This is a genomic window from Allobosea sp. GW822-FHT05A11, from assembly GCF_058800455.1.
Window position 1 is genome coordinate 1 of sequence record NZ_JBXAMI010000002.1, and the last position, 226,719, is coordinate 226,719.

Annotated in this window: 208 protein-coding genes, 2 tRNA genes and 2 pseudogenes (1 of these 212 only partly in view); 112 read left to right on the forward strand and 100 right to left on the reverse strand. The window is 65.7% G+C overall.

Annotated features, from left to right (window positions below; all coding sequences use genetic code 11):
* The first annotated feature begins 36 nt into the window (after window positions 1–36).
* The gene (locus AC1RLU_RS05410; RefSeq protein ID WP_142115562.1) at window positions 37–225 is read left to right on the forward strand and encodes a hypothetical protein; all 189 of its coding nucleotides are present in this window, start codon (window positions 37–39) and stop codon (window positions 223–225) included.
* 15 nt (window positions 226–240) lie between these two features.
* On the opposite strand, the gene mfd is transcribed toward AC1RLU_RS05410, so the two are convergent.
* Window positions 241–3,789 carry a transcription-repair coupling factor gene (gene mfd, locus AC1RLU_RS05415; protein WP_492794340.1) on the reverse strand — a complete coding sequence of 1,183 codons (3,549 nt, stop codon included), beginning with the start codon at window positions 3,787–3,789 and terminating at the stop codon, window positions 241–243.
* Between the two features lie 161 nt (window positions 3,790–3,950).
* The gene (locus AC1RLU_RS05420; RefSeq protein ID WP_492794341.1) at window positions 3,951–4,247 is read right to left on the reverse strand and encodes an FAD assembly factor SdhE; all 297 of its coding nucleotides are present in this window, start codon (window positions 4,245–4,247) and stop codon (window positions 3,951–3,953) included.
* A gap of 156 nt (window positions 4,248–4,403) precedes the next feature.
* Between AC1RLU_RS05420 and recG the strand changes: the two genes are divergently transcribed.
* Both recG and AC1RLU_RS05430 read left to right on the forward strand, forming a co-directional pair.
* Window positions 4,404–6,503, forward strand: a complete 2,100-nt coding sequence (recG, locus tag AC1RLU_RS05425; protein ID WP_492794342.1) for an ATP-dependent DNA helicase RecG — start codon at window positions 4,404–4,406, stop codon at window positions 6,501–6,503.
* A 123-nt stretch (window positions 6,504–6,626) separates the two neighbouring features.
* Window positions 6,627–7,460 carry an AraC family transcriptional regulator gene (locus AC1RLU_RS05430; RefSeq protein ID WP_492794343.1) on the forward strand — a complete coding sequence of 278 codons (834 nt, stop codon included), beginning with the start codon at window positions 6,627–6,629 and terminating at the stop codon, window positions 7,458–7,460.
* On the opposite strand, the gene AC1RLU_RS05435 is transcribed toward AC1RLU_RS05430, so the two are convergent.
* Window positions 7,450–8,175, reverse strand: coding sequence for a DUF502 domain-containing protein (locus AC1RLU_RS05435; RefSeq protein ID WP_061967898.1), 726 nt, complete (start codon window positions 8,173–8,175; stop codon window positions 7,450–7,452). The two genes, AC1RLU_RS05430 and AC1RLU_RS05435, sit on opposite strands and share 11 nt — an antisense overlap.
* A 186-nt stretch (window positions 8,176–8,361) precedes the next feature.
* Between AC1RLU_RS05435 and AC1RLU_RS05440 the strand changes: the two genes are divergently transcribed.
* Window positions 8,362–8,748, forward strand: a complete 387-nt coding sequence (locus AC1RLU_RS05440; protein ID WP_091859373.1) for a YbaN family protein — start codon at window positions 8,362–8,364, stop codon at window positions 8,746–8,748.
* A 7-nt stretch (window positions 8,749–8,755) separates the two neighbouring features.
* Here the strand turns inward: AC1RLU_RS05440 and glmS are convergent, their stop codons facing one another.
* A complete protein-coding gene (gene glmS / locus AC1RLU_RS05445; protein WP_492794344.1) occupies window positions 8,756–10,582 on the reverse strand; it encodes a glutamine--fructose-6-phosphate transaminase (isomerizing) in 1,827 nt (608 codons plus the stop codon).
* Between the two features lie 120 nt (window positions 10,583–10,702).
* Window positions 10,703–12,070 carry a bifunctional UDP-N-acetylglucosamine diphosphorylase/glucosamine-1-phosphate N-acetyltransferase GlmU gene (glmU, locus tag AC1RLU_RS05450; protein WP_492795225.1) on the reverse strand — a complete coding sequence of 456 codons (1,368 nt, stop codon included), beginning with the start codon at window positions 12,068–12,070 and terminating at the stop codon, window positions 10,703–10,705.
* 308 nt (window positions 12,071–12,378) lie between these two features.
* On the opposite strand from glmU, the gene AC1RLU_RS05455 reads away from it, so the two are divergent.
* Together AC1RLU_RS05455 and mdoH are read left to right on the forward strand one after the other, a co-directional pair.
* On the forward strand, window positions 12,379–13,938 hold the full coding sequence (locus AC1RLU_RS05455) for an OpgD/OpgG family glucan biosynthesis protein (protein ID WP_082617430.1): 1,560 nt from the start codon (window positions 12,379–12,381) through the stop codon (window positions 13,936–13,938).
* A complete protein-coding gene (gene mdoH / locus AC1RLU_RS05460; protein ID WP_492794345.1) occupies window positions 13,926–16,109 on the forward strand; it encodes a glucans biosynthesis glucosyltransferase MdoH in 2,184 nt (727 codons plus the stop codon). Before AC1RLU_RS05455 ends, mdoH begins: the two co-directional genes overlap by 13 nt.
* A 56-nt stretch (window positions 16,110–16,165) precedes the next feature.
* Here the strand turns inward: mdoH and AC1RLU_RS05465 are convergent, their stop codons facing one another.
* The 4 genes from AC1RLU_RS05465 to AC1RLU_RS05480 form a co-directional block, all read right to left on the reverse strand.
* The gene (locus AC1RLU_RS05465) at window positions 16,166–17,047 is read right to left on the reverse strand and encodes a VOC family protein (protein WP_492794346.1); all 882 of its coding nucleotides are present in this window, start codon (window positions 17,045–17,047) and stop codon (window positions 16,166–16,168) included.
* Window positions 17,048–17,117: 70 nt separating this feature from the next.
* Window positions 17,118–18,287, reverse strand: a complete 1,170-nt coding sequence (locus AC1RLU_RS05470) for a glutathionylspermidine synthase family protein (protein WP_492794347.1) — start codon at window positions 18,285–18,287, stop codon at window positions 17,118–17,120.
* A 1-nt stretch (window position 18,288) separates the two neighbouring features.
* Window positions 18,289–18,909: a DUF1190 domain-containing protein gene (locus AC1RLU_RS05475; protein ID WP_091859357.1), complete on the reverse strand. Its 621-nt coding sequence runs from the start codon at window positions 18,907–18,909 to the stop codon at window positions 18,289–18,291.
* A gap of 7 nt (window positions 18,910–18,916) precedes the next feature.
* Entirely contained in the window at window positions 18,917–19,357 is a 441-nt protein-coding gene (locus AC1RLU_RS05480; protein ID WP_492794349.1) for a DUF350 domain-containing protein, read from the reverse strand.
* Between the two features lie 66 nt (window positions 19,358–19,423).
* Between AC1RLU_RS05480 and AC1RLU_RS05485 the strand changes: the two genes are divergently transcribed.
* Complete coding sequence (locus AC1RLU_RS05485) at window positions 19,424–19,810, forward strand: GFA family protein (protein ID WP_492794351.1); 387 nt, start codon at window positions 19,424–19,426, stop codon at window positions 19,808–19,810.
* Window position 19,811: 1 nt separating this feature from the next.
* Here the strand turns inward: AC1RLU_RS05485 and pyrG are convergent, their stop codons facing one another.
* The 3 genes from pyrG to tpiA form a co-directional block, all read right to left on the reverse strand.
* On the reverse strand, window positions 19,812–21,440 hold the full coding sequence (gene pyrG / locus AC1RLU_RS05490; RefSeq protein WP_061967911.1) for a CTP synthase: 1,629 nt from the start codon (window positions 21,438–21,440) through the stop codon (window positions 19,812–19,814).
* Window positions 21,441–21,602: 162 nt separating this feature from the next.
* Window positions 21,603–22,016 (reverse strand): preprotein translocase subunit SecG, encoded by a 414-nt coding sequence (secG, locus tag AC1RLU_RS05495; RefSeq protein WP_061967913.1) that lies wholly within the window; start codon window positions 22,014–22,016, stop codon window positions 21,603–21,605.
* A gap of 141 nt (window positions 22,017–22,157) precedes the next feature.
* Window positions 22,158–22,922: a triose-phosphate isomerase gene (gene tpiA / locus AC1RLU_RS05500; RefSeq protein ID WP_492794353.1), complete on the reverse strand. Its 765-nt coding sequence runs from the start codon at window positions 22,920–22,922 to the stop codon at window positions 22,158–22,160.
* Between the two features lie 177 nt (window positions 22,923–23,099).
* Here tpiA and AC1RLU_RS05505 point away from each other — a divergent pair, with 177 nt between their 5' ends.
* On the forward strand, window positions 23,100–25,013 hold the full coding sequence (locus AC1RLU_RS05505) for a peptidylprolyl isomerase (RefSeq protein ID WP_492794354.1): 1,914 nt from the start codon (window positions 23,100–23,102) through the stop codon (window positions 25,011–25,013).
* A 2-nt stretch (window positions 25,014–25,015) separates the two neighbouring features.
* Entirely contained in the window at window positions 25,016–26,530 is a 1,515-nt protein-coding gene (trpE, locus tag AC1RLU_RS05510; protein ID WP_492794356.1) for an anthranilate synthase component I, read from the forward strand.
* Between the two features lie 75 nt (window positions 26,531–26,605).
* Here trpE and AC1RLU_RS05515 read toward each other — a convergent pair whose 3' ends face one another.
* The gene (locus AC1RLU_RS05515) at window positions 26,606–27,181 is read right to left on the reverse strand and encodes a TIGR00645 family protein (protein WP_091859352.1); all 576 of its coding nucleotides are present in this window, start codon (window positions 27,179–27,181) and stop codon (window positions 26,606–26,608) included.
* Between the two features lie 240 nt (window positions 27,182–27,421).
* Here AC1RLU_RS05515 and AC1RLU_RS05520 point away from each other — a divergent pair, with 240 nt between their 5' ends.
* Together AC1RLU_RS05520 and xth are read left to right on the forward strand one after the other, a co-directional pair.
* Complete coding sequence (locus AC1RLU_RS05520; protein ID WP_061967920.1) at window positions 27,422–27,883, forward strand: BA14K family protein; 462 nt, start codon at window positions 27,422–27,424, stop codon at window positions 27,881–27,883.
* Window positions 27,884–28,019: 136 nt separating this feature from the next.
* Window positions 28,020–28,799 carry an exodeoxyribonuclease III gene (gene xth, locus AC1RLU_RS05525; RefSeq protein ID WP_492794358.1) on the forward strand — a complete coding sequence of 260 codons (780 nt, stop codon included), beginning with the start codon at window positions 28,020–28,022 and terminating at the stop codon, window positions 28,797–28,799.
* Between the two features lie 124 nt (window positions 28,800–28,923).
* Here xth and AC1RLU_RS05530 read toward each other — a convergent pair whose 3' ends face one another.
* The 5 genes from AC1RLU_RS05530 to dps all read right to left on the reverse strand — a co-directional run bounded on the left by AC1RLU_RS05530 (window position 28,924) and on the right by dps (window position 36,229).
* The gene (locus AC1RLU_RS05530; RefSeq protein ID WP_244512070.1) at window positions 28,924–29,838 is read right to left on the reverse strand and encodes a tetratricopeptide repeat protein; all 915 of its coding nucleotides are present in this window, start codon (window positions 29,836–29,838) and stop codon (window positions 28,924–28,926) included.
* Between the two features lie 25 nt (window positions 29,839–29,863).
* The gene (gene ilvD, locus AC1RLU_RS05535) at window positions 29,864–31,594 is read right to left on the reverse strand and encodes a dihydroxy-acid dehydratase (protein ID WP_492794360.1); all 1,731 of its coding nucleotides are present in this window, start codon (window positions 31,592–31,594) and stop codon (window positions 29,864–29,866) included.
* A gap of 289 nt (window positions 31,595–31,883) precedes the next feature.
* A complete protein-coding gene (locus AC1RLU_RS05540; RefSeq protein ID WP_061967927.1) occupies window positions 31,884–32,465 on the reverse strand; it encodes a YqaA family protein in 582 nt (193 codons plus the stop codon).
* Window positions 32,466–32,730: 265 nt separating this feature from the next.
* Window positions 32,731–35,550 carry a valine--tRNA ligase gene (locus tag AC1RLU_RS05545; RefSeq protein ID WP_492794362.1) on the reverse strand — a complete coding sequence of 940 codons (2,820 nt, stop codon included), beginning with the start codon at window positions 35,548–35,550 and terminating at the stop codon, window positions 32,731–32,733.
* Window positions 35,551–35,689: 139 nt separating this feature from the next.
* Window positions 35,690–36,229 carry a DNA starvation/stationary phase protection protein Dps gene (gene dps, locus AC1RLU_RS05550; RefSeq protein ID WP_061967928.1) on the reverse strand — a complete coding sequence of 180 codons (540 nt, stop codon included), beginning with the start codon at window positions 36,227–36,229 and terminating at the stop codon, window positions 35,690–35,692.
* Window positions 36,230–36,424: 195 nt separating this feature from the next.
* Here dps and AC1RLU_RS05555 point away from each other — a divergent pair, with 195 nt between their 5' ends.
* Both AC1RLU_RS05555 and AC1RLU_RS05560 read left to right on the forward strand, forming a co-directional pair.
* The gene (locus AC1RLU_RS05555; RefSeq protein ID WP_061967930.1) at window positions 36,425–36,910 is read left to right on the forward strand and encodes a pyridoxamine 5'-phosphate oxidase family protein; all 486 of its coding nucleotides are present in this window, start codon (window positions 36,425–36,427) and stop codon (window positions 36,908–36,910) included.
* A 28-nt stretch (window positions 36,911–36,938) separates the two neighbouring features.
* On the forward strand, window positions 36,939–37,166 hold the full coding sequence (locus AC1RLU_RS05560) for a hypothetical protein (RefSeq protein WP_492794363.1): 228 nt from the start codon (window positions 36,939–36,941) through the stop codon (window positions 37,164–37,166).
* A gap of 45 nt (window positions 37,167–37,211) precedes the next feature.
* On the opposite strand, the gene AC1RLU_RS05565 is transcribed toward AC1RLU_RS05560, so the two are convergent.
* The 4 genes from AC1RLU_RS05565 to AC1RLU_RS05580 form a co-directional block, all read right to left on the reverse strand.
* Window positions 37,212–37,802, reverse strand: a complete 591-nt coding sequence (locus AC1RLU_RS05565; RefSeq protein WP_492794364.1) for a PopZ family protein — start codon at window positions 37,800–37,802, stop codon at window positions 37,212–37,214.
* Window positions 37,803–37,965: 163 nt separating this feature from the next.
* Window positions 37,966–39,381, reverse strand: coding sequence for a TolC family outer membrane protein (locus tag AC1RLU_RS05570; protein WP_061967935.1), 1,416 nt, complete (start codon window positions 39,379–39,381; stop codon window positions 37,966–37,968).
* A 159-nt stretch (window positions 39,382–39,540) separates the two neighbouring features.
* Entirely contained in the window at window positions 39,541–40,182 is a 642-nt protein-coding gene (locus AC1RLU_RS05575) for a protein-L-isoaspartate O-methyltransferase family protein (RefSeq protein ID WP_061967937.1), read from the reverse strand.
* Between the two features lie 193 nt (window positions 40,183–40,375).
* Window positions 40,376–40,450, reverse strand: a tRNA-Asn gene (locus AC1RLU_RS05580).
* 169 nt (window positions 40,451–40,619) lie between these two features.
* Here AC1RLU_RS05580 and AC1RLU_RS05585 point away from each other — a divergent pair.
* Window positions 40,620–40,693, forward strand: a tRNA-Cys gene (locus AC1RLU_RS05585).
* Window positions 40,694–40,916: 223 nt separating this feature from the next.
* Here the strand turns inward: AC1RLU_RS05585 and AC1RLU_RS05590 are convergent.
* Window positions 40,917–41,063: a hypothetical protein gene (locus tag AC1RLU_RS05590; protein WP_156407100.1), complete on the reverse strand. Its 147-nt coding sequence runs from the start codon at window positions 41,061–41,063 to the stop codon at window positions 40,917–40,919.
* 154 nt (window positions 41,064–41,217) lie between these two features.
* Here AC1RLU_RS05590 and AC1RLU_RS05595 point away from each other — a divergent pair, with 154 nt between their 5' ends.
* On the forward strand, window positions 41,218–41,658 hold the full coding sequence (locus tag AC1RLU_RS05595) for a hypothetical protein (protein WP_492794366.1): 441 nt from the start codon (window positions 41,218–41,220) through the stop codon (window positions 41,656–41,658).
* 152 nt (window positions 41,659–41,810) lie between these two features.
* Window positions 41,811–43,265, forward strand: a complete 1,455-nt coding sequence (locus AC1RLU_RS05600; protein WP_492794367.1) for a cryptochrome/photolyase family protein — start codon at window positions 41,811–41,813, stop codon at window positions 43,263–43,265.
* 5 nt (window positions 43,266–43,270) lie between these two features.
* Here the strand turns inward: AC1RLU_RS05600 and AC1RLU_RS05605 are convergent, their stop codons facing one another.
* Window positions 43,271–44,053 carry an SDR family NAD(P)-dependent oxidoreductase gene (locus AC1RLU_RS05605; RefSeq protein ID WP_061967941.1) on the reverse strand — a complete coding sequence of 261 codons (783 nt, stop codon included), beginning with the start codon at window positions 44,051–44,053 and terminating at the stop codon, window positions 43,271–43,273.
* Between the two features lie 167 nt (window positions 44,054–44,220).
* Here AC1RLU_RS05605 and AC1RLU_RS05610 point away from each other — a divergent pair, with 167 nt between their 5' ends.
* The 5 genes from AC1RLU_RS05610 to AC1RLU_RS05630 all read left to right on the forward strand — a co-directional run bounded on the left by AC1RLU_RS05610 (window position 44,221) and on the right by AC1RLU_RS05630 (window position 47,290).
* Window positions 44,221–44,937 (forward strand): alanyl-tRNA editing protein, encoded by a 717-nt coding sequence (locus AC1RLU_RS05610; protein ID WP_142115544.1) that lies wholly within the window; start codon window positions 44,221–44,223, stop codon window positions 44,935–44,937.
* Between the two features lie 33 nt (window positions 44,938–44,970).
* Window positions 44,971–45,828 (forward strand): 3-mercaptopyruvate sulfurtransferase, encoded by an 858-nt coding sequence (gene sseA, locus AC1RLU_RS05615; RefSeq protein ID WP_492794369.1) that lies wholly within the window; start codon window positions 44,971–44,973, stop codon window positions 45,826–45,828.
* Between the two features lie 13 nt (window positions 45,829–45,841).
* Window positions 45,842–46,363, forward strand: a complete 522-nt coding sequence (locus tag AC1RLU_RS05620) for a cupin domain-containing protein (protein ID WP_492794370.1) — start codon at window positions 45,842–45,844, stop codon at window positions 46,361–46,363.
* A 178-nt stretch (window positions 46,364–46,541) separates the two neighbouring features.
* Window positions 46,542–46,856 carry a hypothetical protein gene (locus AC1RLU_RS05625; protein WP_492794371.1) on the forward strand — a complete coding sequence of 105 codons (315 nt, stop codon included), beginning with the start codon at window positions 46,542–46,544 and terminating at the stop codon, window positions 46,854–46,856.
* A complete protein-coding gene (locus AC1RLU_RS05630; protein WP_492794373.1) occupies window positions 46,853–47,290 on the forward strand; it encodes a GNAT family N-acetyltransferase in 438 nt (145 codons plus the stop codon). Before AC1RLU_RS05625 ends, AC1RLU_RS05630 begins: the two co-directional genes overlap by 4 nt.
* A 16-nt stretch (window positions 47,291–47,306) precedes the next feature.
* On the opposite strand, the gene tsaA is transcribed toward AC1RLU_RS05630, so the two are convergent.
* Both tsaA and AC1RLU_RS05640 read right to left on the reverse strand, forming a co-directional pair.
* Entirely contained in the window at window positions 47,307–47,798 is a 492-nt protein-coding gene (gene tsaA / locus AC1RLU_RS05635) for a tRNA (N6-threonylcarbamoyladenosine(37)-N6)-methyltransferase TrmO (protein ID WP_492794374.1), read from the reverse strand.
* A gap of 14 nt (window positions 47,799–47,812) precedes the next feature.
* A complete protein-coding gene (locus tag AC1RLU_RS05640; protein ID WP_061967953.1) occupies window positions 47,813–48,019 on the reverse strand; it encodes a TOBE domain-containing protein in 207 nt (68 codons plus the stop codon).
* Between the two features lie 117 nt (window positions 48,020–48,136).
* Between AC1RLU_RS05640 and modA the strand changes: the two genes are divergently transcribed.
* The 7 genes from modA to AC1RLU_RS05675 all read left to right on the forward strand — a co-directional run bounded on the left by modA (window position 48,137) and on the right by AC1RLU_RS05675 (window position 56,183).
* Window positions 48,137–48,940, forward strand: a complete 804-nt coding sequence (modA, locus tag AC1RLU_RS05645; RefSeq protein ID WP_492794376.1) for a molybdate ABC transporter substrate-binding protein — start codon at window positions 48,137–48,139, stop codon at window positions 48,938–48,940.
* 10 nt (window positions 48,941–48,950) lie between these two features.
* Window positions 48,951–49,655, forward strand: coding sequence for a molybdate ABC transporter permease subunit (gene modB / locus AC1RLU_RS05650; protein ID WP_492794378.1), 705 nt, complete (start codon window positions 48,951–48,953; stop codon window positions 49,653–49,655).
* Entirely contained in the window at window positions 49,652–50,746 is a 1,095-nt protein-coding gene (modC, locus tag AC1RLU_RS05655; RefSeq protein WP_492794379.1) for a molybdenum ABC transporter ATP-binding protein, read from the forward strand. The genes modB and modC overlap by 4 nt, the downstream gene beginning before the upstream one ends.
* Before the next feature lie 186 nt (window positions 50,747–50,932).
* On the forward strand, window positions 50,933–53,419 hold the full coding sequence (locus tag AC1RLU_RS05660; protein ID WP_492794380.1) for a heavy metal translocating P-type ATPase: 2,487 nt from the start codon (window positions 50,933–50,935) through the stop codon (window positions 53,417–53,419).
* 1 nt (window position 53,420) lies between these two features.
* On the forward strand, window positions 53,421–53,831 hold the full coding sequence (cueR, locus tag AC1RLU_RS05665) for a Cu(I)-responsive transcriptional regulator (protein ID WP_142115534.1): 411 nt from the start codon (window positions 53,421–53,423) through the stop codon (window positions 53,829–53,831).
* 166 nt (window positions 53,832–53,997) lie between these two features.
* Window positions 53,998–55,416, forward strand: coding sequence for a M20 family metallopeptidase (locus tag AC1RLU_RS05670; protein ID WP_492794381.1), 1,419 nt, complete (start codon window positions 53,998–54,000; stop codon window positions 55,414–55,416).
* A gap of 209 nt (window positions 55,417–55,625) precedes the next feature.
* Entirely contained in the window at window positions 55,626–56,183 is a 558-nt protein-coding gene (locus AC1RLU_RS05675; protein ID WP_492794383.1) for a MarR family winged helix-turn-helix transcriptional regulator, read from the forward strand.
* On the opposite strand, the gene AC1RLU_RS05680 is transcribed toward AC1RLU_RS05675, so the two are convergent.
* From AC1RLU_RS05680 to AC1RLU_RS05725, 10 genes are all read right to left on the reverse strand, one after another.
* A complete protein-coding gene (locus tag AC1RLU_RS05680) occupies window positions 56,140–56,850 on the reverse strand; it encodes an ABC transporter ATP-binding protein (RefSeq protein ID WP_492794385.1) in 711 nt (236 codons plus the stop codon). The genes AC1RLU_RS05675 and AC1RLU_RS05680 overlap by 44 nt on opposite strands.
* Window positions 56,850–57,611: an ABC transporter ATP-binding protein gene (locus AC1RLU_RS05685; RefSeq protein WP_492794386.1), complete on the reverse strand. Its 762-nt coding sequence runs from the start codon at window positions 57,609–57,611 to the stop codon at window positions 56,850–56,852. Before AC1RLU_RS05685 ends, AC1RLU_RS05680 begins: the two co-directional genes overlap by 1 nt.
* Window positions 57,612–57,619: 8 nt before the next feature.
* The gene (locus AC1RLU_RS05690) at window positions 57,620–59,488 is read right to left on the reverse strand and encodes an ABC transporter permease (RefSeq protein WP_492794388.1); all 1,869 of its coding nucleotides are present in this window, start codon (window positions 59,486–59,488) and stop codon (window positions 57,620–57,622) included.
* A gap of 62 nt (window positions 59,489–59,550) precedes the next feature.
* Window positions 59,551–60,756, reverse strand: a complete 1,206-nt coding sequence (locus tag AC1RLU_RS05695; RefSeq protein WP_492794389.1) for an ABC transporter substrate-binding protein — start codon at window positions 60,754–60,756, stop codon at window positions 59,551–59,553.
* Window positions 60,757–61,149: 393 nt separating this feature from the next.
* Window positions 61,150–61,398, reverse strand: coding sequence for a hypothetical protein (locus AC1RLU_RS05700; protein ID WP_061967968.1), 249 nt, complete (start codon window positions 61,396–61,398; stop codon window positions 61,150–61,152).
* A 64-nt stretch (window positions 61,399–61,462) separates the two neighbouring features.
* A complete protein-coding gene (locus AC1RLU_RS05705; RefSeq protein WP_492794390.1) occupies window positions 61,463–62,320 on the reverse strand; it encodes an energy transducer TonB family protein in 858 nt (285 codons plus the stop codon).
* Complete coding sequence (exbD, locus tag AC1RLU_RS05710; RefSeq protein ID WP_091859281.1) at window positions 62,317–62,766, reverse strand: TonB system transport protein ExbD; 450 nt, start codon at window positions 62,764–62,766, stop codon at window positions 62,317–62,319. The genes AC1RLU_RS05705 and exbD overlap by 4 nt, the downstream gene beginning before the upstream one ends.
* 3 nt (window positions 62,767–62,769) lie before the next feature.
* Entirely contained in the window at window positions 62,770–63,813 is a 1,044-nt protein-coding gene (gene exbB / locus AC1RLU_RS05715) for a tonB-system energizer ExbB (protein WP_492794392.1), read from the reverse strand.
* A 311-nt stretch (window positions 63,814–64,124) separates the two neighbouring features.
* A complete protein-coding gene (locus tag AC1RLU_RS05720; protein WP_061967973.1) occupies window positions 64,125–64,475 on the reverse strand; it encodes a winged helix-turn-helix domain-containing protein in 351 nt (116 codons plus the stop codon).
* A gap of 7 nt (window positions 64,476–64,482) precedes the next feature.
* On the reverse strand, window positions 64,483–65,001 hold the full coding sequence (locus tag AC1RLU_RS05725) for a GAF domain-containing protein (protein WP_492794393.1): 519 nt from the start codon (window positions 64,999–65,001) through the stop codon (window positions 64,483–64,485).
* Window positions 65,002–65,148: 147 nt separating this feature from the next.
* Between AC1RLU_RS05725 and AC1RLU_RS05730 the strand changes: the two genes are divergently transcribed.
* Together AC1RLU_RS05730 and AC1RLU_RS05735 are read left to right on the forward strand one after the other, a co-directional pair.
* Window positions 65,149–65,574: an NUDIX hydrolase gene (locus AC1RLU_RS05730; protein ID WP_492794394.1), complete on the forward strand. Its 426-nt coding sequence runs from the start codon at window positions 65,149–65,151 to the stop codon at window positions 65,572–65,574.
* Complete coding sequence (locus tag AC1RLU_RS05735; protein ID WP_492794396.1) at window positions 65,571–66,362, forward strand: class I SAM-dependent methyltransferase; 792 nt, start codon at window positions 65,571–65,573, stop codon at window positions 66,360–66,362. The genes AC1RLU_RS05730 and AC1RLU_RS05735 overlap by 4 nt, the downstream gene beginning before the upstream one ends.
* An 87-nt stretch (window positions 66,363–66,449) precedes the next feature.
* On the opposite strand, the gene ssb is transcribed toward AC1RLU_RS05735, so the two are convergent.
* The 3 genes from ssb to AC1RLU_RS05750 form a co-directional block, all read right to left on the reverse strand.
* A complete protein-coding gene (gene ssb / locus AC1RLU_RS05740; protein WP_091859269.1) occupies window positions 66,450–67,007 on the reverse strand; it encodes a single-stranded DNA-binding protein in 558 nt (185 codons plus the stop codon).
* A 146-nt stretch (window positions 67,008–67,153) separates the two neighbouring features.
* The gene (locus AC1RLU_RS05745) at window positions 67,154–68,011 is read right to left on the reverse strand and encodes an ABC transporter permease (RefSeq protein ID WP_492794398.1); all 858 of its coding nucleotides are present in this window, start codon (window positions 68,009–68,011) and stop codon (window positions 67,154–67,156) included.
* Window positions 68,008–69,003 (reverse strand): ABC transporter substrate-binding protein, encoded by a 996-nt coding sequence (locus AC1RLU_RS05750; RefSeq protein ID WP_492794399.1) that lies wholly within the window; start codon window positions 69,001–69,003, stop codon window positions 68,008–68,010. Before AC1RLU_RS05750 ends, AC1RLU_RS05745 begins: the two co-directional genes overlap by 4 nt.
* Window positions 69,004–69,303: 300 nt before the next feature.
* Here AC1RLU_RS05750 and rpiB point away from each other — a divergent pair, with 300 nt between their 5' ends.
* The 4 genes from rpiB to AC1RLU_RS05770 all read left to right on the forward strand — a co-directional run bounded on the left by rpiB (window position 69,304) and on the right by AC1RLU_RS05770 (window position 71,562).
* The gene (gene rpiB / locus AC1RLU_RS05755) at window positions 69,304–69,753 is read left to right on the forward strand and encodes a ribose 5-phosphate isomerase B (RefSeq protein ID WP_061968338.1); all 450 of its coding nucleotides are present in this window, start codon (window positions 69,304–69,306) and stop codon (window positions 69,751–69,753) included.
* 82 nt (window positions 69,754–69,835) lie between these two features.
* Window positions 69,836–70,282, forward strand: coding sequence for a PaaI family thioesterase (locus tag AC1RLU_RS05760; RefSeq protein WP_091859263.1), 447 nt, complete (start codon window positions 69,836–69,838; stop codon window positions 70,280–70,282).
* A 155-nt stretch (window positions 70,283–70,437) separates the two neighbouring features.
* Window positions 70,438–71,148, forward strand: coding sequence for a L,D-transpeptidase (locus AC1RLU_RS05765; protein ID WP_061967983.1), 711 nt, complete (start codon window positions 70,438–70,440; stop codon window positions 71,146–71,148).
* Between the two features lie 87 nt (window positions 71,149–71,235).
* Complete coding sequence (locus AC1RLU_RS05770) at window positions 71,236–71,562, forward strand: hypothetical protein (RefSeq protein ID WP_492794401.1); 327 nt, start codon at window positions 71,236–71,238, stop codon at window positions 71,560–71,562.
* A 575-nt stretch (window positions 71,563–72,137) separates the two neighbouring features.
* On the opposite strand, the gene AC1RLU_RS05775 is transcribed toward AC1RLU_RS05770, so the two are convergent.
* Window positions 72,138–72,704, reverse strand: coding sequence for a biotin transporter BioY (locus tag AC1RLU_RS05775; RefSeq protein ID WP_091859257.1), 567 nt, complete (start codon window positions 72,702–72,704; stop codon window positions 72,138–72,140).
* Window positions 72,705–72,833: 129 nt separating this feature from the next.
* Window positions 72,834–73,502, reverse strand: a complete 669-nt coding sequence (locus AC1RLU_RS05780) for a GntR family transcriptional regulator (protein ID WP_492794403.1) — start codon at window positions 73,500–73,502, stop codon at window positions 72,834–72,836.
* A gap of 210 nt (window positions 73,503–73,712) precedes the next feature.
* Here AC1RLU_RS05780 and uvrA point away from each other — a divergent pair, with 210 nt between their 5' ends.
* The 4 genes from uvrA to AC1RLU_RS05800 all read left to right on the forward strand — a co-directional run bounded on the left by uvrA (window position 73,713) and on the right by AC1RLU_RS05800 (window position 79,703).
* Entirely contained in the window at window positions 73,713–76,682 is a 2,970-nt protein-coding gene (gene uvrA / locus AC1RLU_RS05785) for an excinuclease ABC subunit UvrA (RefSeq protein WP_492794404.1), read from the forward strand.
* A 227-nt stretch (window positions 76,683–76,909) separates the two neighbouring features.
* Window positions 76,910–78,283, forward strand: a complete 1,374-nt coding sequence (locus AC1RLU_RS05790; protein WP_492794405.1) for an HD domain-containing protein — start codon at window positions 76,910–76,912, stop codon at window positions 78,281–78,283.
* The gene (locus AC1RLU_RS05795; protein WP_492794407.1) at window positions 78,270–78,776 is read left to right on the forward strand and encodes a hypothetical protein; all 507 of its coding nucleotides are present in this window, start codon (window positions 78,270–78,272) and stop codon (window positions 78,774–78,776) included. Before AC1RLU_RS05790 ends, AC1RLU_RS05795 begins: the two co-directional genes overlap by 14 nt.
* 600 nt (window positions 78,777–79,376) lie before the next feature.
* Entirely contained in the window at window positions 79,377–79,703 is a 327-nt protein-coding gene (locus AC1RLU_RS05800; RefSeq protein ID WP_492794408.1) for a hypothetical protein, read from the forward strand.
* A 145-nt stretch (window positions 79,704–79,848) separates the two neighbouring features.
* Here AC1RLU_RS05800 and AC1RLU_RS05805 read toward each other — a convergent pair whose 3' ends face one another.
* The gene (locus AC1RLU_RS05805; RefSeq protein WP_492794410.1) at window positions 79,849–80,889 is read right to left on the reverse strand and encodes a zinc-dependent alcohol dehydrogenase family protein; all 1,041 of its coding nucleotides are present in this window, start codon (window positions 80,887–80,889) and stop codon (window positions 79,849–79,851) included.
* Between the two features lie 266 nt (window positions 80,890–81,155).
* Here AC1RLU_RS05805 and AC1RLU_RS05810 point away from each other — a divergent pair, with 266 nt between their 5' ends.
* From AC1RLU_RS05810 to AC1RLU_RS05885, 16 genes are all read left to right on the forward strand, one after another.
* Window positions 81,156–82,475 (forward strand): O-antigen ligase family protein, encoded by a 1,320-nt coding sequence (locus AC1RLU_RS05810; protein WP_492794412.1) that lies wholly within the window; start codon window positions 81,156–81,158, stop codon window positions 82,473–82,475.
* 80 nt (window positions 82,476–82,555) lie between these two features.
* On the forward strand, window positions 82,556–83,530 hold the full coding sequence (locus AC1RLU_RS05815; protein WP_492794413.1) for a Gfo/Idh/MocA family protein: 975 nt from the start codon (window positions 82,556–82,558) through the stop codon (window positions 83,528–83,530).
* Window positions 83,531–83,747: 217 nt separating this feature from the next.
* Complete coding sequence (locus AC1RLU_RS05820) at window positions 83,748–84,062, forward strand: 2Fe-2S iron-sulfur cluster-binding protein (RefSeq protein ID WP_244492842.1); 315 nt, start codon at window positions 83,748–83,750, stop codon at window positions 84,060–84,062.
* Complete coding sequence (locus AC1RLU_RS05825) at window positions 84,062–84,418, forward strand: DUF2849 domain-containing protein (RefSeq protein WP_492794415.1); 357 nt, start codon at window positions 84,062–84,064, stop codon at window positions 84,416–84,418. Before AC1RLU_RS05820 ends, AC1RLU_RS05825 begins: the two co-directional genes overlap by 1 nt.
* A 2-nt stretch (window positions 84,419–84,420) precedes the next feature.
* The gene (locus AC1RLU_RS05830) at window positions 84,421–86,091 is read left to right on the forward strand and encodes a nitrite/sulfite reductase (protein ID WP_492794417.1); all 1,671 of its coding nucleotides are present in this window, start codon (window positions 84,421–84,423) and stop codon (window positions 86,089–86,091) included.
* Window positions 86,078–86,602: a DUF934 domain-containing protein gene (locus AC1RLU_RS05835; protein WP_492794418.1), complete on the forward strand. Its 525-nt coding sequence runs from the start codon at window positions 86,078–86,080 to the stop codon at window positions 86,600–86,602. The genes AC1RLU_RS05830 and AC1RLU_RS05835 overlap by 14 nt, the downstream gene beginning before the upstream one ends.
* 3 nt (window positions 86,603–86,605) lie before the next feature.
* Window positions 86,606–86,857 carry a hypothetical protein gene (locus tag AC1RLU_RS05840; RefSeq protein WP_061968004.1) on the forward strand — a complete coding sequence of 84 codons (252 nt, stop codon included), beginning with the start codon at window positions 86,606–86,608 and terminating at the stop codon, window positions 86,855–86,857.
* Window positions 86,854–88,311 carry a siroheme synthase CysG gene (gene cysG / locus AC1RLU_RS05845; RefSeq protein ID WP_492794420.1) on the forward strand — a complete coding sequence of 486 codons (1,458 nt, stop codon included), beginning with the start codon at window positions 86,854–86,856 and terminating at the stop codon, window positions 88,309–88,311. Before AC1RLU_RS05840 ends, cysG begins: the two co-directional genes overlap by 4 nt.
* Before the next feature lie 191 nt (window positions 88,312–88,502).
* Window positions 88,503–89,543 carry a sulfate ABC transporter substrate-binding protein gene (locus tag AC1RLU_RS05850; protein ID WP_061968007.1) on the forward strand — a complete coding sequence of 347 codons (1,041 nt, stop codon included), beginning with the start codon at window positions 88,503–88,505 and terminating at the stop codon, window positions 89,541–89,543.
* 10 nt (window positions 89,544–89,553) lie between these two features.
* Window positions 89,554–90,450 (forward strand): sulfate ABC transporter permease subunit CysT, encoded by an 897-nt coding sequence (gene cysT / locus AC1RLU_RS05855; protein ID WP_061968009.1) that lies wholly within the window; start codon window positions 89,554–89,556, stop codon window positions 90,448–90,450.
* Window positions 90,443–91,330 (forward strand): sulfate ABC transporter permease subunit CysW, encoded by an 888-nt coding sequence (cysW, locus tag AC1RLU_RS05860; RefSeq protein ID WP_492794422.1) that lies wholly within the window; start codon window positions 90,443–90,445, stop codon window positions 91,328–91,330. Before cysT ends, cysW begins: the two co-directional genes overlap by 8 nt.
* Window positions 91,331–91,354: 24 nt before the next feature.
* On the forward strand, window positions 91,355–92,401 hold the full coding sequence (locus AC1RLU_RS05865; RefSeq protein ID WP_492794424.1) for a sulfate/molybdate ABC transporter ATP-binding protein: 1,047 nt from the start codon (window positions 91,355–91,357) through the stop codon (window positions 92,399–92,401).
* A gap of 122 nt (window positions 92,402–92,523) precedes the next feature.
* A complete protein-coding gene (locus tag AC1RLU_RS05870) occupies window positions 92,524–92,961 on the forward strand; it encodes an OsmC family protein (RefSeq protein WP_061968013.1) in 438 nt (145 codons plus the stop codon).
* Entirely contained in the window at window positions 92,958–93,818 is an 861-nt protein-coding gene (locus tag AC1RLU_RS05875; RefSeq protein WP_492794426.1) for a sulfurtransferase, read from the forward strand. The genes AC1RLU_RS05870 and AC1RLU_RS05875 overlap by 4 nt, the downstream gene beginning before the upstream one ends.
* Before the next feature lie 104 nt (window positions 93,819–93,922).
* Window positions 93,923–95,242: a 30S ribosomal protein S12 methylthiotransferase RimO gene (rimO, locus tag AC1RLU_RS05880; RefSeq protein ID WP_061968017.1), complete on the forward strand. Its 1,320-nt coding sequence runs from the start codon at window positions 93,923–93,925 to the stop codon at window positions 95,240–95,242.
* 205 nt (window positions 95,243–95,447) lie between these two features.
* Window positions 95,448–95,684 carry a hypothetical protein gene (locus tag AC1RLU_RS05885; RefSeq protein WP_492794428.1) on the forward strand — a complete coding sequence of 79 codons (237 nt, stop codon included), beginning with the start codon at window positions 95,448–95,450 and terminating at the stop codon, window positions 95,682–95,684.
* Between the two features lie 100 nt (window positions 95,685–95,784).
* Here AC1RLU_RS05885 and AC1RLU_RS05890 read toward each other — a convergent pair whose 3' ends face one another.
* Complete coding sequence (locus AC1RLU_RS05890; protein WP_492794429.1) at window positions 95,785–96,759, reverse strand: quinone oxidoreductase family protein; 975 nt, start codon at window positions 96,757–96,759, stop codon at window positions 95,785–95,787.
* 134 nt (window positions 96,760–96,893) lie between these two features.
* On the opposite strand from AC1RLU_RS05890, the gene AC1RLU_RS05895 reads away from it, so the two are divergent.
* Entirely contained in the window at window positions 96,894–98,069 is a 1,176-nt protein-coding gene (locus AC1RLU_RS05895) for a UbiH/UbiF family hydroxylase (protein WP_492794431.1), read from the forward strand.
* A 117-nt stretch (window positions 98,070–98,186) separates the two neighbouring features.
* On the opposite strand, the gene AC1RLU_RS05900 is transcribed toward AC1RLU_RS05895, so the two are convergent.
* The 3 genes from AC1RLU_RS05900 to AC1RLU_RS05910 all read right to left on the reverse strand — a co-directional run bounded on the left by AC1RLU_RS05900 (window position 98,187) and on the right by AC1RLU_RS05910 (window position 101,588).
* Window positions 98,187–99,308 (reverse strand): CaiB/BaiF CoA transferase family protein, encoded by a 1,122-nt coding sequence (locus AC1RLU_RS05900; RefSeq protein ID WP_492794432.1) that lies wholly within the window; start codon window positions 99,306–99,308, stop codon window positions 98,187–98,189.
* A 71-nt stretch (window positions 99,309–99,379) separates the two neighbouring features.
* Window positions 99,380–100,351: an AEC family transporter gene (locus AC1RLU_RS05905; protein ID WP_492794433.1), complete on the reverse strand. Its 972-nt coding sequence runs from the start codon at window positions 100,349–100,351 to the stop codon at window positions 99,380–99,382.
* 118 nt (window positions 100,352–100,469) lie between these two features.
* Complete coding sequence (locus tag AC1RLU_RS05910) at window positions 100,470–101,588, reverse strand: acyltransferase family protein (protein WP_492794435.1); 1,119 nt, start codon at window positions 101,586–101,588, stop codon at window positions 100,470–100,472.
* Between the two features lie 304 nt (window positions 101,589–101,892).
* Between AC1RLU_RS05910 and AC1RLU_RS05915 the strand changes: the two genes are divergently transcribed.
* A complete protein-coding gene (locus AC1RLU_RS05915; RefSeq protein ID WP_492794437.1) occupies window positions 101,893–102,942 on the forward strand; it encodes an HpcH/HpaI aldolase/citrate lyase family protein in 1,050 nt (349 codons plus the stop codon).
* 374 nt (window positions 102,943–103,316) lie between these two features.
* A complete protein-coding gene (gene hspQ, locus AC1RLU_RS05920; RefSeq protein WP_061968025.1) occupies window positions 103,317–103,646 on the forward strand; it encodes a heat shock protein HspQ in 330 nt (109 codons plus the stop codon).
* Between the two features lie 179 nt (window positions 103,647–103,825).
* Here the strand turns inward: hspQ and AC1RLU_RS05925 are convergent, their stop codons facing one another.
* Window positions 103,826–104,611, reverse strand: a complete 786-nt coding sequence (locus AC1RLU_RS05925) for an invasion associated locus B family protein (RefSeq protein WP_492794438.1) — start codon at window positions 104,609–104,611, stop codon at window positions 103,826–103,828.
* A 293-nt stretch (window positions 104,612–104,904) separates the two neighbouring features.
* Between AC1RLU_RS05925 and AC1RLU_RS05930 the strand changes: the two genes are divergently transcribed.
* From AC1RLU_RS05930 to lexA, 11 genes are all read left to right on the forward strand, one after another.
* Window positions 104,905–106,707 carry an extracellular solute-binding protein gene (locus tag AC1RLU_RS05930; RefSeq protein WP_492794439.1) on the forward strand — a complete coding sequence of 601 codons (1,803 nt, stop codon included), beginning with the start codon at window positions 104,905–104,907 and terminating at the stop codon, window positions 106,705–106,707.
* Window positions 106,708–106,716: 9 nt separating this feature from the next.
* Window positions 106,717–107,754 carry an AMP-binding protein gene (locus AC1RLU_RS05935; protein WP_492794440.1) on the forward strand — a complete coding sequence of 346 codons (1,038 nt, stop codon included), beginning with the start codon at window positions 106,717–106,719 and terminating at the stop codon, window positions 107,752–107,754.
* 69 nt (window positions 107,755–107,823) lie between these two features.
* A complete protein-coding gene (locus tag AC1RLU_RS05940) occupies window positions 107,824–108,129 on the forward strand; it encodes a hypothetical protein (RefSeq protein WP_492794441.1) in 306 nt (101 codons plus the stop codon).
* Window positions 108,130–108,228: 99 nt separating this feature from the next.
* Window positions 108,229–108,507, forward strand: a complete 279-nt coding sequence (locus AC1RLU_RS05945) for a YARHG domain-containing protein (protein WP_492794442.1) — start codon at window positions 108,229–108,231, stop codon at window positions 108,505–108,507.
* Window positions 108,508–108,619: 112 nt separating this feature from the next.
* Complete coding sequence (locus AC1RLU_RS05950) at window positions 108,620–110,131, forward strand: helicase HerA domain-containing protein (protein WP_492794444.1); 1,512 nt, start codon at window positions 108,620–108,622, stop codon at window positions 110,129–110,131.
* A gap of 90 nt (window positions 110,132–110,221) precedes the next feature.
* Window positions 110,222–110,839 carry an anthranilate synthase component II gene (locus AC1RLU_RS05955; protein WP_492794445.1) on the forward strand — a complete coding sequence of 206 codons (618 nt, stop codon included), beginning with the start codon at window positions 110,222–110,224 and terminating at the stop codon, window positions 110,837–110,839.
* A 15-nt stretch (window positions 110,840–110,854) separates the two neighbouring features.
* The gene (trpD, locus tag AC1RLU_RS05960; protein ID WP_492794446.1) at window positions 110,855–111,868 is read left to right on the forward strand and encodes an anthranilate phosphoribosyltransferase; all 1,014 of its coding nucleotides are present in this window, start codon (window positions 110,855–110,857) and stop codon (window positions 111,866–111,868) included.
* Between the two features lie 7 nt (window positions 111,869–111,875).
* A complete protein-coding gene (trpC, locus tag AC1RLU_RS05965; RefSeq protein WP_492794447.1) occupies window positions 111,876–112,682 on the forward strand; it encodes an indole-3-glycerol phosphate synthase TrpC in 807 nt (268 codons plus the stop codon).
* On the forward strand, window positions 112,679–113,161 hold the full coding sequence (gene moaC, locus AC1RLU_RS05970; RefSeq protein WP_492794449.1) for a cyclic pyranopterin monophosphate synthase MoaC: 483 nt from the start codon (window positions 112,679–112,681) through the stop codon (window positions 113,159–113,161). Before trpC ends, moaC begins: the two co-directional genes overlap by 4 nt.
* Window positions 113,161–114,372, forward strand: a complete 1,212-nt coding sequence (locus AC1RLU_RS05975; protein WP_492794450.1) for a molybdopterin molybdotransferase MoeA — start codon at window positions 113,161–113,163, stop codon at window positions 114,370–114,372. Before moaC ends, AC1RLU_RS05975 begins: the two co-directional genes overlap by 1 nt.
* Window positions 114,373–114,452: 80 nt before the next feature.
* Window positions 114,453–115,160, forward strand: coding sequence for a transcriptional repressor LexA (gene lexA, locus AC1RLU_RS05980; RefSeq protein WP_142115492.1), 708 nt, complete (start codon window positions 114,453–114,455; stop codon window positions 115,158–115,160).
* Here lexA and AC1RLU_RS05985 read toward each other — a convergent pair.
* Window positions 115,154–116,542, reverse strand: coding sequence for a ComEC/Rec2 family competence protein (locus tag AC1RLU_RS05985; protein WP_492795226.1), 1,389 nt, complete (start codon window positions 116,540–116,542; stop codon window positions 115,154–115,156). The two genes, lexA and AC1RLU_RS05985, sit on opposite strands and share 7 nt — an antisense overlap.
* Before the next feature lie 237 nt (window positions 116,543–116,779).
* On the opposite strand from AC1RLU_RS05985, the gene AC1RLU_RS05990 reads away from it, so the two are divergent.
* The 5 genes from AC1RLU_RS05990 to AC1RLU_RS06010 all read left to right on the forward strand — a co-directional run bounded on the left by AC1RLU_RS05990 (window position 116,780) and on the right by AC1RLU_RS06010 (window position 133,552).
* On the forward strand, window positions 116,780–122,368 hold the full coding sequence (locus AC1RLU_RS05990; RefSeq protein ID WP_492794452.1) for a protein NO VEIN domain-containing protein: 5,589 nt from the start codon (window positions 116,780–116,782) through the stop codon (window positions 122,366–122,368).
* Window positions 122,369–122,812: 444 nt separating this feature from the next.
* Complete coding sequence (locus AC1RLU_RS05995) at window positions 122,813–125,470, forward strand: PD-(D/E)XK nuclease family protein (protein WP_492794453.1); 2,658 nt, start codon at window positions 122,813–122,815, stop codon at window positions 125,468–125,470.
* Window positions 125,470–128,826, forward strand: coding sequence for a UvrD-helicase domain-containing protein (locus AC1RLU_RS06000; RefSeq protein WP_492794454.1), 3,357 nt, complete (start codon window positions 125,470–125,472; stop codon window positions 128,824–128,826). Before AC1RLU_RS05995 ends, AC1RLU_RS06000 begins: the two co-directional genes overlap by 1 nt.
* A 428-nt stretch (window positions 128,827–129,254) precedes the next feature.
* Entirely contained in the window at window positions 129,255–131,222 is a 1,968-nt protein-coding gene (locus AC1RLU_RS06005) for a site-specific DNA-methyltransferase (protein ID WP_492794456.1), read from the forward strand.
* On the forward strand, window positions 131,222–133,552 hold the full coding sequence (locus tag AC1RLU_RS06010) for a DEAD/DEAH box helicase (protein ID WP_492794457.1): 2,331 nt from the start codon (window positions 131,222–131,224) through the stop codon (window positions 133,550–133,552). Before AC1RLU_RS06005 ends, AC1RLU_RS06010 begins: the two co-directional genes overlap by 1 nt.
* 152 nt (window positions 133,553–133,704) lie before the next feature.
* Here the strand turns inward: AC1RLU_RS06010 and AC1RLU_RS06015 are convergent, their stop codons facing one another.
* Complete coding sequence (locus tag AC1RLU_RS06015) at window positions 133,705–135,150, reverse strand: hypothetical protein (RefSeq protein WP_492794458.1); 1,446 nt, start codon at window positions 135,148–135,150, stop codon at window positions 133,705–133,707.
* Window positions 135,151–135,638: 488 nt separating this feature from the next.
* Window positions 135,639–136,205: a recombinase family protein gene (locus AC1RLU_RS06020; protein WP_492794459.1), complete on the reverse strand. Its 567-nt coding sequence runs from the start codon at window positions 136,203–136,205 to the stop codon at window positions 135,639–135,641.
* A 182-nt stretch (window positions 136,206–136,387) separates the two neighbouring features.
* On the opposite strand from AC1RLU_RS06020, the pseudogene AC1RLU_RS06025 reads away from it, so the two are divergent.
* Window positions 136,388–136,685 (forward strand): annotated as a pseudogene (locus AC1RLU_RS06025) (IS30 family transposase); the annotation flags it as partial.
* A gap of 43 nt (window positions 136,686–136,728) precedes the next feature.
* On the opposite strand, the gene AC1RLU_RS06030 reads toward AC1RLU_RS06025, so the two are convergent.
* Window positions 136,729–137,391: a helix-turn-helix domain-containing protein gene (locus tag AC1RLU_RS06030; RefSeq protein WP_492794461.1), complete on the reverse strand. Its 663-nt coding sequence runs from the start codon at window positions 137,389–137,391 to the stop codon at window positions 136,729–136,731.
* Between the two features lie 215 nt (window positions 137,392–137,606).
* Between AC1RLU_RS06030 and AC1RLU_RS06035 the strand changes: the two genes are divergently transcribed.
* The 7 genes from AC1RLU_RS06035 to AC1RLU_RS06065 all read left to right on the forward strand — a co-directional run bounded on the left by AC1RLU_RS06035 (window position 137,607) and on the right by AC1RLU_RS06065 (window position 145,882).
* A complete protein-coding gene (locus tag AC1RLU_RS06035) occupies window positions 137,607–139,169 on the forward strand; it encodes an ABC transporter substrate-binding protein (protein WP_492794463.1) in 1,563 nt (520 codons plus the stop codon).
* Between the two features lie 22 nt (window positions 139,170–139,191).
* Window positions 139,192–140,145 carry an ABC transporter permease gene (locus AC1RLU_RS06040; protein WP_492794464.1) on the forward strand — a complete coding sequence of 318 codons (954 nt, stop codon included), beginning with the start codon at window positions 139,192–139,194 and terminating at the stop codon, window positions 140,143–140,145.
* Between the two features lie 63 nt (window positions 140,146–140,208).
* Window positions 140,209–141,033 (forward strand): ABC transporter permease, encoded by an 825-nt coding sequence (locus tag AC1RLU_RS06045; RefSeq protein WP_492794465.1) that lies wholly within the window; start codon window positions 140,209–140,211, stop codon window positions 141,031–141,033.
* Complete coding sequence (locus AC1RLU_RS06050) at window positions 141,030–142,691, forward strand: ABC transporter ATP-binding protein (protein WP_492794467.1); 1,662 nt, start codon at window positions 141,030–141,032, stop codon at window positions 142,689–142,691. Before AC1RLU_RS06045 ends, AC1RLU_RS06050 begins: the two co-directional genes overlap by 4 nt.
* Before the next feature lie 26 nt (window positions 142,692–142,717).
* Complete coding sequence (locus tag AC1RLU_RS06055) at window positions 142,718–144,310, forward strand: FAD-dependent oxidoreductase (protein ID WP_492794468.1); 1,593 nt, start codon at window positions 142,718–142,720, stop codon at window positions 144,308–144,310.
* A 3-nt stretch (window positions 144,311–144,313) separates the two neighbouring features.
* Window positions 144,314–145,570 carry an NAD(P)/FAD-dependent oxidoreductase gene (locus AC1RLU_RS06060; protein ID WP_492794470.1) on the forward strand — a complete coding sequence of 419 codons (1,257 nt, stop codon included), beginning with the start codon at window positions 144,314–144,316 and terminating at the stop codon, window positions 145,568–145,570.
* A 186-nt stretch (window positions 145,571–145,756) separates the two neighbouring features.
* The gene (locus tag AC1RLU_RS06065) at window positions 145,757–145,882 is read left to right on the forward strand and encodes a hypothetical protein (protein WP_492794471.1); all 126 of its coding nucleotides are present in this window, start codon (window positions 145,757–145,759) and stop codon (window positions 145,880–145,882) included.
* Between the two features lie 256 nt (window positions 145,883–146,138).
* Here AC1RLU_RS06065 and AC1RLU_RS06070 read toward each other — a convergent pair whose 3' ends face one another.
* The 7 genes from AC1RLU_RS06070 to AC1RLU_RS06100 are packed head-to-tail and all read right to left on the reverse strand — an operon-like array spanning window position 146,139 to window position 151,525.
* Window positions 146,139–146,282 (reverse strand): hypothetical protein, encoded by a 144-nt coding sequence (locus AC1RLU_RS06070; RefSeq protein WP_492795228.1) that lies wholly within the window; start codon window positions 146,280–146,282, stop codon window positions 146,139–146,141.
* Window positions 146,283–146,335: 53 nt separating this feature from the next.
* Entirely contained in the window at window positions 146,336–146,734 is a 399-nt protein-coding gene (locus tag AC1RLU_RS06075) for a hypothetical protein (protein WP_492794472.1), read from the reverse strand.
* Window positions 146,735–146,775: 41 nt separating this feature from the next.
* The gene (locus AC1RLU_RS06080; RefSeq protein ID WP_492794473.1) at window positions 146,776–147,915 is read right to left on the reverse strand and encodes an NAD(P)/FAD-dependent oxidoreductase; all 1,140 of its coding nucleotides are present in this window, start codon (window positions 147,913–147,915) and stop codon (window positions 146,776–146,778) included.
* Window positions 147,912–149,372 carry an FAD-dependent oxidoreductase gene (locus AC1RLU_RS06085; protein WP_492794474.1) on the reverse strand — a complete coding sequence of 487 codons (1,461 nt, stop codon included), beginning with the start codon at window positions 149,370–149,372 and terminating at the stop codon, window positions 147,912–147,914. The genes AC1RLU_RS06080 and AC1RLU_RS06085 overlap by 4 nt, the downstream gene beginning before the upstream one ends.
* Window positions 149,365–149,649 (reverse strand): (2Fe-2S)-binding protein, encoded by a 285-nt coding sequence (locus AC1RLU_RS06090; protein ID WP_492794475.1) that lies wholly within the window; start codon window positions 149,647–149,649, stop codon window positions 149,365–149,367. Before AC1RLU_RS06090 ends, AC1RLU_RS06085 begins: the two co-directional genes overlap by 8 nt.
* 20 nt (window positions 149,650–149,669) lie before the next feature.
* The gene (locus AC1RLU_RS06095; RefSeq protein ID WP_492794476.1) at window positions 149,670–150,512 is read right to left on the reverse strand and encodes an ABC transporter permease; all 843 of its coding nucleotides are present in this window, start codon (window positions 150,510–150,512) and stop codon (window positions 149,670–149,672) included.
* The gene (locus AC1RLU_RS06100) at window positions 150,512–151,525 is read right to left on the reverse strand and encodes an ABC transporter permease (protein ID WP_492794478.1); all 1,014 of its coding nucleotides are present in this window, start codon (window positions 151,523–151,525) and stop codon (window positions 150,512–150,514) included. The genes AC1RLU_RS06095 and AC1RLU_RS06100 overlap by 1 nt, the downstream gene beginning before the upstream one ends.
* Window positions 151,526–151,719: 194 nt before the next feature.
* Between AC1RLU_RS06100 and AC1RLU_RS06105 the strand changes: the two genes are divergently transcribed.
* From AC1RLU_RS06105 to AC1RLU_RS06155, 11 genes are all read left to right on the forward strand, one after another.
* On the forward strand, window positions 151,720–153,309 hold the full coding sequence (locus AC1RLU_RS06105; protein WP_492794480.1) for an ABC transporter substrate-binding protein: 1,590 nt from the start codon (window positions 151,720–151,722) through the stop codon (window positions 153,307–153,309).
* A 74-nt stretch (window positions 153,310–153,383) separates the two neighbouring features.
* Window positions 153,384–154,736, forward strand: a complete 1,353-nt coding sequence (locus tag AC1RLU_RS06110; RefSeq protein ID WP_492794482.1) for an NAD(P)/FAD-dependent oxidoreductase — start codon at window positions 153,384–153,386, stop codon at window positions 154,734–154,736.
* A 76-nt stretch (window positions 154,737–154,812) separates the two neighbouring features.
* Window positions 154,813–155,157, forward strand: a complete 345-nt coding sequence (locus AC1RLU_RS06115) for a RidA family protein (RefSeq protein WP_492794483.1) — start codon at window positions 154,813–154,815, stop codon at window positions 155,155–155,157.
* Between the two features lie 47 nt (window positions 155,158–155,204).
* A complete protein-coding gene (locus tag AC1RLU_RS06120) occupies window positions 155,205–156,482 on the forward strand; it encodes an NAD(P)/FAD-dependent oxidoreductase (protein WP_492794485.1) in 1,278 nt (425 codons plus the stop codon).
* A 161-nt stretch (window positions 156,483–156,643) separates the two neighbouring features.
* Window positions 156,644–157,864 carry an aminotransferase class III-fold pyridoxal phosphate-dependent enzyme gene (locus AC1RLU_RS06125; protein ID WP_492795229.1) on the forward strand — a complete coding sequence of 407 codons (1,221 nt, stop codon included), beginning with the start codon at window positions 156,644–156,646 and terminating at the stop codon, window positions 157,862–157,864.
* Window positions 157,865–158,209: 345 nt separating this feature from the next.
* Window positions 158,210–159,379: a TauD/TfdA family dioxygenase gene (locus AC1RLU_RS06130; protein WP_492794486.1), complete on the forward strand. Its 1,170-nt coding sequence runs from the start codon at window positions 158,210–158,212 to the stop codon at window positions 159,377–159,379.
* A gap of 94 nt (window positions 159,380–159,473) precedes the next feature.
* Window positions 159,474–160,529 (forward strand): ABC transporter substrate-binding protein, encoded by a 1,056-nt coding sequence (locus AC1RLU_RS06135; RefSeq protein WP_492794487.1) that lies wholly within the window; start codon window positions 159,474–159,476, stop codon window positions 160,527–160,529.
* Window positions 160,530–160,598: 69 nt separating this feature from the next.
* A complete protein-coding gene (locus tag AC1RLU_RS06140; RefSeq protein WP_492794488.1) occupies window positions 160,599–161,699 on the forward strand; it encodes an ABC transporter ATP-binding protein in 1,101 nt (366 codons plus the stop codon).
* Entirely contained in the window at window positions 161,686–162,609 is a 924-nt protein-coding gene (locus AC1RLU_RS06145) for an ABC transporter permease (protein ID WP_492794489.1), read from the forward strand. Before AC1RLU_RS06140 ends, AC1RLU_RS06145 begins: the two co-directional genes overlap by 14 nt.
* On the forward strand, window positions 162,606–163,394 hold the full coding sequence (locus AC1RLU_RS06150) for an ABC transporter permease (protein ID WP_492794491.1): 789 nt from the start codon (window positions 162,606–162,608) through the stop codon (window positions 163,392–163,394). The genes AC1RLU_RS06145 and AC1RLU_RS06150 overlap by 4 nt, the downstream gene beginning before the upstream one ends.
* A gap of 109 nt (window positions 163,395–163,503) precedes the next feature.
* Window positions 163,504–165,105, forward strand: a complete 1,602-nt coding sequence (locus tag AC1RLU_RS06155) for an FAD-dependent oxidoreductase (RefSeq protein WP_492794492.1) — start codon at window positions 163,504–163,506, stop codon at window positions 165,103–165,105.
* A gap of 150 nt (window positions 165,106–165,255) precedes the next feature.
* Here the strand turns inward: AC1RLU_RS06155 and AC1RLU_RS06160 are convergent, their stop codons facing one another.
* Window positions 165,256–165,897, reverse strand: coding sequence for a VOC family protein (locus tag AC1RLU_RS06160; RefSeq protein ID WP_492794494.1), 642 nt, complete (start codon window positions 165,895–165,897; stop codon window positions 165,256–165,258).
* Between the two features lie 177 nt (window positions 165,898–166,074).
* Window positions 166,075–167,748, reverse strand: a complete 1,674-nt coding sequence (locus tag AC1RLU_RS06165) for an FAD-dependent oxidoreductase (protein WP_492794495.1) — start codon at window positions 167,746–167,748, stop codon at window positions 166,075–166,077.
* A 657-nt stretch (window positions 167,749–168,405) separates the two neighbouring features.
* Between AC1RLU_RS06165 and AC1RLU_RS06170 the strand changes: the two genes are divergently transcribed.
* Entirely contained in the window at window positions 168,406–169,161 is a 756-nt protein-coding gene (locus AC1RLU_RS06170) for a GntR family transcriptional regulator (protein WP_492794497.1), read from the forward strand.
* On the opposite strand, the gene AC1RLU_RS06175 is transcribed toward AC1RLU_RS06170, so the two are convergent.
* Complete coding sequence (locus tag AC1RLU_RS06175; RefSeq protein WP_492794499.1) at window positions 169,134–170,126, reverse strand: transketolase family protein; 993 nt, start codon at window positions 170,124–170,126, stop codon at window positions 169,134–169,136. The genes AC1RLU_RS06170 and AC1RLU_RS06175 overlap by 28 nt on opposite strands.
* Window positions 170,123–170,989 carry a transketolase gene (locus AC1RLU_RS06180; RefSeq protein WP_492794500.1) on the reverse strand — a complete coding sequence of 289 codons (867 nt, stop codon included), beginning with the start codon at window positions 170,987–170,989 and terminating at the stop codon, window positions 170,123–170,125. Before AC1RLU_RS06180 ends, AC1RLU_RS06175 begins: the two co-directional genes overlap by 4 nt.
* An 89-nt stretch (window positions 170,990–171,078) precedes the next feature.
* On the opposite strand from AC1RLU_RS06180, the gene otnK reads away from it, so the two are divergent.
* The 5 genes and pseudogenes from otnK to AC1RLU_RS06205 all read left to right on the forward strand — a co-directional run bounded on the left by otnK (window position 171,079) and on the right by AC1RLU_RS06205 (window position 174,195).
* Window positions 171,079–172,347 carry a 3-oxo-tetronate kinase gene (otnK, locus tag AC1RLU_RS06185; RefSeq protein ID WP_492794502.1) on the forward strand — a complete coding sequence of 423 codons (1,269 nt, stop codon included), beginning with the start codon at window positions 171,079–171,081 and terminating at the stop codon, window positions 172,345–172,347.
* Entirely contained in the window at window positions 172,344–173,006 is a 663-nt protein-coding gene (locus tag AC1RLU_RS06190; protein ID WP_492794504.1) for a class II aldolase/adducin family protein, read from the forward strand. Before otnK ends, AC1RLU_RS06190 begins: the two co-directional genes overlap by 4 nt.
* Window positions 173,007–173,090: 84 nt before the next feature.
* Complete coding sequence (locus AC1RLU_RS06195) at window positions 173,091–173,354, forward strand: hypothetical protein (protein ID WP_492794505.1); 264 nt, start codon at window positions 173,091–173,093, stop codon at window positions 173,352–173,354.
* Window positions 173,355–173,462: 108 nt separating this feature from the next.
* A pseudogene (locus AC1RLU_RS06200) lies at window positions 173,463–173,877 on the forward strand (transposase); the annotation flags it as partial.
* On the forward strand, window positions 173,851–174,195 hold the full coding sequence (locus tag AC1RLU_RS06205; RefSeq protein ID WP_492795230.1) for an ureidoglycolate lyase: 345 nt from the start codon (window positions 173,851–173,853) through the stop codon (window positions 174,193–174,195). The pseudogene AC1RLU_RS06200 and the gene AC1RLU_RS06205, both read left to right, overlap by 27 nt.
* 32 nt (window positions 174,196–174,227) lie before the next feature.
* Here AC1RLU_RS06205 and AC1RLU_RS06210 read toward each other — a convergent pair whose 3' ends face one another.
* Window positions 174,228–174,686, reverse strand: a complete 459-nt coding sequence (locus tag AC1RLU_RS06210; RefSeq protein ID WP_492794507.1) for a hypothetical protein — start codon at window positions 174,684–174,686, stop codon at window positions 174,228–174,230.
* Window positions 174,687–174,802: 116 nt separating this feature from the next.
* Between AC1RLU_RS06210 and AC1RLU_RS06215 the strand changes: the two genes are divergently transcribed.
* Window positions 174,803–175,081, forward strand: coding sequence for a hypothetical protein (locus AC1RLU_RS06215; RefSeq protein WP_492794508.1), 279 nt, complete (start codon window positions 174,803–174,805; stop codon window positions 175,079–175,081).
* A gap of 33 nt (window positions 175,082–175,114) precedes the next feature.
* On the opposite strand, the gene AC1RLU_RS06220 is transcribed toward AC1RLU_RS06215, so the two are convergent.
* The 8 genes from AC1RLU_RS06220 to AC1RLU_RS06255 all read right to left on the reverse strand — a co-directional run bounded on the left by AC1RLU_RS06220 (window position 175,115) and on the right by AC1RLU_RS06255 (window position 179,382).
* Window positions 175,115–175,591 (reverse strand): hypothetical protein, encoded by a 477-nt coding sequence (locus AC1RLU_RS06220; protein WP_492794510.1) that lies wholly within the window; start codon window positions 175,589–175,591, stop codon window positions 175,115–175,117.
* Window positions 175,592–175,593: 2 nt separating this feature from the next.
* Window positions 175,594–175,830: a hypothetical protein gene (locus AC1RLU_RS06225; protein ID WP_492794512.1), complete on the reverse strand. Its 237-nt coding sequence runs from the start codon at window positions 175,828–175,830 to the stop codon at window positions 175,594–175,596.
* Complete coding sequence (locus tag AC1RLU_RS06230; RefSeq protein WP_492794514.1) at window positions 175,830–177,011, reverse strand: hypothetical protein; 1,182 nt, start codon at window positions 177,009–177,011, stop codon at window positions 175,830–175,832. Before AC1RLU_RS06230 ends, AC1RLU_RS06225 begins: the two co-directional genes overlap by 1 nt.
* Window positions 177,012–177,115: 104 nt before the next feature.
* Complete coding sequence (locus AC1RLU_RS06235) at window positions 177,116–177,502, reverse strand: hypothetical protein (protein WP_492794516.1); 387 nt, start codon at window positions 177,500–177,502, stop codon at window positions 177,116–177,118.
* 1 nt (window position 177,503) lies between these two features.
* On the reverse strand, window positions 177,504–177,821 hold the full coding sequence (locus tag AC1RLU_RS06240; RefSeq protein WP_492794518.1) for a hypothetical protein: 318 nt from the start codon (window positions 177,819–177,821) through the stop codon (window positions 177,504–177,506).
* Window positions 177,814–178,032 (reverse strand): hypothetical protein, encoded by a 219-nt coding sequence (locus AC1RLU_RS06245; RefSeq protein WP_492794520.1) that lies wholly within the window; start codon window positions 178,030–178,032, stop codon window positions 177,814–177,816. Before AC1RLU_RS06245 ends, AC1RLU_RS06240 begins: the two co-directional genes overlap by 8 nt.
* Window positions 178,033–178,300: 268 nt before the next feature.
* Entirely contained in the window at window positions 178,301–178,645 is a 345-nt protein-coding gene (locus AC1RLU_RS06250) for a DUF6915 family protein (protein ID WP_492794521.1), read from the reverse strand.
* Window positions 178,646–178,647: 2 nt separating this feature from the next.
* Window positions 178,648–179,382, reverse strand: coding sequence for a DUF6878 family protein (locus AC1RLU_RS06255; protein WP_492794522.1), 735 nt, complete (start codon window positions 179,380–179,382; stop codon window positions 178,648–178,650).
* 311 nt (window positions 179,383–179,693) lie between these two features.
* On the opposite strand from AC1RLU_RS06255, the gene AC1RLU_RS06260 reads away from it, so the two are divergent.
* Window positions 179,694–180,422, forward strand: coding sequence for a hypothetical protein (locus tag AC1RLU_RS06260; RefSeq protein WP_492794523.1), 729 nt, complete (start codon window positions 179,694–179,696; stop codon window positions 180,420–180,422).
* Window positions 180,423–180,650: 228 nt separating this feature from the next.
* Here AC1RLU_RS06260 and AC1RLU_RS06265 read toward each other — a convergent pair whose 3' ends face one another.
* The gene (locus tag AC1RLU_RS06265) at window positions 180,651–182,333 is read right to left on the reverse strand and encodes a recombinase family protein (protein ID WP_492794525.1); all 1,683 of its coding nucleotides are present in this window, start codon (window positions 182,331–182,333) and stop codon (window positions 180,651–180,653) included.
* A 52-nt stretch (window positions 182,334–182,385) separates the two neighbouring features.
* Complete coding sequence (locus AC1RLU_RS06270; protein WP_492794527.1) at window positions 182,386–183,300, reverse strand: DUF4131 domain-containing protein; 915 nt, start codon at window positions 183,298–183,300, stop codon at window positions 182,386–182,388.
* Window positions 183,301–183,451: 151 nt separating this feature from the next.
* Between AC1RLU_RS06270 and gltX the strand changes: the two genes are divergently transcribed.
* Complete coding sequence (gene gltX / locus AC1RLU_RS06275; RefSeq protein WP_492794529.1) at window positions 183,452–184,873, forward strand: glutamate--tRNA ligase; 1,422 nt, start codon at window positions 183,452–183,454, stop codon at window positions 184,871–184,873.
* Between the two features lie 361 nt (window positions 184,874–185,234).
* A complete protein-coding gene (gltA, locus tag AC1RLU_RS06280; protein WP_061968050.1) occupies window positions 185,235–186,524 on the forward strand; it encodes a citrate synthase in 1,290 nt (429 codons plus the stop codon).
* Between the two features lie 239 nt (window positions 186,525–186,763).
* Here the strand turns inward: gltA and lpxB are convergent, their stop codons facing one another.
* From lpxB to frr, 11 genes are all read right to left on the reverse strand, one after another.
* Window positions 186,764–187,936 carry a lipid-A-disaccharide synthase gene (lpxB, locus tag AC1RLU_RS06285; RefSeq protein ID WP_492794531.1) on the reverse strand — a complete coding sequence of 391 codons (1,173 nt, stop codon included), beginning with the start codon at window positions 187,934–187,936 and terminating at the stop codon, window positions 186,764–186,766.
* Window positions 187,936–188,805 (reverse strand): LpxI family protein, encoded by an 870-nt coding sequence (locus AC1RLU_RS06290; protein ID WP_492794533.1) that lies wholly within the window; start codon window positions 188,803–188,805, stop codon window positions 187,936–187,938. Before AC1RLU_RS06290 ends, lpxB begins: the two co-directional genes overlap by 1 nt.
* Window positions 188,802–189,611: an acyl-ACP--UDP-N-acetylglucosamine O-acyltransferase gene (gene lpxA, locus AC1RLU_RS06295; protein WP_113585069.1), complete on the reverse strand. Its 810-nt coding sequence runs from the start codon at window positions 189,609–189,611 to the stop codon at window positions 188,802–188,804. Before lpxA ends, AC1RLU_RS06290 begins: the two co-directional genes overlap by 4 nt.
* Before the next feature lie 35 nt (window positions 189,612–189,646).
* The gene (fabZ, locus tag AC1RLU_RS06300) at window positions 189,647–190,105 is read right to left on the reverse strand and encodes a 3-hydroxyacyl-ACP dehydratase FabZ (protein WP_061968054.1); all 459 of its coding nucleotides are present in this window, start codon (window positions 190,103–190,105) and stop codon (window positions 189,647–189,649) included.
* 193 nt (window positions 190,106–190,298) lie between these two features.
* Window positions 190,299–191,360 carry a UDP-3-O-(3-hydroxymyristoyl)glucosamine N-acyltransferase gene (lpxD, locus tag AC1RLU_RS06305; protein ID WP_492794535.1) on the reverse strand — a complete coding sequence of 354 codons (1,062 nt, stop codon included), beginning with the start codon at window positions 191,358–191,360 and terminating at the stop codon, window positions 190,299–190,301.
* 130 nt (window positions 191,361–191,490) lie between these two features.
* The gene (gene bamA / locus AC1RLU_RS06310) at window positions 191,491–193,989 is read right to left on the reverse strand and encodes an outer membrane protein assembly factor BamA (RefSeq protein ID WP_091859144.1); all 2,499 of its coding nucleotides are present in this window, start codon (window positions 193,987–193,989) and stop codon (window positions 191,491–191,493) included.
* 216 nt (window positions 193,990–194,205) lie between these two features.
* Complete coding sequence (gene rseP / locus AC1RLU_RS06315; protein WP_091859141.1) at window positions 194,206–195,354, reverse strand: RIP metalloprotease RseP; 1,149 nt, start codon at window positions 195,352–195,354, stop codon at window positions 194,206–194,208.
* 125 nt (window positions 195,355–195,479) lie between these two features.
* Window positions 195,480–196,661 (reverse strand): 1-deoxy-D-xylulose-5-phosphate reductoisomerase, encoded by a 1,182-nt coding sequence (gene dxr / locus AC1RLU_RS06320; RefSeq protein WP_492794537.1) that lies wholly within the window; start codon window positions 196,659–196,661, stop codon window positions 195,480–195,482.
* Between the two features lie 5 nt (window positions 196,662–196,666).
* Window positions 196,667–197,494 carry a phosphatidate cytidylyltransferase gene (locus AC1RLU_RS06325; protein WP_061968061.1) on the reverse strand — a complete coding sequence of 276 codons (828 nt, stop codon included), beginning with the start codon at window positions 197,492–197,494 and terminating at the stop codon, window positions 196,667–196,669.
* Window positions 197,491–198,249, reverse strand: a complete 759-nt coding sequence (locus AC1RLU_RS06330; RefSeq protein ID WP_061968063.1) for an isoprenyl transferase — start codon at window positions 198,247–198,249, stop codon at window positions 197,491–197,493. Before AC1RLU_RS06330 ends, AC1RLU_RS06325 begins: the two co-directional genes overlap by 4 nt.
* 75 nt (window positions 198,250–198,324) lie before the next feature.
* Window positions 198,325–198,888, reverse strand: a complete 564-nt coding sequence (gene frr, locus AC1RLU_RS06335) for a ribosome recycling factor (protein ID WP_061968065.1) — start codon at window positions 198,886–198,888, stop codon at window positions 198,325–198,327.
* Between the two features lie 247 nt (window positions 198,889–199,135).
* Between frr and AC1RLU_RS06340 the strand changes: the two genes are divergently transcribed.
* Complete coding sequence (locus tag AC1RLU_RS06340; protein ID WP_492794540.1) at window positions 199,136–199,549, forward strand: VOC family protein; 414 nt, start codon at window positions 199,136–199,138, stop codon at window positions 199,547–199,549.
* A gap of 10 nt (window positions 199,550–199,559) precedes the next feature.
* Here the strand turns inward: AC1RLU_RS06340 and pyrH are convergent, their stop codons facing one another.
* The 4 genes from pyrH to AC1RLU_RS06360 form a co-directional block, all read right to left on the reverse strand.
* Window positions 199,560–200,267 (reverse strand): UMP kinase, encoded by a 708-nt coding sequence (gene pyrH, locus AC1RLU_RS06345; RefSeq protein ID WP_061968066.1) that lies wholly within the window; start codon window positions 200,265–200,267, stop codon window positions 199,560–199,562.
* 108 nt (window positions 200,268–200,375) lie between these two features.
* Complete coding sequence (gene tsf / locus AC1RLU_RS06350) at window positions 200,376–201,299, reverse strand: translation elongation factor Ts (RefSeq protein ID WP_492794542.1); 924 nt, start codon at window positions 201,297–201,299, stop codon at window positions 200,376–200,378.
* 194 nt (window positions 201,300–201,493) lie between these two features.
* Window positions 201,494–202,486 (reverse strand): 30S ribosomal protein S2, encoded by a 993-nt coding sequence (locus AC1RLU_RS06355; RefSeq protein ID WP_492794544.1) that lies wholly within the window; start codon window positions 202,484–202,486, stop codon window positions 201,494–201,496.
* Between the two features lie 251 nt (window positions 202,487–202,737).
* Window positions 202,738–203,127, reverse strand: a complete 390-nt coding sequence (locus AC1RLU_RS06360) for a pore-forming ESAT-6 family protein (RefSeq protein ID WP_061968071.1) — start codon at window positions 203,125–203,127, stop codon at window positions 202,738–202,740.
* A gap of 215 nt (window positions 203,128–203,342) precedes the next feature.
* Here AC1RLU_RS06360 and AC1RLU_RS06365 point away from each other — a divergent pair, with 215 nt between their 5' ends.
* Window positions 203,343–204,497 (forward strand): GGDEF domain-containing protein, encoded by a 1,155-nt coding sequence (locus AC1RLU_RS06365; protein WP_492794546.1) that lies wholly within the window; start codon window positions 203,343–203,345, stop codon window positions 204,495–204,497.
* Window positions 204,498–204,511: 14 nt separating this feature from the next.
* On the opposite strand, the gene pncA is transcribed toward AC1RLU_RS06365, so the two are convergent.
* From pncA to AC1RLU_RS06400, 7 genes are all read right to left on the reverse strand, one after another.
* The gene (gene pncA / locus AC1RLU_RS06370; protein WP_492794548.1) at window positions 204,512–205,138 is read right to left on the reverse strand and encodes a bifunctional nicotinamidase/pyrazinamidase; all 627 of its coding nucleotides are present in this window, start codon (window positions 205,136–205,138) and stop codon (window positions 204,512–204,514) included.
* Between the two features lie 11 nt (window positions 205,139–205,149).
* Window positions 205,150–208,623, reverse strand: coding sequence for a DNA polymerase III subunit alpha (gene dnaE / locus AC1RLU_RS06375; protein WP_492794549.1), 3,474 nt, complete (start codon window positions 208,621–208,623; stop codon window positions 205,150–205,152).
* A gap of 701 nt (window positions 208,624–209,324) precedes the next feature.
* A complete protein-coding gene (locus AC1RLU_RS06380; RefSeq protein WP_061968079.1) occupies window positions 209,325–210,011 on the reverse strand; it encodes an ABC transporter ATP-binding protein in 687 nt (228 codons plus the stop codon).
* A gap of 4 nt (window positions 210,012–210,015) precedes the next feature.
* A complete protein-coding gene (locus tag AC1RLU_RS06385; protein ID WP_061968081.1) occupies window positions 210,016–211,308 on the reverse strand; it encodes a lipoprotein-releasing ABC transporter permease subunit in 1,293 nt (430 codons plus the stop codon).
* 43 nt (window positions 211,309–211,351) lie between these two features.
* A complete protein-coding gene (proS, locus tag AC1RLU_RS06390; protein ID WP_142115478.1) occupies window positions 211,352–212,683 on the reverse strand; it encodes a proline--tRNA ligase in 1,332 nt (443 codons plus the stop codon).
* Between the two features lie 152 nt (window positions 212,684–212,835).
* Window positions 212,836–213,336, reverse strand: a complete 501-nt coding sequence (coaD, locus tag AC1RLU_RS06395) for a pantetheine-phosphate adenylyltransferase (RefSeq protein ID WP_492794551.1) — start codon at window positions 213,334–213,336, stop codon at window positions 212,836–212,838.
* A 60-nt stretch (window positions 213,337–213,396) separates the two neighbouring features.
* Window positions 213,397–213,678: a hypothetical protein gene (locus AC1RLU_RS06400; protein ID WP_061968086.1), complete on the reverse strand. Its 282-nt coding sequence runs from the start codon at window positions 213,676–213,678 to the stop codon at window positions 213,397–213,399.
* Here AC1RLU_RS06400 and AC1RLU_RS06405 point away from each other — a divergent pair.
* Window positions 213,677–215,548, forward strand: a complete 1,872-nt coding sequence (locus tag AC1RLU_RS06405; RefSeq protein WP_061968088.1) for an ABC-F family ATP-binding cassette domain-containing protein — start codon at window positions 213,677–213,679, stop codon at window positions 215,546–215,548. The two genes, AC1RLU_RS06400 and AC1RLU_RS06405, sit on opposite strands and share 2 nt — an antisense overlap.
* A 44-nt stretch (window positions 215,549–215,592) precedes the next feature.
* Here AC1RLU_RS06405 and AC1RLU_RS06410 read toward each other — a convergent pair whose 3' ends face one another.
* Together AC1RLU_RS06410 and AC1RLU_RS06415 are read right to left on the reverse strand one after the other, a co-directional pair.
* Window positions 215,593–215,847 carry a hypothetical protein gene (locus AC1RLU_RS06410; RefSeq protein ID WP_492794553.1) on the reverse strand — a complete coding sequence of 85 codons (255 nt, stop codon included), beginning with the start codon at window positions 215,845–215,847 and terminating at the stop codon, window positions 215,593–215,595.
* A 69-nt stretch (window positions 215,848–215,916) separates the two neighbouring features.
* On the reverse strand, window positions 215,917–216,255 hold the full coding sequence (locus AC1RLU_RS06415) for a YciI family protein (protein ID WP_492794554.1): 339 nt from the start codon (window positions 216,253–216,255) through the stop codon (window positions 215,917–215,919).
* A 133-nt stretch (window positions 216,256–216,388) separates the two neighbouring features.
* Between AC1RLU_RS06415 and AC1RLU_RS06420 the strand changes: the two genes are divergently transcribed.
* The gene (locus AC1RLU_RS06420) at window positions 216,389–217,522 is read left to right on the forward strand and encodes an MlaD family protein (RefSeq protein ID WP_492794556.1); all 1,134 of its coding nucleotides are present in this window, start codon (window positions 216,389–216,391) and stop codon (window positions 217,520–217,522) included.
* Window positions 217,523–217,548: 26 nt separating this feature from the next.
* Window positions 217,549–217,740: a hypothetical protein gene (locus AC1RLU_RS06425; protein ID WP_492794558.1), complete on the forward strand. Its 192-nt coding sequence runs from the start codon at window positions 217,549–217,551 to the stop codon at window positions 217,738–217,740.
* On the opposite strand, the gene AC1RLU_RS06430 is transcribed toward AC1RLU_RS06425, so the two are convergent.
* The 3 genes from AC1RLU_RS06430 to AC1RLU_RS06440 are packed head-to-tail and all read right to left on the reverse strand — an operon-like array spanning window position 217,737 to window position 220,165.
* On the reverse strand, window positions 217,737–218,174 hold the full coding sequence (locus AC1RLU_RS06430) for a hypothetical protein (protein ID WP_091859094.1): 438 nt from the start codon (window positions 218,172–218,174) through the stop codon (window positions 217,737–217,739). The two genes, AC1RLU_RS06425 and AC1RLU_RS06430, sit on opposite strands and share 4 nt — an antisense overlap.
* Window positions 218,171–218,623: a DNA polymerase III subunit chi gene (locus tag AC1RLU_RS06435; RefSeq protein ID WP_492794559.1), complete on the reverse strand. Its 453-nt coding sequence runs from the start codon at window positions 218,621–218,623 to the stop codon at window positions 218,171–218,173. The genes AC1RLU_RS06430 and AC1RLU_RS06435 overlap by 4 nt, the downstream gene beginning before the upstream one ends.
* Before the next feature lie 48 nt (window positions 218,624–218,671).
* Window positions 218,672–220,165, reverse strand: a complete 1,494-nt coding sequence (locus AC1RLU_RS06440; protein WP_492794561.1) for a leucyl aminopeptidase — start codon at window positions 220,163–220,165, stop codon at window positions 218,672–218,674.
* 155 nt (window positions 220,166–220,320) lie between these two features.
* Here AC1RLU_RS06440 and lptF point away from each other — a divergent pair, with 155 nt between their 5' ends.
* The 5 genes in view from lptF to rsmA are tightly spaced (at most 54 nt apart) and all read left to right on the forward strand, a layout consistent with a single transcriptional unit that may run on beyond the window.
* A complete protein-coding gene (gene lptF, locus AC1RLU_RS06445; RefSeq protein ID WP_061968101.1) occupies window positions 220,321–221,514 on the forward strand; it encodes an LPS export ABC transporter permease LptF in 1,194 nt (397 codons plus the stop codon).
* Complete coding sequence (gene lptG / locus AC1RLU_RS06450; protein WP_061968103.1) at window positions 221,514–222,605, forward strand: LPS export ABC transporter permease LptG; 1,092 nt, start codon at window positions 221,514–221,516, stop codon at window positions 222,603–222,605. Before lptF ends, lptG begins: the two co-directional genes overlap by 1 nt.
* 49 nt (window positions 222,606–222,654) lie before the next feature.
* Complete coding sequence (locus tag AC1RLU_RS06455) at window positions 222,655–225,213, forward strand: LPS-assembly protein LptD (protein WP_492794563.1); 2,559 nt, start codon at window positions 222,655–222,657, stop codon at window positions 225,211–225,213.
* 54 nt (window positions 225,214–225,267) lie between these two features.
* On the forward strand, window positions 225,268–226,290 hold the full coding sequence (gene pdxA / locus AC1RLU_RS06460) for a 4-hydroxythreonine-4-phosphate dehydrogenase PdxA (RefSeq protein WP_492794564.1): 1,023 nt from the start codon (window positions 225,268–225,270) through the stop codon (window positions 226,288–226,290).
* Window positions 226,287–226,719: the 5' portion of a 16S rRNA (adenine(1518)-N(6)/adenine(1519)-N(6))-dimethyltransferase RsmA gene (gene rsmA / locus AC1RLU_RS06465; RefSeq protein WP_492794566.1), read on the forward strand. 416 nt of this gene lie beyond the right edge of the window; 433 of the gene's 849 nt are visible here — the first part of the coding sequence; it begins with the start codon at window positions 226,287–226,289; its stop codon lies off the right edge, out of view. Before pdxA ends, rsmA begins: the two co-directional genes overlap by 4 nt.

Sequence of the window (226,719 nt, forward strand, 5' to 3'; positions counted from 1 at the left end):
CCCGCGCCGAGCCATGGCTGAGGAGAGAGAAGCCGCATGAGCAGCCTGATCCTTCCCTATGCGGGGCTCGATGCCGGACAGCCGGCCTCGCTCTCGCCGGATTACCGCTCGACCGTGGCACGCAGCCCGCGCCACGCCCCGATCGCCCAGCGCAAGCCGGACGGGACCTGGTGGCTCGACATCAACCTCTCCGGCGAAAACGAGACGGTGTTCTTCGATCTGTAGGTGAAAGGCGGCCGCTCAGGCCGCCTTTTTCCGTTCGGCGATCCGCGCGAGATCGGTCAGCAGCCGGCGCGTCGCCTTGAGCCGCTGCTCGACAGTGTCGAAATCGTCGATGAAGACGACGCGCATATCCGGGCGCACCTTCGCCAGCGTGCCGATCTTCGCGACATAAGAGACCAGCCCTTCCGGATTGGCGAATTCGTTGTTGCGGAAGGCGACGATGATGCCCTTCGGCCCGGCCTCGACCTTCTCGACATTGGCGCGCTTGCAGAGCGCCTTGATCGCGACGATCTCCAGCAGCTGGTTGACCTCCTCCGGCAGCGGGCCGAAGCGGTCGACCAGTTCGGCGCCGAAGGATTGCAATTCGGCATCGTCGTCCATGGTCGAGAGGCGCTTGTAGAGCGTCAGCCTTAGCGTCAGGTCCGCGACATAGTGCTCGGGGATCATGACGGGCGCGCCGACCTGGATCGCCGGCGACCATTGCGTCTCCGTCTCGAACTCGATGCCGGCCTTGAGCGCCGCCACCGCCTCCTCCAGCATCTGCTGGTAGAGCTCGTAGCCGACCTCCTTGATATGGCCGGACTGCTCGTCGCCGAGCAGGTTGCCGGCGCCGCGGATGTCGAGGTCGTGGCTGGCGAGCTGGAAGCCGGCGCCGAGCGTATCGAGCGATTGCAGAACCTTGAGCCGCTTGTCGGCCTGCTCGGTCAGCTTGCGGTTGGCCGGCACGGTGAAGAGCGCATAGGCGCGCGTCTTCGAGCGGCCGACGCGGCCACGGAGCTGATAGAGCTGGGCAAGGCCGAACATGTCGGCGCGGTGGACGATCAGCGTGTTTGCGGTCGGGATATCGAGGCCCGATTCGACGATCGTGGTCGAGAGCAGGATGTCGTACTGGCCGTCATAGAAGGCCGTCATCACGTCTTCCAGCGTGCCGGCCGCCATCTGGCCATGGGCGATGCCGACCTTGCACTCCGGCACCTGCTTGTCGAGGAAGTCCTTGACGTCGGCGATGTCCTCGATGCGCGGCACGACATAGAAGCTGCGCCCACCCCGGTAACGCTCGCGCAGCAGCGCCTCGCGCACGATCAGCGGGTCGAACGGCGTGACGAAGGTGCGCACGGCGAGACGATCGACCGGCGGCGTCGCGATGATCGAAAGTTCGCGCACCCCGGTCATGGCGAGCTGGAGCGTGCGCGGGATCGGCGTCGCCGACAGGGTCAGCATATGCACCTCGGCACGCAGTTCCTTCAGCTTCTCCTTATGGGCGACGCCGAAATGCTGCTCCTCGTCGACGATGACGAGGCCGAGATCCTTGAAGTCGACGCCCTTGCCGAGCAGCGCATGCGTGCCGACGACGATATCCATCGTGCCGTCGCGGGCGCCCTGCTTCACCGCCTTGAGATCGGCCGAGCCGACGAAGCGCGAGGCCTGCCCGACATGGACCGGCAAGCCGGCAAAGCGATCCGCGAAGTTGCGGTAGTGCTGGCGCGCGAGCAGCGTCGTCGGCACGACGACCGCGACCTGCTTGCCGTTGAGCGCGGCGGCGAAGGCGGCGCGCAGCGCCACTTCCGTCTTGCCGAAACCGACATCGCCGCAGACGAGCCGGTCCATCGGCCGCCCGGCGGCGAGATCGTCCAGCACCGCGTCGATGGTGTTCTGCTGGTCCTCGGTCTCCTCGTAGGGGAAGCGGGCGCAGAACTCGTCATAGACGCCATCGGGCGGGATGAGACGCGGCGCATCCTTGAGCGCGCGGGCCGCCGCGATCTGGATGAGCTTGCCGGCCATCTCGCGGATGCGCTGCTTGAGCTTGGCCTTGCGCGCCTGCCAGCCGCCGCCACCGAGCCGGTCGAGCTGGACTTCCGTATCCTCGGAGCCGTAGCGGGACAGAAGCTCGATATTCTCGACCGGCAGGAACAGCTTGGAATCGCCGGCATAATGGATTTCGAGGCAATCATGCGGCGCGCCGGCCGCCGTGATCGTCTGCAGGCCGATGAAGCGGCCGATGCCGTGATCGACATGGACGACGAGATCGCCCGGCGCGAGCGAGGACAATTCGGCGATGAAGTCCTGCGGGCGCCTGGTCTTGCGGCGCGGCCGGACGAGGCGGTCGCCCAGGATGTCCTGTTCGCCGATGACCGCGAGGCGCCCGGCCTCGAAGCCGGTCTCGAAGCCCCAGACGGCGAGCGCGATCGTGCCGGGCTTGAGATCGAAGGCGGCGCGCAAGGAACCGGTCAGTTGCGTGCTCTTCAGGCCATGATCGGCCAGCACATGGGCGAGGCGCTCGCGCGAGCCTTCCGACCAGGCGGCGAGAATGACGCGCTTGCCGTCGGCTTCCAGCGCCTTCACATGCGCGACGGCGGCATCGAACACGCCGCCGGCATCGGCCGTGCGCTCGGCCGCGAAGCTGCGACCCTGCTTGCCGCCGAGATCGAGGATGAGCTTGCCTTCGCTCTCCGGTAGCTGGAACGGCGTCATGCTGGCGACGCCGGAAGCATCGATCACCGCGCGCCAGTCGGTCGGCGAGAGATAGAGCGCATCCGGCGGCAGTGGCTTGTAGGGAATGCCGCCGGCCCCGCCCTGCTCCAGCGCCGCCTTGCGGGCGTCGTAATAATCCTTGATCAGGCTGATGCGCTCGCCGATCGCGTCCTCGGCCTGATGGTCGAGCACCAGCGGAACGTCCGGCAGATAGGTGAAGAGCGTGTCGAGCTTCTCCGCCAGCAATGGCAGCCAGTGCTCAAGACCGGCCGGGCGGCGGCCTTCGCTGACCGCTTCATAGAGCGTGTCGTCGCGGCCGGGCGTGCCGAAGGTCGAGATATAGGACTGGCGGAAGCGGCGGATGCTCTCGCTCGTCATCTGCGCCTCGGACATCGGCACGAGGTCGAGCCCACGGAGCTGCCCGGTGGTGCGCTGCGTCTCCGGATCGAAGGTGCGGATCGATTCCAGCGTGTCGCCGAAGAAGTCGAGCCGGATCGGTGCCGGCATGCCCGGCGGGAACAAGTCGACGATGCCGCCGCGGACGGCGAATTCGCCGGTCTCGCGCACGGTCGAGGTTCTGAGATAGCCGTTGATGTCGAGCCAGCGCGCCAGCTGCTCGATATCGACCATGTTGCCGGGCGCCGCCGAGAAGCTCTCCGACGCCACCTTGCCGAAGGCGGGCACGCGCTGGAGCGCGGCATTGACGGTGGTCAGCAGCAGGCGTGGCCGGTCGCCCGACCTGGTCTTGGCGAGGCGAGACAGCGTCGTCATCCGGTGAGCGACGATGGCCGGCGCCGGCGAGACACGGTCATAAGGCTGGCAGTCCCAGGCCGGGAAGCTCATCACCTCGAGATCGGGTGCTACGAATTGCAGCGCGTTCTCAAGCACCTGCAGGCGCTGGCCGTCACGGGCAATGAAGACGAGCAGCGCCGGGCCTTCCGCCTTCTTGGCGCGTGCGCGGGTCAGGTCCGCCAGGACGACGGCGTCGAAGCCATCGGGCACGCCGGCCAGCGTCGGCTTGTCGCCGCGGTTCAGCGCATCGAGCAGGCGGTCGAGCTGCGGCTTTGCGATCTGGGACGGGGGAGGAATGCTCATCGAAGTCGTCGTTTTCTCAATTACCTGAGGTCATCCCGGACAAGCCGCGAAGCGGCGCCGATCCGGGATCCATGCCTGAACCTCCATCGGCGGCGTTCCGGAATGGGTCCCGGGTCTGCGCTTCGCTACGCCCGGGATGACAGCGGGCACTTCATCAGTGCTCACACATGAATCGGCTTGTCGTGATGGTGGAAAGCCCGAAGCTTGCGGAACAGTTCCGTGTTGTAATTCTCCGGCACGGGAGCCTCCCCGGTCACCCAGCTCAGCAGATCGCGGTCCAGCACCTCGATCAGGCGCTCGAACTCGTCGAGCTCGGCATCGCTGAAGCCGGCGATCGCGTCGTCGGCGAAACGGCCCATGATCAGGTCCATCTCGCGCATGCCGCGATGCCAGGCGCGGAACAGGATCTTGCGGCGGCGCGGGTCGAGATCGGCGCTGGTGCGGGTCGAGCCGGACATGGGAACCTCGGGCGTAAAACCTGGGGGATGGCGCAATGACGATGGGGCCGGCACCGTCGCGGAGCCTGCCTGGGCAGGCTATATAGCGATGCAACCCGGCGGAGTCAGCGGCGAAGCGGCTGCGATCTTCGCGCTCCTGACAATTGCCGAGACGCCTTGCGCCCTTCGATCCTCGATCCGCTCTTCGCTTCCGCCACGACGCTCAACGGCGTCGGGCCCAAGCTCGGCAAGGTGCTGGACCGCTTCCTCGGCGACGAGATTCAGGCAGCGCGCGTCGTCGACCTGATGTTCCACCTGCCGACCGGCGCCGTCGACCGGCGGCCGAGCCCCTCGATCGCGGATACGCCGATCGGCGATGTCGCGACCTTCACCGCCCGCGTCAGCGAGCACCGCGCCGCGCCTGCTGGCAAGAAGGCGCCCTATCGCATCATCGTCGAGGACGAGACCGGCGACGTGACGCTCGTCTTCTTCCACGCCGATTCCCGGCATCTGGCGCAGATCCTGCCGATCGGCGCCTATCGCCTGATCTCGGGCAAGCTCGAACTCTGGGAAGGCATGCGCCAGATGGTGCATCCCGAGCGCATTCTCGATCCCAAGCTCGCAGCGACCCTGCCCGCCTTCGAGCCGGTCTACCCGCTGACTGAAGGCATCGGCCAGCGCATGATGATGCGGACCGTGCAGGTGGCGGCCGAGCGCTGCCCGGAGATGCCGGAATGGCAGGACCCGGCCTTCCTCGCCAGGAGCGACTTTCCAACCTTCCATGCGGCGATCGAGGTCCTGCACCATCCGGTCGATCGCAAGGCGGCCGAGGGCGACACGGTCGCGCGCCGGCGCATCGGCTATGACGAATTGCTGGCGAGCCAGATCGCGCTCGCGCTGGTGCGCCGCCAGCAGAAGAAGATCGCCGGGCGCGCCACCACCGGCGATGGCGGCGTGCGCTTCCGGATCCAGTCCGCCCTGCCCTTCGAATTGACCGAGGGCCAGCGCAAGGCGATCGCCGATATTCATTCCGATATGGCTAAGCCCGAGAAGATGCTGCGCCTCCTGCAGGGCGATGTCGGCTCGGGCAAGACGGTCGTTGCATTGATGTCCATGGCCGCCGCCGCCGAGGCCGGCCGGCAATCTGTGCTGATGGCGCCGACAGAAATCCTCGCCCGCCAGCATGCCGAGCGCTTGGCGCCGCTGGCCGAGAAGGCCGGCCTGAAGCTCGCTCTGCTGACCGGGCGCGAGAAGGGCGCCGGCCGCAAGCAGGTGCTGGCGGGGCTGGCCGATGGCTCGATCGATATCGCGGTCGGGACCCATGCGCTGTTCCAGGAGGGTGTCGCCTTCCATGATCTCGCGCTCGCCGTCGTCGACGAGCAGCACCGTTTCGGCGTGCATCAGCGTCTGCTGCTCGGCTCCAAGGGCGAGGCGGTCGACGTGCTGGTGATGACCGCGACGCCGATCCCGCGCACGCTCTCGCTGACCTGGTTCGGCGACATGGATATCTCGATCCTCTCGGAGAAGCCGGCCGGCCGGAAGCCGATCGTCACCCGCGCCGTCTCCTCGGAACGGTATGACGAGGTCGTCGGCGCCATCGGCCGGGCGGTCGAGAGCGGGGCGCAGGCCTATTGGGTCTGCCCGCTCGTGCAGGAATCCGATACGCTCGATGTAGCTGCTGCGCAGGAGCGCTATGACGCCCTGCGCGAAACCTTCGGCGGCAAGGTTGGGCTGCTCCATGGCCAGATGCCCGGCCGCGAGAAGGACGCCGCCATGGCCGCCTTCGTCGCGGGAGAAACCCGCATCCTCGTCTCAACCACCGTGATCGAGGTCGGCGTCGACGTGCCCAATGCCAACGTCATGGTGATCGAGCATGCCGAGCGCTTCGGCCTTGCGCAGTTGCATCAGCTGCGCGGGCGCATCGGGCGCGGTTCGGCCGCCTCGACCTGCCTCCTGCTCTACAAGGGGCCGCTCGGTCCGGTCGCCGAAGCGCGGCTGACGATCATGCGCGAGACCGAGGACGGCTTCCGGATCGCCGAGGAGGATCTGCGCCTGCGTGGCGAGGGCGAAGTGCTCGGCACCAAGCAGTCGGGCTCGCCGGACTGGCGCATCGCCCGGCCGGAGATCGATGGCGACCTGCTGGCAGCCGCACGCGACGATGCGCGGCTCCTGATCGAGCGCGATCCGCATCTGGAAACGCCGCGCGGCCAGGCGATCCGGGTGCTGCTCTATCTGTTCGAGCGCGACGTCGCGATCAGGTTGCTGCGGGCAGGCTGATCACTGCTGTCACGGCTTCGTCGTCTGGCGCCTAGCAATGGCGCTTTGGCGCTGGCAGGAGCAATCCCGATCAAGCGGCCCCTCGTCTGGTCGTCCAATGTCGCGCCACTTCGTGGAGAGAACATGGACCCGGTCAAGACAGCCATCTGGTGCATCGAGAGCCGCTTCACCGCCGAGCTGACGCTCGAGGAGATCGCGGAGGTCAGTGGCGTCTCGCGCTTCCATCTCAGCCGGGCCTTCGGCGCGGCGGCCGGTCGCTCGGTGATGCGCTATGTGCGCGAGCGCCGGCTCTCGGAAGCGGCGCGCCAGCTCGCGAACGGTGCACCCGATATCCTCTCGGTCGCGCTCGATTGGGGCTATGGCTCCCACGAAGCCTTCACCCGCGCCTTTCGCGAGCAGTTCGGCATCACGCCGGAAGAATTGCGCGCCCGGCGCGACCTCTCATCGCTCGCCCTCGTGGAGTCGCTCAACATGCATGACATCACCCCCGCCCCCATCGCCGAGCCGCGCATCGTCACCGGAAAGCCGCTGCTGATCGCCGGTTTCAGCGGCCATTTCTCGATGGACAACACCCAGGGCATCCCGCTGCTCTGGCAGAAGATCGCCCCGCATTTCGGACATATCCCCGGCCAGCGCGGACATGTCGTCTACGGCGCGAGCTATAATTGCGACGAGCTCGGCTCCTTCGACTACATCGCCGGTGCCGAGGTCTCCTCCTTCGGCGGGCTTTCGGAGGAGTTCGCACGGCTCAGCGTGCCGGAGCAGCTCTGCGCCGTGTTCGAGCATCGCGGCCATATCACCGGCATCGCCCAGACCTTCAAGGCGATCTGGCAGGACTGGCTGCCGAAATCGGGGCGCGAACCGGCGATGGGCGTCAAGCTGGAGCGCGTGGACGAGCGCTTCGACGGCGCGACCGGCAACGGCATCGTCGAGATCTGGGTGCCGCTCAAGCGCTGAGCGGCGGCTTCCCCTCGAGCTTCGGCTTGCCGTTTTCGCCGGGCTGGATCAGCCCGGCTGACATGATCAGCTTGGCGCCGTCCTCGACCGAGATCGAGAGCTCGACGACCTCGCGCCGCGGCAGGTAGAAGAAGAAGCCCGTGGTCGGGTTCGGCGTGCAGGGCAGGAAGACGCCGATCTGCTCGTCGCCCGGTTCCTGGCCATTCGGCAGGCGTTCGGCGATCTCGGGTGCCGCCTCCTGCGCGATGAAGACGATCGACCACATGCCCGGCTGCGGGAACTGCACCATCCCGACCTTCCGGAACGAGGTGCCCGACTGCGAGAAGATCGTCTCGAAGACCTGCTTCACGCCCTTGTAGAGGCTGCGTACCACCGGCATGCGGTCGAGGATCGCCTCGCCGGCGCGGATCAGCGATCGGCCGACGAGATTGGCTGTCAGGAAACCCAGCAGGGTCAGTCCGATCAGCGCGATGACCAGCCCGAAACCCGGGATCGGATAGGGCAAATAGGAATCAGGCAGGTAGGAATTCGGAATGAGCGGCTTCACCAGCCCGTCGACGAAATTGACGAACCACCAGGTCACCGAGGCCGTAATGGCGAGCGGCGCGGCGATGACGAGCCCGGTCAGGAAATAGCGGCGCAAGCGAGCGCCCCAGGTCGGGCGCAGGATTTCCGCGGGCAGGATGAGGCGGGGATCGGGCGGGCCGGCTGTCATCGTCTCTCCCAGAACACCGGCGCGACCTCCCGCCTGCTTGCGGCGGTTCGCATGGGCCGCGATATGACACGATAAGCGAGGCGGCGCCATCCGCCAGCCCCCCGAGCATTTTCGAGCGAAGTGGGTACCGGTTCGCGTGAAGAAAATGCGACAATACAAAGAGATAGCGCAAGCAAGGGTGAGGCCGTGAGCGAGGACGATCAGCCGCGACGCCGATGGTCACGGCCGCTGCTCTTCGCTGCGGGCTGGGTATTCACGGCGCTCGGCGTCGTCGGGCTCATCCTGCCGCTGATGCCCGGCACGATCTTCCTGATCGCGGCGGCCTGGTGCTTCTCGCAGTCCTCGCCGCGATTCGAGGCCTGGCTGATCGGGCATCCGAGGCTCGGGCCGCATGTCCTGCGCTGGCGGAAGACCGGCGCCATCGCCCGGCGAGCGAAAGTCCTGGCCTGCGGTTCGATGGCGCTGAGTTTCGCCTTACTGACGCAAACGAGTGCGCCGCCGATCGCTCTTGCGACGGCGGCGCTGTGTCTGATCGGCGCGGGCCTCTACGTTTCGACCCGGCCCGAAGCCTGAGCCGCCGTCACTCCACCGTGACGGATTTCGCCAGGTTGCGGGGCTGGTCGACGTCCTTGCCCATGAAAACCGCCGTCTGATAGGCGATCATCTGGATCGGCAGGGCATAGACGATCGGCGCGAAGGTCGGGTCCATGTCCGGCATGACGATCGTCGCTTCCGGCTCGATGCCGCATTCGGCGGCACCCTTCGCATCGGTGACGAGGATGATCCGGCCGCCGCGCGCAGCGACCTCCTGCATGTTGGAGGCGGTCTTCTCGAACAGCGCGTCATGGGGCGCGACGACGATGACCGGCATGTCCTCGTCGATCAGAGCGATCGGCCCGTGCTTGAGTTCGCCTGCCGGATAACCTTCGGCGTGGATGTAGCTGATTTCCTTCAGCTTCAGGGCGCCTTCGAGCGCGAGCGGGAAGCTCGTGCCGCGGCCGAGATAGAGCACGTCCTTGGCCTTGGAGAGCTCGCGCGCGAGCTTTTCGATCTCGGGCTCCAGCTCCAGCGCCCGGGCCATCAGCCCCGGCAGCGAGATCAGGTTCTGCACATGGCTGGCCTCGTCCTGCGCCGAGAGCGTGCCGCGGGCGCGGGCCGCGGCGAGCGCGAGCGAAGCGAAGACGGCGAGCTGGCAGACGAAGGCCTTGGTCGAGGCGACGCCGATCTCGGGGCCGGCGAGCGTCTGCGCCACCGCATCGCTCTCGCGCGCGATCGTCGAGGTCGGCACGTTGACGACCGACAGGATGACCTGCCCGTTCTGGCGGGCGTAGCGCAAACCGGCCAGCGTGTCGGCGGTTTCGCCGGACTGCGAGACGAAGAGCGCCAGGCCCTGGCCCGGCAGCGGTGCCTCGCGGTAGCGGAACTCCGAGGCGACATCGATCTCGACCGGCAGGCGCGCCAGCTTCTCGAACCAGTATTTCGCGATGAGGCCGGCATAATAGGATGTGCCGCAGGCGCTGATCGTCAGGCGCGACAGGTTCTTCCAGTTGATCTGGTCGCCGAAGGGCAGGCGCACCTTGCCGTTGGCCATGTCGAGATACTGCGTCAGCGTATGGCCGACGACCTCGGGTTGCTCGTAGATCTCCTTGGCCATGAAGTGGCGGTGATTGCCCTTCTCGACCAGGAAGGCGCCGGCGGCGACGCGCTGGGCGCGGCGTTCCACCTGCTTGTTGGTCTTGTCGTAGAAGGTCGCGCCGCGGCGATGCAGCACGACCCAGTCGCCCTCTTCGAGATAGGCGATGAGATTGGTGAAGGGCGCGAGCGCCAGCGCGTCCGAGCCGAGATACATCTCGCCCTCGCCGACCCCGACGGCCAACGGCGAGCCCTTGCGAGCGCCGATCAGCAGGTCTTCCTCGCCCTGGAACAGGAAGGCGAGCGCGAAGGCGCCGTGCAAGCGCGGCAGGCTCGCGGCAACCGCATCGACCGGGCTCTTGCCGCGGTCGAGCTCACGGGTGACGAGATGGGCGACGATCTCGGTGTCGGTCTCCGTCTCGAAGACGTAGCCGTCGGCCTGGAGCTCGGCGCGCAGGTCCCGGAAATTCTCGATGATGCCGTTATGGACCACTGCGAGCTTCGGTGTCGCATGCGGATGGGCATTGGTCTCGTTGGGCTTGCCATGGGTCGCCCAGCGGGTGTGGCCGATGCCGACCAGGCCTTCGAGCGGCTCGTTCGAGAGGCGGGTCTCGAGATTCTTGAGCTTGCCCTCGGCGCGGCGGCGGGTGAGCCGGCCACCTTCCAGCGTCGCCACGCCAGCGGAATCGTAGCCACGATATTCAAGCCGTCGCAGCGCCTCGACGACCTGCGTCGCAACCGCTTCCTTGCCCAGAATCCCGACGATGCCGCACATGGGCGAACCCCTCCAGCGATTGATGTCGGCAAAGCGCATAGCCGCGATCGGCGCGCATGCCCAATCAATCTACATGACGAACTGTGAACGGCGGATGGCCCGATCCGCCGCGATTCCGCGCTATTCGGCTGCCTTCTTGGCGGCTTTCCGGGCCGCAGCGGCAGCACGGAAGGTCACCGCCCAGCCCTCCTTCGCGACCTGCCGGCCGCGGCCGATGGCGAGCGCATCGGGCGCGACGTCCTCGGTGATGACCGAGCCGGAGCCGATATAGGCGCCCTCGCCGATCGTCACCGGGGCGACCAGCGACGAATTCGAGCCGACGAAGGCATTGGCGCCGATCGTCGTCCTCGATTTGTTGAAACCGTCATAGTTGCAGGTGATCGTGCCGGCGCCGATATTCGCGGCCGCCCCCACCGAGGCATCGCCGATATAGGTGAGGTGATTGACCTTGGCGCCGGGGCCGATATCGGCCGCCTTCACCTCGACGAAATTGCCGACCTTGGCCTTCTCCGCGAGCTTCGCGCCCGGCCGCAGGCGGCCATAGGGGCCGACGCTGGCATCGACACCGACCGTGGCGCCCTCCAGATGCGAGAAGGCGTGGATCACCGCGCCGTCATCGACACGCACGCCCGGCCCGAAGACCACGTTCGGCTCGATCACGACATCGCGGCCGATCTGCGTGTCATAGCTGAAGAAGACCGTCTCCGGGGCGATCAGAGTCGCGCCGCCGAGCATCACGGCGAGGCGCTTGCGCCGCTGGAATTCCGCTTCCACCGCAGCGAGCTGCGTGCGGTCGTTGATGCCCTGGACCTCGCTTTCGGGCGCCCGCAGCGCGACGGCGTCGAGCCCGCGCTTGCGCGCCACCTCGACCGCGTCGGTGAGATAGAATTCGCCCTGGGCGTTGTGGCTGCCGATCGCTTCCAGGATCGAGAGGGCGTGCTCGCCGGAGAGCGCCATCAGTCCGGCATTGCAGAGCGTGATGGCGCGCTGCTCCGGGGTGGCATCCTTGTGTTCGACAATAGCCTCGAGATGGCCGTCCTTCTCGACGAAGCGGCCATAGCCCGTCGGGTCCTTGGCCACGAAGCCGAGCGCAACGACGGCGGCTCCCTCTCTCAAGCCGCGGCGGAGGGCCGCAAAGGTCTCGGGACGCACGAGCGGCGTATCGCCAAAGGCGATGATGACGTCGTCATGGCCGGCCGCGATGGCGGCCTTCGCGGCGAGCGCGGCATGGGCGGTGCCCCGGCGCTCGTGCTGGATCGCGATCTGCGCATGCGGAAGCTGCTTGCGCGCCGCTTCGCCGACTTCGGGGCGTTCCGAGGAAATCACGACGGCGACGGCATCCGCGCCAGCCTTCGAAACCGCCGCCAGCGCATGGCCGAGCAGTGACCGGCCGGCCACGGCGTGGAGCACCTTCGGCCCCCGCGATTTCATGCGGGTGCCCTCCCCGGCGGCCAGGACGATCGCGAGGCAGGATCGGGCCGACTGCATTTCGGTCATGTTTCTCGTTTCCCCTGCAGGCATGTCTGAACCACGGCCCGCCCATCACAATCGACTTCACGCATGCCAGCGTCGCAGGCGCCGTGGATAGCCGATCCGCTCGCCTTTTGCCAAAGTTCAATCGCGGCGAAAAGGCACCATCCGAGGACGGCCGCCGCCGCGGGCCGGCTCCGGCCTGAATTCGCAGGATCGCACCATCCAAAAGACGTGCATCTTCCCGATCGGAAAGGCTTTTCAGGCGAACTGGAAATGCTCTAGAAGCGCGAGGGGCGAGGGCGTCGCCGCGTAGTTTGGATCCCATGTCGACACCGTTGAATCGTAGGCAGTTTCTGGAAGGCGCCGCCGGCGGCGCCGCGCTGCTCTCGCTGGCCGGCCCGGCCGCAGCGCAGGCGCCGACCGGCGCAGCTTCCTTCAACATCCCCTCCCTCGTGGACGGGCAGCGTTTCGACCCCGCGCTGGTGGTCGACGCCGCCAGGGCCCTGGCCCAGCGCCCACTGATCCCGCTTGCCGCGAACGACCTGCCGGAGGGCTATGCCGCCCTGCCCGCCGATCAGTATGCGGGCATCCGGATGCAGCCGGGCGCCACGGTCTGGGCCGGCGAGAATCGCGGCTTCACCGTCGAGCCTCTGCATCGCGGCTATGTCTTCTCCAATCCGGTGAGCCTGTTCACAATCGAAGAGGGAACGGTGCGCCGCATCGGCTTCGATCGCAGCAAGTTCGATTACGGACGGGTCGCGCCGCCGACGGGCAATGCCGACCTGCAGTTCTCCGGCATGCGGATCGCCGCCGGGCTGGAACGCCCCTTCGAGGTCGCGGTCTTCCAGGGCGGCACGTTCTTCCGCGCCCTCGCCCGCGGCCAGAATTTCGGCGCGATGGCGCGCGCGCTGATCCTGCGCCCCGGCGAGACGCGCGGCGAGGAACTGCCGTTCTTCCGGGCGTTCTGGATCGAACGGCCGAGCCCGGCGGTGGGCTCGCTGGTGATTCACGGCCTGCTCGATTCGGAAAGCGTCGCCGGCGCGGTGCGGATGACGCTGCGGCCGGGCGACGTCACCTTCGTCGATGTCGAGATGACGCTGTTCGCGCGCCAGGCGCTCGACCATGTCGGCTTCGGCTGCACCAGCGCGACCTTCCTGTCCGGCCCGCAGAGCCGGCGCGTCTTCGACGATATCCGCCCCTCGATCGGCGAGGTCTCGGGCGTCCAGATGCAGTCGGGCGGCGGCGAATGGATCTACCGGCCGGTCAACAATCCTGCGACCTTGCAGGTCTCCTCCTTCGTCGACGAGAATCCCAAGGGCTTCGGCCTGGTCCAGCGCGAGCGCGACCCCGCCGCCTTCCAGGACGACGACCAGCGCTTCGAGCTCCGGCCGAGCGTCTGGATGGAGCCGCTCGGCGACTGGGGCGCGGGTTCGGTGCAGCTCATCGAGATCCCCAGCGATTCCGAGCCGAACAAGAACATCATCATGTACTGGCGGCCGAAGCAGCCGCTTGCCGCCGGCAGCGAGACCTCGCTGAGCTATCGCCAGGCCTGGTGCTGGCAGCCGCCGGAGCGTCCGCCATTGGCGCTCGCCACCCGCTCGCGGCAGGGCAAGGGCTCGCAGGGGCGCCGGCGGCGCTTCATCGTCGAGTTCACCGGCGACAAGCTGGCCGATGCGGCGCTGATCGCCTCGACGCGGGCGACGATCACGGCCCAGCCCGGCGCCGTGCACAACGTTCGCCTCTGGCCCTATCCGGAGCGCAAGCTGATGCGCGTCGGCTTCGAGGTCGATCCCGGCAACGACAATCTCTCCGAGCTCCGGCTCGTCCTGCAATCGGGCGGCCAGCCCGTCTCTGAGACCTGGTTGAATAGATGGACCTGGTAACGGCAACCCGCCGCGACGCCATGGAAACGGAACAGCGCGGCTACAGCGCGGCTCGCGAGCCGGCCACGCCTCCGGAAGAGCCGCTGGTCATGCCGGTGCAGTCGTTCCGGAGCTGGGCGGATTCGGATCGCCGTGCCCCGGCGGCACCGCGCGACTGGAAGACGCCGTGGCTGAAGCGCCTCTTCGTCTTCGGCGGCGGGCTCGTGCTCACCGGCTTCGGCGCCTGGGAAATGTACAATGTCGTGTCGGTCAGCCGTACGACCTCGCTGCAGTACGCCCTGCTCGTGCTGTTCACGATCAACTTCTCGTGGATCGCGCTCGCCTTCACCAGCGCGCTGCTCGGCTTCTTCGGCGTCATGTTCGGCGCCGGCCGGGCGGACCGGGCCGAAACGCTGAAGCACCGCACCGTCGTGGTGATGCCGATCTACAACGAGTCTTCGGCCCGCATCTTCGCCGCGGTGGCGGCGATCCGCGAATCGGTCGAGGCCACGGGTCTGGGCGATCATTTCGACTATTTCATCGTCTCCGACACGACCAACCCGGATGTCTGGGTGGCGGAGGAGCGAGCCTTCCTGGCGCTGCGCGAGCGCCTCGGCCCGAACGCTCGGGTCTATTACCGGCACAGGCCGAAGAACCACCACCGCAAGGCCGGCAACATCGCGGATTTCGTCACGCGCTGGGGCGGGCTCTACGAGCACATGGTCGTGCTCGATGCCGACAGCCTGATGACCGGCACCTGCATCGTGCGCCTCGCCGCCGCGATGGAGAACGACCCCGATGCCGGCATCATCCAGTCGCTGCCGCTGATCATCAACCGCAACACCTTCTTCGCCCGGCTGCAGCAATTCGCGGCGCGGGTCTATGGCCCGGTCATCGCGACCGGGCTCGCGATGTGGTCCGGCCGCGACGGCAACTACTGGGGCCATAACGCGATCATCCGGACCAAGGCCTTCGCCGATCATTGCGGCCTGCCGGACCTGAAGGGCAAGCCGCCCTTCGGCGGGCATGTGCTGAGCCACGATTTCGTCGAGGCGGCGCTGATCCGCCGCGCCGGCTGGTCGGTCTACATGCTGCCGGACCTGACGGGCTCTTACGAGGAAAGCCCACCCTCGCTGATCGACATCTCGGTGCGCGACCGGCGCTGGTGCCAGGGCAATCTCCAGCATTCGCGGATCATGGGCGGCAAGGGCTTCGTCATGCCGACGCGCCAGCACTTCGCCACCGGCATCATGGGCTATCTCGCCTCGCCGCTCTGGCTGATGCAGCTCGTGGTCGGCATCCTGATCGTGCTGCAGGTCAACTACGCGCGGCCTGAGTATTTCACGCAGGAATTCACGCTCTTCCCGGTCTGGCCGCGGTTCGATCCAGAGCGCGCCTTGCGCCTGTTCGCAATCACCATGGGAATCCTGCTGGCGCCGAAGCTGTTCGGCCTGCTGCTGACCCTGTTCAACGACAAGCTCAGGCAGGCCGGCGGCGGCGCGATCCGCCTGATCGTCTCGGCGCTGATCGAGGTTCTGTTCTCGGCCTTCTTCGCGCCGATCATGATGCTGATCCAGTCCGGCTCGGTCTTCCAGATCCTGCTCGGCCGCGACACCGGCTGGAACCCGCAGCGGCGCGACGACGGCTCGATCCCGCTGAAGGACATCATCCGCCGACACCGGACCCATACCGTACTCGGCGTCGTCACCGGCCTCTCGGCCTTCATGATCGCGACCTCGCTCTTCGCCTGGATGTCGCCGACGATCGTCGGCCTTGTGCTGGCGATCCCGCTGTCATGGGCTTCGGGCCAGCTTGCGATCGGCCTCTGGCTCAAGCGCCACAAGCTCCTGATGACGCCGGAGGAAGGCGCCCCGCCCGCGATCGCGACGCGCGCCAACGAATTGCAGGCCGAGTTCGAGAAGGCCGGCTACGACGATGCGGACGGCATCAAGGCGCTCCACGCCGATGCGGAACTGCGCCACGCCCATGAACTGATGCTGCCTTATGGCCAGTCACGCCGGCGCGGCGAGATCGAGCCCGATCGCGCGGTGGCCCAGGCCAAGCTCGTCGATGCCGAGACGATCGACGACGCCGCGATCTGGCTGAAGCCGAAGGAGCGCATGGTGGTGCTGCACGACCGGGCGCTGATCGGCCTCCTGGCCTCGCTGCCGCCGGTCGAGGCGAAGGGCTGAGAACTTCGTCACTCCGGGCAAGCCCGGAATGACTTCTTGCGGCTTGAGGGCGGCCTTCAACCCTGCTCGAACGCGACCATGCAGCCGAAGGCTTCCTCGGCCGAGACGAAGAGCCGCTCGTCGCCGCGCTGGAACGAGACCTCGTTCTCGGTCAGCCGCTCCGCCACGGCTTCCAGATCGGGCACCGAGACGCAGAAGCCGAGGAAGCGTGCCGGCGTCGTATCGGGCTCGACGAGATAGGCGCCCTGCGCGGCTTCGGGATCGAGCACGTCGATGCGTCCACGCGGCAGGGCGAGCACGTAATCCTCATTGCCCTCCAGCACTTCGGCGCCCCCGCTGAAGGCCGAGAGGAAGGCGCGGTGGAAGGCGGGTTCCTCCGCCAGCATCACGACGGCCGAGAGCGCGGTGGCACCGTTGGGGTGATGCTGGAATTCCGGGTTCCAGAAATTCTGCGGCTCGAATTGCTGGCAGACGAAGAAGCCGCATTCCGGCGCGCGCGAATCGGCGGCAAAGGCCAGTTCGAAAGCGACGCGGACATCGCTGCCATCCGGCCGCCTCGCCCGGCGTTCGAAGAAGAAGGGCTGGAAATCACCGATGCCCTGCGCCTTGAACGCGGCAGCATCGGCCTTGGCGTTAGTGCTCTCCAGCACCAGCATGGAAAGCCCTTCTCCCTGCTCCGCCAGAGCCTGGCGTACGAAGGCACCGAAGGAAAAGCTCCGCTCGCCATGGGGCGGGATGGCGGCGTCGTCGGCGATCGTCACCAGCTCCAGGAAGGAGCCGGGAAACTGCACGATCCGGTTCTCGGTGCCCCAGGGATGGCGATTGCGGGCGCCGACGCGGAAGCCGAGCTTCTCGTAGAAATGCCAGGCGGCATCGAGATCGCGGACGCCAATGACGAGATGGTCGAGACCGCGGGGCGTTGAGGCTGTTGCAGGCATGGTAGGCTCCGTCGACAGGCGTATCGGAGCCCAAGGCTAGCACAGATCAGGGCGCGGTGATGTCGTGCGTTCAGGGCTCGATATAGTGCGGCAGGAAGCGCGAGGTGTTCTTGGTGATCGGCGAGGCATCCTCGCGCAGGCACAGGCCGCACGCCTGCGAGGCGACGAGCCAGGAGCCGAGCACGGCGTATTTGCCATCGGCAGAGAACAGGTTGGTCGCCGCATCCTGCAGGACATGGCCTTCGGCGCCATAGGGGCCGTCATCGCTGTCGAGCACGCGGCCGCGCTCCAGCAACGTGACATTGGCGCCCTCGCGCGAATAGAGCGGCTTGCGGACATGCCGGGCGGAAAGCGTCGCGCAGCGCGGATCCCCCTCGAAGAAGGCCGGCAGGAGGTTCGGATGGCCGGGCTCCATCTCCCAGAGGCAGGCGAGCAGGCCCTTGTTGGAGAGGACGGCCTTCCAGGGCGGCTCGATGAACTGGCAGCGTGAACCGGCGAGCGCGCTGCCGTAGCTCTCGCGGAACATCCATTCCCACGGATAGAGCTTGAACATCGTCTCGATCGGCTGGTTGGCGCCGTCGCAGAAGCGCCCGTCCGTGAGCAGCCCGAGCTCCTCGATATAGGTGAAGCGCGCGTCGAGCCCGGCCTGCACCGCGCAATCGGCGAGATAGTCGACCGTGCCCTTGTCCTCGGGACTATCCTGCACGCAGGTGAGATGCAGGCGGTAGGGCGACGGCTCGCGCAGTCCCTGGAAGGCCGCGATCAGGCGCTCGTGCAAAGAGTTGAACTGGTCGGAGCCCTTGGGGATCGCGCCGCGCGCCATGGCCTGCTCCAGCCAGTCCCATTGGACGACGCTCGATTCGAACAGGGCGGTCGGCGTATCGGCGTTGTATTCGAGAAGCTTGGCCGGCCCGTGCCCATCATAGGCGAGATCGAGCCGGCCATAGAGGTTGCGCTCGCCGCGCCGCCAGCTTTCGCGAACATAGTCCCAGTGCTCGGCGGGAATCGCGAGCCTGGTCAGCGTTTCCTCGCTGTCGAGCGCCTTTTCGATGAAGGCGAAGCAGAGCTGCTCGAGCGCTTCCGTCGGCCCTTCGATGTCGCGCTCGATCTCCTCCAGCGTGAAGGCGAAGGCAGCGCTCTCGTCCCAGTAGGTCTCGCCGTCGATGGTGTGGAAGGCAAAGCCGAGCCGCTCGACCTGCTCGGTCCAGTCCGGGCGCGGGGAGAGCGCGACGCGGCGCATCTCAGGACGAGGAATGCGAGGAGAAGGAGCGCGCGATCGAGCCGAAGCCGCCGCGCGAGGAGGTGCTGGTCGTCGAGGCGCTGCCGCCGCGGGAGCCGGACGAGAAGGCCGCCGTGATGCTGCGGCCGGATGTGGTCGAATAGGCGCGCGAACGGCTGCTGCCGCCATAGTAGCCGCTGCCACCGGACGAGCCCGAGGACGAAGAGCGCGCCTGCTGGCATTCCGGCAGCGTCGAGCCCGGCGGGCAAGTGGCGGCGGTTGGCGGCATCAGGGGCTGCGCCTGCGCCTGCGCGCCGGAGAGGCCGCGCGCCAGCATGAAGCCGGCCAGCGCCGGGATGAAGTATTGGGCGCCACCGATGCTGGCGGAGCTGCAGCCGCTGGCGCCGTATTGCGTTTCGCAGGCGCTCTGGCTCTGGAATTTCGGTGCATCCTTGAGCCGCGCGGCGGTCGCCTCGGCAAAGGCGGTCTCGCATTGCTGCGCCGTGAGCTGTCCGGCAGCCCGGCAATCGCTCAAGCTGTTGTAGACGAGGTTCTCCTCCTTATCGTCTGATGTCATCGACCAGACGGTGGCGACGAGGATGACGCCGACGGCAGCGAGACCGATCTGCGAGGAGCGCTTCATGGCCGCCTCACGCCGTCATGCTGGCCGCGGCCAGCGTGCCCGAAATCACCGCGATCACCGCCAGCATCGCGGCGGCCGGCAGACGGTCCTCCTCGATCTTGCGCGACAAATCGGGGATCGCAACCCGCGCAACGCCGTAGGCGGCGAACTGGATGATCATCGCCGCCACCGCCCAGAGCACGCAGTCGGGAATGCTGCTGGCCTGGGAGATCGCCTTCTCCAGCGGCACGGCGAAGCCGACGAGGTTGCCGCCGAAGGCGATCGCGGCCGAGAGGTTGCCGGCCCGGATCAGCGCGATTTCGTCATGCGCGGTCATGCGAAGGTAGACCGCGGCGAAAGCGGCGATCAGCGCGGCACCGACGACGAAATAGAGGAGGAATGCAGGCAGGCCCGCCATCGAGATCGCCATGCGCCCTGCCCCCGTGCCGATGCGAAGACTCTCTGTCAACGATGCCACATAGTCAGGCTAACGTGAAAACCGCACAAGCCGTCATCTAAAAGGAGGATGCGCCGCATGACGACCCGGGAGGCCCGCTGCAGCTGCGGGCAATTGCGCATCGCCTGCACCGGTGAGCCCGTGAGCGTCTCGCTCTGCCATTGTCGCGACTGCCAGCGGCGGACCGGCAGCGCCTATGGCGTCGCGGCCTTCTTCGCGCGCGGCGACATCACCGTGACCGGGCAGTTCAGCGATTACGATCGCCCGGCCGATAGCGGATATCGCGTGCTGCATCATTTCTGCCCGGCCTGCGGCAGCACGGTGTTCTGGGAGCCGTCGCGCAAGCCCGAGGTGGTCGCGGTCGCGATCGGCGCCTTCGCCGACCCGGATTTTCCCGGGCCGGGCAAGGCGGTGTTCGAGCAGCACCGCCTGCCCTGGGCGACGGTGCAGCTCGCAGAGTCCTAAATCAGACCAGGCGGCTCTGGGCCTTTGCCGCCTCGATGAAGCTGGCGAAGAGCGGATGCGGCTCGAAGGGGCGCGACTTAAGCTCGGGATGGTACTGCACGCCGATGAACCAGGGATGGTCGGGATACTCGACCGTCTCGGGCAACAGGCCGTCGGGCGACAGGCCGGCGAAGCGCATGCCCTTCGCCTCGAGCTGCTCGCGATAGCCCATGTTGACTTCGTAGCGGTGGCGGTGGCGCTCGGAGATTTCGGTCGAGCCGTAGATCTCGGCGATCTTCGAGCCGGCTGCCAGCGTCGAGGCATAGGCGCCGAGCCGCATGGTGCCGCCGAGATTGCCATTGGCCGCACGCTGCTCCAGCTCGTTGCCGCGCATCCACTCGGTCATCAGGCCAACGACGGGCTGCTCGGTCGGGCCGAACTCGGTCGAATTGGCATCCGTGATGCCGGCTAGCGAACGCGCCGCCTCGATCACCGCCATCTGCATGCCGAAGCAGATGCCGAAATAGGGCACCTTGCGGTTGCGCGCGAAGGTCGCCGCCTTGATCTTGCCCTCGGCGCCGCGATGGCCGAAGCCGCCGGGCACGAGGATGCCGTGGACATGTTCGAGGAAGGGCGCCGGGTCCTCCTTCTCGAAGACCTCCGACTCGATCCAGTCGAGATTGACCTTCACATTGTTGGCGATGCCGCCATGGGTCAGCGCCTCGATGAGGGACTTATAGGCGTCCTTCATGCCGGTGTATTTGCCGACGACGGCGATGGTGACCTCGCCCTCGGGGTTCTTCACGCGCTCGGAGATGCGCTTCCAGTTGGTGACGTCTGGCTCGGGCTTGGCATCCATGCCGAAGGCGGCGAGGACTTCGTTATCGAGCCCCTCGGCATGGTAGGAGAGCGGCACGTCATAGATCGAGGCGACGTCGCGGGCCTCGATGACCGCGGTCTCCCTGACATTGCAGAACAGCGCGAGCTTGCGGCGCTCCTCGCGCGGGATCTCGCGGTCGGTGCGGCAGAGCAGGATGTCGGGCTGGATGCCGATCGAGCGCAATTCGGCGACCGAATGCTGGGTCGGCTTGGTCTTCAATTCGCCGGCGGTCGGGATATAGGGCAGCAGCGTCAGGTGCACGAAGATGCACTGGCCGCGCGGGAGCTGCTGGTTGGTCTGGCGGATGGCTTCCAGGAACGGCAGGCTCTCGATGTCGCCGACGGTGCCGCCGATCTCGACCAGCGTGAAGTCGTAGCCCTCGTTGCCAGTCAGGATGAATTCCTTGATGGCGTTGGTGACGTGCGGCACGACCTGGATCGTGGCGCCGAGATAGTCGCCGCGGCGCTCCTTGGTCAGGATGTCCATGTAGATGCGGCCGGTGGTGATGTTGTCACCCCGGTTGCAGGGCCGGCCGGTGAAGCGCTCGTAATGGCCGAGGTCGAGATCGGTCTCGGCGCCGTCGTCGGTGACGAAGACCTCACCATGCTGATACGGGCTCATCGTGCCCGGATCGACATTGAGGTAGGGGTCGAGCTTGCGCAGGCGAACCGTGTGGCCGCGTGCCTGGAGAAGGGCTGCGAGAGCCGCCGCCGCCAAGCCTTTGCCAAGCGAAGACACCACGCCGCCGGTGATGAAAACATACCGCGTCATGGGAGGACACCTCTATCGCCACGGGTTCGATTCGCTAAGCGCCAGCAGAGCAGTCCCGCCTTGCTCTGCGCGCTTGTCCACAAAAAGAGAAGGCCGGTCACCCGGCCTTGAGCCTTCTGCATCACACAAAAGAGAAGGGCCGGTTTCCCGGCCCTGCCCTGGTTACTGCTGCGGCGCCGCTGGCGGCGTCGGCGGCTGTGCGCCGCCCTGATTCTGGTTCTGCATCTGGCGGAGCTGGTCGAGCACGCCGCCGGCGTTCGGGGCGCTCGGGCCGGCCGGCGCGCCGGGCGTTGCCGGAGCGGAGGTTGCAGGCGCGCCGTCGATGATCGAGCGCTGGACGCGGCCGCGCGTGGCCATCACGGCCAGAACGACCGAGGTCAGGAAGAACAGGCCGGCGAGGATCGCGGTCGCGCGGGTCAGGGCATTGGCCTGGCCGCGGCCGGTCATGAAGCCGCCGACGCCGCCCCCGCCGCCCGAGCCCATGCCGAGGCCGCCGCCTTCGGAGCGCTGCAGCAGCACGACGCCGACGAGCGCGACGACGATGATCAGGTGGATGACGATGAGAACGTTCTGCATGGTCTCACGAAATGGGCATGGCGCGGGCCGCCGCCAAGGGCCACCCGCTCCTCCTCGAAAATCGAGGCGAATTCGGCGCGGCACATAACATGCGCCAGCCGGCAGCGCCACCCCTGCGCGCTGGCCGATTTACAGGAATGCTCAACCGGCACAGGCCCGGGCGATCGCCAGGAACTCCTCGGCCTTGAGACTGGCGCCGCCGACGAGGGCGCCATCGACATGCGGGACGCCCATCAATTCGGCGGCATTCGAGGGCTTGACCGAGCCGCCATAGAGCAGGCGGACGCCCGCAGCCGCCTGCTTGCCGAGCAGCCGGCCGAGCTCGATGCGGATCGCTTCATGCATCTCGGCAACATCGGCCGCCGTCGGCGTGAGACCGGTGCCGATCGCCCAGACCGGCTCATAGGCGACGACGAGCGTCGCAGGCGTCGCGCCGTCCGGCACGGAGCCGCGCAATTGCTTCTTCACGATGGCGAGCGCCTTGCCGGCCTCGCGCTCGTCCTTGGTCTCGCCGACGCAGACGATCGGCACCAGCAGCGCCTTCTGCGCGGCTTCGGCCTTGGCCTTGACCGTCGCATTGGTTTCACCATGCAGCGTGCGGCGCTCGGAATGGCCGGTGATGCAGAAGCTCGCGCCGGCGTCGGCCAGCATCGCCGCGGAGACTTCGCCGGTGAAAGCGCCGGAGCCTTGCATGCTGCAATCCTGGCCGCCGGTCGCGATGCGCGAACCGATCAGGGCGGCGGTCGCGGCGAAGAGAAGGCTGGCCGGCGGGCAGATCGCGAGGTCGACGGCCGGCTTCAACGCCGCGTCGTAGCCCCTGGCCACCTCGGCCGCGATGGCGAGGTCGGCCTTCAGCCCGTTCATCTTCCAGTTGCCTGCCACCAACGGCTTGATGCTGCGCGTCACGTCCATCCTCCTGAAATCAGCTCTTTCGGCTCTAGCAACGCCCGGCCGGCGCCGCAATCGCGTGCAAAGCCGCAGGACGATTGCGGCTTTCGCCATCGGTTCCTATAAGCAGCGCCGAGAATTGCGCGCGCGGGCCCGCTCCCGCGCCACGGACAGGTTCAGGGAAAGACAGCTTCGATGATGATGCAGGGCATCCGCAAGGCGGGTCAGGGCTTATTTGGAAAGCTCGTCATCGCGATCATGTTCGGCTTCCTCATCATCTCCTTCGCGATCTGGGGCGTGGGCGACATCTTCCGCGGCTATGGCCGCAACGAGGTCGCCAGGGTCGGCAAGACCGAGATCGGCCTCGAGGAGATGCGCACGGCCTATCAGAACGAGATCCAGAACCTGATCCGCCAGCAGCGCCGGCAGATCTCGCCCGAGATGGCGCGTGCGGCCGGCCTCGATCGGCAGGTGCTGTCGCGCCTGCTCACGGAGGCGACGCTTGACCAGACGGCTCGGGGCATGCGGCTGGCGGTGTCCGACGACACCATCCGCAACCTGATCTTCGACGACCAGACCTTCCGCGACGCCGCCGGTCAGTTCTCTGCGGCGCGCTTCAACGAGTTGCTGCGCACGAACGGCTATACCGAGCAGAGCTATGTCGCGCTCCAGCGTTCGACGATCCTGCGCCAGCAGATCTCGGAGATGGTCGTGGGCGGCTTCTCCGCCCCGCTCGCGCTGCAGGAAGTCGGCAATCGCCTGCGCAACGAGAAGCGCGCCATCACCTTCGCCCGCATGCCGGCGAGCGCGGCCGGCGAGATCGCGGCACCGAGCGAGGACCAGCTCAAGAGCTTCTTCAACGATCGCAAGATCGCGTTCCGCGCGCCGGAATACCGCACGGCCACCATCCTTTCGATCACTGCCGAGACGCTGGCCGACCCGAGCAAGGTCACCGACGAGGAAGCCAAGGCCCGCTACGAGGCGACGAAGGCCCAGCGCTTCACCTCGGTCGAGACGCGCACCGTCCAGCAGATCCCGTTCCCGAACATCGAGGAGGCGCAGGCTGCCAAGGCCAAGATCGACGGCGGCGAGACCTTCGACGAGATCGCGACCGAGCGGAACGTCGCCTTCAACGACCTGACGCTGGGCACCTTCACCCGCGAGCAGATGATCGACCCTGCCGTAGGCGAGGCTGCCTTCGCGCTCGATCAAGGTGGCGTGAGCGCCCCGGTCAAGGGCGCTTTCGGCACGGTGCTGCTGCGCGTCACCAAGGTCGATGCTGCGCATGTGCGCCCGTTCGAGGAGGTCGTGGCCGAGGTGAAGCAGGAGCTGGCGACGACCCGCGCCGCTGCCCAAGTGACCGATCTGCATGACAAGATCGAGGACCAGCGCGCCTCCGCCAAGCCGCTTGCCGAGATCGCCACGGAGCTCAATCTCAAGCTGCGCACCGCTGGGCCGATGAATGCCGGCCTCGGCAAGCCCGACGGCTCGCGCGAAGAGGCGCTGCCGGGCGGCGATCCCACGCTGCAGGCGATCTTCCGCTCGGATGTCGGCGTCGACAACGAGGCGATTCGTCTGCCCCGCGACACCGGCTATGTCTGGTTCGACGTCACCAAGATCGATCCGGCGCGCGAGCGCAGCTTCGACGAGGTCAAGGCCGAGGTCGAGACGCAGTGGCGCGCCGACGAGACGGCGACGAAGCTCTCCGCCAAGGCGCGCGAACTCGTCGAGCGCCTCGACAAGGGCGAGAGCTTCGACGCGGTCGCGGCCTCGGCCGGGCTGACCATCGAGACTGCCGCCGATCTCGGCCGGCAGGACCAGCGCCCGGAACTGCCGGGCACGGTCGTCGCCCAGGTCTTCGGCACGACCGCCGGCAAGAGCAACTCCGCCGCCGGCACCGATGGCGGGCGCATCCTGTTCAAGGTCGATTCGGCGACCGTCGCGCCTTACGTCCGCACGACGCAGGAGGCCGGGAATTTCGAGCGGCTGCTGTCGTCCAGCGTCAGCGAGGACATCCTGCTGCAATATGTCGCGAAGCGGCAGGCCGAGCTCGGCGTCAGCATCAATGATGCGGCGTTCCGCAACGCGACAGGTGGGACGCAGAATTGACGATGCAGCCTCTCCAGGAGTTCGAGCGCTTCGCGCAGACCTACGAGACCGGCGCGCCGCAGCTTCTGCGGCAGGTGCTGGTCGGCGATTGCGAGACGCCGGTCGCCGCCTTCCTGAAGCTGCGCCACGCCACGGCGGGCCCGGCCTTCCTGCTCGAATCGGTCGAGGGCGGCGCCGTGCGCGGCCGCTACTCGATGATCGGGCTCGAACCCGACCTGATCTGGCGCTGCCATCACGGGCAGGCCGCGCTCTGCCGCACGGCTCTGGGCGAGACCTTCCTGGACGATCCGCGCCCGGCCTTCGAGAGCCTGCGCGCGCTTCTGGAAGAGAGCGCCATCCCGGAGGCCGAGGGCCTGCCGCCGATGGCGTCGGGCGTGTTCGGCTATCTCGGCTACGACATGGTCCGATTGATGGAACGCCTGCCGGAGCCGAAGGAGACCGGCACCGGCGTGCCCGATGCGATCCTGACGCGGCCGACGCTGATGGTGGTGTTCGATGCGGTGCGCGACGAGATCCATGTCGTGACCCCGGTCCGGCACATGCCGGGGCTCAGTGCCCGCCACGCCTATGAGCGGGCGCAGGAGCGGCTGGAGGCCGTGGTCAAGGCGCTGGAAGGTGCCCTCCCCGCCGAAGCGGAGATCGACATCGCCAACCTGCCGGTCCCGGCGACCACCTCGAACACCAGCGAGGCCGAATATCTGGAGATGGTCGACAAGGCGAAGGAGTACATCCGCGCCGGCGACATCTTCCAGGTCGTGCTGTCGCAGCGCTTCGAGGCGCCTTTCGCCCTGCCGCCCTTCGCGCTCTACCGGGCGCTCCGGCGGGTCAATCCGGCGCCGTTCCTCTGCTATCTCGATTTCTGCGACTTCCAGATCGTCTGCTCGAGCCCGGAGATCCTGGTGCGGCTGCGCGACGACACGGTCACGATCCGGCCGATCGCCGGCACGCGGCGGCGCGGTGCAACTCAGGCCGAGGACGATGCCCTGGCCGAGGAGCTGCTGGCCGACCCCAAGGAGCGCGCCGAGCACCTGATGCTGCTCGATCTCGGCCGCAACGATGTCGGCCGCGTCGCGCAGATCGGCACGGTGAAGGTCACCGATTCGTTCTTCATCGAGCGCTACAGCCAGGTCATGCACATCGTCTCGAACGTCGAGGGCAAGATCGACCCGAAGCACGATTCGCTCAGCGCCCTGATCGCCGGCTTCCCGGCCGGTACGGTGTCGGGCGCGCCGAAGGTCCGGGCGATGGAGATCATCGACGAGCTGGAGCGCGACGCGCGCGGCGCCTATGCCGGCTGCATCGGCTATTTCGGCGCCAATGGCGAGATGGATACCTGCATCGTGCTGCGCACGGCGGTGGTCAAGGACGGGCGCATGCATGTCCAGGCCGGCGCCGGCATCGTCTACGATTCGAACCCGGCCTCCGAGCAGGAAGAATGCATCAACAAGGCCAAGGCCCTGTTCCGCGCCGCCGAGGAGGCGATCCGCTTCGCCGCCCGCACCGGGCGCGGCCAGTAAGCTTCGGCGCCATCATCCCAAAAGCAAGACGCCCCGCCGGACCGGCGGGGCGTTTTACGTTTCAGGGCTGCTCGTTCAGTGACCCTTGCCAGGCGTCGACGTCATCCGGTCGACCCAGGCGATGCCGATGGCCGACAGGATGAAGACGACATGGATCAGCGTCTGCAGCAGGACGCCGGACTCGGTATAGTTCGCGGTCTTGCCGGCGATGCCGATATTGCCGGCCTCGATGAAGGTCCTGAGCAGGTGGATCGACGAGATGCCGATGATCGCCATGGCGAGCTTGATCTTGAGGATGCTCGCATTGACGTGGCTCAGCCATTCCGGCTGGTCGGGATGGCCCTCGAGCCGCAGCCGCGAGACGAAGGTCTCGTAGCCTCCGACGATCACCATGATCAGCAGGTTCGAGATCATCACCACGTCGATCAACCCGAGCACGACCAGCATGATCTGCTGCTCGCTGAAGTCGAAGGCATGGGTGACGAGATGCCAGAGCTCCTTGAGGAACAGGAAGACGTAGACGCATTGCGCCACGATGAGGCCGATATAGAGCGGCAATTGCAGCCAGCGTGAGCTGAAGATCAGCGCTGGCAGCGGCTTCATGGGGCCAAGCGCGGCAGACTGGGCGGATGGGTCGCGCGGTTGCGCCATTGTGGGTTCCGATCCTTCGGGCAGATGTCCGTGTGCAGTGCAACGCTAGATGGCGAGGAAATTCGGCCCGCGCAAGCAGCCCCGCCTTGCTTTTCGGGGCAAAAACGACGGGATCGGGACGGCCCATTTATGCCCGGATTGACTGCTAGCTTCCCTTGCGGTCACCGGACCGCTACATTCGAATCCAAACGGGGGAACATGCGGAGTTCCGCTCGCCTGGTATCGCAGAGGAGTTTCGTCATGATCAGGACGCTCGCCGTCGCTGCCGCCCTTGCCGGTGGCACCTTACTCGCCCTTCCTGCATCGGCTGCGCCTCTCGCTCCCGCTACGTCCGCCGTCGCCACGGCGCAGGCCGGCAGCGATCTCGTCCAGACCGTGCAATGGCGCCGCTACGGCTACGGCCCGCGCTATTACGGTGGCTATCGCCGCGGCCCGGCCGTGGGCGCCGGTATCGCGGCCGGCATCATCGGGGGCGCGCTCGCGGCCGGTGCGCTGGCAGCCCCGCCCCCGCCGGTCTATTACGAGCCGGAGCCGGTCTATGTCGCGCCGCCGGTGGTCTATGCCCCACCCGTACCGCGCGCCTATGGCTACAGCATCGAGGATACGGACGCGGTCGCCTACTGCTCGCGCCGCTTCAAGAGCTACAACCCGGAGACCGGGACCTATATCGCCGCGCGCGGCGTCGTTCGCGCCTGCCCCTGACAGCAGGCGACAGCGCGATCGCAGACAAGAACTCCCCGCAGCGATGCGGGGAGTTTTTTGTTTGCGGTCGAAACCGGCTTGCCATGACGGCGACCGTGCCGCTTATCCTGCGGCTCGTCTTGAATCGGAGCGTCTCGTGCGGATCGCCACCTGGAACGTCAATTCGGTCAGGCAGCGCCTCGGCCATCTCCTCGACTTCCTGAAGGAGGCCGAGCCCGATGCGCTCTGCCTGCAGGAGATCAAATGCGTGGACGCCGATTTCCCGCGCGCCGAGATCAAGGCCGCCGGCTGGCAAGTCGAGACCCACGGGCAGAAGACCTTCAATGGCGTCGCGATCATCAGCCGCTCGCGGCTGGAGGATGTCCGGCGCGGCCTGCCGGGCGACGATGGCGACGAGCAGGCGCGCTATCTCGAGGGCGTTCTGCCGCTCGGCGATGGCGTGGTCCGCGTCGCCTCGATCTACCTGCCGAACGGCAACCCGCCCAACACCGAGAAATACCCGTACAAGCTCGGCTGGATGCAGAGGCTGACCGCCCATGCCCGCATGCTGCTGGAGCATGAGGAGCCGCTGGTGCTGGCGGGCGACTACAACGTCATCCCCGAGCCGCGCGACGCCCGCGATCCCGCTGCCTGGGTGAGCGATGCGCTGTTCCTGCCGCCGACGCGTGCCGCCTTCCGCGGGCTCATCAATCTCGGTCTGACCGAAGCCCTGCGCGGTACGACCGATGCGCCCGGGCTCTACACGTTCTGGGATTACCAGGCCGGCGCCTGGCAGCGGAACAACGGCATCCGCATCGACCACCTGCTGCTCTCAGCCCAGGCGGCGGACAGGCTGTCGGGCGTCAGGATCGCCAAGCATGTCCGGGGCTGGGACAAGCCCTCGGACCATGTCCCGGTGATGATCGAATTGCACTGAGGGCAGCAACCGGACGTCATGCCCGGGCTTGAGTCCTAAGCATCTCAGGACGGAGAGGCGCCTCATCGTGCAAGAGCTTCTCGGGTCTGCGCTTCGCTTCGCCCGAGAATGGCGGCGCTTCCGCTCAGTTCTGGACGGCGTTGCCGTTGCGCGAGTTCACCAGATGCTGGCGCTCGATCAGGGCCAGAGCCGCCGAGCGGTCACTCGCCGAGGCGGCCGCGAAAGCCACGTCGTGCCGCTCGATGATCCAGGCCTCGCGGGTCGGATCGGCGCCCTCGCGGGCCATGGCGAGCCACATCAGCCCGAGAACCGGCTGGCGGGGCACGCCCTCGCCGCCGCGCAGAAGCATTTCGCCGAAGGCGGCACGGGCGGGCGCGTGGCCCTTCTCGGCCGCGAGCTTCATCCAGCGGGCGGCCTGACGACGATCGCGGCTGGCGCCCTGCCCGGTCATGTAGAGGCGGGCGAGATTGTACTGGCCGTCCGGGTCGCCGAAATAGGAGGCGGCGTAATGGAACATGTCGAAGGCACGGTCGGGATTGGGCTTCACATAGCTGCCCTTGATGCCGTCCGAGAAGTAATTGCCGAGCGCGACGAAGGCGCTGCCGACGAGCCGGGCGTCGGCCGTGCCGGGCATCGCATCGGCATTCTCGTCCGCAATCTTCGAGAAATACTCGAAAGCCTTGAGATCATTGGCGGGGACGCCCTCGCCGCCGGCATACATCCGGCCGAGCTTGTACTGCGCCGTGAGATGGCCCTGCGAGGCCGCGTATTCGAGCGCGCGGACGGCACCGACCTTGTTGCCGGCCGTGGAATCGCGCATCCAGGCCTTGAGTGCGTCGCGTGCGCTGGTGAAGGGCACGAGCGGCAGCGCGGTATGGGCGGTCGGCGTATTGGGGCCGGGAGCGATGGCTGCAGCGTCCGAGCCGCCGGGCACGGAATCGTCAGGCTCCGGCAGCGCCCCGCCCGGAATGGCGCGCGGCGGCAGCGGCTTGGCGCCTGAGAAATCCTGCGCCTGGGCGGCCTGATGGCCACCCAGCAACAGGAACAGGCATGCTATGGTTGAGCTAGATATCCGCATAGCAATGGGTTTCGGCCGCCCCTCCTGGGTGGGTGACGGCGCCGCCTTTGGCGGAGCCGACGGTCTGCGCGTATTTCCACAGCGCGCCGGAATTGTAGTCGGTCTTTCGCGGCGCCCAGCTTTTACGACGCGACTCAAGTTCGGCATCAGAAAGGCGGACTGCGAGCTTTCCTGTGATGGCGTCGAGTTCGATGATGTCGCCGTCGCGGATCAGGCCGATCGGGCCGCCGACAGCGGCTTCAGGACCGACATGGCCGACGCAGAAGCCGCGTGTGGCGCCGGAGAAGCGGCCATCGGTGATCAGCGCGACCTTGTCGCCCATGCCCTGGCCGTAGAGTGCCGCGGTGGTCGACAGCATCTCGCGCATGCCGGGGCCGCCCTTGGGGCCCTCGTAGCGGATGACGAGGACGTCGCCTTCCTTGTAGGTTCGGTTCCGGACGGCCTCGAAGGCGTCCTCCTCCCGGTCGAAGCAGCGGGCCGGGCCGGTGAAGATGAGCTGATCCTCGGGCATGCCGGCGATCTTCACGATCGCGCCTTCCGGCGCCAGATTGCCCTGCAGGCCGACGACGCCGCCGGTGACCGTGATCGGCTTGTCGGCGCGATAGACCACGTCCTGCTGGTCGTTCCACTTCACCGAGGCCATGTTCTCGGCGATGGTGCGGCCGGTGACGGTCATGCAGTCGCCGTGCAGGTAGCCGGCGTCGAGCAGGCTCTTCATCACCAGCGGAATGCCGCCGACCTCGAACATGTCCTTGGCGACGTATTTTCCGCCCGGCTTCAGGTCGGCGATATAGGGCGTCTTCTTGAAGATCTCGGCGACCTCGAACAGGTCGAAATCGATGCCGCATTCATGCGCGATCGCCGGCAGGTGCAGCGCGCCGTTGGTCGAGCCGCCGGTCGCGGCGACGACCATCGCGGCGTTCTCCAGCGCCTTGCGAGTGACGATATCGCGCGGGCGGATGTTCTTCGCGATCAGCTCCATCACCATCTCGCCGGCGGTGTAGCAGAAGGTGTCGCGGACATCGTAGGGCGCCGGCGCGCCGCAGCTATAGGGCAGCGCCAGGCCGATCGCCTCGGCGACCGTCGCCATGGTGTTGGCGGTGAACTGGGCGCCGCAGGAGCCGGCGGAGGGGCAGGCAGCCTCCTCGAGCTCCTTCAGGTCCTCGTCGGACATCGCGCCGACCGAATGCTTGCCGACCGCCTCGAAGACGTCCTGCACGGTCACGGGGCGGCCCTTGAAGGTGCCGGGCAGGATCGAGCCGCCATAGATGAAGATCGAGGGCACGTTGAGGCGCACCATCGCCATCATCATGCCGGGCAGCGACTTGTCGCAGCCGGCGAGGCCGACGAGCGCATCGTAGCAATGGCCGCGCATGGTGAGTTCGACGGAGTCGGCGATGACCTCGCGCGAGGCCAGCGATGACTTCATGCCCTGGTGGCCCATGGCGATGCCGTCGGTGACGGTGATGGTGCAGAATTCGCGCGGCGTGCCGCTGGCGGAGGCGACGCCCTTCTTCACGGCCTGGGCCTGGCGCATCAGCGAGATGTTGCAGGGGGCCGCCTCGTTCCAGCAGGAGGCGACGCCGACGAAGGGCTGCGCGATCTGCTTCGCGGTCATGCCCATCGCGTAATAATAGGAGCGGTGCGGGGCCTTGGCCGGGCCGACGCTCACATGGCGGCTCGGCAGCCTCGACTTGTCGTACACACGCCCGTCCATCGCCACTCGCCCTGTCCCCCGATCAGCACGGCGCGAAGATGTGCCACGCCACGCCTACCGGGAGCAATCGCGCCCCCGAAAACCCGAAAACCGTCCGGAACCGTTCAAGGACCGGCGCGTTACTCCCGATTTCGATATATCTCAGGCACTTAACGCAGCGTTTTGCTGGGCTTCGTTTGTGGCGGCTTCGCGGCGATTGTGGAGGTCGCTGGGGTGCCGGGCACCGTTCCCGCCCGGGTGTTGCGCCGATGTCACAAAGTTCAGGGCAGCGGGGTGACGTAACGGCTGCTTACAGCACCATCGGCAGCACGAAGAAGCCGCCGACGATGACCACGACAAGGGCCAGCGCCGTCATCGGCAGGTGCTTCTCGATGAAGATGCGGATGTCGTCGCCGTAGAAACGCAAGGCCACCGCGATCATCAGGAAGAAGGTCGCGCGCGAGACGACCATGCCGATGGTGAACTTCCACAGGTCGAAATGCAGGAAGCCGGACATGATCGTGACGATCTTGAACGGGATCGGCGTCAGGCCCTTGGTCACGAGCACCCAGAACCAGTAGTCCTGCGAGGTCGCGATCAGGGTAGCGGCCTTGTCCTGCAGCCCGTAGATGCCGATCAGCCAGGCGCCGACCGACTCGTAAAGCAGCGCCCCGATCGCATAGCCGAGATAGCCGCCGAGCACGGCGCCCAGCGAGCAGATGCCGGCATAAAACCAGGCCCGGTCCGGCCGGGCGATGCACATCGGAATCAGCAGCGGAATCGGCGGCAGCGGGCTGAACGAGCTTTCAATGAAGGTGAGGCCGAAGAGCAGCCAGGGGGCCGCGGGATGGGAGGCGTAGGAAACGCACCAGTCATAGGCTCGCTTGAGCATGGGTTCTGAACAGCCGGTCCTTGTGCCGCCACGCATTCTGCATGACGGGTTTGCGTCGGGCGCATCTAAGCGGGGTCCGCGTGGGAATGCGAGTCCTCTCTTGGATCAGCGTCAATTTGACGACACGGGCGTGACCGGAATGCGATACCTGTAGCTTGCCACCGCCCATAGCGTCATTGCGAGAAGCGTAGCGACGAACCAATCCAGGGGGACGTAGAGCTCCGACCCCTGGATTGCTTCGCTGCGCTCGCAATGACGGGAAGGGTCAGGCCAGCCGCGTCAGCGCCTCCGCGACCTTGAGCTTGCGGGCCTCGGCCGCAGCCTTGCGCTCGCGATTCTCCTCGACGATCTCGTCCGGCGCGCGGGCCATGAAATCGGGGTTTCCGAGCTTCTTCTCGACGACTGCGATGTCCTGGTCGAGCTTGGCGAGTTCCTTGGTCAGGCGCGTACGCTCGGCATCGAGGTCGATCAGCCCGGCCAGCGGCAGTGCCGCGACCTCGCCGCGCACGATGATCTGGGCCGACTGGCCCGGCGCCGCCGCCTCGAAGGCGATGTCGGAGACGCGCGCCAGCCGTTCGATCATCGGCCGCCAGCTTTCGATCGCCGCGCGCGTCGCAGCCGAGGCATTGACGAGAACGAGCGGTGCCTGCGTGCCGGCCGGAACGTTCACTTCCGAACGCACCGAGCGGATGTCCGAGATCAGGTCGACGACGAAGCCGATCTCGGCTTCTGCCGCGGCGTCCTTGAGGGCCGAGAGGTCGGACCAGCGGGTCAGGCAGACCAGCGAGGCGTCGCCCTCCGCAAGCTTGCGCGGCGCGCCGGCCTCGGCCTTCTGCGCCCAGAGCTCCTCGGTGAGGAACGGCATGAACGGATGCAGGAGCTGGCAGATCAGGTCGATGACGTAGGCGACCGTCGCCTGCGTCTCGGCCCGCGCCGCGGCATCGACGCCCTCGCCCTGCAGCACGGGCTTGGCAAGCTCAAGATACCAGTCGCAGAACTGGTTCCAGACGAAGCGATAGGCCGCGCCCGCCGCCTCGTTGAACCGGAAGCTCGGGATGCCGGCCGCGATCTCCTCGGCCGCCTGCGCGGCTTCGCTGAGGATCCAGCGGTTGAGCGGCTGCTTGACGGCGGCCGGATCGAAGCCTTCCGCTCGCGCGCAGCCGTTCAGCTCGGCGAATCGCGCGGCGTTCCAGATCTTGGTCGCGAAGTTGCGATAGCCCTCGACGCGCTGCGTGCTGAGCTTGATGTCGCGGCCCTGCGCCGCCATCGCCGCGAAGGTGAAGCGCAGCGCGTCCGCTCCATAGGTGTCGACGAGCGTCAGCGGGTCGATGACGTTGCCCTTCGACTTCGACATCTTCGCGCCCTTCTCGTCGCGAACCATCGCGTGAAGGTAGACGTCGCGGAACGGCACCTCGTCCATGAAGTTGAGGCCCATCATCATCATCCGGGCGACCCAGAAGAAGATGATGTCGAAGCCCGTGACGAGCGTCGCTGTCGGATAGTAGCGCTTCAGCTCGGGGGTCTCTTCCGGCCAGCCCAGGGTCGAAAACGGCCAGAGCGCCGAAGAGAACCAGGTGTCGAGCACGTCCTCGTCACGCTTCAGCGCGACGGTGTCGCCGTAATGCGCCATCGCCAGCGTCTGTGCCTCTGCTTCCGACTCGGCGACGAAGACCTCGCCGTCCGGCCCGAACCAGGCCGGAATCTGGTGGCCCCACCAGAGCTGGCGCGAGACGCACCAGGGCTCGATATTCTCCAGCCAGTCGTAATAGATCTTCGTCCAGTTCTCCGGCGTGATCTTGGTGCGGCCGTCACGGACCGCCTTGATCGAACGCTCGGCCAGCGGTTTGACGTCGACATACCACTGGTCGGTCAGCCAGGGCTCGATGACGACGTCGGAACGGTCGCCATGCGGCACGGTGTGGGCGTGCGGCTCGACCTTCGCGAGCAGGCCGCGGGCAGCCATCATCTCGACGACGCGGCGGCGCGCGGCGAAGCGATCGGCACCGTCGAGGGCCATCGTCTCGGCCTCGGGCGTCGCACCGGCCAGGAACTCCTCGTTCCCGGCGAGGAGGATACGCGCCTCGCCATCGAGGATGTTGACGACGTCGAGCTGGTGGCGCTTGCCGACCTCGAAATCGTTGAAATCATGCGCCGGCGTGATCTTGACCGCGCCGGTGCCCTTCTCGGGATCGGCATAGTCGTCGCCGAAGATCGGGATGACGCGGCCGACCAGCGGCAGCACGGCGTTCCGGCCGATCAGGTGACCGATCGTCTCGTTCTCGGGATGAACCGCGACGCCGGTATCGCCCAGCATCGTCTCGGGGCGCGTCGTCGCGACCGTGATGAAGGTCGAAGCGTCGTCCGCATCGTAGGCCACGCCTTCGAGCGGGTAGTTGAAATAATAAAGATGGCCGTTCGGGTCGCGATTGAGCACCTTGTCGAGCTTGGCCGCGTCGAAAGCCTCCTCGCCGCCGCGCTGCCATTTGAACGAGCCGTTCTTCTCGAGCTGCAGCACCTCGATGTCGGAGATCGCCGTCTGGAATTTCGGATCCCAGTTCACCAGCCGCTTGGCGCGGTAGACCAGCCCCTGCTTGTGCAGGCCGACGAAGACCTTGAGGACGGCGGCCGAGAGCCCCTCGTCCATGGTGAAGCGCTCGCGCGACCAGTCGCAGGAGGCGCCGAGCCGGCGGAGCTGATTGAAGATCGTGCCGCCCGACTCCGCCTTCCACTTCCAGACCTCGGCGAGGAAGGCCTCGCGGCCCATGCTGCGCCGATCGGTACGGTTCTCGGCGGCGAGCTTGCGCTCGACCACCATCTGCGTCGCGATGCCGGCATGGTCGGTGCCGGGCTGCCAGAGCACGTCCTTGCCGCGCATGCGCTCGAAGCGGCAGAGCACGTCCTGCAGCGTGTTGTTGAGCGCGTGGCCCATATGCAGCGAGCCGGTGACGTTCGGCGGCGGGATCACGATGCAATAGGGCTCGGCACCGGGTGCCGCCCCCCTGCCCGCCTTGAAGGCCTGCGCCTCGTCCCAGGCCTTGCTGATCCGGGCCTCGACGGCGGCCGGTTCGAAAGTCTTGTCCATCATCGCATCGCTCGAACGCAGAAAGGCCGGGGAACCTGCCCCGGCCGGAAAATCATGGGCCAAAAAGGTCTCGCGCCTTAAGAACCCATGCACGGGCCGCGCGTCAACGTTTTCGATGATACGCGGCCATTCTGCTCGGACCTCAGGCGAGGTTCGACTGCAGGAACCAGAGCGACTTGTCGAGCATGCGGGAATAGGCGGTCAGGATATCGGCGGTATCGGCATCGCCGGCCTCGTCGCAGGCGTCGATCGCCTCGCGGACCTTGTTGGCGGTAGCGGCATAGCGCTCGATCAGCGCCGCGAGATGGTCCGGAACGGCGACGATCTCGGTCGGATAGGGCTTGAGCGAGGTCGACTGGGCCGTGGTCTGCGTCGTGCCGAAAGCGATGCCGCCAAGCTGGGCGATGCGTTCGGCGACCGTGTCGACATGGGTGTCGAGCTCGGCGCGGAAACCATCGAGCATCAGGTGGATGCCGATGAACCCCGGGCCCTTCAGGTTCCAGTGTGCCTGCTTCGTCAGCAGCGAGAGGTCGATGCCGTCAGCGAGGCGCTCGTTGAGCAGGCCGATGACCTTGGTCTTGGTGTTCGAGGCCAGGTCGATCCGGCTGGATTTGACCACCCTTCCCGTCGTCGCGCTCTTCGGTGTGCTACGCGGCGCGGCTTTGGCTGCGGTCTTGGCCATGGCAAACCCCCATATCGAGAAGGACTATCGGAGCGACGTCGTGACGTCGGCGCGGGGCCGATGCCGGCGCGCCCTTCCTCATACGCGCGAAACGCCGAGTGGTTCCGCTTCGCTCGCGGCCTTTGCGACGGAACCAGCCGCGCCGCGCCCCGTTGGACCAAGCAGCAGCCAACGACAGCCAGCAGGGAGAGCGACATGCCTCACCACAGCGACCAGATACGGGTCTGGGACCTGATCGATTCGATCAAGTTCGCGATGCTCGTGACCCATGACGGTCAGGGCGATGAATTGCGTGCCAGGCCGATGCACGCCCATGGCGAACGCGCGGATGATGCGATCTATTTCCTGACCGACCGCCGCCACCACAAGGACGACGAGATCCAGATCAACGACAATGTCTGCGTCGCCTTCGCCGATACCGATAGCCAGCGCTATCTCTCGGTGACGGGAACCGCGACCGTGCTCGACGACCGCCAGCGCGTGCATGACCTCTGGGATGCGAGCAACCGGGCGTTCTGGGACGACGAGAACGACCCGAACATCCGGGTGCTGCGCGTCCGGCCGAGCATGGCGGAATTCTGGGACAGCCCCGGCAAGATCGTCACCAGCGTCAAGATGGCTGCGGCCGCCCTGACCGGCGCCAAGCCTGACCTCGGCGAAAACCGCAAGGTTCCCCTTTGACCCCCGCAACGACGAGCAGGATGCGATGATGAAACTCTTGGTCCATGCCCTCGGGGCCTGGTTTGCCGTCGAAGCGGCTTCCGGCCGCTACCCCCGCCCGGTCGCCGTCGGCCTGACCATGCTGGTCTCCCGGCTGGGCGCGCCGGCGACAGCCTTCGCCATGCTCGGCTACGGATTGCTGCGGCTGCAGGAGGCTGGCGCTTTCGAGCGGAGACGCGCGCCGACACGGCGTCGACGGGCGACCAGCGGAAACTGATCGGGTCCGACCGAAGCGCGGGTCCCGCGTTTCGGTTCGGCTGGCTTAACTTCGGCCGCCGCGCGCGACGCGCTCGATCTCGGCGCGCACCAGTCGCTCGACCATGGTCGGCAGGTTGTCGTCGAGCCAGGTCTTCAGCATCGGCTTCAGCATGTCCTTGACCAGATCCTCCAACGTCCGCGCATTGTTGCTGAGCACGGTGTTGGCGAGCTGGCCGAAGGCGTTGGTCACGACGAAGCTGGCCTGATCCGACAGCAGGCTCGCCATGTCGGGGACTGGCGTGGAAGCGGGCTCTGGCCGTGCTTCGGGCTGGACGAGAGCCGGCTGCGGCTCGATGGAAGGGGCCGGCGGTTCCGGAGGCAGGGCCGCGGCGGGCTCCTCCTCGATGAAGGCGATATCGGCATCGTCGGGGAGTGCGGCCGGCGCGGGCTCCGGTGCTGCGACCAGGGCTGCCTCGGCTCCGAGATCGAGAACATCGTCGTCGATCGCCGCAACCGGCTCGGGCTCCGGCGCCACGTCTACCTGCGGCGCTGCAGCCTCATCGGCCGGCTTCGCCTCATCGTCCGAAATGATCCGGCGGATGGAGGCAAGGATCTCCTCCATCGACGGTTCGCTGGGCTTGGCTTGCGCGCTCATGAGTCTAACCGTTGGACACCGGGCGCGCCGACAGAATCAACGCTGCTCCACGAGCGCAGTATTCCACGGCGTCGCTGTCAGACAAGGCGCCAACCGGCTCCCCCACAGGAGAAATCCGCCCTGTTGCCCGAATACGCCGTGGTGTGAGGCTGCCCGCCAGGGCTCAGCGGCCGTCGGGCGTCTGCGTGCCCCAGAGCTTGCCCTGGACCTGCTCGTAATGCTGGCGGGCGTCGTAGACCTCGGCCTTGAGCTTGAGGGACTGGGCGGAGAGCTTGCCGACGGCAGACAGCACCGCATAGGACGCAACGACGCGGTCGCGCTGCGCCACGACGAGGCTCGAACGCGCGCTCACCAGTTCCTGCTGGGCGTTGAGGACGTCGAGCGTGGTGCGCTGCCCGACCTTCGCCTCCTCGCGGACGCCGGACAAGGCGGTGGAGGCCGCCTCGACCTGCGCCTGGGCTGCGACGATCTGGGCCTTGGCCGCTTCATGCCCGCCCCAGGCGGAAACGACCGCGGCGCGCACGGTGTCGCGCTGGGTATCGACCTCGATCCGGCGCTGACCGGCCGTTTCCTTGGCCTGGCGCGTCCGGGCATAGACCTGGCCACCCTCGTAGATCGGGATCGTCAGCGTGCCGACGATGCTGGCCGAGAAGCGATTGTCGCCGGAGAACTGGGTATCGTAGCGCTGCTGGACCACGCCGCGCACGCCGACCACCGGATAGAGATCCGCCTCGGTGACCTTGACCTGGAGCTCGGCGGCATCGACGCCGTGAAGCGAGGCGATGATGGCCGGATGGTTCGACAGGGCCTGATTCAGCGCAGCCGGCAAGGATTTCGGCAAGAGCCTTTCGACCGGGCGCCCCGGAGCGAGCGAGCGCGGCTCGGTGCCGACATTCTGCCGAAAGCGGGCCACCGAGGTCTTCAGGTTCGATTCGGCGAGAATCGCCTGGGACCGCGCTGAGGACAGGCGGGCTTCCGCCTGCGCCACGTCGGTGCGCGTCACTTCGCCGACCTGAAAGCGGTCGCGCGTCTGGCGCAGCTGCTCTTCGAGAACCTCGACGTTGTTGCGGTTGAGATTGAGGATCGCCGTGTCGCGCAGCACGTTCATATAGGACGTCGCCGCATCGAGCAGCACGTTCTGCTCAGTGTTGCGCAGCGTGGCGCGAGCGCCGAGAACCTGCGATTCGGACTGGCCGACGGCACTGCGGGTCCTGCCGGAATCGAAGATGTTCTGGTCGATCTGCACGCCGGCGCCGCGCGGCCCGAGGCGGGATACGTTGTTGGTATGGACCGGCGAGGTGCTGGCGAAGGCCGGAATCCCCGATTCCGTGATGCTGGCACCGATATCGGCCGAGGCCGTGATTCGCGGGCGATAGCCCGCCTTCGCCTGCGGCACGTTCTCGTCGGTCGCGCGGACCGAGGCGCGCTGCGCATTGAGCGTGGGATTGGCGGAATAGGCCCGCGCGAGCGCGGCTTCCATCGTCTGAGCCGAAACCGGCCCCACCCAGCCGCCCGCCAACGCCAGGGCGAAGACGGCGGAGAGTCCGAACCGGGAAGTCTTTTCGTCGCTTTTATACACGTGGACGCCTCATGTGCGCACTGAAAGTCGCGCCCAGGCATCGCCCCAGCCTCGGCAGAGTTGCAATTCATAACCGTTTCGGCGCCTTCCGCCAACGGATTGGGCGGCTCCGGAATGGTTTCGTTCGTGCAGTGCCGCAAAAATGCGACACCAATCGCTTCAGAAAACGAAGGCCGCCGGACGACGGAACTCCGACAGGACCGGCGCCGCCGCGTCGAAAACCGGCCTGCCGGAGACGGCGTCGCTGGATTTCAGATAGAGCATGACCCGCGCGGCGCGGCCCAGGCCCTCGACCACGATGAGCCGGCCTTCCGGCCGCAGCAGCGGGAAAAGCGCCTCGGGCACGATTTCGCAGGCCCCGCTGACGAGGATGGTGTCGAAGCTGGCATCGCCGGGCTGCGTGGCTGTGACCGTCACGCCGGCGGCGCCCGCGCGAACAAGCGCCGCTTCCGCCAAGGCGCGTGCCGGCGCGTCGGGCTCCCAGAGCGTGGCCCTGGCGCCCATATGAGCCATCAATGCCGCCCCGTAGCCGGAACCGCCGGCGTATTCGAGCGCGTCTTCGCCCGGCTGTGGATCGAGCAGCTGGATCATCCGCACGGCGACCATCGGGGTCATCAGCGCCCGGCCGGTGCCCGGCAGCGGAATCGCCTGATCGAGATAGGCGAGATGGGCGAGGTTCTCGGGAGCGAACGCTTCGCGCGGCACCGAATCCGCAGCCGCCAGCGCGGCCCGGTCAGTGATGTCATAGGTGCGCAGCTGGCAATCGACCATATTGCGGCGCAGCGAGGTAAAATCGTCCATGCCCGAACTCTCCGTCCACGACGCCGGTGCTGCAAGGGGCGACCGCTGCTGTGAAGCCGCATCGAACCGGTGCAGCGATCGCGCCGTTCTTCGGCAGCTTTCTGTTCGAGGCTCGCGCAAAAGGCAAGCGCCGGCTGACCGCAGGCTGCTTCTGCCGTTCAGCAAGGACGAACCGTCGATGTCAGGAGGAGGCTGGCTCCCGGAGCAGGATTCGAACCTGCGACCAATCGATTAACAGTCGATTGCTCTACCGCTGAGCTATCCGGGAACAACGTGGCGGCGTCTTAGCGGCGCGATCCGGATAGTGCAACCCCCTTGCGAGCCGACCCGGCAGATTTGTCGCCGCTGCTGTGGAAGTTGCGATGCCGGGTTGCGGCGGCGCACGGCTTGTGGTTAGTGCGCTCTCGCTGAAGCGGCCGTGGCCGTTTTGGCCGGAAGGCCTCGTGGCGGAGTGGTTACGCAGAGGACTGCAAATCCTTGCACCCCGGTTCGATTCCGGGCGAGGCCTCCAAAGATCTCAAGCGCTGATATGATAGCGCTTTTCTCCTTTTGATCGCTGCTGTGGCGTTGCGGTTTCCGGCGACGATGCGGATCTGCGCCTGCGGAGCCCATTTGCGCATCCCGATGATGTCCCTGCGGATTTTCGCATGGTGCCCGGCAGCGGCGGCTGGCCGGGCAAGGGTCCGGTAGCCCGGTTGAGCCCGATCGGCCGGATCGGTGGCACACTCTCCCTTTCAGCGCGCCGTGGAGGAAGGCTGGAACAAATCCGGTGCGACCCGCTCCGGAAATGTCAGCGACGACACGGCGACGATCACCGTCAGGCCGATGACGGCCAGCCAGAGCCAAAAATCCAAAGGCGGTTTTTTCGGATCAGTCATCATGAAAGGGACGCCCGAGCAGGCTTCGGGTTCCCGATCTCGAGCAGCGAAGGTCGCCGTCGCGGTTTTTGGGAGCTCGTCAGTCCTTTCGGGCGGCATCGGCCGGCGAAGCCGAAGCGGCATTCTGCGGGCCCTCTCCTGGCTTCGGGCCCGATCCATGCTTGATCGCCAGCGTGAGAATCGTCCGGCCGATCGCCTCCGGCAGGTTGGCATCCAGCATCACCCGCAGGCGACCGGCCCCTGCCTCGGCGGCCGAGACTTCGAATGCCGCAGGCTTCTGCCGCGGCGCCGGCCGCGGGCGGCGCGCGCTGAACAGGGTATCCAGCCTTCGGCCGATTTCTCCGAGCTCGAGATCGAGACCGGCTTCCTCCAATGCATCCATCGTCTCAACAGCCGTCCATCGGGAGCCATCGTTCAGGCTGTGATTCGCCTTAAGAACTTCATTTACAGATCGTTAAAATTTGAGTTAGTGGCGGCTGCCCGTTCGGGGCGGAGTAGCGTCATGTTCGAAGCCATTCTGATAGCGGTCCTCATGGCCGGGACCGCAGGCGTGTCCTGGCTGGTCGCCGATATCCTGCATCTGCCGCTGGAAATCTGAGCGACGATAACAGATTCGGCAGAAGCCGGCCCGTTTTCGAAGCCCCGCGAGCCATCGCTTCCAAAAATCTTTCCTCTTGTCCGGTCCCGCTCCGCTTCGGCCGCGTTGATCGGGGATTGCGGCCTGCGTGGCCGTGCCGGGGATGAGGGATGATGACCGGACGTACCCTTCACTGGTTCCGAAACGATCTGAGGCTGGCGGACAACCCGGCACTTCTCGCCTCCGTAGAGGGCGGGCCGACCTTATGCCTCTACATTCTCGATACAGGCCCTGATCGCCGCCCGATCGGCGGCGCCTCGCGCTGGTGGCTGTCGCGCTCGCTCGATGCGCTTGGCGAAGCACTCGCACGGAGGCACGGGCGGCTCGTGCTGATGAAAGGCGATCCAGCCGAACTGCTGCCACGCGTTGCGGCAGAGGCAGGGATCGACCGGGTCACCTGGAACCGCCGCTACGAGGCGAAGGAGATCGCACTCGACAGCCGACTCAAGGAGGCGTTGTCCGGAAACGGCATCGATGTCAGCAGCTTCAACAGCCATCTGCTCAACGAGCCCTGGCAGGTGACCACCACGACCGGGCAGCCGATGAAGGTGTTCACACCCTATTGGCGTGCTGCCCGCCAGAAGGGCGAGCCGGCTGCTCCGATCGCCGCTCCCGCGCGAATCCCTGCATTCCCCCTGCCCGATTCGATCGAGGCGCTGACGGTCTCGCTTGATGATCTCGGGCTCGAACCCCGGAAGCCGGACTGGGCCGGCGGTCTGCGGGCCGCCTGGACACCGGGAGAATCGGGCGCCGCGGAGCGTCTCGACGATTTTCTCGGCAGCGGGCTTTCAGGCTATGCCGAAGACCGCGACCGGCCGGACCGGGCCGCGACGTCGCGGCTATCGCCGCATCTGCATTTCGGCGAAATCGGCCCGCGGCAGGTCTGGCATGCTCTGCACCACGCCCGCGCCACCGGCGAAGCCGCAGGATCGGAGCAGGACGCGGAAAAATTCCTCTCGGAAATCGGCTGGCGCGAGTTTTCCCACCACCTGCTCTTCCACAACCCCGATCTGGCGACGCGCAACTACGATTCGCGATTCGACGCGTTTCCCTGGCAGCCCGACGACAAGGCGCTCAGCCGCTGGCAGCGCGGGCAGACCGGCATCCCGCTCGTCGATGCCGGCATGCGCGAGCTCTGGACGACCGGCTGGATGCATAACCGCGTGCGGATGGTCGTCGCCTCCTTCCTGATCAAGCATCTGCTGCAGGACTGGCGGGCGGGCGAGGCCTGGTTCTGGGACACGCTGGTCGATGCCGACGCGGCCAACAACGCCGCGAGCTGGCAATGGGTCGCAGGTTCCGGTGCCGACGCCTCGCCCTATTTCCGGATCTTCAACCCGGTGACCCAGGGCGAAACCCATGATCCCAAGGGTGCTTATGTCCGCCAATGGGTGCCGGAGCTCGCCGGGCTTTCCGATGGGGATATCCACCAGCCCTGGAAGGCTTCGGAGAAAACCCTGCGCGAGGCTGGCGTTCGAATCGGCGATACCTACCCTGCCCCGCTCGTCGATCTCGCCTTCGGCCGGCAGCGCGCGCTCGATGCCTTCGCCACGATCCGCGGTCGCTGACCGGTTCAGCCGCTGCGTTCGGCGAAGCGGGACATCAGCGCGAAATAGACGGGGTAAGGCAGGAGACGCGCGACCTTCAGGATCCAGGCAAGGCGGCGCGGCACGGTGACCTCGAAGCCGCCGCGCTCGAAACCATCGACGATTCGCCTTGCCCCGTCCTCCACCGTCAGCAGGAACGGCATCGGGAAACGGCGGCCCTCCGTCATCGGGGTCTCGATGAAGCCGGGATTGACCAGCTGCAGCCGGATGCCGGCCGCCTCGCAGTCGAAACGCATCGATTCGCAGAAATAGATCGCCCCCGCCTTCGCCGCGCCGTATGCCGCTGCGCCCGGCAGACCGCGATAGCCGACCAGCGAGGCATTGACCGCGATCTGCCCCCTGCCCCGCGCGACCATGCGCGGTTGAACGGCGAAGAAGCTCTTGGCGACGCCGAGCAGGTTGACGCCCACCACCTTCTCGACCGTCTCGACATCGATCGCCCTGCCCTGGCCCGACGCGATGCCGGCATTCAGGAAGGCCAGCGCGATCGGCCCATGGATGCTCTCGATCGCGTCACTGACATTCCGCATGCCCTGCGCGTCGGTCACGTCGCCGGCATGGGCGACGATACGGCCCGGCAGGTTCTCGGCGCTACGGGCGAGGCGCTCAAGCACCTCCAGACGCCGGGCGGTGACGGCAACCGTCCAGCCTCGTGCCGCCAGCTCGAGCGCAACCGCGGCGCCGATGCCGGAACTGGCACCGGTGATCCAGGCGATGCCGTCCTGCGGCTTCATGCGGGGCAAGGCCATGACAGCTCCGGGTTGGCGGGACAGTCATCTAGGCATCGAATCATCAGACCGAAAGCCATGCGGCCGAAATCATCCCCGCTATCCCGCCAACGCGGTGGCATGGCTGGCTCAATCGGTGCAGTCTGCGCCGGAAGGGCGCTCCGCGCCGCCAGCGAAATGACGAGATCATGCCGACCGAACTTCTCTTTCGACAGGATGCCTATCTCAAGGAAACGCCGGCGACGGTCGAGGCCGTCAACGAACGCGGCGGCATCATCCTCGACCGGACCAATTTCTACGCGACCGGCGGCGGCCAGCCGGGCGATGCCGGGCATCTGCGCCGCAATGACGGCAGCCAGATCGCCATCGCCACGACGATCTACGACCCCGAGGACAAGAGCCGGGTCATCCATGTCCCGGCCGAAGGGCAGGCCCTGCCTGCGCCCGGCGAGGCGGTGACGGTCGTGCTCGACTGGGAGCGCCGCTTCAAGCGGATGCGCATCCATACTGCGTTGCATCTGCTCAGCGTCGTTCTGTCCTTTCCGGTCACCGGCGGCTCGATCGGGGATGGCGACGGCAGGCTCGACTTCGACATTCCCGAAGGCGGGCTCGACAAGGCCGAAATCAGCGAGAAGCTCAATGCGCTCGTCGCACGCCATGCCGATGTGACCGAGCGCTGGATCACCGACGAGGAGCTCGACGCCAATCCGGGTCTCGTCAAGACGATGTCGGTGAAGCCGCCGCGCGGGTCGGGCCGGGTCCGGCTCGTCGCCATCGGCGATATCGACCTGCAGCCCTGCGGCGGCACCCATGTCCGCAACACCGCCGAGATCGGCGCGGTCGCGGTCACCGATATTGAGAAGAAGGGCAAGCAGAACCGGCGCGTCCGGATCGCGCTGGCCTGAGATCACCAAAGCTGATGCCCAGAGGATACGCCTATGGCCCGTGAAGACGTCTTCGTTTCGACCGAGTGGCTGGCCGAGCGCCTGAATGCGCCCGATATCGTCGTGGTCGATGCCTCCTGGTATCTGCCGGCGCAGAAGCGCGACGGCGCGGCCGAATACGCAGCGCGTCGCATTCCGGGCGCAGTCCATTTCGATATCGACAAGATCAAGGACAGCCGCTCGTCCCTGCCCCATATGCTGCCCTCGGCGCCCGAATTCGCGGCGGCCGTCGGGGCGCTCGGCATCGGCGACGGCATGCGCATCGTCGTCTATGACGGGCTCGGCTTCTTCTCGGCGCCGCGCGTGCGCTGGACGTTCAAGGTGTTCGGCGCGCGCGATGTGGTCATCCTGGACGGCGGTTTTCCGAAATGGCTCGCCGAAGGCCGCCCCGTCGAGGAAGACAGCCCGCAGCCGCGAAAGCCGCGCAGCTTCACCGCAAGGCTCGACAACGGCGCCGTCGCCGATGCCGATGACGTGGCCCGCGCCACCGCCTCGCAGGCGATCCAGGTGGTCGATGCCCGCGCCGCCGACCGTTTCCGCGGCGAGGCTGCGGAGCCGCGGCCGGGCCTGGCCTCCGGCCATATCCCCGGCTCGCTCAACCTGCCGTCTTCGCAGCTCACCAGCGATGGCCGGCTGAAGTCCCCGGAAGAGATTGTCGCGCTGTTCAAGGATGCCGGCGTCGATCTCGACAAGCCTTCGATCATGACCTGCGGTTCGGGCGTCTCGGCCGTGATCCTGTCGACGGCGCTCGAGACCGTCGGCAAGCCGGCCAAGGCGATCTATGATGGCTCGTGGTCCGAATGGGGCATGGGCGAGCGGCCGGTCGCGACCGGGCCGGCGAAGCAGGTTTGAGCGGGAGGCATCGATGAGCCACGACCACGACCATCCGCACGACCATCCGCATGATCACGGCCACGGCGGCGAGCCGCGCTGGAAGCATGACGGCGTGCGCGTCATCTCCGGCGACAAGCTCGACCCGAACACGGCGCAGACACCCGGCATGTTCCGGCAGGCGGCGATCAACCATGCCCGCGTCGGCGCCCAGAAGATCTGGGCCGGCACGGTCGCGATCGAGCCCAACGCCAAGACCGGCGTGCATCATCACGGCGATCTCGAAAGCGTGATCTATGTCGTGAGCGGCAAGGCGCGGATGCGCTGGGGCGAGCGATTGGAATTCGTCGCCGAGGCCGGGCCGGGCGATTTCATCTATGTGCCGCCCTTCGTGCCGCATCAGGAGATCAACGCCGATCCTGACAACCCGTTGCAATGCGTGCTGGTGCGCTCGGACAACGAGGCGGTCGTGGTCAACATCACCGATGTCGATCCGGTCGAGAAGCCGGAAGAGGTCTACTGGGTCGACCCGATCCACAAGCACCCGCACGGGTGAGCGGAGCGCAGCAGCTCACCGAAACGACGCTGGGCCCGCCATGTATCAGCCGCGCACTCCGGGCTATCGCAAGAGCGACCCGCAGATGCGCTGGTCGCTACCCGACCGCGTCTTCTTTGCCTGCGGCGCCTGCCACATCCTCGCTTATGCATTCCTTATGAGATGGGGGAAGCGTGGCATGCGTGCGCTCTGGATCAAGCCGGCGGCCGGCCATACTGGCAATCATATCTTCGTCGACGGCGGCGGCTGGGCCTTCGACTATCACGGCTATGCAGAGAAGGATCCGTTCCTTACTCACACCTGGCGCGGAGCCCGGAGGCGCTGGCCGGGCTGGCAGGCCTCCCTCATCGAACTTCCGGCCGATATCCTCGTCTCGGAAGCGAAATCACGGGACTATGACGGCCTCTGGCTCCGCGAGCCCGGCCAGTTCCTCCACGACGCCATGCCGCGAGCCGAGGCCTATCTCAACCGGTTTCCGGCGCCTCCGCCATGACCGTCGAACTGCGGGAGATCACCGCGGCGACGGTCCGTACCATCTGCGGACTGGAGGTTTCCGAGGAACAGCGCGGCTATGTCGCGCCGGTCGCGATCTCGATCGCTCAGGCGCATTTCGAGCCGCACGCAACCTTTCGGGCGATCTATGCCGGGGACGAGCCCGTCGGCTTCATCCTCTGGCGCGAGGACGACAAGCCCGATACCGCCTATCTCTGGCGCTTCATGATCGACCGGCGGCATCAGGGCAAAGGCTATGGACGCGCCGCGCTTGAGCAGACCTTCGCGATGCTGAAGACGCGCGGCGTCGCCAGACTCAGCACGAGCGTCGTTCGAGGAGAGCACAGCCCGCTGGGATTCTACCTGTCGGCAGGGTTCATCGAGGCGAACGAAGTCACGAGCAGCGGCGAATGGCTGCTGAGGAAGAACCTCTAGACAAACGCCGACCGCCTCAGCCCGTCTCGAAATCGCCGGGCTGCGGCGGGGCGATCGGCGTGAACAACGTCCGGTCCGGCTTGATGTCGAGCAGCGGCGTTTCGTCGAGGCAGTCGAGCCCGCGCACCAGCAGCACCCGGTCCTCCCGCGCCACCAGCGTCGCGATCGAGGTGCCGATCGGGTTGGGCCGGACCGGCGTGCGCAGCGCGAAGGTGCCATGGGTCTCGCCATTGTTGGCCGGGCTCTGGCGGACGAGATCGCGGCGCGACTGATGCAGCCAATAGAGCACCTCCAATCGCTCGAAGCGCTCGATGCCCTCCAGCGCCTCGTCCCAGGGCGGGAAGAGTTCGATGCGGCAGACCGGACCGTCCGCCCTGCCCTGACGCGGACAGACCAGCCGCGATGTCCAGGGCGTGCGGATGGTGCCGATGAAGACGAGACCGGCGTCGGTCGCCTGCGGCGGCGCGACGGCGACCTCCCTCTCGCGAATCTCGTTCTCGCGGACCATCGCAGCGCGCCTCGTCAATCGATCGCGATCATGACGTCGGAGGCCTTGACCACGGCGTAAGCCTCCTTGCCGACGGTGAGGCCGAGATCGTCCACTGCCGCATTGGTGATCGAGGAGGTGACGATCGCGCCGCCGATATCGATGCGGACATGGGCCGTCGTCGCGCCCTTGGTGATCTCGACGATCCTGCCCTTGAGCTGGTTGCGGGCGCTGATCTTCATGGCTCGTCCTCTCCTTGCGACAACAGGGCTGCGGCTGCGCCTTGACTCGGGTCCGGGCGCACGGCAACCATCGTTATACCCGACGATATACAACGAGAAATTCGAGCGAGGAACAACATGTTGAAGCGCCGCACCCTGCTGGGCATGGGCCTGGCCCTTGCCGTGAGCTTTGCTCCCGCCTTCGACGCCGCGCAGGCGCAGACGAAGGACCTCGTGATCTTCGCCGCCGCCAGCATGAAGAACGCGCTGGACGAGGCCGCCGCCAACTGGGTCAAGGAAAGCGGCAAGCCGGCGCCGAAGATCTCCTATGCCGCCAGCAACACGCTGGCGAAGCAGCTCGAGAACGGCGCCCCGGCCGATCTCTTCGTCTCGGCCGATCTCGACTGGATGGATTATGCGGCGAGCAAGAACCTGATCAAGCCGGATACCCGCGTCAGCCTGCTCGCCAACCGCATCGTGCTGGTCGCCGGCAAGGATTCGACCGCCAAGCTCGACCTCAAGCCCGGCGCGGATGTCGCGGGCGCGGTCGGTGACGGCCGTCTCGCCATGGGCAATGTCGATTCCGTCCCGGCCGGCAAATACGGCAAGGCCGCGCTGGAGAAGCTGGGTAGCTGGGACAAGGTGAAGGACAAGATCGCGCAGGCCGACAATGTCCGCGCCGCGCTGCTGCTGGTTTCGCGCGGCGAGGCCCCGCTCGGCATCGTCTACGCGACCGACGCCGCCGCCGATCCGCAGGTCAAGGTGGTCGCGACCTTCCCCGAGGATTCGCACCCGCCGATCGTCTATCCGGTCGCCGTCACCAGGGATTCGGCCAATCCCGACGCGCAGGCCTTCCTGAGCTATCTGCGCAGCCCCGCCGCGAAGCCCGTCTTCGAGAAGCAGGGCTTCACGGTCCTCAACAAGGCTGCCAGCTCTTCGTGATCGCCGCTTCGTGACCGACTGGCTTACGCTTTCGCCTGAAGAATGGACGGCGGTGAGGCTCAGCCTCATCGTCGCCACGACCGCCATGCTCGTGAGCCTTCCGCTGGGGCTTGGCGTTGGCTTGCTGCTGGCGCGCGGGCGCTTTTGGGGCAAGTCCCTGCTCGACGCCATCGTCCATATGCCGCTGATCCTGCCGCCTGTCGTGACAGGCTATCTGCTGCTCGTCGGCTTCGGCCGGCGCGGGCCGATCGGCGAATTCCTCTATGACTGGTTCGGGATCGTGCTGTCCTTCCGCTGGACCGGCGCGGCATTGGCCTGCGCCGTGATGGGCTTCCCGCTGATGGTGCGTGCCATCCGGCTTTCGATCGAGGCGGTCGACCGCAAGCTCGAATCCGCCGCCGGGACACTGGGCGCTAGCCCGATCTGGGTCTTCCTTGTGGTCACCCTGCCGCTCTGCCTGCCCGGCATCATCGCCGGCATGATCCTATGCTTCGCCAAGGCGATGGGCGAATTCGGCGCGACCATCACCTTCGTCTCCAACATCCCCGGCGAGACGCAGACCCTGCCCTCGGCGATCTACACCTTCACCCAGGTACCCGGCGGCGATGCCGGCGCGATGCGCCTGACGCTGATTTCGATCGTGATCTCGGTCGCAGCGCTCTTCCTTTCCGAATTGATGGCGCGCATCGTCGGCCGGCGGATCGCCGTCGAATGACCCCTGTCCTCGACATCGCCGTCCGCCACAGGCTCGGGGACTTCACGCTCGATTCGGCCTTCACCTCCGACGGGCGCCTGACCGCCCTGTTCGGCAGCTCGGGCTCGGGCAAGACCTCGCTGGTCAATGTGATCGGCGGGTTGATCCGCCCCGATTCCGGCCAGGTCCGCGTCGATGGCGAGACGTTGGTCGATACGGAGCGCGGCATCTTCCTGCCGAAGCATCGCCGACGCATCGGCTATGTCTTCCAGGAGGCGCGGCTCTTTCCGCATCTCACCGTGCGCCAGAACCTGCTCTTCGGGCACTGGTTCGTGCCGCGTGCGCAGCGCAAGCCGGCCGAACTCGACAAGGTGCTGGACCTGCTTGGCATAGGCCATCTGCTGCGGCGTCGTCCCGGCGCGCTCTCCGGCGGCGAGAAGCAACGCGTCGCCATCGGCCGCGCCTTGCTGGCGCAGCCGCGCCTGCTGCTGATGGACGAGCCCTTGGCGGCGCTCGACGAAGCCCGCAAGGCCGAGATCCTGCCGCATATCGAGCGCCTGCGCGACGAGGCCGGCATTCCCATCGTCTATGTCTCGCATGCGCTGGCCGAGGTCGCGCGCCTCGCCACCACCGTCGCGATGGTCGAGAACGGGCGCGTCGCGGCTTGCGGGCCCACCGCCGACATCCTGTCGCGGCCCGATCTGGCGGCGCGACCGGGCGCGCCGGAGGCGAGCACATTGCTATCCGTCGAGGTCGCCGGCTTCGAGGAGGCCTTCGGGCTGGCGCGGCTCACGACACAAGCCGGGCCGCTGACGATCGCGCGCGGCGCGTTGCGGCAGGGCCAGACGGTCAAGATCCGCATCCTGGCGAGCGACGTGATGCTCAGCCTCGGCCAGCCGGCCGAGATCAGCGCCCTCAATGTGCTGCCGGGGACGATCTCCGAGATCGGCGAGCGCAGCGGTACCGGCGGCAGCACCGTGCATCTGCTCGTCGCCTGCGGCGAGACGAAGCTCGCCGCGCGCCTGACGGCGAAATCCGCCGCGCTGCTCGGGCTGGCGCCTGGCAAGCCGGTCCATGCGGTGATCAAGAGCGTCTCGGTCGAGATGCCCTGAACTCGGGCGATCTGACAGGGCGTCATTCTCGGGCGAAGCAAAGCGCAGACCCGAGAATCTCATGACAAGAAGGCACTGATTTCCGAGATGCTCGGGTCAAGCCCGAGCATGACGGCTAAACCACCCCTTGACCTTCCCATGATGGGAAGCCCTATATCGCCTGTCATCACCAAGAAGGAGACGGCGATGACAGTCATCGACAGGAGCAGGAACGACCTCGAAACCCTCGATCTGGGCGTCGAAGGCATGACCTGTGCGAGCTGCGTCGCCCATGTCGAGCGCGCCATCGCGGCGGTGCCGGGTGTCGATGCGGTCTCGGTCAATCTCGCGACCGAGCAGGCGCATGTCACCTTCGCCAGGGGCGGCACCGATCTCGGCCAGATCAAGGCGGCGGTGCGCCAGAGCGGCTACACCCCGGTCGAGAGCGCGATCGAGCTGTCGGTCTCGGGCATGACCTGCGCCTCCTGCGTCGGCCATGTCGAGAAGGCCTTGCGCGCCGTGCCGGGCGTGGTCGAGGCCACCGTCAATCTCGCGACCGAGCGCGCCAGTGTGAAGACGCTCGCCGGTAACGACATCATCCCTGCCCTGACGAAGGCCGTGGCCGGCGCCGGCTATGAAGCGAGCCCGATCGTCGCGATCGATGGCAATGCCGACACCCGCCGGCAAGCTGCCAAGGACGAGGAGCAGGGCAAGCTGCTGCGCTCCGTCATCCTCGCCGGGTTGCTGACGCTGCCGTTGCTCGTGGTCGAGATGGGCAGCCACATGGTCCCCTCTCTGCACCATTGGCTCGCCGGCACCTTCGGCGAGGGAAATGTGCGCGTCTTTTCCTTCGTGCTGGCGACCATCGTCCAGTTCGGGCCGGGCCTCGTCTTCCTGCGCAGGGGCTTCCCGGCCCTCATTCGGCTGGCGCCCGACATGAACTCGCTGGTCATGCTCGGCACCGGCGCGGCCTATCTCTATTCGAGCGTCGCGACCTTCCTGCCGGACCTGCTGCCGGCGGGCACCGAAGGCACCTATTTCGAATCCGGCGCGGTGATCGTGACGCTGATCCTGCTCGGCCGCTGGTTCGAGACCCGCGCCAAGGGCCGGACCGGCGCCGCTATCCGCAGCCTGATCGCGCTCCAGCCCAAGACCGCCCGCGTGCTGCGCGACGGCGCCGAGAGCGACGTTGCCGTCGACAGCGTCCGCCCCGGCGATGTCGTCATCCTCAGGCCGGGCGAGCGCGTCCCGGTCGATGGCGAGGTCACGGACGGCAGTTCCTTCGTCGATGAATCGATGATCACCGGCGAGCCCGCCCCCGTGCGCAAGGAGGCCGGCAGCAGCGTCACCGGCGGCACCGTCAATGGCTCGGGCGCGCTGCGCTTCACCGCGCGGAAGGTCGGCGCCGATACCCTGCTCGCCCAGATCGTACGGACAGTGCAGACGGCGCAGGGCGCCAAGCTGCCGATCCAGGCGCTGGTCGACCGCGTCACGCTCTGGTTCGTCCCAGTCGTGATCGGGCTGGCCCTGCTGACCTTCATCGTGTGGCTCACCTTCGGCCCGAGCCCGGCTTTGTCACATGCGCTGGTCAATGCCGTTGCGCTGCTGATCATCGCCTGCCCCTGCGCCATGGGGCTGGCCACCCCGACCTCGATCATGGTCGGCACCGGTCGTGGCGCCGAGCTCGGCATCCTGTTTCGCCAGGGTGATGCCCTGCAAGCATTGAAGGACGTCCAGATCGTCGCGCTCGACAAGACGGGCACGCTGACCAGGGGCAAGCCCGAGCTAACCGATATCGAGCCGGCCGCCGGCTTTGCGGCCGACGATGTGCTGCGCCTCGTCGGCTCGGCCGAGAACCGTTCGGAGCATCCGCTGGCGCAGGCGCTGGTCGCGGCCGCCAAGGCGCGCAATCTCACGCTCGCCGAGCCGGCCGATTTCACCAGCGATCCCGGCCGCGGCGTCACCGCGACGGTCGCGGGCCGCAAGGTCGCGATCGGTGGCCACAGGCTGATGGAAGAGGCCAAGCTCGACATCGCGCCCTTCGCCGCCCGCGCCAAGGCGCTGGCCGAAGCCGGCAAGACGCCGCTCTATGCCGCGATCGACGGCAAGATCGCAGCCGTCATCGCTGTCGCCGACGCGGTGAAGGAGACCACGCCCGCGGCCATCGCAGCATTGCACAAGCTCGGCCTCAAGGTCGCGATGGTCACCGGCGACGACCGGCGCACGGCGGAAGCGGTCGCGCGCGGCATCGGCATCGACGAGGTCTGGGCCGAGGTGCTGCCGACCGACAAGGCCGAGGTGGTGAAGCGCCTGCAGGGCCGCGGCGCCAAGGTCGCGTTCGTCGGCGACGGCATCAACGATGCCCCTGCCCTCGCACAGGCCGATGTCGGCATCGCCATTGGCACCGGCACGGATATCGCGATCGAGAGCGCCGATGTGGTGCTGATGTCGGGCGACGTGATGGGTGTGCCCCGCGCGATCGCGCTGTCGCAGGCGGTGATTTCCAATATCCGCCAGAATCTCGCCTGGGCCTTCGGCTACAATGCGCTGCTGATCCCGGTCGCGGCCGGCGTGCTCTATCCGGCTTTCGGCATCCTGCTCTCGCCGGTCTTCGCCGGGCTCGCCATGGCGCTGTCGAGCGTCAGCGTCGTCAGCAATGCGCTCAGGTTGAAGCGCTTCAAGGTGGAGGCCTGAGATGAATATCGGCGAAGCCGCAACCCGCTCCGGCGTCAGCGCCAAGATGATCCGTTATTACGAGAGCATCGGCCTGATCACCGCACCGGCCCGCACCGCCGCGCAATACCGGGTCTATGCTGCCGAGGACGTGCATACCTTGCGCTTCGTGCGCCGCTCGCGCGATCTCGGCTTCTCGCTGGAGGAGACGCGTGAATTGCTCGCGCTCTGGCGAGACAAGAGCCGGGCCAGCGCCGATGTGAAGAACCTCGCCATGGCGCATGTGCGCGAGCTCGAGGAAAAGGCGGCGGAGCTCAAGGCCATGGCCGACACGCTGCGGCACTTGGCGACGCATTGCCATGGCGACCACCGCCCGGATTGTCCGATCCTGGCGGACTTCGCCGCCACACCATCGGCGCAGGCCAAAGCCTGAGACGCTGCTCCGCCATGCACTGAATGTCTGGACGGGGCGGTATGAGATTGCTCATATGCCGCTGCCCACCAGAGGCGGGTCCGGCCCGGCCGCATCGGCCCCGTCGGGGAATCCGCCTCTCAACGAAAGACGGGGAGCGCCAAGGCGTTCTCCAGGCGGAACGACAATGGACAATCGAAACGATCTCTGGCGGCATGTCGATGCGAACAAGGAGCGCCTGATCGCGCTCTCCGACCGGGTCTGGGGCATGCCGGAGGTGTGCTACACCGAGAAGCGCTCCGTCGCCGAGCATATCGCCGAATTGAAGCACCAGGGCTTCAAGATCACCGAGAATGTCGCCGATATCCCGACCGCCGTGATCGGCGAGGCCGGCGAAGGCGGCCCGGTCATCGCCTTCCTCGGCGAATACGACGCCCTGCCCGGCCTGTCGCAGGAAGCCGGCGCTTCCGAGCACAAGGAAATCGAGACCGGCGGCCACGGCCATGGCTGCGGCCATAACCTGCTCGGCTCCGCCGCGATGCTCGCAGCGGTGGCGATGAAGGAGTGGCTCGCCGAGAACAAGATCCCCGGCCGCGTGCGCTATTACGGCTGCCCGGCCGAGGAAGGCGGCGCCGCCAAGGCCTTCATGGTCCGCGCTGGCGCCTTCGACGACGCCGATGTCGCGATCTCCTGGCACCCGTCGAGCTTCTGGGAGGTCGCCCCCGCTCTGGCGCTCGCCAATACCCGCGCCGATTTCGTCTTCACCGGCCGCGCCTCGCATGCGGCGGCTGCGCCCCATCTCGGCCGCTCGGCGCTCGACGCCGTCGAATTGATGAATGTCGGCGTGAACTACATGCGTGAGCACATGCCCTCCGATGCGCGCGTCCATTATGCGCTGCTCGACACCGGCGGCATCGCGCCGAACGTCGTCCAGGCCCATGCCCGCGTGCGCTACTCGATCCGCGCCCGTGACCTGCGCGGCATGCTGGAGCTCGTCCAGCGCGTGAAGAAGATCGCCGAAGGCGCGGCGCTGATGACGGAAACCAAGATGGAGATGCGCATCGTCAGCGCCGTCTCCGATCTCGTCGCCAACACGCCGCTCGAAGAGGCCATGCACAAGGTGATGGGCGAACTCGGCGCGCCGCATTTCGACGATGCCGACAAGGCCTATGCCGAGAAGATCCGCGGCACGCTCTCCCCGCAGGAGATCGCCTCGATCTGGCGCACGATCGGCATGCCGGATAGTGGCGCCCCGCTTGCCGACTTCCTCGTGCCGCGCGACGCCCGGCGCAACCCGGCGATCGGCTCGACCGATATCGGCGACGTGAGCTGGGCGGTGCCGACCGTGCAGGCGCATGCGCCGACGGTGGCGATGGGCACGCCGTTCCATACCTGGCAGGTCGTGGCACAGGGCAAGTCCCCTGCCGCGCACAAGGCGATGGTCCATGTCGCCAAGGCGATGGCCGCGACCGGCGCCGCGGTGCTCAGCGACCCGGCCCTGATGGCCGCCGCCAAGGCCGACCACAAGGCCCGCCTCGGCAAGGAAGGCTACACCTCGCCGCTGCCGCCCGAAGTGAAGCCGCCGCTGACGATGTCGCTGGGCTGATCGCGACGGCTTGCCGTCATTCTCGGGCGCCGCGCAGCGGTGACCCGAGAATGACGTGCCGATAGAGGCGCTCTTCCTTCCTGAGATGCTCGGGTCAAGCCCGGGCATGACGGCTGCGGCTGCGTTGCCTTGCCGATTGAATGAACACATATGATCCGGGAGAATGAGCCTCTGCCATCAGCCGGCAGAATCGCCAGCCCGGAGCCAGCATGGATCGCGCAGAGGAATCGGAAGACGGGCTCGGCCGGCATCACCGCTCGGCCAGCGGCCCGGCCGATTCCGCGATGCCTGAACCTGTCGACCTCGCCGGCTATGTGCTGGACGAGCAGTTCGGCTTCCTGCTGCGGCAGATGCAGCAGCGCTATGTCGCGATGTTCCTGGAGATGATGGGCGCAGACGGGCCGACGCCGCCGCAATTCGCGGTTCTGTGCCGGCTCGCCGTCGACGGCCGGATTTCCCAGAACCAGCTCGGCCGCATGACGGCGATGGACCCGGCCACGATCCGGGGCGTGGTGACGCGCCTCGCCGAGCGCGGGCTGGTCGAGCGCCTGCACGATCCCGACGACAAGCGCCGCGTGCTGGTACAGCTCGGCCAGCGCGGCCGCGAGCTGTTGCCGGATTATGTCGTCCGCGCCAAGGCGATCACCATCGCGGCGCTGGACCCGATGGCGGATCGGGAGGTCGAGCCGCTGCTCGACGTCATGCGGCGCCTGCTCTCAGGCTTCAGACCGCCAGATACTGGCTCCGCGCCGCCTCGTCGGCCTTGAGCGTCGCCATCGTATCGTCGAAGCGGATCAAGCCCTTCTCGATGATCACGGCGCGGTCGGCGATGCTGCCGGCGAAATGCAGGTTCTGCTCGGAGAGCAGCACGGACAGTCCCTCGCCTTTCAGCACGCGGATCGTCTCCGCCATCGCCTCGACGATGACCGGCGCCAACCCTTCCGAAGGCTCGTCGAGCAGCAACAGGCGCGGATTGCCCATCAGCGTGCGGGCGATGGTCAGCATCTGCTGCTCGCCACCGGACATGGCGCCGCCGGGCCGGTCGCGCATCCGGCCGAGATTGGGGAAGAGGTCGAAGAGCCGCTCCGGCGTCCAGTGCGGCGCGCCGTGACGGGGCGGCTGGCGGCCGACTTCGAGGTTGTCCATCACGCTGAGTTCGGAGAAGACGCGCCGGTCCTCCGGGACATAGCCGATGCCGAGCCGGGCGATCTGGAAAGGCTCGCGGCCGGCGATCTCCTTGCCCTCGAAGCGGATGGAGCCTTGCGGCTCAGGCACCAGCCCCATCACTGTCTTCATGGTCGTCGACTTGCCGGCGCCGTTGCGGCCCATCAGCGCGACGACCTCGCCATGTCCGACCGAGAAGCCGACGCCATGCAGGATCTTGGCGCGGCCATACCAGGCTTCGACGCCCGACAATTCAAGGAGCGCCGTCATCAATGCCCTCCCGAGGTCGCGCCGGAGCCGAGATAGACCGCGCGCACCTGCGGGTCGTTGCGGACCTCGGCACTGGTCCCCGCCGCGATCAGGCGCCCGCGATCGAGCACCAGCACGCGATCGGCATGGGCGAAGACGACGTCCATGTCGTGCTCGGTGAACAGCACGGCGATGCCGTGCTGACGGGCGATGCGGGCGGTCAGCGCCATCAGGGCGATGCGCTCCTGCGGCGCCATGCCGGCGGTGGGTTCGTCCATCAGCAGCAGCTTCGGCTCGTTGGCGAGCGCGACGGCGAGTTCGACGCGCTTCAAGTCGCCATAGGCGAGCACGCCGCAGGCGCGTTCGGCCTGGCCGGTCATGCCGACCTGATCGAGCAAGGCATCGGCCGGTTCGCGGCGGCGCTGGTCGGCACGGCCGAACAGGCGCCAGCTCTTCCCGGCATGGGAGATCAACGCCATCTGGACGTTCTCGCGCACGGTCATCGAGGCAAAGGTTGCAGTGATCTGGAAGGTGCGGCCGACGCCGAGGCGCCAGATCTTGCGCGGTTCGAGCCCGGTGATCGGCTTGCCTTCGAGCAGAACCTCGCCGCGATCGAGCTTGAGCTGTCCGTTCAGCATGTTGAAGCAGGTCGTCTTGCCGGCCCCATTGGGGCCAATGAGCGCGACCAGCTTGCCGGCCTCGACCGAGAAGGACACGCCATCGACCGCCTTCACGCCGCCGAAGGATTTGGCGAGATCGCGGGCTTCCAGCACGGGAGGCATGGACGCACTCATGCCACGGCCGTCGCTTGCGCGGCGCTCTCGCGCCGGGCGCGCCAGTACAGCCAGGTGCCGACGAGGCCGCGCGGGAACAGCACGACCAGGAGCACGATCGACAAGCCCAGCCCGAAGCGCCAATAGGCCGTCATCTTCGCGAGCTGTTCGTTCAAACCCATATAGGCGAACGCGCCGACGACCGGCCCGGCGACCGTCTGGACGCCGCCGAGCAGCACCATCAGCAAGGCATCGACCGAGCGCGGGATCGCCATATAGGTCGGGAAGACCGAGCCCTTCGAGAAGGCGAAGAGCCCGCCGGCGATGCCGGCTGCGACCGCGGCGATGGTGAAGGCCGCCCATTGCAGGCGCCCGACATCGAGCCCGATCGCCTCGGCCCGCAACGGGCTGTCGCGGCCGGCCCGCAAGGCGTAGCCGAAGGGTGCGAAGATGATGACGCGGAGCGCCACGATGACCAGCACGGCGATGGTGAGCGCGAGGTAGTAGAATACCGTCTTGGGCACCGCCCAGGCCGAGGGCCAGACGCCGAGGATGCCGTTGTCGCCGCCGGTGAGGTCGACCCACTGGAAGGCCGTGGCCCAGGCGATCTGGGCGAAGGCGAGCGTCAGCATCGCGAGATAGACGCCCGAGAGCCGGACGCAGAACCAGCCGAAGATCGCGCCCGCGATGCCGGCCATGAGCGGCGCCAGCATCAAGGCCTCCTCCATCGGGCTGCCCAGCCATTTCACCGCCAGCGCCGCGCCATAGGCGCCGAGCCCGAAATAGGCGGCATGGCCGAAGGAGGTGATGCCGCCCGGCCCCATCAAGAGATGCAGCGAAGCGGCGAAGACCGCGAAGATCACCAGATCGGTCAGGGTCAAGATGATATGATCGGGCACGACGAACGGCGCGAGGACCAGCAATGCGAGCGCCACGGCTCCGAACAGCTTCGCCGCGCCATCAGCCGGGCGCAGCAGGAAGAGCTGGCCGGCATGGCCGCGCGGCTCGACGGAGGCCTTGCCGAGCAGGCCGTGCGGCCGGACGATCAGCACCGCCGCCATCACCAGGAAGACCAGCACCAGCGTGATCTTGGGCAGGATCAGGATGCCGAAGGCGTGGAGCACGCCAATCAGCACGGCAGCGAGATAGGCCCCCGTCACGCTGCCGAGCCCGCCGACCACCACGACCACGAAGGCCTCGGCGATCATCGACAGATCCATGTGAAGGTTGATCGCCTCTCGCGGGAGCTGGAGCGCGCCGCCGAGCCCCGCCAGCGCTGCGCCGAAGGCGAAGACCGAGGTGAAGAGCAGGCGCTGGTTGACGCCAAGCGCGCTGACCATCTCGCGGTCCTGCGTCGCCGCCCGGATCAGCACGCCCCAGCGCGTCCGGTGAAAGAGCAGCCAGATCAGGCCGAGGACGACCGGCCCGACCGCGATCAGGAACAGCTCGTAGCTCGGGAAGCGGTTGTCGAACAGAATGACGAAGCTGCGGAAGCCCGGCGCGCGCGGGCCGAGCTTGTCCTCCGGCCCCCAGGTCGCCAGCGCGATATCCTGCAGCATCAGCACGACGCCGAAGGTCGCGAGCAACTGAAACAGCTCCGGCGCCTGATAGATTCGCCTGAGAATCAGGACCTCGATCAGCACACCGGCAAGGCCGGTGAGCAGAACGGCGAGGATGACGCCGCCCCAGAAGCCGAGTGGATCGGCCGGGCCAAACCAGGTCACCAGCGTGAAGGCCAGATAGCCGCCCAGCATGTAGAGCGAGCCGTGGGCGAAGTTCACGATGCGCGTGACGCCGAAGATGATCGACAGCCCACACGCCACCAGGAACAGCGACGATGCCGAGGCCAGGCCGTTCAGGGTCTGGGTGAGGACGAGATCAAGCATGTCGTCTCGGGCGCAACGCTACGGCCTTCAGGCCGTAGCGCCGCGCTCCATCTCAGGCAAGGTCAGACGGCTGGGCGCAGCTTGCGGACCTCGTCATCGCTCGGCAGGTATTTGGCGCCGTCGCGATAGCTCCAGTCGACCATCACGCCCTTGCCGTCCTTCTGCGCGCTCTTGCCGACATAGGCGCCGAGCGTCGACTGGTGGTCGATCTTGCGGAACTCGATCGGACCGAAGGCCGAGCCGAACTTCAGCCCCTCGAAGGCATCAACCAGCTTCTCATTGTCGGTGGAGGCGGCCTTCGCCAGCGCCGCGGCGATGGCCTGCACCGTCTCGTAGCCGACGACCGAGCCCAGCCGCGGATAGTCGTTGTACTTCGCCTTGTAGGCGTCGCGGAACTTGACGTGCTCCGGCGTCTGCAGGTCGGCATGGGGATAGCCGGTGATGATCCAGCCTTCCGGCGTCTCGGCGCCGAGCGTGTCGAGATATTCCGGCTCGCCGGTCAGCATCGAGACGACCTGGCGCCCCTCGAACAGGCCGCGCGTGTTGCCCGCGCGGACGAAATTGGCGAGGTCGACGGCGAAGGTGACGTTGAAGATCGCCTCGGGCTTGGCCGCCTCCAGCGCCTGCACGGTCGCACCGGCATCGATGCGGCCGAGCGCCGGGAACTGCTCGGCGACGAAGGTCACGTCGGGACGTGCCTTGACCAGCAGCTCCTTGAACCATTTCACGGCCGATTGGCCGTATTCGTAGTTCGGCGCGACGATCGCCCATTTCTTCGCCGGAAGCTTCGCCGCTTCCTCGACCAGCATCGCGGCCTGCATGTAGGTCGAGGGCCGCAGGCGGAAGGTGTAGCGGTTGCCCTTCGACCAGACGAGCGCATCGGCCAGCGGCTCGGAGGCGACATAGAGCCGCTTGTTCTGGTTGGCGTAATCGGCGAGCGCCAGCCCGACATTGGAAAGGAAGCCGCCGGCGATGATGTCGACCTTTTCGGCCGTGGCGAGATCGGCGGCATGGCGCACCGCATCCTCCGGCTTGCCGGCATCGTCGCGGAACACCGTCTCGAGCTTGCGGCCGAGGACGCCGCCGGCTGCGTTGATCTGCTCCTGCGCCAGTTCCCAGGCCTGCCGATAGGGTTTCAGGAAGGCCGGCTGCGCGGTATAGGAGTTGATCTCGCCGATGCGGATCGGCCCCGCGCCCTGGGCGCGCGCCAGCGAGGGAACGCCGAAGGCAAGCGTGCCCGCGACGAAGCTGCGACGATCGATCTGCATCGGGTTTAAGTCCTTCGCCCTGCTGCGGCTGCAATCCGCGCCGATACCGCTCGCGCCGGGTCGGGCGAAGCGGAATTCATTTGCATGCATATGAATGAACAGATCGGGGCGCCTGTCAATCTGCCATTCTTGCAATGCAGCAGATGAGCAGGCGACTGACGGCAGCTCGCGCGACCTTGCGGGAATTGTCCGAAAGCCGTTGATTTCATTTGATAAACAAGGCGCCTAAAAATAAGACAGCGATGCTGCCCTTTTGGCCTTGCAGGCGTCACCTGGGCTTACTATTTAAAGTGCAGCGCAGCAGAGATGTTGCGCCGCCCTCCTTGGGCGTTTCCTCCCTAGACTTGGGCTGCGCTTCTGGCGTGGCCCTTTTTTCTTGTCGGGAGTGCGCCCTTACCAGCGCCGGCCGTAGCCCCAGGGCCCGCCGAAGGAGGCGTCGAAGCGGTCGAAGCGATAGCGCCGCTCGGCCGCGCGATCGAGATCGAGCTGCATCAGGCAGTTCGAGAACGCCTCGCCCGGCGCGCGAAAACCATAGGAGCGGCAGCGCTCCTCGTCGATCGCGCGATACTGCGCCTCGGTGGTCACGCAGCCGCTCAATGCGAGGGCCAGCATCGCGCCGGCGGCAAGCCTGATGATCGTCATCGCGCTTCTCCTCTCGCTCATAACCATCCTACGCGCAGACGATAGCTCCGGTTCCCGGGCCAGCCTAGCGCGAGAACTTGATCGGCACGCTCAGCGAAATCGCTCCGCCGCCGAGCCCATCCGGCGGTGCCGGGACGGGGCTGGCGCGACGGATCATCGCGACCGCCTCCCCGTCCAGCGCCGCATCGCCCGAGCCCCGGACGAGACGGGCCGAGAGCACGCGGCCGCCGCGGTCGATGCTGAAGGCGACCTGGACCGTGCCGGGGCTGGCGCCTCCAGGGAAGCGCTTGTAGCGGTTGAGATGCGCCATCAACGACCCGCGCCAGCTCGCGGTCACGGCCGGAGACGGCGAGGACGCACCGGAATTGGGAGCCGCCGCACGCGGAGCTGTCTGCGCCTGCGCCACCGGCGCAGAGGTCTGCTCGGCCTTCGGCTTGTCCGGGCGGATCGGCTTCTTCTTCTCGACGACCTTGGGTTTCGGCTTCGGCTTCTTGGGCGGCGGCGGCTTCGGAGCCTCCTTCGGCGGCGGCGTCAGGATCGCCGCAGCGTCGGGCAGCGGCGGCAATTCGGGAATCCTGATCTCGGGCTCGGGGATCGCGACGGGCTCCGGTTCAGGCGGAGGCGGCTCGATCTCCTTGGGCGGCTCGACCGGCTCGGGCGGCGGCGGTTCGGGCTCGGGCTGCGCCTCGGCCATCTCCGGACCGGGCGCGACCTCCTGCGGCGGCGCCTCGGGCGCGACGGCGAGCGGCGCGAGTTCGATCATCACGGCGGCCGGAGGCGCACCCATCGCCGCCTCGGCGCGCTGCCAGTTGGCAATGACCCAGCCGGCCGTGCCATGGGCGCTCGCGACCACCAGGGCCGCAAGGCTCCAGCGCAGGGCCGCCGGCGCGAAACGCGACAATGACGGGCGTTCGAGGCTCATGGCTTCGGCCCCGCAGCAGCCCCCTGCCCGGTATCCTCCAGACCGACCAGCGCGATCTTGAGATAACCGGCGTTGCGCAGCAGGTTCATCACGTTCATCAGCTCGCTATAGGCGACGCTGCCATCGGCCCGCAGGAAGACCCGCTGCTCGCGGTCGCTGTTCGTCTTCTGGTCGAGCGCCGTCTGCAGCGCTTCGCGCGGCACGGGATCATTGCCGAGCGCGAGCGAAAGATCGCCCTTCACGGTCAGGAACATCGGCGTGTCCGGCCGGGGCTGCGGCTGCGCATTCGAGACCGGCAGGTCGACCGCGACATCGACGGTCGAAAGCGGCGCCGCCACCATGAATATGATCAGCAGGACGAGGATGACGTCGATGAACGGCGTCACGTTGATGTCGCTGACCTCGCCGAGGTCGCCGTCCTGCGGCTCCTTGAGGGAAACGCCCATGATTCACTCCGCCGGAACGAGCGGCGCGGCCGCCATGCTCGTGGCCGAAGCCGAGGATGACGCAGCCGAACGCGGGGCCGGTGCGACGGCGCGCTGGCGGCGTTCCAGGTCGCGCGAGAGATGGCGCAGGATCTCGCCCGAGGCATCGGAAAGCGTGGCGCGGTAGCCGGTGATCGCGCGGGCGAAGACGTTGTAGATGATCACGGCGGGGATGGCAGCGACGAGGCCGATCGCGGTCGCCAGCAGCGCCTCGGCGATGCCGGGGGCGACGACGGCGAGATTGGTCGTTTTGGCCTGGCTGATGCCGATGAAGGAATTCATGATGCCCCAGACCGTGCCGAACAGGCCGACGAAGGGGGCGGTCGAGCCGATCGTGGCGAGCAGGCCGGTGCCGCGCGCCATCGAGCGGCCGGCGCGCGCCTCGATTCGCGACAGGGCGATGGCGACACGCTCCTTGATACCGTCCTCGCCGAGATCGGCGGAGCGGCGGGTCTCGGACAGGGCGGCGTTCAGCAACTGACCGACGGCGCCACGCAATTTGCCGCTCTTGCCGGCAGCCGCGCCGGCGGCCTCTGCCAGGTTCTCGGCCGCCTCGATGCGGCGCAGCGCCCGGCCGGCCGAACGCTTGGCAGCGGCCAGCTCCATCGCCTTGGCGAGCCAGATCGTCCAGGTCACCAGCGAGGCGAAGGCAAGCCCGAGCATCACGCCCTTCACGACGATATCCGCCGCCATGAACATGCCCCAGGGCGACAGGTCATGCGGCAAGGTCGCCGTCGCGGCCGGGGCCGGAGCCATCACAGGTGTCGCGGCCTCGCTGGTGGTCAGCGGCGGGTGAGCGGCGCTCGGCGGGTTGATGCCGAGCTGAGGCAGCGCAGGCGGCAGCGGATTGGTCGGCGTCGCGGGCGCCGGCTGAACCGGCTGGGTCTGTGCCGCAGGCGGGGCCGTTTCGGTGGGTGCCTGTGGAGCGGACTGCCCCGGCGCCTGGGCCTGCGCCGCGACCACGGACAGGCTCATCGCAACAAGAGCCAGACGAAACGCACGCATCATCACAAATCCAGCCTTCTCCGGAGGAGCGCCGCCCCGGCTCCAGCCGGTTCCAGCACCTGCTGCCGGGCACCAAGGGCCGGCCGCTTCCTCATTGGAATCATTACAAAAAAAGACTTGCAGCGGCGTTGCTGCATATGCGATACGCCTGTTCGAATCGGGCGGGCATGTCAAGGAAAAGCGGCTCGCCGGCTCTGCCCTCCGATGGGCCTCGGCCACGCGAAATCAGGCCAGTCCGCGCTTCCGGACGACCCTCACATATCCGCTATTCGATGAATGCAGGGCGCTGCCGGCGCGGTGTGCGCGTCAGCGATTCAGCCGCGCTCGGGCCGGTCGATCTCGGCCTGCAGCGCCGCGAGATGAGTCGCGGCAGCCTCGGTCGCAGCCTGCTCGACCGCGCGGAAGCGCAGGATAAGCGCTTCGCCGAGCGGAGTCAGTCGTGCCCCACCGCCATTGCGGCCACCGACCTGGCGCTCGACCACCGGCTTGCCGAAGAGCACGTTCAGTTCCTCGACCAGCTCCCAGGCGCGCCGGTAGGACATCTCCATCGCCCGGCCGGCCGCCGAGATCGAGCCATGCGTCGCGATGTTCTCGAGCAGCGCGATCTTGCCGGGGCCGATCCTGCCTTCAGGGTCGAGCTGTATCCGCAGGCTGAGCGAGGGCACCGCCGCCTCAGGACGCTCTGGCCAGGGCGGCCTCGATGCCCTCGCCGCAGGCCGCGAGCCAGATTGCCGCGATGCGCTCGATGCCGGCCTGGTCGTCGGCATCGAAGCGCGCCGGCGACGGGCTGTCGAGGTCGATCACGCCGATGACGCCGTCGCGTCCGATGAGCGGCACGACGAGTTCCGAGCGCGAGGCCGCATCGCAGGCGATATGGCCGGGAAAGGCATGGACGTCCTCGACCAGCATCGATTTCCGCTGCGCCACGGCCGCGCCGCAGACGCCCCTGCCGACGGGAATGCGGACGCAGGCCGGCTTGCCCTGGAACGGGCCGAGCACGAGTTCGCCTGATCGCATGATGTAGAAGCCGGCCCAGTTCAGATCCGGCATCATCTGGAACATCAGCGCGGAGGTGTTGGCGGCGTTCGCAATGGGGTCGCTTTCGCCCATGAGCAGCGCTTCGAGCTGCGCCGCGAGCTCGCGATAGAACTCCGGCTTGCTGCCGGCGGCGATGCTGCGTGCCTCGAACATGATCCTGACGCCTCGCTTGCGTTCGCTCTCGAAATCCAGCGCCGGTTCCTACCACCATCCTCCCAGCCGCGCCATCGAAGAGGCCCCTTCCCCGTTCCCTGCGGATCGTGCCAATCCTCCCCTGCACCAGCCTGAGAGGAGTCGGTCGTGAGCGAGGATACCCGGCAAATCCGCATCGCGGCCGCGCTGCTGACCGACGCGCGCCAGCGCCTCCTCCTGGTCCGCAAGCGCGGCACCGCCTGGTTCATGCAGCCGGGCGGCAAGATCGAGCCCGGCGAAGGGCCTTTCGACGCGCTCACCCGCGAACTCCGGGAGGAGCTGGGACTTACTGCTTCGCTGGAGGCTGCACGCCATTGCGGACGCTTCGCGGCACCGGCCGCCAATGAGCCGGGCTTCACTGTCGAGGCCGAGCTTTACGCCCTGCCTCTCGATGGAAAACCAGCGCCCGCAGCCGAGATCGCCGAGATCGCCTGGCTCGAACCCGGAACGGCCTCCACGCTTCCACTCGCCCCGCTGACACGCGACCACGCCCTGCCGCTCTGGCGCTCCATGCTGACGGAGATACCCCGATGAACGACATGAGTTCGAGCCCGCGCCGCGCCGATGGCAGCGCCGGCGATGCCGATTACGGCCGCATCGGACAGGGCTATGCCTCCTATCGCCAGCCCGAGCCGGCCATCGCCGCGCTGATCGAGGCCGCGCTCGGCCCGGCCCGGCGGGTGCTCAATGTCGGCGCCGGCGCCGGCTCCTACGAGCCGCGCGGCCGCGACATGATTGCGGTCGAACCCTCCGCCTCGATGCGGGCGCAGCGCCCGGCGGATATCGTCGCGGCGATCGACGCCACCGCGGAAGCCCTGCCCTTTCCCGACGGGCATTTCGACGCGAGCATGGCGACCTTCACCGTGCATCAATGGCAGCATCTCGATGCGGGCCTGCGCGAGATGCGCCGGGTGACGCGCGGGCCGGTCGTGATCCTGTCCTGCGATCCCGATCTGGTGCAGGCCTTCTGGCTCAACCACTACGCGCCGGAGGTGCTGGCGACCGAGGCGCGGCGCTATCCCTCGCTCGGCCATATCGGCACGGTTCTGGGCGGCGATGTCGAGATCGTCGCCGTGCCGATCCCGCTCGCCTGCCGCGACGGCTTCAACGAGGCTTATTACGGCCGGCCGGAACTCTTCCTCGATCCGGGCGCGCGCTCGGCATGCTCGGCCTGGAGCTTCGTCGGCGAGACCCAGAACGCCGCCTCGATCGAGAAGCTGCGCCAGGACCTGAACTGTGGCGCCTGGGACGATTGCTACGGCTTCCTGCGCAACCAGCCGAATTTCGACGGCTCGCTGCGCCTCGTCATCGCGCGGCCTTGAACCGAAAACGAAAGGGCCGGCTCCCTTGCGAGAACCGGCCCTTCTGAAAACATCGATACCATTCCGGCCTGAAGCCGGAACCAGGCCCTAGAACGGGATGTCGTCGTCGAGATGGCTGGAGGACGAACGCCCGCCGCCGCTACCACCGCCCGACATAGCCGGCTGGCGCGAGCCGCCGCCACCGCCGCTGCCCATCGCGCTGGAGCGGCCGAACGAGCCGCCGCCGCCCGAGCGGTCATCCGCGTAGCCGCCGCTGCTGCCACTGCCCTCGCCATATTCGTCGGAGCCGCCCTGGCGGCTGTCGAGGATGGTGAGCTCGCCGCGGAAACGCTGCAGCACGATCTCGGTGGTGTATTTCTCGACGCCGGACTGGTCCTGCCATTTCCGGGTCTGGAGCTGGCCCTCGATATAGATCTTCGAGCCCTTCTTCAGATACTGCTCGGCGACCTTCGCCAGGTTTTCGTTGAAGATCACGACCGAGTGCCACTCGGTGCGCTCCTTGCGCTCGCCGCTCTGCTTGTCGCGCCAGGTCTCGGAGGTGGCGATACGCAGATTGACGACAGGCTCGCCGCTGCCGAGGCGGCGCACTTCGGGATCGCGCCCGAGATTGCCGACCAGAATGACCTTGTTGACGCTACCAGCCATGACAGGCTCCATTTCCTGCGCACTTCACACAAACCGGCCGCTCGACCGGAGCCGAACCCTATCGGCCGATGAAGGCATTATCAAGAATGTTCTTGTTTTGTTCAAGCGACTGTTTCGAGGTTGTCCCCTGCTGATTCGGTGGTGTCTCACCGCGGCGTCTGCCTTGCCCCGAGGATGGCCTGCGCCATCCGGTCGAGCAGCACCGCGAGCAGGACGATGCCGAGCCCGCCGACGAAGCCGAGGCCGGGATCGGCCCGTTGCAGCCCGAGCAGCACGACCTCGCCCAGCCCCTTGGCGCCGATCATCGAGGCGACCACGACCATGGCCAGCGCCATCATGATCGCCTGGTTCAGCCCCTGCAGGATCACCGGCCGGGCAAGCGGCAGTTCGATCAGCCAGAAGGCTTGCCGAGGCCTGAGGCCCAGTGCCCGCGAGGCCTCGACCAGTCCTGCATCGACGCCACGCAGGCCGAGTTCGGTCAAGCGTGCGAAGGGCGGCAGCGCGTAGACCAGCGTCGCGACGAGGGCCGGCGCGCGCCCCAGCCCGAGCAGCATAGCGACCGGGATGAGATAGACGAAGCTCGGGATGGTCTGCATGAGGTCGTAGAGCGGCGCCAGCGCCCGGCCGAGCCGCGGAATCCGGGCGGCAGCGACGCCGAGCGGCAAGCCCAGCAACCCGACGAACAGCACGGCGACAGTGACGAGGGCGAGCGACTGCATCGCCTCGCCCCAGATGCCGAGCCCGGCCAGCGCCAGAGGCAGGAGCGCCATCGCCAGCGCAAAGCCGATCCGCCGCGTCGCGAGCCAGGCCCCGGCAGCGACGGCCAGCACGAAGGCGGGAACCGGGACATGCTGGAGGAGCGACTCGACCAGGCGAACCGGCGCGGTCAGCACCGACCCCGCACCATCCAGCTTGTCGCCATAGCCGATGACGAGCGCATCGACCGCCCGGTTGACGGCGCCCTGCAACGCCTTGCCGAAATCCGGCACCAAGGCCGTCGTCACAGGCTCGACGCGACCTTGCTGGCGACATCGGCCGGCAGCCACTTCTTCCAGATATCGCCCTGTGTCTTCAGGAAGACGAGCGCCTGCTGCTCGGGCGTAACGCCCTTCTCGCGCGCCTCGGCCAGCATCTTCGAGGTCACGTCGCTGGTCGTGCCATAGCTCTTGAAGAAGGTCGCGAGCTGCGGCGCCTTCTTGGCGAGATCGATATTCGCGCCGATCACGACCTTGCTCATCGGATAGGCGGTGGCGCGCTTTGGATTGTCGCTGGCCTTGAGATCGGCCCAGACCGCCGCATCGAAGGGCGCTTCCTCCAGCTTGACGAGGTCATAGGCACCGAGCAGCCAGCTCGGGCCCCAATAGTAGAACACCACCGGGCGCTTGCGCTTGAGCGCGGCCTCGATCGCGGCGACCAGCGCCTCGCCCGAGCCGCCGCGCGTATTGGTGAAATCCTCAGCGAGCCCGTAGATCGCGAGCTTCTTGGTGTTGATGCCCTCGCAGACCCAGCCGGCGACGCAATTGTAGAAACGCCCCTTCCCCGGCTCCTCGGGATCGGCGAAGAGCGCCTTGTAGCGCTTGAGATCCTCCGGCTTCTTGAGGTCCGGCGCCTTGGCATCCGGCCCGGAAACGAGATAGCGCGGCACGAACCAGCCCTCGCTCGCATCGGGGAATGTGGTGCCCAGCGGCTCGACCTTGCCGGCCTCGGCCGCCTTCACCCAGGCATCGACCGGGTTGGCCATCCAGATCTCCATGACGATGTCGACATCGCCGCGCGCCAGGCCGTTGACCAGCGGGGCGATCACGCCCGGAACGCGCTCGACCTTGCAGCCGAAGCCGCGCTCGGCGATCGCGCTGGCGAGGGCGGTGTGGAAGGCGGCGGAATCATAGTCGAGCCCGGCCATCTTCAAGGGGCGATCGAGCTCGCAGGCCATGGCCGGTGCACCGAACCCGAGGCCGAGCGCGAGGGTTGCTGCTCCAAGAAGGGCCTTCATCATCGTCGCTCCCCAAACCGATCATGGCAGAAGCCGCCGGGGCCGATCGCGCCGGCGGTTCGCGCTGTAACGCAGGGCCGGACGAATTGATCCGTTCTTCCGGGCTCCTTGTGCGGCAGCATCGCTCAATCGCGGCGACGAGGCGAGGCCGATCCTGTCATCGCCGGTCAGCAGCCATGCAGGGCAATGCATCGGCGCTGATACCGGACCGGCGCGCTCCCGGATGATTGTGATCGCCCCGACGGAGGCCATGAGCTAGGCTGGCGGCCGGCAGACGGCCCCGGCATAATGGACGACTTCTCCGTGACAGACAGCAATCGCATCGTCCTCTCCAGCGATCACGCCGCCATCCCGCTACGGCAGGCCATCGCCAGGCATGTCGCCGCGCAGGGCTGGGACGTGGTCGATATCGGCCCGACGACGCCGGAGAGCACGCCCTATCCCCGGCATGGCGAAGCGGCGGCGCGGCTGGTCGCTGCCGGCGATTGCCGGCTTGGCATCATCCTGTGCGGCACCGGCCAGGGCATCATGATGGCGGCGAACAAGGTCAAGGGCATTCGCTGCGGGGTCTGCGCCGACACCTTCTCGGCCCGCATGATCCGTGAGCATAACGACGCCAACATGCTCTCGATCGGCGCGCGCGTGGTCGGCGAAGGGCTGGCGCTCGCGATCGCCGATGCGTTCCTGACCGCCGAATTCGAAGGCGGCCGGCATGCGACGCGGGTGGAGATGATCGCGGCGCTGGAGGGGTAGCCCGGGTCCGGTAATCCAGGGTCCGGTTCCGACCCGTTGCCGAACTCTGATCCGGCTGTCAGGCTGCACCCCGGAGGTTCCCATGAGCGAAGACGGCAGTCGGGTTGAGCAGCGTATCCGAGCCAGCTTTGCGAAACAGGGCCTGATGACGACCCTCGGCGCAACCATCGCAACCGTGGAGCCCGGCGCTGTCGCCATCGAACTGGCGCCTGCTCCGACAATCTCTCAACAGCACGGTTTCGTTCATGCCGGCGCGGTAAGTGCCATTGCCGATAGCGCAGCAGGATATGCCGCCCTCTCTATGATGCCTATGGACCGCGGGGTGCTGACTACAGAGTTCAAGATCAACCTCTTGGCTCCAGCCGCTGGCGACCGGATCATCGCCCGAGGGAAGGTCGTGAAAGCGGGACGCACTCTGACTCTGGCCCAAACCGAGGTGTTCGCGGAGAAGGATGGCCGATCGCGATTGATCGCCCTGCTTACCGCAACGCTGATGGCCGTCGAGGGGCGGGACGGCATTGCCGACTGATGTCGGCTTCCGACCCTTGGTCGACGCTCCGGGAGAAAATTCTCCCCAAGCGCTGGGATGTCGGACCGCGAAAATCCGGCGCGCCGACCGGAGGTTCACCCAACGGTAACCATCCAAGCCGATGTATCTCGTCAGCCTTGTCCGAGAGATACCCGATGCTGACCCGCCGATCGTTTACGTTTCCCGCCCTCTCCTTCGCGGCCGCAGGCCTGGCCGGATGCGGATCGAGAAGCATCGTCGCGCTGCCCGAGATAGACGTCGGCCAAAGTCCGAGAGGCCTGGTGACGCGCACGCTCGCCCAGCCGAACTATGCCGCGGTCTATGCCGAGTATCCCGGCGAGAAATTTCCGATCGCCGCCATCGACTACCAGCGGATCGATACCCGCTATCTCCGCCAGACCGTCGCGTTTCCGCGCGACGATAAGCCCGGCTCGATCGTGGTCGATCCCGCCGGCTATCACCTCTACTTCGTCGAGTCCCCGCGCGTCGCGACGCGTTACGGCGTGGGCGTCGGGCGCGAGGGCTTCGGCTGGTCCGGTGCGGCCCGCATCAACATGAAGCGCGACTGGGCCGACTGGGTCCCGCCTCCGGAAATGATCGAGCGTGACCCCTCGATCCGATCCCAGCTCGAGATGACACCGCGCGGACTGGGCGTGCGCGGTGGATCGAAAAGCCCGCTCGGCGCACGGACCCTGTATCTGTTCGGCGAGGGGCGAGACCTCGGCTATCGAATCCATGGCACGTTCGAGCCCTATACGGTGGGTACGAACGTTTCGTCGGGCTGCATCCGGATGATCAACCAGGACATCGCCCATCTCTATGCGCGCGTGGCGCCCGGCACTCCCGTGACGGTGCTGCCTGCGTGACTTCGGCCACCTGAACGGCAGCCAACGGATCGGTTCATGTTCTGTTGAGGCGCCGCGTGATCTGATCAGCGTCGAAAGGAGTTTGCCATGCGCAAGCTGTTGATCTTCACTGCGATTGCACTCAGCAGCGGGCTGGCCGTGCCAGCCATGGCCTCCGAGGCCGTGCCGAGGGAGCTCGCCCAGCGTCTCGACAAGGCGACGGTCGCGTATTCATGGTCGGCTGCAGCCGAGCGGCGGCACATGATCATCGAAGAGACCATGCGCCAGCAACGCTACGGTCGCGGCTATGGTTATGGTCGGGGCTATGGCCCGCCGCGCGGCTACGGCCCGCCTCCGGGTTACGGTTACGGCTACGGTCGTGGACCGGGCTGGGGGCCGCCGCGTTATGCCCCGCCGCCTCCCGACTGGTGGTAATCTGTTTGGTGGTAACTCTGAGAGCGACGGGCAACCGTCGCTCTTTTCTGTTGCGTGGGCCCGCCTGACGCCACCGAATGTCGGCGACCGGTCCAGGCAGACGTGAAAACCCGACGGGATGACGTTTGGCATCTTGTCGAGCGACCGAAACCCTGCACGTCAACCTGATGCCGCGGATTGTCCCGGGGACGGTTTCCAGCTTCAATGTCATGCGAATAACGGAAGGCGAAAGCGGAGCTGTCCGAAGCTGCCTCTCGCACCGATTCCGGAATGCAGCGAGGAAGCCAGCCGTGTTGAAGCGATATGTCGCCGTGATCTTCATCCTTCTCGTGCCGACCGGCTGCGTCACACAAGATTCCGTTCCCAGAGCGCGAGCCGATGGGCCGGCCTATACGCAGCCAGGCATCGGCGCGCCTGCCCATCAGACGGATATGTTCGGGAGCGGCGTTCGCTGAGAATCGCCTCGGCCTCCTGACTCCGATCCGCAGCGTCGAGAACGCCGCATCCCGGCGACCAACAAAAAACCCGACAGGCCGAAGCCTGCCGGGTCGCTGCTGCGAGACTGTCAGATCGCGTCAGCCGCGCGGCGCAAAGGCCTTGAGCGCGGCGGCGGCCAGCGCCGATTTGAGGATGGCGCCGAGGATGAAGGGCGTCGCGCCGAGCGCAATCGCCTTGGACAGGCCGATCAGGGTGCCGAGCCAGGCGACGCCGATCACCAGGCAGAGCGCGTTGCCGGCGAGCATCGCGGCGAAGGCGAGGCCGACGCGGCTGCCGTTCCAGCCGCGCTGCGCCAGCCAGCCGGTCAGCGCCGCAGCGAAGGGGAAGGCCAGCAGGTAGCCGCCGGTCGGGCCGGCGAAATAGGCCGCACCGCCGACCGCACCGGCGAAGACCGGCAGGCCCATCGCGCCCTGCGCCAGCCAGGCGATGACGGTGACCGCGCCGAGGCGCCAGCCATAGAGCGCGCCGATCAGCGTCACCGCGAAGGTCTGCATCGTCATCGGCACCGGGTACATCGGCACCTTGATCTGCGAGGACAGCGCCAGCAGCAGGCTGCCGACGATCACGGCGCCGGCCTGCCAGGCGAGCGAGCGGCTTTCCAGCCGCAGCGGGCTGAACGGGCGGCTGAGGGCAAGATCGGTCATGGTCACTCCTTGGTCGCGATCAAGATTATCTATAATTTTGATCTTTGATCTATGAGGAAGTCCATATCTCGCCGGAAAAGGCAAGCGCGCCTTTCGTGCGAAACCTCCCACGCCGAGGAAGGACAATGCTCAGCCGACGATGGCGAAGGCCTCTCGCGTCGCGCCGGAGGCGGTGCGGACCGGGCGCTCGCCGATCCATTGGGCATGCCGCGCCAGCGTCGCGATCGCGGTTTCCAGATCGCCGTTGCGGAGCGCGCTCAGGATCGCGCGGTGGTCGTGGTCGGTCCGGGATTCCCATTCCGAGCGCCAGGCCGAGAACAGGAAGCGCGCGCTCGCGGCATGGAGATCGTCGATCGTGGCAAGCAGCCGCTTCATGCCGCAGGGCGCGACCAGGATGCGATGAAAGCGGCGATTCGCCTCCTCCCAGGCCCGGACATCGGTGGCGGCGTCGCAATCGCGCCGCGCCCGCTCGGCCTGGTCGAGGATGGCGGCGGTGAGATGCGGCGCGGCATGGCGCAGGGCCAGCACCTCCAGCGCGGCCCGCATCGCCGCGACCTCCTTCACCTCCGACAGGTCGAAGGAGGCGACGCGGACACCACGGCGCGGTTCGCTGATCGCCAGCCCCTGCGCCTCCAGCCGGCGGAAAGCCTCGCGCACCGGGACATGGCTGGTCTCGAATTCCTCCGCGATATGATCCTGCCGCAGGCGCGAGCCGGGCTCGATCGTTCCGGCGATGATCCGTTCGGCCAAAACTTTGGCGATGCGGACGGCGATGGTGTCTTCGGCAGGCTTCGTCATGATTTATAGATAATTCGGACGCGCGCCGGAGTCGATTGCGATCGGCGCTATGATCCCCATATCGAGGCCTCGCCGATCCTGACGCCTTCTGTCAGGAAGACGGCAGCAGCCGGCACGGCTGCGTGCTATTCATGCCGGGCAGATCGCCGCGAGGCTGGAAAGGCCCGGCATTTGCCCTACATCTAGCGCTTCACCGCAACGGACGCCCCGATGGCCCGCAAGACCGAATCCGCCGCTGCCCAGGCTGCTGCGCTGGAAGACATGTTCGACCGCAACCGCACGGCCGACCCGAACAGCCGCGCCATCACCGTGCGCGGCGCGCGCGAGCACAACCTCAAGAATGTCGACCTCGCCATTCCCAGAGACAAGCTCGTAGTGTTCACCGGCCTGTCCGGATCGGGCAAGTCCTCGCTCGCCTTCGACACGATCTATGCGGAAGGCCAGCGCCGCTATGTCGAGTCGCTCTCGGCCTATGCCCGCCAGTTCCTCGAGATGATGCAGAAGCCCGATGTCGACCAGATCGACGGGCTCTCGCCGGCGATCTCGATCGAGCAGAAGACGACTTCGAAGAACCCGCGCTCGACTGTTGGCACGGTCACCGAGATCCACGACTACATGCGCCTGCTCTGGGCGCGCGTCGGCATCCCCTATTCGCCCGCGACCGGTTTGCCGATCGAGAGCCAGACCGTCCAGCAGATGGTCGACCGCATGGTCGAATTGCCGGAGAAGACACGCGGCTACCTGCTTGCGCCGGTGGTGCGCGGCCGCAAGGGCGAGTTCAGGAAGGAGATGGCCGACTGGCTGAAGCGCGGCTTCCAGCGCGTCAAGGTCAATGGCGAGTTCTATGAGATTCCGGACGCGCCGGCTCTCGACAAGAAGTTCAAGCACGATATCGACGTGGTCGTGGACCGGATCGTGATCCGGCCCGATCTCGGCGCGCGTCTGGCGGATTCGCTGGAGCAGGCGCTGGAGCTGACCGACGGCATCGCCGTCTTCGAATATGCCGATGAGAAGGAGGAGAACGGCGAGGCCAGGCGCGTCACCTTCTCGTCCAAGTTCGCCTGCCCGGTCTCCGGCTTCACCATTCCCGAGATTGAGCCCCGGCTGTTCTCGTTCAATAACCCGTTCGGCGCCTGCCCCACCTGCGACGGTCTCGGCCACGAGATGCGGATCGACCCGGACATGATCGTCCCCGATCATGCGCTGACGCTGAAGAAGGGCGCGATCGCGCCCTGGGCCAAGTCGACATCGCCCTATTACGGCCAGACGCTGGAATCGCTCTCGAAGCATTTCGGCTTCTCGATGACCAAGCCCTGGTCCGAATTGCCGGAGAACGCGCAGAAGGCGATCCTGTTCGGCACGGGCACCGAGCCCGTCCGCATGGCCTATAATGACGGCCTGCGCAGCTATGAGGTGAAGAAGCCCTTCGAGGGCGTCATCACCAATATGGAGCGGCGCTGGAAGGAGACGGAGTCGGACTGGGCGCGCGAGGAGATCGGCCGCTTCATGTCCGAGACGCCCTGCGCCGCCTGCAACGGCTATCGCCTGAAGCCCGAGGCGCTGGCGGTGAAGATCGACATGCGCCATATCGGCGAGGTCTCGAAGCTCTCGGTCAAGGACGCGCTGGACTGGGTCAGCGCCCTGCCCGCAAGGCTCTCGAAGAAGCAGAACGAGATCGCCCCGCGCATCCTCAAGGAAATCCGCGACCGGCTGACCTTCCTGCTCGATGTCGGTCTGGAATACCTGACGCTCGCCCGCGCTTCCGGCACGCTGTCCGGCGGCGAGAGCCAGCGCATCCGCCTGGCCTCGCAGATCGGCTCCGGCCTGACCGGCGTGCTCTATGTGCTGGACGAGCCCTCGATCGGCCTGCACCAGCGCGACAACGAGCGCCTGCTCGGCACGCTGCGGCGCCTGCGCGACCTCGGCAACACGGTGATCGTGGTCGAGCATGACGAGGACGCGATCCTGACGGCGGATTACGTCGTCGATGTCGGCCCCGGCGCCGGCATCCATGGCGGCGAGATCGTCGCCAAGGGCACGCCGCAGGACATTCTCGACGATCCCAATTCGCTCACCGGCAAATACCTCACCGGCGAGATGTCGGTCGCGGTGCCGGCCAAGCGCCGCAAGGCCACGAAGGGGCGCAGCCTCAAGATCGTCGGCGCGCGCGGCAACAACCTCAAGAACGTCGATGTCGAGATCCCCTTGGGGATGTTCACCTGCATCACCGGCGTCTCCGGCGGCGGCAAGTCGACGCTGGTGATCGACACGCTCTACAAGGCGGTGGCGCGCAAGCTGAACGGCTCGATCGAGCACCCGGCCCCGCATGACCGCATCGAGGGCATGGAGCATCTCGACAAGGTCATCGACATCGACCAGTCGCCGATCGGCCGCACGCCGCGCTCGAACCCGGCGACCTATACCGGCGCCTTCACGCCGATCCGCGAATGGTTCGCCGGCCTGCCGGAGGCGAAGGCGCGCGGCTACCAGGCCGGGCGCTTCTCGTTCAACGTCAAGGGCGGCCGCTGCGAGGCCTGCCAGGGCGACGGCGTCATCAAGATCGAGATGCACTTCCTGCCGGATGTCTACGTCACCTGCGACGTCTGCAAGGGCAAGCGCTACGACCGCGAGACGCTGGAGGTGAAATACCGCGACAAGTCGATCGCCGACGTGCTCGACATGTCGGTCGAGGAGGCGAAGGGCCTGTTCAAGGCGGTGCCCTCGATCCGCGACAAGATGGAGACGCTGGCGCGGGTCGGGCTCGACTATGTCAAGGTCGGCCAGCAGGCGACGACGCTCTCGGGCGGCGAGGCGCAGCGCGTCAAGCTCTCCAAGGAACTGTCGAAGCGCGCCACCGGCCGCACGCTCTACATCCTCGACGAGCCGACGACCGGCCTGCATTTCCACGACGTCGCCAAGCTCATGGAGGTGCTGCACGAGCTGGTCGACCAGGGCAATTCGGTGGTGGTGATCGAGCACAATCTCGAGGTGGTGAAGACCGCCGACTGGGTGATCGACATGGGCCCCGAAGGCGGCGACGGCGGCGGCACCGTGGTGGCCGAAGGCACGCCGGAGGACATCGTCCGCATCGGCAAAGGCCACACCGCGCGCTTTCTCAAGGAAGTGCTCGACCGCCGGCCGATCAAGAAGGGCAAGGTGCAGCGGCAGGCGGCGGAGTAGGCGCACCACCACCGCATTAGCCGGAGAGCCAGAAAACCTAGCTCGCGAACAAACCTCATCGTCTTGTGGAACTGGCATAAACTTGGTTGCGCTGGCCATGAGCTGCAATCCAAGATCGCTTCTATGCGCTCACTGCGATTGATTCTTGCTGAAGTGTCAAAGCCGTGATCGCTAGGAATTCAGTTGCATGAATCAATTTTGTTCCCTATTTGTTCATGGCAATGGTTATGCTGAAGCGCATCCGAGATCCGATACACGGGCTCATAACGTTCAACCTCGATGATGAGGTTGATAGAGCCGCGTGGGAGCTTATCGACACACCTGAGTTTCAGCGGCTTAGGCGTGTAAAACAGCTTGGAGTATCGGAGTTTACATATCCAGGCGCCACGCATACGCGACTCGCTCACTCGATTGGGGTCTTCCATATCGCGCGTCAGTTGATGGAAGTTGCTGAACGTTACGTGCCGGGTGACAAACGAAAACCACATCGGGTTCGCGCAGCTTTATTGGCTGCGCTTTTGCACGACCTTGGCCACGGCCCATTCAGCCATGCATTTGAGAATGCTGAAAAAATCAGACTTTCTAAAGAAAAATACCGAGATCATGAGCATTGGACAGCGGAACTTATCTGCCGCAGAGATGGTAATATCCGCCGCATCCTTAAAGAGCGCTTTGGAGGGGACGGATCTGTTGCCGAGGACATCGCAGCAATGCTTCGAGGCGACGAGCAAGATCTTTATTCCTCTGTAGTTTCGAGCTCGTTCGACGCGGATCGCCTTGATTATCTACGGCGCGATCGTCTGATGACCGGCTCTGGGGCCGGAGCGATAGATTTTGATTGGCTTCTAGACAACTTGCGCGTTGTAGAGGTCACAACAATCAGCGGCGAAGACACAGAAGAAACTGGGGACACCATTCAAGCATTCGCCTTTGAAGAAAAAGCGATGCAGGCGGCTGAGAATTTCATACTTGCCAGATTTCACCTTTACTCGCAGGTTTATTTACATAAAGCTACGCGCGGCATCGAACAAATGCTGTCTGCGTTCCTGCTTGCATTCAGTGAGGAGGCAGCCAAGGGCTCGAAGGCCCACCTTGCCGTGCCGAGAGATCACCCATTGAGAGCCTATTACAGCAAGGCAACACCGGACCTAAAAAGTTATTTCGCCCTTGATGATGCGGTTGTCTGGAGCGCCTTGGAGATATCTGCTGTTAAAGGCGATGGCCCGATTCGAGATTTTGCTGAGCGCATCTGCTCTCGGAAAATCCTGAAGGGCGTTGCAATTGACATGGTAAACCCACAGCCAACCGACATTGCACGGCGTAAATTCCTCGATCAAACAATGAAAAACGATATCGGAAAGACAGTTTTTGAGGATAGAGCCCCGCTTTCTATTTATAAAGACCCAAGCAAAGAGAGCGTTAAGCCGCACAAGAAAGTCTACGTTCGCCGCGACGGCGGCAAGATTGTTGACATAACGTCTTTGTCAAAGCCCATCGCTGCGCTATTTCAAGAGCAAGAAATACTTCGTTATTATTTCCTTAACGATACCGATCGCAAGAAAGTCCTGAGCATCTCTGGAGAGAGCTATGCCGCAGCTTGATAATTTGGTGGTCGGCACAGTCGCCCTATCGGGCGGGGCGCTCGTTGGCCGTATTCGCATCCAAAAGGTCATATACCTCTTGGATCAGCTTGGTATGCAGAGCGGGGCACCGTTTGAGTACCATCATTACGGGCCATATTCTGAAGTGATTTCAGATGCAGTCACAGACGCGAAGTTTTGGGGAAATCTTAACGAAACAGTGAGTTTTCGTGTAGCCGATGGCGCCCCATATAGCACCTTCAAGACTGACAGCCCACCCCCCGATAGTCTTGGGGCCTTGAATGCTGTGCACGCGCGCGCGCTGTTAGAGAAATTCTCCGGATGCACGGCTACAGTACTGGAACTCGCCGCCACGGTTCATTGGCTTGCTTTCATCGAGAAAGTCGATGATTGGCGAGCCGAAATTGAAGTTCGCAAGGCAGGCAAGACGGACAATGGTCGGCTGCAAAAGGCGTTGGCTTTGTTGAGGGATATCGGCCTATCCCCAGAATGAATTATTGATCGTTCAGCAAAACGGGCAATACTCCTCGCCACCCTCTCCCGCCCGGGAGAGAGAAGCGTTGTGGCTCTGCGGCTTTCTTCCTGACACCAAACTTATCCCCGCCCCTTCTCACCCGCCCTATCCTGCCCTCGCCCATCACCCAAACGGGGCGGCCGTCCGGAGGTATGCTGGAGGTTGGGTGAGGGTCGGCGCCTGCGGGCGGGGGTTACGCCCTGCTCCCGGGAGGCTTCGGGGCACCGCCCTGGGGACACTACGGTCCCTGTGCGAGGAGCTCGCTGGGAACGGCCGGTCGGTCGCCCGGCATGACGGCAAAGGCGCGACGAGGCGAAGAGCTGAACTGGCGCCCGAACCCGCATGCCCGGCACCGCAAGCCCGATAAGCGCGGCCCGAGGTCCGAAATCGCCGGAGGCGGAGCGCCACGGGGCGTGCGACGGGTGGCTCAATCCCGCCGCGCCGCAGCCTGGCTCAACGGTTGCGGATTCTCTTCGCGCCTCGCGGCGCTCCGCCAGCCCTGTCTAGCCATCCTTGCGACCCCGCCGCGCATCCGCGCGGGCGGATGATCTTGCGTGCCTGACCCCAGGGAGACCCGCCATGCCGAAACACCAGAACACCCCCGCCGAGATCCCGCCGATCACCGATTTCGAGAGCTGCCAGAGGGCGCGGTCCGCCCTGTTTCGCCGGCTGACCGACCAGCTCGAAATCTTTCGCGTCTGCCCGAACAGGACCTGCAAGCGGATGCGCGCCTGCCAGGATGCGCGCGGCGCCTGCTTCCGCGCCGCCTTGCGGGCGATGCCGGACGATACCCGCAGGTCATTCGCTTATGCGGTGCAGAATCGCGCCAACGGGCTCGACCCCGACGAGGCGGTCGCGCGCGCCGAGGCCCGCGTCGCCGGGGAGATCGCGCGGGGCGGGGAGTGACGAGGCGTCATTCTCGGGCGGAGCGCAGCGCAGACCCGAGAATCTCCGGCCGGATGAGGCGCCGGAGCCTCCTCGTCATGAGATGCTCGGGTCAAGCCCGAGCATGACGCGCGCGGGGGCAGAGAAGCACTCCGCCCTCGCCCCCTCAGAACCGGTCGATGATCGTCACGCCCGTGCCCTCGAAACGGTCCATCGCCATCAGGGCGGGGATCGATTCGGCGAGGTCGATGCGGCGGCCGACGAGCTGCTGCGGAGTGAGCTTGCCGGCGCTGATCATGTCGAGCATCGCGCCATAGCGATGCGCCTGCATGCCGTGGCTGCCGAGGATTTCGAGCTCGTGGGCGATGACCTGCGCCATCGGGATCGGCGGCGTCGCCTGCTCCGCCAATAGCAGCCCGACCTGGATATGCTTGCCGCGCTTGCGCAGGTTCGCCACCGAGTTGAAGCAGGTCTGGGGGTGGCCGAGCGCATCGAGCGAGACATGGGCGCCGCCGCCGGTGGCGTCGCGCACGGCGGCGACGACATCGGGCTGGGTTCTGGCGTTGATCGTCACCGCGGCGCCGACCGCGCGGGCGAGCTTTAATTTGTCGTCGGAGATATCGACCGCGACGACATTCGCGCCGAGCGCATTGGCGATCATGATCGCGGAGAGGCCGACGCCGCCGCAGCCGTGAACGGCGACCCATTGCCCGCCCGAGACCTTGCCCTGGTCGACCACGGCGCGGAACGAGGTCACGAAGCGGCAGCCGAGGCTGGCGGCCGTGGCGAAGTCGATCTCCTCGGGCAGGCGCACGAGATTGAAATCGGCCCGGTCGATCCGGACGTACTCGGCGAACGAGCCCCAATGGGTGAAGCCGGGCTGGAACTGGTCGTCGCAGACCTGCTGGTTGCCGGAATGGCATTGCGGGCAGGAGCCGCAGCCCGAGACGAAGGGCACGGTGACGCGGTCCCCCTCGCGGAAGCGCACGACGCTGCGGCCGACCGCGGCGATGACGCCGGCGAGCTCATGGCCCGGCACATGCGGCAGGCGGATATCGGGATCGTGTCCGACCCAGCCATGCCAGTCGCTGCGGCAGAGGCCCGTCGCCTCGACCTTGATGATGACGCTGTGCGGCTCCGGGGTCGGGTCCGGCAGGATGCGCAGTTCGGGGGCCTGCCCGAAGGCTTCGTAGACGACGGCTTTCATGGGGGCCTCCTTCAGTCGAGGCCCGTGTCATGCGGCAGCGCGGGCAGAATCGTCAATCGCGGCGGTTCGGCCGGTCAGACGCCCTTAAGATTCCGCGCCTATGGTGCGCCAGATCATCGCGCGTCCGATCGGACGTGGTCACGATGATCTATCTAAGTGCTATTGCATCGGATTTTTCCGAAAAGTGGCTTCCACTTTTCGGTCCGATGCAATAGCGCTCGGCCCGCCGCGTCGGCGGGCTTTCCGAAGACGGCCGCGAAACATCCATGAGCGACAGCGTCCACGGCTCGACGATCAGCGATAGCCACCGTTCCGCGGCCGGGACCGGCGCGTTCGGCGGCATCCTCGCCGGCTGCGGGCTGTTCATCCTGATGCTGTCGCTGCAGCCCTTCGCCGGGCCGCCGGAACCGACGGCGCCGGGCGAATCGACCGGCAATATCGTCAACCAGATCGGCTATTTCGGGCTCGGGCTGGTCTTTCTCGCGGCGATGCTCGGCCTGACGCGGCGCGACGTGCTGGCGCGGCTGGGCTTCAGCCGCTGGGCTGTCGTCTTCGGCATCGCGGCGCTGTCGGCGCTGCAATCCTTCGATCCGACCGGCTCGCTGCGCGGCCTGCTGCTGACCGCTATCGTGATGATCGTCGTTGCCGGCATCCTTGTCCTGCCCGATGACGAACACGGTTTCGCCGTGGCCGCGGTCAATGCCTGCCTCGTGCTGCTGCTGCTGGTCTACGCGATGCTGGTGGTGGCGCCGCAGCTTGTCATCCACGGTTCGGAAGGCGCGGAGGGCGTGCATGCCGGCGACTGGCGCGGGCATCTCTCGCACAAGAACTTCGCCGCGCCGGTGTTCTCGATCGTCGCGATGATCGGGATCTATGGCTGGCGCTGCGGCCTGCGCTGGCGCGGGGCCATCATCGTCGCGCTCGGCGTCCTGTTCGTGCTCAACAGCGGCTCCAAGACGACTCTGGGCTTCCTGCCGCTCGCCATCGGCGTGGTGGCAATGGGGCGCGTGACCGGGCGGCCGGGGCTGGCGATATTCGCCCATCTCGTGCTGGTCGGGTTGATCGCGGCGCTGACGGTCGGCTCGGTGATGTCGCCTGCGCTCAACGGCATCCTGAAGGCGCTGATCTCAGACTCGACCTTCACCGGGCGCGACGAGATCTGGAAATTCGCCCTGCAACGCATCGCCGAGCGACCGTGGTCCGGCTACGGCTATGCCAGTTTCTGGCAGACGCCGGCCGTCACCGGCCTTGAGGAGAATTACGAGGCGAGCTGGGACGTGCGCGGCATCGGCTCCGGCCATGACAGCTATCTCGACGCCGCGCTGACCTTCGGCGTGCCCGGCGCCATCGTGATGGTCTTCGTGCTGATGGGCCTGCCGCTCGTCGATTATCTGCGCGCCTGCCGCGTCGCGCCGAACCGCCGGCTCGCCGATCTCTTCGTCATGATCGTGATCTTCATGACCTATATCGGGATGCTGGAATCGTTTCTGCTCAACCGGGCCGATCCGCTCTGGGTGCTGTTCGCGCTGGCGGTAACGGGTATCGGCCTGACCGCCCGAATGCGGGCAAAGCCACCGCAATCCTGAACGGGCGCCAAACCGCTGGACAAGCGGGCCTTGTCCGGGGAAACAGCAGCCGGCCCGAAGATCCGGCGAGCGAGACGCATATGACCGCAAATCCCATTTCCCTTGGCCTGATCGGCGCCGGCATCATGGGCGAGCGCATGCTGCGCGCCGCGCTCGACCAGCCGGCGAGCGCGCTCCGCGTCTCCGGCATCTGGGACCCCTCGGCCGAGGCGATGGAGCGGATCGGTGCTGCATTGCCAGCGGTGGCGCAGCAGCCGGATGCGGCTGCCCTGATCGCCGCAAGCGACTGCGTCTATATCGCTTCGCCGCCCTCCTCCCATCTCGGTCATGCCCGTGCAGCGCTCGCTGCCGGCAAGGCGGTGTTCTGCGAGAAGCCGCTCGCCGTCGATGTCGACGACGCGCGGGCTTTCGTCACTGAGGCCGGCGCGCGCGGCGCGGTGAACTTTCCCTTTGCCTCCTCGCCGGCCGTCGCTCGTTTGCGGGAATGGATCGACTCGGGCGCGGTCGGCACGCTCCAACGCGTCTCGATCGAGGTCGCCTTCGCGACCTGGCCGCGCTCCTGGCAGGTCGACGCGGCGGGCTGGCTCGACCGTACGGCGCAGGGCGGCTTCACCCGCGAGGTCGTCTCGCATTTCCTGTTTCTGACCCGCCGCATCGCTGGGCCTTTCGCCAACCTTTCCGCCAAGGCGGCCTATCCCGAAGCCGGCAAGAGCGAGCGCCGGATCGAGGCGACGCTGACCGCGGGCGCCCTGCCCGTTACTCTGAGCGGCAGCGTCGGCACGACCGCGAAGGACGACCATAACGTCTGGACGCTGGAGGGGGATAAGGGCGCTGTCCGGCTCTGCGACTGGTCGCGCGCCGAGCGTCGTCTTGCCGACGGCAGTTGGGAGCCCGATCCGGAAGCGCTCTCCCAGAACGAGGCGCGCCCGCTGGCTCTGCGCCGGCAGCTCGAAGGCGTGGCGAAGCTGACCCGTGGCGAACCGCACCATCTCGCGACCCTCAGCGAAGCGTTCGATGTGCAGGACATCGTCGAAACGATCCTGAAAAGCGCCTGACATACGGTCTGCATGCGGGCGGCCTCGCTGCGTGGCGCGCGAAGTTGCCCGAATGGCACAAATTTGCGGCAGATCCGCCGAAAAGCCGCTCCCTGGGATAATTCTACTCTGCCGTCAGGATAATTCGAAAAAACCGCCTACCTGATGTGAATTGAGCCATACCCTGCCGATAGCGTAAAACTCCTGTTCGAAAGACCGAACGGGGATGGGCGTTATCGTGGCAGTTCTGAACGTCATCGATCGACAGGGCCGGAGCCATGAACTGGAAGCCGTGGAAGGCTGGCGGGTCATGGAGATCCTGCGCGACTACAAGGTCGGCATCGAGGGCGTCTGCGGCGGCTCCTGCGATTGCGGCACCTGCCATGTCATCGTCGCCCAGGAATGGGCCGAGAAGCTGCCCGAGCCGCGCAACGAGGAAATCGATGCGCTCGACGAATTGCCGCTGATCGAGGCGACCTCCCGGCTTTCCTGCCAGATCATCTGGGCTGACGATCTCGACGGGCTGACGCTGACGCTCGCGGAGGCCGCGTGATGGCCGCCGCTGCGAAACGCGTTCCCCTGCCGGCGATCCTGCTCGCCAACGACCTGCTCGACGGCGATGTCGTCTTCGCGACGGCCGATGGCGCCGGCACGCTGGCCTGGACGCGCGATCCGGTGCTCGCGCTGGTCGCGACCGATGATGCGGCGGCTGACCGGCTCGAAGCCTTCGCCGCCGCCGAGCTGCGCGGCAACAAGGTCGTCGACGCCTATCTCGTCGATGTCGCCATCGAGAGCGGCCGCCCGGTTCCGCGCCATTTCCGCGAGCGTTTCAAGACGCTCGGCCCCAGCAACCGTCCCGATCTCGGCAAGCAGGCCGGAGACGGCATCGCCTCCGCGCCGAAGGGCTGACCATGTACCGTTATGACGAATTCGACGAGCGTTTCGTCCGGGAACGGGTGGCACAGTTCACCGATCAGGTGACGCGCCGGCTCGACGGCTCGCTGACGGAGGACGAGTTCAAGCCGCTCCGGCTCAAGAACGGCGTCTATCTCCAGCTCCACGCCTATATGCTGCGGATCGCGATACCCTATGGCACGCTGAACTCGCGGCAACTGCGCCAGCTCGCGCTGATCGGCGAGCGCTACGACCGTGGCTACGGCCATTTCACCACGCGCCAGAACCTGCAGTTCAACTGGCCGAAGCTGCGCGACGTGCCGGCCATCCTCGGCCTGCTCGCCGATGTCGAGATGCATTGCATCCAGACTTCCGGTAACTGCATCCGCAACGTCACCGCCGACCATTTCGCCGGCGTCGCGCAGGACGAGATCGAGGATCCGCGCCCGACCGCCGAACTGATCCGGCAATGGTCCTCGGCCCATCCCGAGTTCAGCTACCTGCCGCGCAAGTTCAAGATCGCGGTGACAGGGGCCGAGCATGACCGCGCCGTCACCAGGGCGCACGATATCGGCCTGCGCCTGCGCCGCCATCCGGACACGCACGAGACCTGCTACGAGGTCAGCGTCGGCGGCGGCCTCGGCCGCACGCCGATGATCGGCAAGGTGGTGCGCGACTACCTGCCGAAGAAGGACCTGCTCGCCTATCTCGAGGCGGTGATGCGGGTCTATAATCTCGAAGGCCGGCGCGACAACAAGTACAAGGCGCGCGTCAAGATCCTCGTCCACGAGATCGGCGCGGAGGAATTCACCCGCCGCGTCGAGGCCGAGTTCGCTCAGCTCGACGGCCCCTCCATCAATGCCGATCCGGAAGAAGTCGCGCGCATCGCCGCCTATTTCGCGCCGCCGCGCTACGAGGTTCTGCCGGCCGTCAGCAATACGCTGGAGGCAGCCAAGGCCGCGAACCCCGCTTTCGCCCGCTGGGTCGAGGTCAATACGGTCCCGCACAAGGTGCCCGGCTACACGGCGCTGACGATCTCGCTGAAACCGATCGGGCAGGCGCCGGGCGACGCGACCAGCGAGCAGATGCGCCGCGTCGCCGATCTGGCCGAACGCTATTCCTTCGACGAATTGCGTGTCACCCACGCGCAGAACCTCGTGCTGCCGCATGTGCGCCAGCGCGATCTCTTCGCCATCTGGCAGAAGCTCGGTGAGGCCGGCTTGGCAAGCGCCAATATCGGACTCGTCACCGACATCATCTCCTGCCCCGGCCTCGATTATTGCGCGCTGGCGACGGCGCGCTCGATCCCGATCGCACAGGCGATCCAGAGCCGCTTCGCCGACGAGGCGCGCCAACGCGAGATCGGGCCGCTCGGCATCAAGATCTCCGGCTGCATCAATGCCTGCGGCCATCACCATGTCGGCCATATCGGCATTCTTGGCCTGGAGAAGCGCGGCATCGAATCCTACCAGATCACGCTCGGCGGCGACGCCACCGAGAATGCCGCGATCGGCGAGATTCTCGGCCCCGGCCTCGCCGCCGAGGAGGTGCCGGACGCGATCGAGCGGATCGTTTCCGTCTATCTCGCTGCGCGCAGCGAGGGCGAGAGCTTCATCGACAATGTCCGACGCATCGGGCTTGCGCCCTTCAAGGCTGCTTTCCAGGAGACTACCCGTGCCGCTGCTTGACCGGAACGGAAGTGCCGAGAACCGCTGGACCCGCAGCGAAGGCTTAGGGATAGGCAATATCCCGGCGGCGATCGTGCCCTGGGAGGTTCTCGCCGCGGCGCTCGACGCGCAGGAGCCTGAGCAGGTGATCGGCGTGATCCTGCCCAATTCCGTGCCCTTCGCCGCGCTCGAACCCTTCCTGCCGCGGCTGGCGCTCGTCGCCATCGCCTTTCCCGCCTATGCGGACGGGCGTGGCTTCAGCCTCGCCCGCCAGATCCGGCGCGCCGGCTTCGCCGGTGAGGTCCGCGCCAGCGGCCCGCTGATCGCCGACCAGTTCGCCTATGCGCTGTCCTGCGGCTTCGACACGATCGAATTGCCGGAGCCGAACGCAGCCCGCCAGCCGGTGCCGCAATGGCTGCATGCCCGGGACACGTTCAGCGCCACCTATCAGCGCGGCTATGGCGAGAGCGGCCGCACCATTCTCGACCAGCGCCGGGCGGCGAGAGCTGCCGCGCCTATCGCAGCGGAGTGAGGCATGACGATCTCGACCGCGACACAGGGTTCCATCGAGCGCTCCCGCACCGCTGCGAGTATCGATGAGAGTGATCCTGATGCCGTGTTCGAGACGCAACTGCTGCTCCAGCCTGCAAGCGGAGCACGCAGGCGCTGGTTCGATCTTTGCTTTCGCCTTATCATCCTGACACTGGCCGCGCTGTGGCTGCTGACGCCACCGGCGGGCAACGAGCGCAATGCGGCAGACGCAAAGGCCGTGGCGACCACCCGATGACCGACAGACAGCCCGAATCCACAGCGGCCCGCATCGAGCCGCTGGCGACGCTGCCGCTCTTCCATAAGCTGGATGGGCGCAAGGTCGTGCTCGCCGGCGGGACCGAGGGCGCGTTGTGGAAGGCGGAGCTGCTGGCGGCGACGGGAGCGGAACTTCACGTCTTCGCCGATGGCGAGGAGGCACTGTTCGCCGGCTTGGTGCGGAGCGAGGTTGGCGGACGCGTTCATGTGCATGGTCGGGCCTGGCAGGCCGACGATCTCACCGATGCAGCCATCGCCGTGGCCGATCTCGACGATGCCGATGCGGTCCGCGCCTTCGTCGCAGCGGCGCGGCAGGCCGGCGTGCCGGTCAATATCGTCGACAAGCCCGAGCATTGCGATTTCGCCTTCGGCGCGCTGGTCAACCGTTCGCCCCTGATCGTCGCGGTCTCGACCGATGGCGCGGCGCCGGTATTCGGGCAGGCAATCCGGACCAAGATCGAGGCCTTGCTGCCGCCCGGGCTGAAGAACTGGGCGCAGGCTGCCGCCGATTGGCGCCCGGCGGTGCAGGCGCGCGAACTACCCTTCGCGCTGCGCCGCAGCTTCTGGGAGCTTTTCGCCGGCAAGGCCATGGCCGAACCGGAACGCACGCCGAACCTCGATGACGAGGCCGAGCTTTTCGCGAAGCTCTCCCGGATCGAGGCCAATCATGACGGCAAGGGCCGCGTCACGCTGGTCGGCGCTGGTCCGGGTGATCCGGAACTGCTGACGCTGAAGGCGATCCGCGCCCTGCAGAGCGCCGACATCATCCTCTATGACGATCTGGTCTCGCCCGGCGTGCTCGAATTCGCCCGGCGCGAGGCCAAGCGCATGCTGGTCGGCAAGACCGGCTACGGCCCCTCGGTGAAGCAGGGCGACATCAACGCGCTGATCGTCTCGCTGGCTACGCAGGGTAAGCATGTCGTGCGCCTCAAAGGCGGCGATCCCGGCATTTTCGGCCGTGCCGGCGAGGAGATCGAAACCTGCCAGGCGGCTGGTGTGCCCGTAGCTATCGTGCCCGGCATCTCGGCGGCGCAGGGTGCGGCCGCCTCGCTCGGCCTGTCGCTGACCCATCGCGACCATGCGCGGCGCCTGCAATTCGTAACCGGCCATTCGCGCAAGGGCGAACTGCCGGATGATCTCGACTGGCGCGCCATGGCCGACCCCGCCGCCTCGACCGTGATCTACATGGCGCGGGCCACCCTGCCCGGCTTCCGCGAGCGTGCCATTGCCGCCGGGCTCGACCCGCAGACGCCGGCCGTCGCCGTGCTGGCCGCCACGCGGCCGGACGAGGAACGCGTCGCCGCGACCATCGTCGACCTGCCGGAGCGGCTCGGCGAATTGCCGGCGAATGGGCCCGTTCTCGTCCTGCTTGGTCATGCCTTCGGGCTAGCCCTGTCCGCCGCGAATCCGGCGGAAGATCGCCGCCGCGCCTGACGGGGATCCGGTTTCGTCGCCGGGTGGAACGCGATCGCCGGAGATGCGTTTTCTCCTCCGGTGCCGCAATTTGGAAGGCGCTGTTTGCGCCAGGTCATTGAGACAAAGCCGGTAACTCAGTACGTTTCGTTTGTTATTCAGAACGGATCGAGGCTTCTTCAAACCTCGCCGCGAACCAACGGAGCCCTGACATGACGCGACCTGCTTATAGCCGCCTCCTTCGGGCCGGACTGGTACTGGGAGCCTTCAGCCTGTGCTTCGGCGTCGTTGCCGGCGCGCGCGCCCAGACCGAGCTCCTCAACGTTTCCTACGACCCGACCCGCGAGCTCTATCGCGACATCAACGCGGCCTTCCTCGCCGAATGGAACGCGAAGCATCCCGACAAGAAGATCAGCACGATCCGCCAGTCGCATGGCGGCTCCGGCGCGCAGGCCCGCACCGTGATCGACGGGCTCAATGCCGATGTCGTGACGCTGGCGCTGGCCGGCGACATCGATGCCGTGGCCGAGCGCTCGAAGAAGCTGCCGCTCGACTGGCAGAAGCGCCTGCCGCACAATTCCTCGCCCTATACCTCGACGATCGTCTTCCTCGTCCGCAAGGGTAATCCGAAGGCGATCAAGGACTGGGGCGACCTGGTGAAGCCGGGCGTGCAGATCATCACGCCGAACCCGAAGACCTCGGGCGGGGCGCGCTGGAACTATCTCGCCGCCTGGGCCTATGCCGAGAAGGCCTTCAACAAGGACGACGCGAAGATCCGCGACTATATCGGCAAGCTGCTCGCCAATGTCCCGGTGCTCGACACCGGCGCGCGCGGCGCGACCACGACCTTCACCCAGCGCGGCATCGGCGACGTCTTCCTGTCCTGGGAAAACGAGGCCTTCCTCGCCCTGAAGGAGTTCGGCACCGACAAGTTCGACATCGTCGTGCCCAGCCTGTCGATCCTGGCCGAGCCGCCGGTCGCCCTGGTCGATGGCAATGTCGATGCCAAGAAGACCCGTGAGCAGGCGCAGGCCTATCTCGAATTCCTCTACACCCCGAAGGCGCAGGCGATCATCGCCCGGAATTTCTATCGCCCGCGCAACCCGGAAGCCGCCGACGCCAAGGACATCGCCAATTTCCCGAAAGTCGAGCTGGTGACGATCGACGACGTGTTCGGCGGGTGGAAGAAGGCGCAACCGACCCATTTCGGCGATGGCGGCACCTTCGACCAGCTCTACAAGCCGGCGCGCTGAGGATACCTGAATGACGGCGGCGACGACGACCTTCCGCTGGCGCGAGCCCAGCATCCTGCCCGGCTTCGGGCTGGCGCTCGGCATTACCGTCACGGCGTTGTCGCTGATCGTGCTGATCCCGCTGGCGGCACTCTTCCTGAAGGCCGCCAGCGCCGGCCCCGCCGATATCTGGGCGGTGGCGACCTCGCCGCGGACGCTCGCTGCGCTGAAGCTTTCCTTCACCGCCGCCTTGTTCGCTGCGCTCGTCAACGCCGTGTTCGGGCTGATCCTGGCCTGGGTTCTGGTGCGCTACGAATTTCCCGGCCGGCGCCTGATCGATGCGGCGGTCGACCTGCCCTTCGCCCTGCCGACGGCCGTCGCCGGCATCTCGCTCGCCGCGATCTATGCCCCGAATGGCTGGGTCGGCTCGCTGCTGGCGCCGCTCGCCTTCAAGCTGACCATTCCCTTCACCGATCTCTCCTTCGGCTTCGACGGCAAGGTCGCCTATACGCCGCTCGGCGTGATGGTGGCGCTGATCTTCATCGGCCTGCCCTTCGTGGTGCGGACCGTGCAGCCGGTGCTGGAGGAACTGCAGAGCGATGTCGAGGAGGCCGCCGCGCTGCTCGGCGCGAGCCGCTTCCGGACGATCTTCCGGGTGATCTTGCCACAGGTCCTGCCGGCGCTGATGACCGGCTTCGTGCTCGCCTTCGCGCGGGCGGTCGGCGAATACGGCTCGGTGATCTTCATCGCCGGCAATGTGCCGATGATCTCGGAGATCGCCCCGCTGCTGATCGTGATCCGGCTCGAGCAGTTCGATTATGCCGGCGCGGCCGTGGTCGCGACGATGATGCTGCTGATCTCGTTTGCGCTCATCCTCGCCGGCAACCTGATCCAGGCCCGCGCCCGCCGGAGGTTCGGTGATGTCTGACGCGACGCTGCCCTCCGCTGCGGCCACGCCGCCTCGCAGCGCCAGCCAGGCGCGCAGCGAGAGCCCCGTCGTGCAGGTCGCGCTGATCGCGATCTCGCTCGCCTTCCTGCTACTCTTCCTGCTGCTGCCTCTGGTCACGGTCTTTGTCGAGGCTGCCGCCAAAGGCTGGGAGGCCTATCGCGCCGCGATCACCGAGCCGGATGCGCTGGCGGCGATCCGGTTGACCTTGCTGGTCGCCGCGATCGCCGTGCCGTTCAACATCATCGTCGGCATCGCCGCCGCCTGGGCCATCGCCAAGTTCGAATTCCGTGGCAAGGACCTGCTGATTAGCCTGATCGACCTGCCCTTCTCGGTCTCGCCGGTGATCTCGGGCCTCGTCTTCGTGCTGCTCTTCGGGGCGCAGGGCTATTTCGGGCCCTGGCTCCAGGCCAATGACCTCAAGATCGTCTTCGCGCTGCCGGGGCTGATCCTCGCCACCGTCTTCGTCACCTTCCCGTTCGTGGCGCGCGAACTGATCCCGCATATGCAGTCGCTCGGCTCGGCCGACGAGGAGGCGGCGCTGACGCTCGGCGCCTCGCCCTGGCGGGTCTTCTTCGCGGTGACGCTACCGAACGTGAAATGGAGCCTGTTCTACGGCGTCCTGCTCTGCAACGCCCGCGCGATGGGCGAATTCGGCGCGGTCGCGGTGGTCTCCGGCAAGATCCGCGGCCTGACCAACACCATGCCGCTGCATATCGAGATTCTCTACAACGAGTACATGGGCGCGGCCGCCTTTGCGGTGGCCTCGCTGCTGGCGGGGTTGGCGCTGGTCACCCTCGTGCTCAAGACCCTGCTGGAATGGCGCTACGGCGATGCGATCGCCGCGAGCCGCCGTCACTGACCCACAGACGAAGGATTTCTCGCCATGTCGGTCGCCGTCACCATCGAAACCATCGAGAAGCGCTTCGAGAACTTCCCCGCTCTGCGCGGCGTCTCGCTCGATATCCAGCCGGGGGAGCTCGTCGCGCTGCTCGGTCCGTCCGGCTCGGGCAAGACCACACTCTTACGCCTGATCGCCGGGCTGGAAGAGGCCGACCGCGGCCGCGTGCTGTTCGGCGAGACCGATACGCGCGAGCTCTCGCTGCGCGACCGCCGCATCGGCTTCGTCTTCCAGCAATACGCCTTGTTCAAGACGATGAACGTCGCCGAGAATATCGGCTTCGGCTTGAAGTCCCGGCCGCGCCGCGAGCGCCCGAGCAACGAGGAAATCCGCAAGCGTGTCAGCGATTTGCTCGACCTCGTTCAGTTGCCGGGGCTGGAGAAGCGCTATCCCAGCCAGCTCTCCGGCGGCCAGCGCCAGCGCGTCGCGCTCGCCCGCGCGCTCGCCATCGAACCGCGTGTTCTGCTGCTGGACGAGCCCTTCGGCGCGCTCGATGCCAAGGTCCGCAAGGACCTGCGCGCCTGGTTGCGCGAGCTGCACGGGCGCACCGGCCACACCACCGTCTTCGTCACCCACGACCAGGAGGAGGCGCTGGAGCTGGCCGACCGCGTCGCGATCCTCAACGAGGGTCGCATCGAGCAGGTCGGCTCGGCCGACGACGTCTACGACCATCCGGCCACACCCTTCATCTGCGAGTTTTTGGGCGAGGTGAACAAGTTGCCGGTCAAGGTCGTCGGCAGCCAGGCCTTCTTCGGCGACCGGCCGGTGCTGGGCGGATTGTCGCAGAACCAGGGCGGCCCGGCCTCGCTCTATGTCCGCCCGCAGCATCTGCGCATCGTCGACGAGACGCCGCTGGCGCTACCCGGCACGGTCGAGCACTTGCGCCGCAACGGCCCGATCCGCCGGGCGGAGGTCGCGGTCGAGGGGCTGAAGAAGCGGCTCGAGGTCGATCTCGCCAGCCAGGTCGCCCCGGCGATCGGTGAGCGGATCAGGCTCCGCATCACCCATGGCAACCTGTTCGCTGCCGCCTGATCGGAAATCTCGCGCATCGGGCGGTCGCTAAAAGCGGATTCCCCTTTCCAGCGCGATGCCCTAGCCTCCCGGGCGAATCCGGCAGCCATTCTCGGCTCTCTCGATCCGGACAGGAGATCGCGATGAAAGCACGCGCGAAATGGGTTGATGGCATGGCCTTCATGGGCGAGTCCGGCAGCGGGCACGCCATGATCATGGACGGTGCGCCCGAATATGGCGGGCGCAATCTCGGCATCCGGCCGATGGAGATGCTGCTAATCGGGCTTGCCGGCTGCACGGCTTTCGATGTCGTCGGGATGATCAAGAAGGGCCGGGAGAACATCACCGGCTGCGAGGTCGACGTCGAAGCCGAGCGCGCCACGACCGATCCCAAGGTCTTCACCAAGATCCACCTCGCCTACCGCATCACCGGAAAGGGCCTGTCCCAGGCCAAGGCGGAGCGGGCCGTCACATTGTCGAAGGAAAAATACTGTTCGGCTTCGATCATGCTCGGGGCGACCGCCGAGATGAGCTACAGCCTCGAAGTGATCGATGAATTGCACAAGGAGGCCGCTGAATGAGCAGGGCTGAATTCGCAGGACTGATCTCGCCGGACGCGCTGGCCGCCCGGCTCGGCGACGAGAACCTCGTCATCGTCGATATCCGCACCGCTGCCGACGGCGCAAAGGCCGCCTTCGAGACCGCGCATATTCCCGGTGCCGTCCATTCCGACTATGCCGCCGATGGCTGGCGGGCGAAAATCGGCAATGCGCCGGGCATGCTGCCGCCGCTCGCCCATCTCGCTGCGCTGGCAGGCCGGCTCGGCATCAAGCCGCAGGATGATGTCGTGATCGTCCCGGCCGGCACCGCCGCGACCGATTTCGCCGCGGCGGCGCGGGTCTACTGGACGCTGAAATTCATCGGCCACGGCCAGCAGGCGATCCTCGATGGCGGCTTCAAGGGCTGGACGGCCGATCCGCAGCGCCCGGTCGCGACCGGCGCCTCCGCGCCGAAGAGCGCTGGCGCCTATCCGGTCGTGGCGCAGCAGGGCCTGCGCAGCACGGCGGATTCCACGCTCGTCGCATCGCGCAGCAAGCAGGCGAGCCTCGTCGATGCGCGCGGGCCGAGCTATTTCGAAGGCCGCGAGAAATCGGCCGAGGCTGCGCGCGCCGGGCATATCCCCGGCGCGATCCAGCGCGACTATGCCGGCGCCTTCGAGGGCGGCAAGCTCAAGGCGCCGGGCGAGCTGCAGCAGCTCTTCTCCGCGGTGCCTCAGGGACCGGTGATCTCCTACTGCAACACCGGCCATTCCGCCGCGGCGAACTGGTTCGTACTGTCGGAGGTGCTCGGCCGCGACGAGGTCGCGCTCTATGACGGCTCGATGACCGATTGGACGCAGGACCCTGACCGCCCCGTCGCGACCGGCAAGGCGGCCTGATCGCGCTTTCGATTGCAAAACAGGTTGAAAAGGTTCAAAGGAAGCGCCGATCGCGTGCCGTGACGCGCGGCGCTTCCTGACATTCTGAACCGAGCCATCAGCCGATGAACGCCGTCGCGCCGAAAATCTCCTTCGTTTCGCTGGGCTGCCCGAAGGCGCTCGTCGATTCCGAGCGGATCATCACCTCGCTGCGCTCCGAGGGCTACGAGCTCTCCAAGAGCCATTCCGGTGCCGATCTCGTCATCGTCAACACCTGCGGTTTCCTCGATTCCGCCAAGGCGGAATCGCTTGAGGCGATCGGCGCGGCCATGGCCGAGAACGGCAAGGTCATCGTCACCGGCTGCATGGGCGCCGAGCCCGAGCAAATCCGCGACGCTTTTCCGAACGTGCTCGCGATCACCGGCCCGCAGGCCTATGAGAGCGTCGTCTCGGCCGTGCACCAGGCGGTGCCGCCGAAGCATGACCCCTTCGTCGATCTCGTGCCCGATCAGGGCATCAAGTTGACGCCGCGGCACTACGCCTATCTCAAGATTTCAGAGGGTTGCAACAATCGCTGCACTTTCTGCATCATCCCGAAGCTGCGCGGCGACCTCGTCTCGCGGCCGATCGGCGACGTGCTGCGCGAGGCCGAGAAGCTGGCCAAGGCCGGCGTCAAGGAATTGCTGGTGATCTCGCAGGACACCAGCGCCTACGGCCTCGACATCAAGTATGCGCCCTCGATGTTCAAGGATCGCGAGATCCGCACCCGCTTCTTCGAGCTTGCCCGCGAGCTCGGGCAGATGGGGATGTGGGTGCGCCTGCACTATGTCTACCCCTACCCGCATGTCGACGAGGTCATCCCGCTGATGCAGGAGGGAATCGTCCTTCCCTATCTCGACATCCCCTTCCAGCACGCCTCGCCGAACGTCCTCAAGGCAATGAAGCGCCCGGCCCATCAGGACCGCACGCTGGACCGCATCCGCAAGTGGCGCGAGATCTGCCCGGACCTTGCGATCCGCTCGACCTTCATCGTCGGCTTCCCCGGCGAGACCGAGGAGGACATGGATATCCTCGTCGACTGGCTGAAGGAAGCGAAGCTGGAGCGCGTCGGCGCCTTCAAATACGAGCCGGTGAAGGGTGCGCCCGCCAATGACCTCGGCCTCGACCTCATCCCCGAGGAGGTGAAGGAGGCGCGCTGGCACCGCTTCATGAAGGCGCAGGCCGAGATTTCCGCCCGCATCGTCAAGGGCCGCGTCGGCAAGCGCATTCAGGTCATCATCGACGAGGCCGGCCCGACCGTGGCCAAGGGCCGCTCGAAATGGGATGCCCCAGAGATCGACGGCAATGTCTATGTCGCGAGCCGCCGACCCCTGCGGGCCGGCGATATCGTCACCGTGAAGATCGAGCGTGCCGACGCCTACGATCTTCACGGCATCGCGGTCTGAACCGGCTCGCGCGTCAGCTTCCGAACCCGCAAACCTGACGAACGGCGCGGCCCCGGCGATCCTGCGCGACCCTCAGGTCGCCGCCGCAGCCTTCCGAGGCCAGGGCCGGAGGAGGCTCGCGGCCAGGCCGCTCATTGCAGGCGACGGTGGTGCAATTGGTCCCGGCGGTCCGCGCCCGTCCTGCGCCCGGCACCCGGAGGCGTTCGTGATCCTGCAGGCGGATGGCGATGACGGAATTGTGGTCGCCGCCCTGGCCGCCCTGGCCGCCGCCGCCATTGCCGCCACCACCACCACCACCGCCGCCGCCCTGCTGGGCCATGGCAGCGGTCGAAAGCGTCAGGGTCGCAAACAGAAGGCCGACGATCTTGATTTTGCTGGGCATGACATCACCTCGAATGATTGTCAGCACATCCTGCTGATGTCGTTTGGTCGCGGCACCTGATCGCCGGGTTCACACCGTGCATAAAAAATGCGCCCGGATGACCGGGCGCATGTTCTTTCCGCCGGGATGCTCGGGCTTGACCCGAGCATGACGTCCCGGATCAGGGAATCAGCACGGTCGAGCCCGTGGTACCGCGCGATTCCAGCAGGCGGTGGGCGTCGGCTGCATCCTTCAGCGGGAAGGTCGCGTTGACCGGCACCTTGACCTTGCCGGTCGTCACCGCCCCGAACAGGTTCTTCGCCATCGCGATCATGGTCTCGCGCTTGGCCGTGTGGGTGTTCAGCGTCGGGCGCGTGACATAGAGCGAGCCCTTGGCGGCGAGGATGCCGAGATTGAACGCTTCGACCGAGCCCGAGGCGTTGCCGAAGCTCGCCAGCAGGCCGAAGGGCTTCAGGGTGTCCAGCGACTTCATGAAGGTGTCCTTGCCGACGCCGTCATAGACCACGTCGCAGAGCGCCCCGCCGGTGATCTCCTTCACCCGCGCCGCGAAATCCTCCTCGCGGTAGTTGATGACATGGTCGGCGCCATGTGCCTTGGCGAGCTCCGCCTTCTCCTTCGAGCCGACAGTGCCGATCACGGTGGCGCCCAGCGCCTTGCCCCATTGGCAGAGGATGAGGCCGGTAGCGCCAGCCGCGGCATGGACCAGGATCGTGTCGCCCGGCTTCACCTTGTAGGTCCGGTGCAGCAGGTATTCGGCCGTCAGCCCCTTCAGCAGCATGCTGGCGGCGGCCTCGTAGGAAATGCCCTCCGGCAACGCCACGACGGAGGCCGCCGGAACGATGCGCTCCTCGGCATAGGCGCCGAGCGCCGAGACGACTGCGACGCGATCGCCGGGCTTGAACTCGGTGACGTTCGCGCCGACGGCGAGCACGTCGCCGGCGCTCTCGTTGCCCAGCGTGAAAGGCAGTTGCGGCGCCGGATAGAGGCCCGAGCGGAAATAGGTGTCGATGAAGTTCAGGCCGATCGCCCGGTTCCGGATCAGGATTTCGCCGGGACCCGGCTGCGGCAGGGTGACGTCCTCGAACTGCAGGACCTCGGGGCCGCCGGTCTTGTGGGCGCGAATGGCTTTGACCATGAAAGGCATCTCCTACGGGATGGATGCCCGACCATAGTTCATCGGGCCGGAAAGGCATCCGTGCCCAACGCAGAACGCACCTTGCGACTTTGCGGCCCGTGGCCAAGATGCCGCGCATCGGCTAGCCATGGGCGATGAGCAAACAGACTGCCGATCAGGTCGATATCGCGATCGTGGGCGCCGGCGCCGTCGGTCTTGCGGCCGCGCTGGCGCTGAGCCGCGGGGGGCGCAGCGTCGCCCTGCTCGGCCCGGTCGCGACGCCGCGCGATGGCCGCACCGTCGCCCTGCTCGACGGCTCCTGGCGGATGCTGGCCGAGCTCGGCGTGCAGGACGCCTTGCTGGAGAAGGCGGCGCCGCTTGAAGTGATGCGCCTCGTCGACGACAGCGGGAGCCTGTTCCGCCAGCCGCCGGTCGAGTTCCGGGCCTCCGAGATCGGACTGGAGGCCTTCGGCTGGAATATCGAGAATGCCGACCTGACCGCGCTCCTTGCCGAGAAAGCCGCTGGTCTCTCCGGTCTGCGCATGATCCCCGGCTTCGTCCGGGCGATCGAGCCGGAGACGGACGGCGTGAGCCTCTCCGGCGAGGGTTTCGCACCGTTGAAGGCCCGGCTCGTCGTCGGCGCGGATGGCCGCAATTCGCAGGTGCGTGCGGCGGCCGGTATCGAAAGCCGCGACTGGCGTTATCCGCAGATCGCCCTGACCGCGATCTTCGAGCACCGCCGCGACCATCAGGAAACCTCGACCGAGTTCCATACGCGGAAAGGGCCTTGCACGATCGTGCCCCTGCCCGGCCAGCGCTCCTCGCTGGTCTGGCTGGTCGATCCGGAAGAGGCCCCGGCGCTGACCGCGCTCGACGATGCGGCCTTCGCCCTGCGTGTCGAGCGACAGGTGCAGTCGCTGCTCGGCGCGATGACCGTCTCGGGGCCGCGCGGCAAGGTACCGATGGGCGGGCTCTCGGTCGAGCGCTTCGGTGCCGGGCGCATAGCGCTGATCGGCGAGGCCGCGCATGTCTTCCCGCCGATCGGAGCGCAGGGGCTCAATCTCGGCCTGCGGGACGTTGCAGCGTTGAGCGAAGCGCTAGCCGGCGCCACGGATGCCGGAGCGGAAAGCGTCATCGCCGATTATGACGGGGCCCGGCGAACGGATGTTCGGCTGCGGACCGGCGCGGTCGATGTGCTCAACCGCACACTGCTGACCGATCTGATGCCGGCCGACCTGATGCGCGGTGCTGGCCTGCTGGCACTGTCACGGATCGGTCCGCTGCGGCGCCTCGTGATGCGTCAGGGGCTGGCTGGCGGAGCGGCGCGATAGGAAACTCCGTCATGCTCGGGCTTGCACCGAGCATCTCAGGCTGAAAGAGGCGCTCTATTCTGCGAGAGATTCTCGGGTCTGCGCTTCGCTCCGCCCGAGAATGACGGCTGGGTCAGATCAGCTTTCCCCCAAAATCCTACGCGTGTCGGCCCCGCTCGCCGCGACCTTTCGCAATCCGGCCGCCTGCTCGCGGAAGACCGGCGCCAGCGGCAACGGCGTCGAGACGAGGCGGCGGCCGCCGGGCTCCTCGACCTGCGCATCGAGCAGGCCGCGCGCCGACATCTGCGGATCGGAGACCGCCTCCTCCAGCGTCCGCACCACCGTGCAGCAGCAATCGAGCGGCTCGACCAGCGCACGCCAATAGGCAGCGCTTTCGCTCGCGATGATGGCGGCAATGCCGGTTCGCGTCGCCTCGGGGTCGCGGCGGTCGTCGCGCAACTTCTCGTCGAGCCCGATGCCCTCGCAGAAGCCCTGCCAGAACTTGGGCTCGATCGCGCCAACCGCGAGGAACCAGCCATCGGCGGTGGCATAGAGGCCGTAGCGTGGGCTCGCGCCGGTCAGGAGCCCCTCGCCGCCATCGGGGAAGGAGCCTGTGACCTGCCCCTGCGCCAGCCCGTACCACGCGAAGGTCGGCATCGCATCGGCCATGGCGATGTCGAGATGGCAGCCCTGCCCGGTGCGGTCGCGCTGGCGCAAGGCCAGCAGGATGTTGAGCACGGCCGGCATGGTGCCGCCGGCGATATCGGCGACGAGCGGCGGCGGCAACGGCGGCGGCTCGCCGCGTTTCAAGGACTGGCCGAGCAGGCCGCCGAGCGCCTGGTAGTTGATGTCGTGCCCGGCTTCCTGGGCGCGCGGGCCGTGCTGGCCATAGCCGCTGATCGAGCAATAGATCAGACGCGGGTTGATCGCTTTCAGCGCCTCATGGCCGAAGCCGAGCCGTTCCATCACGCCCGGCCGGAACTGCTCGATCAGGATATCGGCCTTCGCGATCAGCGGAGTCAGCCGCGCCAGCGCATCGGGCGCCTTGAGGTCGAGTTCGACCGAATCCTTGCCGCGGTTGAGCACCGCGAAAGGCGCCGCCGTCTCGCCGAAGCGCGGCGGAAAACCGCGCATGTCCTCGCCGCCCGGCCGCTCGATCTTGATGACGCGCGCGCCGGCCTCGGAGAGGAAGAGGCTCGCCAGCGGCCCGGGCAGGAGCGTCGAGAAATCGAGGACCAGCAGGTCGTCCAGCGGCAGCATCGGTGTCCCTGATTCTTTGCTTCATCGCATTTTCTTCACGCGAACCGGCGGCCACTTCGCTTGAAAATGCTTCAGTGAAACAAGTCAGCCACTATCCTGCCCGTCTTCACCAGCCACAGGAAGCCCGACAGCGTGACCATCGACACGATGGTGCCGACGAGGATGCAGGCCGAGGCGCGCTCGATCCCGACCTTGTACTGCGTCGAGATGACGAAGATGTTCAGGGCCGGCGGCAGCGCCGCCATGATGATTGCGGCATAGATCCAGTTGGTCGGGATACCGCCGAGTGCCGAGAGCAGCACCCAGACCAGGAGCGGATGCAGCAGGAGCTTGATGAAGACCAGCGCAGGGACGCCTGCCGGCATCGTCTTCATCGGACGCAGCGCCACGGTGACGCCGAGCAGGAAGAGCGCGCAGGGCGCGGCGGCCTGCGACAGCCACAAAACCATCCGGTCGAGCGCCACCGGCAGTTCGAACTTCAGATAGCTCGCCAGCACGCCGGCCAGTGTCGCGACGTTGAACGGGTGGGTCAGCACCCGCCAGACCACCTCGCCGGCGGTCGCGAGCAGGCTTTTCTTCTCGACGCCCGCGACCGCCATGAGCAGCGGAACGAGCGAGAACAGCAGCACGCTGTCGAAGACGAAGATCAGCACGACCGGCGCGCTCGCCTCCGGCCCCAGCGCCGCCAGGATCAGGGGCGGGCCCATATAGCCGATATTGGAATAGGCCCCGGCGACGCCCTGCATCACCGCCTGCGGCAGGTCGCCTTTGGCGGCCTTCAACCCGATCGCCAGCGACAGGCTGAAGGCGCAGAAGGTGGCGAAGGTCGTGCCGGCGATGAACTTCCAGTTGGCGAGCTCGCTCAGCGGCTTGTCGGCGATCAGGCGGTAGAACAGCGGCGGCAGCGCGACATAGATCAGGAAGAACTGCAGCCAGGCCAGCCCCTCCTCCGGCAACTGCTTGTAGCGGCCGATGGCGAAGCCGAGCAGGATCAGCCCGAAGAACGGGGCGACCAGATTGAAGATGCTGAGAAGGTCGGCCATCGGGAAGCGAGCGATCCTGGCGTCAGGGTGGCCCATGAGGCCGGGTGATCCACGAACGACCAGATTTCCTGCACGAAACAATCCAACCGATCGACCAGAGCCTAAATCCCGACCGTGATCAGTTGGCAATCCCTTCCTTCCGCTTCGCGCCATTCCCTGACAGCAAGGCGAGAGCCCCGTTCACCAGCCCGGTCAACGCAGATTTCGTCCAGCTCTGCGCGGCACGCTCGAAGAAGCGCCAGATCAGCCAGGAGAAGGCGATCAGCCCCAGTGTGACGAGGATCACCAGAGGCAGGGGCGGGAGCATGGCGCCGGCCAGATTGAAGACGACGTAGCCGATATGCTGGTGGAGCAGGTAGAGGGGATAGGTCAGGCCGCCGATCGCCAGCATCAGGCGCGAGGGCAGCGGCAGGCGCGGGAACCGGATGGAAGCGGCAACGGTCGCGAAGATCACGATACAGGACGCCGCCACCACGAGATCGCTGTAGGCGACCTGGTAATTCTCCCGGTTCCACTGCGCGAGTTGCAGCGACTGGAAGATCGCGACCGCCGTGCACAGGGCCAGCAAACCCAGTATCTTGCGATCATAGCCATCGCGGAAGGCGGCATAGAGGATGAGACCGGCGCAGAAGAAGGCGCTCTGATCAGTGAGGAGCAGATAGCGCATCACGCCACTGGAGACCGTCGCCCGGTCGATGACCGAGATCAGCAGCCAGCCGACGACGATCGCGGGATAGTTCGCGCGCTTGAACCGGCCTGCCGCCATGAAGGCGAAAACCCAGGCGTAGAAGACGACCTCGTAGAAGATCGACCAGTACGAGCCATCAAGGGCCTGCTTCCCGATCAGCTCCGGCTTGATCAGGAGGTTCGCGGCCCATTGGCCTGTCGTCGCGTGCAGGCGCGGAGCACCGAAGGCCACCACGACCAGGAAGGTGATGGTCATGCACAGGACGAAGGTCGGATAGATCCGCGCGAAACGGGCGATGCCGAACTGAAGCGGCGTGCGCCCTTCCGCGGAATAGGCGATCACGAAGCCGCTGATCACGAAGAAAAGCTGCACGCCGAGATAGCCGTATTTCAGGACGGGCTCATAGGCCGGCAGCGCGATATCGGTCACGCCGAGCGACAGGCCCCGAAAGCCGAAATGGAACAGTAACACGGCCAGGGCCGCCAGCAGGCGCAGCGCGTCGAGGGTTTCGAGCCGCAGGCTGGGGGCGGCGGTTTCCGGCTTGGTCATGAAACTCGCATGTCGCTCGCTGCAAGGGCGGCGCCGGACCCCTCCAGCGTCGGACACCGGGCACTATAGCGGATAACCGCCGTTCGACCGGGACAAAGCCCGGCGATGGTTACCCGTCCGCAATGGCACCGGAACGCCCGCCACGTTCGGCTTCGTCGAAGCAAGATAAAATGCCTAGGAAATTATACTCACCAAAACACAAAGGAATAATAGCCTAGGCACATTATCCGCCTGCTTCCAAAAGCATCATGGACGGGCCGTCGCGATCTGGTTCACAATGCTGCAACGCAAAACGGAGCCGCCGATGACGACCAGGACGCCGCGCCAGTTCTTCCGCCCGCTCGCGATCGGCGCGCCGGAACCCTTCCGCGAATTGCCGCAGCGGCTCGAGCGGATGATCCATTTCGTGCCGCCGCATCTGGAGAAGGTCCGCGCCAAGGTCGGCGAACTCGCCGGACAGGTCGATATCGTGCTCGGCAATCTCGAGGATGCGATTCCCGTCGAGGCCAAGCAGGCGGCGCGCGACGGCTTCATCGCCATGGGCAAGGCGGTCGATTTCGGCAAGACCAGCTTGTGGACCCGCGTCAATGCATTGAATTCGCCGTGGTTTCTCGACGACATCAGCGCGATCATGGCCGAGATCGGCGGCAAGCTCGACGTCGTGATGGTGCCGAAAGTCGAGGGCCCCTGGGACATCCACTATGTCGACCAGCTGCTGGCGCAGTTCGAGGCGCGGCACCAATTGCGCAAGCCGATCCTGATCCACGCCATCCTGGAGACGGCGGAGGGCGTGAAGAATGTCGAGGCGATCGCGACCGCCTCGCCGCGTATGCACGGCATGAGCCTCGGCCCCGCCGACCTCGCCGCCTCGCGCGCGATGAAGACGACACGCGTCGGCGGCGGGCACCCCGAATACAAGGTGATCGCCGACCCCTCCCCCGATGGCGGATCGCGGGCCGTCGCACAGCAGGACCTCTGGCACTATACGCTGGCCAAGATGGTCGATGCCTGCGCCGCGGCCGGGATCAAGCCGTTCTACGGCCCGTTTGGCGATTTCGCCGACGAAGCCGCCTGCGAGGCGCAGTTCCGCAACGCCTTCCTGCTCGGCTGCGCCGGCGCCTGGACGCTGCACCCTTCGCAGATCGCCATCGCCAAGCGCGTCTTCAGCCCGGACCCCACGGAAGTCGCCTTCGCCAGGCGCATTCTGGAGGCGATGCCGGACGGCTCAGGCGCAGTGATGATCGACGGCAAGATGCAGGACGACGCCACCTGGAAACAGGCGAAGGTGATCGTCGACCTTGCCCGGCAGGTCGCTGCGCGCGATCTCGATCTGGCTGAGCGCTACGGAATGTGATGGGACAAACGGTCCCGATCGATTGATTTCGACGCATTTACGACGCATTGCTTGCGCAAGGCGGCAAGACCTAGAGGTTGTTAGGGGTTATGGGACAGGTTTGACGCGAGCGATTTTGCGCGAATGCCAGGAGTTCGAGGACGCAAGCCTTCCGGCTTGCTACGAAGAACGACACAGCAGTCGCGCAAAAGCGCCGCGCCCTGTGGGTGAGGTGAAAACGCCGGAACTGCAGCTTCGCACCGCTTGCCGATACCAGCGGTATCGGCTGCGCGATGCTCCTCCCATCTCCGGCGTTTTGACCTCATCAAACCTGTCCCATAACCCCTAACAACCTCCAGCCGGCGGCGCATCGGCCGGCTCACGATGGATCAGTCATGGAAGCGCGTTCGGCCAAGTTCAGGATCGGGCAGGTGGTCAAGCACCGCATCTACCCGTTCCGCGGCGTGATCTTCGACGTCGACCCGGTCTTCTCGAATACCGAGGAGTGGTGGATGGCGATCCCGGAGGCCATGCGCCCGTCGAAGGACCAGCCCTTCTACCATCTCTTCGCCGAGAACCAGGAGGCGGAATACGTCGCTTATGTCTCCGAGCAGAATCTCGTCGACGACGATTCCGGCGAACCCGTGCGCCATCCCCGCGCCAGGGAGTTCTTCCGGCGTGATCGCAAGGGCCGCTACAAGCTGGACCGTGCCGATTTGAACTGAAGCCGGCTGCCTTTCGTAACCTACGGTTGTCATTCCAGGGCGCGCCGCAGGTGCGAACCCGGAACGACAAAGGGCTGACCAAAACCACCCCGCAACTATCCGCAGACTCCAGCGCCCCAAGAAAAAGGCCGGCCCCGCAAGGGACCGGCCTTTTCTGTTTCAGGCGGTAGCGCCGTGGCTCAGGGCTTCGGCGGGGTCGCGGGCACGGCAGGCGCGGCGCCGGGGGCCGGGGCGGCACCCGGAGCGGCAGCGCCGCCGGCGCCGAGGCGCTGGCGCAGCTCTTCCTGGCGCTTGCCGAGTTCGTCCTGCAACTGCTTCTGCTGCTCCTCGAGCACCTTGGGGTCGATCGCCGCGCCATCGAAGCCCTTGGCGAAATCGGCGAGCGGGATGGTGAAGGTCAGCTCGCGAGCGCCCTGGTTCTGGACGCTAACGTTCAGGTTGGTGCCCTTCTTCATCGCGTTGATGAAGTCGTCCTTGACCTGCGCCTCGGCGAAGCAGCCGTTCGGGAAGCAGATGGCGTAGCGGCCGCCGGTCGGCTGGGCGCTGTCGACGCCGAATCGGATGCCGGGCTGCAGCAGCAGGCCGAGCGGCATCAGGAAGCGCACGATCTTGTTGGCGTCGCCCTTGACGTCATAGATCGCGACGGCCAGCACCGGTTGCCCCTGATCCGAGACGAAGTCGCGCGTGGTGTAGCAGATTTCCTTGTTGGCGCCCTGGTCCTTGCCGCAGACCTTGGTCCAGCTCGTCTGCGACGGCTCGGGCTTGACCTGGACGACGGTCGGGCCGGTGGCCGCGGCAGCGCCGGGCTGGGCCGGAGCGGCAGGCTGCTGGGCCGGGGCAGCCGGACGGGACGGAGCCGGGCGCTGCGCCGGAGCCTGGGCGAAGGCCACGACGGGCGCGAAGCCGATGGCCGCGCTGAGCACGAGGCCCAGAGCAGATGATGACAGGCGATACGAAGCGGACATTCCTTGTCTTTCCTTATCAAGCGAATTCGGGATCACGACTTCGCAAGCCGCGCGCGTCACCGCTGATGGCCCAATCGCATGGGGCGCCGGCCATCGCAAGCCGTGCACATCAAGGCCGATTGAGGCGTTTGAATGACACCCTGCCCTCGCCTTTAGCGAGTTCGCACCAAGGATTCCAGCCCGAATAGCTGCGTGACCATGCTGTGCCCATGCTATTCTTGCGCAGGGAATCAGGTCGCGAGATGGAATTTCTTCGATTGCCCCAGGCGATGAACCGCCGCGGGGTCAACCTTATGCTGGCTTTGGCCCCGTTCGTCGCCCTGGCGCGCGGCGGCGGCGCGTTGGCCGATTCGGCCCCGCTGCGGCACGCCATCGCCATGCATGGCCAGCCGGCCCTGCCGCCCGGCTTCGCGCACCTGCCCTATGCCGACCCCAAGGCTCCGAAGGGCGGGCGCATCGTTCTCGGCATCCAGGGAACTTTCGACAGCCTCAATCCGCTTGTCGTACTCGGCGTCGCGCCCGATGCCGTGCCGAAATACGTCCAGCAGAGCCTGCTCTACCGCTCGGCGGACGAACCTTTCACGGCGTACGGCCTGCTTGCCTCGGGGGTGTCGCTCGACGCGGACCGCACCCGGCTCGCCTTCGAGATCGACGAGCGAGCCCGGTTCTCCGACGGCAAGCCGGTCACCGCCGAGGACGTGATCTTCACCTTCGAAATGCTGAAGACGAAGGGCAAGCCCTTCCATCGCTCCAGCCTCGGCCGCGTGACCAAGGTCTCGGCGCCCTCGCCCCGGCGCGTCGAATTCGAGCTCGGCGACGGCTCCAACCGCGAATTGCCGCTGGTGATCGGCGCGATGCCGATCTTCGCGAAGCATGCGACCAACGCCGAAACCTTCGGCGAAACCAGCTTCAGGCCGGCACTCGGCTCCGGCGCCTATAGCGTCGAGGAGGTCCGGCCCGGCGAATCGCTCACGCTGAGACGGCGCAAGGATTTCTGGGCCGAGGACCATCCTGTGACGCGCGGGCTCTATAATGCCGACGAGATCCGCTATGATTTCTACCGGGATTCGAATGCGCTGTTCGAGGCGTTCAAGGCCGGGCTCTATGATGTGCGCCTCGAGGGCGATCCGACGCGCTGGATGACCGGCTACGACGTGCCGGCCGTGCATGACGGGCGCATCCGGCAGGAAACCCTGCATTTCGACACGCCCAAGGGCATGACCGGCCTGGTCTTCAACACGCGCCGGCCGATCTTCGCCGATGTCCGGGTGCGCGAGGCGCTGGGCCTGCTGTTCGACTTCGAATGGGTCAACCGCAACCTGTTCCATGGCGTCTATCGCCGGGCCGGCAGCTTCTTCTCCGATTCGGATCTCTCGGCACTCGGCGTCCCGGCCGACGGACGGGAGAAGGCCCTGCTCGCCGGTTTTCCGGGCGCGGTGCGCGAGGACATTCTCGCCGGCAGCTGGAGGCCCGCCGAAACCGACGGCTCGGGCCGCGATCGCGAGCAGGCGCGCAGGGCGCTCGATCTGCTCAAGACGGCCGGCTACGTCCTGCGCGAGGGCGTGCTGCGCAACGGCAAGGACGAGCCCTTCGCCTTCGAGATCACCGTCACCAGCCGGCCGCAGGAGCGGCTCGCGCTCAATTACGCACAGTCGCTCGCCCGGCTCGGCATCGCGGTGTCCGTGCGATTGATCGACGACGTGCAGTACTGGCGGCGGCTGTCGACCTTCGATTTCGACATGATCCAGTGGACATGGCCGGCCTCGGCCTCGCCCGGCAACGAGCAGATCGGGCGCTGGGGCTCGGCCAATGCCGCCCGCAACGGCGCCCTGAACTATGCCGGCGTGAAATCCCCGGCCGTGGACGCCGTACTGCGGGCCCTGCTCGGGGCTCGCGAGCGCGAGGATTTCGTCGCGGCGGTGCGGGCGCTCGACCGACTGCTGATCTCGGGCTTCTACGTTGTGCCGCTGTATTACCTGCCCGATAGCTGGATCGCACTGGCGCGTGGCGTCGTGCTCGCGGGGCGCCAGCCGGCCTATTTCCTCTCCAACGAAACGCTGGCGCGCCTCCCGGCCGCACCGGCTCCGGCGAACTAGGGTTTGTCGATGCGGGCAGACCAGGACGAAGCCTCCGCCTTGCTCGACGGTCTCGATCTCGACACCCTGCTCGCGGCCCTGACCCGGACCCGCGGCTACGATGCGGCCCTGCGCGATCCGCCGGGCCGGCGCGGCTGGAGCGACGTGAAGCCCGGCTCGATCAATTTCCTGGACCTCGACGAGCGCATCGACCGGCTGGCGCGCCTGCTCGCCATCAACAAGGGCACGCCGGGCGCGAGCGTCGCGATCCTGGCGCCGCTCGGGCCCGAGGCGATCATCTCGATCCTGGCGAGCCTGCGTGCGGGGCTTTCGCCCTTGATGCTGCCGCTGCACGGCAACGAGCTCGAATTGCTGGCGCTGATCGAGGCGTCCGGCGCGGTGATGGCGGTCGGCGTCAGCCGGGTCGGACCCTTGCGGCCGCTGCTGACGTTGCGCAACCTCGCGATGCGGGCCTTCGGCACGCGCTTCGTCGGCGGTTTCGGGCCGGATGTTCCCGATGGCGTCGCCCCCCTCGACGTGCTGATGGCCAGCCCGACGCTGCATCCCCTGCCGCAGATGATGGAGCGGCCGGCGCTGCAGATCGCTGACGGCCTGTCGCTGCAAGGGCCGATCGCGCTGCCGGAACGCGAACTGCTCGGCAAGGCGCTGGATATCTCGCGGGCGCTGAAGCCCACCGTCTCGTCGCGCATCGTGACGACGCTGGTCGGCGGCGACCTCGCTGCGCTGGCGAGCGGGCCGGGCATGGCGATGCTGAGCGGCCTGGAACTCCTGCCGCTCGGCCTGTTCAGCCTCGGCGACCTGGAGGCCTGTATCGAGGGCGGGCGCAGCGTCCATCTGGTCCTGCCGGGCGCCATGGAGCCTGCGCTGGCGCATTCGCGACTCGCCGGGCATCCGGCGCTGGCCAGCCTGGTCTTCGTCCATCGGGCGACGGAGGCGCGCAGCTTCCCGGCCATCGACCGGCCGGACGTCGCCATCGTCGATATCGAGGCGCGTTCGGCCCGCGATATCACGGTCAGCAAACGGCAGGGACCTTCGCCGGCCGAATAGCGCCTTCATCCGGAACTTCGGCGGCGGCTTCGCGTTGACCGACAGGGCGTCCTTTTTGGAGTGGCAGCCATGCTTGCCGCCGGTCTCGTCCTTCTGTCTCTCTCCAGCACATCTCCTGCGATCATTCAGGTGGCGGATTCGCCGCCGCGCTTCGACATCGCCGCGTCCTGCCGCGATGTCGGCAAATCGGGCATCGACATCGGCCGCCCCGCCAGAGCCTGCCAGGGCGACGAGGAACGCGCCCGCGCCGCGCTCACCGCACGTTGGAACCAGTTCCAGCCGGGCGCCCGGACGACCTGTGTCGAAAGTGCCAGTTTCGGCGGGCCTCCGAGCTATGTCGAGGTCCTGACCTGCCTGGAGATGAAGAAGCCGTGACGGCAGGGCACGTGTCAGCCCCACACTCCGGCATTCCCAGGTTGCCTTCGCCAACCCGCTCCGCAAAGCTCCCGACTCAATCGTCGGAGAGACCGCCCCATGCGCAGCTTTTGCCTTTCGCTTCTCGCGACCGCCCTGCTTACCAGCGGCTCGGGGCCGGCGCTCGCCAACCCGCAGGCCTGCGCCGACCTGTGGACGGCGCGCAACGAGATCTACAAGGCGCAGGGCTATTGCTTCCGGACGAAACGCGCCATCGCGGCCTTCGGCAATGCCGGCTGCCAATATGACGATGTCGAGGACCTGCCGCTCTCGGCCAATGACCACCGGGTGATCGCCGACATCGTCCGGCAGGAGCGCGCCCTGCGCTGCCCGCGCTGAAGCCGATTGCCTGTGGAAGGCAGGGCAGCCCTGCGTCCAGCGAAGGAAAGGCCGTGCTAGAAGCGCCGGCCGCATCTCCGCGCCCGATCCAACACGACGACTCACCGCCCGCATGACCACCGCAATCGAGATGGGAACGACAAGGACCGGCGAGCCCGGTCTGATCGATCTCGCCGAATTGCTGGCGACGCGTCTGCTCGTGCAGGGCAATTCCGGCTCGGGCAAGTCGCATCTGCTGCGCCGCCTGCTGGAGCAGAGCGCGCCTTTGGTGCAGCAGGCGATCATCGATCCCGAGGGCGACTTCGTCTCGCTCGCCGACCAGTTCGGCCATGTCGTGGTCGATGCCGAATGCGGCGAGGCCGAATTGCAGCGCGTTGCCTTGCGCGTGCGCCAGCACCGCGTCTCGGTGGTGCTCAATCTCGAAAATCTCGAAGCCGACGAGCAGTTGCGCGCCACCGCCGCCTTCCTCGGCGGGCTCTTCGATGTCGACCGCTCGCTCTGGTTCCCGATGCTGATCGTGGTCGACGAAGCGCAGCTCTTCGCGCCGGTGATGGCGGGCGAGGCCTCCGACGAGGCGCGCCGGCTCTCATTGGGCGCCATGACCAACCTGATGTGCCGCGGCCGCAAGCGCGGCCTTGCCGGCGTGATCGCGACGCAGCGCCTTGCCAAGCTTGCCAAGAACGTCGCAGCGGAAGCCTCGAACTTCCTGATGGGCCGCACCTTCCTCGATATCGACATGGCCCGCGCCGCCGACCTGCTCGGCATGGACCGCCGTCAGGCCGAGATGTTCCGCGATCTCGAACGCGGCCAGTTCGTCGCGCTCGGCCCCGCCCTGTCGAAGCGCCCGCTGCCGATCCGGATCGGCGCGGTCTCCTCGGTCGATCGCGGTGGCGCGCCGGGCCTGATGCCGCTGCCGGAGCAGGCGCCGGAGGAGGCCGGCAAGCTGATCTTCACGCGCGGCGAGGACGAACCGCTGCCGATGGCCCGTCCGGTGCGCCCCGCGCCGCGTCCCAAGCCCGATCCGACCGAGGTGCTGCGCCGAATCGAGAACTATCGCCCTGCCCCGCAGGCGGAGCCGGAACCCGAGATCGAGCTGGAGCCGGCCGAGCGCGAGGCGATCATGGTCGAGATCCTGCGCGAATTGATGGCCGATCCCGAGGCGCGCTCGCGCCAGGTCGCGGTGCTCTACCAGGACTTCACCGTACGTTGCCGGATGCGCCGGCTCGGCCGCACGCAACTCAGCCTCGAAGAGTTCCGCCGCAGGCTCGCCGTGGCGCGGGCCGGCGTCAGCGACAGCATCGCGACGAGCGATGGCTGGCAGGCGGCTGTGGCGGCGTCCGGCACGTTGCCGGAAGACCTGCAGGGGCTCTTCCTCTTCATCGCCCGTACCGCCATCGAGGGCCGGCCCTGCCCCAGCGATGCCGAGCTCGCGGAGATCTATGGCAGCGCCTCGCCGAGCCGCGCGCGCCGCGTGCTCAGCTATATCGAGGAGCGCGGGCTGATCGTCTGCCATGTCGATTTCAGAGGGCAGCGCACGCTTGCCCTGCCGACGCTCGGCGTCGAGACCGCGCCGGGGCTGGCGCAGCCGCGCACGGCGGGCATGCCGCGCAGCGCGCGAGGGTGAGGAGGAATCGCCCGGTCATTCGGCCGCGCGAAACTTGACCACCCCGCCCCCGAACGTGCATGACCTCAAGCCGTATTCACGGGTCCGGCCATGCGCGTTCTGTTGATCGACAACTACGACAGCTTCACCTGGAACCTGGTCCACCTCATCGGTGGGCTGGGCGCCGAGGTCGATGTCTGGCGTAACGATGCGCTCACCGTCGACGAGGCGCTTGCCGGCGACCACGACGCGATCGTGCTCTCGCCCGGCCCCTGCACGCCCAATGAAGCCGGAATCTGCCTGAACCTGATCCGCGAAGGCGCGGGGAAGAAGCCGATCTTCGGCGTCTGCCTCGGCCTGCAGGCGATGGGACAGGCCTTCGGCGGCGAGGTGGTGCGTGTGCCCCTGCCGATGCATGGCAAGGTCTCGCCGATCCGCCACCGGGCGCGCGGGCTGTTTCGCGGCATCAACGGACCGCTGCAGGCGACGCGCTATCACTCGCTCGTGGTCGAGCGAGCCTCCTGCCCCGATGTCTTCGAGATCGAGGCGGAGAGCGATGACGGCCTGATCATGGCGCTCTCGCACCGGGAGCTGCCGGTCCACGGCGTCCAGTTCCATCCGGAGAGCATCGCTTCCGAGCATGGCGCGACGATCCTGCGGAATTTCCTCGACCTCGCGGAGCGGTGGCAGAGCGAACGCGAAGCCTCCGCCCTGACCCCTTCAGCCTGATTCCGCAGAGTTCCCATGGACGATTTCAAACCCTTCATCGCCAAGGTGGCGACCGGCGCGACGCTCTCGCGCGAGGAAGCGCGCGACGCCTTCGACACCATCCTCTCGGGCGGGGTCACCAACGCGCAATCGGCCGCCTTCCTGATGGCGCTGCGCGTGCGCGGCGAGACGATCGACGAGATCGCCGGTGCCGCCAGCGCGATGCGCGGCAAGATGCTCACCGTCAAGGCCCCGCCGGAGGCGATCGACATCGTCGGCACCGGCGGCGATTCCTCCGGCTCCTACAATGTCTCGACGCTGGCCTCGATCATCACCGCGGCCTGCGGCGTGCCGGTCGCCAAGCACGGCAACCGCGCCGCCTCCTCGCGCTCCGGGGCCGCCGACGTGCTGACCGCGCTCGGCGTCAAGGTCGGGCTTGATCCGGCTGCGACCGAGCATTGTATCCGCGAGGCCGGCGTCGGCTTCATGTTCGCGCCGACGCATCATGCCTCGATGCGCCATGTCGCGCCGGTGCGCACCGAGCTCGGCACGCGCACGATCTTCAACCTGCTCGGCCCGCTTTCCAACCCGGCCGGCGCCAAGCGCCAGCTCATCGGTGCCTTCTCCGAGACCTGGCTGGAGCCGATGGTCAAGGTGCTCGCCTCCTTCGGCTCGACCCGCGTCTGGGCCGTGCACGGCTCGGATGGGCTCGACGAGATCACCACGACAGGCCCGACCCGTGTCGTCTCGCTGGAGAACGGGAAGATCGAAAGCTTCTCCATCAGCCCCACCGATGTCGGCCTTGAACCTGCAAAGCCCGAAGTCCTGCGCGGCGGCACGCCGGAGGAGAACGCGGCGGCGCTCAACGCCGTGCTCGCCGGCGAAAAGACCGGCTTCCGCGACATCGCCGCCTTCAATGCGGCTGCGGCGCTGCTCGTCGCCGGCAAGGCCCGGGATTTGAAGGACGGCTTCGCCCAGGCGACGGCCGCGCTCGATTCCGGCAAGGCCAAGGCGACGCTCGCCGCGCTCGTCAAAGCCTCGAACGCGTGAGGCCGGCATGACCGACATCCTCGCGACGATCGAAGCCTATAAACGCCAGGAGATCGCGGCAGCCAAGGCCGCGGTGCCGCAAGCCGAGATCGAGCGCCGGGCACGTGCGGCCGGCAAGCCGCGCGGCTTTGCTGACGCGCTCGCAAACAAGCTCGCTCAGGGCACGCCGGCTCTGATCGCCGAGATCAAGAAGGCGAGCCCCTCCAAGGGCTTGATCCGCGCCGATTTCGACCCGCCTTCGCTCGCCCGCGCCTATGCGGCCGGCGGCGCGGCCTGCCTCTCCGTCCTGACCGATGCGCCCTCCTTCCAGGGGCGGCCGGAGTTCCTGACGCAGGCGCGCGAGGCCGCAGGCCTGCCCGCCTTGCGCAAGGATTTCCTCTACGAGCCTTATCAGGTCTACGAGGCCCGCTCCTGGGGCGCCGACTGCATCCTGATCATCATGGCCGGTGTCGACGACGCCACCGCCAGGGCGCTGAACGAGACCGCGCGCGAACTCGGCATGGATGTCCTCGTCGAGGTCCATGACGATGCCGAGCTCGACCGGGCGCTCAAGCTCGAAAGCCGCCTGCTCGGCATCAATAACCGCGACCTGCGCAGCTTCAATGTCGATCTTGCGGTCACCGAGCGACTGGCGCCGCGCGTGCCGGTTGATCGGATCGTCATCAGCGAAAGCGGCATCTTCACGCATGAGGACATCGCCCGGCTCAATCCGATCGGCGTCAACAGCTTCCTCGTCGGCGAGAGCCTGATGCGGCAGGCCGACGTCACCGCCGCGACGCAGGCGCTGCTGACCGGCAAGGCCGTCGCGGCGTGAGCCGGCTCAGCCATCTCGACGCGCAAGGCCAGGCGCATATGGTCGATGTCGGCGGCAAGGCCGAGACGACCCGCATGGCGACCGCCGAGGGCCAGGTGGTGATGGCGCCGGAGACGATCGCGATCGTGCGCGACGGCAACGCCAAGAAGGGCGACGTGCTCGGCACCGCGCGCCTCGCCGGCATCATGGCGGCGAAGCGTACGCATGAATTGATCCCGCTCTGCCACCCGCTGCTGCTCAGCAAGATCGCCGTCGATCTCGCGATCGACGAGGCCCTGCCGGGCGTGCGGGTGCGCGCGGAGGTGAAGATGAAGGGCCAGACCGGCGTCGAGATGGAGGCACTCACTGCCGTCTCCGTCGCCTGTCTCACCGTCTACGACATGGTCAAGGCCGTCGACCGGGCGATGCGGATCGAGAACATCCGCCTGCTGCACAAATCCGGCGGCCAGTCCGGCGATTACGAGGCGAAAGCTAGCTGATGGCGCTCACCCCGGTCCCCGTCGCGCGCAAGGCGCTGCTCGACAGCATTCCGGGGCCGACCGGGGCGGAAACCCTACCGCTGGCGCAATGCGCCTGGCGGGTGCTCGCCGGCGAGGTCAAGGCGCTCAGGACGCAACCGCCCTTCGCCAATTCGGCCATGGATGGCTATGCCGTGCGCGGCGACGAGATGGCGGAAGGCGTTTCGCTCACTGTCATCGGCGAATCCGCTGCCGGCCGGGCCTTCGATGGATCGGTCGGGCCGGGACAGGCCGTCCGCATCTTTACCGGCGCGCCGATGCCTGAAGGTGCCGACACCGTCCTGATGCAGGAGGATGCCGACGGCGTCGGCGGCCCGGTGATTCAGGTCCGCGTGCCGCCGGCGAAGGGCAAGTTCCTGCGCGCCGCGGGGCTCGATTTCCACGAAGGCAACGTGCTGCTGCAAGCCGGGCGCGTGCTCGACAGTGCCGCGCTCGGCCTTGCCGCTGCGATGGGGCATCCGACTTTGCCTGTCCGGCGGAAGCCTCGGGTGGCGATTCTCGCCACCGGAGACGAACTGGTGGCGCCGGGCGAGCCGGTCGGCCGCGACCAGATCGTCGCCTCGAACTCGTTCTCGCTCGCCGCTTTGGTCGAGAAGGCTGGTGGCACTGTCATCGATCTCGGCATCGCCCGCGACGACCATGCCGATCTCGCCAGCAAGATCGCGCAAGCCCGCGAGGCCGATGCCGATGTGCTGATCACGCTGGGCGGTGCCTCCGTCGGCGCGCATGACCTCGTGCAGGAGGCATTGACGCGCGCCGGCATGGCCCTCGGCTTCTGGAAGATCGCAATGCGGCCGGGCAAACCGATGATGACCGGGCGCCTCGGCCGGATGGTCGTGGTTGGGTTGCCCGGCAATCCGGTCTCCTCAATCGTCTGCGGCCATCTCTTCGTGCTGCCCTTGATCGAGGCGCTGCTCGGCATAGCGGATGCCGATCGCGACCGCAGCATCCCCGCCATTCTCGGCCGCGACATGCCCGGTAACGACGAGCGCGAGGATTACCTGCGCTCGGAGCTCACGCTGACGCCGGAAGGCTGGGTGGCGACGCCCTTCGACCGGCAGGATTCCTCGATGCTGGGAACATTGGCGCGGGCGCAGGCCCTGACGATTCGGCCCGCCCATGCCGCTCCCGCGAAGAAAGGCGAGGCCTGCCGCATCCTGCCCTTGCGGTAGCGGCTTGCGGAACACAAGCAGAACGCGTATGGTGTTCGTGCTTTGTTTCGAATCTGCGCATTGAGGGGCTGGCGGCGACCATGCTGACACGCAAGCAACACGAACTCCTGCGCTTCATCCAGGAACGCTTGCGCGAGAGTGGCGTGCCGCCCTCCTTCGACGAGATGAAGGATGCGCTCGACCTGCGCTCGAAATCCGGCATTCACCGCCTGATCATGGCCCTGGAGGAGCGCGGCTTCATCCGCCGCCTGCCGAACCGGGCGCGCGCGCTCGAAGTCATCAAGATGCCGGACGGGCTCGGCGCGCCTCAGGCGCGGCCCCGCTTCAGCCCGGCCATCGTCCAGGGCGGCCTGGGCTCACAGCCCAGCATGGCCAAGCCGCGCCCTGCCGAGGACGACAGCCGGCATTCCATCGCCATCCCGGTGATGGGCCGCATCGCGGCGGGTACGCCGATCTCGGCGATCCAGAGCCGCAGCCACACCGTCTCGCTGCCGCCGGACATGCTCGGCTCCGGCGAGCATTACGCGCTGGAAGTGCGCGGTGATTCGATGGTCGAGGCCGGCATTCTCGATGGAGACACCGTCGTCATCCGCAGGCAGGACACGGCCAATACCGGCGACATCGTCGTGGCACTGATCGATGACGAGGAAGCGACGCTGAAGCGCCTGCGCAAGCGCGGCTCCTCGATCGCGCTCGAAGCGGCGAACCCGGCCTACGAGACCCGCGTGCTCGGCCCCGACCGGGTCAAGATCCAGGGCCGGCTGGTCAATCTGATGCGGCGCTACTGAAGGCGTTCGGTGTCGGCCTCGGCTTCGTTATCGGCGGCCGGTGCGGGCTGTGCGGTGACCGACTGATTGGTGGGACGCGTGCCTGGCTCCGTCAGGCGCCGCTCGCGCCGGCGGCTCCAGGGCCGCTCACTGTCGGACTGCTCCGCGATATGGCTGCTCCATCCCGACGCCGTCCGGTAGAGCGAGGTCGCGCCGTCGCGCGATAGCATCATGCGCTCGACCAGCCTGGCCTTGCAGGTGCCGCCCCAGGGGACGGCGGTGACGACGAGGTCGGCGCGCTGGCAATCCTCGATGATGGCGAGTCGCTCGCGCGTATAGGAGATTGTGCGCTTGTCGGCGGTCTGCGCAACGCATGCCAGCCGGTCGCAGGCGATGCCGGCGCGCAAGCTGGGATCGTTGGGCGAGCGGCTGTCGCCATCGGCGGCGAGCCATTGCTGCAGGACGAAGCGGCTGGGCTTGCCCGCGATGGCGAGGCGGCCATCGGGACCGCGCACCGCCAGCCCGGAGCCGTCGCGCTCGATCAGGATCTCCGGCCGCTCCGGCTTTCCGGCGAACGCGACGCCGAGGATCAGCGGCAGGGCCGCAAGCCAACGCCAGGCCGTGGTCCAGAGCGTCAGCCAAAGAAGCGTTAGCGCGAAGCCAGCCAGCACGCCTGAGCCGAAAGCCGCCACCGTCACGGTGGAATGGTCGATGGCCGCGACCCAATGCGCCACCTTGAGGACGACGTCGGAGGCGAGCCCCATCAAGGCCCAGGCCGGCCAGTCCAGCCCGAACGGATAGGCGAGCACGCCGAACACCGCCGCCGGCATGACGAAGAGCGAGACGAAGGGCAGCGCCATGGCGTTGCCGAGCAGGCCGAAGGGATTGAAGGTCTGGAAGTGATAGGCTCCGAAGGGGGCTGTCGCGGCCGTCGCCAGCATGGTGGTGACGAGGATGCCGAGCGCCGCCGTCCAAACGGCTCCGAGCGGCCAGGGCAACACGCGCGGCGGCTCGGTGCGGCTTCGCCCTTCCCAGCGTTCCGCGAAGGCGATCAGCGCCGCGACCGCACCGAAGGACATCTGGAAGCTCGGCCCGAGCAAGGCCTCCGGCTCGCGCAGCAGCACGATCATCGCTGCGAGCGCGAGATTGCGCATGCTGAGCGCGGCGCGGTCGACAAGGATCGCGCCGAGCATGACCAGCGTCATGATGAGCGAGCGCTCGGTCGCGACATCGCTCCCGGAAAAGATGCAATAGGCGGTCGCGCCGAGCATCGCCGCTGCCGCCGCGATCTTCTTGACCTGCCAATGCAGCGCCACCGTCTGCGACAGGACCAGCAGCGCCCGGACCAGCCAGAAGATCGTGCCGGCGGCGAGCACCATATGCAGGCCCGAGATCGAGACAATATGTTATCTGATTATTTTACTTCGATCCCGTGCAATGCTTGCCTCTCAGGATCCAACTCAAGCCAAACTATTCACTGTCGATTCCGTGCGCACCCCGGCTTCTTCATATCGCCAATCCGGGATCGACCAGACGCGGATCCTATCCAGCAAATCAGAATCATTGACCGTGACGTGCAACCTGGGCACGTGTGGCGCTAGGCTTCGATCTAGGAGGAACGGCCGATTTCATCCGCAGCATTGACCGATGCCGCCTTCGAAGAAAGGCCTTCCACGCACCCTTCCCTAACCCCGCGTGAGCACATCGCGCGAGTCGCGGATCGCAAGATCAAAGGGTTTCTGGGGACGATCGATGAAACCGGCGAATATTACGATTCGGTCCACAAGCAGAATCAGAGCCTGTCGCAGCACATCATAGCGGACTACCACGGCCGGTTCCTGATCGAGCTGATCCAAAACGCCAACGATGCGCACGCCAAATGGCGGCGCGATGGCGAGATAGCCTTGCTTCTGGCCAGCGACGAGGGCGATTGCGGTACTCTCTACGTAGCAAACCGGGGCCAGCCTTTCGGGCGCAAGAACGTCGATGCCCTTTGCGAAATGGGTCTGTCCAGCAAGCCCCCAGGCGAAGCCGTCGGTAATAAGGGTCTGGGATTTCGTAGCGTGCGTCACGTGACCGACACGCCCGAAATCTTCTCACGTATGGTGGAGGATGGTCCAGGGACCGGCTTCGACGGCTATCGCTTCACCTTCGCCCGCGGTCCCGAACTCGATCCGCTGCTGCCGGATGATAGGAGGAGAGAGCTGGCGCGCGATGATCTGCCGGCGTTCTACATTCCCCGATGGATCGAGGAGGTCCCGGCAGCCGTTCTTGAGTTCGCGGAGCGCGGGTTTTCCACCGTCATCCGACTGCCGCTTCGAAATGCCCCGGCATTGGAGGTGGTGCGGACGGAAATGGTCGGTCTCGCGAAGGCCGACGCCCCGATGCTCCTGTTCCTGCGGCGGATCAGCAGGCTCGAGGTTCGCATCGAGGGGCAGAAGCTCCCCGAGCAAGCCATGTCGCTGGTTTTCGAAAGAAGCGAGGCGACGGTGGCCGACGGTTCCGGCCCCATGCTCGTGGATCTCGGTGTGAGCGGACGATTCTGGGTCGCCCACACCGACATCAACGAGTCCGAGATGCAGGCGGCGGTAACCCACGGCCTCGAATCGGGAGCGCTTCCGCAGAGTTGGCGCGGCTGGAAAGGCGCCGGTGAGGTCGCACTCGCCGTACCTCTGGGCGACGAACGCCCCGGCTTCAATCCCCGTCTGTACACGTTCCTGCCCATGGGGCGTGGCGCGACCTCGCCATTCCGGGGACATTTGCACGGCAGCTTCTTTCCAAGTTCGAACCGCGTGAGCCTCGACCCCACCGTTAGGGTGAACGCGTTGGTCTTGGAACATGCCGTCGAGCTGGCTTCGGAGACGGCCCGGTGGCTAGAGCTTCGCAGCGCGATGGAAAGGGACGTCACGGTTCCGATCGTCGCGGCGGTCCGGGCAGCCGTGGACCTCTTGCTCTGGAAGACGCCAACGAGCCTCCTCGAGCGCGATGCGGAAGTCGATGCCGACGAAGGGGAAGAAGACGATGCGATCGACCTCGGCAAGGCCATGGCCGCCGAGATTGTGCGACGCTGGTCGGCGACCTCGTTGGCCGACGCTGCGTTCGTGCCGTGCTTGGGCGATTGGACCGGAGATCGTCTGGCTCGTCCCGAATTGGGGCCGGTCGCCTGGACCACTCCGACAAGGGCGAGGCGGCCGACCACGATCGGCAAGACGTTCTCCCTGGACGTTCTCGCGCGCCACGGAGCCGCCGCCGGCGTCGCGCCGGTCTGGGCAGGGCTCGGGCAGAGGCGCTCGGAACTCCTTGCAGATTTCCTTCGGCAACACGCCGGAGGACACTTCAAGGATCGGATGACCAACACCGAGCGCGCGCAGATCGCGGAGGGTCTCGCGAGGGACTTGGCAAAGGCTAAGAAGGCCGACTGGGTAAAGTGGACGGCCTTCTATCAAGAGCTTTCGGAATTCGTGGGCACCGATGCGGCCGCGCTCGCCGGCCGCGAAATCCTGATCTGCCAGGACGGCAGCCTTAGGGCGACGCGTTCGGCCGCGCCCTTGGAAAGGACCGCCACCGACGGTGCGACGCGTCGCAAGCGACGCGAGCCCCGTGAGGCGATGGTGTTCATGCCGCCGCGCCGGGGCGAGGCCGAGGACGGTATCGGCGAGGACTTCTATCCGCCGGTGCCGGCGAGAGAGTTCTTCGCCTTCCTGAACGATGGGCTGCCGTGGTATTCCGAGCTTGCGACCGCTCGTCAATTTCTAGAGGAGGACTTGGTTGCGCCGTTCGAAAGTGAGGCGCTGCTCACCCGCATTTCCCAAATCGTCGAGCGGGACGGTACAAGGAAGGTCATGTCCGCATGCCTTCGCTGGGCCTTCGCGATCTGGCGTCGGTCCGTCGCGGTCAAACGGCCGGTCGCGCTGGGCCCCAACTATCGACTTTTCGTCCCGACGATGCAGGGCGAGTTCATTCGCGCCGCCGATGCGGTGTTTTCGTCGGCATGGCCCGAGCGAACACTCGGCCACCAGCTGCAGCAATTTCTCGAATTGGCGCCCGCGGGCTCTCCCGACATCGAGGACGTGCGCACGCGACGCCTCGCCAATCCGTCGCATTCGGTCTTCGGGATGAAGCAAACGGAGGCATGGACCGACTTCCTTTGGGGTGTCGGCGTGCAACGCGGGCTGGAGCCTAAGTCGAGAGAGACGACTAATTATGTCGAGGCCTGGCGAGTATCGAGCTTCGATTTCCTGAAGGATCTGGAGCTGCCGGAGTCGTTTGGTCCCCTTATCAAGAAGGACATCGGAGTGCTGCCGAAGATCGAGGTCGGATTGCCGACGTCGACCAGATACGACGTGGGGGCGCTGTGGTGGATGCCGGCGCAGGCGGACATCGACACTTTTAGCAACGAGGCGCTCGACGCGTACGCGCGATTGATCGTCGAGTGGATCGGCAGGGCCGAGCACGAGCACCTCTGGATGGAGGTCAAGCATCAACACAACTATCGATCGGACAAGCGCGACTGGCCGACGCCCCTCGCCGCGTTCCTGCGATCGGCGGCCTGGGTACCCTGCGAGGAGCCGGGCGAGGACGAGTTGAAGCGGAGCCGGCACACGGGACGCGACGTTTGGTTGTCGACGGGTAGCGATCGCTATCCCCCGTTTCTTCGCCGGCCATCCCATCGCCTTGCGCGAGCGCTCGATCGTGCGACGGACGGCGCCATGACAATCTTGCGCGAATGCGCTGGTTTCAGGTCGTTCAACGCCGACGAAAGCCTACTTGAGCAGGTCGATTTCCTGGCGAAGCAGTTCGCCGAGGGCCACGTCAGGAGATTTCACGAGCGCGAGTTGATGAACGTCTACAACCGGTGTTGGACGCGCCTGGCGGATCAGCACGCGGCCTGGACCGTAATGCCTTCTGCCCGGTCTCCAAGCCAACTTTTGGCCCGGCGAAAGGGGCAGCTCGGGTTGGCGAAGATGCGCGGAGCCGATGCCGACACCGTCTATGTTCGGGACAGTGCCGATGCTGTCGCTGCGAACCTGGTCGAGGTCATCGGCGATCCGCTATTCGACGCTCGGTCAAACGAGCCCGCTCGGCTGGGGGAGCTTCTGCGGAAGCTTTACCCCAAGGCCATCCATAGAACGTCCGAACTGGCCTACGACATCCACGTCGACGGGATTTCCCTTGCGGAGTTGCCAGTGGGAACGCCGCTGGTGGAACGGTGTGCCTGGCTTCGCCCGATGTTGGCGGCGTCGCTGGAGGCCTTGGACAGCCTGGAGTCCAACCGGCTCCCCGCCGACCGATCCGGGATCGTTCAGGTGCTCGATCGAATTGAGCTTCACGTTAAGACGAACGTCGCGTTTACGCTGGAAGGGACGGACGTTACCCCTTCGAAGTCTCGGCCCGCATACTATTTCCAACGTGGTCGAGGCGAGCCGCTGGTTATCGTCGTCGGCGAAGGCGAGCTGACATGGTCGCTGGTAGAGGCGGCGATTCCGGTGATCGGTGACGCGATCCAGCAATCTGCCGTCGTGCCGCATATGAAGCTTCTAACGCGGCAACTCGCCCACGAGGGTGTTTCCGTCGCCGATTGTTCGCTGGGTCAGGAAGATCTCCTCAAACTTTGTCAAGCGTTGGAACTCGGCGAGCAAGCCACCGAAGCGGCGAGGGATTCGCTCGGCGAACGCATGGACCGCAAGCTTTCATGGTTTCGCGCGATCGTTTTCCATCATGGCGGCGGTGCGGCGCTCGACCACTGGCTCAAGGGAGAACTCGCCGCCTGCCAGGAGCGCGCCGCACTCGTAGAGCATCTTCGCGCGTGCCTGCCTCCCGGCAGTAGCGCGGCCGACGACGTGGTTCAGGCAGCCAAGGTCAGCTTCTCGATCGGCGAGTTGCGGGAGAGGCTGGGGCTGGAGTTTGCGGCGTTCAATGCCAGCCTGCTGGAAAGCGGCAGCGAACCGGACGTCGATCCTGCGGGCCAGCAGGCGCAGCTCGAGCTCTATGTCGACGACAACCGTATAACCATAACCAATTCCCTCCGGAACATGGTCGCTCCGACCGTCCTGGCGTTTGCGGCGGATGCCCGTTATGCCGCTGCTCGGGAGGCCCTGGCCGGATTGAAGCCGAACCCGGACTGGCTGCAGATATTCGAGCGCATCCCCGAAACGGAGTTGGCGGCATATCTCGGTGCTTGGCTAAAGACCGCAGGCGCACCGCCGCTGGGAGAGAATCCGCATGACTTGGCTGAGCTCACCACCGTACGGATGTCCAACACCGCCGTTTTGAAGACCGTGGTTCGCATCGCCCAACCTTTGATCCAAGCCTGGGGCATCCAGAAGGGAGCTACCGTCGACGAAATATGGCGAGAGCCGAACCAGGCGGAGATCGATCTCCGTCGGCGATTGGAGGAATCCGGCGCCTTCGACTGTCGGACCTGGACGAAGGAAGAGCTCGTGTCCTGGTTCGCACACCTTGATCTATGGCCGGCGGACATGGGCCGAACCCTCGATCGAAGCGACCTCGGCATCGCCGAGACGGAGATCGAGGCCCAGGCTCAGAAGGCCCGAGCGGACCGCGAGGAACGCGCCCGAGAGGCTCGATCGGTACTTCTTAATGGGAAGTCACGCGACCCGCTCGCGGTCGACTGGACGAAGCTTTCCCTGGAGGTCGCGCAAGGGCTATCCAAGGCCGTACTGAACCGGCCGATTGGCACGTTCGCAGATCTCGCTCCGGCGGACGCCGCCCGCCGTCGCGCCGGTGCCGGCGCAGGTGGTGGTAGTGGTGGAGGAGGCTTCAGCGGCATCCCGCAGGATAAGAAGGACATGATCGGGCGGCTGGGCGAGCTGTCGGTGTACCACTGGCTGAAGGCGAGACAGCCGGGGCAGGATATCGACCAAGCGTGGGTCTCGGGCAACGCGGGCCCCTTCACCGGCGTCGCTGGCAGGGACGGTCTAGGCTACGATTTCCGCATCGCGTTCAACAAACAGACTTGGTTCATCGAAGTGAAGGCGAGCACCGAAGATCCGTGCCAGTTCGAGATGGGCGAAACGGAGGTGCGGTTCGCGCGGGACGTAGCGCGGTCGCGCAAACCCGAGCGTTATGTCATCGCCTACGTCGCTAATGTGGGTCAAACTGGTCGGACGACGATCGACATCCTTCCAAACCCACTGAGCCCCGATGCCGACGGGACGCTCAACATGGTTGGTGACAGCATACGCTACACCTTCGGGAGGCGGATCTAGTTGCGCGCTAACATTGCCGGCCGCTTAGCGGTGGCGGATGCCGTATACCTCCTTGGCGCGCCTCAACCTGCGTCGAGTATCCATATATCCGTTCTACCTAGACATTCGTTGGAGGTTCTGCAGGTTCGGCGTACGAATGCTCGACCGGCATGGCCGCAACCAGTCAGTCGCTCGACGGCGACCCGACAATCCTCGACTCAATGGGGTCGATGTAGGGGCGCATCGTGGAGGGCGGCCTCGTTTCCTTCGCGATACCCGCCCGTTGGATCGAAGGCGATATCGACGATAGTATCCATAGTTCCTGTTCTCGAGCTGACGGCTGAGAAGCGTTCTGGGCAGACCTTACTTGCACGAAGGTTAGCCAGTGCGGCTGCAGGCTACTGACATCTCCTGACAGACAGTTCGACCACGGTTAGGAAGGAAGGTGGCGGGGGTAAACGAGGAATGCGATCGACAGTCATTACTCATGGTCAGCTGGCCACCCGGATGCTTCGAGTCGAACTGGCGAAGCAAGGCCGGTTTGGCGTGCTGGTGACCACTTTCGAGGCAGTAGCGGCACGGCTCGCTGGCGGCTTCACGCGATCGATCGATCAGGACGCTTTGCGCAAGGCGCTCCAGAAGGCTTTGCCTGTCACCGATCTCGGTGAGCTCGACGCGATCAAGAGCCTGCCCGGCATGGTCGGCGCCGGTGCCACCACGCTGCACAAAATCTGGCGGGCCGGCATCGATCTCGAAGCGCGCGCGGGCCAGCCGCGGATCGATGCGATCGCCGCCTTGCAAACGGCCGTTCTTGAAGAATTGCCCGAGGGTATGCTGCCGCCCGGCTTGATCGTCGAGCGTGCCAGAAAACGCCTGCAACAGGCGGCCAAGATCCTCGGGCCGATCCAGGTGCGCGGCCTTACCGACATGTCGCCGTGCTGGCGCCCTCTCCTGCTGGATCTCGCCGAGCATGTCGAGGTTCGCTGGGTAGCCGGGCCTCGCCATGTGCCGGACTGGCTGGAAGGGAGCGGCGTGATCATCGAGCGCTCGCCAAGCCAGAACCCCATCTTGCGGGCAATCAGCACCTCGACTGCGCTGCACGAGGCTATCGAGGCGCTGCGATGGGCGCGAGAGCTGATCGCGTCAGGTCGCGCGAAGCCCTCCGAGATCGCGATCGCGGCCGCCAGCCCCAGCGACTATGACGATCACTTCTTCACGCTGCGGGCGGACGCCAATCTTGACCTGAAGTTCGTGCACGGCACCAGCGCGCTCGCGAGCAGGGACGGGCAGGCAGCGGCCGCGCTTGCCGAGATCCTCGTCCGCGGCATCACCCACTCTCGGATGCGTCGCCTCGCGTCGCTCTGCCGCGGCTGCGGACTCTTCGAACCGCTGCCCGAGGGCTGGCTGCGTGTCATCCCAGAAGATGCGCCGATGGCGACGCCTGCGTCCTGGCAGAGACTCTTTGCCAATCTGACGGCCGCGAGCTGGCCGGACGAGTTAGACCATACCGCTGAACTGCGCCGGCTCTTGGAGACCATCACCGGGGCGCTCGACGATGCCGAGGAGATCGGGCGGGCCGTGCTGCCGCCGACCGCGCTCACGATCTGGCGTCGCGGCGTCGAGGCCGGGTCGGTCGTCGCATTGCCGCTCAACCTTGAAGGCCTCCGCTGTCTGGACGACAGCAAGGACGCGCCGTCGGCGGTCGCATGGATGCCGGCATCCGCACTCGCCGCTGCACCCCGCCCCTTCGTCAGGCTGCTCGGGCTAACCTCACGCGGTTGGCCTCGCATGGGGGGCGATGATCGGCTTTTGCCTGATCACGTCGTTCCGACCAATGAGCTCTCGCCGCTTTCGATCGGTGTCGCTGATCGCCGCGACTTCGAGACCATCGTCGCGACCACCGAAACCGAGCTTGTGCTTTCCCGTCCACGCCGCGATGGCGAGGGGCGCCTGCTCGGCAAGAGCCCGCTCCTTCACGGCCGGACGACTGACGAGACCTATCTGCAGCGCAACGACGTGCCGGCACACGCCATGAGCGAAGTCGATCGGTTGATGGCCAGATCGACGGAGTTCCGCCTCTCGCCTTTGGCGCGCTCCGCGGAAGCCTGCTGGATCGACTGGTTCCGCGAGGAGGTCACGGCTCATGACGGTCTGATCCGCGCGCACCATCCGATGATCGAAGGCCTGCTCGACCGGATGCAGTCGGCGACCAGCCTCAAGCGTCTCCTGCGCGACCCGCTCGGCTTCGTCTGGCGCTACGCCTTCGGCTGGAAGACGCCTCGGGTCGGGATCGATCCGCTCACGCTAGACAACCGGGAATTCGGCGAGATCCTGCACGAGGTCCTGGAAAAGGCGGTCATCGACCTCGAGGCCGAAGGTGGACTGATCAACGCCGATGCCGTTTCTGTTCAGACCGCAATCGATCGCGCCTTGGCGAGCACCAGGCATCGCTTCGAGGCCGAGTGCGCTGTCCCGCCTGCGGCGATTTGGACGAGAACGCTCGCAGAGGTGCGGGGGCTTGCGGTTGCGATCGTCCGCCCAGAGCATGAGGTCCCGCTTCCGGAGCAGCGCAGCTTCGCCGAGGTCCCCTTCTCTCGTGACGATGTCGACGCCTCGATCAAGCTGCCCTGGGACCCCGCGGAGGCCGTCACGGTGCCACTCGCCGCGTTCCGCATCACTGGCGCCATTGATCGGCTGAATATCTCCGGGGACGGATCCAAGGTCCGCGTCAACGACTATAAGACAGGCCGGCCGCCGAGATCGGCGGATGAGTACGTCCTTGATGGCGGCAAGGAGATACAGCGCGCGCTCTATGCCTTCGCGGTGAAGCAGCTGCTGGGGTCCGACATCGAGGTGGAGGCTGCCCTGAACTTCCCTCGTCATGGGCGAAGCCTGCCACTGGCGAATGCCGACGAAGTCCTGGAGCAGCTCTCGATCTTCCTTGCTGCGGCGCGCTCCAACCTTGAAGGCGGACGCGCGCTGCCGGGGCCCGACACGGCCATCGCCTATAACGATCTGCGCTTCGCCCTCCCGGCGAATGCTGCGAAATCCTGGTTCAACAGAAAGCGGGCTCCGGCCACGCTGGCGCTCGATGAAGCGTCCGCTATTTGGGAGGTGAAATGATGAACGCCCCCGTTCGCATACTGTCGGACCAGACGCAGCGCCTTGCCGCTATGACGGAGCACAATCGCTCACTCCTGATTGAAGCTGGCGCAGGCTCGGGAAAGACTGCCGTGATGGCGGGTCGCGTCACCATGCTGCTGGCTGAGGGCGAGCTGCCCAAGTGCATAGCGGCAGTCACCTTCACCGAGCTCGCGGCAAGCGAGCTGCTCGCACGGGTACGCATTTTCGTCGAGCGGCTGGTGTCCGGTGACGTGCCTGTCGAACTGCGGCTCGCGCTTCCAGACGGGCCATCGGAGGCTCAGCTCGCCATTCTGCGCAGCGCGCTCGACACGATCGATGAGCTTGTTTGCTCGACCATTCATGGTTTCGCGCAGCGCCTCATCAACCCTTATCCTGCCGAGGCGAATATCGACCCGGGCGCAGGTGTCGCGGATCGAAACGACGCCGAGCTCGCTTTTACAGATCTACGCGACGCATGGATCCGCGAGCGGCTGGGCGAAGGCGGCAGTGAGCTGCTGATCGAGCTTGTTGGTATTGACCCCGGCGAGACCGTGGCATCGATCAATCGTGTGTCGGATGCAATGCGTCAGCTCCGCGACGTGCTGCCGCCGCCGGCTCGCCCCTTGGCGGATTTGGTCGATGCCTTCGTCGCGGCGGTGTCCGGCTTCCGAAGCTTCATCAGCAGCCTTTCCGTATGGGACGCGGATACCCCGCTCTGGGTCGCGGACTTGCAGGAAATGGCCGGCCAGGCGGTTGCAGCGCGTGACGCCGCCGGCCCCCGGGCGCTCAGCCTCCTGATCCGCATCGAGCCTTCCGACCGGATTGCTACCAAAGCGGGCTCGCTGCGCGCCTATCAGAGGAAGACCGGCTGGAAGAACGCGGCCAAAGCAGGTGGTTTGTCCGCTGCCGAGGCCGATCGCCTTTTCGCTGAAGCCGACGGCCATTACACCGCGTGCAAGAACGGATGGGGCGCGCTCATCGTCGGCGCCGGCGCCCATCTGCTCGCCGCGTTGATGCAGGAGGTTCGTCCTCTCCTCCGGCGGTTCCGCGATTATAAGCGCGAAGCCGCATTGCTCGATTTCGACGATCTGATCTACGCAGCCCGCGATCTCCTACGTGATCACGAGCCAGTTCGGGTGGCGTTGTCCAAGCGCTATCGCCGCGTCCTCGTCGACGAATTCCAGGATACCGATCCGCTTCAGGCCGAGATCTTCTGGCGCCTGTGCGGCGAAGCTCCAACGCCGGAGACGCCATGGCAGCAGCGTGTCCTTCGTCCGGGTGCGCTTTTCCTCGTAGGTGACCCGAAGCAGGCTATCTATCGCTTCCGCGGCGCCGATGTGCGGGCCTACGTTGAGGCCCGCGAGGCAATCGCGGCTCAGTCGGGCGAGGACGTTCTCTCGATCGCGACAAACTTCCGGTCGTGCAAGTCGATCCTGGAGTTCGTGAACGGCCGGTTCGAGATGCCGCTGTCGATCGAGAATGACCAGCCAGGATTCACCGCGCTCGATCACTTCCACGAGGACGTCGGCAGCCACCCTTGCGTGACGGCGCTAGACGTCTGGGTCGACGAGGATGCGAATGCGGATGCTATCCGCAACGCCGAGGCCGAGGCTGTCGCAGAAATCTGCGCGCGCATGATCGGCAGCGCCGAGGTCACCGATCACCGGACCGGCGAGCGCCGCCTGTGCCGTGCGGGCGACATCGCCCTCCTCGCCCCGACCGGGACAGATCTGTGGCGCTATGAAGAAGCGCTGGAGCGCTATGGCATCCCCGTCGCCACCCAGGCCGGCAAGGGCTTCTTCTGGCGCCAGGAGATCCAGGACCTCATCGCCGTCACCCGCGTCCTGGCAGACAGCCGTGACACCCTCGCCTTCGGTGCGCTGATGCGTGGACCCGTCGTCGGGCTGACCGAGGAGGAATTGCTCGACATCGGCTTCGCCCTTCCAGAGCGCGAGAGCGGTCATGGCAAGGAGCGCTTCTCCCTGCGTACCGAGACCGAGCTCGTCACTCATGCGGTCGCCAGGGACGTCCTGGAGCGCCTGCAGGGCCTCTGGCGCCGGAGCAACGCTACGACGCCCTACGACTTGCTCTCGCAGGCCGTGGCGGAGCTTCGTATCCGTCCGACGCTACTCGCCCGCCATCAGGGCCAGGCCGAACGCGCGCTGGCCAATGTCGATCTCTATCTCGGCATGTCGAGGAGCTACGTCACGCGCGGGCTTAGGGCGTTCGCAGAAGCGATGACGGCCGCCTGGGAGGATGAGGAGCGAGCAGGCGAAGGACGCCCTGATGCGCAAGAGCAATCAGTCTCGCTGATCACCATGCACTCGTCCAAGGGTTTGGAGTGGCCTGTCGTCATCCCGGTGAACACGTCCACCGGGCTCAAGGAAGGCGTCTCGACGATCATCAGTCGCGAGACTGGTCAGCTCTACACGAAGGTCTTCGGGATCGCGCCCGACGGCTTCGCCGAGGCTGCCGAAAGCGAGAAGGCCGAAATCACGCGCGAGCGTGTTCGTCTCTGGTACGTCGCAGCTACGCGGGCACGTGAGCTTCTGATCGTGCCGCGGCCGTCCTCCGGCGTCGCCAGCGGCAGCTGGATCAGCGTGGTCGATCTCGCGCTGGGCGATCTGCCGGCACTGGATCTTTCGGCCTATGAGCCTGAGTTGCCTGCCTCGGCCGCCCCGCTGGTTAACCAGCAGAGTCGCGGAATCTTCGCCGACGAGGCGTCCCGTATTGGCCAGGCCACGCGCAGCCTGCATTGGAAGTCGCCGTCCCGACATGAGGACGCCGACAACCCGGAGGTCCTCGATGAGGCTGCAGTCGTTGTGACCGCGACCGATGATGTCGAAGCCGACCCGCAGGCACCCTCGATTCAGGGGGGCCGCGTGCGCGGTCTGGTGATGCACAAGCTCGCGGAGGAGATCCTGACCGGAGAGGTTGCCCAAGAGGTCGCTGACCTGGAAACCAGGGCGCGCGAATTGCTGGCAGAGCTCGGGACCAGCGAAGCTGAGAGCGCCGCGGAGGGCTTTGTCGCCGCGGAGATCGCTGGAGCAATCCTGCGAGCTTTTCAACTGCCGGAGGTTCGAGCTGTCATGGACCACCTGGTCCCGGAGTGCCATGTCTACGCCTTCCAGAGCGAGGGCAAAGTGGACACCGTCACCTACGGCATCGCCGATGCGATCGCATTCGACGGCGCGCGCCCGATCCTGGTGATTGACTGGAAGAGCGATGTAAGCCCCGACGCTGCGACGATCGTTGCCTATAGAGGTCAGGTTGCCGATTATCTGAAGTCGGCAGGCGTTCCGGCTGGCCTCATCGTCTTTCCGACAATCGGCCGTGTCGAGCGTGTGGCAGCGTAGCGAAGGCGCGCGGCGTCACCAATTTCTATCGATCGAGCCCCCTTCACAAAAACCGCTACCGCACGACGTTCGCTGGTTGAAGAAATCGTGTGGATCTCTTCAACCCAAGCTGCACCCTGCTCTCTCACTGTCTGGCAAGTACGGCAACTTGGCTTTGATGACACGGCTATGCAAGTCGCCGGCTGCTACGCCCACAGGGGCCGAGCACTCGCCGAGCGGCAACGTCGCCTCTTCGCGGATCGGAGATCCCGCCGTCGGCAACTGAGCGGATGCCGTGATCCTGACGTGCGTCGTCGACACGCCGTCCGATAAAAGTGTGTCAACGGGGTGTGAAGTACGCGTCTCCCGGGATCCCTTTGGCTCCGGTTCCGTGGTAGTCGAAATGCCTGGGCTTAGATCGGGTTCGAATAGCGGTTGCGAGAGCGTCGGTGGGTGAGACTTTGAAAGACATAGACGCACTGGAGGCCATGGATCGCGATGAGCTGCTCACGCTCGCGAAGGGTCTTCTCTCGAACGGCGTCGCACTTAGCTTCCATGGGAAGCGCACGGCCATGGAAATTGCTAAGCGCGTTCGACCTCGCATGATGCGTCGGGAGCCGAAGCTACATGTCGGCTCGCCGGCCGAACAGTCGCTCAACTTACTTGTGGAGGGTGAGAACCTCCAGGCCATGGTCACCCTGTACAAGTACCGGGGCCAGGTCGATCTGATTGTCACGGACCCTCCGTACAACACGGGACAGCAGTTCCGGTACAATGACCAGTGGGACGCGAACCCGAACGATCCAGACCTTGGGACAATCGTCGCCAAGGAGGACGGCTCGCGTCACACGAAATGGATCAAGACGATGATGCCTCGCCTGCAGATGATGCGGGCGATGCTCAAGCCGACCGGCGTCATCGCTATCTGCATCGATGACAATGAGCTCTTCCACCTCGGCATGATGATGGACGAGGTCTTCGGCGAAGCGAACCGGATCGCCATCATCAACTGGCAGAAGACGACGCCGAAAAACGCCCGCCACGTGTCGACCACGACGGAATACGTTCTTGTCTACGCCAAGGACAAGGTCCTCAGCCTGACGGAGATGCTGCCGCGATCGGAGAAGGCGGATCAACGTTTCGGCAACCGAGACGGCGACAAAATCGGCGACTGGAAACAGGGCGATCTCACCGGGAAGCGCAGCCCGACCTCCCACCGGACGATGACTTACGCTATCCAATCGCCATTCACGGGCGAGCTTCATTACCCCCTCGACACTAGGCACTGGGCTTTCGAGAAGCCCACGATGCGGAAGTGGCTTGCCGAGTGGGGCGCCGCCTACGAGGAGCGTGAGCTCAAGGACGGCAAGCCGAAAGCGCTCGTCATCAAGGGCGCGCCAACCCGCAAGGACGCCAAGTTCGACCTGAACCACCCCAAGCTCGTCGCGGCGCGGGAGGCGGCGCTGGCCCGCTTGGAGGCTGGGGACTGGCCGAAACTCTATTTCGGCGTGAAGGGCGACGCTCAGCCGATGCTGAAGGTCCACGCCTCGCACGTGAAGGTCGGCTCGGTGCCAACGACGTTCTGGATGGACGAAGCCGATCCGGACAGGCTCGTAAGCATCGGAGCCGTGTCCTGGGCGGCCGCCGAATCGGGCCGCAGTCGTGAAGGGATCGAGGAACTCGAAGACATGGTCGGAACCGGCCACGGCTTCGAGACGGTGAAGCCCCTCAGCCTCATCAGGAAGATCATCCAGATCTGGTGCCCGCCCTCCGGTCTGGTGCTGGACCCCTATGCTGGGTCGGGCACCATCGGCCACGCCGTGCTCCAGTTGAACGACGAGACCGATTCCCATCGGCGTTTCATCCTCATCGAGCAAGGCGCTCCGGAGGCCGGGGACAAGTACGCCCGGACGCTGACGTGGCAGCGGCTGAAGAACGCGGTGACCGGCGACCGGCCGAGCGGGAAGTCGGCCCACGCCCTCGGCGGCGGCTTCGAGTATCGGTTGCTGACGAGGACCATCGACGCCCGCGCCGTAATGAACATGAAGCGGGACGAATTGATCGACGTCGTCATCACCTCGCATTGGGAGACGCATCGCCGGACCGCGCCGAGCCTCCTGCGGTTCGAGGAGGATGGCTACCAGACGCTTGTTGGCCGCGACGAGCAAGGCGACGGCTACTTCCTGATCTGGAGCAACGGCGGACCGGTCGGTTCGCTGGATCTCGACAGCTACAAAATCGTCTCGGCGGAGGCGAAGCGCGCCGGCATCAAGCCGCCGTTCCACGTCTACGCTCGATACGAGACCTTCCAATCGCCCAACGTGCGGTTCTGGAAGATCCCCGACCGCATCCTCGCTCATCTCGGTCTCGACGAGAACGAGCGGTACAACGAGGGCAGCGAGGAAGAGGCCGCCTGATGGACCTCTTCCCGTTTCAATCGGCGGCGGCGAGCCAAGTCGCCGAGCGCTTCGGCGAGTACGCGGTCAACCCGCTGACCATCGACCGGACCCGGTCGATTCCGTTCTTTCAGATGCTGGTGTCGATCACCGGCAGCGGGAAGACGTTGATCCTCGCTGACGCCGTGACCCAGATGCAGGCGCGACTTCCCCTGCAACCAGTCGTGCTGTGGCTCTCCAAGGGTCGCGTGGTCGTCTGGCAGACGTACGCGAACCTCGCGCACGGCAAGTACGCCTCGAACATTCCCGGCTTCAACGTGAAGCCGCTGCTCGAACTCGCGCCGTCCCATCTCGAGGACGGCGACACGCCCTTGATGCTCGTCGCGACCGTGGGCAAGTTCGCCCGCCAGGACGATCAGGGGAATGACCGCCGCATATTCCAGACGCAGTTGGACCTGGCGGACGAGTCCCTCTGGACGATGCTCAAGCGCCGGCGGCTGCCGAACGGACAGAGGCGGCCGCTGCTCGTGATCTACGACGAGGGGCAGAACCTTTCGGACTTGCAGACGTCGCGGCTCCTCGAACTGGATCCGGACGCGCTCATCTCGGCGAGCGCCACGCCGAGCGTGCCGCAATCGCTCGAACGGGTGATCGGGCGTCTGCGCGCCGACCGGGACTGGAAGGACGAGAACTTCAGGACGGCGGTGGCCAGCCGTGATGTCGTCGACAGCGGGCTCGTCAAGCAACGCATCAACGTCGGTGGCTACGTGACGCCGATGGAGACCGCCGTGGACGCGCTCCTCGCGGATCTCGCACTGGCGACGGAGGCGGCCGCGCTGGTCGACGAGCCGTTCCAGCCGAAGGCGATCTACGTCTGCACGACGAACACGGTCGACGGCTTGCCTATCGCAGAGGACGCGGCCCGGTCCTTCGAGGAACGCGCCGCACGGCCAATCCTGATCTGGCGTCACCTGGTAGCGTCCGGCATCGATGCGGCCAAGATCGCCGTCTACTCGCAACTCACCTTCACCAAGGACACTCCCCCACCGCCTTCGTTCAACCTCTTCGGCGGGGCCGACCGTGACTACGACCGCTTCATCAGCGGCGGGTACGAGCACATCATCTTCAACCTCGCCCTTCAGGAAGGCTGGGACGATCCGTTCTGCGGCTTCGCCTACATCGACAAGGAGATGGCCTCGACGCGTCAGATCACGCAGGTGATCGGCCGCGTCCTCCGCCAGCCGAACGCGAAGCACTACCCCGACCCAATCCTCAACACGGCACACTTCTACATCCGGTCAGACGAGAAGGGTGTCTTCGAGGACATCATCGAAGACATCCAATCGCAGCTTGCCAGCGAGCACCCCTCCATCGAGCTGACGGTCCGGCCGGAGAACCGTCGCGCGGAGCGCTACCGAGAAATGCCATCTAGGCAGCGGCTTGTTCCGACAACATCGATCTACTCCGGCGCCGCGCGAGAGCCCATCGGTCGCATCATCAGCGGGATGATGGACTTCCGCGGCGGTGGCGAGAACACGGTCGGGCCTGGTAGCCGAATGCAGGTGCTGCAGGAAATCGGTGTGAAGGGAGCCTCCACATTTGAATGGGTGGACGTAGAGCATAGCAATCGGGTCACCGTCCGAGCAATCTTCCGGCGCGAGCTTCAGCGCCTCTTTCCTGGAGGCCTGCGCCGCGCCGGAGGGCCGGTGAACCTTGTCGACATCGAGCTTCCAAAGTTCGACGCCCTGGTCGAGATCAACAGCCTGGCGGCGACCCACGTTCGCGAAAAGGCCGGCGAGGTCGTCTCGGCTTTCATCGAGCACAGCCGGCTGCTGCAGAACGACGACGATCCGCCGTATGCGGTCGGACCCGTGCCCGTGAATCCGTCCGCCGCGGTCAACTTCTCGAACGCGCTGCATTCGGCCTACAGCGGTCTGAATGGTCTCGAACTCGATATAGCGAGGGCCCTTGACAGGACGCAGCGCGTCTGGTGCAGGAATCCGGAGGGCTCCGGCTACTTCATCCCGCTGCTCGACCGCGGTTCGACGGCGACGTTCTGGCCCGACTTCCTCGTCTGGGTCGATCGCACGGTCGTCGCCATCGACACCAAGGGTGACCACCTGCTTTCCGAAGACAGCCGCAGGAAGCTCTTCGACATCGATGGGACCGGCGACCGCGCGCGCATCTTTCTTCGGCTTATCTCTGAGGGGCAGTGGAATATCGCCCCGTCCGGGCAAATAGGAAAGCACGGTCCGGATGGCTTCACGACCTGGCGATGGGCTTCCGGCCGCCTGCACGCGATCAAGTGCAATGACGCGCGCGCTGCGGTGGACTCTGCCCTTACAGTCTGACTGAACGTTTCGTTAGCAGCCCCGACTAGAGCCGCCGATCACGCGTCGTGTTTGCCGGAAGAGAGGCGCTCGATCACTTAATTCAGCACTTGGTCTCCCGACGGAGATTGAGCGCCGCCTAGACTATCGGATGTTTAATCGAACGCTTAGCCCTACGGCCGCCCCCTCCTCCGCCGCACGATCCCCCTCGCCTCCTCCTGCGCCTTGATGTCGGCCCTCCTCCGCCGCTGATCCTCAGTGTTCCGATCCCTCCTCTCCTTTGCGGTCAGCGATACCCTCTTCTCGAACGGAACCGCTTCTGGCCGGACCATTTCCAAAGTCTGCGCGTCCGCGACCGGTACGACCTCGACGTCTGCGATCCCGATCTCACGCAGATAGCTGGCGAGATCTTCGGCCTGAGCCTGATCGTACAGGTACACGTCGTAGTCGCTGTCAAAATCCGGCCTGCGAAGAGCTCCGCGCAACGCGAATTGCCGGACATCCTCGAACTCGCGTGCCCTCCGAACGTCCTGCCGATCTAGCCCAAGCAGTTCCATGATCGGTCCATCGCCAGCCTGCGCCTTAGACGAATAGATGAGCAGACACGAGCGATGCTCGATCAAGCTGTTGGTCCCGGCCTGCTTGGGTTTGCAGTGGACGCCATCAAAACGGTGGCAGAAGAAGGCCCAGATCTCAGGATTGCAGGACCAGTAACCGACGCCGCCGAGCTGCGCCTGATGCTCGGAGATCTTGACCAAGCACAGGCTGCCCTCGTGGGTCTTCCACCACTCGGTCGAACCAGCATGCCGCGTGTAGTAGTGAACGCGCGCGCGCGTACACGCACGCGAGGCACCTGCACCAAGATCGATACGCTTGGGCTCGAGCACATCGCCAGCGAGCCACTGCGTCGCACGGTATGGCAGGCTGTCGAAGAAGGCCGCGGCGGTGAACGTTACGGACGCGCACTGGTCCAGAACCAGCGGCGTCCAGATCGACCACCAGCCGACCTTCCGGCCCGATTTGGCATCCTCCCAGTCGCCGATATCGACGAAGACCGCGCGGCGCGGGTTGCGCGCATAGGTGAGAAACGTCTGAAACTCACCCTCCCCTTCGGCCGCGATCTGCCTCCTGGTCAGCATCGGCGCGTCGTCGTGCGCCAGGACCTGCCAGACGCGAGCGCCGGCAACCGGCTCGAGCTGGAAGTGACGATGGAGCGTGCTCCACGATGCAGCAGCCACGAACGTCCCGGAGACAACGCTCGAGTCGGGGTTCTCGTCGAACGCGACGTGCCAGCCCACGAGCAGGTCCGGATCGAGCTCGAGCAGCGCCGCGTGGGTGATCATCAGCAGGACATGGGCCTGGTCGGCCTTGGCCTTGAGCGTATCCTCGATCTGCCGACCGACGTCACCACGGCTACCAGGCTGTTTCGAATGGTGCTTGACGATCGAGGGCCGCGTGTTGAGCTCGCGAGCCTTCTGGCGGCAGTATTCGGCCTGCTCGTCAATCAGAGGAGTGCGAGGGAAAGCGACAATGTGCCGGCCAGGAGTCGAAACGATCGCATCGAGAAGCGTCAGCGTTTTCCTGCTGCCAGGAGGTCCTTCGTAAACTGTAATATCCATCCAAAATATCCGTAATTAAATCTGTCACTCGCCCTCTTATATAAACAGAGATGACACATTTATTTTTACGGCAATCGAGCTCGGGATAGCAATTTACTTTAGTCCTCAAGCCGAGAAGGCAGCGAGCGCCGTCAGCCCGGAGGGCGCAGGCGCGAAGGTGGCGCACGCGGCATGACGGGGCGCGCCAGCGCCCCTCGTAATGATCAGGTGCAATTGAGCTGGACTGGATCGGACGCCGCTCCCGCAAGCGGGATCCGCGTGCCGCTTCGGCCTTCCGCGGCCGAGCGCTTCGCTCCTCGGACCTCGAAGACCTCGCGGCGGGCTTGAGGGAGAAGAGGACTCGGTCACCTCGATGCGGAGATGGATTGCCCGCCGCCGGAGGCGGCCTTGTCTAACCGGGCAAATGACAGGCAAATGCGTCATCACGCCGAGGGGTCGGATTCGACTGACTTATGTGCGCGGACTTGACCGTAACGACCGACGAATCGTCAGACCAGCGCGCTCCGCCCTCCCCTCACCGTTCGGTAGATCGTGCTAGGTGCGACCTGCACATGAGCCGCGATCTCGGCCATCGTCAGGGAGCCCTCGGCGATCATGGCTTTCACAACCTTGAGTTTGACCGGGTCGAGCGACTTTGGCCGCCCCCCAACGCGACCTCTGGCGCGCGCGGCTCGAAGACCAGCATGAGTCCGCTCTCGGAGAAGCTCGACTTCCATCTCGCCGAGCGCGGCAAGGATGTTGAACATGAAGCGTCCGGTGACTGTCGTCGTATCGAAGCCCTCGGTGAGGCTCTTCAGTCCGATGTCTCGAGCGCGCAGGTTCTCGGCAACATCGAGCAGGTGCCGGATCGACCTCGCCAACCGCGACAAGCTGTATATCGTCACGACGTCGCCGGCGCGAACGTGATCGAGGAGCTTGGCCAGTTCGGGCCGATCAGACTTCAGGCCACTCGCAGTCTCGATGAAGACCTTCTCGCACCCCGCTGCCCGAAGAGCATCAAGCTGCAGGCTGTGATCCTGCCCATCTGTCGAAACGCGCGCGTACCCGATCTGCATGCTGCCCCTCTCGCAAAACTCATCTCGAAGATGGTCTCATGAGAAGGAGGTTTTGCAATCGAGTTCTGCGAGACTAATCGCTGGGAAAACCGGCCATGGTTACGACTGTGCTGCAGCTCTCGCAGAAACGACCGTTTAAGAAAGTGCGTAGTGCGCTGTCATCGACAGATTGGTGTGTTCGCCTGCCCAATCGCGCGCGCCGCTCAATCACCTTCGACCGAGGAACTGAGTTTACCGGCCAGCCCTATCGTCACGGCGAGGGCTCAGACTTGGTTTTGCGATCCGCAGTGCCCTGGCAGACAGGCACCGTCGATACACCAAAGCCACGAAATGGCTCTCCCCAGCCCCCTCTCCCTCACCGACCAAAAGCTGATGGACATTTGCGAAAGACTGAACGCCCCCCGAAAGCGCCTTAGATATAGAACGCCAGCCGACGTTTTCCGGCATAAGCTCCTCGCTCAAACGGGGACAAGCGGATAGCGCGCCCCTCGCGAATTGTGCTTCAGCAAGAACTCACATTTGCTCACGCACGGCGAATCGGTGGTGTGATAATCCAGATCATGCGCGCCTCTTCTTTGAAGGGATTCTCGATCTTGTGTTGCAGCATACTGGAAAAGCGGAAGCTGTCTCCCGGTTTGATTATCACCGGCTTATTGTCGATCCATAATTTAAGACGGCCAGATAGAACGACACCTGCCTTTTCACCTTCCTGATTGAGCAGGTCACCGCCAGAAGACCCATTTGGAGCTATGGTGAATTCCCACATTTCGACCATCCCCATCCCGGAAGGAACGAGCGACGTCTTGACGATCCCAGTCGCGTTTAACTGAAGGCTTTGCCTGTCCTCGGTACGAACCACGTAAGGCGATATCGATATCGTCCGCGTCGCTGGTGGATCAAAGAACTGGGCGATCGGAGCGTCGAGCGCTGCAGAGAGCAGTCTGAGTGAACGAAGCGACGGCGTAGAAAGCCCGCGTTCAATTTGGCTGATCATTCCTACGGAAAGCCCGGTGCGTGCCGCCAGCTCGGATATGGGCCAGCCCAGCTGCACGCGAAAGGCCTTCACCGTCGCGCCCATTCTCAAATCATGAGCCGAATCCGCGCTCCTCGTCATCTCCGGATCTCCGCCGGAGACGCGCTCTAAAGCCTGATGCGGCTGCACATCCTCTGCCCGCGCTTTAGCCAATGATGATGCTCCTCGACCACATTTGAGACAACCAATAGGTGGGGCTCTCTGCCCGATCAAGCCAGCTTGACAGTAATTTCACTCTATGTGAACGTGATGAACAATAATTTCATGCAGTCTGAATGTGAAGACACCTCAGATCGACATGGAGCTTAGAGGGTAGACCGAAATTCACGACCATTTCCGTCGCGCTGGCGACGAAAGGAGGATGTTCGATGTCCAATCCAGACGTCCAGGCTGACGGAAGCGGTTTGCTTCATCCTCAGCGCAGGAACGTGCTCTTGGGGCTGATCGCGGGGGCGAGCCTGCCCCTTCTGCCGGCGACGGCGCAGTCGTCGCCGCGCCGAGGCGGCGTTCTGAAAGTGGCCACTTACACGCAGAGTACCAACGATACCTGCGACCCAGCGAAGTTCGTGCAGGCTGGCGACTACATTCGAGCACGGTGCTTCTACAACACCCTGACCTGGATCAATCCCGAAGGGGGCGCCATCCCCGAGATTGCCGAGTCGTTTGGCCCTGTCGATGCATCCCAGAAGCTTTGGCAATTCAAGCTAAAGTCGGGCGTTACGTTCCATGACGGCTCAGCCCTAACCGCCGAAGACGTCCGCTTTTCCATCCTGAGACATAAAGCAGTTGCCTCCGCGGCCAAGCAGATCGTTGCGAACGTGGCCGATGTCAGGGTCGATGCTCCGAACTCCGTTGTGGTGGAGCTCGTCGCTCCGGACGCAGACTTCCCACTCGTCATCGGAACCTATCATTTCTCGATTGTCCGTGATGGGACCACCGACTTCACGCAAGCCAATGGCACGGGCCCATTCCGGGTGAAAGAATTCAGGCCCGGACTGCGCACATCGGGTACCCGTTTCGAGAATTATTGGAGACCTAACCTTCCATATCTCGACGGCTTTGAGTTGTTCACGATCCTCGATCCCGAAGCTCGGGTGAATGCACTCCTTGCGGGTGACGTTCACGTCGTCAACGAACTGCGCGGTCCGCCCATCGACCATGTGGAGAAATCCTCGGTCGCCAAGCTCCTAGTGACCCACACGCGGCGCATCACTGGCATCGTGTACCGCATGGATCTCGATCCCTCGTCCAATCTGGAGTTCAGGCTGGCGATGGCGCATCTGATCGACCGGAAGCGCTTCCTTGAGACAGTCCTCAAAGGCAGAGGGGTTATCGCGAACGACCACCCGTTCATGCCTGACACTCCGTTTTACAACGCAGATCTGCCGCAGCGCGCGCTCGACCGCGACAAAGCCAAGTTCCATTTCTCGCGATCGGGGGTCGGAGCGACGCCGATCGAGGTTCACGTCAGCGATGCCTCGTCGTTCAGCATCGACATCGCTCAGTTGTTGCAACGAGAAGCCAGCCGCATCGGCTTGAATCTCGATGTCAGGCGAAATCCTTCTGATAGCTTCTACAACAACGTATCAGGCTTCCGGCCGGTCAGCGCCAATACAATGAACCCGCGGCCCACCGAGGGCATGAACCTCAACTTGAGCTGGCGCTCGGGAGCGCCGTGGAACAGGCCAAGATTCACCAGTCCGGAGGTGGACCAGCTCATCGACAAGGCAAGCGCCGAGGCCAACGTTAAGGCGCGCAAGGAAATGTACGGACGGATTCAGACCCTAATCTACGAGTCCGCCGCGATGACAATCCCGTCTTTCATCAGCTACGTCGACGGATTGTCTAACAAGGTCAATGGCTTGTCCGCTCTGCCCATAGGCTCGCTCAGCGGGTACGACTTTGCCAACAGCGCATGGCTCAGCGAATGATGCGCCACGCCGGGAGAGCTTCATGATCAAACTGATCGGGCTGCGCCTATCGGCAGCCCTCGCGACCTTGATCGTTCTGTCGGCGGTCATCTTCTCTGCCACGGAGATCCTGCCTGGCGACGTGGCGGATCTGCAACTCGGGCAGTACGCTACCAAGGAAAGCACCGAACAGCTGCGCAGGGAGCTCGGTATCACAGGTACCGCGGTGGAGCGCTATGGCCGATGGCTCATGGGCATCGTCAAAGGCGATTTCGGCATGTCGACGACCACCCGCGGCCCCGTTTCGAACCTGCTAGAGGAGCGGCTTTGGAACACGACCGTCCTCGCAGGGCTGACCGCAGCCATCGCCGTCCCAATCGCAGTGCTGCTCGGCGTGTTCATGGCGCTGTACGGGGGGACGCTGGCGGAACGGCTCATGTCGACAGTCGTGATGGGGTTCGCGGCCGTGCCGGAATTTCTGGTGGCCACGGTCGCCGTCGCGCTGTTCGCGGTGCAACTGAAATGGCTGCCAGCCGTGTCCTATATCACACCTGGCATGTCATTACGGTCGCTCTCCTTCGCGATGGTGCTACCGATCCTGACGCTGGTCCTGCACATCACGGCCCAGATCGCCCGCATGACCAAGTCGACAATCGCGAATATCCTGACGCTGCCTTTCATCGAGATGGCGGACCTGAAGGGTGTCTCGGCAAGGCGAAAGGTCCTGGTGCACGCCTGCCCGAACATGGCGGGTCCATTGGCCAACGTCATTGCGTTGAACATCGCCTATCTCGTGAGCGGCGTCGTCGTGGTCGAAACAGTGTTTGCCTATCCAGGATTGGCGAGACTGATGATCGACGCTGTGAATGGCCGCGACATGCCGGTCATCCAGGCCTGCGCGATGATCTTCTCGTCAGTCTACATCCTCCTCATCCTGATCGCGGACGTCTCGGCAGCAACCGCAAATCCTCGCCTGAGACGAACCACGCGAGCCTAACCCGCGAGCAACCGCTCGCCGACGGCAACGCAGGTCGAGACAATTCCAGCCCATGGCGCGTCTATGAAGTTATACAGGATTTCCTCCGTTCGTCCGGGAATCGTCGTTAGCGCCGGAATTCTGGCGTTCTGGCTCGTTGTTGCCGTTTTCGGATCGTTTCTCCTTCCCCACGATCCAACCGACTTCATCGCGGATGATGCCTTCGCCGATGCCGCAGGCGCCCTCCTCGGTACCGACCACATGGGCAGGGACATCGCCTCGCGATTGCTGGCCGGAACGCAGTTGACCATCGGGATGAGTGTCGCGGCCGCAGCCCTCGCTCATTTGATCGGCGTCACCCTCGGGATTTTCGCTGCGGTGAAGGGCGGATGGATCGACGCGGTAAGCAGCCGCTTCGTCGACGTCATCCTGTCGGTCCCCAAGATCATCGTTGGCCTCGTGGTCGTCGCGGTTCTCGGGCCGTCCCTGTCCGTCATCGTCATCATGACTGGCAGCGTCTATTCGGGCGGCGTGTTCCGTATCGCGAGAGCGCTCGCGCGCGACATCGTCGTGCAAGATTACATCAAGGCTGCGACCGCCCGCGGCGAAGGCACATTCCACGTCATGGTTCGGGAAATTCTTCCCAACATCGTCGGCCCGTTGGCCGTCGACTTCGCCCTCCGGGTGAGCTTCGCCATCCTGTTCATCAGTAGTCTCGGATTCCTGGGATTGGGCGTCCAGCCTCCCAAAGCCGACTGGGGGACGCTTGTTCACGACAACATATCGGGATTGGCAGCCGGGTCACTCGCGGCGATCTGGCCTGCACTGGCCATCGCGAGCGTAACGATCAGCCTGAACTACCTCGTTGATACGCTCTCAATCGCTGGCGAACATGGACGCAAGCCATGAGAAAGAACGTACTCAGTATTCGAAACCTCACGGTCAAGTCGCAATCAGGCGACCGTACGATCGTCGACGACATCTCGCTCGAAGTCGCCGGGGGCGAGGTGGTGGCACTGATCGGCGAATCCGGCTCCGGGAAATCGACGATCGGCCTGAGCTGCCTTGGACTGATCCGCGCTGGGTTGGAGCATGCGAGCGGAACGGTCGAGCTCGAGAACCGTAGCGTTCTTGCGATGGAGAAGCGCGAACTCCAATCCATCCGAGGGCGGCGTGTCGCTTACGTGGCGCAGAGCGCGGCAGCTTCATTCAACCCGAGCCTGAGGCTGGAACGGCAGGTGCTCGAACCTTCCGTGGCTCACCGGACCCGCGAAGTCGACGATGCGCGGCGGGACGCGATCTCGCTCTACAAGACTCTCCGTCTGCCGCAGCCGGAGCTGATCGGAAACCGATATCCCCACGAAGTATCCGGTGGGCAATTGCAGCGGTTTATGCTCGCCATGGGCATGCTAGAGGCTCCGGCTTTGCTCGTCCTGGACGAGCCGACAAGCGCGCTGGACGTCACCACGCAAGTCGAGGTGCTGATGGCCATGCGGTCGGCCATCGCGCAGCAAGGCACGAGCGCTCTCTTCATCAGCCACGACTTACCGGTAGTCGCCCAAATGGCAGACCGCATCGTCGTGCTCCGCAACGGGCGCATTATCGAGACGGGATCGACAAATACACTGCTCCACGCCCCGGCCGAACCCTATACCCGAGAGTTACTCGCCGCCTTCAGGAAGACCAACGTGCATGCGCGTCAGGCAGGCATCGCATCTGGTCGGGAGACGGTGCTCTCCGTCGATGCGCTCTGTGCAGGATATGGCGCACGCTCCCCGAGCGGCCGGCCGAACATCTTGGCAGTTGATACTGCAAGCTTCGAGCTGGCCCGAGGCGCCGTTTTAGCGATCGTTGGGGAGTCGGGTTCGGGCAAGACAAGCCTCGCTCAATCCATTGCTGGATTGCTGCCCCGCTCCAGCGGCAGCGTCAGATTGAACGGCAACCAGTTGAGCGCCTCGCTTTCCGGACGCAGCAAGGATGAGCTACGCCGCGTCCAAATGGTCTTCCAGATGGCCGATACCGCACTCAACCCTAAACACACTATTGGCAGGACGCTCGAACGGGTGCTCCAGCACTTCTTCCGCATGCCTTCATCGGAGCGAAAGGCCCGCGTGAAGCAGTTACTCTCATTGGTACAACTGCCTCCGGATATGGCCGAGCGATACCCTCGTCAGTTGTCGGGCGGCCAGAAGCAGAGGGTTAATCTGGCGCGCGCACTGGCCGCCGAACCCGACGTGCTGATCTGCGACGAAGTCACCTCCGCCTTGGATACGATTGTTTCGGTCGCAGTTCTCGAACTGATCCGCGACCTGAAAGACCGGTTGGGCCTTTCGGTTGTGTTCGTCAGCCACGACCTAGCGGCGATCTCCAGTATCGCGGATCTGACGATCGTCATGAACCGCGGCAAGATCGTGGAAGCCGGCGAGACACAGGCGGTCCTCCGGAACCCCAGCCATCCCTACACGCAGCTTCTCGTTTCATCCGTACCGGAATTGAGGGCGGATTGGCTGCTCGAAGCAGCCCCACGAAATGAGGCCTTGGCGAAGCGCATCGCAGCCGGCGTTTGAAACCAGCGCAGCAGTGGAAAGCAAAGATGACTGAAGGTCTTCGGAATGACGTTGTCGACGAGGTGGGCGCAAGGGGCCGTTCCTCTCTGAAAGCCCTCGAAGGTCAATCCTTCGACGTCCTTGTCATCGGTGGTGGGGCCAATGGTTCCAGCACCGCTCAGCATCTCGCGGCGGATGGTTTCAGGGTCCTTCTCATCGACAAGGGGGATTTCGGATCAGGTTCGAGCAGTCGCTCCAGCCGCCTCCTCGGCAATGGGATGCACTATCTCGCAGGCGGTCATTCGCCATGGGATTTCGTTCTGAAGCCACGCCGCTTCCTCTCTGGGTGCCGGATGGCGCGCTTCGCTCTTTCCAGCCGGGCGCAGATGGTAAAGACCGTGCCCGAACTCCTCGAGAAGGTGAAGTTCTGCTTCCCGCTCTACAAGGACAGCATCTACCAGCCCTGGCAATTCGACGCGGGCATCAACGTCCTGAAGCTGCTCGGCACTGGAGGCGTTGATCTCGGGTACCAGCGGATCTCATCGGCCGAAGCTCGTCGGCGTCCCTTGCTGAAATGGTTGCGCGAACCCGACAAGATCGCGAGTGTCGCAACCTTCGACTATTTCCAGTTTCGCTGGCCCGAGCGGATCGTGGTCGATACGGCGTTGGGTGCCGAAAAGCTCGGCGCGACCATTCGTAACTACACCGAGGCCGTCAGCTTGAAGCGGGTCGAGGACCAGCGTTGGCATGTCGTCCTGCGTGATGGGGTCGACGGCACGAAGGTCGAGGTGAACGCGAAGATCGTGATGAACATGGCCGGCATCTGGATCGATCAGGTCAACGGCCGCAGCACCTCCGCGAAGGTGACCCGCAAGATTACCGGGACTAAGGGCATTCACATCGCCTTCAGACTGCCCCCGGAATGCAAAGGCGCCAGCGTTACCTGGCAGAACCGGCATAACGAGCACATGTACGTGCTGCCTTGGCATGACCATCACTATGTCGGCCCCACCGAGGTGCCGTACGAAGGCAATCTGGACGACATCCACCCCACGGAAAGCGAAATCGCATGGGTGATCGATGAGGTCCGTTACATGCTGCCCGAGATGCCCTTACGCCGCGAGGACGTATTGTATGCCTGGGCCGGCGTCAGGCCTTGGACGTCAGGGCCGAACGCTCCGAAGGGCTTGCGAGAACGCGTTCTCCACGACCTGAGCGACGAGGGAATGCCCGGCGTCATGGCTCTGACAGGGGGCCCGCTAATGAGCCATCGCTCGGCCGGAGCCGATGCGAGTGCGGCGGTGGCGCGGATGCTGAAACCATCGGGGCCGGCACGCCAGATCGACTATTCCTCCAACCGCTTCAAGGACGACGGAACGTCACCCGCCCTGATCAACTCTGAGCCCAGGATCAGCGTGGCCGAGATTCGCCACGCCGCCGCCGCAGAGCACCCGGTGACACTGACCGATCTTCTGTTCCGCCGCGTGCCCGCCGGGTGGACGGAGCGAATGGGCCTGCAGCTCGCTACGAATGCAGCGGAAGCCGTGGCCGATATTATGGGTTGGGATGAAAGCCGCGTCGCAGCAGAGATCGACGGCTTCCGGAAGCACGTCCAACACCTCCACCTGCACGCCGAGTGAATGATGGCCAGCCGTAACGTAGTGATAATCGGCGCTGGCATCATCGGGCTCAGCATTGCCTGGAAGCTTATGCGTGCTGGACACAAGGTCTCCGTTGTCGATCCGGAGCCGCCCGGAATGGGAGCCAGCTACGGGAATGCAGGGGCCATCGCTTCGAGCGGCGTCGTGCCACTCGCTTTGCCAGGCATCGCACGCTCGATTCCAAAGATGCTGATCGACAGAAGCAGTGCCTTGCATGTGCCGAGCACTTACTGGGCGCGGGCCCTGCCTTGGTTTCTTGGATTTCTGCGGGCATCGCAGCCCGGCCGCGTCGATGCCGCATCGCAGGCGCTGCACGATCTGCACTGGAACGCAGTCGAGCTACACCAGTCCGTCGTCGAGGAGATCGGTGCGCCGGAGCTAGTCGAGCAACGCGGCCATTTGTATCTGTACAGAGGCGAGGAGCAGCTCGCTAAGGACAGGATGTCTTGGGAACTGCGTCGCCGGCATGGCGCTCGCTTCGAGACGATCGACAGGGAAGGGATCAGATATCTCGAACCCTCGATCGACGCTGCATATACGCTAGGCGTCTTCCAGTCGGAACTGGCACATTGCATCAATCCGCATCGCTATTGCCAAAAGCTGGCCGAGGCGCTCGCAAAGGGCGGCGCCACAATCGCGCGTGATAAGATCGTCGAGCTGCACATCTCCGACGGCAAGGTGGTGAGCGCGCGCGGCGCGGCGGCAACCTATCACGGCGATGAATTCTGCCTCGCGGCGGGCGCCTGGTCCGCGGAGCTGCTGAAGCCCTTCGGCCTGTGGCTGCCGCTGGAAAGCCAACGCGGATATCACATCATGCTGCCTAACCCGGGCATCTCGGTGAACAGATGCATCGTTCCAGCCGACCGCAAGGTCTTCATCACGCCGATGGAAGGCGGGTTGCGTGTCGGAGGAACCGTCGAGTTCGGCGGCCTAGCACGAGCCCCGAATGCGTTTCGGGCCGCATTGCTGGAAGACGACCTCCGGCATGTTCTGCCCGGCGCCTCGATGCAGGGCGTGGAGGGCTTCTGGATGGGCCACCGGCCCTGTTTCCCCGATTCCCTTCCGGTAATCGGACGCAGCCGCGAATTCAAGAATATGGTCATGGCCTTCGGTCATGGCCATTTGGGCCTGACCGGGGCGGCGAGCACCGCCAAGCTCGTCGAACGCCTGCTCGCGCAAGGGGCGTCGGCAAATGGGGACCTCGCAGCCTACTCGCCCGACCGTTTCCGCAGCCGCTAGGTCGCCGCGCGTACTGCAGGACGCGCGCGCATAACGAGCTATCTCATTGGCATTACATCGAACTTTCTCAACACGGAATCCACCTTTCAGTCCGATGCCATAGGGCCCCTGCCGGCCGCACATCCGCTCACCTCATCGCCGGGTGCAGCCGGGGGGCGGAATCCTTTCCCTGCTTAGGAGACTTTCATGAATCTTGCTCGACTGATGCCGACCCCCATCATGCACCGCGTCGTTCCCGCGAACGGAACGCTCTCGATCGGCGGCATCATCGCCGACGACAAGACGCTGCCGATGGCCGGCCAGACCACATAGGTGCAGAAGAAGCTCGAGGCTATCCTCGAAGCCTCCGGTAGCTCGATAGGCCGGCTGATCTCGACCACCATCTACATCACGCGGATGGAACTGAAGAGCGAGATGGTGCGATAGGCGCGCGACTGCATTACCTCCGGCTTCTGACCTCGGCGCCAGCAGAGCACCAATTCATTCATGAATATAGCGCGACGATCTGGATGAGCGCGCGTATTGTCTCACCCGGCGATGTTCCCCAAGTTTGGCAGCGTTTTCCTCCTCAGGAGGCCCCCGAGCGCGCATCGGGTCGACCCTCCGTTCGCTCAATACCGAACACGAGCGCGGAAGCCATTGCGCCGCGCCAACCTTTCAGTCGCCGCTGGATGGTCCGAAGCAGGGCGTCAGGATATCGTCCGGGACAGATGGTTTGGAGGCGGCCAGAAGATCGCCGCCAGAGCGCGACGGGTTAGCCTCGAACTACGCTTGCAGCTTGTCGTTGACGGCGGCGAGAGGGTCAGGACGGCGTCGATCGCGCTTTTGCGTCGGGTTGCTGTGCGCGGTCGGGGCCTCGCCGGCCTGCCAGGTCACGCGCAGCCTAGGAATGCATCGATCGGAACGGGCGCGACTTTCATCCCTGGAGGCCGCGCCATCCGCGATCGCCGTCAACGACCCCTGCAGCTCCCGGATTTCGGCAAGCAGCCGCACGGGATCGAGATCGGCGCACAACGCCTCGACTCGACTGCGGATATCTTGGCTGGGCGCGGATCCCCCATGAGCCGATCGCAGAGCGTCATCGGCGGATGGTGGCGCTTGCCCCACCATTACTCCGTTGCGATCCTTCTCCATCCGCCTGAACGAAGGCTGGAAGGCGTTCACGAAGAGTCGCGTCGTCGCGTATATCCTACATCCTTCTTCTCTTAGCGAGCGGTTGCCCTGTGTTGCGCCGCGCCCTGGAAGCGCACGATATTCATCGCCTGAACCGGAACGACGCAGTTGTTCGAGACGATCAATTCCGCCAGCACGTGCCCCACGGCGGGTCCCAGATAGAAGCCGTGCTGGGAAAAGCCGAAGGCGTGCCACAAGCCGGGCTGCGTCGAACTCGGCCCGATGACCGGAAGACCGTCTTCCGTCTTTCCTTCCAGGCCGGCCCAGCAGCGTATCACGCGTGCCGATCGCAAGGCAGGATAGACCTCGGCCGCCGCCCGCAGATTATAGCCGAGCAGCCCGTAGTCGAGATGCGCCAGGCCGCTCTCCAGATCGGGGGTCCCGGTGTAGCCACCGCCGATCACGACCGTGCCGTTCGGGAATTGCTTGATAGACAGGCGCCGGCGGGTCAGCCCGATCACCGTGTGCATCAGAGGCTTCATAGGCGCGAGAACGGTCATCATCAGCGCGAGCGGCGTCAGAACGACCGGCTCCCCAGCCCAGGCCGCGATCCTGTCTCCCCAGGCGCCGGCGCAGTTCACCAGGATCGCGGCCCGGAAGCATTCGCTTGCCGTTTGCACCTGCCAGGCGCCGCCGGCCCCGCTCACCCCGGTCACCTCGGTGTGCTCGCGAAAAACCGCGCCGAGGCTTTCCGCCTTGCGCCGAAACGCCTGTACCGTGCGCGCGGGCAAGGCGAAACCGCATTCGGGCGAGAAGATGCCGGCTACGCAGGTGTCCGAAAGATGGGGCTCTCGAGCGCGCATCCCGGCCTGGTCGAGATGCTGCTCGGCGATAGTGCAGTGGTCGCGCACGCCCTTCGCGACGGCATGGAGCGGCTCGATATCGGCTGGCGTTTCCGCGATCTTGAGATGGCCCACCTGCCGGAAGCCGCAGTCGTCGTCAATGATTTCGGCGATCCGGTGCCACATCCGGAGGGTATGTTCGGCGAGCGGCAGCTCCTGGACCAGGCGCGGAATATGGTGGACGCTGCCGGCATTGACGCCGGAGGCGTGCCGCGCGGTGACGTCCTTCTCCAGCACCAGCACCTTGAGACCCCGTGCGGAAAGCTGCATCGCGACCGAGCAGCCATGGATGCCGCCTCCGACCACGATGGCGTCGGGATGAGACGTCATGCGCGTTTGCCGCCGGCTGCGGCACCCCGGGGCACGTAAGCCGGAAGCGCTCCTTCCGCAGGCAGTTCCGCCACGCCGAGACCGACCAGCTCGGAGACCGCGATCGGCTTGATCGGGGGACGGATGCGCAACTGGCCGACATCGCGCGGTTCGAGCCCCCGCGCCAGCGCGACGATCTCCTGCACGGTCGGTTCGCAGTACCGCCCCTGGCAGGCGCCCATCGCGCAACGCAGGCGCGACTTGATGCCGTTAATGTCCGGGGTAGTCGTCCGGGCCTCGTCCCTGATCCGCGCGACGCTGACCTCCTCGCATCGGCAGGCCAGGGTGGCGGCGTCGGCGGGAACGCGGAAGGGGGCCGGCGGCGCGTAGAGCGCGTCGATGAAGCGCCGCTCCCTCGTCGCCCTGGCCAGCGCCGCATGAGAGGCGCGCGCTAGGCTCGAAAGCGCCGGAGCCGATAAGACGCCGAGCGCGACGGCAGCATCGAGGCCGGCGAGCCGGCCGGAATGTTCGGCGGCGCGAGCGCCCAGGACACGGGCTCCATCGCCGGCGCAGGCGACGAGGCCATAGGGCTCCACCGGGACGGGGCGCCAGTAATGGCCGCTCTCGTCCCAGGCGTGATCGAGCCGCATCGCGCGTGACAGATGCGTGTCGGGACGGATACCCTGATGGATCAACAGCAGCGAGGCTTCCATCGTCTCCCGCCGGCCATGGGCCTCGTACTGCACCGCCTCGAGATGCTCCGTTCCCAGCGCGGCGAGCGCGATCACGCCGCGAACCACCGGAATGCGCGCCTGCCGGATCCGGGCGAGCAGCCTCAGCCCTTTGAATGCCAGCGGGCCAGCCGCCAGGGCGGCGGGCAGATGCAGCGCGCCGGCCAGCCAATGCGAGCGTGGCGTCGTGTCGAGGATCGCCGCGATACGAACGCCGCAGGCATGGTACTGTGCCGCCAGAAGCAGGAGCAGCGGCCCCGTTCCCGCGAGGACGACCGGCCTCTCCGGAACGAGCCCGCCGGTCTTCAGCAGGAGCTGGGCGCCGCCGGCCGTCATGACGCCCGGCAAGGTCCAGCCGGGGAAGGCGAAGGGACGTTCGAGCGCGCCGGTCGCCAGCACGATGCGCCGCGCCCTGACGCGGCGGCTGGTCTCGCCGTCGCTGACATAGAGCGTGCCGTCGCGGGCGATGTCCCACACCGTCGAGCTCGGACGATATCGCGCGGGCGAGGCGCGGAACCGTTCGATCAGGCGACGGCCGTCGGCGTGGTCGCTTCCGGCCACCAGCGCCTGCGGCTGCGTCCCGGCCTCGACCCCGGCATGGATCTGGCCGCCGGCATGAGGCTTCTCGTCGATGACCAGCGTCTCGACGCCGAGCTCGGATGCGGCGATGGCCGCGCTCATCCCGGCCGGGCCGGCACCGACGATGGCGAGATCGATCTCCTCGCGGGTGGCGGAAGCGTCAGACATCCGGCTGCCTCTCCACGCGCATGCCCTCGGCGACGAGCGTCATGCAGGCGCGGCGCCCTTCGCGTCCGTCGATCTCGACAATGCATTCGAAGCAGGAGCCCATCAGGCAGAACGGTCCGCGCGGAGCACGGCCGACATGGGAGGTTCGGTTGGCCTGCTTGCCGGACAGCAGAAGCGCGGCAGCGACAGAGATGCCGGCCGGCACTCGGCGGACCTCGCCGAAGATGCTGACCAAAACGCCTGGTCCGGCTGTGGCTGCGAGGGGCTTGAACGGCATGGCGAATACCCGGCTGTGCCTTACTCGGAACGGGGATCGAACCTGTCGCGCAGGCCGTCTCCGACGAAGTTGAAACCCAGGACCAGCATCACGATGGCCAATCCGGGCGCGAAGGCGATCCACCAGTGGTAGAAACTCGTCGCACCGTCGGCGATCATCGCGCCCCATTCCGGCGTGGGCGGCGTCGCTCCGAGGCCGATGAAGCTCAGCGAGGCCGCCAGCAGCACGACCTGGCCGAGATCCATCGTCGCGTGCACCAGCAGCGGGGTCCAGCAGAGCGGCAGGACGTGCACCCAGAGGATACGGATCGGGCCGGCGCCGCAGGCCCTCGCCGCCTCGATATGCTCGCGCTGCTTCACCTCGAGGACCTGCGCACGCATGAGCCGCGCGAAGACCGGCCACCAGACCATGACCATCGCCAGCATCGCGTTCTGCAGCCCCGGCCCGAGGGCCGCCGCCACGGCCATCGCCAAGAGGATCGGCGGAAAGGACAGGGTTATGTCGACTAGGCGCATGATCGCCCCGCCCAGCAGCCCGCCCCAGAAGCCAGCGATGCCGCCGAGCGCCGCGCCGATGGCCATGGCCATCGCCACCACCGCAACCGCGGTCGGCAGCGACTGGCGGGCGCCGTAGAGGGTGCGGGTCAGCACGTCGCGGCCGAGCGCGTCGGTGCCGAACCAATGGGCCCAGCTCGGCGGCTGCAGCCTGCGGCCGACCATATCGAGCGGCGCATAGGGCGACCAGAGATCGACGGTGAGAGCGACGACGAACCAGGCGAGCAGGACCGCCACGCCGAGATAGAGTGGCGCCTTCGCCAGCGACGGCATCCTCACCAAACGGATGCTGGGCAGGACCATGGTCATCAGCTCAGCCTGATCTTGGGGTTGGCGATTGCATAGGCGATGTCGGTGACCAGGTTGGTGACGAGAAACGCCAGCCCGCCGACGATCGTGACGCCGATGATCGCGGGATAATCGAGGGAGCGCGCCGCGCCCACGGCATAGGAGCCGATGCCCGGCCAGGAAAACACGGTCTCAGTCAGCACCGCCCCGGTCAGGAGATAGGCGAAGGAATGCCCGATGATGGTCAGCGTCGGAATCAGCGTGTTGCGCAGCGCGTGGAAGAACATCACGCGGCGCTCCGGCACGCCCTTGGCCCGGGCGGTGCGGATATAGTCCTGCCCGAGCACGTCCAGCATGCTGGCCCGCACGAGCCGCGACACGATCCCGATCACGGTCCAGCCGAGCACGAAGGACGGTAGGAGGATGTGATATGCGATGTTCCCGAAGGCTGCGAGGTCCCCCGCGATCAACGCGTCGAGCATGTACATTCCGGTGATATGGGGAGGTGCGACGGCACGCGCATCGAGGCGGCCCGGCCCCGGCAGCAGGCCGAGCTCGACCGAAAAGATGAACAGCAGCAGCAGCCCTGACCAGAACACCGGCAGGGCAGCCCCGAAGAGCGCGAACAGCCGCGCGAGATGGTCGACGACGCTGTTGCGGAATGCGGCGGCCAGGACGCCGAGCGTCACCCCGCCGACCGAGCCCCAGAGCATCGCCACGAGCACCAGCTCGAGCGTGGCCGGAAAGCGTTCCGAAATATCCTGGGCGACCGGCCTCTTCGTCACGAAGGAGGTGCCGAGATCCCCCTTCAGCAAATTGCCGATGTAGATGACGTATTGCTCGGCCTTGCTGCGGTCTAGGCCCCAGCGCTGTTTCGCCGCTGCGACGATCTCGGGATTATCCATCTCGCGCTCGCTGACGATCGCGGTCAGCGGGTCGCCCTTCGACAGATGGGAAATGAAGAAGGCGACCGTGACGATGCCGAGCACCAGAAGCGGCATGGCGAGCAATCGTCCGAGAATATAGCGACTCATCGGCGGCAGGTACCTGGGCTTCGATCTGGGTCTGGCCGTCGCGCGAATTCTTCAGTCGCCCAACAGCTCCATATTGACACATTATTCTGACTATATGATATATCAAAATAGCTCCGGTCAAGAGGGCGACGCGCATTAACGCTGACCAAGTCGGGGCAATCAAGTCGGACGAGCTTTAGGGGACGGAGGATAAGATGACGCTTCATCATAGGGCAATAGCGCGTTCGGCCATCCTGGCCGCGACACTGCTGACGGCGGTCCACGCCCAGGCCGCGAGCAAGACCCTGGTCGTCGCCCGCGATATGGACCTGAACTCGCTCGATCCGGGCCGGGCATTCTGCGACACCTGCCAGCTCTTCATCGGCGCAACCTATCAGCGCCTCGTCACGCTCTCGCCGGACAATCGCGGCTTCGTCCCCGAGCTCGCGACCAAATGGGAATTCAACGAGTCCCTGACCGAATACACCTTCCATCTCGACCCCAAGGCGAAGTTCTCGGACGGCGCGCCGATTGAGGCCAAGGACGTGAAATGGTCTTGGGAACGCCTCAGGAACCTGAAGGGAAGCGCCGCGCTACGCATGACCGGCGTGACCGCGATCGAAACCCCGGATGCCCACACCGTGGTCGTCAAGTTGGCGGCGCCCGATTCCGACGTTCTGGCCAAGGCGGCGGACGCCTACACCGTCGTGCTGAACAGCGAGCTGCTGAAGAAGCACGGCGGAACGGACGCTGCGGACGCCAATGTCAAGGACAGCGCGGAAAACTGGCTGCTGGCGAACTCCGCCGGCAGCGGCCCCTATGTGCTCGAGAGCTACCGGCCCAACAGCGAGGTTCGCCTCAAGCGGAATACGCAGTACTGGCGCGAAGCCCCGGCCTTCGACAACATCGTGCTGAAGCAGTCCAAGGACGCGGTCAGCCAGATGCAGCTCCTGCAGAGCGGCGATGCCGACATCGCCATGCAGGTCGACATGGAAACGGTGAAGACCGTCAAGAGCCCGGACATCGTGGTCTCGCGCGCGCCCTCCCTCGCGACGATCTACGTCGCCCTGAGTCCCGGCGCGAAGGGCCTCGCCACGCCGCTCGTTCCCAAGGTGCGCGAGGCGATCGCGGCCGCGATCGACTACGACAAGATCATCGAGTTTGTCGGCAACGGCGCCGGCGTCGCGCAGCCCTCGCCGCTGCACGGCGCCTTCTACGCAAACCTGCCGCTACCGGCGCCGAAGCAGGATCTCGCCAAGGCCAAGGCCCTCTTGGCGGAGGCCGGCGTGCCCAAGGGGTTCAAGATCGTCGCCGCCTTCCCGGCCGTCAACGCCTACGGCATCGACCTGTCGATGACGATGCAGTTGATCCAGCAGGATCTCGCGAAGGTCGGCATCGCGGTCGAGCTGCAGCCCGTGACCTTCCCGGTGTTTCGCGAGCGCATCAGCGGGGACGGCATCCCGATGACGATCTCCTACGCCATTCCCGGCTTCTTCGGCCCCTCGAACATGGTCAACTTCTTCGGCATGATGCCGGATACGGTCTGGGCCAAGCGTGCGCATGCCGAGCGCGATCCCTCGATCATCAACCCGCGCGAGGTCTCGCTCTACAAGGAGGCCCTGGCGTCCAGCGGCAGCAAGCGGGACGAGCTCTATCACCGCATCGCCGAGGAGATGATGAAGGACCGGATCATCATTCCGGTGATCAATCCCGACAATCTGATCGTGCACCGCAAGGCGGTCCAGAACGTCCGCAGCACCGTCTGCTGCCTCATGGCCCTCGAGGAGCTGAAGCCCGCGCCATAGGCGGGGCCGACATCGCGGCCCCGTATGGGGGGTCGTTCCGACGATCTGCGAGAGCAAAGACAGCGAACTGAGATATGGCGGCTTCAGCACAGTTCCTGCACCCGGACTTCTTGCCGGAACCCTATTGGTGGGACTTCTTCAGACCCGGCTCCGTCGAACACAACGATTTCACGGCGCGATCCGCGACGATCGTCGTCGGCGGCGGCTATGCCGGGCTGTCGGCTGCGCTCGAATTGGCCAGGCAGGGCATCGACTGCATCGTGCTCGACGCCTCCGAACTCGGCGGCGGCGCCAGCACCCGCAACGGCGGCGGCTTCGGCGCCAATATCGCGATCGGCAAATCCTTCACCGGGCAGATCGCACTGCGCGATCCGGAGCGGATCGCCGCTTTGCGCCGGGGCGCCGCCCTCGCCTTCGATCACACGCTCGGCATCATCGCACGGGAGCGGATCGAGTGCTCGCTGGAGTTGAACGGGCGCTTCATGGGCTGCTGCACGCCCGCGCATTTCGACAACCAGGCGAAGGACGTCGCGCAACGGCTCGCCGGCGGCGACGAGAGCTGCTTCCTCGTCGACCCGCGCGACCAGCATCGCGAGGTCGCGAGCGACTACTATCATGGCGGCGTCGTCTCGACCCGCGCGGCCACGATCAATCCGGCTCTCTATCTCGCGGGGCTGCTGCGGGCCTGCTGCGCCGCCGGCGTCAGGCTCGCGGCCAGGACCACGGCACGTGGAGTCGACAAGACGGGCTCCGGCTGGAGGGTTCGGACCGATCGCGGCGAGATCGCCGGCGACCACGTCCTGATCGCGACCAATGGCTATAGCGGCGCCCTCGAATCCTTCATCCGGCGCCGCGTCATCCCCATCGCCAGCCATGTCGTCGCCACGGAGGAGTTGCCGGCCGGGCTCGCAGAAGAGCTGATCCCGAACCGACGCATGATCACCGAATCCAAGCGGGTCCTCTGCTACTACCGGCTGTCGCCGGACCGGCGCCGGCTGATATTCGGCGGCCGTGCACGCTTCACCTCCGTCCAGCCCCGGGAACTGGCCAGGCTGTTGCGCGAGATGATGATCGAGCGCTTCCCGCAGCTATCGTCCATCCGCATCAGCCACGCCTGGAGCGGCAACACTGGCTTCACCTTCGATGCCTTGCCACATACCGGCTGCACGCGGGAACTCGACTACAGCCTCGGCTGCAACGGCAGCGGCATCGCGATGATGAGCTATCTCGGCCATGCCGCGGCATCGCGCATCGCCGGCGAGCGCGCCGAGGACTGCGCCTTCTACGATGGCGGCGCCCTGCCCGGCCATCCGCTCTACACCGGCTCGACTTGGTTCCTGCCGATCGTGGGCGGCTGGTTCAGGCTGATGGACGAGCTGGATCGGCGGCGGGCCCTGTCCGGCCGGCAGCGCGAGACCGCCGGCTGATCCAGTCGGGCGGCGTTTACATCATGATCGATATATCATATTTCTTATCTGCACTCGGACAACGGAGAGACAGGACATGATCATTCGCAAGGGACCGATGTCGATCGGACACAAAAGCGTCGAGCACGCCGGCGTGGTGCATGTCGGGGGCTTGATCGCAACCGATCTCAGCCTCGGCATGCGCGGTCAGACCGAGCAGATCACGCAGAAGATCGATGCCGTCCTCGCCGAGGCCGGCACGCATAAGGACAAGCTGCTTTCCGCAACGATCTTCGTGACCGACCTCAATCAGCGGCCGGAGATGAACGAGGCCTGGAAGGCCTGGCTCGCCGCCGACCACCTGCCCGCCCGTGCCACTATCGGCATCGCGGATCTCGGCCCCGGCGTCCTGATCGAGATCACCGCGACGGCTGCCAAATAGCACCCGCGCCCCAGAGTCCATCCGTGCGACGAGCGAGTCCGGCCGCTATGACCAGCGATATCACCTCCGACAAGCCCGTCGTCATCGTCGGCGCCGGCATCGTCGGCGTCTGCTGCGCCGCATATCTGGTGCGGGAAGGTGTGCCGGTCCTGCTCGTCGACAGGCTGGGCCCCGGGGAAGCGACGTCGTTCGGCAATCTCGGCGGCATCCAGACCCTCGCGGCGACGCCGCTCAGCCTGCCCGGCATCCTCAAGGAGGTGGTGAGCTGGATCGGCGACAGCGAAGGACCGCTGCATATCCGCCCGTCCTATCTTCCGACGGCGACGCCATGGTTGTGGAAGTTCTGGAGGCAGTCGCTGCTCGACCGGGTCTGGCACAATGCGCGGGCGCTCGACTCGCTCAACTCGCACTGCGTCCCCAGCCTGATGCCGCTGGTGCGCTGGGCAGGCCTCGACGATCTGATCGAGGTGCCGGGCCAGCTCTATCTCTGGGCCTCGCGGCAGAGCTACGACAAGAGCACGCTGTCGCGGGCGATCTGGGCTTCGACCGGCCACCAGTTCTCCGAGATCGGGCCTGACGAGATCCGGGAGCTGGAGCCAGCCCTCTCGCCCGCCGCGCAGGTGGGCCTGCGCATACCGGGCAACGGCTATTGCCGCGATCCCTATCGATTGACCCGCGGGCTCGCCGACAAGGTCCTAGCCGAGGGCGGCCGTTTCGTCCAGGCACAGGTCAGCGGCTTCATCCGCGACGGTGACCGGATGACAGGAGTCCGAACGGATCGCGGGGATTTGGCGGCCGGAGCGGTGATCGTTGCTTCCGGCGCCTGGTCGCGCGATCTGGCCGGAAGCCTCGGCCATCGCGTCCCGCTGGAAACCCAGCGCGGCTATCATGTGACGATCGCCGATCCCGGCGTCAGGCTTCACCATATGTGCCTGGTAATCGACAGGAAGGTGGCCATCACCCCGATGGCCATGGGCCTGCGCATCGGCGGTTCGGTCGAGTTCGCCGGGCTCGCCGCCGCCCCCGATTATCGGCGCGCCAAAGCGTTTCTGCGCCTTGGCCGCTCGCTGGTGCGGGGGCTCGGCGAAAGCGAATATACGGAGTGGATGGGGCACCGGCCCTGCCTGCCCGACAGCCTGCCCGTGATCGGACCGAGCCCTGCCCTTCGCAACCTCCAGTTCGCCTTCGGGCACGGCCATATGGGGCTGATCGGCTCGGCGCCGACCGGCCGCGCAATCGCCGACCTCATGCTGGGGCGCGCGCCGCCCTTCGATCTCACGCCCTTTTCCATCCAGCGCTTCGGAGCGGCGAGGTCCCGGGCCTGACGCGGGCCCATCGCGGTCCGGCGGCCCCGTGAGCCGCGCGGATCCCGCCGAATTCCAGCGGATCCGGTTCTCCTTTTCGGATTCCGACTAGCGCGCCCTGCGGTCTTTAGTTATATGATATATCCAATGAGCATGGGAGCCGATGCGTGCTGGCCAATTCGATCGACCGGAAACTCCGCAACCGCGCCCTGGAGGTCATACCAGGCGGCATGTGGGGGCACCTGCATGCCGACAAATTGCCGGAGGGCTACCCGCAATATTTCGCGCGTGCGGCGGGCTGCCGCCTCTGGGACGTCGATGGCCGCTCCTATCTCGACTTCATGTGCAGCTGGGGCCCCAACCTTCTCGGCCATCATCATCCGGAGGTCGAAGCCGCGGCGGAGCGGCAGGCCCGTCTCGGCGACTGCATGAACGGGCCGGCGGAGGTCATGGTGGAGCTCGCCGAGCTCCTCGTCGAGACGATCGGCCATGCCGACTGGGCGCAGTTCCAGAAGAACGGCACGGACGCGACGACGACCTGCGTCACCATCGCCCGTGCCGGCACCGAACGCCGCAAGCTGCTCGTCGCGAGCGGCGCCTATCACGGGGCGGTGCCATGGTGCTCGCCCTCGTTGATCGGCATCACGAGCGAGGACCGCGCCCATATCCTCTATTACGACTTCAACGACGTCGAGAGCCTGCGGGCCGCCGCCGCCGAGGCGGGAGACGACCTCGCCGGCATCCTCGTCTCGGCCTATCGCCACGATCTCGGGCGCGACCAAGAACTACCCACGCAGGCCTTCGCCCGCGCCGCGCGCTCGATCTGCGACGCGGCGGGGGCGGCGCTGATCCTCGACGAGGTGCGCGCCGGCTTCCGGCTGGCGCTCGCCGGAAGCTGGGAGCACCTCGGCGTCAGGCCCGATCTCGCCGCCTGGAGCAAGGCCATCGCCAACGGCTATCCTCTCGCCGCCGTCACCGGCCGCGACTGGCTGCGGAGGGCAGCCTCGCAGGTCTTCGTCACGGGCTCCTTCTGGTGCGGCGCCGTGCCGATGGCGGCCGGCGTCGCGACGCTCGGCGTCATGCGCCGGGGCGGCGTCGTCGAGCATCTGGAGGCGATAGGGAGAAGGCTGCGCGACGGGATCGACGCCTCGGCCGCCCGCCACGGTGTCCGGCTGCGGCAGAGCGGGCCGGTCCAGATGCCGCTCATCCTGTTCGAGGACGATGCCGATTTCGCCAAGGGCACGCTGTTCTGCCAGACGGCGCTGGCGCATGGCGTCTACTTCCACCCGCGCCACAACATGTTCCTCTCGGCCGCCCATGGCGAAGCGGAGATCGACGAGGCGCTGGCGGCGGCCGAGGCCGCGCTCGCGACCGTAGCCGCGGCCCGGCAAGCCGTGGCCTGAACGCAGCCCGTTCGGAAAGCAAAAGGACATGACGCGGATCACCGGCAAGACCCGCATCCTCTTCATCCTCGGCGATCCGGCGGCGCCGCCGCGACTGTCTCATCGGGCTCACCCGAGGCCGCCCGCCGGCGTGAGGGCGGCCAAGACCTATCTGTTGAAGCCGACGCCGACCGGCCGCGGCGGCCGCCCATATGTGAGCCGGGTATGGGTCTGGCGACACTCCCGCCTGGGCCGGATGTGCCGCCCGCCGTGCCGAAGCGCACCACCTTCGGATCGCACTTTAAGGCAATTGCACGTCCGGTTATTGTATGTATGATATATCATCTTTGGAGCAAGGAAGACGTTATGACAGCCTCTCCTCATCCTCTGAGAATCGCCGCAGCCTGGAAAGGCAGCGACTTCGACTTCAAGGCGCGAGCGTTGCGCGTCCTCGACAAGGCGCAGATCGACGAAATAGATGCGGGGCTCGCCGTCTTCGAGCAGAAGAACCGAACCGATCTGCTCGAGATTTCGCCGGACACCTTTCCGCTTCCGACCGTCGGATCTTGGATGGCGGCGCTCAAATACGATCTACGTTTCGGACCCGGCCTGGTATTGCTGCGCGGGCTGCCACGGGAGCGTTACACAGCGGACCAAATCAGCAAGATCTACTTTGCTCTGGGAACGCATCTCGGCAAGGCTGTTCCACAATCTTATCATGGCGAATTGCTCGGCAGCGTGATCGACGTCAGTGACGCCGATGCGACAGTGCGGGGCTACCAGGCTGGCGGTCGCCAAGGCTTCCATACGGACGGCACGGCTTGCGACATCGTCGGTCTGATGTGCCTGCAGAGCGCTAAAAGCGGAGGCCAAAGCCGCGTCGTCAGCGCAGTCGCCGTCCACAACGCCCTGGTCGACACCCGACCCGAACTCGCCAAGGTCTTCTATGCCGGCTTCACCTACCGCAAGACGGAGAAGGATGCACTGCACGCCGGCACCGGGCCGACGAGCCAGCATCCCGTTCAGGTCTTCGCGCAGCACGAGGGCGAATTCTTCTGCAACCTGAATGGCGGCGACATCAGGCGTGCCATCGAGTTCGGCGATTCCGAGCTCAGCGACCTTCAGATCGAGGCTTATGACGAGTTCCAGCGGATCGCGAACTCCGAAGAATTCTATCTCGATATGAGTATTGACGAAGGTGATATCCAATATGTGAACAACCGGGCCCTGCTACATGGTCGGCTAGGCTATGAGGACAACGACGAGATTGCCCGCCGCCGCTACATGCTCCGGCTGTGGCTCGAAGTTCCGGAATGGCCGGGCCGCCCGCACCGACAGGTCGTGATCGACTTCGCGACCGCGCGGCGCTGGATGGCCAATCGCGTTCCGAGCCTGGAACTGCCGTCCAATTTCGTGGCGGCCAAACAGTCTGAACTGAATGCGATCAAGGGTGCGGGGGCAAAGCCTGCCCGGATGAAGCCCTACGAAAACCTCAGCATGAAGCAGTTCGTCGAAACCGCGACACGCGCTGGCTGAAAGCGAGGAAACCTTTAGCGCGAAGGCTATGCCTAAAAATCGGATTGACACGCATAAGGACCCGGCATCAAGCCGCAATCAACAGGGGATCGCCATGAAGAAGAACAGCTGGCTCAAGCAGATCGCACCAGTCGCAGCCCTGCTGTCACTGGGTCTGAGCGCAACAGGGGCTCGCGCCGAGGGGGACGTGGTCTTCGCCTGTTTCGGTGGCGCAGTGCAGCAGAACTATCAACGCCTCATCCTGCCTGCCTTCGAGCAGAAGTATAACGTCAAGGTGCGCTACATCCCTGGCGTCTCGACCCATTTCATTTCGCAGATGCAGGCCCAGCGGGCAAAGCCCGAATTTGACGTCGCCTGCATGGATGACGGCCCGCAATCCGTGGCTCGCGAACTCGGTCTCCTGAGGCCCATCAAAGCCGACGCGGTGCCGAATTACGCCGACACGATCCCGAGCGCGCGCGGCACGGAGGACAGCGGCGTCGGCTATGGCCTGCTCGCCATGGGCATCACCTATGTTCCGGACGCCCTGAAAAAAGCCGGAATCGCACCACCGAAGTCCTGGAACGACTTAGTCGATCCGCGGTTCAAGGGGCTTATCGGCATGTCGTCGATCGGCGCGACGCCGGGCCTTTTCACGCTTGCGATGCTGTCGTTGACCAATGGCGGCACGATCGAGAACGCCGAGCCGGGCTTCGCCAAGATGAAGGAGCTCGCCAAGAACGTCATGGCCTTCGGTGCCGGCGGCGACATGAGTAAGCAACTCCAGCAAGGCGAGGCGGCCGTCAGCGTCTGGACCAATGGCGAGACTGCCCGTTTCGTCAAACGCACCGGCTTCCAGCTTGAATTTGTTTATCCGCAAGAGGGTGCGCCGATCGTCATGCCCATGCTCAGCTTGGTCAAGGACAGCCCCAACCAAAGGAACGCCGAATTGTTGATAAACTATCTCATTAGCGAGGAGGTACAGGCGATCCTGGTGCGGGAATCCCGCGTCGGTCCGGTCAACAGCAAAGTCAAGCTGACGCCCGAACTGGCCGACGGCATCGTTTATGGGGACGCCATAACATCCAAACTGCTCAAGCTGGATTGGACGGCGCTCAATAAGCAGCGGCCCGCCTGGACCGAGCGTTGGAACCGGGAGATCGAACGCTAACCGCGATATATCGGTGGGCGCAGGTCCGCCGTTCGTGCGCCTTCAAGACCTCTCTTTGCAGGATACTCAATGCCGTATTTGCAAGTCGACCGCCTGGAGCACAGCTTCGGGGCGCTGAGGGTATTGGACAAGGTTTCGTTTTCTGCAGCCGAGGGGGAGCGGATCTGCCTTCTCGGTCCCTCCGGCTGCGGCAAGACGACCACCTTGCAAGTGATAGCCGGCTTCCTGAACGCCGACGCTGGAACGATTCATGTGCAGGGGGAAGCTATCGCCCCCCTACCCCCCGAGAAGCGGAACATCGGCATCATGTTCCAGAACTATGCGCTGTTCCCGCATATGACGATTTTCGAGAACGTGGCGTTCGGCTTGCGCATGCGCCGGCTGCCGGCAGCAGAAATTCAGGAGCGTGTCGCCGATGCTCTGCGTCTCGTCCGTCTCTCTCACAAGGCGCAGCGGTCTCCCAAGGAGCTGTCGGGCGGCGAACAGCAGCGTATCGCCTTCGCCCGCGCCATCGCCATACGACCGAGGCTCCTGCTGCTCGACGAGCCCTTCAGTAATCTCGACGCCAGGCTGCGCATCGAGATGCGCACGGAACTGCTCCAGCTCCTGCGGCCGCTGAAAATTGCGACGGTCATGGTAACGCATGATCAGGAAGAAGCGATGGCGATCGCCGATCGGGTCGCCGTGATGCGCGCCGGCCGGATCGAGCAGATCGGGACGACGAAGGAGGTCTACTGCGAGCCGACCAATCTCTTCGTCGCCCGTTTCGTCGGAGAGTCCAATGTGCTCAATGCCGTCGCGCGCCGGAGCGATACCGAAGGCATCGCTCTCGATGTGTCCGGCATCGGCGATATCCTGGCAAGGCCGAATGCCGCCGTGCAGCTGAACGCGGATGTTCACCTCATCCTTCGTCCGGAAACGCTGACGATCAGCGAAGCGGGAAAACCTGCTTCTGCAGAAGCCAGCATCAACCGAGTGACAGGCACGCTGGACGACGTGATGTTTCTCGGTCACCGGACCGAATGGCGCGCACGGGTCGGCTCGCAGGTTCTGACCGCCTGGCAGAGCGGGCCCATGGCCCCAGTCGAACGGGGCTCGCCCGTCTCCGTCGAGTGGAAACAGGCCGACGCGTTCGTGGTGCCGAAAGACTCCGCCCATGTCGTCCATTGAGATCCGTCGTCGCTACAGTAACTGGGCCTTGCTGGTCACGCTGCCTCTGCTCGCATTCGGGATATTTTACGCGCTGCCGATCCTGAACCTTATCCGCATCAGCGCCTCCATCTTCGATTTGAAGACCAACAGTGTCACGGCATTCCAGCTGGAGACCTATCGACAGCTCATAACGGACGAATTCTTCCTTCAGATCGTCTGGCGCACGTTGAGGCTGAGCATCCTGACCACGATCGCCTGCGCTGTCCTGGGCTATCCGATCGCGCTCTACGTCGTGCAGGCGCGCGGGTGGCATCAGTCGTTCCTGTTCGTCGTCCTGCTGCTGCCGCTGATGACGAGCGTGACGGTGACGTCTTACGGCTGGCTGATCCTCCTCGGGCAGACCGGCATCGTGAACAATGCCTTGTCGAGCGTCGGCTTGATCGATGCGCCGATCCGGCTGTTGCAGACGGAGACCGCGATCGTCATCGGCCTCGTCAATGTTCTGATCGCCTTCATGGTCATTGCGATCTCCGCCTCGTTGCAAAGCATCGATCCCAACCATGTACGTGCAGCGCGCAGCCTGGGAGCGAGCCCAGCAACGGCCTTCCTTCGTATCGTCTTTCCGCAAACCCTGCCCGGCGTCCGGACAGGCTGCCTTCTGGTCTTCTCGCTCAGCATGAGCGCCTATGCGACGCCGGTCGTGCTGGGCGGACCGAGGCTGAAATTCGTGTCGTTCCTTATTTATCAGCAGGCCGTGGGGCTGATCGACTGGCCCCGCTCGGCGAGTATGGCGGTGCTGCTGCTAATCGCCACGACGGGGGTCTTGGGTCTCGCCAGCGCCTTAGGTCAGTTCCGCCAGTGGCGCCGCCGCCTGCGATCGGCCGAAGTCCCGGCGTTGATCCGGCAAGAAGAAGGCGCACGGCCATGAAGATCGTCCTTCGCATCTACGTGCTGCTCTTCCTCGTCTTCATTCTGGCCCCGATCCTGGCGATAACGATCGGATCCCTGACTGCGTCCAACTACGTGACCTTTCCGCCGAAGGGCCTGACGCTGCGCTGGTATCTCGAGATCTTCCATCAGCGGGAATCGACGATCGCGCTCGGCCTCAGTCTCATCATCGGCGCTTTGGCGGCGACGTTGGCCACCGCGATCGCCCTGCCGGTCGCCATCGCGCTGCATCGCTACAAGACGCCGTTCAACCGCTTCGTCTATTTGCTGATCATGACGCCTGCGATGTTGCCGTCCGTGTTTCTCGGGTTGGCGTTTCTCGTGATGTATTCTTTCTACGGTCTCAGCGGAACGCCGCTTTCTCTGCTTGCCGGACATGTCATGATCGCGACGCCCTTCGCGATCTCGATGATCCTCGTCGGACTCGCATCCAATGACGGCACTTTGGAACGCGCGGCACGCAGCCTCGGCGCCTCGCCGTTTCAAGCCTTCCTGCGCATCACCACGCCGCTGATTTCCTGGAGTCTGGTCGCGGGCTGGGGGTTCGCCTTCATGATCTCCTTCGGCAGCCTGGAGGTCTCGCTGTTCCTGTCGACTTCGACGATGGTGACCTTACCCGTGCAGATCTACACGGCATTAGAGTGGTCGCCGTCCGATCCGGCGCTGACGGCGATATCATCCAGCCTCGTCATCATCACGCTCGTCGCCCTGCTGGGGACGGCACGCTTCGTCAGCATGGACCGCTTCCTGCGACGCGGAAGCTAAAACATCGCGGAACTGCCCAGTGGGCATGCGCCAGAGAGTGGCGGGATTTCCTCGCGAACCTCGGCATGGGAACCGTTCTAAATCCCTGTGCTGCTCCAAGGAGAAAACGATGGCCAGATCGCCGTTATCCAGCCTTTCGGGACGAATGTTCGACGTCGCCGTGATCGGGGCGGGGGCCAATGGGGCGAGCGCGGCCCAGCATCTGGCGGCGGCGGGATATTCCGTCCTGCTCGTCGACAAAACGGATTTCGGCGCCGCGACCAGCAGCCGCTCGGGCCGTCTCATCGGCAATGGCATGCGCTATCTCGCCTATGGCAAGTCGCCCTGGGCGTTCCTTTCGAACCCGCGCCAGTTCATCGATTCCTGCAAGATGGCGAAAGGCGCTCTGTCCGACCGAGCCAATATGGCGCTCAAGACGCCCGAGAGGCTCAACAACCATCTGACCTATTACCCGATCTATTGGGGCGACAAATACCGACCCTGGCAGTATGATCTGGCCGCGCTGCTGCTCAAGGCTCTCGGTACCGGCGGCGTCGATCTCGCCTACAAGAGATACGGGCGCGAAGAAGCCTCGGCCATGCCGCTGATCCGGGACCTGCGCGAGGCCGACAAGCTGCTCGGCGTGACGCGCTTCGACTCGTTCCAGTTCAATTGGCCCGAACGCATCGTTGTCGACACCGTCTTCAACGCACGCGACATCGGGGCCGTCATCCGGAACTATACGCGAGTCGTTTCCATGACGCGCGATGGCCAGACGGGCTGGCGCCTCGGACTGAGGGACGAAATTGCTGGTTCCGGCGAAACCGTTCAGGTTTCCGCGAAAATCGTCCTCAACATGGCCGGGCCATGGATCGATTCCGTGAACAAGCTGGCCTCGGACAAGGCTACGCGAAAAGTGACGGGCACCAAAGGCGTCTACATGGTCGTCCAGCTCCCGGCCGATTGCCGGGGCAGGCTGGTGGCGGCCATGAGCCGCGAGGAAGAGCCGTTCCTCGCGATTCCCTGGGATGATTTCCATTATGTCGGGCCGAGCGAGACCCTTTACGAAGGCGATCTCGACGATATCAAGCCCGAAGAAACGGATCTGGAATGGCTTCTCGAAGAGGCGCGCCATGTCTTTCCCGGCCTCGGCCTGAAGCGCCAGGACGTCGTCTATGCATGGGCCGGCGTAAGGCCGCTAACCAACAGGTCCAGCGCGCCGAAAGGCGCTCGCTCGCGTGTTCTGCACGATCTGTCTAACGACGGCTTGCCGGGTGTCTTCGCCCTGACGGGCGGTCCCTTGACCACTCACCGCGCCGCCGGCGCCGAAACCTGCAAGGCGGTGAAGCGCCTGCTGCGACCGTCGTGTGCCAAAAAGGATCTGGTTTTCCCGCCGCGCCGATTCCCGGCGGAGACGAACTCCCCCCTTCTCGATCCGGCAATTCCAGACGTCTCCATTGCCGATCTTCGCTACGCGGCCGAGCATGAAGCTCCTGAAACCCTGATCGACCTCCTGTTCCGGCGGGTGCGCGTCGGCTGGTCGCGCGATCTGGGCCATGAGGCGGCGCGGGATGCCGCGGCCTCCGTCGCCGATATCATGGGCTGGGACGACGCCAGGGTCGAAAGGGAGATCCAGGCCTATCGAAACAACCTGCGCCACCTCTATCTGTACACGCCGAAATCCTCTCGCCCGGTTGAGGGGAAGCGGCCGCCTTCGCACCAAAGTGCATAGGAGTTCCGGATCGGCGCGGAACAGGGCTGCAAAGTCAATTGTGCTTGATACCAAACTATAAAGGATCAGCAGATATCTGGGTCGCAGAGCTGCTCCAGATTTCTGCTTGATCCCGTGCGAGAGTTGGCAATCGCTCCGCTCGAAAATGCTTTAGGCTTGCCCGGACGGCAGGTCGAATTCCCCGAATTGTCCTCGCATTCTCGCGGTGATCTTCCGGTCGCCCTGCTCAACCGGAACGAGCAGGTTGATTTCCTTGAAGAAGGCCCTCACACGATCGGCCTCTGGATGATGCACAGTGAAGCTCAGGAGAGTGCATCCGCCCGGCGCATCGTCGGATGGATGCAGGTCTTCGTCCCATTGCTTGAAGACAGGCATGTCGACGCTCCATCGCGTCGGAGCAAGAGGGAATTCGAGGTAAGTCCACTCCGTCAGCCGGCCGCTGGAATGCCGCCTTGATCCCCGCTTCTGCTTTGTTTCGATGCCGCGGCTCGACAGAATTTTCTGAACTTCCCGGATATCGCTCGTTTGGACTGCGAAACGATGCATCGTGGGAACCCGGAGCGTGGACAGATACGCGCCGTAATTGCCCGTCTGATCGGGCAGCGCCCCATCGATGGCCAGATAAACGCCATAGCCGAGCTCCGATCCCAGCGCGGCGAGAGCATTGCGGAATCCTTTCTCATGATGATCTCCGTCGAACGCCGGAGAAACACCACTCAACTTTGTGAATTCGGCAACTGCATCGTCCAGCGAGGGGCCAGCCCAGATAACGTGATCGATCTTCGTTTCCATCGCTTTCTCCAAGGCCTGATGTGATGTGAATGATGGACCGCCCACGGCTCAAGACGTTGCTCCGGGAAGGTCGAATTCCCGTATAGAAACGGCAGGCGCCGTCTATTTCCGACAGCCGATCGGCGCAGTATGTTTCCGCTCTACGTTAGTTTTAAGCTTTCTAGAAAAGTATTATTTTCAAAAACCCGCACCCAAATCCGACCTGTTGTCCGAAAGGATACTCGTCGCACAAATATAACCCCAGGTCATGTAGGGTCCGATCGTTGTTCCAACCTGGCTTGGAGTGCGGGTTCCCACCGGATTGGCCATCACATTGCCCGCACAGTACAGTCCTGCGATCACGCTTCCGTCCGAGCGGAGAGCCTGTCCCCGCTCATTGGTCCTGACCCCTCCCTTGGTTCCCAAGATCGACGGTTTATAGCGGATGGCGACATAGGGCGGCGAATCTATCTTGGCCATCAGCCCGTACTTCTTGGCGACCGCCTGCCCATACTGATCTTCGCCGCGGTGAAATTCAGTGTCTTTTCCCCTCCCCGCCATCAGATTGAAGCGCTGGACGGTTGTCTCGAGATTTTGTGAATCGACGCCAATTCTCTCGGCCAATTCTTTCAGACTTGAAGCCTTCACGAGCCAGTTCTTGTCGTAACGGCGGTACCAGTTGATCAACAGCGTGCGCTTCACCATGGGCCAGTGCGTGATAATCCACGCCGGCAGATGCTTCGGCTTCCCGGTTCGAGGGTCCAGTTCGATGACCCGCTCGTTGATTGCGAAACCGTACTCGTTGATGAACCGCCGGCCGGTACGATCGACGATGATCGCGTCGGCATCCATATGTATGACCAGCGGGAGGCCGTGCAGCGCACCTTCGTACTTGATCGGCGGCTGGATCATCACGTTGACTTGGTCCATATGGGCGAAGGCAGCTCCCAATTCCTGGGCCATCTTCTGCCCATCGCCGGTATTTGTTCTCGGGCTGCTGCGGTAATCGATCTCGACCGGGAAATACCTGGCGAGCATGTCGCTATCCCATTCAAAGCCGCCCGTCGCCAGAACAACACCATTTCTGGCGTGAACACGCAGAATGCGACCGTCCTGCTCGCATTCCACACCGACGACCGTGTCGTTTTCATCGGTGATCAGCTTTTTGGCACGGCAGGAGGTCTCGATCCGGCATCCATGGTCGAGGCAGCCCTTCAGTAGGCCGACGATAATGGCAATCCCCCGGGAAACGTCTCCCTTGAGATAGCGGCGCAACATCCTCGCGCCGAAACGGATTCCGCCTTTGAAGGGCGTCCTCAGAATATTGGCCTTCTGGGATTCGCCGTATGTCAGGTTGAGCGGGAGCGTGCTCTTCCTGATATGGTACGCGTACTTGCCCAGGATGTGGCGATTGATCGGTTCGGGACTTAACAGTCTCCCCCGTTTTTTCGCTCCCGGAAGATCCATCATCGGATCGGGAACGTCCGCGATACTGAAGCGCAGAGGCGAGTTTTCCTCGATGAAAGCGAGCATCTTCGGGCCGTTCTCGATCTGCTGGCGAAGTAGCTCCCCTTCCGTGTCGAGCCAGCCCGCCGGAGCGGCGGCACGCACATATTCAAAGGCTTCGGATACGCTGTCTTCGAGGCCGGCCTGGGCCGCGAGATGGTTCGCCGGAACCCAGGTCATCCCGCCCGACATCGCGCTGGTGCCGCCGATCGTCGCCGCCTTCTCCAGCACGACGACGGAGCGCCCCGCAACCGCGAGCCGGAGGGCCGAGGCCAATGCCGCAGCGCCGGAGCCGACCACGGCCACGTCACATGAGATTGTGGAGTTGTCTGCAGGAGCGAATGTTTTCGGCTGGGCTCGGGACATGCTCGTCACTCAAGAGGCAATGGAACCGCGCCGGTAAGCGACCGGCTCGGCTAAGGACGGAACTAACCGCTGCGCTTCGAGAGACGGCCGCACGCTGCGCGAACTCCATCTCCCAGTTGTCGTTTGATGATATTCGATATATCATATCCCACAGTTTCGACCGCGTGAGTCAAGCTGTTTTTGCGCCCACCAGCAGGGCTTTCCCGCGAACCTGCTTCGTCCAACCGAAACGAGCTACCGGCGCAACTCCGCCATTTGCTCGCCTTGGTGTTCCCCCGTGTCGATCAGCCGAGGTGACGCCACGTTGCCCGCTCAGAATATAGGAGCCAGGATTGACAGGCCCGCGCCGACTGCCGTCGTGAACCTGCTAGGCGGCCGTGGCCGGCCAAAGGCAGCGAAGTTGTAGCGAACAATCTTCGCAAGCAACCGCACCATCGTTCTCGAGGCCGATTACGACATCGGTCGCGTCGAATCAGGTAATCGGTTATGTGCTATGAGTTTGACGTCAATCATGTTTTGCTATATGATATTTCAATGAAATGGCAGTGACCATCGCCGATGTAGCAGGATGAGGAATATCCTGGCGTTTGCGTTCCGAGGCCGGGTCGTTTGATTTAAGGGTGAGCTTTGGCCGACACCGTCCTCAGAGGAAGCAGCGTGACGAACGCCGACAATCATTTTCTGCAGAGCGGAGCGATCGAGCCTGTGGCGCGGGACAGCCTGACGCGCATCGTCTACAACAATCTGCGGGTCGCGCTGATGGAGGGCCGTTTCTGGCCGGGCCATCGCTTCAAGATTCGCGAGCTCGCGGCCTCGATGCACGTCTCCGAGACGCCGATCCGCGAAGCGCTGATGCAGCTCGTCCGCGCCCGGGCGCTTGAGCTGATCGACGGGCGCTCGATCATCGTCGCGCATATGTCGCTCGCCCAGTATCTCGAGCTCAGGACGATCCGCCTTTTTCTGGAGGGGCTGGCGGCGGAAAACGCCACGCCGAAGATCAGCGACGAGGGCATCGCGCAGATGGCGGCGCTGCATCAGGAACTCGTCGCGGCCGAAGCCGAGAAGCGCTGGTCCGACGCCGTCCGGGCCAACTGGCGCTTCCACCACCGGCTCTACGAGGCGGCCGAGATGCCCGAGCTCCTGGCGATCCTCGACGACATCTGGATGCGCAACGGCCCGTTGCTCAACTACCATTATCCGCATGCGGCGCCGACCTATCCCGGGCCGCACGAGCATCTGCACATCCTCGAACGCCTCCGCGCCCGCGACGGTGCCGGCGTGCGGGACGCCGTGCAGACAGATATGCGGCAGGGTGGGCTCAAGCTGGTGCAGTTGCTGGAATCCGGTGGCGACACCCGCAACCTGGCGCGCGACGCCGCCCCGCGTCAGCCGCGCCCCCGCGCATCGCGATAGGCCTGCGCGATCGCCACCGCCGTCAGCCCGTAGCGCTCGAACAGATAGGGCGTCGTACCGCCCTCGGCGAAGACGTCGCGCACACCGATGCGGGCGAAGCCGGTCCGCACCCCGGCCTCCATCAGGAGCTCGGCGACGGCGCTACCCAGTCCGCCGACTATCGAGTGGTTCTCGGCGGTGACGACCGCGCGGAGGCCGCCGGCGAGCCGCGCGATCTCGGGATCGAGCGGCTTCAGCGTGGGCACGTCGGCGACGCCGACGACGATACCCTCGGCCGCCAGGATCTCCGCCGCGGCGAGCGACGCCTCGACCATCGCCCCGCAGGCCAGCAGCAGGCCTTCGCCAGGCTGGCGCAGCAGGCGCATGCGGCCGAGCGGCAGGGTGCCCTCCTCCGCGACGATGCCGGCCTCGGTGCCCTCCGCGCGCTTCAGGCGCAGATAGACCGGGCCGTCATGGGCGAGCGCCGCCCGCACCGCGGCGGGGACGGCGGCCGGGCCGCTCGGCTCGATCACCGTCATGTTCGGCAGAGCCCGCATCAGCGCGACGTCGTCGATCGCCTGATGCGAGACGCCCAGCATCGTCGTCAGCCCCGGGATCAGGCCGACGATCTTCACGGGAAGATTCGGATAGGCGACCTGCATCGCGATCTGGTCGTAGCAGCGCCGGGTCGCGAAGACGCAGAAGGAGTGCACGAACGGGATCTCGCCGCTGCGGGCCATGCCGCCCGCGAGCCCGATCATGTTCGCCTCGGCGATGCCGGTCTGGTGGAAGCGGGCGGGCAATGCGTCGCGGAACAGGTCGGTCTCGGTCGACACCGTTAGATCGGCGGTCAGGCAGACGATGCGCGGGTCCCGCCGGGCGAGGCCGAGTAGGGTCTCGCCGTAGAACTTGCGCGCCGGCGCGGCCCCGGCGCCGCGCTGGTTGAAGTCATCGACGGTCAATGTCGGTGGTGCGGCAGGCGTCATGGCCGGTTCTCCGTCGCGAGAGCCTCGCGCGCCATCGCCGCGACCTCCTCGGGAAGCTTCAGGTTATGCGCCAGGATGCCTTCCAGCGCCGGCACGCCCTTGCCCGGCAGCGTGCGCACGACGAGGCAGCTCGGTCGCCCAGCCGTCATCCGCGCCCGGTCTAGCGCGCCGAGCAGCGCGGGGATGTCGTGCCCGTCGACGATCTCCTGCGCCCAGCCGAAGCTGCCGAACTTGCCGGCGATGGGCTCGAGCTTCACCACCGCGTCGACATGGCCCTCGACCTGCATGCGGTTATCGTCGATCAGCAGGCAGAGATTGTCGAGGCCGAGGCTGCCGGCCAGCAGGGCCGCCTCCCAGACCTGCCCTTCCTGCAACTCGCCGTCGCCGAGCACGACATAGACCCTCGCGGCATCGCCGCGCCGCCGCGCCGCGAGCGCCATGCCGATGCCGACCGACAGCCCTTGCCCCAGCGAGCCGCAGGTCGCCTCGATCACGGCGCCGACACGCTCCGAAGCGTTGACCTCGAAGGGCGAGCCGTCCTTGCAGTAATCGGCGATCGCTTCGGCGGGCACGAGGCCGCGCTCGGCCAAGGTCGCGTAGAAGATCGCGGTGTTGTGCGCCGTCGAGAGCAGCAGGCGGTCGCGCGAGACCCAGTCGGGGTCGGCCGGGTCCAGCCGCAGCTCGGCGAAGTAGAGCACGGCGAAGAGGTCGGCCGCGCCCAGCCCCTGCTGGACATAGCCCTGCCCAGTCGGCGCGACGAGGTCGATCACCTTGCGCCGCAGGCGCCGCGCGACTTCGGCGAGCTCGACGGGATCACGCAGGCGCCGCGCCGGTTGCCGCTCGGCCGCTCCACTGTTGGGCATCGAAATCTCCCTTCACGTCCGGCTCGCTAGGGCCATGGACGAGTATGAGTATATGATATATTCAAATTACGTCCAAGGAGGAAGGCGCAATGAGCCTCGTATTCGGTGCGGTCGCCGACGATCTGACTGGCGGCCTCGAACTGGCGGCGATGATCGTCGGGGCCGGGGTGCCCTGCGCCTTCGCCACCGCGCCCCCCGAGCGCCTCGAAGAGCCCGCCATCGTCATCGGGCGGCGCACGCGCGTCGCCGACCCCGCCCTGGCTGTCGCCGATGTCCGGCGTATCGGAGAGTGGCTGCGCGACCGCGGCACGCGCCAGCTCTTCTTCAAATACTGCGCGACCTTCGATTCGACGCCGGCGGGCAATATCGGCAACTGCGCCGACGTCCTGCGGGAACTGACCGGCGGCGCGCTCGCCGCCTTCTGCCCGTCCTTTCCGGAAGCCGGGCGCCGGGTCTTCCAGGGCCACCTCTTCGCCGACGATCGCCTGATCTCGGAATCGCCGAAGCGCCATGATCCGCTGACGCCGATGACCGATCCCGACCTGGTGCGCGTGCTGCAGGCGCAGACGCCGACCAGGGTCGGGCTGATCCCGCAGCAAATTGTCCGCGCCGGGCTCGATGCGATGACGGCGCACTGCCAGCGGCTGGTCGCCGCCGGCATCGGCTTCGCGCTGGCCGATGCCGCCGTGCCGGAGGATCTCGCGTCCCTGGCCGCGCTGACCGTCGACTGGCCGCTGATGACCGGCAATTCCTCGATCGCTGCCTATTATCCGGCGCTGTGGCGCGAGCGCGCCCTGGTCGATCCGCGGCTGCACGCCCCGCGCCTGGCGCCGGTTCCGGGTCCGGGGGTAGTGCTGGCCGGGAGTTGCGCCGATCGCACCCGCCGGCAGCTCGAGATCTTCGGCGAGCAGCGTCCCGTTCTGATGCTCGACCTCGTCGAGGGCGATGCGGACAGGCACGTCGCCGCGGCCCTCAACTGGGCTGCGCCGCGCCTCTCCGAAGGGCCGGTCGCGATCGCGACCTCCGCCGGACCGGAGGCCGTGGCCGCGGCGCAAGCCCGGCTCGGCCAGCGGCAGGCGGCGTCGCTGGCGGAGGAGGTGTTGTCGCGGCTGGCGGAAGCGCTCCGCCGGGTCGGCGTGGCGCGCTTCCTGATCTGCGGCGGCGAGACCTCTGGCGCGGTGCTCGAAAGGCTCGGCATCACCTCGCTGCAGGTCGGCGCCTATCGCGCCCCGGGCATCTCGCAGGCGCTGGCGGATGGGCCCGTCCCCCTGGCCTTCTGCCTCAAATCGGGAAAGCTCGGGCCGGAGGACATGCTGCTGCCGATGCTCGCGAGCATGGAACAGGGAGAACGGGCATGACCGCCGCCGCTAAGGAGCACGAGGCACGCGCCGAGCTCTGCCGGATCTACCGGGCGATCGAGGAAGCGGGCCTGAGCATCGGCAACGCCGGCAATATCAGCGTCCGCTTCGGAGAGCACATGCTGATCAGCCCGACCGGCGCAGACGGCGCCACGGTCAAGCCGGAGGATTTCGTGCTGGCGGGCTTCGATGGCACAGCGCTGTCCCACGGCATCCCGTCGAGCGAATGGGCGATCCATGGCGGCATCTATGCGGCCGGCCTCGGCGAGGCGGTGATCCATGCCCATCCCGATGCCTGCGTCGCGCTCTCCTGCCTGCGCAAGCCGATGCCGCCCTTCCATTACATGGTCGCCTCCTTCGGCGGCCACGAGGTGCCGTGCGCGCCCTATGCCCCTTTCGGCACGCAGGCGCTCGCGGACGGCGTGGTCGACACGCTCGGCACGCGCTTCAACGCCTGCCTGATGGCCAATCACGGCATGGTCTGCCAGGCCCACACGCTGCAGCAGGCCTTCGCCCGCACGGTGAAGCTCGAGATGCTGGCGCGCCAGTACCTCCTCGCGAGGCAGGTCGGCGACATCGTCGCGCTGACGGCGCAGGAAATGGATATCGTGCTCGGCCGCTATGCCGAATACGGCCGCGGCCGGCTCCCCAGCGTCTGAATTGTTTCCCGACGGGGATGCGGGCATCATCATCGTACTGGCGGAACACACGGCATCGGCCAGGCCCGCGTCGAGTGGCTGGCGGTGCGCGACGTGATCTTCACAGAGCGCGATCGCGAAGCGGGCCAGACGCTGGCGGCCGCCCACTCCGGCGCGCATTTTGTCCCCGGCGATGTCGCGAGCAAGGCCGATTGCCGGCGCGTCGTCGAGGCCGCGCTCGATTTTGGAAAGGGGCGGCTCAGCTTGAGCCAATCCTACGCGCCGCAGCGGATTCCGGCCGCACTCGCGGCCCAATTGATGATGACCGAGGTGAACTTCACTATCATCCTTAGCGGCATCATCGACTGAGAAATGGTAAGATCGTACGCCCGCTGAGCCGAGGTGGCTCGCCCTACACTGCGCCTTCGAGGGTTGCTCGGAGTGGCCGAGCCGATCCTCACCGCAGGAGGACGAGCTGTGGGGCATTGTAGCGAGGTTTTTGTCGGGATCGATGTGGCGAAGGTGCGGAACGCCATTGCCGTCGCTGACAGCGAGCGCGGCGGCGAGGTGCGCTTTTTCGGCGAGCTTGACGCCGTAGAAGAGAGCATGCGTAGGGTGGTCACGCGGATCGCTGCAAGCTGCGACCGCGCACATTTCTGCTACGAAGCTGGACCGACGGGGTACCGGCTGCATCGCCTCATCACGTCGATCAGCTACCCCTGCACGGTGGTCGCATCGTCACTCATTCCGAGGAAGCCGGGGGACCGCGTCAATACCAACAGGCGCGACGCCATCGCCTTGGCGAGGCTTTTTGCGGGCTGGCGAACTCGCGGTGGTGTGGATGCCCGACGAAGGCCATCAGGCGATGTGTGATCTGGTTCGTGCCTGGGCGCTGCGGCAGGTCACGTCGATCTTCGAGGCGAAGCGGCAGCAACCGGACCTGGCGATCACTATGCTGGAGCGGCATGTGAATTCGATCCAGCTGGCCACGTCGTCATCCTCAGCCAAGCCAGAGAAGACGGCATGGCGCATCTCGACCCTCGCGGCATTCTCGTGCACCGCCTCGCAGGGGATGATCTACCGACGTGGCCTTTGGCACCACCCGATCATGGCGGTCGGCACGGATGCCAGCTTTCTGGTTCAGTCCTGGCAAAACGGGACGGTAACCGACTGCGAGATCCTCGCGATCGAGCCCAGGGCATTAGTCTAGGTGCGCAGCCTACTCGTCGTCGGAATCGGGAGCTAGACGAGCATCGGCATGGGCTCGATCGTGCTTTTTTCGACGATCGACGCTCCATTCGTCACACCAGCAGAGGGGGAGATCGAGATCTTAAATGGCTGATATCGACCCGCTCGCACGCCAACTGAAAGCGGGGCGAGGCCAAGCGCCGCAGTGTAGATCTCGACCCGGATGCCAGCGGGTTCGATCGAGCGGAGCGCCACTGGACCATGATCCCGGAAGGCCGTGCCAAACTCTTCCGCTGTGACCGAGCCGAGCTCGACGACGCCATTGAACCTGTTGCCATTCCACCAGAGCCACAGTCCGACGCTTTTCCACCATGCAGACCGGAGTCGTTGGTAGGCAAGGACGTTATGGATTGCCCGCCTACGTCTCCCGACATCAGGAAAGCTGCCAGTCGCTCGTCCCATTCCAATGACACAAAGGCGTCGCGGCTCCACTGCTTCAATGCGGCGGGTCATGTGCAAGGAGTATCTCCAGGCACAGGCTGGACAAGACGGTCGAGCGCAGCGGTGCGCGGATGAACAGGATGATGGCATCCCGTATTTAGCCGTTCGATGGCTGGGCTAAATAGTGGATGCAACCGCCCTACCCCGGCCATCAGGAACAATGCGTCGCGCTTGCCGAAGCCCGTCGCCGAAGCCATCCGCACACCGTCCGGCAGCGCGGCCTGCTCCGCAGCCTGATGCCGGACGATGAGTTCCTCAGGCAGTTGAGCGAGCGCCGGCAATGGCTTGCTGAGAATTGCCGCGGGTCGTTCTGGGTCGATGACCTCCGAGAACGGGGTGTCGAAGTCGGCAAGGTATACAGGTTTGCAGATATCCAGGACGCGGACTGGTTCCGCTACCGGTTCTGACGTCCGTCAAACTCTTCGGCCTTCGATACTCGGTTACCGAGCTTGCGCCGCGATTGCAGCGAACGCTGCCTCGGCTGCCTTGAAGCGCGTTTCGGCCTCCAACTTTAACCGCGGCGGATGACGATCCGGGTGCAATCGCGCGCGATAAGCCTTTTGCGCGGCGGCAACGACGAACTCTGGAGCGCCCGGCGACAGCCCCACACGCCGATAGAGCGCGATACGCTCTGCCTCGGCGGGGCAATTCGCTGAAGCGGGTCCACGGCTCGCTGCAGCCCTCAGTCTCTCAATCTCTGCCTCGGCCTCGGCGACGATGGTCTCGAGAGCGCTCACGTAGGCTGGATCGACATCGTTTCGTCGCTGAGGCAGTCGCGTCGCGTCAATGCCGCCGCGAACGTGCAGCCACCATCCGCCGAGCAGAGCTGCTACCGCGATGCAGATCAGCAGCACTCCAGCCCACACCGGCAGCGATATCAGCCATCCCAGTGCGACGAGTACGACGAGCGCCCGCATGTTCACCGCCTGCCAAAGAGCAAAACCGGCAACAGGTTTGAGCGACCGATCAACCTGCCGCGGTGATCACGCGTCTCGCTCGATCGAGAATCATAGACGCCGGCGAGCGTGCCCTGCTTGGTTCGCGCAATCAGCTTGCCCGATAGGCGTTGAAGCTCGATCGAGCCGACCACGATGCCGTGTCGGTCACGGACGACTTGGCGCGCAGGTACTGTATCGTAGTGGGCGACAGCGTCCATTACGCCGCCTCCTCGCCGTGCAGTTCCGTCTCCAACTCGTCGAGCAGCCGCTCCACATCCTGGTCTTCGCCACGGGGCACGGCGGGCCGCTCGACAAAAATCGTGCTGGGGAAATGATCGAGGAGACCGTGCAGGCCGGGCTGATCATCCGACGAGAGCGGGCTGATGCGATACAGGATCCCGAGTTCGTCGAAGCGCTGCCGGATCGCGCCGGCGACCGTCGCGCTGACCCGCCGGTTGCGAGGTCGGAACAGGGTCTCGCACTGCCAACGATACTCTGAACCAGCCCGAACCAGTGCCAGATCGGCGACGGCCTCCTCGCCTTCCCTCACCCACTCGACCAGTGCGCGCTCGCCGGTGAAAGCGAACGACAAGAGACTACTCGCGCAATTCCTGAAACGACGCCCCAGGCTCTCCTGATCGGCTCCGATCCGAACCTTCAGATCCGGATCATCAGCGGGGATCGGGATCGGCACCGGCAGTCGAACCTGTCTCTTAAGCCACGTCTGAGCCCATTCGCCGATCGTCACGCCTCTGACGTTCGCAGGCAATTGATCCAGACTGGCGCGCACATCCTCGTCGCTGGCGTCGCAGAGCGTGCGAAGCAGCACGACAAACGAGTTCAGCGCCGGCACTTCAAGAGGCTTGGCCCGCTCGAGCACCGCACGGTGCACCAGCACATCATCTAGCTCCGCAGCCATCAGCACGTGTTCGGGCCGAACCAATCCTGTGAGTTGGCCAAGCGCCTTGGCGCGCTTTCGATTCTCCGGGCGAGCGAACAGGTCGAATGCCACCCGGTAGAGCTCTTTCCGGTGAAACGGCGCGCCGCCGACGCGAGCAAGGAGGCCGACCAGACCTTGAGGGCAACTGCCGTAGAGCGCTTGGAGCGTTTGGACTGGCTTCATCTGGATCAGAGCGCGAGCGACCTGTGCCAGCGGATCAAGATGCCGGCTTCCCGCGAAGACGTCCGGCGCGCACTCCTCGACACGACTGAGAAACGCTTTGGGATGATCAAGGTCGATCGCAGCCGCCGCCAAAGCTACCACCTGACGCGAGAGATCCGTGGCGAAATACTGATTCAGTATGAAATGTGGCAGGCTGGCTTCGAGCCTAGCGGCAAATTGAAGAACATCACCATGGAGGCCACGGGGATGAAAAGGCTGCCGATCGACTTGTACCAATGCTCACTCTCCACGTCTGTTACGCGGACTGAGCATCGCTTAGATTTCGCCTTTGCCAAGCAAAAGATGCGAACTCATTCTGACAGACAAGCCCAATTCGGTTGCTAGATGAGCGCGTTACGACGTTCAAGCGACGCCAGCACATCGGGTATAAACCCCTCGACGCCATTATTCGAGCTGTCCCAGGGGATGCACCCCGTTACCGGATCTGCCTTCTTCAAACGCACCTCCCAGACCATCACCTCAGGTTCTTCCCGGTTACGAATACCGTCGCAGTGCCATTCCTCGTCAGCAATTGCCTGCCGACTGATAGGACCTTGCGGCTGCTTGAAAAAGCCACGAGCCTGGAATTCGATCAAGCGGTCAAGAGCGTCTTGATGGCTCGTCGCAAGCACGTTCCAGTCCAACGACTCTCCGTCATCGGTACATGCAACGACATGGTAGAGTTTGAGATGCACGGTTGGTCCCGCGACTTCGACATTATTGATCATGCTATGCCTCCAAATTCGATACGAACGTCGCGGCATCTTCACGGCGCTCGAAGACGACCCATCCCGAATGGGCGTCGTAGATTGCTTGGTCTGGGATCAGCTTCCGTATGGACGCAGGCAAGCCCTCATCGCCGTGGAATTCCTGGCGGGGCGCATCCCAGTTCCACAGATCGGTAATGTCGACAATGAATTCGTAGTCGTTCGCTTCAGCATGAGTGACCCGATCGTCATCGACGCTGTAACTGCCGATTCCTGGGAACTTGGTCCAGATTTCGCAAGCCGGCACCTCGTTCGGATCATCGTATATTTCTCTAGTCATATCTTATTTCCGTTCTTGAAGGTTGATCAAAACACTCAATCGTTCCAGAGTGGACGTAGCAGTCGTAACTGTCGTCAAACGCCGCATCATTCAAACCATCTTGATCCATATTTTTAACATCGACGTTATTTTTGGCTGCCCACTGGTAACGCCATGACGTTTTGGCGGCATCATCATCTACTTCCGATCTAAAGAAGATAATCGTATCCACTTCTCCGTTTTGAATAAGGAAGAATTCGGTCAGGTGTTCGCGTCAGAATTTCTTCGACTGAACAGGTAGGCTTCATTGACACGATTGTTCGTATCGTCTCTCGTTCAGGCACGATCTCGCAGGTTGCGCCATTGACGGCGCAACTCGTGCTCATGATTACATCGATTAGAGTGACACTCGACTCGTGGAGTCAGTCATCATAACCTGATGGTCATTTTGAGAGCTCGTCACCGACGGCTCCCGCGAACGGCTTGCCGTCTAGGCGCCGTCAGTCAATCTTTGACAACTTGGCCGCGCGTCCCATCCAGGGCTTGAGCTGAACAGCCTGGATCCAGTCGGAGAGCGTCGGAATGAAGCCGCCGAAATCTTCGGCGACATGCTGTTGGGCGACCCAGCGAGTTGGAATGGTGCGCCCATCGCTAGTGATTAGCGTCGGACCAAAAGCCGTAATGCACTCAGCTATGCCAAATGCGTGATGGCGCACCAAGCGGTGCCGCCCGTCGCAGCTTGCAGATTTGCTTGCATCGAACCAGCTGTGGATGCGCAAATAATCAGAGGCCTGCCCACCGAACTTGCGTACACTCGAGAGGCTATGGTGATGAGGATCCGCCATTGTCAGAGGCTCAAAGTTTGGTCGTCGGTTGCAATGTACCGCGCAGAGTGGTCACACGTGATCGCCCCCGAAGTTACATTGATGGAAACTTCGCCGGACGAACCCTCATTGGTGTCCCAGTCTCCAAAATTTTCGTATGCAACATCATAAAACCAATCCTCCAATAGTTTACGTAGAGTAATATTCCCTTTTGATTTAGTATCAATTTGGTCTTCGATGGTTTTATCGATATCTAATTTCATTCCATCTGCATCAAATACTTCGATTTCGTCGATATTGCCCTCATCGCCATAGCCTTCGTAGCTCAATGACACCGTTGCGGCGCCCGCTGCGGTCAGCCCATTCAATAGTTGGCGGCGAAGTTTTACGCTCCAATCGCCATCTTCTTCTTCGGCCTCTTCGTCTTCTTGGTCTCGCCCTTCCTCAGCGCAGGCCTCTTCTGGGACTTTGTTGTCCCCGTTGGCTAGCACGGACACAGAAACCGACTGACCAAGCAGGCGAGACAATCCTACCTCTAACTGGCTAATCGCATCATCATCCAATATCCTTGAGATATTATATGTATAAATTCGATCTCTTGGCATTGTAACAGTTATTTTTTTCAGAAATTTACCTCCTATACCTCTCATAAAATCTTCAACAATCTTGTCATCATTGATCAAATCGTGGATTTTTATTAGAAACGATACTTCATATGAGGAAATTTTGTTCGGCATTTTTGTCTCCAATAAAGTCATGTATTTTCGTTCTGCGCCGATGCTCGACCAGATCGTCAGTTCTCAACTAGTTGACAGGAAATGAATGGCGACGGATCAGCTCTTGCCGCTTTTTCGGCTTGAGCGAGATCGATCTAAGCGAGCTCAGCCAAGGCTTCCGCGCACGGAATCCTTGCATGACTTGACGCTTATTCAGTATAAATTGCTGACAACGTAAAACGGCCGTCAGTTTATGTTAGGCCGTCGGGCGAGCGCTGATTCGAACTTCGCTTGCCGGCCGTGCCACCTTATGACACCGTCCAATCAGCACGTCAACACGCAAAAGAGACTTCATGCAAAAACAAACGGCTGCCGAACAGCTCAGGAGTTTGAGTGCGGCGCTCAGGATCCTGAGGCATGGCATTGAGGAGATGCCGACGGCTTGGGCATTGATCATTCTGGGTGTTGCAGAGCGTCCCGGCTGCACGAGTGCGTGGCTTGCTGAGCACGCGGGCTTGTCGATATCGGTCGTGAACCGCGTACTGCAGGAACTGGGCGCCGAGAGCGCTCGTGGTGGTGATGGCGCTGGGCTGATCGACGGCGCAGCCGATCCAATCAACAACAAGCGCAAGATTTGGCTGCTGACGGAAAAAGGCCGAGCTCGGATCGAAGAGATGCTATCTACCGCTTTCGAGACAAACCTCCCCTACGGCGGCGTGACGATCACGACATATCGTTCAGCGTTCGCCACGAGCGAGGGCCTTCCGTGTGTCCGGACAGACTACTTTAATCAGTCGCAGCTAAAGCGGATCAAAGCCGCCGCCAGCAAGCGATTTAGCGCCTTCAGCGGCGAGAACCTAGTGGCGTTTCCGTTTAAGCCGGCAGAGGCTCTCATCGGGCCACAACGGGGCGACGACGGCGAGAGCTACCACGGTCTGTCGGGCTGGGTAACGTCGCGACAAGGTCGATGGTTTGAGATGCCAACGATCTATCCGCTCGACGGCGGAGTGGCCCTAGCCGACTTTGACGACCCGAACGATGCATTCCATTTTGTGCTCCGGTGGCGCGGGGTCCACGAGTAGCGGGCAACGCCCCGCGCAAACCTATCATCCAACCGGCGTTCTGACCGCTCGTTGAGCTCTTGATCATGACGAAGTCGTCAACTCTCTGGCCACGTAGGTCGGGCCCCTCCTCGACGAGCGCCGGGGCATCGACCACCGCATGCCAGACGTCAGGCCGCCTCCTAGTGGGTCGGCGAGGCCTGTAGCAACCGCGCCTCCCCACAATCGCCACGAGAGCTGGAACTTAAGCTAAGCTGTATCGGTCTCAGAGCCATTGCCAGACTTTGGCAAAAGCCCTGCTCGATCCTCAACGCGCCGGACCAGTTGAGCGTCGCGGAAAACATACCCAATCGTCGCGCCACGGATCATCACGAACACCTCACCGCGGGCGCCGAAAGCGATGCGCTCCACAATCTCACGAAGCGTCTGCTGTAGCGCTGACCGGATCGCATATAGCTGCTTCGGCTCGGCGTCAGCCTGGGTTTTCATCAACCGGCGCATCTGCTCTTGGCGATCTTCTGGAGGGGCAGCACCCCGTAGCCGACGCAACGTCTCTTCCTGCTGAGCTAAATCGATGGCCAAAGTCCGCAGTTCGCGCTCGGCCTCACCCGCGAGCTGACGGGCGCGAGCTGATCCTTGTTCGACCACCATCTCAAGGAGGTTGTCCACCCGTTTGGCCAGCGCCTCGCGTTTCACCCGCATATCCGCGACCACATTGATCAGGTTCTGGACTTCGACGGGGTCGGTGTCGCGAAGGTCAAGCTCGGTCACGAACTCCAGAAGTCCAGGCTCCCAGGTGTCGATCATGAACTGGCTGGTGTTGTCGCAGACACCAGTTCGAGCCCCAGCGCACATGAAGAACGCTCGGTTGCGGCGCTTCGCGCCCCTGTCCCTCACATTCATCGGCGAGCGGCATTTCAGACAGACCGCGAGGCTGCCGAACAGGTTGGCGATCTTGCTGCCCTTACGCCCGGCCAGATTCGCAGGCCCGGCCATGCGGCGAACGTCCATCGCAGCCCGGGTGCGGTTCCACTGATCGTCGTCAATCACCGGGGGGTAGTAATCTTCGATCACTGGGCCATCCGGGACGCGGCGGGTGGTGCGCTCACCGTCCACCATGACGACCTCCATCCGATTCGGCTGATAGTGGCCGCGCACGGCGATTGAGGTCAGATATGCCCGGATGGTGCCGCCATGCCAGTCGCGGCCACCGCCGAACGTGGCGAACTTCACCGGGTTGGTCTCACGGTCAGAGTTCAGGCGTCGCGCAATGGCGTCGCAGCCGATGCCCTGCTCGCTTTCCCGGAAGATCCGCTGGATGATCTGGACACGCGCCGGAACTTCCTCGAACTCAGTCCGGGTTGCATTAAGTTCGAGCCAACGGGGTCCGCGAGCGGTCAGCTTCTGAATACCAGCCCGGCCTTTTTCGCGCTTTTGGGTCCACTTTTCGCGCTGACGCACGAGTTTCATGCGCGATTCGTCGTGCGCTCTCGTCATGATCGAGAGGCTGATGATCAGTTGTGCGGGATCGCTGTTCACTTCCTCCCACGTGTACTTTCTATCATCTGCGACCGTGTGGATTTCGATTCCGGCTTCCAACACTTCACTGAACAGACGCTGGGCCAGCATGACCTTGTCCCGCGACAGGCGATCCAGACTCTCCACGATCAGGTGACTGCCGCGTGGAATCCGGCCCGACCTCACAATCTCAAGAAACCGAGCGAGGACGCCGCGCAGACGGTTCGCGCCCGAGAACCCGCTGACGCCGATATCCTCCAGGGTGTGGTCCAACACGAGCCCTTTGCGCTCGCAGTAGGCGGCGGCGAGTTCGGTCTGGCGACGATGACCGTCGCCGTTTCTTTGGGTTCGGCTCGATAGGCGTACGTACGAGAATGCGAGCGGCCTATCTCCGGGCTCAATCACGATAGTCATCAAAGGCTTCCGGGCGATCGTTGTTGCTGCCCCGACTTAGCATAATTGGATATCATGTCACGATGTGATAGATGCCGGCGGCGCGCAGGTCGTTGTTCGTCGCTTCGGTGATCAGGCCGCGCTTGCCGGTGACGAGCGCGGCGGCGACCGCCCCGCCCTGCCCGCCCCCGACCTCGGCGATGCGCTTCGTCAGCGTGTTGCGGGCGCGGTCGATCATCACATCGATCGCAAGGCGCGTCGGCATCGGATGGGGCGCGGGCGCGAGCACGATCTTGCCGGAGATGCTGCCGACGGCGCCGATCCCGCGGAAGAAGGCATCACGGCCGAAATCATAGCCGCCGGCCCGCGCCGGTCCCGGCGGCGGCAGCAAGCGCGCCGTGGCAATGATATGGTCGCCCGGTGCCACGGAGCCTTGCCGAATATTGACACGGACGCGCTTCGGGCGCTCGGGCTGAGGCACATTGGCGATCTCCGTCACCAGCAGCACGAGCCGCGCGCCCTTGTCGCGGGCCTCGACGCTCTCGATGAAGCCGGAGAGCTTGCCGATCCGCGGCCGCTCCAGCATCGGCGCGGCGATATCGGCCGTGCGCCAGACCCCGGCGGCGAAGCCGGCGAAAGCAGCGGCTGCGGCGAGGCAAGCCATCGCGGCGAAGCGGCGCAGGCGGAGGGCGAAAGCGAGTGCAGTACTCAGGGCCAGGCCGAGCAGCGGCGCCCAGAGCGCCGGCTCACGATCGGCCGCGAAATAGAGCAGGATGCCGGCGCCCATCGCGATCGGCAGCCAGAGGAAGGGACGCCGTCTTTCGGCCTCAAGCGCGAAGCCTTGCTGGAGCTGAAGCCAAAGCTGCCGAAGCAGGGAGCGAAGACCTGCCGCCAGCGAGGCCGGGACATGGAGGCGAGCCGGCAAGGCATCGGCGCGCGCGCCGCGCCAGCTTCCCGATTGCCCCTGCCCCGGCGGCGCCGGCTGCATCGCCCGCCTCCCCTGCCGGCGCTGCGATTTGACCGCTTAACGTTTCCGGCCAAGCCATGTTACAGGGCGCGCGCCGGTTGTCATGTCTCAACCTGCGCCATCCCCTGTCTTGCCCCGGACGGCCCACGCCGCCCGGCCGGAGTTTCCTCCCATGAGCAACGCCGTCGTCACGCGCTTTGCGCCCTCGCCCACCGGTTTCCTGCATATCGGCGGAGCCCGGACCGCGCTGTTCAACTGGCTCTATTCGCGCCGGCAAGGCGGCAAGATGCTGCTGCGCATCGAGGATACCGACCGGGAACGCTCGACCGACGCGGCGATCGCCGCGATCCTCGATGGGCTGGAATGGCTCGGCCTCGATTGGGACGGGCAGACCGTCTACCAGTTCCAGCGCGTGGCGCGGCATCGCGAGGTCGCCGAGCAGATGCTGGCCGCCGGCAAGGCCTATCACTGCTATGCGACCCAGGCCGAGCTCGAGGAGATGCGCGAGAAGGCACGCGCCGAGGGCAAGCCGCTGCGCTATGACGGACGCTGGCGCGACCGCGATCCGGCGACGGCGCCGGAAGGCGCGAAGCCGGTGATCCGCCTCAAGGCGCCGCAGACCGGCGAGACCGTGGTCAATGACGAGGTCCAGGGCCGCGTCGTCTGGCAGAACGAGAATCTCGACGACCTCGTGCTGCTGCGCTCGGACGGCACGCCGACCTATATGCTCGCCGTCGTCGTCGACGATCACGACATGGGCGTCACCCATATCATCCGCGGCGACGACCACCTGACCAATGCTGCCCGCCAGACCCAGATCTACGAGGCGCTGGGCTGGGACGTGCCGAGCATGTCGCATATCCCGCTGATCCACGGCTCGGACGGCGCCAAGCTCTCGAAGCGCCATGGTGCGCTCGGCATCGATGCCTATCGCTCGATGGGCTACCTGCCGGCGGCTCTGCGAAACTATCTGGTGCGGCTGGGCTGGAGCCATGGCGACCAGGAGGTCTTCTCGACGCAGGAGATGATCGACGCCTTCAATCTCTCCTCGATCGGCCGTTCGCCGGCCCGCTTCGACTACGCCAAGCTGGAGAACCTCAACGGCCTCTACATGCGCCAGTCCGATGATGTGGAGCTGCTCGCTGCGCTCAAGGTCATCCTGCCGGAGATCGGACCGGCGCGCGGGCTGGGGCCGACGCTCTCGCCGGAGCTGGAAGCGAAGTTCCTCGCCGCCATGCCCGGCCTCAAGGAGCGCGCCAAGACGCTGATCGAGCTGCTCGACAGCGCTTTCTATCTCTATGCCCAGCGCCCGCTGCAGCTCGACGACAAGGCCAAGGGCCTGCTCGACGAAGCCGCGCGCCAGCGCCTGCCGAAGATCGCGGAGAAGCTCGCTGCCGTCGACGACTGGACGCCTGCGCCGCTCGAAGCGGCGGTGCGCGCCTATGTCGAGGAAAGCGGGCTCAAGCTCGGCCAGGCCGCGCAGCCGCTGCGGGCAGCGCTGACCGGCCGGGCGATGTCGCCGGGCCTCTTCGACGTCATGGCGGTTCTGGGTCGTGAAGAGACGCTGGCGCGGCTCGCCGACCAGGCTGCGTGAACAGCACCGATCCGGGTTTCCATCCCTGCGGAAATCCACCCCCGACGTTCCCGCCGCCGTCCCGCAAAAGGCGGCAGCGGCGACGCTCGCGCAGATATGAGCGCAGCGCGGTTCAAACCGCCTTTTGGCTCGGTTGAATGCACTGCGCAAATGGTCTAGTGACGCGCATGTGCATTGCGCCGCGGCAACGCGACCGGGCACGAATATTGCTTGTAAATCAGTCACATGGACCGACTTCTCCCTTCTCCTTCCGACATGTGTTCGTCATATCGCGGCCTTCGGATGAGAGATGCCCGGCGCGCAAGCGCGGAGAGGCGGAACCGGGGCTGAACAGCAGCGAGCCTTGAAAGGATCGGTATCGATGAGCGGAAATACCAGCCAGCTCCAGGTCGGCGACAAGACCGTCGACATGGCGATCAAGGAGGGGTCGGTCGGCCCCGCCGTCATCGACATCGCCAAGCTCTACGCCCAGACGGGCATGTTCACCTATGATCCCGGCTTCACCTCGACAGCGAGCTGCGAGTCGCAGATCACCTATATCGACGGCGACAAGGGCGTGCTGCTCTATCGCGGCTACCCGATCGAGCAGCTCGCCGAGCACGGCGACTTCCTCGAGACCTGCTACCTGCTGCTCGAGGGCGAGCTGCCGACGGCCGCCCAGAAGGCCGATTTCGACTACCGCATCACGCGCCACACCATGGTGCACGAGCAGATGGCCCGCTTCTTCCAGGGCTTCCGCCGCGACGCGCACCCGATGGCGGTGATGGTCGCCTCGATCGGCGCGATGTCGGCCTTCTATCACGACTCGACCGACATCTCGGACCCGCATCAGCGCATGATCGCTTCGATGCGCATGATCGCGAAGGTGCCGACGCTCGCCGCGATGGCCTACAAGTACACGATCGGCCAGCCCTTCGTGTATCCGCTGAACTCGCTGGACTACACCTCGAACTTCCTGCGGATGTGCTTCGCGGTGCCGGCCGAGGAGTACAAGGTCAACCCGGTGCTGTCGCGCGCGCTCGACCGGATCTTCATCCTGCACGCCGACCATGAGCAGAACGCCTCGACCTCGACGGTGCGGCTCGCCGGCTCCTCGGGCGCCAATCCCTTCGCCTGCATCGCGGCCGGCACGGCCTGCCTGTGGGGCCCCGCCCATGGCGGCGCCAACGAAGCCGCGCTCAAGATGCTCGAGGAGATCGGCTCGGTCGACAACATCCCGAAATACATCGCCAAGGCGAAGGACAAGAACGATCCGTTCCGCCTGATGGGCTTCGGCCACCGGGTCTACAAGAACTACGATCCACGCGCGAAGATCATGCAGAAGACCACGCATGAGGTGCTGAACGAGCTCGGCATCAAGGACGACCCGCTGCTCGACGTCGCGGTCGAGCTGGAGCGCATCGCGCTGTCGGACGAGTACTTCATCGAGAAGAAGCTCTACCCGAACATCGACTTCTATTCGGGCATCACCCTCAAGGCGATGGGCTTCCCGACCTCGATGTTCACGGTGCTCTTCGCGGTTGCCCGCACCGTCGGCTGGATCGCGCAGTGGAAGGAAATGATCGAGGACCCGTCCCAGAAGATCGGCCGCCCGCGCCAGCTCTATACCGGCTCGGCACAGCGCGACTACCCGCCGATCGGCCGCCGCTGATCGCAGGGATATCGGCTATCCGGAAAGGCGCGCGGCGAAAGCCTCGCGCCTTTTTTCATGGTGAATTGGCCGTGATCGCCCCGGGGGCGCTGATTGTCCAGGGAGCCGCGCCGTCATTCCAACGCCGTCATGCCCGCCCTTGTGGCGAGCATCCACATCTTGAACGCCGGATAGCCTGGATGAAGGCGTGGATGGTGGGACAGGCCCGACCATGACAGAAGGCGCCGTGCGCGCTTCTGTCAGCCCGCCTGCTCGGTCGGCAGGAGTGCCAACGCCGCCGCAACCGCGTTCGCCGCCGGGCTTGGGCCGGCGGAGCGCATGATGGTCTCGACCTTGATGAAGCCGTCGAGCTGTTCCTGGCGCTTGTCGCCCTCGGCCATGGCGGCGAGAAGATGGCTGCTCAGCGCCTCCGCCGTCGCCTCCTCCTGGATGAATTCCGGAACGATGCTGCGGCCGAGGATCAGATTGGGCAGTATCACGCTCGGCAGCTTGACGAGGCGGCGCGCCAGAAACGCCTCCCAATTCGCCCCGCGATAGGCTGCAACCGTCGGGATCTGCGACAAGGCAAGCTCCAGCGTCACCGTTCCGGATGCCGCCAGCGCCGCGCGGGCCCCGCGGAATGCCGCCAGCTTGGCCGCGTCGCCAGTCACGATCTCGGGTCCGACCGGCCAGCGCGCAGCCGCTTCGGTGATCATCGGCTGGAGCCGCGGCACGGCCGGCAAGACGAAGCGGGCACCGGGCACGACTGCCGCGACCTTCGCCACTGCCTCGCCGAAGACCGGCATCAGGTGGTGGATCTCGGAACGCCGGCTGCCGGGAAGGACGAGCACCAGCGGCCGCTCCGCGTCGTCGCGACGACGCTGCTCATCCGCATCCGGGCGCATCTCGTCGAGCCGCTCCATCAGCGGGTGGCCGACATAGATCGTCTCGGGGCCGTGCAAGCGGGCGAGCGCGGCGGGCTCGAAGGGCAGCAGGGCAAGGATGCGATCGACATGAGGCGCCATCCGCCTTGCGCGGCCGGAACGCCAGGCCCAGACGCTGGGGCAGACCCAGTGCACGATCGGGATGGAAGGCGCCCGCGCCCTCACCTTCTTCGCGACGCGCAGGCAGAAATCCGGGCTATCGATCGTCAGCAGCAGATCGGGCTCGAAAGCGGCGATGCCGCGTGCCGCATCCTCCATCCGCCGCAGCAGCAAGGGCAGGCGCGCGATCACCGGGCCGAAGCCCATCACCGCGATATCGGCCTGGGGAAAGAGCGGCCTGAGCCCGGCCTCGGGCAGGCCGTGATCGCCCACGCCGCAAAGCTCGATCGGGCGATCACCCAATCGCTCGCGCAGCGCGGCGAGGAAGCGCAGGGCCAGGGCATCGCCCGACGCCTCGCCGGCGATGACGCCCAAGCGGAACGGCCGCATCAGGCAAAGCCCTCGACGAAGAGGCCAAGCTCGTCTGCCTGCCGGCCGAGCGCAGCACGGTCGCCGACCAGGACCTCGCCGGCCCGGACACCGATGCCGGAGAGCCCGGCCTCGGCAATGTTGCGCAGGGTATCCGGCCCGATGGCCGGCATATCGACGCGCAGGTCCTGCCCCGTCTTCGGAACCTTCACGAGGAAGCCGTCGCCCTTGCCGATCTTGAGGCGCCCGCGTGCGACGAGATCGGCCACGCGCCGGATCATCGCATCCGTGCCTTCGGCGGCTTCGATCGCGACGACGCGATGATCGGCGAGGATCGCCGCCTGCCCGACATCGAAGGGCGAGAGCGTGGCGAGCAGGGCGAAGCCGCGTTCAAGCTCGGCACGCTGCTCCGGCGAGGCTCGCCGGCGGCCAAGCGCCCCGCGCGGCGCGGTCATCTCGGGAGCGATCTCGGCCGGCCCGTGGACGCGAAAGCCCTGCATCTCGAAGAAGCGGACGACGCCGCGCAGCAGATGATCGTCGCCGCCCAGAAAGGCCTTGGCGAAATGCGGCATGTATTTCAGCGTCGAGACCTCGGGGCGCAACGAGCCGAAGCTCGGTCGCGGCAGGGCCCCGAGCATGACGATATCGACGATGCCGCGCCGGTGCAGCTCTTCGAGCAGGCTGCCGAGCTGGCCCAGGCGGTATGTCCTGAGGTCCGCGCCCTCGCCGAAGGCTGCGGGGTCGGCTGCGCCATCGAGCGCCGCGATATAGGGGCGCTCGCCCTTGTCCGTTACGATGCGGGCGAGCTGGAGCGGATAGTCGCCGCTCCCCACGATCATCGCGAGCGGGCCGCGCGGGGCGGCTGCATCGGCCGGACGGTCGGTGTTCACCGCTCCGCGACGGTGGCGTCCCGCGGCGTACAGAGCGCCTTGTCGCCGCCTTCCCTGATGAAATTCAGGATCTCATGGACCAGAGGATCCTCGCTGAACTCGGCCGCGACATCCTCGACGCGCTCGGTCAGGGTCCCCTCGGCCGCGAAGAGCAAGCGATAGGCACGGCGCAATTCGTGAATCTGCTCGCGCGTGAAGCCGCGCCGCTTGAGGCCGATGAGATTGAGCCCGACAAGATGCGCGGGATTGTCACGAATGGTCCCGAACGGAATGACATCGCTCAGCACGCCAGCTCCGCCGCCGATGAAGGCATGGTCGCCGATACGGATGAACTGCTGCAGGCCGGCTCCGCCGCCGACAATGACGTAGTTCCCGATCGTGACATGGCCGGCGCACATCACATTGTTCGAGAAGATGATGTTGTTGCCGAGGCGGCTGTCGTGGCCGACATGCGAATTGGCCAGGAAAAAGCAGCGATCACCAACGCTGGTGATCATGCCGCCGCCTTCCGTGCCGGGGTTCATGGTGACCCCCTCGCGGATCTGGCAATCCGCCCCGATCGTCAGTGTCGAGGGCTCGCCACGATACTTCACGTCCTGCGGCGGGTGGCCGATCGACGCGAAGGGAAAGATCCGTGTGCGCGGGCCGATCGTGGTCCGGCCGGCCACGACCGCATGGCTGACGAGCTCGACGCCCTCGCCGAGCACGACATCGGGGCCGACCTGGCAGAACGGCCCGATCGTCACGCCCGCGCCGAGCTGGGCCTTCGGGTCGACCAGCGACATGGGATGAATGGAGACGCTCATCGAGACGCTGCCCTGATCCTGAACCGCCGCGCCGCTCAAACGACCATCGCCGAAATCTCGGCTTCGGCCACGAGCACCCCGTCGACGCGGGCCTCGCCGCGATAGAAGAAGATGTTGCGCTTGCGGGCGAGCTTGGTGAGGTGGAAACGGATCTGGTCGCCAGGCGTGACAGGCTTGCGGAACTTCGCCTTGTCGATCGTGGTGAAGAGGACGGACTTGACCTCCTGCGCACCGACCTCGCGGGCATTCACGACCAGGACACCGGCCGTCTGGGCCATCGCCTCGATCATCAGCACGCCCGGAAACACCGGCCGTTCCGGGAAGTGGCCGGTGAACTGGGGTTCGTTGACCGTGACGTTCTTGATCCCGACGCCGGACGTATCGCCATCGATCTCGACGACGCGATCGACCAGCAGAAACGGATAACGGTGGGGGATGCTGGCCATGATCTTCTGGATGTCGATCACACCCAGTGCCGTCGTCGCCTCGCTCATGGTCTGTCTTCTCCCGCGTGCCGTCGCCGGGCAGCGCCTTGTATTCACGTCAGTGGCCGGGAGCAGGCAACGTTCCTGCAACCCGCCACGATTTCAAAGCCTTCCGCCGCTTTGCCGGAAACGGAGCGGGTTCGGCAACAAAATTCTTGGCATCGAGAGCAGAAAGCCCCCATCGGACGGCGAAACGCCTGGCTCAACCCTGCGATGCGCCCGGCTTCTTGCCGCGATTGGCCACCAGCGTCTTGAGCAACGCGGTCTCGCGCGCCCAACCGAGCGCGGGCTGGGCGGGATATCCGCCATAGCGCGCGCCGCGTGGAACATCGCCGGCGACGCCGCTCTGCGCCGCGATCTGTGCGCCGACGCCGATGGTGAGATGACCGGCGAGCCCGACCTGGCCGCCAAGCACCACGAAATCCTCTAGCGTGGAAGAACCCGCAAGGCCGGTCTGGGCGCAGATCACGCAATGACGGCCGATGACGCAGTTATGGCCGATCTGGACGAGGTTATCGATCTTGGTGCCTTCGCCGATCACCGTGTCGCGGCTGGCGCCACGGTCGATCGTGCTGTTGGCACCGATCTCGACATCGTCCTGGATGATGACGCGGCCGATCTGCGGCACCTTCATGTGCCCCTTGGGGCTCATCGCGAAGCCGAAGCCGTCCTGCCCGATCCGCGCGCCGGGGTGGATAATGACCCGGTTGCCGATCAGGGACGCCTGGATCGTGCTGCCCGCCCCGATCGAGCAGTTGCGCCCGATCCGGACCTGCGGGCCGATGACCGCATGCGAGGCGACGACGGTCCCTGCCCCGATCTCGGCCCCAGGGCCGATGACCGCGCCGGGATCGACGGTGACACCCGCCTCGAGGACGGCCGTAGCATGGACGATGGCACCCGGCGCGACGCCCTGCGAGGCGAAGATCGATTCAGGCTTCAGTGCGCTCGGAAAGCAGCGCGCCATGATCTTCGCGAAGGCGTGATACGGCGCCGGCGACACCAGAGTCACCGTTCCCACCGGAACACGATCGGCGAAACGCGGCGAGACGATGCACAGGCCCGCCTTGGTTGCCGCCAGGGCATCCGTGTATTTCGGATTGTCCATATAGGCGAGATCGGCCGGACCAGCCGTTTCGAGGGCGGCGATGCCGTCGATCCTGCGGGTCGACTCCACGCCCTCCGGCAAGGTGCCGCCTGAAATGCTTGCGACCTCGCCGAAGTCCAGCGAGGTCGCGAACGGAAAGAAAACTGGCTCTGCCATGATCCGGTCCGGAGCGGGATCGCCGCGCATCCCACAGGACGCGAGAATGGCGATCCATGTCGTTGTTATCGCACCGATTTCTTCCCGGGAAGTGGAGCCACTTCCCGGTCGATGCTCAAGCCCGCCTACGTCAGAAGCGGGTGCCGCCCGAGAAGCGGAAGGCCTGGAGACGGTCGCCGCCGTACTTGCCGACGAGGCCGGTCTGCGGGTTCAACCCGATCTGGCCTTCGTCCTTGGTCAGGGCGTAGGCGTAATCGAACCGGATCGGTCCGAGCGGCGACTGCCAGAGCAGGCTCACGCCGACCGACGAACGCAGCATGTTCTTGTCGCGGATACAGCCGATGCTCGACTGGGCACCGCCGGTCACGACATTGTACTGACGCGCCTCCGAGCCGGCCGGGCAAGCGAAAGCCACCGACTTCGAGCCGCCGTCATAGTTGAACAGCGTGCCGGCATCGGCGAAGACCGCGCCGCGCAGGCCAAGGTCACGCGGCAGGCCGAAGATCGGGAACTGCACCTCGACCGTACCGCCGAAATAGGTGGTTCCACCGACCGCGTTCGCCGTCGGGTCGTTCAGCACGTCGCGCGGGCCGATGCCGGACGGCGCGAAACCACGCACCAGCGACGGGCCGAGGAAGTAGTGATCGACCATGCGCAGGTTGCCGCTGGTCGCCTGGACGTGACCGCCCTGGACGCGCAGGAAGCCGACGACGTCGTCGAAGATCTCGCGGTAGTAACGAGCATCAGCCGAGATACGCAGGAACTTCGAGTCGCCGCCGAGGCCGGCGAATTCCGGCTTCAGCTCGGCCGAGAAGCCGTTGCGCGGGTTCTGCACGCTGTCGAGCGAGTTGTAGTTGAAGTTCAGGCCGACGAGAGAGGTCAGGGTCGAGCCCTGGGCCTCCTTGACCGCCACCGTCGCTTCGCCGTTGGTCACGCAGTTCAGGGGCGCGCTGGCGCCACCGGTCGGCGTGACGCCCGGGATCGGGAAGGTGCAGTCGTTATAGGGACGGCTGAACTCGTTCGGGATGGTAATCTCGGTCTGGTAGATCGAGTACCGCGGCGTGATCGAGAACTCTTCCGTGATCGGGAAGGTGAAGCGAACCTGCCCACCGGTCACGCGGCTTTCGAAACGGCCGGTGTTGTAGTTGTCGTTGAACTTCGAGAACAGATCGATACCGGCCGCCACGCGATAGCCGAGGAAATAAGGCTCGGTGAACGAGAAATCGACGCCCTGCGTCCTCTCGCCGAGCGTGCCGGCGATGCGGACGAACTGGCCGCGGCCGAGGAAGTTCGATTCCGACAGCGAGACCTCGCCGATGACGCCGTCCGAGGTCGAGTAACCGCCGGCGACGGAGAACGAACCGGTCGCCTTGTCCTCGACGTCGATATTGACGACCACGCGATCCGGCGCCGAGCCGGGCTCGTTGGTGATGCGGACCTTGTTGAAGAAGCCGAGATTGTTCAGGCGACGCTCGGCGCGGTCGACCATGACCTTGTTGTAGGCATCGCCCTCGCCGAGATCGAGCTCGCGGCGAACCACATAGTCGCGGGTCCGGGTGTTGCCGCGCACGTTGATGCGCTCGACATAGACGCGCGGGCCCTCATCGACGACATAGGTGATGCCGATCTGGCGGCCTGCAGCGTCACGGTCGCCGCGCGGACGAACCTGGGCGAAGGCATGGCCGCGGCGGGCCACTTCCGTGGTCAGCGCAACCAGCGACTTCTCGACCGCCTCGGCGTTGTAGGTATCGCCCGTGGAGGTCGCGACATAGCGCTGCAAGGCAGCCGCATCGACATCGCGCAGCGAGGAATCGACCGTAACGTTGCCGACCTGATATTGCTGGCCTTCCTCGACCTGGATGTCGATGACCCAGCCGCCGGCCGCCTCGTCGAAGCGGGCGCCGCTGTTGACGATCTGGAAGTCGGCGTAGCCGTTCTTCAGGTAGAAGCGGCGAATGAGATCCATGTCGGAATTGATCCGATCGGGATCATAGACGTCGGAGGTCTTGATCCAGCTCAGGAAATTCGATTCCGTCGACGTCATCAACCCGCGCAGGCGCCCGCCGGAATAGGCCTGGTTGCCGCTGAAGTTGATCGACTTGATGCCGGTCTTGCCGCTCTCGTTGATGGTGAAGACGATATCCTGACGGCCGTTCGGCAGAGGAGCGACGCGCGCGCTGACCGAAGACAGCCCGTAGCCCGCCCGCTTGTAGGCTTCGCGCAGGCGCTCGATATCAGAATTCATCAGCGCCTGGCTGACCGGACCGCCGGCACGCGACTGCACGATCTGCGCGAGCTGTTCGCCCTTCAGCTTGCGGTTACCTTCGAAGGCGACCCGGTTGGCCGTACCGCCCTGCTCCTGAACCGCAACGACGATCTGCGAACCGCGGCGGTTGACCTGCACGCTGCTGAACAGGCCGGTCGCCAGCAGGCTCTCGCGGATTTCCTGCGGGTTTTCGCGGCCGACCGCGTAGGAGCGGATCGTCTCCGCATCGACGCGGCGGTTGCCGTGGACGACCACAGCCTGCGCGAAAGCCACACCACCACTCACGGCCAGCATCAAAGCCGAAAGTCCGATCGATCGAGAGAGCCGCGTCTTGGTCGTCCGGCTCTGTTGGGTCGACGTCATCGGGTCGCCTATTCCATCTCTCTGGTCACCACCCCAAACGGGGACCGCCATCTAGCGACAGCAGCACGGGGACATTGCGGTTCAAACGCTTCTACAAAGTTTCCAGCAGGGTGCAAACCGCGATCATCGTTAATAAAGCGTTTTTAGAAATCTCGTTGCCGCCGGGCCACGCAGCGTGCCGTTTTTCCGCCGCAAAGCGCCTTCCGCGGGCCGATTTCAGAGCAGGCCGCGGACGTGAACGATGTCGTTCCAGGTCACGAACAGCATCAGCATCAGGACGAGCGCGAGGCCAACCCGAAAGCCGATTTCCTGTGCGCGCGGGCTCAAGGGCCGGCCGCGCAGCGCCTCATAGAGATAGAACAGCAGGTGCCCGCCATCGAGCATGGGAACCGGCACCAGATTCATCAGGCCGATCGAGACCGAGAGGATCGCAGCAAGATTGATCAGCCCGAGCAGCCCGCTGCTCGAAGCAACGATGCCGGAGACCTGCGCGATCCGAATCGGACCGGAGAGCTGGTCGGTGGATTCGCGGCCGGTCACCAGCTTGGCGACGTAGTCATAGGTCCGCGTCACGACGAACCAGGTCTCGGTGAAGCCGGCCTTGGTGGAGTCGACCAATCCGAATCGCTGCGTCTTCCAATCCTCGGGGCGCGGCGACGCCTTGACGCCGATCACGCCAATGCGCTGCGTGCCGAGCTTGGTCTTTATCTCGGTCAGCGCCGGCGTCACCGGAAGGGTGAGCGTGCCGCCGTCGCGCTCCACGGAAACCTCGAGACGCTCGTCGGGCCGGATCGAGACGATGCGCTGCATGTCGGAGAAGCTGCCGACCGACTGGCCGTCGATGGCGATCACGATGTCGCCCGCCTTCAGGCCGGCCCGCTCCGCCGCGCTGCCGGCGACGACGGCGTCGACGCGCGGGATCAGCACCTGCTTGCCGAAGAAGAAGGTCGAGCCGGCGAAGATCACGATCGCCAGCAGGAAATTCGCGATCGGGCCGGCGGCGACGATCGCCGCCCGCTCACCGAGCGACTGCGCGGGGAACGAGCGCGCACGCTCCTGCGCCGACATCCGGCTCACCGCCTCATCGTCGGGCGCGCTGGAGGCATCGGCGTCGCCCGAGAACTTGACGTAGCCACCGAGCGGAATCAGCGCGAAGCGCCAGCGCGTGCCATGCCGGTCGTTGAAACCGAAGATCTCGCGGCCGAAGCCGATCGAGAACGTCTTGACGTCGACCCCGCACCAGCGGCCGACGAGGAAATGCCCGAGCTCATGGACGAAAACGACGGTGGTCAGGACGAACAGGAACGGCAGCAGATAGCCGAGCAGGAAATGCCCGGCATTCCAGAGAGACGCTGCGAATTCCATGAACCTATTCCCCCGGGGGTCCTAGATCATCGCGCGTCCGAGCGGACGCGCGATGATCTAGCTCATTGGTGCTGCATCGGACCGAAAAGTGGAATCCACTTTTCGGTCCGATGCAATAACAGCCTCTAGGTGACAGTGAACCGTGCTTGCGACAAGAGCGAGGCAGCCCGCCGTCTTGAATCTTGGTCAATGGCGAGCGCGGAAGCGACATCGCGCGGCACCTCCGACCCGGCGGGAGAGGCTGCGCAGACCGCTTCCACCAGCGCGGCGATAGCGGGGAAGCCAAGCCGCCTCTCCAGGAAGGCGGCGACGGCGACTTCGTTGGCGGCATTGAGCACGGCCGGCATGGCGCCGCCCTCGCGCAAAGCGGCGATCGCGAGGCCGAGCGCCGGGAAGCGGACGAGATCGGGCCGCTCGAAACTCAGCGGCGCCGCCAGAGCGAGATCGAGGAAGCGCTGAGGCGGCGCGTCGAGGCGGCCGTCGATGCCGAGGCAATGCGCCGCTGCGACCCGCATGTCCGGCACCGCCATGCCGGCGCTGACCGAGCCGTCGCGGAAGGTCACGAGGCCGTGGACGATCTGCTGGGGATGGACGAGCACATCGAGTTGATCGGGTTTCAGATCGAACAGGAAGCGAGCCTCGATCAGCTCGAGCCCCTTGTTCATCATGCTGGCGGAGTCGATCGTGATCTTGGCGCCCATCGCATAGTTCGGGTGCTTCAGCGCCTGGTCGGGGGTCGCCGCAGCGATGCGCTCCATGCTCCAGGTCCGGAACGGGCCGCCGGAGGCCGTCAGCGTCATGCTGCGGACCGAGGCGAGAGGTTCGCCGCCCAGAACCTGGAACAGGGCGTTGTGCTCGGAATCGAGCGGCAGCAGGCGGGCGCCGACCTCGGCCGCCTGCGCCATAACAGCCTCGCCGGCACAAACCAGGCTTTCCTTGTTGGCGAGCGCGATCGTGCGCCCGGGCTGGAGCGCAGCGAAGGTTGCCTCCAGTCCGGCAGCGCCGGAGATCGCGCTGACGACGATATCGGCCGGGCGGTCGACCGCCTCCAGCACAGCGGAACGCCCTGCCCCGCTGGCGATGCCCGTGCCGGAGAGCGCCTGCTTCAGTGCTTCGCCGCCGGCAGCATCGGCGAGCGCGGCAAAGGATGCGCCCACCTCGATCGCGGCCCGGGCCAGCGCATCGGCATCACGGCCGCCGACCACGATCGCAATGGAGAGGCGCTCGGGATTCTCGGCGACGACGTCGCGGACCGAACGTCCGACGGAGCCGGTCGCTCCCAGAAGCGTGACGCTGCGCAAGGGCATCGGTCTCAGACGTTGATGTGCAGGGCGAAGAGCGCGAAGCCGGCGAGCACCAGAACCGCCCAATAGCCATCGAGCCGATCGAGGAAGCCGCCATGGCCGGGGATCAGCCTGCTCGAATCCTTGGCGTCGAAGCGGCGTTTCAGGGCAGATTCGAACAGGTCTCCGGCCTGGCTGACGACCGAGCCGGCGAACGAGGCGGCAACCACGGGCCCGGCCGCCGTCATGCCTTGCAGCGCCGGCATCCATCGCCAGACGAGGTAGCCGCCGATCATTCCGGCCACGGCGCCGCCGATCGCGCCCGACCAGGTCTTCTTCGGGCTGACGGCCGGCATCAGCTTCGGGCCACCGAGCTTTCGGCCGGTGAAATAGGCGGCGATATCGGTGAGCCAGACGACGGCGAAGCTCCACAGGATCAGGGCAAGGCCGATTCCGGCGAGATCGCGCAGCGCCGGCGTGACCAGCGCGAAGGCCAGCGCATAGGCGACGCCACAGAACTCCAGCGCCAGACGCGAGCGCACGAAGGGCGTCGCAAGCGCACCCAGGAGCGCTATGGCCGAGGCCGTACCCGCAAGCGCCGCCGGACTTGCAGGGGAAAAGGACAGCGCCAGGCCGGCGGCGACCACCGCGATGCCCGCCGGGATCGCATTGCCGCGGCCGATGATCGCGAGCCATTCATAGGCGACGAGCCCGGCAACCAAAATCCAGACCAGCCGGAACGGCCAGCCGCCCCAGATCGTGACGAGCAGGATCAGCGCGCCCAGGACCAGCGCCGAAGCGACCCTGAGCCTCAGCTCGGAGCCGGATCGCGGCGCAGAGGCGCCCGGCTCATTCACGCTACGCCTACGCTGCGGTCGGAGGGGGCGGCAAGACCGCCGAAACGCCGCTCGCGCTGACGATACTGCGCCAGAGCCTCCTCAAAGGCGGCCCGGTCGAAATCAGGCCACATCACCGGGGCGAAGATGAACTCGGCATAGGCTGCCTGCCAGAGCAGGAAGTTCGAGATGCGGGTCTCGCCCGAGGTCCGGATGACCAGCTCGGGATCCGGAAGGTCGTGGGTGTCGAGCTGACCGGCGATCGCAGCCTCGTCGATCGCGGCCGGGTCGATCCGCCCTGCTGCGACATCGGCCGCCAGCCGGCGTGTCGCACGCATGATCTCGTCGCGGGAGCCGTAATTGAAGGCGATCACCAGCACGAGACCGGTATTGTTGCGGGTGCTGGCCTCGGCGTGCTCGACAAGGCGGCGCAGGTCGGCTGCGAGATCGTCCCGGCTGCCGATGATGCGGACCCGGACATTGGCGGCCGAGAGCTCGGCAAGGTCCTTCTCGACGAAATGCTTGAGCAACCCCATCAGGAAGGAGACTTCCGCATAGGGCCGGCGCCAGTTCTCGGTCGAGAAGGAGTAGAGGGTCAGGACCTGGATGCCGAGATCGCTGGCATTCCGGACCGTGCGGCGCAGCGCCTCCAGCCCGCGGCGATGGCCCTCCTGCCGCGGCAGCCCGCGCATCTGCGCCCAGCGTCCGTTGCCGTCCATGATGATGGCGACATGAGCCGGATTGGACACGCCTGCGTCGCGCTGACCGGATGACATGCGGATGAGCCTCGCTCGGCTGCGGCCGAAGGAGCGCGGGAGGTCCCCCGCGCGGGAGATCGAACGTCCAGACGATCAGACGTGCAGGATTTCCTTTTCCTTCGTCGCCAGAGCCTGGTCGATCTCGGCGATGTGCTGGTCCGTCGCCTTCTGGACCAGATCGGAATTGCGGGCGGCGTCGTCCTTGGTCATGTCGCCGTCCTTCTCGAGCTTCTTGACGACGTCGATGCCGTCGCGGCGGACATGGCGCACGGAGACCTTAGCTTCCTCGGCATATTTATGCGCGACCTTGACCATCTCCTTGCGGCGCTGCTCGTTCAGCTCGGGGATGCGGATGCGCAGGACCTGGCCTTCCGTCTGCGGGTTGAGGCCGAGATCGGATTCGCGCACCGCCTTGTCGACGGCCTGGACCATCGAGCGGTCCCAGACCTGGACGCTGAGCAGGCGCGGCTCCGGCACGCTGACCGTGGCGAGCTGGCTCAGCGGCGTGCGGGCGCCATAAGCCTCGACCTGGATCGGGTCGAGCATGTTGGCGGAGGCGCGGCCGGAGCGCAGCGAGGCGAGATCGCCCTTGAAGGACTGCACCGCACCGGCCATGCGGCGCTTGATGTCGGCGAGGTCGAACGTCGTCTGGGCCATTTCAATCGGGACCTTGCAGGTAATTCAAAATCGGCGAGACCATGGCGGCGGGGCCGCGCAGGGTCAAGATTTACATCCTCGAACAGCATTTTCCCCCGGATTGGGCAAGGGAAAAGCGTCGATCCGGGCGGATCATGACCGGGTAGCGGCACGACCCGCTGGTTCCCTGCTCATGGATGCCCATCTCATCCTAGAGACCGGCCGGCCCGTCGGCCAGCGCCGGCCGCAAGGAACCGTGGAGAAAACCGTGCCTCGCCTCAACCGCATCATCGAGACCGCGCTTTATGTCGACGACCTCGACCGCGCCCGCGCCTTCTACGAGGACAAGCTGGGCCTCGCCCCCCTGCTCAAGACGAAGACCCTCTTCGCCTACGACGTCGGGGGAGCGAACGTGCTGCTGCTGTTCCTGCGCGGCGCCTCGCTCCAGACCCAGAGCACGGCCGGGGGCACCATCCCGCCGCATGACGGCAGCGGGCCGCTGCACATCGCCTTCGCGATCGACGCGGAAGAGCTTGCGGCCTGGGAGGCGAAGCTCGGTCAGCTCGACATCGCCGTGGAAGGGCGGATGCAATGGGAGCGCGGCAGCACGAGCCTGTATTTCCGCGATCCCGACGGGCATCTCCTCGAACTGGCGACGCCCCGTCTCTGGCGGACCTACTGAGGCAATTGCCTCAAGGCGTGACGTAAGTCGCCCTGCCCTCGCCGCGCAGGACGGCGGCCAGCATGCCGGGCTCGGCGATCGAGAAGACGACGATGGTCAGGCTCGCGTCGCGGGCGAGCGCGAAGGCGGCGGTATCCATCACCTTGAGGTCGCGCTTGATCGCGTCCTCATGGGTCAGCGTGTCGTAGCGGGTCGCAGCCGGGTCCTTCTTCGGATCGGCGCTGTAGACGCCGTCGACCTGCGTCGCCTTGAGCAGATGGCTGCAGCCCAGCTCGGCCGCGCGCAAAGCAGCACCGGTGTCGGTGGTGAAATACGGGTTGCCGGTGCCGCCGCCGAGGATGACGACCTTGCCGTTGCTGAGATGATCGAGCGCGCGCTTGCGGGCATAGCTCTCGCAGAGCGAGGGCATCGGCACCGCCGACATGGCGCGCGCCGGAGCGCCGGCCGCCTCGATCGAATGCTCCAGGGCGAGCGCGTTCATCACCGTGCCGAGCATGCCGATCGAATCGGCCGTGGTCCGGTCGAGCCCCTTGTTGAGGCCCTGGACGCCGCGGAAGAAGTTGCCGCCGCCAACGACGATGCCGATCTCGACGCCTTCACGGGAAGCATGGGCGATGTCGGCGGCGAGCGCCGTCAGCGTGACGCCGTCCAGGCCGTTTCCGACCGGACCGGCAAGGGCTTCGCCGGAGAGCTTCACGAGAACGCGTTGGGGTCTCATCGATGTCTCTCCGTCTCGTTGTGGCCGGCCGCGATTCGACGCAGCCCTATCTTCCTACAAAAAAGGCCGCGCGATGCGCGGCCTTTCTGTCATTCATCACAGGGCTTGTCAGCCCGTGGTGCCGCCGGCGGCAGCGACCTCGGCCGCGAAGTCCTGCTCTTCCTTCTCGATGCCCTCGCCGAGCGCGAAGCGGGCGAAGCCAGTGAGCTGCACGGGAGCGCCGACCTTGCCCTCGATCTCCTTGAGGACCTGCGCGACCGACTTCGAGCCGTCATGGATATAGGCCTGCTCGAGCAGGCAGTATTCCTTGGCGTAGCTCTTCAGGCCGCTCTCGGTGATCTTGGCGAGGACATGCTCGGGCTTGCCGGCGTTCTTCTCGGCCAGGATCGCCTTCTCACGCTCCAGGACGTCCGGGGCGACCGAAGCGAGGTCGAGCGCAACCGGGTTGGTCGCCGCGACATGCATGGCGAGCTGGCGGCCGAGCGCGGCAAGCTCATCCGACTTGCCGGTCGACTCGAGCGCGACGATGACGCCGATCTTGCCGAGACCATCGGCGATCGCGCCGTGGACATAGGAACCGATCAGGCCCGAGGAGACCTTGAGCGCGGCGACGCGGCGCAGCGTCATGTTCTCGCCGATGGTGGCGATGGCGTTGGCGATCGCGTCCTGAACGGAACCGCCGCCCGGATAATGATGGCCGAGCAGAGCGTCGACATCACCGCCACGCTCCAGCGCGACATCGGCGATGGTCTTGGCGAGCGCCTGGAATTCCGGGTTGCGCGCGACGAAGTCGGTCTCGGAGTTGACCTCGACGACGACGCCTTCATTGCCCTGCACCGAGACGGCGACGAGGCCCTCGGCGGCGACGCGGCCGGCCTTCTTGGCGGCCTTCGACAGCCCTTTGGCGCGCAGCCAGTCGACGGCGGCCTCCATGTTGCCGTCGTTCGCCGAAAGGGCGGTCTTGCAGTCCATCATGCCCGCGCCGGTCTTGTCGCGGAGTTCCTTCACCATCGCGGCGGTGATCGCTGCCATCTGTCTTGTCCTTGCTGTCGGTGCGGCACTGGCCCTGGGACCGGCCGCGGATCGGATTGATGCGGACGCCTTCATGGGGAAACGCCGACGCTCCGTTTCCGGCCGTCGGCGCGTCCTCTCAACTTCTCAGAGCCGGCGTCAAACGAGAGGCTCGATTGCGACGCGCCGATGACGCGCCGCAAGGGCAAACCGAATTACGCGTCGGCGAGTTCGCGAGCCTGGGCGACCCAGCCCTCGCGCTCGATCTTGCCGCCGAGCTTCAGATCATGGTCGATCTTGGTCACGTCGGCCGGGGTCATCGCCGCGATCTGCCAGAAGTGGTAGATGCCGCCATCGTTCAGCTTCTGGACCGCATCGGGACCCATGCCCGAGAGCTTGGTCAGGTCGTCCGGAGCGCCGCGCGGGGTGGTCAGCGTCTCGAAGGCGCCGGAGGCGGTCTCGAGAGCTTCCTCGACGACCGGCGCGTCGGCGGCGCCGACATCGATGCCCTGGTCGCCCGAGGCGCGGCCGATGCCGTCGATCGCCGAGCGGGCGATCAGGTCGCAATAGAACTGGATGGCGCGGCCGGCGTCGTCATTGGCCGGGACCGGGAAGGTGATGCCGTCCGGGTCCGAGTTCGAGTCGACGATCGCGGCGACCGGAATGCCGAGGCGCTGGGCCTCCTTGATCGCGAGCGCTTCCTTGTTGGTGTCGATCACGAAGATCATGTCCGGCGTGCCGCCCATGTCCTTGATGCCGCCGAGAGCCTTCTCGAGCTTGTCGCGCTCACGCGACAGCATCAGGCGCTCCTTCTTGGTCAGGCCCGAGCCGCCGCCGTTGAGCAGCTCGTCGACCTTGCGCAGGCGCTGGATCGAAGCCGAAATGGTCTTCCAGTTGGTCAGCATGCCGCCGAGCCAGCGGGAGTTGACATAGTACTGGGCCGAGCGCTTGGCGGCATCGGCGATGGCATCCTGCGCCTGGCGCTTGGTGCCGACGAAGAGGACGCGGCCGCCGCGGGCGACGGTGTCAGACACGGCCTGCAGGGCGCGGTGCAGCATCGGCACCGACTGCGACAGGTCGAGGATGTGGATGTTGTTGCGGACGCCGAAGATGTACGGGGACATCTTGGGGTTCCAGCGATGCGACTGGTGGCCGAAATGGGCACCGGCCTCAAGGAGCTGGCGCATGGAGAAATCTGGCAGAGCCATGGTGTTCTAGTCCTTCCGGTTGAGCCTCTGGAGCGCGAATGAACAAGGCATGAGCTGCCACGTCACCGGAACGCCTCGGAAATCGAGGTGATGCACTCCATGTGGGATGGGCTGCGCCTTACAGGGGATAGCGCAGCATTGCAAGCCGGCGCGGCCCAGAAAACCGGAAGCGCGCCTTGATAAGGCCCATGCGGATACCGCATGGGCCCATTCAGAAGCGGGCGTGGGGCCTGACCCCCGCCCTCGCCTCACTACGGCAGCTTGGCGCCCATCTGCTTCACGAGATCGCCGATCTGCTTGCAAAAGGTCGCAGGCGTGCCGTTCTGCGCCTTGGCGATGACCTCGATGTCCTGCTCCATACCCATGGCGGAGATCGTACCCTTGCGACCAGCGGCTTCGGCGGCATCGCCGCCGCTGACATCAGCGGGCGCCGGAATCATCGCGACCAGCTTCTTCTGGACGTCGGCAGCGGCAGCGTCGGTGTACCCCTTATCGGCACAATAGCCGAGGATGCCGAGCTGATTGCGGGCCGCCTGGTAGGCGACCTTGAGCTGGTCGGCCTGGGTCTGCGCGAAAGACGGCGCGACCGAGCCTAAAAACGCGATCGTGGAGGCGACTATCAACGACTTATAAAAGTTCATGGGGAATATCCTCAGCCTATCATGTTCTCAAGCATGCCACGATGCTCTCCCCCCCGCCGCAGCCTGCCTAGCGCGTGCAGCCGGGCCGGACAACCCGGAACGCCGCGGCATCCCCGGCCTCCTGGGTCGGACTTGCCGTCGCGGCCGGCTGTCTCGGCCGTCGACGCAGGACGCGAAACGACCCGACGAAGCGATCGTGGGAGGTCGACATCGGCGTGATCCTCGACCTGAGAACGATCTTCGTCACGGGCGCGCTCACCTGCTTCATCATCGGCGCGATGCAGCTGATGACCTTCGCGACCGGCCGCTTCACCCGCAGCCCGGTCTGGTGGGGGGTCAGCAGCCTGTGCATCGGCACCGGCCTGCTGGGCGCGGCCTTCCGCGGCACGATTCCCGATATCGTCTCGATCGAGTTCGCGAACACGGCGCTGCTGGCCGGCTGCCTGCTGCTGCTCCTGGGGATTCGAAGCTTTGCGGGCCGGGAGCTCAACTGGTTCGGATTCGGGGTGGTGCTTCTCGGCAGCTGGGCGCTGCTCGCACTGTCACCGGGCATCGAAGGTTATTCCACACGGGTCATGGTCGTTGCGACGGTGATGGCGCTCTGCGACGCCGCCATCGTGCGCGAGGCCGTCCGGCTCGGCCGGCAGGAGGGGCTGCGCTCGGCCTGGCTGCTGGCCATCCTGTTCGCTCCGACAGTCGTGATCTATGCCGGACGCATCGCACTGGCGGCGCTGGACCGGGTCGGCACGACGCTGTTCCCGTCGGAATCGGGAGCGACCGGCTGGCTCGCCGCCAGCGGCGTCGCCTTCATCATCCTCAGAGGCCAGGCCCTGCTGATGCTCGCGGCCGAGCGCAGCAACCGGATGCTGGCAACCCTTGCCCGGCGCGATTCATTGACGGGGGCGATGAACCGTTCCGGCCTGGAGCAATGGCTGGCGCAGCAATCGCGCGGGGAGCGGCGGGCCGCGCTCCTGCTCGTCGACATCGATCACTTCAAGCGGCTCAACGACACGCTCGGCCATGCGGCCGGCGACCGGATCCTGCGCCTGTTCGCAGATTCCGTGAGGGAGCAACTGCGCAGCACCGACATCCTAGCCCGGCAGGGCGGCGACGAATTCGCGATCATCCTGCCCGATGTCGGCGTCAGGGAAGCGGTCCGGGTCGCGGAACGCATCCGCCACGCCTTCCGCGACAAGATCGCCGATCTCGCCGAGATCCGGCTGCAGCCGACTCTCAGCATCGGCGTGGCCGAGATCGAACTCGGCGGACGCGAGCTCGACGACCTGCTGGTCGAGGCCGACGAGGCGCTCTACCGCGCCAAGCGGCTCGGGCGCGACCGCGTCCAGGCGCAGCTCAAGCCAGTGGCCTGAAATCGGGCTGAAGCTCAGATCGCGAGGCTTGCAGCGCTGACCCGCCTGATCCCGGCCGCCGTCATCTCGGCCCAGGCCCGGTCGAGCGAACCGTCGAGATCGATCGCGCGGCAGGCATCCTCCACCACCACCGTCTCGAAGCCGGCGCGGGCGGCATCCTGCGCCGTCCAGTTCACGCAGAAATCGGTGGCGAGACCGGCGATGACGACCTTCGCAATACCACGCTCGCGCAGATAGCCTTCCAGCCCCGTCCGCGTCCGGCGATCAGCCTCGACGAAGCCGGAATAGCTGTCGATGCCCGGGCGATATCCCTTGCGGATGACCGCCTCGGCATGGGGCAGGTCGAGGCCGGGATGGAACGCGGCTCCTCGCGTACCCTGTACGCAATGGTCCGGCCAGAGCACCTGCGGGCCATAGGCCAGTTCGATCGTCCCGAACGGCTTGCGGCCGGGATGGCTGGAGGCGAAGGAGGCGTGGCCGGCCGGGTGCCAGTCCTGCGTCAGCACGACATGGCGGAAGCGGCGTCCGAGCGCATTGACGAGAGGCACGACTGCATCGCCATCCGGTACGGCAAGGTTGCCGCCCGGACAGAAATCGTTCTGGACGTCGACGACGAGCAGCACGGTCCGGTCGTCGGCCATCAGCGTAGCTCCTACTGTAGCCTGACATCGACCACGCCGGGCGCGGCGCGCACGGCATTGGCGATCTGCTGGTTGACCGGGAACTTACCGGGCAGCTCGATCTCGACCTCCTGCGCCCCGTCGTCGATGATCATCACGATAGAGACCTTGCCCTCGGCCCGCACGGCCTCGCGGGGACGGATGCGCTCGGCGATCGAGGCCACTGCCTTCTCGTCGCGCAGATAGACGACGAGATCCTGCTTCTGGCGCGCGGCGAGGCCATCGAGTTCCTCGGCATCCTCGATGCGCGGGCGCACCTCTTCGCCGTCGAGCACGGCGGACAGGCGCAGCACCAGCGCCCTGCCCGGCTCCAGCAGATCGCGCAGCTTCATCAGCCCTTCCGAGAACAGCACGGCCTCGAACTGGCCGCTCGGATCGGACAGGTTGACGATGCCCATCTTGGAGCCGGACTTGGTGCGCCGCTCCGACTTGTCGATGACCGAAACCGCGACCTTGCCGACGCCGGTGCCGTTGGCGCGCACCGTCTGGGCGAAATCGGCATAACGCTGCACGCGCAGGCGCTTCAGCACATGCTCGTAATCGTCGAGCGGGTGGCCGGAGAGGAAGAAGCCGACCGCCTCGTGCTCGCGCTTCAGCTTCTCGGCCGGCGCCCACGGCTCGACCTGCGGGATGCGGAAGGCCTCCTGCACCACGCCGCCGCTCAAGAGATCGAACTGGCCGGCCGCCGCCTCGTCGCGGGTGCGGTTGGAGAGCGCCAGCATGCCGTCGAGCGCCGCGACCGCTCGTGCGCGATCCGCCTCCAGCTCGTCAAGCGCGCCCGCGGCGATCAGGGCCTCAAGCGTCCGGCGGTTGACCAGCCTCGTATCGATGCGGCGGGCGAGATCGGCGAGGTCGCGGAACGGGCCGGCGGCCTGCCGCGCCGCCACCAGCGATTCCACCGCCGCAGTGCCGACGCCCTTGATGGCGCCGAGCGCGTAGAAGATCTTGCCGTCGGCAACGTCGAACTCGACGCCGGACTGGTTGATCGCCGGCCGCTCGACCTTGATGCCTAGGCGCTCGGCATCCCGGCGGAATTCCGAGAGCTTGTCCGTGTTGCCCATGTCGAGCGTCATCGACGCGGCCAGGAACTCGACCGGATAATTCGCCTTCAGATAGGCGGTCTGGAAGGCGACGATGGCATAGGCCGCCGCGTGGCTCTTGTTGAAGCCGTAATCCGCGAACTTGGCGAGCAGGTCGAAGATCTCGGAGGCGACGTCCTTCTTGATGCCGCCGTCGATCGCGCCCTTCACGAAGCGGTCGCGCTGGGCGTCCATCTCCGCCTTGATCTTCTTGCCCATGGCGCGGCGCAGGAGGTCGGCTTCGCCCAGCGAATAGCCCGACAGCGCCTGCGCCACCTGCATCACCTGTTCCTGGTAGACGATGATGCCGTGGGTCTCGCGCAGATAGGGCTCCATGCCGGGGTGGAGATAGGTCGGATCCTCCAGCCCGAGCTTGCGGCGGCAATAGGTCGGGATGTTGTCCATCGGGCCCGGCCGGTAGAGCGCCACCAGCGCGATCAGGTCCTCGATCCGGTCTGCCTTCATCTCGACCAGCGCCTTGCGCATGCCGACCGATTCCACCTGGAACACGCCGACCGTCTCGCCGCGGGCCAGCATGGCGTAGGTGGTGGGGTCGTCGAAGGGCAGTTGCGCCAGATCGATATGGATGTCGCGCTGGGCGATCAGCTTCACTGCGGTGGTCAGCGTGGTCAGGGTCTTCAGGCCGAGGAAGTCGAACTTCACCAAGCCGGCCTGTTCGACCCATTTCATGTTGAACTGGGTGACGCGCATGCCGGTGCGCGAATCGACCGAGAGCGCGACGAGCTGTTCGAGCGGCCGATCGCCGATCACCACACCTGCAGCGTGAGTCGAAGCATGGCGGTGAAGCCCTTCCAGCTTCTGGCCAATTTCGAGCAGGCGCGCGACGATCGGCTCCTCCTCGGCCGCCTGCTGCAGCTTGGGCTCGCCCTCGATCGCATCCTTCAGCGAGATCGGCTTGGCCGGGTTCTGCGGCACGAGCTTGGTCAGCTTGTCGACCTGGCCATAGGGCATTTCGAGCACGCGGCCGACGTCGCGCAGCACGCCACGCGCCAGCAGCGTGCCGAAGGTAATGATCTGGGCGACGCGCTCCTGCCCGTAATGGTGCTTCACATACTCGATAACCTCTTCACGCCGGTTCTGGCAGAAGTCGATGTCGAAGTCGGGCATCGAGACGCGGTCGGGATTGAGGAAGCGCTCGAAGAGCAGGCCGAAGCGCAGCGGGTCGACGTCGGTGATGGTCAGCGCATAGGCGACGAGCGACCCCGCACCCGAGCCGCGCCCCGGCCCGACCGGAATGTCCTGGTTCTTCGCCCATTTGATGAAGTCCGAGACGATCAGGAAGTAGCCCGGGAACTTCATCCTCGTGATGATCGAGAGCTCGAAATCGAGCCGCTTCTCGTAATCCTCGACACTGAAGCCCTCGGCCGGGCCGTGTTTGGCCAGCCGCGCGGCAAGGCCGGCGCGCGCCTGTTCCTGCAGCTCCTCGGCTTCGTCGCGGCCCTCCTCGCCGAAGCGCGGCAGGATCGGCTTGCGGGTGGTGACGCGCCAATGGCAGCGCATCGCGATCTCGACCGTGCTCGCCAGCGCCTCCGGCAGGTCGGCGAAGCGCTTCTTCATCTCGGCACGCGAGGCGAAATAATGCTCCGGCGTGACGCGGCGGCGCGTGCCGTCGGAAACGAGGCGCCCTTCCGCCACCGCCAGCAGCGCGTCATGCGCGTCGAAATCGGCAGGCTTGGCGAAGAAGGGCTCGTTGGTCGCGACGACGGGCAAGTCGGAATCATAGGCGAGGCGCAGGAGATGGGCCTCCCGCGCCGCCTCGCCATCGCCGCCATGGCGCTGGATCTCGACATAGAGCCGGTCGCCATAGATTCCGGCGAGCGTCGCGAGGCGCGAAGCCGCCTGCGGGAGCTGGCCGAGACGCAAGGCAACGTCGATCGGCCCGCCCTGCCCGCCGGTCAGTGCGATCAGTCCCGTATTATAGGTGGCAAGACGCTCGACCGTGGTGATCGGCTGGCCGGAGCCGCCGGTCGCCAGCGCCGCTTCGCTGACGAGCTTCATCAGGTTGCCGTAACCGGCCTCGTCCATGGCGAGCAGGACGATATGCGGCAGGCGCTGCGGCTGCATCGGCTTGCGGCTGCCCTCGCCCTCATCAGCGAAATCGACCGAAAGCTGCACGCCGACGATCGGCTGCAGGCCCGAGCCCGCGAGCTTCTCGGAGAATTCGAGGCCGCCGAAGAGATTGTCGGTATCGGTCAGTGCCAAGGCCGGCTGGCCGTCGGCCACCCCCATCTTGGCCAGCGTCGCGATCGTCATCGCGCCTTCGAGCAGCGAATAGCTCGAATGGACATGCAGGTGGACGAAGCCGATCTCCTGGAGAACGCGCGCCTCGCCAGCTTCCCTGCTCATGTCCCACTCCTGCCGCCGCAACCGGGCGACTCGTCGACCCTGATCCTGATGCGCCTCTTATGCGTTCTGGGTGGGGCCTGCGTCGAGACCTTGCGGGCCCGTCTGTGGATGGCTCCTGCCGTGCTCAGACATGCGGGCCGGAGAGGATCGCAGCCCAGAGCCAGATCATGCCGAGGAAGACGCCGAGCGAGGCGATCTCGGCAAGGCCGGCGGCGAGTTTACGCGCTGCAGTCATGAGAACCTCCTGTGTTCTTGGTAAGTTCAGTTTAGTTCATGATTTGTTCTCGTCAATGTCGATAGGGAAACTGGCGGGTCGATCTCGGCGTGGAGGTTAATGAAACCTTGCCGAGGGGCCGAACCCGACATGGGGCTGGCCTTCATCTTCACTGCCCTGAGAATGTCACATCCGTCATGGTCGGGCTTGTCCCGACCGTCGATGTCTTCGCTGGTCGAGGGCGCGTTCAAGACGTGGATGCTCGCCGCAAGGACGAGCATGACGATCGCTGGATCGTTCCTGCCAGGACAACCCTTGTCGTTCCGGGGCGCCGCAAGCGTGAACCTGGCACCAACGACTAGCTGAGCGTTTCCAGTCATGCATTTGCAAGGACTCACCCGGTCGTGGGTTCCGGGTTCTTCGCTACGCGAAGCCCCGGAATGACAAGGTGGTGCAGGACGTGAACAAGCTGACGGACGCAAGCCGCCTACAGCTTGACGACCAGCCCATCGCGGATCGTGACCTGCCGATCCATCTGGCGGGCAAGCTCGAGATTATGCGTCGCGATCAGCGCCGCCAGCCCCGAGGCCCGCGCCAGCGCCATCAGCGTGCCGAAGACATGCTGCGCGGTCTGCGGGTCGAGGTTGCCCGTGGGCTCGTCAGCCAGCAACAGGCGCGGCCCGTTGGCAACGGCGCGGCCGATCGCGACACGCTGCTGCTCGCCGCCCGACAACTCGCCCGGCAGATGGTCGAGGCGCTCGCCGAGGCCCAGGAAGGTCAGCAATTCGGTCGCCCGCTCCTCGGCGAGACCGCGGGCGAGGCCGCGGATGCGCTGCGGCAGCACGACATTCTCCAGCGCCGTGAACTCGGGCAGCAGATGGTGGAACTGGTAGACGAAGCCGATCTCGGTGCGGCGCAGCCGCGTGCGGCCCTTGTCGTCGAGCTTGGTGGTGGCGAGCCCGCCGACGAAGACCTCGCCGGCATCGGGCTTCTCCAAGAGGCCGGCGACATGCAGTAGCGTCGACTTGCCGGTGCCGCTCGGCGCGACCAGCGCGACGACCTCGCCCGGCCAGAGCGCGAAATCGGCCTTGCGCAGCACTTCGAGCGGTGCATCGCTCTGCGGATAATAGCGCTCGACCTGGGAAAGGAAGAGCGCGGGCATTTCCTGTGCCATCGCTTTAGCCCATCCTCAGCGCTTCGACGGGGTCAAGCCGGGCAGCCTTCCAGGCCGGATAGAGCGTCGCCAGCAGCGACAGGGTCAGCGCCATCAGCACGACGCTCGTCACCTCGCTCCAGTCTATGACCGAGGGGATGTCGCTGAGGAAGCGCACCGTCGGGTCCCAGAGATTGGCCCCGGTGATCCAGTTCAGCCCGGCCATGATCGACTTGATGTTCTTGGCGAAGACGATGCCGAGGCCTAAGCCCGCCAGCGTACCGACGACGCCGATCGTCGCCCCGGTGATCAGGAAGACGCGCAGCACCGTGCCGCGCGTGCAGCCCATGGTGCGCATGATCGCGATATCGGCGGTCTTGTCCTTCACCAGCATGATCAGGCCGGAGACGATGTTCAGCGCCGCGACCAGCACGATCAGCGTCAGGATGATGAACATCACGTTCCGCTCGACTTCGAGCGCATTGAAGAAGCTGCGATTGCGCTGGCGCCAGTCGGAGAGCACGAGCGGGCGCGGCGCATCGGCCTCGATCGCGTCGCGGACGGCCTGGGTGCGGTCGGGGTTGTCGACGAAGATCTCGATGACGTTCACGTCGCCGTCGCGGTTGAAATAAGCCTGCGCCTCGTTCAGCGGCATGTAGACGAAGGTGCCGTCGAACTCGGTCATGCCGATCTCGAAGATCGCCTTGACCGGATAGGCCTTGATGCGCGGGGCCGTACCGAAGGGCGTCGAGGCGCCCTGCGGGGAAACCAGGGTCATCATGTCGCCTGCCTGGATACCCAGCGCATTGGCGAGGCGCCGGCCGATGGCGACGCCGGGCGTGCCACCGTCGAAGCCGTCGAGCGTGCCCGACTTGATATTGCCGCCGATGAAGGGAATCGCCTTGATGTCGCTCTCGCGTATGCCGCGCACCAGCACGCCGTTGTTACCCGTCTGCGAGGAGGCGAGCGCCTGGCCCTCGACCAGCGGAATCGCGAGCTTGATGCCGGGGATCTTGGCGAGCCTGGCCGCGACGCTGTCGTAATCGTCGAGCGGGCGGTCGATCGGCGTCGCGAAGATATGGCCGTTCACGCCAACGATCTTGCTGAGCAGCTCGATCCGGAAGCCGTTCATCACCGACATCACGATGATCAGCGTCGCGACGCCGAGCAGGATGCCGAGGAAGGAGAAGCCGGCAATGACCGAGACGAAGCCCTCGCGGCGGCGCGTGCGCAGATAGCGCCCGGCGAGCAGCCATTCGAATCCGGCGAAAGGCTTCGTCCCGGTCGGAACCTCGGCGCTGTCGGCGACGGCGCTCATGCGGCAGCTCCCATCAGGTGCGTCTTCATGACGGTGTCCGCCGTCACGCCGCCCTGCCCTTGAAGCGGTCGAGCGCGGCTTCCAGCGAGACGAGCTCACGCTCGCCGCCAGCGCGGCGCTTGATCTCGACCTTGCCCTCGGCCAGCCCCTTCGGGCCGACGATGATCTGCCAGGGCACGCCGATCAGGTCGGCTGTGGCGAATTTTCCGCCCGGGCGCGTGTCCGTATCGTCGTAGAGCGCGTCATAACCCTTGCCGAGCAGCGTCTTGTAGAGCTGCTCGCAGGCACCGTCCGTCGCGGCGTCGCCGACCTTGAGGTTGATGACCGCGATGTCGAAGGGCGCGATCTCCTCCGGCCAGACGATACCGGCATCGTCATGCCCGGCCTCGATCAGCGCGGCGACGAGTCGGCTCGGCCCGATGCCGTAGGAGCCGCCATGCAGCAGCACGGGCTGGCCGTCCGGCCCGGCGACGGTCGCGCCCATCGGCTCGGAATATTTCGTGCCGAAATAGAAGATATGGCCGACTTCGATGCCGCGCGCCGAGACGCGCTTGTCTTCCGGAACCGCCTCGAAGGCGGCCTTGTCATGCATTTCCTCGGTCGCGGCGTAGAGGCTCGTCCACTTGTCGAAAACGCCCTGCAGGCCGGCGACATCGTCGAAATCGGTGTCGGCGGCCGGCGTCTCGAAGTTCAGGTAGTCGCTGTGGCAGAAGACCTCGCTCTCGCCGGTCGAGGCGAGCACGATGAATTCATGGCTGAGATCGCCGCCGATCGGGCCGGTATCGGCCTTCATCGGGATCGCCTTGAGGCCCAGCCGCGTGAAGGTGCGCAGATAGGCGGTGAACATGCGGTTATAGGCGTGGCGCGCCGCATCCTTGTCGAGATCGAAGGAATAGGCGTCCTTCATCAGGAATTCGCGGCCGCGCATCACGCCGAAGCGCGGGCGGACCTCGTCGCGGAACTTCCACTGGATGTGGTAGAGATTGAGCGGCAGGTCCTTGTAGGACTTGACGTAGGAGCGGACGATCTCAGTGACCATCTCCTCGTTGGTCGGCCCGTACAGCATGTCGCGATCATGCCGGTCCTTGATGCGCAGCATCTCCTTGCCATAGGCCTCGTAGCGCCCGCTCTCGCGCCAGAGATCGGCCGACTGGATGGTCGGCATCAGGATCTCGATGGCGCCCGAGCGATTCTGCTCCTCACGGACGACGTTGCTGATCTTGTTCAGCACGCGCAGGCCCAGCGGCAGCCAGGAATAGATGCCCGCCGACTGCTGGCGGATCATGCCGGCACGCAGCATCAGCCGGTGCGAGACGATCTCGGCCTCCTTGGGCGTATCGCGCAGGAGGGGCAGGAAATAGCGGGAAAGACGCATCGGGAAACCTGTCGGAGGGCGTCGTGCAGGGCACTGCACGACGAGTCGCTTCATCTGAGAGACACCATCGCTCTCGACAAATTGCAAACCAAAATCAGCAGGAAGCGGCGGAAGATGGCGAAGTTATGTGCCTTTCGCCGAAGATCGTGCCGTCAGCTCTTGGCGAAGCGCACCTTCAGCGCGGCCAGCACGGGCGCCGGCACGAAGGGCGAGACATCCCCGCCCATCGCCGCGATCTGGCGCACCAGCGTCGCGGTAATGTAGCGCACGTCGGGCGAGGCCGGCAGGAACACGGTCTGCACGTCCGGTGCCATGGTGCCGTTCATCCCCGCCATCTGCATCTCGTAGTCGAGGTCGCTGCCGTCGCGGAGGCCGCGGATGATGATCGAGGCTCCGGCCCGGCGCGCCGCGTCGACGGCGAGATCGTCGAAGGTCACGACGTCGAGCGTCGCTCCTTTCGCCGCCAGCAATGGCCCGGCCACCGCGCGCAGCAGGTCGGCGCGGATATCGACTGAGAGCAGCGGCGTCTTGCCGGGGTGGACCCCGATCGCCAGGACGAGCCTCTCGCAGAGGCCGGCAGCGGCCGCGATGACGTCGGCATGGCCGTTGGTCACGGGATCGAAGGAGCCGGTGTAGAAAGCGATGCGTGCCATACGGCCAGCGTTAGCGGCTGGACCGGAGGACGACAAGTCTTCTCAGGGGCTTGGGGAGCCTCAGCTCAGTGGCACCAACGCGGCGAGCGCGGCAGCGCTGCCGATGATGATCGAGACGATGACCATGAGCGAGGCCGTAGCGGAGGCACGGCGGGAGCTGGCGTAGGACAGGCGGGTATCCATGAAGATAGCCTCGGCGAATCGCGGTTGACCCGGTTTCCCTTGGGTGATGCCCGGTGCGGGCGGCCCCAAGGCGAGATTTTGACGAAACGGTGACAGCGGCCGCTTGTTCCGGCTTTCGATTGCCTTTTCGAGCGCGGCAAGCCTAAACGGGCGCGCCATGCTCACTATCAACGACATCACCTACCGCCTCGGCGAACGCCTGCTGCTCGACCATACCGGTGCCGCCATCCCGGATGGCGCGCGCGTCGGCTTCGTCGGCCGCAACGGCACCGGCAAGACCACGCTGTTCAAGATCATCACCGGCGATCTCGGCACCGAGAGCGGCACGATCAGCCTGCCGCGGGGCCGGCGCATCGGCGGCGTCGCGCAGGAGGCGCCGGGCGGCCCGGAGACGCTGATCGAGGTCGTGCTCGCGGCCGATACCGAGCGCTCGGCCTTGATGACGGAAGCGGAGACCGCGACCGATCCGCACCGCATCGCCGAGATCGGCACGCGGCTTGCCGATATCGGTGCGCATTCGGCCCCAGCCCGCGCGGCGATGGTGCTGCACGGGCTCGGCTTCGACGAGGAGGCGCAGCAGCGCCCCTGCTCCGATTTCTCGGGCGGCTGGCGCATGCGCGTCGCGCTCGCCGCCGTGCTGTTCTCCGAGCCCGACCTGCTGCTGCTCGACGAGCCGACCAACTATCTCGACCTCGAAGGCACGCTCTGGCTCTACGACTACCTCGAGCGCTATCCGCACACCGTGATCGTCATCAGCCACGATCGCGAATTGCTGGACACCTCGGTCGACCACATCATGCATCTCGACCAGGGCAAGCTGACGCTCTATCGCGGCGGCTATTCCTCCTTCGAGAAGCAGCGCGCCGAGAAGCAGATGCAGCTCGCCCGCGCCAAGGAGAAGCAGGACGCCGAACGCAAGCATCTCCAGTCCTTCGTCGACCGCTTCAAGGCCAAGGCGACCAAGGCCCGGCAGGCGCAGTCACGCGTCAAGCGGCTGGAGAAGATGCAGACCATCGCCGCGATCGTCGACCGCGACGTGCAGCCCTTCTCCTTCCCCGGTCCGGAAAAGCCGCTCTCGCCGCCGATGATCGTGCTGGAGGATGCCGCCGCCGGTTATGGCGAGCGCAAGGTCTTGTCCCGCCTCAACCTCTCGCTCGCGCCCGACGACCGCATCGCGCTGCTCGGCTCGAACGGCAACGGCAAATCGACCTTCTGCAAGCTGATCGGCGGCAGGCTCGACGCCATGTCCGGCGAGATGAAGAAGTCGAGCAAGCTGGAAACGGCCTATTTCGCCCAGCACCAGCTCGACGAATTGCGGATCGAGGACACGCCGGTCGGCCATCTGCGCGACCTCATGCCGGATGCGCCGGAAGCGAAGGTCCGTTCCAAGGCGGCGCAGATCGGCTTCCCTGCGAACAAGGCCGATACGCCGGTGAAGCTGCTCTCCGGCGGTGAGAAGGCGCGCCTGATGCTGGGGCTCGCGACCTTCCATGGGCCGCATCTGCTGATCCTCGACGAGCCGACCAACCATCTCGACATCGACAGCCGCACGGCGCTGGTCACCGCGATCAACGACTATCCCGGCGCCGTCATCCTCGTCAGCCACGACCGCTTCCTGATCGAGGCCTGCGCCGACCGGCTTTGGCTCGTCGGTGGCGGGACGGTGAAGAATTTCGACGGCGACATGGACGATTACCGCACCTATGTGCTGGGCGCCGCCAAGGCCGAGAAGCGCGGCAAGCCGGCGCCGGATGCGACTGCCAAGCCCAAGGCCGACGAACGCAAGGAAGCGGCGACGAAACGGGCCGCGCAGGGGCCACTCAGGCAGAAGCTCAACCTCGCCGAGGCGCGCATCGCCAAGCTGACCGGACTGATCGAGAAGGTCGATGCGGCGCTCGCCAACGGCGCCTTTGCCCGCGATCCCGACAAGGCGATCCAGATCTCGCGCCAGCGGGCGGAGCTGTCGGAGGCGCTGGCGGCGGCGGAGGAGGAATGGCTGCTGCTCGGCGAGGAGCTGGAGAGTGCCTGAGGCGTCAGGTCTCCGGAATGCGGCGCAGCCGCGACCGGTGTGACCTACGGGCGCGGGACGCAAGCGCCGAGCCTCAGCATGGTGCCGGGCGGGCAGGTATGCGGGCCGGTGGGCTGCGAGATCGGCCGGACGGATTCGCAGCAGGCGCCGCGCACGACATAGCCGCTCGGGCAGCCGCCGGACCTTTCCATGCGGTCCTTGCCGTCTCGCGTCGGCCGGCATGAACCGGCAGCGAGCGCGTCATCGGCAGCGCCAAAGGCGACCGCGACCAACGCCGCAACGATGGCAAATCTGATCATGGGCGGCGATCTCCGATGGCGGCTATCGCCGGCGAATGGCGTGCTCGGCGGAAGCTGGCAACGGCCATCCTAGCTGGCCGGATCATACATGAACTCGCGCAGTTCCTGCGCGCAGCGGCAGGCCCGCGCGAGCTTCGCCGCCCATTTCACCGCCTCTTCGCGCGTCGGCAGCTCCAGCACCGCGAAGCCGCCATTGAGGCGGCTGCCCGGATAAATCTCCCCGGACACCGATCCATCGGCGGAGACGAGCACGGGGGCGACCGGCTCGTTGATCCCGCCGCCGAAGACATAAACGCCGGCCGCCTTGGCCTCCTCGATCACCGCATGGGAGTCGACGGAGGCGGCGTTCAGCTCCTCGTCCGGGAGCACCATCGCCTCGCTCGGAAAGGAGATGAGATATTTCGTCATGCCGCGATGATGCGTTGCAGATTGGGCGAAAACAAGCGGATGGGTCGCCGATCGCCTCGTGGCCGTCGCGACAGTAGACTATGCTGTCGACTCGGATGGCCGCTCCACCTGGCAATGAAAGACAATTCCGCCGATGAAATCGCGAGCAGCTCATGCGCTGATCGGTCTGGCTACGCTGGTCGTGCTCGCTGTGCTGTTCGGGCTCGGTTATTGGTTCAGCCGGGGGCAAGGCGACACCATCGACGTCAAGGTGGTCTTCAACGGCAAGGTCTCCGGCCTCGGCCGTGGCTCCAGCGTGCTGTTCAACGGCCTGCGCATCGGCGAGGTCCGGGACATCGACATCGAGCCGGATAATCCGCGCCAGATCTACGCCATCCTGAAGATCAGCCAATCGGCTCCGTTGCGCGTCGACACGAGCGCCCGCCTCGAAGGCCAGGGCCTGGCCGGGATCGTCGCCGTGCAGCTTCGCGGCGGCAGCCCCGCCGCTGCTCCGTTGATCGCCGGGCCAGGGCAGGCTCTTCCGACGATCATCGCGGAATCCTCCGAAAGCATCTTCGAAAAGGTCGGATCCATCGCGAAGGGCATCGATGAGGCTCTCGTCGGCATCGATGCCGCAATCCAGGCCAATGCGGGGCCCGTGACCGAGAAGATCAAATACGTGGAGAACCTGTCGGCCACGCTCAACAGCAATTCGTCCGAGGTCGACAAGTTCATGCAGAGCGTCAGCTCGGCGGCCGAATTCATCACGCCGCTTCCGGACAAGCTGAAAGACTTCAGCGAAGGTTTCATGGAGACCCTCCGATCCGTCGACAAGGATCGGGTCGCTTCAGTCATCGACGATGCCGATCAGCTTACCGCAAAACTGAGCGCTGCCGCTCCCGACATCGGCAAGACGGTGCGGAGCGTCGCCTCGATGAGCGAGAAGCTCAACAGGGCCGCCGATCAGGTCGATGGCGTGCTGAAAGGCACGCAAGCCTTCCTGACCGGTGCCGGGAGAGAAAACGGGGGAAGCGTCTTCGAAGACGTTGCCGAGGCGGCGAAATCCCTGCGCACGCTCGCAGACAATCTGGACCGGAGCTCGGCGGCGGTGGCGGCGAAGATCATCCAGTTCACGGGAAGCGGGCTGCAGAAGGTCGAAACATTCACCTCGGACGGCAGCCGCGCCCTCTCCGGCTTCGACCGTACGCTGCGCAATGTGAATCGGGACCCGCAAGGGCTGATTTTCGGGAGCAAGAACCGCATCCCGCAATATAACGGCTCGCGATAGAACAGGCGCCTGTCCGGAGAAGCCCGATGTCCGTCGCGACGATCCTCTGGCAAATCCCATTGGCTCTGGCCGGATGTTTCAGTGGCGCGTATCTCGGCCAGGAGATTCTCGGCGGCGGCGCGATCGGCTGGTCGGTCACTGGCGCGATCGTCGCGCTCTGCTGCGCCCCGCTTTTCAGGTCGCTGATGGCCCACCGAGCCCGGCGCCAAAGCCGCTAGCGTGAAGACGCGACCGCCCCCGGATCCCCCTGCCCGGGCTTGACGATCCGGCTCAGGCGGTTGTCGGTGAACATGTAGATCTCGCGGCCGCCGGGCTCGGAATAGAGCACCTGGACCTCGCGCTGGCCCTTGCCGCTTTCGCCGACCAGCACATCGGTCGGGCGCCCGCCCTTCAGCTTCACCAGTTCGCATTCGGTGATGCCGGGCGCGATCTCCTTCGGCAGCGGCCGGGTCGAAGGGTCGAGCGAGGCGCCGACGCTGCACTCACCTTCCGGCGTCAGGACCGGCTCCTGCGTCGAGATGCCGGCGCTGCCGGAGGTCGTCGTCGTCGTGGTGACGCCGCCCTTCGTCTCCGACTGGAAGGCGAAACCGCCCATATCGACCGAGCAGCCGGCAAGGGCGGCAGTGCAGAGCAACAGAACAGGCAGTCTCACGCTTTCTTCTCCCAACGGCCGGCGTCGTCCTGCTGCCAATAGCTGGCGGCATGGCCCGAGGCCCTGGCCTTCTTCCAATCCTCGCGGGCGGCAGCAAGCGCCTCGGGATCGTCACCATCGAATATCAGGACGACGCGCTCGTAGTCCTGCATTGCGTCGGGAATGCGGACCCCGTCGGCGCAGACCCGGACCTGTGCGGCATTCGGGTTATGCGCCTGCGTCGTCAGCACAATCGGATTGCTCGCCGCATCGGCCTCCAGTGCCGTGACATGCGGCAGGAAGCTTTCTTCAGCATAGGTCCAGAGGTGGTCGTCGAGCACGCTCAGCCGCTCCTGGCCGCCGACCTCGACGACGACCTTCTGGCCGCGCGACAAGGCGCGATCGAGGATCGTCGGCAGGACCTGCTCCAGCGGGCGGGACTGCAGATGGAAGAACAGGATCTCGGCCATCGAAGCCTTATATCCTAAAGGGTTGCCGGCATGTCCGCAGAAAGCGAATCAGCCCTCGTAATGGTCGGCGACCAGCCGGTCGAGCAGGCGCACGCCCCAGCCCGGCCCCCAGGAGCGGTTGATCTCGGAATTCGCGGCGGCCATTCCGGTTCCCGCGATGTCGAGATGCGCCCAGGGCGTGTCGTCGACATGGCGCTGCAGGAACTGCGCCGCGGTGATCGAGCCGCCATAACGACCGGCAGAGTTCTTCATGTCGGCGAATTTCGAATCGATCATCTTGTCGTAGGCCTTGCCGAGCGGCATGCGCCAGACCGTCTCGCCGGTGGCGATGCCGGCCGCCGTCAGGCGGGCGGAGAGCTCGTCGTCGTTGCTGAACAGGCCGGCATTCTCCTGCGCCAATGCAACGAGAATAGCGCCGGTCAACGTCGCCAGATTGATCATGAAGCGCGGCTCGAAGCGCTCCTGCGTGTACCAGAGCACATCCGCCAAAACGAGGCGGCCTTCCGCATCGGTATTGATGATCTCGATGGTCTGGCCGGAGAGCGAAGTCACGATATCACCGGGGCGCTGGGCGTTGCCGTCAGGCATGTTCTCGACGAGGCCGATCACGCCGATCGCGTTGACCCTGGCCTTGCGGCCGGCCAGCGCCTGCATCAGGCCGACGACGCAGGCCGCGCCCGCCATGTCGCCCTTCATGTCCTCCATGCCGGCGCCCGGCTTCAGCGAGATGCCGCCGGTGTCGAAGGTCACCCCCTTGCCGACGAACGCGACCGGCTGCGCATCTTTCTTTGCACCGTTCCAGCGCATGACGACGACGCGGCTTTCGCGGCGCGAGCCCTGGCCGACGCCGAGCAGAGCGCGCATGCCGATCTTCTTCAGCGCCTTCTCGTCGAGGATCTCGATCTCGACGCCCAGCTTCTCGAGCTTGGCGGCACGGTCGGCGAACTCTTCCGGATAAAGAACGTTCGGCGGCTCGTTGACGAGGTCACGCGCCTGGATCACGCCGGCAGCGATGGCGTCAGTCGTCTTCAGAGCCTTTTTCAACGGCGAGGGATCGGCGGCGCGCAGCGTGACCGTCAGCGGCTCGGCCTCATCCTTGTCCTTGCTCTTGGTCTTGTAGCGGTCGAAGGCATAGGTCCGCAGCCGAAGGCCGAGCGCGATATCGGCGGCCTGCTTCGCCTCGAGCGCGCCTTCAGGCAACGCGAGAATGATTTCGGCGCTGCGGCCGGCGCCGAGCCGGCCGGCGATGACGCCGCCCAGCTTGACGAAATCCAGCTTGGTGCGCTCGTCCTCAGGCCCGACGCCGACGACGATCAGGCGCTCATAGGAGGCACCTTCCGGCGACGGCAGCGTCAGCCCGGCCAGGGCCTTGCCCTTGAAACGCTCGGCGGCGGCGGCCCGGGTCAGCAGCGCCTGCGCGCCCTCACCCGCCCATTCCTGCGCCGCGTCGGGCACGGCAAGCCGGTCCGAGACGAGGATCACCAGATCCTGCCCTTCGACGGCATCCAGGGCTTTGATCTCGAGCTTCAGGCGCTGCGACATGATCCGCTCACAATCTTGCGAAAATGACAGGGGAAGGACAATTGACGGCAGAGGGCAAACGATTCCCGTTTGCGCCATGGTCGCGCCTATACCATAGGGTGTGTCCGACGAACCACCTCGGGGAGCGCCTTGCTCTCCTTCTCCGGAAACGACGCGTGCTTCTCAACCGCCTCGATCGCTACATCCTGAAGATCGCGGCGGTGGCGGCGATCGTGCTCCTGCTCGGCCTGACCGGCGTGATCTGGGTCACGCAGGCCCTGCGCGAGGTCGATCTCATCACCGGCAAGGGCCAGACGGTCCTGATCTTCCTGACCGTGACGCTGCTTTCGCTGCCGGCCCTGCTCGCCGGCATCGCGCCGGTCGCGCTGTTCATGTCGACGCTCTACACGCTGAACCGGCTCAACGGGGATTCCGAGCTGATCGTGATGAACGCCGCCGGCGTGGCGCCGCAGCGCATCACGCGGCCCTTCATCGTGCTGACGATCGCGACCTCGCTGATCGTCGCCTGGATGACGATCTCGGTGATGCCGGCGAGTTTCCGCATGCTGCGCGACCTGATCACGCTGATCCGCGCCGATTTCGTCGCCAACGTGGTCAAGGAAGGCCAGTTCGTCTCGCTCGATTCCGGTGTGACCTTCCATTATCGCGAGAAGGCCGGCGACTCGCTGGTCGGCATCTTCATGCAGGATCGGCGCGACCCATCGCAGCCCTCGATCTATCTCGCCGAGCGCGGCCGAACGGTCGAGGCCGAGGGCCAGAGCTTCCTGATGCTGGAAAAGGGCACGATCCAGCGCGAGGCCAAGAACACCAGCACGACCTCGATCATCTCGTTCGAGCGCTATGCCCTGAACCTGTCGGCGCTCACAGGCGACGCCAGCGGCGGCCCTGGCGAGGGCGACGGCGACAAGGTGATCTACAAGCCGCGCGAGCGCTCGACCTGGGAGCTGCTCCGGCAGGACACCAACGAAGCCTATTACAAGATCCAGGAAGGCCGCTTCCGGGCCGAGCTGCACAACCGGCTCTCGTCGCCGCTCTATCCCCTCGCCTTCATGTTGATCGCCTTTGCCGCCATCGGCGAGGCGCGCACCACCCGCCAGGGCCGCGCGCTGGCGATCCAGTCGGCGATCATGATCGTCGGAGCGACCCGCATCGCGGCCTATGCGGCCTGGACCGCGAGCGTGCGCTCGCCCTTTGCTGCCGCGCTGCTCTACATCCTGCCGATCCTCGCCATCATCCTGGCGACAGGCTTCATCTTCTACGGCGCACGGATCCAGCCAATACTGGCCCGTCTCGTCGCTCCCCTCACCACGCCGCTGGTCAATCTCGCGGCCCGTTTCCGGCGCGCCTGATGCTGCTGTTCACGACCTTCGGCCGCTATCTGACCAGGCGCTTCGCGCGCGCCATCGTCGGCGTCTTCAGCACGTTCTTCTTCCTGATCGGGACGCTCGATTTCGTCGAGCTGATGCGACGCGCCGGCGATTCCCCGATCGCGACGACGCCGCGCATCGTCCAGCTCGCGCTGTTCCGGGCTCCGGCCGTCGCCGAGCAGATCTTCCCTTTCGCCGCGCTGTTCGGCGGCATGTTCGCGCTGCTGACGCTGAGCCGGAAGCTCGAGCTCGTCGTCGCCCGCTCGGTCGGCGTCTCGGCCTGGCAGTTCCTGCAGCCGGCCGCGGCGGTCGCAGGGGTCCTCGGGCTGATCTCGATCATGATCTACAATCCCGTCGCGGCCGAGCTGAAGCGCAAGGCCACGGCGCTCGAGACGCGCCTGTTCGTCCGCTCCGGAGGCAAATCCGCCCTCTCCAAGGAAATCTGGCTGCGGCAGCGCAGCGTCGACGGCCAGGCGATCATCCGCGCCGCGGGCGCCCTGCCCGACGAGGACGGATTGTCGCAGGTCGCGTTTTTCATCTTCAATCCGAACGGCAGCTTCAAGGAGCGAATCGACGCCCGGCAGGCCCTGCTGCGCCCGGGGCACTGGGAGCTCGCCGATGCACGCACGACCTCCGCCACGGAAGAGCCACAGAGCTATAAGAGCTACGTGCTCGCCACGACGCTGGAGCCGGAACAGATGCGCCAGAGCTTCACCCCACCCGACGCGGTGGGCTTCTGGTCGATGCCGGCCGTGATCGACCGGACGCAGCGCGCCGGTCTCGACACGACCCCCTATGAGCTGCGTTATCAGTCGCTTATGGCGCGTCCGCTGCTGCTGATCGCGATGGTGCTCGTGGCCGCATCCGTTTCCTTAAGATTTTTCAGGTTTGGTGGTGTGACCAGACTGGTGATAGGTGGCGTCGCTGCGGGGTTCGTGCTCTATGTGGCGACACAACTGTCGGAGGAACTCGGATCGTCGGGAATCGTCAATCCGATCGTCGCGGCGTGGTTGCCTGCAGCATTGGGGGCAATGCTGGGAGCACTCGCCCTCCTCCATCAGGAAGATGGGTGAAACGTACTGTGCCTATGGTTAATTTCGAGTTTACGAGATGGGTCCAGGAGTGAACCGGCTAGCGCGCTTTGCTGCGGCGACGGCTCTCGCCTCCAGCCTGGCCTATCTGCTGGCCGGGCCGGCCTATGCCCAGAATCGGGCGGCCGGCACGCAGCCCAAGCCTGCGACCACGGCTGCGGCGAAGCCGCAGGACCGGATGGTCGTCGATGCGCGTGAACTCGTCTACGACAACGACAAGAAGACGGTCGCGGCCGTCGGCGACGTCCAGATCCTGTATCAGGGCCGGACGATCGAGGCCGATCGCGTCATCTACGACCAGGGCAACAAGCGGGTCACCGCCATCGGCAAGGCCCGGATCACCGAAGCCAACGGCACGGTCATCACCGGCGACAAGTTCAACCTGACGGACGATTTCCGCGACGGCTTCATCGACTCGCTGCGCGTCGTGAATCCGGACAAGACCCGCTTCTCGGCCCCCCGCGCCGAGCGGACGGATGGCGAGACCTTCGTCTTCGACAAGGGCATCTACACGGCCTGCGAGCCCTGCAAGGACAATCCCGAGCGACCGCCGCTCTGGCAGGTCCGCGCCGCGCGGATCATCCACAAGAAGTCCGAGCAGACGATCTATTACGAGGATGCCCGGGTCGAGTTCGCCGGCATCCCGATGGCCTACATCCCATACATGTCCGGCCCGGATTCGACGGTGAAGCGCAAGTCCGGCTTCCTGTCGCCGCGCTTCATCAACACCTCGGCGCTCGGCTACGGCGTCGGCCTGCCCTATTTCCTCAACCTGGCGCCGAATTACGACCTGACGTTCACGCCGACCTATTTCAGCCGCCAGGGCTTCCTCGGCCAGGTGGAATGGCGGCATCGGCTGGTCAACGGTTCCTACGCGATCCGGGCCTCCGGCATCTTCCAGCAGGACAAGGACGCTTACCTGGCGAGCCCGCTCGGCCCGCGCGACAAGGAATTCCGCGGTTCGGTGGAGACGAACGGCAAGTTCTTCATCAACCCGCGCTGGAGCGTCGGCTGGAACGCCTCGATGTCGACGGATCGCTGGTTCTACAAGAACTACCGCATCCGCAACGAGAGCCTCAGCGCCACGACCTATCTGCAGGAATCGATCTCGACGGCCTATCTGAACGGCCAGAGCGAGAGCGCCTGGTTCGACCTGCGCGGCTATTATTTCCAGCCCCTGAACTATCAGGACTGGCAGAAGCAACAGCCCATCGTGCTGCCGGTGCTGGACTACGACAAGCGCGTCCACAAGCCGTCCTTCCTCGGCGGCGAGCTCTCGTTCAACGTCAACATCACCAGCCTGACGCGCGACACGGCCGCCTTCTCGGAGCTGCCGCAGCAGAAGAGCTACCTGATCAGAACGCCGAGCTATTCGCTCTATGACGGCTGCGCCGTCTACGACAAGAACCACTGCCTCGTGCGCGGCCTTGCCGGCAATGTCTCGCGTGCGACCGCCCAGGTCGCCTGGCGGCGCAACTTCATCGACCCGCTGGGGCAGATGTGGACGCCCTATGCCTCGGTGCGCGCCGACGTCTTCTCGATCAACCCCGACACCAGCGGCCTCATCAATTCGCGCGTCTCGACGATCGCCGACACCTCGGACGAGGTCTTCGGCCGGGTGATGCCGGCGATCGGCCTGATGTACCGCTACCCGTTCGTCGCCAAGACCGGCTGGGGCACCCATATCATCGAGCCGGTGGCGCAGATCGTCGCGCGGCCGAACGAGACGAACAGCCTGCGCGTCGCCAACGAGGATGCGCAAAGTCTGGTCTTCGACGCCAACAACCTGTTCGAGTGGAGCGGCAAGTTCTCCGGCTTCGACCGCGTCGAGGGCGGGACCCGCGCGAATGTCGGAGCGCTCTATACCGGGCGCTTCGGCCAGGAAGCCTTCGCCAACCTGCTCATCGGCCAGTCTTACCAGCTCGGAGGGCGGAATTCCTTCGCCGGTGGCGACCTGATCAATACCGGCCTGAACTCCGGTCTGGAGACCCGCAATTCCGACTATGTCGCCCGCGCCCAGCTCTCGCCGTTCAAGGGCTTCTTCCTGACCGGCGCGACGCGCCTCAATTCGACGACCTTCGAAGCCCAGCGGATCGACGCCGCCGCGACCTATTCCAACAGCATCATCTCCGCTTCGGTCGGTTACGGCCGCTACGAGCCCCAGCCCGATCTCGGCATCTCGCGCCGCCGCGAGGGCCTGTCGCTCAACGGCTCGCTCAAGGTCGCCGAGAACTGGCGCCTGCGGGCCGGCGTGCTGTTCGATCTCGACAAGTATAAATACGATCGCGAGCGCTACCGGGACGCTTATGCGGCCTACGCGGCGGCTCCCGCGGCATCCGCTGTCCCGATCTATCCCAACAGCGGGCCGTTCCAGACCGCCTCGACCTCGTTCGGCATCAACTACACCGACGAGTGCACGGTCTTCGACATCAGCTATTCGCAGAGCTATGCCGACCGCCAGGCCGGGTCGACGAAGGATACGCGCACGGTCATGTTCCGCCTCGAACTGCGCACGCTGGGCGAGATCAGCTACTCGCAGAACCTTGGCGGGGCCTCCTCGTCGAGCGACGGCGTCACCTCGTCGAACTAGTCGTACCGGCCCGAAGCGACGGGCCGGATTCTTCTTCAAGGCGCGGAGTTCGTCTTGCCGGCCAAGCCGCTCGCATTGACACAGGGCGACCCGGCCGGCATCGGGCCGGAACTGACGCTTCGCGCCTGGCTGGAGCGCCGCGAACGCGCGGTGCCCGCATTCGCCTGTATTGGCGACCCCGATCACCTCGCCCGTATCGCCGAGCGGCTTGGATGGACCGTGCCGCTGCATATCTGCGACTGGCGCAATGCCGGGGCTGCCTTTGCCGATGCGTTGCCGGTGATTCCGCTCGCTTCCGGGGCTGGCACCGTCGTTCCCGGCAAGCCTGATCCGGCGACAGCCGCAAGCACGATCGGCTCCATCGACCGGGCGGTCGCCGCGGCCTATGCTGGCGAAGCCGCGGGCGTCGTGACCAATCCGATCGCGAAATCAGTGCTTTACAAGGCCGGCTTCAAGCATCCCGGCCATACGGAATATCTGGCGCATCTGGCTGCGCAGGGTGGTGTCACGCCGCGCCCGGTGATGATGCTCTGGTGCGAGGACCTCGCTGTCGTGCCGGTGACGATCCACGAGCCGCTGCGCCGCGTGCCCGAGCTTCTGACCACGGCGTTGATCGTCGAAACCGGCCGGATCGTCGCCGCCGAGCTGCGCAGCCGGTTCGGCATCGCCCGGCCACGACTGGCGATCAGCGGGCTCAATCCCCATGCCGGCGAAGACGGCACGATGGGCCATGAGGACGAGGGCGTCGTCGCGCCCGCCATCGCCCAATTGCGGACCGAGGGCATCGACGCGCGCGGCCCCTATCCGGCCGACACGATGTTCCATGCCCGCGCGCGGGCCGGCTACGACGCGGCGCTGGCGATGTATCACGACCAGGCCCTGATCCCGATCAAGACGATCGCCTTCGACGACGGCGTCAACGTCACGCTCGGCCTGCCCTTCATCCGGACCTCGCCGGACCATGGCACGGCCTTCGACATCGCAGGCCAGGGCATCGCGCGGCCGGACAGCCTCTGCGCCGCCCTGAAGCTCGCCGCCCGGATGGCCGAGCGCACTGTCACGGACACCGCTTCATGAGCCAGATCGACGACCTGCCGCCGCTGCGCGAGGTGGTGGAGCGCCATGGGCTGATGGCGCAGAAGGCGCTCGGCCAGAACTTCCTGTTCGATCTCAACCTGACGAGCCGGATCGCGCGCGCAGCCGGGCCGCTGGACGGCCAGACGGTGGTCGAGATCGGCCCCGGCCCCGGCGGGCTGACGAGGGCATTGCTGGCCAACGGCGCCGACCGCGTCATCGCGATCGAGCGCGACCGGCGCTGCCTGCCGGCGCTCGCCGAGATCGCGGCGCATTATCCGGGGCGCCTGGAGGTCATCGACGGCGACGCGCTCGCGGTCGACCTGTCGCCCCATCTCGGTGGCGGGCGGGCGCGGATCGTCGCCAACCTGCCCTATAATATCGGCACGCCATTGCTGGTCGGCTGGCTCAGCCTCGAACCCTGGCCGTCCT

Excerpts from the sequence above, each read along its gene's own strand:
- AC1RLU_RS05410 (WP_142115562.1), top strand. The coding sequence starts at position 37 with ATGAGCAGCCTGATCCTTCCCTATGCGGGGCTCGATGCCGGACAGCCG.
- mfd (WP_492794340.1), bottom strand. The coding sequence starts at position 3,789 with ATGAGCATTCCTCCCCCGTCCCAGATCGCAAAGCCGCAGCTCGACCGC.
- AC1RLU_RS05420 (WP_492794341.1), bottom strand. The coding sequence starts at position 4,247 with ATGTCCGGCTCGACCCGCACCAGCGCCGATCTCGACCCGCGCCGCCGC.
- AC1RLU_RS05430 (WP_492794343.1), top strand. The coding sequence starts at position 6,627 with ATGGACCCGGTCAAGACAGCCATCTGGTGCATCGAGAGCCGCTTCACC.
- AC1RLU_RS05435 (WP_061967898.1), bottom strand. The coding sequence starts at position 8,175 with ATGACAGCCGGCCCGCCCGATCCCCGCCTCATCCTGCCCGCGGAAATC.
- glmS (WP_492794344.1), bottom strand. The coding sequence starts at position 10,582 with ATGTGCGGCATCGTCGGGATTCTGGGCAAGGAAGCGGTTGCGACGCAG.
- glmU (WP_492795225.1), bottom strand. The coding sequence starts at position 12,070 with ATGCAGTCGGCCCGATCCTGCCTCGCGATCGTCCTGGCCGCCGGGGAG.
- AC1RLU_RS05455 (WP_082617430.1), top strand. The coding sequence starts at position 12,379 with ATGTCGACACCGTTGAATCGTAGGCAGTTTCTGGAAGGCGCCGCCGGC.
- mdoH (WP_492794345.1), top strand. The coding sequence starts at position 13,926 with ATGGACCTGGTAACGGCAACCCGCCGCGACGCCATGGAAACGGAACAG.
- AC1RLU_RS05465 (WP_492794346.1), bottom strand. The coding sequence starts at position 17,047 with ATGCCTGCAACAGCCTCAACGCCCCGCGGTCTCGACCATCTCGTCATT.
- AC1RLU_RS05470 (WP_492794347.1), bottom strand. The coding sequence starts at position 18,287 with ATGCGCCGCGTCGCGCTCTCCCCGCGCCCGGACTGGACCGAGCAGGTC.
- AC1RLU_RS05475 (WP_091859357.1), bottom strand. The coding sequence starts at position 18,909 with ATGAAGCGCTCCTCGCAGATCGGTCTCGCTGCCGTCGGCGTCATCCTC.
- AC1RLU_RS05485 (WP_492794351.1), top strand. The coding sequence starts at position 19,424 with ATGACGACCCGGGAGGCCCGCTGCAGCTGCGGGCAATTGCGCATCGCC.
- pyrG (WP_061967911.1), bottom strand. The coding sequence starts at position 21,440 with ATGACGCGGTATGTTTTCATCACCGGCGGCGTGGTGTCTTCGCTTGGC.
- secG (WP_061967913.1), bottom strand. The coding sequence starts at position 22,016 with ATGCAGAACGTTCTCATCGTCATCCACCTGATCATCGTCGTCGCGCTC.
- AC1RLU_RS05505 (WP_492794354.1), top strand. The coding sequence starts at position 23,100 with ATGATGATGCAGGGCATCCGCAAGGCGGGTCAGGGCTTATTTGGAAAG.
- trpE (WP_492794356.1), top strand. The coding sequence starts at position 25,016 with ATGCAGCCTCTCCAGGAGTTCGAGCGCTTCGCGCAGACCTACGAGACC.
- AC1RLU_RS05515 (WP_091859352.1), bottom strand. The coding sequence starts at position 27,181 with ATGGCGCAACCGCGCGACCCATCCGCCCAGTCTGCCGCGCTTGGCCCC.
- AC1RLU_RS05520 (WP_061967920.1), top strand. The coding sequence starts at position 27,422 with ATGATCAGGACGCTCGCCGTCGCTGCCGCCCTTGCCGGTGGCACCTTA.
- ilvD (WP_492794360.1), bottom strand. The coding sequence starts at position 31,594 with ATGGACGGGCGTGTGTACGACAAGTCGAGGCTGCCGAGCCGCCATGTG.
- AC1RLU_RS05540 (WP_061967927.1), bottom strand. The coding sequence starts at position 32,465 with ATGCTCAAGCGAGCCTATGACTGGTGCGTTTCCTACGCCTCCCATCCC.
- AC1RLU_RS05545 (WP_492794362.1), bottom strand. The coding sequence starts at position 35,550 with ATGATGGACAAGACTTTCGAACCGGCCGCCGTCGAGGCCCGGATCAGC.
- dps (WP_061967928.1), bottom strand. The coding sequence starts at position 36,229 with ATGGCCAAGACCGCAGCCAAAGCCGCGCCGCGTAGCACACCGAAGAGC.
- AC1RLU_RS05555 (WP_061967930.1), top strand. The coding sequence starts at position 36,425 with ATGCCTCACCACAGCGACCAGATACGGGTCTGGGACCTGATCGATTCG.
- AC1RLU_RS05560 (WP_492794363.1), top strand. The coding sequence starts at position 36,939 with ATGAAACTCTTGGTCCATGCCCTCGGGGCCTGGTTTGCCGTCGAAGCG.
- AC1RLU_RS05565 (WP_492794364.1), bottom strand. The coding sequence starts at position 37,802 with ATGAGCGCGCAAGCCAAGCCCAGCGAACCGTCGATGGAGGAGATCCTT.
- AC1RLU_RS05575 (WP_061967937.1), bottom strand. The coding sequence starts at position 40,182 with ATGGACGATTTTACCTCGCTGCGCCGCAATATGGTCGATTGCCAGCTG.
- AC1RLU_RS05590 (WP_156407100.1), bottom strand. The coding sequence starts at position 41,063 with ATGATGACTGATCCGAAAAAACCGCCTTTGGATTTTTGGCTCTGGCTG.
- AC1RLU_RS05595 (WP_492794366.1), top strand. The coding sequence starts at position 41,218 with ATGCTTGATCGCCAGCGTGAGAATCGTCCGGCCGATCGCCTCCGGCAG.
- AC1RLU_RS05600 (WP_492794367.1), top strand. The coding sequence starts at position 41,811 with ATGACCGGACGTACCCTTCACTGGTTCCGAAACGATCTGAGGCTGGCG.
- AC1RLU_RS05605 (WP_061967941.1), bottom strand. The coding sequence starts at position 44,053 with ATGGCCTTGCCCCGCATGAAGCCGCAGGACGGCATCGCCTGGATCACC.
- AC1RLU_RS05610 (WP_142115544.1), top strand. The coding sequence starts at position 44,221 with ATGCCGACCGAACTTCTCTTTCGACAGGATGCCTATCTCAAGGAAACG.
- sseA (WP_492794369.1), top strand. The coding sequence starts at position 44,971 with ATGGCCCGTGAAGACGTCTTCGTTTCGACCGAGTGGCTGGCCGAGCGC.
- AC1RLU_RS05620 (WP_492794370.1), top strand. The coding sequence starts at position 45,842 with ATGAGCCACGACCACGACCATCCGCACGACCATCCGCATGATCACGGC.
- AC1RLU_RS05625 (WP_492794371.1), top strand. The coding sequence starts at position 46,542 with ATGCGTGCGCTCTGGATCAAGCCGGCGGCCGGCCATACTGGCAATCAT.
- AC1RLU_RS05630 (WP_492794373.1), top strand. The coding sequence starts at position 46,853 with ATGACCGTCGAACTGCGGGAGATCACCGCGGCGACGGTCCGTACCATC.
- tsaA (WP_492794374.1), bottom strand. The coding sequence starts at position 47,798 with ATGGTCCGCGAGAACGAGATTCGCGAGAGGGAGGTCGCCGTCGCGCCG.
- AC1RLU_RS05640 (WP_061967953.1), bottom strand. The coding sequence starts at position 48,019 with ATGAAGATCAGCGCCCGCAACCAGCTCAAGGGCAGGATCGTCGAGATC.
- modA (WP_492794376.1), top strand. The coding sequence starts at position 48,137 with ATGTTGAAGCGCCGCACCCTGCTGGGCATGGGCCTGGCCCTTGCCGTG.
- modC (WP_492794379.1), top strand. The coding sequence starts at position 49,652 with ATGACCCCTGTCCTCGACATCGCCGTCCGCCACAGGCTCGGGGACTTC.
- AC1RLU_RS05660 (WP_492794380.1), top strand. The coding sequence starts at position 50,933 with ATGACAGTCATCGACAGGAGCAGGAACGACCTCGAAACCCTCGATCTG.
- cueR (WP_142115534.1), top strand. The coding sequence starts at position 53,421 with ATGAATATCGGCGAAGCCGCAACCCGCTCCGGCGTCAGCGCCAAGATG.
- AC1RLU_RS05670 (WP_492794381.1), top strand. The coding sequence starts at position 53,998 with ATGGACAATCGAAACGATCTCTGGCGGCATGTCGATGCGAACAAGGAG.
- AC1RLU_RS05675 (WP_492794383.1), top strand. The coding sequence starts at position 55,626 with ATGGATCGCGCAGAGGAATCGGAAGACGGGCTCGGCCGGCATCACCGC.
- AC1RLU_RS05680 (WP_492794385.1), bottom strand. The coding sequence starts at position 56,850 with ATGACGGCGCTCCTTGAATTGTCGGGCGTCGAAGCCTGGTATGGCCGC.
- AC1RLU_RS05685 (WP_492794386.1), bottom strand. The coding sequence starts at position 57,611 with ATGCCTCCCGTGCTGGAAGCCCGCGATCTCGCCAAATCCTTCGGCGGC.
- AC1RLU_RS05690 (WP_492794388.1), bottom strand. The coding sequence starts at position 59,488 with ATGCTTGATCTCGTCCTCACCCAGACCCTGAACGGCCTGGCCTCGGCA.
- AC1RLU_RS05695 (WP_492794389.1), bottom strand. The coding sequence starts at position 60,756 with ATGCAGATCGATCGTCGCAGCTTCGTCGCGGGCACGCTTGCCTTCGGC.
- AC1RLU_RS05700 (WP_061967968.1), bottom strand. The coding sequence starts at position 61,398 with ATGACGATCATCAGGCTTGCCGCCGGCGCGATGCTGGCCCTCGCATTG.
- AC1RLU_RS05705 (WP_492794390.1), bottom strand. The coding sequence starts at position 62,320 with ATGAGCCTCGAACGCCCGTCATTGTCGCGTTTCGCGCCGGCGGCCCTG.
- exbD (WP_091859281.1), bottom strand. The coding sequence starts at position 62,766 with ATGGGCGTTTCCCTCAAGGAGCCGCAGGACGGCGACCTCGGCGAGGTC.
- exbB (WP_492794392.1), bottom strand. The coding sequence starts at position 63,813 with ATGATGCGTGCGTTTCGTCTGGCTCTTGTTGCGATGAGCCTGTCCGTG.
- AC1RLU_RS05725 (WP_492794393.1), bottom strand. The coding sequence starts at position 65,001 with ATGTTCGAGGCACGCAGCATCGCCGCCGGCAGCAAGCCGGAGTTCTAT.
- AC1RLU_RS05735 (WP_492794396.1), top strand. The coding sequence starts at position 65,571 with ATGAACGACATGAGTTCGAGCCCGCGCCGCGCCGATGGCAGCGCCGGC.
- ssb (WP_091859269.1), bottom strand. The coding sequence starts at position 67,007 with ATGGCTGGTAGCGTCAACAAGGTCATTCTGGTCGGCAATCTCGGGCGC.
- AC1RLU_RS05750 (WP_492794399.1), bottom strand. The coding sequence starts at position 69,003 with ATGATGAAGGCCCTTCTTGGAGCAGCAACCCTCGCGCTCGGCCTCGGG.
- AC1RLU_RS05760 (WP_091859263.1), top strand. The coding sequence starts at position 69,836 with ATGAGCGAAGACGGCAGTCGGGTTGAGCAGCGTATCCGAGCCAGCTTT.
- AC1RLU_RS05765 (WP_061967983.1), top strand. The coding sequence starts at position 70,438 with ATGCTGACCCGCCGATCGTTTACGTTTCCCGCCCTCTCCTTCGCGGCC.
- AC1RLU_RS05770 (WP_492794401.1), top strand. The coding sequence starts at position 71,236 with ATGCGCAAGCTGTTGATCTTCACTGCGATTGCACTCAGCAGCGGGCTG.
- AC1RLU_RS05775 (WP_091859257.1), bottom strand. The coding sequence starts at position 72,704 with ATGACCGATCTTGCCCTCAGCCGCCCGTTCAGCCCGCTGCGGCTGGAA.
- AC1RLU_RS05780 (WP_492794403.1), bottom strand. The coding sequence starts at position 73,502 with ATGACGAAGCCTGCCGAAGACACCATCGCCGTCCGCATCGCCAAAGTT.
- uvrA (WP_492794404.1), top strand. The coding sequence starts at position 73,713 with ATGGCCCGCAAGACCGAATCCGCCGCTGCCCAGGCTGCTGCGCTGGAA.
- AC1RLU_RS05790 (WP_492794405.1), top strand. The coding sequence starts at position 76,910 with ATGCTGAAGCGCATCCGAGATCCGATACACGGGCTCATAACGTTCAAC.
- AC1RLU_RS05795 (WP_492794407.1), top strand. The coding sequence starts at position 78,270 with ATGCCGCAGCTTGATAATTTGGTGGTCGGCACAGTCGCCCTATCGGGC.
- AC1RLU_RS05800 (WP_492794408.1), top strand. The coding sequence starts at position 79,377 with ATGCCGAAACACCAGAACACCCCCGCCGAGATCCCGCCGATCACCGAT.
- AC1RLU_RS05805 (WP_492794410.1), bottom strand. The coding sequence starts at position 80,889 with ATGAAAGCCGTCGTCTACGAAGCCTTCGGGCAGGCCCCCGAACTGCGC.
- AC1RLU_RS05810 (WP_492794412.1), top strand. The coding sequence starts at position 81,156 with ATGAGCGACAGCGTCCACGGCTCGACGATCAGCGATAGCCACCGTTCC.
- AC1RLU_RS05815 (WP_492794413.1), top strand. The coding sequence starts at position 82,556 with ATGACCGCAAATCCCATTTCCCTTGGCCTGATCGGCGCCGGCATCATG.
- AC1RLU_RS05825 (WP_492794415.1), top strand. The coding sequence starts at position 84,062 with ATGGCCGCCGCTGCGAAACGCGTTCCCCTGCCGGCGATCCTGCTCGCC.
- AC1RLU_RS05830 (WP_492794417.1), top strand. The coding sequence starts at position 84,421 with ATGTACCGTTATGACGAATTCGACGAGCGTTTCGTCCGGGAACGGGTG.
- AC1RLU_RS05840 (WP_061968004.1), top strand. The coding sequence starts at position 86,606 with ATGACGATCTCGACCGCGACACAGGGTTCCATCGAGCGCTCCCGCACC.
- cysG (WP_492794420.1), top strand. The coding sequence starts at position 86,854 with ATGACCGACAGACAGCCCGAATCCACAGCGGCCCGCATCGAGCCGCTG.
- AC1RLU_RS05850 (WP_061968007.1), top strand. The coding sequence starts at position 88,503 with ATGACGCGACCTGCTTATAGCCGCCTCCTTCGGGCCGGACTGGTACTG.
- cysT (WP_061968009.1), top strand. The coding sequence starts at position 89,554 with ATGACGGCGGCGACGACGACCTTCCGCTGGCGCGAGCCCAGCATCCTG.
- cysW (WP_492794422.1), top strand. The coding sequence starts at position 90,443 with ATGTCTGACGCGACGCTGCCCTCCGCTGCGGCCACGCCGCCTCGCAGC.
- AC1RLU_RS05865 (WP_492794424.1), top strand. The coding sequence starts at position 91,355 with ATGTCGGTCGCCGTCACCATCGAAACCATCGAGAAGCGCTTCGAGAAC.
- AC1RLU_RS05870 (WP_061968013.1), top strand. The coding sequence starts at position 92,524 with ATGAAAGCACGCGCGAAATGGGTTGATGGCATGGCCTTCATGGGCGAG.
- AC1RLU_RS05875 (WP_492794426.1), top strand. The coding sequence starts at position 92,958 with ATGAGCAGGGCTGAATTCGCAGGACTGATCTCGCCGGACGCGCTGGCC.
- rimO (WP_061968017.1), top strand. The coding sequence starts at position 93,923 with ATGAACGCCGTCGCGCCGAAAATCTCCTTCGTTTCGCTGGGCTGCCCG.
- AC1RLU_RS05890 (WP_492794429.1), bottom strand. The coding sequence starts at position 96,759 with ATGGTCAAAGCCATTCGCGCCCACAAGACCGGCGGCCCCGAGGTCCTG.
- AC1RLU_RS05895 (WP_492794431.1), top strand. The coding sequence starts at position 96,894 with ATGAGCAAACAGACTGCCGATCAGGTCGATATCGCGATCGTGGGCGCC.
- AC1RLU_RS05900 (WP_492794432.1), bottom strand. The coding sequence starts at position 99,308 with ATGCTGCCGCTGGACGACCTGCTGGTCCTCGATTTCTCGACGCTCCTG.
- AC1RLU_RS05905 (WP_492794433.1), bottom strand. The coding sequence starts at position 100,351 with ATGGCCGACCTTCTCAGCATCTTCAATCTGGTCGCCCCGTTCTTCGGG.
- AC1RLU_RS05910 (WP_492794435.1), bottom strand. The coding sequence starts at position 101,588 with ATGACCAAGCCGGAAACCGCCGCCCCCAGCCTGCGGCTCGAAACCCTC.
- AC1RLU_RS05915 (WP_492794437.1), top strand. The coding sequence starts at position 101,893 with ATGACGACCAGGACGCCGCGCCAGTTCTTCCGCCCGCTCGCGATCGGC.
- hspQ (WP_061968025.1), top strand. The coding sequence starts at position 103,317 with ATGGAAGCGCGTTCGGCCAAGTTCAGGATCGGGCAGGTGGTCAAGCAC.
- AC1RLU_RS05925 (WP_492794438.1), bottom strand. The coding sequence starts at position 104,611 with ATGTCCGCTTCGTATCGCCTGTCATCATCTGCTCTGGGCCTCGTGCTC.
- AC1RLU_RS05930 (WP_492794439.1), top strand. The coding sequence starts at position 104,905 with ATGCTGGCTTTGGCCCCGTTCGTCGCCCTGGCGCGCGGCGGCGGCGCG.
- AC1RLU_RS05935 (WP_492794440.1), top strand. The coding sequence starts at position 106,717 with ATGCGGGCAGACCAGGACGAAGCCTCCGCCTTGCTCGACGGTCTCGAT.
- AC1RLU_RS05940 (WP_492794441.1), top strand. The coding sequence starts at position 107,824 with ATGCTTGCCGCCGGTCTCGTCCTTCTGTCTCTCTCCAGCACATCTCCT.
- AC1RLU_RS05945 (WP_492794442.1), top strand. The coding sequence starts at position 108,229 with ATGCGCAGCTTTTGCCTTTCGCTTCTCGCGACCGCCCTGCTTACCAGC.
- AC1RLU_RS05950 (WP_492794444.1), top strand. The coding sequence starts at position 108,620 with ATGACCACCGCAATCGAGATGGGAACGACAAGGACCGGCGAGCCCGGT.
- AC1RLU_RS05955 (WP_492794445.1), top strand. The coding sequence starts at position 110,222 with ATGCGCGTTCTGTTGATCGACAACTACGACAGCTTCACCTGGAACCTG.
- trpD (WP_492794446.1), top strand. The coding sequence starts at position 110,855 with ATGGACGATTTCAAACCCTTCATCGCCAAGGTGGCGACCGGCGCGACG.
- trpC (WP_492794447.1), top strand. The coding sequence starts at position 111,876 with ATGACCGACATCCTCGCGACGATCGAAGCCTATAAACGCCAGGAGATC.
- AC1RLU_RS05975 (WP_492794450.1), top strand. The coding sequence starts at position 113,161 with ATGGCGCTCACCCCGGTCCCCGTCGCGCGCAAGGCGCTGCTCGACAGC.
- lexA (WP_142115492.1), top strand. The coding sequence starts at position 114,453 with ATGCTGACACGCAAGCAACACGAACTCCTGCGCTTCATCCAGGAACGC.
- AC1RLU_RS05995 (WP_492794453.1), top strand. The coding sequence starts at position 122,813 with ATGCGATCGACAGTCATTACTCATGGTCAGCTGGCCACCCGGATGCTT.
- AC1RLU_RS06000 (WP_492794454.1), top strand. The coding sequence starts at position 125,470 with ATGAACGCCCCCGTTCGCATACTGTCGGACCAGACGCAGCGCCTTGCC.
- AC1RLU_RS06010 (WP_492794457.1), top strand. The coding sequence starts at position 131,222 with ATGGACCTCTTCCCGTTTCAATCGGCGGCGGCGAGCCAAGTCGCCGAG.
- AC1RLU_RS06015 (WP_492794458.1), bottom strand. The coding sequence starts at position 135,150 with ATGGATATTACAGTTTACGAAGGACCTCCTGGCAGCAGGAAAACGCTG.
- AC1RLU_RS06020 (WP_492794459.1), bottom strand. The coding sequence starts at position 136,205 with ATGCAGATCGGGTACGCGCGCGTTTCGACAGATGGGCAGGATCACAGC.
- AC1RLU_RS06035 (WP_492794463.1), top strand. The coding sequence starts at position 137,607 with ATGTCCAATCCAGACGTCCAGGCTGACGGAAGCGGTTTGCTTCATCCT.
- AC1RLU_RS06040 (WP_492794464.1), top strand. The coding sequence starts at position 139,192 with ATGATCAAACTGATCGGGCTGCGCCTATCGGCAGCCCTCGCGACCTTG.
- AC1RLU_RS06045 (WP_492794465.1), top strand. The coding sequence starts at position 140,209 with ATGAAGTTATACAGGATTTCCTCCGTTCGTCCGGGAATCGTCGTTAGC.
- AC1RLU_RS06050 (WP_492794467.1), top strand. The coding sequence starts at position 141,030 with ATGAGAAAGAACGTACTCAGTATTCGAAACCTCACGGTCAAGTCGCAA.
- AC1RLU_RS06055 (WP_492794468.1), top strand. The coding sequence starts at position 142,718 with ATGACTGAAGGTCTTCGGAATGACGTTGTCGACGAGGTGGGCGCAAGG.
- AC1RLU_RS06060 (WP_492794470.1), top strand. The coding sequence starts at position 144,314 with ATGGCCAGCCGTAACGTAGTGATAATCGGCGCTGGCATCATCGGGCTC.
- AC1RLU_RS06065 (WP_492794471.1), top strand. The coding sequence starts at position 145,757 with ATGAATCTTGCTCGACTGATGCCGACCCCCATCATGCACCGCGTCGTT.
- AC1RLU_RS06080 (WP_492794473.1), bottom strand. The coding sequence starts at position 147,915 with ATGACGTCTCATCCCGACGCCATCGTGGTCGGAGGCGGCATCCATGGC.
- AC1RLU_RS06085 (WP_492794474.1), bottom strand. The coding sequence starts at position 149,372 with ATGTCTGACGCTTCCGCCACCCGCGAGGAGATCGATCTCGCCATCGTC.
- AC1RLU_RS06090 (WP_492794475.1), bottom strand. The coding sequence starts at position 149,649 with ATGCCGTTCAAGCCCCTCGCAGCCACAGCCGGACCAGGCGTTTTGGTC.
- AC1RLU_RS06095 (WP_492794476.1), bottom strand. The coding sequence starts at position 150,512 with ATGACCATGGTCCTGCCCAGCATCCGTTTGGTGAGGATGCCGTCGCTG.
- AC1RLU_RS06100 (WP_492794478.1), bottom strand. The coding sequence starts at position 151,525 with ATGAGTCGCTATATTCTCGGACGATTGCTCGCCATGCCGCTTCTGGTG.
- AC1RLU_RS06105 (WP_492794480.1), top strand. The coding sequence starts at position 151,720 with ATGACGCTTCATCATAGGGCAATAGCGCGTTCGGCCATCCTGGCCGCG.
- AC1RLU_RS06110 (WP_492794482.1), top strand. The coding sequence starts at position 153,384 with ATGGCGGCTTCAGCACAGTTCCTGCACCCGGACTTCTTGCCGGAACCC.
- AC1RLU_RS06115 (WP_492794483.1), top strand. The coding sequence starts at position 154,813 with ATGATCATTCGCAAGGGACCGATGTCGATCGGACACAAAAGCGTCGAG.
- AC1RLU_RS06120 (WP_492794485.1), top strand. The coding sequence starts at position 155,205 with ATGACCAGCGATATCACCTCCGACAAGCCCGTCGTCATCGTCGGCGCC.
- AC1RLU_RS06130 (WP_492794486.1), top strand. The coding sequence starts at position 158,210 with ATGACAGCCTCTCCTCATCCTCTGAGAATCGCCGCAGCCTGGAAAGGC.
- AC1RLU_RS06135 (WP_492794487.1), top strand. The coding sequence starts at position 159,474 with ATGAAGAAGAACAGCTGGCTCAAGCAGATCGCACCAGTCGCAGCCCTG.
- AC1RLU_RS06140 (WP_492794488.1), top strand. The coding sequence starts at position 160,599 with ATGCCGTATTTGCAAGTCGACCGCCTGGAGCACAGCTTCGGGGCGCTG.
- AC1RLU_RS06145 (WP_492794489.1), top strand. The coding sequence starts at position 161,686 with ATGTCGTCCATTGAGATCCGTCGTCGCTACAGTAACTGGGCCTTGCTG.
- AC1RLU_RS06150 (WP_492794491.1), top strand. The coding sequence starts at position 162,606 with ATGAAGATCGTCCTTCGCATCTACGTGCTGCTCTTCCTCGTCTTCATT.
- AC1RLU_RS06155 (WP_492794492.1), top strand. The coding sequence starts at position 163,504 with ATGGCCAGATCGCCGTTATCCAGCCTTTCGGGACGAATGTTCGACGTC.
- AC1RLU_RS06160 (WP_492794494.1), bottom strand. The coding sequence starts at position 165,897 with ATGGAAACGAAGATCGATCACGTTATCTGGGCTGGCCCCTCGCTGGAC.
- AC1RLU_RS06165 (WP_492794495.1), bottom strand. The coding sequence starts at position 167,748 with ATGTCCCGAGCCCAGCCGAAAACATTCGCTCCTGCAGACAACTCCACA.
- AC1RLU_RS06175 (WP_492794499.1), bottom strand. The coding sequence starts at position 170,126 with ATGACGCCTGCCGCACCACCGACATTGACCGTCGATGACTTCAACCAG.
- AC1RLU_RS06180 (WP_492794500.1), bottom strand. The coding sequence starts at position 170,989 with ATGCCCAACAGTGGAGCGGCCGAGCGGCAACCGGCGCGGCGCCTGCGT.
- otnK (WP_492794502.1), top strand. The coding sequence starts at position 171,079 with ATGAGCCTCGTATTCGGTGCGGTCGCCGACGATCTGACTGGCGGCCTC.
- AC1RLU_RS06190 (WP_492794504.1), top strand. The coding sequence starts at position 172,344 with ATGACCGCCGCCGCTAAGGAGCACGAGGCACGCGCCGAGCTCTGCCGG.
- AC1RLU_RS06205 (WP_492795230.1), top strand. The coding sequence starts at position 173,851 with ATGTGTGATCTGGTTCGTGCCTGGGCGCTGCGGCAGGTCACGTCGATC.
- AC1RLU_RS06210 (WP_492794507.1), bottom strand. The coding sequence starts at position 174,686 with ATGACCCGCCGCATTGAAGCAGTGGAGCCGCGACGCCTTTGTGTCATT.
- AC1RLU_RS06215 (WP_492794508.1), top strand. The coding sequence starts at position 174,803 with ATGCAACCGCCCTACCCCGGCCATCAGGAACAATGCGTCGCGCTTGCC.
- AC1RLU_RS06220 (WP_492794510.1), bottom strand. The coding sequence starts at position 175,591 with ATGCGGGCGCTCGTCGTACTCGTCGCACTGGGATGGCTGATATCGCTG.
- AC1RLU_RS06225 (WP_492794512.1), bottom strand. The coding sequence starts at position 175,830 with ATGGACGCTGTCGCCCACTACGATACAGTACCTGCGCGCCAAGTCGTC.
- AC1RLU_RS06235 (WP_492794516.1), bottom strand. The coding sequence starts at position 177,502 with ATGATCAATAATGTCGAAGTCGCGGGACCAACCGTGCATCTCAAACTC.
- AC1RLU_RS06240 (WP_492794518.1), bottom strand. The coding sequence starts at position 177,821 with ATGACTAGAGAAATATACGATGATCCGAACGAGGTGCCGGCTTGCGAA.
- AC1RLU_RS06250 (WP_492794521.1), bottom strand. The coding sequence starts at position 178,645 with ATGGCGGATCCTCATCACCATAGCCTCTCGAGTGTACGCAAGTTCGGT.
- AC1RLU_RS06255 (WP_492794522.1), bottom strand. The coding sequence starts at position 179,382 with ATGACTTTATTGGAGACAAAAATGCCGAACAAAATTTCCTCATATGAA.
- AC1RLU_RS06260 (WP_492794523.1), top strand. The coding sequence starts at position 179,694 with ATGCAAAAACAAACGGCTGCCGAACAGCTCAGGAGTTTGAGTGCGGCG.
- AC1RLU_RS06265 (WP_492794525.1), bottom strand. The coding sequence starts at position 182,333 with ATGACTATCGTGATTGAGCCCGGAGATAGGCCGCTCGCATTCTCGTAC.
- AC1RLU_RS06270 (WP_492794527.1), bottom strand. The coding sequence starts at position 183,300 with ATGCAGCCGGCGCCGCCGGGGCAGGGGCAATCGGGAAGCTGGCGCGGC.
- gltX (WP_492794529.1), top strand. The coding sequence starts at position 183,452 with ATGAGCAACGCCGTCGTCACGCGCTTTGCGCCCTCGCCCACCGGTTTC.
- gltA (WP_061968050.1), top strand. The coding sequence starts at position 185,235 with ATGAGCGGAAATACCAGCCAGCTCCAGGTCGGCGACAAGACCGTCGAC.
- lpxB (WP_492794531.1), bottom strand. The coding sequence starts at position 187,936 with ATGCGGCCGTTCCGCTTGGGCGTCATCGCCGGCGAGGCGTCGGGCGAT.
- lpxA (WP_113585069.1), bottom strand. The coding sequence starts at position 189,611 with ATGAGCGTCTCCATTCATCCCATGTCGCTGGTCGACCCGAAGGCCCAG.
- fabZ (WP_061968054.1), bottom strand. The coding sequence starts at position 190,105 with ATGAGCGAGGCGACGACGGCACTGGGTGTGATCGACATCCAGAAGATC.
- lpxD (WP_492794535.1), bottom strand. The coding sequence starts at position 191,360 with ATGGCAGAGCCAGTTTTCTTTCCGTTCGCGACCTCGCTGGACTTCGGC.
- bamA (WP_091859144.1), bottom strand. The coding sequence starts at position 193,989 with ATGACGTCGACCCAACAGAGCCGGACGACCAAGACGCGGCTCTCTCGA.
- rseP (WP_091859141.1), bottom strand. The coding sequence starts at position 195,354 with ATGGAATTCGCAGCGTCTCTCTGGAATGCCGGGCATTTCCTGCTCGGC.
- dxr (WP_492794537.1), bottom strand. The coding sequence starts at position 196,661 with ATGCCCTTGCGCAGCGTCACGCTTCTGGGAGCGACCGGCTCCGTCGGA.
- AC1RLU_RS06330 (WP_061968063.1), bottom strand. The coding sequence starts at position 198,249 with ATGTCATCCGGTCAGCGCGACGCAGGCGTGTCCAATCCGGCTCATGTC.
- frr (WP_061968065.1), bottom strand. The coding sequence starts at position 198,888 with ATGGCCCAGACGACGTTCGACCTCGCCGACATCAAGCGCCGCATGGCC.
- pyrH (WP_061968066.1), bottom strand. The coding sequence starts at position 200,267 with ATGAGACCCCAACGCGTTCTCGTGAAGCTCTCCGGCGAAGCCCTTGCC.
- tsf (WP_492794542.1), bottom strand. The coding sequence starts at position 201,299 with ATGGCAGCGATCACCGCCGCGATGGTGAAGGAACTCCGCGACAAGACC.
- AC1RLU_RS06355 (WP_492794544.1), bottom strand. The coding sequence starts at position 202,486 with ATGGCTCTGCCAGATTTCTCCATGCGCCAGCTCCTTGAGGCCGGTGCC.
- AC1RLU_RS06360 (WP_061968071.1), bottom strand. The coding sequence starts at position 203,127 with ATGAACTTTTATAAGTCGTTGATAGTCGCCTCCACGATCGCGTTTTTA.
- pncA (WP_492794548.1), bottom strand. The coding sequence starts at position 205,138 with ATGGCCGACGACCGGACCGTGCTGCTCGTCGTCGACGTCCAGAACGAT.
- dnaE (WP_492794549.1), bottom strand. The coding sequence starts at position 208,623 with ATGAGCAGGGAAGCTGGCGAGGCGCGCGTTCTCCAGGAGATCGGCTTC.
- AC1RLU_RS06380 (WP_061968079.1), bottom strand. The coding sequence starts at position 210,011 with ATGGCACAGGAAATGCCCGCGCTCTTCCTTTCCCAGGTCGAGCGCTAT.
- AC1RLU_RS06385 (WP_061968081.1), bottom strand. The coding sequence starts at position 211,308 with ATGAGCGCCGTCGCCGACAGCGCCGAGGTTCCGACCGGGACGAAGCCT.
- proS (WP_142115478.1), bottom strand. The coding sequence starts at position 212,683 with ATGCGTCTTTCCCGCTATTTCCTGCCCCTCCTGCGCGATACGCCCAAG.
- coaD (WP_492794551.1), bottom strand. The coding sequence starts at position 213,336 with ATGGCACGCATCGCTTTCTACACCGGCTCCTTCGATCCCGTGACCAAC.
- AC1RLU_RS06405 (WP_061968088.1), top strand. The coding sequence starts at position 213,677 with ATGCTCACTATCAACGACATCACCTACCGCCTCGGCGAACGCCTGCTG.
- AC1RLU_RS06400 (WP_061968086.1), bottom strand. The coding sequence starts at position 213,678 with ATGGCGCGCCCGTTTAGGCTTGCCGCGCTCGAAAAGGCAATCGAAAGC.
- AC1RLU_RS06410 (WP_492794553.1), bottom strand. The coding sequence starts at position 215,847 with ATGATCAGATTTGCCATCGTTGCGGCGTTGGTCGCGGTCGCCTTTGGC.
- AC1RLU_RS06415 (WP_492794554.1), bottom strand. The coding sequence starts at position 216,255 with ATGACGAAATATCTCATCTCCTTTCCGAGCGAGGCGATGGTGCTCCCG.
- AC1RLU_RS06420 (WP_492794556.1), top strand. The coding sequence starts at position 216,389 with ATGAAATCGCGAGCAGCTCATGCGCTGATCGGTCTGGCTACGCTGGTC.
- AC1RLU_RS06425 (WP_492794558.1), top strand. The coding sequence starts at position 217,549 with ATGTCCGTCGCGACGATCCTCTGGCAAATCCCATTGGCTCTGGCCGGA.
- AC1RLU_RS06435 (WP_492794559.1), bottom strand. The coding sequence starts at position 218,623 with ATGGCCGAGATCCTGTTCTTCCATCTGCAGTCCCGCCCGCTGGAGCAG.
- AC1RLU_RS06440 (WP_492794561.1), bottom strand. The coding sequence starts at position 220,165 with ATGTCGCAGCGCCTGAAGCTCGAGATCAAAGCCCTGGATGCCGTCGAA.
- lptG (WP_061968103.1), top strand. The coding sequence starts at position 221,514 with ATGCTGCTGTTCACGACCTTCGGCCGCTATCTGACCAGGCGCTTCGCG.